Origin of the sequence: Rhodococcus sp. 05-339-2, from assembly GCF_002258965.1 — a bacterium.
Classification (GTDB): domain Bacteria; phylum Actinomycetota; class Actinomycetes; order Mycobacteriales; family Mycobacteriaceae; genus Rhodococcoides.
The window spans coordinates 1-230,686 of the sequence record NZ_NOYW01000011.1 but is presented as its reverse complement, the minus strand read 5'-3'; the positions used below and the strand labels follow the sequence as shown (position 1 = coordinate 230,686).

Below are 230,686 nucleotides of genomic sequence, written 5' to 3'. Positions count from 1 at the left end.
CGGTCTATACCGCCCCAGCTCCCTTCGTCGAAGCGCCCGAAAGCGTCTACTACGAAAATTGCACGGCGGCCAAGGCAGCCGGAGCCACCAATATCCGCATCGGTGAGCCCGGTTACCGACCGAAGCTCGACGGCAACAGCGACGGCGTCGCCTGTGAAAGCTAACCCACCAACCGCCGGGTCAGGTCTGCGGCTTCGTGGGAGTAGGCGACCAGCATGACGAGGTCGACCGACGGTCGGGCAGCTTTGACTGCCAGGACTTGTTGGGTGACTGCATCCTGCATCGGCCATCCGTAGGAGCCGCCGGCAACCAGTGGAAATGCGATGGACTTCATGTTCATCGACGCTGCCAGCGCCAGACTCCGGGCGTAGCACAGTCGCAGCAGCTCCGATCTGTCCTCGTGCGGGGAGTAGCGCGGGCCGACGGTGTGGATGACACAGCCGGCTCGAAGTCGGCCCGCGGTGGTGGCGACGGCTGCCCCGATGTCGAGGCCGTGGGGCAGGGTGGTGGCCCGCAGCGCCTTGCATTCTGCGAGGATCTCGGGTCCACCGGCTCGATGGATGGCACCGTCCACTCCCCCGCCGCCGAGCAATCGCGTGTTGGCAGCGTTGACGATCGCGTCTGCCGCCACGTCCGTGATGTCGCCCTGGACGACGTCGATGACTGTCATGAAAGCTCCTTCGCTGCAATGATGTTCGAGGTGATTCGGTCGAGGTCGTCGGCGCGCAACCCCGGGTAGCCGTGGACGATGTCGCGCCATTCGCTCGGCACCGCCGATGCGCCCCAACGCGCTCCGAGGAGTCCTCCGGCTATGGCCGCCGTGGTGTCGGTGTCGCCGCCGGCGCGGACGCACAGTTCGAGAGCGGCGGGCAGGGGCTGCTCCGCGTCGGCAGATCGGTGGATTGCCCACCACGCCGTTTGCAGAGCGTGGACCACCCAGCCGTTGTTCGGGAAGTCGGACGGCTGCCCCTCCTGTGCCTGACGAAGCAGGGGCTGCCAGAACTCGCGGACGTCGGCTTCGGCCTCGTTCAAGAACTCGGTCGCGCCGTCGTAGGTGGAGTTCACAATCGCGTATCGAATTGCGTGACTCCACAATTGGCACGCTTGACCGGCACGGGGATCGGAGTGGGTGAGGGCACTGATCCGCGCCGCAGCATCTCGACAACCGGCCGGGTCGTCGAGGTAGGCCAGGGCAATCGGTGCCGTTCGCATGAGTGATCCGTTGCCGCCGGTTCTACCGGCCAACGACGCTGCCGCCGCAGTCATATCGGCACCGTCGAGTGTCGGCTGCGACAGCACCAGCCGAGTCTGGTTCCCCACGTCCGGAGGGTTCTGGTCGAACCAGTCGCGAAAGTACCCGGCGATCTCGTCGACGTCGCCGCCCTGCTCGAGTGCGCGCGCGATGCAAAGCGCCATCGAGGTGTCGTCGGTCCATTCGCCCGGAGCCCAGTCGAATGATCCGCCGCCGATCATGGCGATGGTCTCCTCGGACGTGGGATACCCGAATTCGTATCCTGCGCCCAAAGCATCGCCCACCGCGGTTCCGAGCAGAACCCCTCGCGCCCGATCGTGCTGAATGTCGGTCAACCGCATCTCTACCCCTTAGATTGATATTGCGCCAACCATAGATCACATCGGCGCTAAGATGCAAGGCATGACGTGGCGAGACAAAGACGGCAAGGCTCTGACCGACTATCCGCGCCCCTCGGTGGCCGTCGACGTCGCAGTACTGACCATCCGCGAACGGCGACTGCACGTCGTCGTCGTTCGGTCGGACCGCGGCCTCGCGTTACCGGGCACTTTCCTGCGGCCGTCGGAGACTCTCGCCGACGCGGCCGACCGCGCGTTGAGGACGAAGGCAGGCCTGATCGATCTCTCATTTCATCAGCTCAGGATGTTCGACGGTCCTGATCGCGACGACCGCGGATGGGTACTGTCGATGGCGCACAGCGCAGCGATATCGGCTCGATCACTTGCTCCCACAACAGAATCGATGCCGATCGACGGCTCGGAACCGGTCTCGTCGCTGGCCTTCGATCACGGCGACATGGTGACCGAGGCGGTGCTCGACCTCCGTCATCGCTACGCGCGTGAGGTCGATCCCGCGCTGTTGACGGACGCTCGATTCACCCTTCTCGAACTCCGTGAGCTGTACGAGATCGTGTTCGATCGCCCGCTGCCGAAAGACACTTTCCGACGCCACGTCATCGGCTCGTTGCAAGGGACGGGCGCAACCTCGACCGCAGGTGGCGGCCGCCCCGCAGAGCTGTATCGCCGTGCCGCGGATCCAGCTCTTCCCGCGACTGCGGGATCGTTCCTTCTTCGCTGAGGGCACGGATCGGCGAAACCGGACATGCCAACAGATAAGCTGGGAGTCATGGGATCGAAGCGGCCTGCCAACCGCGGACAGAAACGCGCAGAAAAGACCAAGGCCCGGCAACGGCGTCACCAGCAATCCCGACCGGCCCCGACCGGTGCCGTCACCGAACGCATCGCCGACCTGATCGACGGTTTCGTCGAATGGCTCGACGAGAGCGAGATGTCGGAACAGTCGGAGGCCATCTCTCGGCTCGTGTCGTCGACACTGACCCAACTGGCCGGGGCGCGTCAGGGATTCTCGCCCAGCGCATGGCTTCCCGCAGATGCGCACCTGCTGGTGGATGCGGCCGAACGGATCCTGCAGGAAGAGTCCGACACTGCGGAGGACACCGCGGTCAATCTCGTTCTCACCTCGCTGCAATACCTGACATTCCTCGACGAGACCGATCTCTGGGACGGCAGCCCCGAGGACTACGCGCACTGCATGGAAGACCTCTCGGACTTCCTCGAGGGCGACGAGCCCGACATGCTCGATGCCGACGACATCGACCTGCCAGACGTTTCCCTGGCCCAGGAACTCGCCGCGATCTCGGCGCTTCCGCTGCTGCCCGCCCTCGATGACATCGTCGCGCGTGTGGCCGATGGATTGGCGGTGGCCGACAACGCCGACCTGCAGGAGGCCGTCGGCTCGACCCTGGTCGATCCTGCCCGGCTCGATGTGGGTGCCGCGGTCGATTACTGGTCGACGGCCATCGCCACCGAATTGATTCGCATCGATGGAGACACCGCCCGGCCGGGAGACAACGCCCATTCGCTGGCCGGCCGTGGAGCCGAGACCGTGCACGAGCTGGTTGCCGAACACGTTCGCGTGCAGCTGTCGGGAGACGCCGACGACCCCGACGTGTCACGGTCACTGGCCAACACGTTCGCGGTGCAGACGCTGCTGGCTGCCATGACCGACGAGCTGCCGATCAACAACGAGGGCGAGGACTACGCCGAGCTCGAAGGTGAGGATCTCCGTACGGCGCAGCTGATCGACCACCGCGTTCGATCACTCATCGAGCAGGGCATCCTCGTCAGGATCGAGGAAGTACTCGCCGTTCCGCACGCGTTGCGTCCGGCAGTGCTGGACGGTGTGGCCGAGGCGCAGCCGTTCGGTGTGATCGACGAGGAGTCGCAGGACGACCCGCTCTACGGCTCGGTCGAGGATTCGGCATCGTCGTGACAACCCACGCGAGCGCCGAGACCCTGTCGGTGGTCGCCGCTAGCGTCACCGACTGCGCGTTACGCCGACGCGATCTGGGTAAGGAGCCGACATGAGCGATTCACTCGAGTTCGACTTCGACGTCGACGCTGCCTGGATGCACTTCCAGCGCAAGCTCGGCGATTACGTCAGCGCGATGCGCGACGGCGATGCGCTGGTGATCGAGTCGCGTTACGACACCACCGACGGCGTGCCCGACACCGCCGCCTGTGTGCAGTTCTATGCCTGGGATCTGGATATGGTCCGCTGCGAAATTCCCGCGAACGAGCATCTGCACAGTAGCCGCGCCATCACCGTCGAGCAGCGAGATGCGCTCAGCCATATCGGATTTCGCACGTCGGTCGATTCGGAGCCCACGGCACCACACGTGGACCGAAATCGCTCGTGGTCCGATGATCTGGCGAAGAAGACCGTCGCGGTGTTTCGCGACATCTGGGGTCTGCCCCACCCGTCCTTCCTGGGCTCACGCGCCACCGGTCGCTACGACGTCCCGAGTTTCGACGCCACCACCGCCGAGACCGACACGGCCGTCGTCCCACTGTGCGTGCAACCGAAGGGCAAGGAGCACCTACAGCAACTCGTCGACCGCGCCCTCGAGCCATGGTTCGGCTTCCCGCCGGATCACGACCCCGACGGCGACATCCCCCTGCGGTTCGCGGGCGGTACCGCCTACGTGTCGGTCAAGCCCACCGAACCTGTGGTCGAGATCAATTCGACGCTGGTGCACGCCGTATCCGGACGAACCCGCGCAGCCGAGTTGCTGGTCGATCTCAATCTGCAACTCCCCGACGTGATGCTGCACCTGGTGCAGGACTGCATCGTCGCGCAGGTGCGAGTGAGCGGGTCCCCCTTCGTTGCCGATCACCTGCTGTGGGCGGTGCGAATGCTCAGCCACGTGTGGGAGCAGGTCGACGAGAAGTTCGCCGAGGATTTCGGCGGCGCACTCGGGGAACCGACTCCGCCGCCGATCGACGCGGACGACTTTCCGGACGGGCTGCTCGAACTGGTCGAGCTTCTCGACCGGTCCGACGAATCCCTCGACCTCGACACCGTCCTCGGTCGTTGCTCCTCCGATCGCGATGTCGTCGTCTCCTACCTGCGCATCAGCGCCGAGCAGGAGGCGTCGTGGCGGGGTATGGCCGTCGCTGCAGATCTCGGTGACGAACACTGCGACGTCGACGAGGCAGACCGAGAAGCCGGCAAGTGGGGCCGCGCGGTTACCGCTCTGCGCGAGGTACTGCGCAGCACACCCGAGCAGGTCACGCCGGTGGTCGATCCGTCGGCGATCCAGTTGCAGCTGTTCGAGACCGACGAGGTGGCAGAGATCTCCGACGAGCGTTCGGACGAACAGTAGGCGGCGACCCAACAGGATTTCTTCTACGCGCTTCCCTTTCGTGTTAACTGGGGTTACATTAACCCTATGTTCGCACCTCGTTTGGAGAAGCCATGACACTGACGACAGGCACCACGTCCGTTTCGGTCGATACCGACACCACGGACGAACAGCAGTACAACGAGACGCTCACTTTGCTGTCCGAAGGTTCTGTGCACAAGCACTTCGATCCGTACGTCGACATCGACTGGGAGTCCGAGAAGTTCGCGGTACCTGCGAACGATCCCCGCTGGGTACTCCCCGCCAAGACGGACCCGATCGGCGGCCACGACTGGTATCGCACACTACCGCTCGAGAAGCAGATCGAGATCGGCATGTGGCGCCAGGCCAACGTCGCCAAGGTCGGTCTTCAGTTCGAGAACATCCTGATCCGCGGCATGATGCAGTACGTGTTCTCGCTGCCCAACGGCTCGGCCGAGGCACGCTACTGCACTCACGAATCCATCGAAGAGTGCAACCACACCCTGATGTTCCAGGAGATGGTCAACCGCGTCGATTCCGACGCCCCCGGCATGAGTCGGCCCATGAAGATGCTCTCGCCGTTCATTCCCCTGTTCGCCACGCTGCTGCCCGAACTGTTCTTCGTCGGCGTTCTCGCAGGCGAGGAACCCATCGACCACATTCAGAAGTCGGTCCTGCGGTCCGGTGAAGACATTCATCCGATCATGCAGAGCGTCATGGCAATTCACGTCGCCGAGGAGGCACGACACATCTCGTTCGCGCACCAGTTGCTGCGACGTCGCGTTCCCAAGATGTCCAAGGCCGGGCGGTTCCTGCTCTCGCTGGCCTTCCCGGTCACGATGCGCATCCTGTGCGACGTCATCGTCATTCCGCCGAAGAAGTTCTGGACCAAGTTCGACATTCCCAAGCAGGTGAAGAAGGACCTGTTCTGGGGCACCGAGGAATCACAGCACGCGCTCCAGGACTACTTCGGAGATGTGCGCATGCTGGCCACCGACACCGGCATGATGAACCGCGCTGCTCGCCTGGTGTGGAAGCTGTGCGGAATCGACGGCAAAGCGTCGCGTTTCCGTAGCGAACCCGACCGCAGCTCGAGCCAGTTCGCCGCATAGCCCTCTCGCCGCTCAGCCATTCTTGCCCCTGCCGTCAGGAACCCTCATGCCCCACGTCGTCACCCAGTCATGTTGCAGCGACGCGTCATGCGTCTACGCGTGTCCCGTCAACTGCATTCATCCCACTCCAGACGAGCCGGACTTCCTGACGGCCGAAATGTTGCACATCGACCCGCAATCGTGTGTCGACTGTGGCGCATGTGTCTCGGCCTGCCCGGTCGACGCCATTGTGCCGCAGGCGAAACTGACCGAGGCACAACTGCCGTTCCTGACGATCAATGCGGATTTCTACAAGCAGGAGCGCCCGCCGCGGCCCATCCTGGCACCGGTCACCCCTGCAGCCTCGGTATCGAGGGATCGTCAGCCGCTACGAGTCGCAATCGTCGGATCGGGACCGTCGGCCATGTACGCAGCGGACGAGCTGCTCACCCAACCCGGCGTTCGCGTCGATGTCTACGATCGACTTCCGCGGCCTCACGGCCTCGCCCGACTCGGCGTCGCACCCGATCATCAGAAGACACGTCAGGTGTCCCGGTTGTTCGAAACCATCTCCGCACAAGAGGGATTCACCTACCACCTCGGCGTGGAGGTCGGCAAGGACGTCACCCACGACGAGTTGATGGACACCCACCATGCCGTGATCTACGCCGTCGGAGCATCATCGGATCGCGAGCTCCGCATTCCAGGAGCCGAATTGCCCGGGCGCAGTTCGGCGACCGACTTCGTCGCCTGGTACAACGGCCACCCCGATCACGCGCACCGCACCTTCGACCTTTCGCACGAACGTGCCGTCATCATCGGTAATGGCAACGTTGCACTCGACGTCGCGCGCATTCTGACGATGAATCCGGATGCGCTCGCCCAGACCGACATCGCACCGTATGCCTTGGACGCCCTGCGCCACAGCGCAGTTCGTGAAGTTGTCGTCGTCGGCAGACGCGGAGTTGCTCAGTCCGCCTTCACGGTGCCCGAGTTCGCCGGATTGTTGACCGTCCCCGATATCGACCTGGCCATCGATCGCAGCGAACTCGCACTCGATCCTGTCACCGTCCGACTCGCCGCGACCGACGACCTACCCCACGCCGTGGCACAGAAGCTGCAACTGCTTCGCCATGTCGACGAATCCCCCGAACACAGCGACGGTCGCAAGCGAATCACTCTGCGCTACCTTCTCTCTCCCACCAGAATCCTGGGCACCGACCGCGTGACGGGAATCGAGTTCGACCGAATGGGCCTCTCCGCGGACGGCGACGACGTGGTTCGCAGCACTCCGACCGGCGACGTGGAGAGCATCGAGGCCGGACTCGTCCTCACCTCCATCGGCTACCGCGGTGTCGCGATTCCCGGAGTTCCGTTCGACGACCGGGCGGGCATCATTCCCAACACCGGCGGCCGTGTGCTGGACGAATCCGGCGGGCAGACTTCGGTCGGCAGCTACGTCACCGGGTGGATCAAGCGGGGTTCCTCCGGATTCATCGGCACCAACAAATCCTGCGCTCAGGAAACCGTCGGCCATTTGGTCGACGACTTCAACGCCGGTCGCCTGACGGATCCGATCGAGCTGCCCGACACCTGGCCGACCGGGGCGAACCGGGGCACGCTACGACGCTCGAAAGACAGGCTGCTGGCCCTGCGCCGCTCCTGATTGCTCACCTCGGTTGGGATCAATGCGCCTTTCGGTCACTCCAACTGCAAGAAAGCCACATTCATCTGGGTGACGAAGGCCGCAGAACCAGGGAAGCAGTGTCGAGGTTGAAGCGTCGACCATCGGGGTACACCGAGGCACCGGCCACCGATTCGCGGCGGGCCAACACCTCGAGGAGTACGAGATGACGGCCCTGCGACGCATCTTCACCAGGACTGCCGTCCCAATTGTCGGTATTGCCGTGGCGTTGGTGTGCGCGGTACCGGCCCAGGCTCTGCCGTCTGCGGGCGATCTCGCGAACGTCCCGGCCCGAACCTCGCTGTCGTACGAACACATCCCGACGGGGACCTACGTGGGCAGCGCGGAGGACAACTCGGCGCGCCCAGGACTGTCGACGGTAAAGCTCTACATGGCCGACTACGTCGTCCGCTTCGGCGACGGTTCGCCCAGAGACCTCGACCTGGCCGCCAGGATGGTCCAAGTCAGCGACGACGGTGCCGCTTCGACGCTCGACAACAAATACCCACAGGCGATTTCGGCAACCGCCGCGGAATACGGACTCACCTCTACCTCGCGGGGCGGTTTCTGGGGCAACTCGTCCACGAGCACAGCCGACACCGTGCGATTCCTGGCGGCGAAGAAGCGCACCGATCCCGCCAGCCCCGTCCTCGCATGGATGAACACCGCGGCTCCTGTGGCACGCGATGGAATGGTTCAGGACTGGGGCACCGAGCAGTTGCCCGGCGTGACCGGGACCAAGTGGGGATGGGCCGACGACCGATCGAGTGTGGTGGCGTCCGCGTCGATCGGCGATGACTTCGTCATTGCATCCAATACATACGGACCGACCCGATCCAACACCGACGACGTCATGGCGGGCCTCGGCGGCATCGAATTGACGGCACCGCCCGCCGCCGCTCCTCTTCCGAACCTTCCCGTGATACCCGGCCTGCCGTCGGTCGAGGAACTACTGCAGATGCTCGCTCCTCGCTGACACGTTCGAATAGTTTGTCGGACCCCTCCCTTACTCTGCGTCTCACCGAACAGTTCGGGGACCACACCGGGGGACGTGGAGGGGACGACGATGAGTCGTATCGATCTGGACAGTTTTTTCAAGTACACGCGCGCGACGAACGCGTGGGAGGATGCCGACCCGAGCGAATTGCTCGACAGCGGAATCGGTTTCGCCCAACTCGGATCAGCCGGGAGAGACAGGGTCCGGCTGGTTGCAGAACGCTTGGCCGCTGTGGGCGAGCAACAGAGTCGTCCGGTGCACGACCGCGCAGCGCGAACACTCGACGAGGCTCTCGACGCTGCTTTCGAGAATGGTTGGCAGCCGGCCGAACTGGTGCACGTAACCCGCCAGTGCGCCGGAGGCGACGCCACTGTGGTCATGGTCGAGGCTATCGGCGCACACGCGGCGCGAAGCTCGGCGGAGCGCCTCGCTCCGGGTTCCTGGCGTGATCAATTGTCCGAGCTGCACATCGACTGCGCAGGGGGCACGACGGCCGAGCGCCTTCGGCGGTGGCGGTCGTACAACCGACGATCGTCGACGCAGTCCTGGTACACGCTGTTGCTCGTACTCGGTTGTGCGACGTGGTTGTTGCCCCTCGAGAAGCTCCTGCCCCCTCCGGGTCGATGGACCTCACAGTCGGCAGCGAGCGGCCCCGGACAAGCCACGGACTCGAAGATGCTCGGCAGAATACGAGGGCTGCTGGCCAAAGCCGAGTCGACGCAATTCCCCGCTGAGGCCGAGGCATTATCGGCCAAGGCCCAGGATCTGATGACCCGCTACGCGATCGACAGTGCGCTTCTCGACGCGGGGAACCATCGCAGCCTGATCGACGATGTCGTCACCCGTCGCATCATGGTGAGCAACCCGTACTCGAAGGCCAAACTGCTTCTGCTGCACAGTGTGTGCAAAGCCAACGGTGCCAGAACAGTATGGAAGAAGAAGTATCTGCTGGCCATCGTGATCGGTCTGCCCGTCGATCTCGATCTGTGCGAGCTGCTGTACACCTCGTTACTGGTCCAATCGGCACGCGCACTCGACGAGGCCGGCCAGTCGGCGACCTCGCGGACTCGCAGCTTCCGTCACGCATTCTTGATCGCCTACGCCCACCGAGTCGGCGAACGATTGCAAGACGCACGCACGCGAGCGACTGCAGCGGCGACCCAACAACACGGATCGGCTCTGGTGCCGATCATGGCGGAGCGATCCGATGCCGTGGACCGTGTCTACACTGCCCGGTACCCGTCGACGAAGACGATCAAGTTCGGCAGCGACAATACTCAGGGGTGGCTTGCTGGCCGTGCCGCCGCCGAACGCGCCGACCTGACCGGTGGGCGCGAACGTATCGACAAATCCGATCTGGCCTCGTAGTGCGGGCTACATTGGCTGACATGACCGGTCTGGATACTCCGCTGACGCCACTTCGCTTCCTCGAACGCGCTGCCGAGGTTCATCCCCACAAGACCGCCGTGGAGGACGGACCGCGCACCTTCACCTACGAGCAGTTCGCCGCCGCCGTCACCCGGCTCGCGCGTGCACTGCGCGCGTCGGGGGTCGGCCACGGCGATCGGGTGGCCTACATCGCGTCGAACTCGGCGGAGCTACTGTTCGCGCACTACGCGGTGCCGCTGGCCGGTGCCGTTCTGGTCGCGATCAACACCAGGCTCTCACCGGACGAAGTTCGCTACATCTGCGATCATTCCGGTTCGGTTCTGCTGGTAGGTGATTCGGAGCTGCTGGCCGGCCTTGGAACAGATCCCATCGCAGATTCGGTCACCGAGATCGTCGAGACTCCCTCGGTGGACGGCACGTACGAGAAGCTGCCGCACACCACTCGATACGACGCATTCCTCGAACGGGGCACGGACGAACCGATGGAGTGGGAGGTCGACGACGAGACGTCGACCATCACGATCAACTACACCTCGGGCACCACCGGTCGACCCAAGGGCGTGATGTACACCCACCGCGGCGCCTACCTCAACTCGCTGGGAGAACTGCACCACCAGGGGTTCGGCATCGACACCCGCTATCTGTGGACGCTGCCGATGTTCCACTGCAACGGATGGTGCACAACGTGGGCGGTCACGGCCGCGTCGGGCACGCACGTCTGTCTTCGCGGCGTCCGCGGCGATGCGATCTGGTCCGCCATCGACAACGGCGTCGATCACCTTGCCGGTGCGCCGACCGTGCTGACCACTCTTGCCACTGCAGCGCAGGCACATTCGCTGGATCGCCCCCTGACCATCGTCACGGCCGGTGCTCCCCCGAGCCCGACGATCATCGGCAAGATCCGTGCGTTGGGCGCAACGCTCGTGCACGTCTACGGACTCACCGAGACCTACGGGCCGTACTCGGTGTGCGAGGCGAAGCAGGAATGGCTCGAACTGGACGGCGACGAGCAGGCTAAACGCTTGGCTCGGCAGGGAGTCGGCATGCTCACGGCCGACCGTTTGCGTGTAGTACGCGACAAAGCTGGTGTCGGCGGAACGCTGATCGACGTCGAACCCGACGGCGTGGAGATGGGTGAGATCGTCATGCGCGGCAACAACGTCATGAAGGGGTACTACAACGACACCGCCGGCACGACAAAGGCTTTCGCCGGCGGCTGGTTCCATTCCGGCGACCTCGGGGTGATGCATCCCGACGGCTATGTTCAGTTACTCGATCGAGCCAAGGATGTCGTCATAGCCGGCGGCGAGAACATTTCGACGATCGAGGTGGAACAGGCACTTGCCAGCCACCCCGCCGTCGCCGACGTCGCAGTGATCGGGGTACCCGACGACAAGTGGGGAGAGCGACCGAAGGCATTCGTGGTGTTGGCACCGGGCGCGGACGCCTCCGAGGCCGACCTCGTGGCACACGTGAAATCGGCCATCGCGTCGTACAAGGCCCCGCGCAACGTCGAATTCATCGTCGAGCTGCCGAAGACATCGACCGGCAAGATCAGGAAGAAGGAGCTGCGCGACGCCGAGTGGGGCACGTCCGCGTCGAAGATCAACGGGTAGCCCACTCTGGTCACGCCATCTGCACACCGGCGATTTCGGTGACGCCGCCCTTGCCGTCGAACGACAACTGCCGAAATGCCACCTTCTCGACGAAGAACCTGTCGTGGCTCACCAGGATCACCGCGCCGGGAAACGCCATCAGTGCGCGTTCGAGCACCTGGGTGCTCTGCAGGTCGAGGTGGTTGGTGGGCTCGTCGAGCACGATGACGCCTGCGCCGAACAACAGGCACTGCGCCAATGCAACTCGTGCCTTCTGCCCTCCGGACAGCACGCCGATCTTCGACTTGAGATCCATCTCGGAGAACTGCAGCAACGTGAGAAAGCGGTGCACTTCCTTCTTCGTCGCCGTCAGAGCGAGACTGCCCGGCATCGCGTTCACCGAATGCGACACCGTGTCGTCGAGATCGAGATCGGCCAGCACCTGGTTGTAGTAGATGAACGACGGCGCTTTGGTCTTCCATTTGATCTTGCCGCTGTCCGGCTGCTCGGCACCGACGAGAATGTCGACGAGAGTGGTCTTGCCGCACCCGTTCGGTCCGGTGATGGCGATACGGTCGCCGCGATGCACGGTGAACGAGATGTTCTGGAAAAGTCGTTGCTCGCCATAGCTTTTGGAGATGCCCGTGATCTCGGCCAGGTTGTCGTGGACGTGCAGTCCGCCGTAGATCGCAGTGACCACCGTATCGACCGGACGCGGACTCTTGCTCTTCTTGATGTTCGCGAGCCGACGCTTGAGCACCCCGCTGGGGTTCTTCACCGCTTCCTTGCGATCGCTGATTGCTTCCTGCTCGTATGCCAGCAACTGTTGCTCGTTGCTGAACTCGCGTTCGAGGTTCTTGAGTCGAAACTGTTTCTGCTGAACGTATTCCGAGTAGCTACCGTCGTACGTCTGGAGGTGGTGGTTCTCGATTTCGACGATGCTGGTGACGACCTGTTCGAGGAATGCGCGGTCGTGCGAGACGACGAGAAGCGCTCCGCGGAAATCGCGCAGCCAGCGCTCGAGCCACGCGATGCCGGCCACGTCGAGGAAGTTCGTCGGCTCGTCGAGTAGCAGAACGTCGGGCGCTTCGATGAGGATCTTGGCCAGCGCTGCGCGGTTGCGCCAGCCGCCGGACAGTCGATCGACGGGTAGTTCGCGGCGTTCGGCGTTGAATCCGAGCATGGACAGCACCGTGTCGATCTGTTGGTGATAGGTCCAGCCGCCACTGTTCTCCATGGCATCGAGCAGTTCGGCTTGGCGATCGACGAGCTTGTACATCTGCTTCTCGTCGAGGTCACCTCCGAGTGCGGCTTCGACCTCGGCCAACTCGACCTCGGTAGCGTGGACAGCGACGAAAAGAGATGCGAGCTCCGCCTGGATGCTGCGATCGCCGTCGAGTTCCGAGAACTGCGAGAAGTACCCGATCCGGGCTCCCTCGGTGACATCGACCGTTCCCGTATCGGGCGTCTCACGTCCGAGAAGCAGCTGCAGCAGGGTGGTCTTGCCCGTTCCGTTGCGCCCGATCAGACCGATGCGATCGCCGTCGGCGAGGCGAAAGAACACCTCGCGCAGCATGACCTTCTGGTCGTATCCCTTGGCAACGTCGTTCAAGCGAATCCAGCTCAAGCGTCCACTTCTCCTGAATACACGGGTCCGCTGAGTAGTCGAACCGGGCTCGCTCACTCTAGCCGCGCGCGGCTCCGTTCGATTCTGCTGCTCACGTGGACTCCCACAACCACAGGTAGTAAGCGAGGCGCTCACTGTCGAGGTCGATGCCGTACGCGTCCAAGAAGGCCGCGCAGTAGTCGCGTCCGAAGTTGTACTCGGTGCTCCAGATTGCCGGTGCCAGGTCTGCCCATCGATCGGCGACGCCCATGGTGCCCATGTCGACGTGTGCTGCCCAGGATCCGTCGTCGGTGATCAGGGTGTTGGGCATGTAAGCGTCGCCGTGGCACACGACGAGTCGATCGATCGGCGGCGGTTCGACCGGCAGGTCGCGATCGCCGATGCGAGAGATCACCGACCAATCGAACGGGCATTGTGCGACGGGGACAGCATCGTGAAACGCCCGAAGGCCGGTCGCCGCCCCTCGAACTGCGACAGCCGGGTCGGTCTTCCACCGATCGGCTACCGCGTTCCCCCACGGCAAGGCCTCGGTCACCATCCAGGAGCCCGAGTCATCGGAACCGGTGTCGAGGACCTCGGGCACCGGGCTGTATCGAATCACCCACTGCAGACGACGCCTCTCCTCCTCCAAGTCGATCGAGGCCGCGACCGGCGTCCACTTGACGTAGCGTCCTGTGCCGAGACGAAAAGTCAACCCGCCCAGTTCATTCGACCACACCGGCTCGATATCGTCAGGTCCCGCCAAGTCTCGCACCACGGTCGGGACTGTGATGTCGCCGTCGGGCACACTCATCGATCGGTGATGTTCGCAAGAGAATCGACGGGCGGAGACACCACCACGGGGTCGCGACCCGACCACAGATCCAGTACCGCTTTGGGGCGCGCCAGCAGCTCTCGCGCGTAGTTACGCACCACTGCAAGGGTATTGCAGTCGATGCACTCGGCCGTGACTCCGTCGACGTCGAGGTCCATGTCCTCACACAACGCTACTGCTCGCGACACGTGGAGGGGTTGGCTGATGATCAGTCCCCGTTCGACGCCGAACGTCTCCTTTGCGCGGGCGCAGGTGTCGTAGGTGTCGATGCCGTGATCGTCTCCGATGATCACACTGGGGTCGATTCCGTGCTCGATCAGGTAGTCGGTCATGGCTTGAATCTCATTGCCGGAGTTGCCGTCCGCGTCACCGGAGACCAGGATTGCCTTGATCTTCCCCGCTGCCATCAAGGCAATCGCCGTGTCGAGCCGTCCGGCCAGAAATCGCATCGGCTTGCCGTCGCGTACCTGTGCACCGAGGACGATGGCTACCGGCGCGTCCGGCGCATCGTCGACGTCGTAGACCTTCCCCGCCGTCGCATACGCCACCCAACCGGCCGATGCCAGAACGACGGCAACCAGGACGGCGACGACCGCGCAGAAGGCACCGACGAGTCGCCGGCCCAATCCTCGGGGCTTCGATTCGGTACTCATGATCTCGTTTCGTCGTCGTCAGGAAACCTCAAGCTAACCCACGAATACGGCGACCGAGGGTCGCCGCAGCGCACCCGTACCAATTCCACAGTGATCCCTCAGAGCCCGCCCCTGCTTGATTGCGCAGTTCGGAGGCGGAGTACCGTTCGATCAGTGAATCCGCTGCTGACCTCTCGACGGTATGTCGACTTGCGTCTGCAAGCCAGCGCTGCCTGTTGACGGTCCTCCAGACCGCAACCCCCTGAAGTTCGGCCCATCGGCCGACCAGCACTTCTGTCGTCCATCCCTGGCGACACCTCTCCTTTTCGAAAGGCATATCCATGTCTGCGCCCAGCGCTACCCGAACGCGCCGTGTCCCTACCTGGGCAACCGCATTCGGTCCACAGATCATTGCCGGACTCATTCTCGGAGTCGTATTCGGACTCATCGCCCGATCGATGCCCGACGCCGCCGACGGGAACGAGAACTGGTTGGTCGGCACCCTGTCGACCATCGGTTCGAGCTACGTCAAACTTCTCACCGTCGCGGTGATCCCGCTGGTGTTCACGGCGATCGTCAGTTCCATCGCCAACCTGCGCGAGGTCACCAATGCTGCCCGTCTGGCGATCCAGACGCTGTGGTGGTTCGCCATCACGGCATTCATCGCCGTCATCATCGGCATCGTGATCGGGTTGGTCGCGCAGCCCGGCTCGCGTACCAGCGCGGGCGCCGATTCGGCGGGCGATCCGTCGAGCGTTGGGTCGTGGTGGTCGTTCCTCACGGGGCTGGTGCCGAACAACTTCCTCGCGCTCGGTGCGAGAACCACGGTCGCCGACAGCGGCACCGCAACCACATCGCTGAGCTTCAACATCTTGCAGTTGCTGGTCATCGCTGCTGCCATCGGCATCGCTGCACTCAAGGTAGGCAAGAAGGCCGAGCCGTTCCTTGAGTTCAACGCGTCACTGTTGGCCATCGTGCAGAAGGTGCTGTGGTGGATCATCCGCTTGGCACCAATCGGCACCGCCGCTCTCATCGGCAACGCAGTGGCGACCTACGGCTGGGATGCCATCGGTTCACTCGGAGTCTTCACCGTGTCGATATACGTCGGTCTGGCCGTGGTGTTCTTCGTGGTGTACCCGTTGATCGTTCGCGCGCACGGCCTTTCGGTGCGCAACTTCTATTCGGGAGTGTGGCCGGCCACCCAGCTGGGCTTCGTCTCGCGTTCGTCGATCGGAACCCTGCCACTCACCGAGCGCGTCACCGAACGCAACCTCGGAGTTCCGCGCGAGTACGCGTCGTTCGCGGTACCTCTCGGGGCGACGACCAAGATGGACGGTTGCGCGGCAATCTACCCCGCAATTGCAGCGCTCTTCGTCGCTCAGTTCTACGGCATCGATCTCACCATCACCGATTACCTGCTGATCATTGTGGTGTCCGTGATCGGTTCCGCCGCAACGGCAGGAACAACGGGTGCGACGGTCATGCTCACCCTCACGCTGTCGACACTCGGATTGCCGTTGGCCGGTGTCGGTCTGTTGCTTGCGGTGGAACCGATCGTCGACATGGGACGCACCGCAGTCAACGTGACCGGTCAGGCATTGGTGCCGACCATCGTCGCCAAGCGTGAGGGAATTCTCGACCTCGAGCGCTACAACGCTCCGCGAAACGGTGACCCCTTCGTCGATGAGGAAGCGGACGTGGAACTCGCTCGCTGACAGAGCAATTCGATCTGCGATTCCCGACGACCGAGCACCTGGGTCGTCGGGAATCGGCGTCTATCGCGGTGGTGACAGAGCTACGACCGCGGAAGCGGTGTCTGTATCGGTCGCCTCGACACTGGCGAAATAGTGACGAAAGAACTCCCGCATCGTCTTGATGATCTCGATCTGCTGCTTGATCGCGAAGCGCGCAGAGCGTTCTTCGCCGACCGCGAGACGATGGAACTTGGCACCGAGCATCTGGGCCGAAGGCAAGTCGCCGAATGCTTCGGGAGATGACAGCCCGACAGTCATCTCGAACATCTTGTCCAGTTCCTCGAGATAGTCCGAACATGCCTTATCGCAGGCCACCGCCACATCTGCCTCGACGTGAAGTGCGCCGGCATTGGCCTGGTCGCGCAACGATCGCCAATATACGAGGTTGTCGGCCAGACCCGATGTCGTATCAGTCAATGTGGTGTGTCCTTCATTCCGGCAAGTACGACTGAAGGTCCTCAGCATGCTTGGCGACTTCGGCGCAGGGGTCGCCAAGCAAGTCCCTAGAACCAATTTTGTGGAGGATGAGAATGATCAGATTCCCGCTTGCGTCGAGCGCGATCCGACAACCCTCCGGTGGCATGCCGTCCCCAGCGACGTTGAGCCGCACGGCCGCGCGAGGGCCCACTCGGACCGAAACCTGGCCTACGTTCTGCGGACTACTCAAGTACTGATCGAGCGAATTGATCGATGACTGGACAACGAAGAAGTACCACGGGTTACCGGACGGCCCATCCCACGCACAGTTCTTCCAACCGGGATACGTTGTGATTCCCGCGAAATCCGGTCTCTCGGTACTCACGTCCAATCCACTTGCCGTCACGGCAGATTTCGGAATGGTGCATGGATCGAATGGCTCCGGACCGGCCGCCACCGTCGTCGATTCCGTCGAGGCGTCCCCACTCGCGACCGGGCTGCCCTGCGTCGAGCCCCCACACCCCGTCAGCACCAGCGCCGAAGCACAAACCACCGCGAGCAAACGCCCACCCACCAGCCGCATTCGTTCAACCTCTCGACACAGACGTCACTGAACGGTTGGACGCGACGCGTGCTCGATCGGTTCCCTCAGACAGGCTGAGAGGCTCGCAGCTCCCGAGTCGCCTTCGAGGTGAGGCTCCTTCGTTCCGCCGCCCACACCCACAGCGCCAGCGATATCAATGCGATCACTTCGGCGACGACGAGCACCCGCTCCACGTAGCCGAGTGTGACTACGCGGTACCAAGGCCGCGAGCCGGTTGCTCCCACTGCCAGCGCGTAGACGATGGGCATCAGAGTCACGAGGGAGAGCGCGCTGAGTCCCATGGTCACGCGGGCGCGCACTGCCCACACGGTGTCCCGAAGCCAGGGCCGCGAGAACGCGAACACCGCGACCGGGATGCTGACGAACGCCACGGCAGCCCCCAACCTGTGGATCGTCCCGCCGAGGCTCAGGGAGGCGTCGTTCGACCAGTCCTGCTTCGGCACAGCGACGACGGCAATGAGCCCCACGGTCCACAGCGTGAGGAAGATCGAGGCGGCTGCACCAGGCCGAGTGAGACGATGTCGAATCGCGGACGCGAGGGTGAGTGCAGAACCGAATGCGAGCAGTACGACGCCGATCGAGAACACCCACTGCTGCGCGCCGAGTCCGTATTCGCTGATCGTCCGGCGCAGATGGGAGGGCGTCTGCCATGCGGTGAGCAGATCGAGAACCAGCACCACGAGTGCGCCCAGCACGATCGTCAGTGCTCCGATCATGGCCGGTCGAATCTGCACGTCGCTCTCCTCCGGGACGGCACGGTCGGCTGCCCACACTCCATGGTGCCTGAACGATCGCCCTTGCTCGATGACGTCACCCGGACACCGGCTTTCAGGGCCGCCAAAGCTATTTCGTCGACGGGGCCAGAAGATGCTCGCAGAGGAAGCGCGTCGAGAGCAACGACCAGTGCTCGGCATTGCCCATGGCACAGTGGTCGTCGTCGGCATAGAGCACCAGCTGCGCGTTCGGTGCAGCGACTGCGAGGTCGATCGAGTCGCGGGTACTGGCCAGCGTGTCCCGGGCCCCGTTGATCACCAACAGGGGGATGCCGATCTCCCGATAGAGTTGGTGCAGAGAGAGTTTCGATACCTTGCGCAACAGGCCGGCAGTGCTGGTGGCACCGAGCGTCCGACTCAGTGTCGACAGCATCACCTCTGGCATGCCGATCGAATTGAGGACACCGAAACTGCGATGCGTGAGCGGCCCATTGCACACCACCGCTTTCAGACGAGGGTCCACAGCGGCCATGCGCGCCGCCCAGTAGCCGCCGAAGCTGAAACCCATGATGCCGAGCCGCTCGGCGTCGATGCGCTCATCGGCAGCGAGAAAGTCGATCACCGCGCTGTACACGTTCTCGGACGCCACCGTCATAGGTTCGCTGTACGAATATGTGCCGGGCATCTCCATGACGAAGGTCGCGAGACCGGCGTCGCGCTGTGCCAGGAGAGGAAAGAGAGTCTCGGCGATGGTGCCTTCCAATCCATTCGAGACCAGAACCGCCGGCATGTTCGTCGCACCGATCGGCAACGCGAGAACGCCGTGCACTCGATCGGTGGTGCCGGGCAGGACGATGTCGAGCACTTCGACGTCGTACCCCATCGTCGGTGCCATGGCCTGCACCAACGCCTCCGACAGGCGCGACGAGCGCCGATAGGCACGCTGGCGTTGTGGACTCCCGCCAGGCCACGCGGCGACGAAGTCGTACACCACGGCTTTGATCAATCCGTCCATCGCAACAACCGCATCGGATGCCTCGGGGTGCTCTACGACGAAACGTGCCGGTGCCTCCGGATCCGCAACCGTGCCACGATCGGCAAGAATCGTCGCCGCTGATTCCAGTGCCTCACCCAGAGCCGTCAGCGCTGAGAGGTCGGGGGCATCGAGCAACCGGGCACTCGCGGGGGCACCCAATCGGGACAAGGCCTCGTCTGCGCGCGCGAGGTATCGGTCGGCGAAAGTCGACCAATAGGGAGCCCACCGGTCATCATCGAACGAACGACATTCCGACAACTGACGCCGGAACTCGGCATCCGATATTCCGCCGAGATGCGTGAAGCGGTCGACGAACAGCCGTGGCAGAAACGGCGCGACACCTCGCCTGTGTGCTGCACTCTCCGTCCTGTGGGTCAGTGCCCTCACGCTGACCGCTATCCGTCGTCCCCAATCAGTCAACGATGTCACCGGCTGCTCCCCCGCCACTCAAAGCAGAAAGTTCTGCGTTAACGCACGGTAGGCGGCTCGATCAACTAAAGCAAGGAACACTGCAATAGCATTCACGAATGGATGACGACACCGCGCACGTTGCACCACGCCGACGGCCCGGGGGGCGGACGGCGCAGGTCAGAGCCGCGGTACATCAGGCTGTGCTGGACGCCGTGATCGAGGTCGGCGTCGACAAGATCGGCATACCGGACATCGCCCGCCGCGCCGGCGTACGTGACAGTACCGTCTACCGACGGTGGGCCACTCGAGAAAATCTTGTACTCGACGCGATGCTCGCTGCCAGCCAGCACACCCTCCCACGGCCCGATACCGGTTCGCTGCGCGGGGATCTGACGGCGCTTGCCACCACTTTGAGCGCGTATCTGAACTCACCCCTGGGCCATGGCCTGGTTCGAGCGCTCGCCTTCGTCACCGACTCCCCCGAGATCGAACTGGCACGGAAAACATTCTGGCAGAAGCGTTTCGAGGTGAACCAAGTGATGATCAGGCATGCAATCGCACGTGGTGAGATCCCCGCCGGTGCCGACGCACACGCCCGCACCGCGATAGAGCTACTCATCGCTCCTATCCATTTTCGCCATCTCCTCACCCGACTTCCGTGCGACGCGGAATTCATCGACACCGTGGTCTCGGCTGCGATCGGTTCACTACGGCGAACGCCGACGACCGACGCCGAACACTCTTGACGAGACCCGAATCCCGTAATAACCTACAACCAAATGGTTGTAGATGAGTTGAGTGACGACGAGGTCGATCGCCTGTTCCAGGCGTTCGCCGACAAGACCCGGCGTGACATCGTCGCGAGGGTCACTGTCGGCGAACAGTCGGTGTCGGAATTGGCGGCTCACTACGCCATGAGTTTTGCCGCTGTGCAGAAGCACGTCGCCGTTCTCGAACGCGCCGACGTGATCACGAAACACAAGCGTGGCAGGGAGCAGATCGTGCGAGTTCGATTGGACACCATCGCACGAGCCCGCGCACTGCTCGACGCATACGAAGAGATCTGGCGACGTCGAGTCGACCGGATCGACGAACTACTTTCCCACGACGAGAAAGGCTGAATCCATGCCGTTCATCAGCTCCCACAAGGATGCGGAGACGTTGACCATGACGATGGTCGCCGAGTTCGACGCGAAAGTCGAACGGGTGTGGCAGATCTGGGAGGACCCGCGCCAACTCGAGCGCTGGTGGGGACCACCGACGTGGCCCGCGACCTTCGAGAGCCACGACTTCGTGCCGGGCGGAAAAGCGTCGTACTACATGACCGGACCCGAGGGCGAAAAAGCCGCCGGCTGGTGGCTTTTCACCGAGATCTCCGCGCCGACCACACTGTCCTTCGATGACGGTTTCGCCGACGACTCCGGCAACCCGTCGTCGACGATGCCCGTCACCCACGCCACCGCGACCCTCGAAGACGTCGACGGCACAACACGTATGACCATACGTTCGCGATTCGACAGCCTCAGCCAGCTCGAAGAACTCGTCGAGATGGGCATGGACGAGGGTATGGCCCTGGCACTCGGTCAGATCGACGCCATCGTCGCCGACTGATCGTTGTGCACGGAAACTCGATCTCTGCTAAGAACTTTCGTGCACGTGCGGCGCAGCCGCTCTACTCCGGAACCGAGCTGACGGTGAACGGCTCGACGGGCTCTCCCCCACGCTTGTCGAACTGACTGTTCACCACGTACAGCCGATCGTCCATCGCTGCAACGGTTGTCGGATACGCGAACGATGCGTCGGTGATCTCGCCGGTGACCGCGCCGGTTCTTCCGTCGTCGTCGAGATCCACCTTCGCGATGAGACCGTCGCGATTGCGAACGACGTACAGCGTGTCGTCGTCCATCTCCATCCCGTCGCCGTTCATGAGTGTCGCTCCCCCGAGATCGACCTGTGTGACCTCCTTGGAAGTCTTGTCGATCCGATACAGGTTGCCGGTGCTCGACTGCACGACGATCAACGCAGATTCGTCGTCGTTCTCCACGATGCCGTTGGCGTTGAACCCCTCCCCGTACGCGAACGGAGTGCCGTCGAAGCTCACGAACGTTTCCAACGGTCCGTCCTGCGTTCCGGCGGTCATCTGTTCGGCGGGAATGCGGTACAACGCCGGGCTGCGCGAGTCCGTGACGTAGGCATCGCCGTTGTCGGCAATGGCGACGTCGTTGAGAAATGTCGCGTCTGCACCGAGACCGTTGGTGAACGTGGCCACCAGGTCACCGGATTCGGCGTCGTACACCCACACCTTGCCGGTGGCTCCACCGGCGATCACCAGGTAGTCGGCGCGATCGTCGTCATCGGTCACATCGATACCCGCAGCACCGGTGCGTCCGTCCGCGCCGCCGGGTAGGAACACCGACACATCGGGAGATCCGACGGTTCCGCGGAACACCGCTCCGTCGGACGTCGACGTCACGTAGAACGTGTCGTCCGCGGCGGTGATGCCCTCGGGGAACACTCCGCTACCGGGCAGGTCGTAGACCGTTGCGGTGCTCGAAATCGATGACGTTGCCGCCGACGAGGAGGAACCGCTCGGGGTGCTCGGTGCCGGCTCGGCCGAATCCGACGACCCGCAGGCACTCAGCAGGAGTGTGGCAACGGCAACAGCGGGGACTACTCGGGAGACTCGGTTCACACCGTCGAGTGTTCCATATGTCTCAATTCTCGGGCATTTGTCCTGGTGAACAGATTTTCCTGGCGTCGGTTTCGTACAGTCGTTGCCATGAGTGCCCTTTCCTCCCTTGCCGCAGCCGACAGCGACCTCGGAGGGATCGCCGGATGGGCAGTGAGTTTGATGGAGGCCATCGGCGGCCCTGGGGCCGGAATCGCCGTCGCCGCGGAGAACTTCTTCCCGCCCCTTCCCAGCGAGATCATCCTCCCTCTCGCCGGGTTCACCGCGTCGCAGGGCGGCATGACGCTGCTGAGTGCGTTGTTCTGGACGACGGCAGGCTCGGTGCTCGGCGCACTCGTCCTGTACTGGCTCGGCATCAAGCTCGGCCGCGATCGGATGTATGCCATCGTCGAGAAGATGCCGTTCGTCGGCACCGAGGATCTGACCAAGGCAGAGGACTGGTTCACCCGTCACGGTCGGTCGGCAGTGTTCTTCGGCCGCATGATCCCGGTCGTCCGTTCGGGCATATCCATCCCGGCCGGCGTGTCCCGGATGCCGATTCTCCAATTCACCCTGTACACCACTCTCGGCAGCCTGATCTGGAACTCGATCTTCGTACTCGCCGGCTACTTCCTCGGCGAGAACTGGCATTACGTGGAGAACTACGCCTCGGTGTTCCAGTACGTCGTCATCGGCATAGTCGTCGCGCTGATCGCCTGGTTCGTGGTGAAGAAGATCAAGTCCAGACGCGTCGAGGTGCAATAGCCGCTCACAGATCGTCGATGTCGATGAACCCGTCCTGCAGCGCACGCACCAGCAACGTCGCCTTGGTCGGTGCAGTTCGCCCCACCGCCGTGTATTTCGCTCTGATGCGAGTCAGATGTGTGTTGACGGTTCCCATCGACAGATAGAGCGAACGCGACGCCTCCGCTTTGGAATCCGAGATGAGCCAGGCGGTGAGTACTTCGATTTCACGAGCGCTGAGCCGGGGGTCGGGTGCGTCGCCGACGCGGATATCGAGCACTGTCATGGAGGTCCTCGGTGTCGGGCACCGCCGCTGTCCCGGTGGCGCGAACACGGCCAATGACACCGCAACCGCTCCGCTGGGTCACTCCGAGGAATGACCGAGGTCGCTCTCACCTGAGAGTGAATACTGTCGCCCGCGACCTCGATCTTGTCGCCACCTGGGTAAAGTCCGCCTCTATGACCGAGCTCGACGCGACCGCCGCCCACTTCGTCGAGGCGGGTGTGTCATTGCTGATCGCACATCCGCGCAAGATCCTCGAACGCGGACTGCGCATCGAGGACGTCGTCCACGAGACCGACTCGTCGACGGCGACGTTCTTCCGCAAGTTCAAGACCAAATCCGACTTCCTCACCGCGGTCGTCGAACATTTGTCTCGTACTCCTCCACCGGTCGACATCCACGACATCGTTCGCGCGCAGATGACGAACAGCGGCGCGTCGATTCGCGCATCGGTGTCGGCGCTCGTCGCGGACCACTTCCCGGCAATCGTCGACCGGAAGAGCACTACCGCGTCTCTTCTCGACCATGTTTTCCGCGGACCCGCTTCCGCGGCACTCGCCGCTGAGTACCGCCTGCGAGACGACGCCGTGCTCGACGCATTCGAGGTTCTGTTCGCTCCCGACGGTGGAGCCTTTCGCCGTCCCTTCACGGCCCGATCGTTCGCCGTGACGGTCAATGCCGTCGTGGACGGCTTTCGCATCCGCAGTCAGGTCGACGCCGCTTCCGTATCGGCCGATGTGTTGTCCGATGCGCTGCTCGCCTTCCTCGGGGCCGTCGTCGACACGTCGGGGCATCATCAGCACCTCGATGACGTCGTGGGGGAAGTCGGTGTCTCGGGCGAGGAGCGGCCGCTGCCCCGCGATCCGCGTGCTGCGATCGTCACCGCTGCGCGCGACGAGTTCGGAAAGCGTGGCTACTTCATGACGCGAATGGACGACGTCGCCGATATCGCGGGAGTGCCGAGGGCGGCGTGCAAGACACTGTTTCCGACCAAACCGTCCGTCATCGTTGCAGCACTGCAGAGTCGAGTCGATCGTCTTCGCGAGTCGGTGGCCGACGACCAGTTGCTGGGCCTCGACGAGCTCACGATTCTGCGGAATCACATGCTGCGGTGCGCGCAACTCGCCGCCGACGAACTTGAGTTCATGGACGCTCTCCTCGTCGCCGTCGCACACGACACCTACGGCGAGCCGGAGGGGCTGATCTCGATCAAGGAGAAGCTCAACCTGCCGGCGATCATTGCACCGGTCATCGCGCGAGGACAGGACACCGGCATTTTCCGAACGAGCTCGAGCCCAGTGGATCTCGCTGCCGGAATCACCAACACTCTGTTGATGCGATGCTTCACCCGACGACAGAACAGCCCGCAGGACAACGCGACGTTCGTCGGTGAACTTCTCCTCGACGGACTCGGTACGCACTGAGCATCGACCGGCCGGGTGTCATCGAACGCCGGATCCCGCCGGCGAGGTGATCGGGGGCTGCCAGGATGTCATCTGGCTGCTACACCCGGCACGATTAGAAAAACGAATGGTATGAATGTTGCGCGACATTCGTCGCGAATGCGGCGAACGAAGCGAGGGTCATGAACGGGGACACGCAGCCCACCGAACGCAATCGTTCCGCGCTGCTGAACACACTCGTCCTCGTATCGATAGTGGCACTCGGTGTAGTCGCAGCGGGACTGACCGCTCCGGCCGAGGAGCCTGAATTGACCTCGTTACCAACGACATCGGCGACACCCGTTCCGGAGCCTCCGCAGCAGGAATACGCGGTGGTCACCCCGGAGGTAGACGCGTCGGCAAGCATTCCGGGGTGCGACACCGTCGAGCCTCCGAGCGAATCCTCATCCCTCGCCTTCTTGACCACGGGCGATGAATCGTACGACAATCCAGCGGCCCCCTGGTACAGCGGACCCCGAGCGCACCTCATGTCCGAGGCGTTGATGGCAGCACTTCCCTCCGCGATCTCGTCGACCACGTCCATGTACTTCGGCCCGATACCCGCGTCGAGCGAATCCGAGGATTTTGTCCTCGACTCGGCGCACGCATCCACCCCACTGGCCTCGGGTAGCGAGTCCGCCTATCTCAGTGTCGGTGTCGGCCCGGCAGACTCGGCCGAACCACCACCGTGCGTGGCCGGCCAAGTGGATGAGCGACGGAGTCTGCCGGACGGAACGGTGCTGGACACCGACGACACGTGGCGCGAAACCAACGGTCAGAGGTCCTACTCCCGGACGGCCACCGCGTACACGCCGGACGGATCCCTCGTCTCTGCCTCGGTCTCCGGCGGGAACGACCCGGCCACGTTGAAACTGACGCTCGACGACCTGGTCCGAATAGCCGCCGACCCTGCCCTCAGGATCACTGCTCCCATCCCTGCCGGAACACCGGGCAATGCCGCCGACTGCTACGCAGGCTGGGGTGTCGGCTGGGACGACTCCCCGACGCCGTCGTTCTCCCGCGAAGAGATTCGAACGCTCAACGACGCTCTCCGGCGGGCAAACGCAGCGGCGCTCGCTCCGACACCACCGTTGGGTGCGTTGCACACCAGTGAATTCGGTTCCGGGCTGTGTCAGACGGTGAACAGCACTGCCGGGCAACTCACGATCAGCGTTGCTCGGGCCACGCCTGACATCCAATCCGATTCGACGACAACGGAGGAGCCCCAGCTCGTCTCACCGGACGAGTATGGGCCGGGTTCCGCGGTCTCCGTCGTCACGCCGTCGGGGCTCGAGATCACGGTGTCTACGACACAACCGGTGCAGGATCCGGCACTGCTCGAGAACCTGGCGAACACAGCAGGATTGGACCTTCGATGATGCGATGGACCCAGAACACCACACTGGTCGTTGCGACGATCGTCGCAACACTGTCGGTCGGTGCCGCGATAGCCGTTGTGACCCAGGACCGATCGACGACCATCAAGAAGATCACCGACTCCTCGGACGACGCACCGGGGTTGGCGTGGTCCGTCGATCCGGCGGACATCGGACTGGAGGGAGCCACCTTCGCCTCTCCGAGGACAGGTTCGATGTACGCATGGCAGGCCGGCTCGATTCTGATCGACCACACCGCTCTCACACTGGCCGTCGTGTCCTCGGAATCCGGCAACGACGAGGCAGTCATGGTCGGAATCGACACCGCGGACGGCAGCGTTCTGTGGAAGACCCCCGCTCCGGACCTGGCCGCGTGCGCCGACGAGCCGCTCGGCGGCCGACTCCTGTGCCATCAACCGATCTGGGGTGCGACGCCGGGCTACGTCACCTTCGATCCGATCACCGGCGAATCGCGGAACTACCCCACCGATCTCGACCTGTTCGCCGTCACGGTTGCGAACGATCGCGTGTACACGACATCGGGCGACCTCGAAGCCGGTGACATTCTGTTGCACCGCGGAACATTGGAGAATCCGAGCGCCGACTGGACGGTTCCGCTGCACGCGTCGGCCGGCTGGGAGGACGACTACGCCACCGCATTGAAGGTCGGTGACGACATCGGAACATTCGACGTCGGGGGCGGTTTCTCCACGTTCGACGCCTCGACCGGACGGCAGCTCTGGAAGACGGACAGCCTCGAGGATTGTCTCGGAGCCGTGGGACGCACCGCAGGCGACCTGGCCATTGCGTCGTTGAGAGATTGTGAGGGTACGAGTACGGAATCGAAAGGGTCCGCCGCCTTCCGTTCGGACGGCACCGTCCTCGCACGATCGGACAGCCCTGTCGTACAACAACCTTCGCTGGACGAGCCCACCGACACGGCGATACCGATCGTTCTCGGTGAAACGGCCTTCGACCGCAACACAGGCGAGGAACTGTGGCGCGACGACGCCCTGTCGTACGACTTTCCCGGCGACGAACTCAACGAGCCCCGCACGTACGCCACCCTGACGCATGTCATCGGCTATGTCGGGTTGCTGCAGGCATCCAATGGCACCACCGCGATCGACCTGCGAGACGGCGAGCACCTGTGGCAGGCCGAACTGAACGGCACCATCATCGGGCGCGACAACGATCTGGTGTTGACCTCGGCCGGAACCGATCTCTCCGCGGTCGACGTGACCACCGGTGGGACCGAGTGGACTGCATCGACGTCGATGATGTTTCCGGACGACGAGTCGATGAGCTTCGAGCAGTTGGTCGACGCAACCGAGGGCGGATATCTGGTGCAGTCCGGATCGAAATTGGCGATGCTGCAACCACTCCCCTGAGTCAGTTCTTCGGTACGCGGTACCGGCCGCCTTTGACGACGAACACCACGTATCCCAGAATGGCCAGCAGGTACAGCGCCGTCGGGACGGCGAGAACCCAGACGCCGACCGAGTCGCCCGTCGTTGCACCCGCAACGCCGGTGATCCAGGCGAACAGCAATGCCGTTGCCGCACCGATCCACTCGAGGTCCTCGGCCATCTTTCGGTTCAGCTCGGGTCGGTTCTCGGCGGCAGTCCAATACTCGTGCATCGTCCGACTCGGCAGATTCACCATGGACCCCGGAACCTTGGGGAACCACCACCCGATACTCGCGAACAACCCGATGATCGCGAATCCGATGCCGCCCATCGTCAGCAGGAAGGACAGCTTCGAGTCCATGCGATCGACCTGACCGGACCCGTCGAAGTGCGCGGGCACTTGATCCCCCGCAGTGACGGCGACCCAGATCAGAGCGCCGATGAACGCCAGAGTTGACAGCAGTAGGGCCGCACGCGAAAGCTTCATCCCAGTCAACTTTAATGCCTTGGGCAGTGGTGTGGTTGAGTGCCGTAGAAGGAACTTGTTCGCACCACCGCCGGAGGCATCGATGCCCAACAACGAGTTCGGGGACTTCCAGACCCCGATCGAGTTGGCACGTGCATTGGTGGACACCCTGCCTCGACGGCAGTGGACTCGTGTCCTGGAACCCACGTGTGGTGTCGGGAACTTCTTGTCGGTCATCGGTGAGTGTCACCCCGACACAGAACGGGTCGGAATCGAAGTGCAGCCCGAGTACGCCGCGGCCGCATCGATATTCGGCAGGGTGATCACAGCATCGATCTTCGATTTCGACCTGGCGCGCGACATCGCATGGACGTCGGAGTCGGGCCCGACCCTCGTCGTCGGCAACCCACCGTGGGTGACCAACTCACAGCTGTCGGTTCTGGGTTCCAGCAACAGACCGGCTCGTGCGAACACCGGGAACGTGCGCGGCATCGATGCGATCACCGGAAGCTCGAATTTCGATGTTGCGGAGTTCATCTGGATCAAGTTGCTCACCGAGTTCGCAGATCGCCCGGTCACCGTTGCGATGATCTGCAAAACCCAGGTAGCTCGAAACGTCCTGTTGCACTGTGCTCGGCACGGCCTTCCGATCACCGGTTCGAGTCTGCGCCCCATCGACGCCAAGAAGTGGTTCGACGCCGGAGTCGATGCCTGCTGGTTCGTGGTCGAGCTCGGAACCGGTGCAACCGACCACACCGCGCAGATGTATTCGAGCATGGACGCACTGCACCCCAGCAGCAGGATCGGAGTGGTCGACGGACAACTCGTCGCGGACGTCGACGCCTACGAGCGAAGCAAGCAGTTCGATGGCATCAGTCCACTGATGTGGCGTCAGGGCATCAAACACGATGCGTCTGCCGTCATGGAACTGGCCGCGAACGACGGCCCGCGAACCAAACTCGGAGCTGCGGTCGACGTCGAGACAGACTTCCTGTTTCCCCTGTTCAAATGCACCGACGTCTATCGCGACAAGTTGAGCGTGGTCTCGCGATGGATGATCGTGCCGCAATCCCACACCGGTGACGACACCGCACAGTTGGCGGACAGCGCACCGAAGTTGTGGAAGTACCTGACCGACAACGCGACAGCTCTCGACGGCAGGAAGTCGTCGATCTACCGAAATCGCGCCCGGTTCTGCATCTTCGGTGTCGGGCCGTACACGTTTGCGCCCTACAAGATCGCGATCTCCGGATTCCACAAGATTCCGCAGTTCAGGATGGTCGGCCCCTGCGACGGAAAACCTGCGGTGTTCGACGACGCCACCTATCTATTGCCATTCGAGGACCCAGCGGCATGCGCCGTCGCCCATGCACTGTTGACCGGACCGGAAGCGACTGATCTCATCGCGGCCCTCGCATTCTGGGACAGCAAGCGACCGGTGACGAAGAAGCTGCTCCAACGCATCGACCTGAGCGCCATCGCACGTGCAACCGACCGGCGCACACTGCGGGACCGGGCGCGAGATGTGCACACGGACAGCAGTTCGATCGATCAGGCGATCGACAACTTCACAGATCGGACTTGATCGTCTCGGCCAGTCGGTCGAGGAATTCGTCGTTGCGTTTGTAGTGCACCCAGGGGCCGATCTTGGTGCTTGTCACCAGCTGCGCGCGTTGCAGCACGGCCATGTACTGCGAGGCTGTGGACTGCGAAACACCCGCCCGCGATCGAATGTGCTTGAGGCACACTCCCACGTCCTCGGCGGGCTCGAGCTGGGGCGGAAAGTCATTGGGATCCTTGAGCCACCGCATGATCGCCAATCGCGCGGGATTGCTCAGCGCACCGAACACCGCCGCGAGCTCTGCGGGGTCCAGTTCGTCAGCCACCCTCGAAGCCTACTCCAATATCGCAATATCCCGATATGTGGTCTACTAATGACATCGCAATATCGCGATATCCAGATGGGAGAAGTTCATGTCACGCGTAGCAGTGGTAGTGGGAGCCAACGGAGTGATCGGCGGTAACTTGGTCGATCACCTGCAGCGAACAGGTGATTGGGACATCGTCGGGCTCTCACGCCGCGGCGGTCTCGACGACGGACGCGTCCGGCACATCGCGGTGGATCTGCTCGACGCCGACGAGACGCACCGCAGACTGGCCGAGCTCACCGACGTCACGCACATCTTCTACGCCGCGTATCAGGAGAGACCGAGCTGGGCCGAACTCGTCGCCCCCAATCTCTCGATGCTCGTCAACGTGGTCACGGCCATCGAGGACAGTTCACCGGACCTCGAGCACGTGAGTCTGATGCAGGGATACAAGGTGTACGGCGCACACCTGGGGCCCTTCAAAACCCCGGCGCGAGAATCCGATCCGCCCCACATGCCGCCCGAGTTCAACGTCGATCAGCAACAGTTTCTCGAGGCGCGGCAATTCGGCAAGCGGTGGACCTGGTCGGCCATCCGGCCATCGGTGGTGTGCGGTGTCGCTCTGGGGAACCCGATGAACCTGGCCACCGTCATCGCCGTGTACGCCACCATGTGCGCGAAACTGGGTGTCCCCATGCGGTTTCCGGGAAAGCCCGGTGCCTTCGGCGCGCTGCTCGAGATGACCGACGCATCGTTGCTCGCAGAGGCGACGGTATGGGCGGCCACCACGCCGACCTGCGCCAATCAGGCGTTCAACATCACCAACGGCGACCTGTTTCGCTGGAGCCAGATGTGGCCGCGCATCGCGAGTCTGTTCGACCTCGACACCGCAACTCCGTTACCGATATCCCTGGCGGACGTCATGGCAGACAAGGAGCCGCTGTGGGATTCCATCGTCGCCGAGCACGGACTGCAGTCGACTCCGTATTCCGACGTCTCTTCCTGGGCATTCGGTGATTTCGTGTTCTCCTGGGATTACGACGTCATCGCCGACGGTTCCAAGGCCCGTCGCATGGGATTTCACCGCTTCGTCGACACCGAGGCCATGTTCGCCGGGATCTTCGCCGAGCTACGCAGCCGGCGAATCATTCCGTGAGGAGCCACCCTGCGTGCCGTGTAGGTGAGCCGGATAGTTTGAATCGGCACCAACGCCGATCGAGACCTACGGGAGAACAATGCATCCGTTCGACACAGCAGTGGCACTCGAGACCGTTTCCGACGGCACTTACCGCGGTAGGACGTCGGCACCGTACAACAACATGGTCGGCCCGTTCGGTGGTCTCACCGCCGCAACGTTCGTCCGTGCCATCGAGCTGCATCCCGAATGTCTGGGTTCACCGGTCTCGCTGACGGTGAACTTCGCCGGCCCCGTCGCCGAGGGTGAGTTCGATATCTCGGCGCGTGCCGTGCGCACCAACCGAAGCAATCAACACTGGTATCTCGAACTGACTCAGGGTGGCGACGTCGCCACCACCGCAACAGCAGTGTTCGGTACGAGGCGCGAGACGTGGGACACCATCGAGGCAGTGGCACCGACCGTTCCCTCCCCCGCCGAGACGCCCCGAGGCACCTTTCCCGATGCAATCGCCTGGGCACAGAACTACGAGATGCGTTTCGTGGCAGGCGCTCTGAGCGATCAGGAATCTGCGGACTCGACCGAAACCCTGTGGATTCGAGACACACCGCCGCGTCCGTTGGACTTCCCGGCACTGACATCGCTCAGCGATGTGTTCTATCCCAGGATCTTTCAGCGTCTCGGTCGCTACGTTCCGGCGGGCACCATCTCACTGACGACCCACTTCTTCGCGACGCCCGAGGATCTCGTCAGCCGCTCCGACGGGTACATCCTCGGCACTGCCCGAGCACGCCGCTTCCACCGAGGCTACTTCGACCAGACGGCCGAACTGTGGACCGAGGGCGGGACATTGCTGGCGACGAGTCACCAGGTGGTCTATTACAAGGCCTGACCGACCGACTGTTCCAGCACGCGCCGTACGGCTCCGCGCGCTCCGCTGTCCTGAAGCGACCGTTTGGCCCTCTGGTACGCGCCGCGCAGCCGAGGACTGGTCGAGAGGTCCCCGAACACAGCAGGATTCGCCAGGAAGGCACCGGGGTTGTCGTGGTCTTCCCAGGACAGCCGCTGAAGATGTTCGGCATCTGCGTCGAGCATCGGCACGTCTCCGCGCTCGTAGACACCGCACCACGCTGCGAGTATCAACGCGCAGTGGTCGACGCATCGATCCCGGGCCAGCAGGTCGCGGATCACCGGCAGTACGAACTTCGGAATGCGGGCGGACGCGTCGACGATCTGCCGTTCGAGCGTGTCGCGAACGGCAAGGCTGGAAAGGCGTTGCAGCAGTTGGTCTATGTAGCCCTCGATGTCGATTCCCGGTACAGGGGCGAGGGTGGGTGCGGCCTCGTTCCGCATGTACGACGCGACGAATTCGTGCAGGTCTGGGCTGGCCATCACCTCGTGCACGTGGGTGTACTCGGCGAGTATGCCGAGGTAGCTCATCGCCTGATGGGAGCCGTTGAGCAGCCGCAGTTTCATGTGTTCGTACGGCGCGACGTCGGCGACGAGTTGCACTCCGACCTGGTCGAAGGGCGGCCGCCCGAACGAGAACGTGTCTTCGACCACCCACTGCGAGAACGATTCCGACCGTACCGGCCAGCCGTCGTCGATTCCGAAGTCGTTGCGCACGTCGTCGACGACGGCGGTCGTCGTAGCGGGCGTGATGCGGTCGACCATCGAGTTGGGAAACGCGACCGTGGTATCGATCCAGTCGGCGAGATCGGCGTCGTGATGGCGGGCGAACGAGGTCAATGCCGTTCGGGTCACCGACCCGTTGTGAACGATGTTGTCGCACGACATCACGGTGAAGGGCGGAATCCCGTGGTACCGGCGGGTGGCGAGGGCAACGGTGAGGAAGCCGAAGACACTCGACGGTACCGAGATGTCCCCCAGGTCGTGCAGCACTGCGGGATCGGTGGGCGCGAACGCTCCGGTGGCGTCGTCGACGCCGTAACCGGACTCGGTGATGGTCAAGGACACGATCATCGTGGCGGGTGAGCTGAGCACATCGAGTACGCCCTGCGGATCGTCGGGCGCGTAGACGAAGTCGGCGACCGAACCGATCACCCGGGCGTCCCGTCGACCGTCCGGATCCACTGTGACGAGGGTGTAGAGGTGGTCCTGCGAGTCGAGGACGTCCCCGATCTTCCTGTCTCCCGGCAGCACTCCCACTCCGCACAGAGCCCAGTCGAGATGTCCGGCCGCGAGCAGCCGATCGAAGTACACCGCCTGATGTGCGCGATGAAATGCGCCGACGCCGAAATGCACCACACCGCAGTGCAGTTCGTCCAAGTCGTAGGCCGGCTTCGTGACGGTCGCGGGCAGCTCTTCCAACGTCGCGCGGCGAAGCATGGTCATGACAGATTCCTCGGATCGAACGATTCGGATGGAATTGGTGAGCGGTGGCGCTCCCGGGCATGTGCTGCCACCAGGAGCACCACCGCAGTTCGAGGTGCTACAGGTCAGCAGGACGACTTGTAGACGTACTGCGCACCGTCGCCGTCGATGTTGTCGGCGGTGATGACGTGGAAGCCGGTGGAGATTTCGGACGTGACCGGCTTGTTGTCGATCGCCGCCATGGCCTGCTCGACGCCGTCGGTGCCGATCGTGTCGGGTTGCTGGGCGATCAGTGCCTGCACGGTTCCTTCACGCAGCTGCTTGACCTGTGCGGGACCGGCATCGAATCCGACGATCTTGACCTGGTCCTGCTTGCCTGCCTGCCGGACGCCCGTCGCGGTGCCCTCGGCTGCGAAGGTGTTGGCGGCGAAGATGCCGACGATGTCGGGGTCCTTGGCCAGAGCGGCCGAGACCAGACGGGCAGCTTCGGCCGGGTCGTTGTGGCTGTACTGCACTCCGAGGTAGTCGAATGCCGAATTGGCTCCTACGGCCTCCTCGAAGCCTTCGACACGCGCATCGGCGGTGGAGATACCGGGGTCGGTGGAGATGACCAGAACCTTGCCGCCGGAGGGGTTGAGCTCCTGGATGGCGTTGAATGCTTCCGCTCCACCGCCCTTGTTGTCCGAGGAGATCGACGACACCGCGATGGACGGATCTTCGAGGGTGGTGTCGACGAGGACGACCTTGATGCCCGCGTTCGCCGCAGCCGCCAACGGTGCCTGCATCGCCGCGACGTCGGTGGGCGCGATCAGGATGGCCGACGGCCGCGATGCGACGACGGAATCGACGATCGGCTTCTGCAGCGTGGGATCGAACTTGACCGGGCCCTGAGTGTCGACGGTGACGCCGGCGGCCTCGGCTGCAGCTTCGATTCCGCACTGCATGCTGATGTAGAACTCGTCGCCGCTCACGCCCTGGATGAAGGCGATCTTGCCGCTGCCGTCACCGCTTCCGGAGTCGGACGAGCAGCCCGCCAGAAACATGGCGGAGACCGAAGCGACACTCAGTGCAACGACGGCGGTGCGTGATGTGATCATGGTCGACTTTCTTGTAAGGGATTGTGCGGGAGGGAGTTGTGGGCCGGCCCGAGCTACGGACTTCGGGACCAGAGTTTCTTGAGCGAGCTGGGCGACTGACCTCGACTCGCTGCGTCACGACGACGCTGATCGAAGTACACGGCGGCGATGAGGACGGCGCCGACGGCGACCTGCTGCCAGAACGGCTGAACGCCGACGATGACGAATCCGTTCTGCAGCACTGCGGGAATGAAGAGTCCGACGACGGTGCCGAACATCGTGCCGATGCCACCGAACAGGCTCGTTCCGCCGATGACAACGGCCGCAATGACATTGAGGTTGGTCTGCGACTGACCCGCGATGGCGGTGGTGCCGTACTGCGAGAGCGACAGAATTCCTGCGAGTCCGGCGAGGGTGCCCGAGAGTGCGTAGATCTTGACCAGGTGCATGTCCACCTTGATGCCGACTCGACGAGCGGACTGTTCCTTCGAGCCGACGGCGAACGTGTAGAGACCGAACTTGGTGCGATGCAGCACGATTCCGAAGATGACCACCAGCACCAGGGCGATGCTCGAGATCAGCGGGATGGTGGTGGCCGGTAGATTTCCGTACCCGATCGTGTCGACCAGTACCGGTGGAACGTCTCGGATGTCGACGCCGCCGGTGATGACCTGCGAGAGCCCGAGTGCGCCGCCCAGGGTACCGAGCGTGACGATCAGTGGAGGCACATTGGCCTTGCCGATCAGAAATCCGTTGAGCAATCCCCAGCAGAGGCCGCATCCCAGGGCCACCACGATCCCGACGGCGGCGACTCCCCATCCGTCGCCACCGATGGCTGCCATGGTCTTGGCCGAGACGACACCGGAGAAGACGAGAACCGACCCGACGGAAAGGTCGATGCCGCTGGTGACGATCACGAACGTCATGCCGATCCCGAGGACGGCCAGGATGGAGACGTTCTGGATGATCTGCCGAATGTTGCCCCACTCGGGGAAGCTCCCGGGAGCCATGATCGAGAACACGATGCAGATGGCTGCCAACACCAGGACGATCTGGAAGACCTGGACGCGAGCGAGGTTACGGAGCGATTCGACGAGGTCGAACGTGTGCTTCGACGGCTTCTCGCTCGGCGGCAACGGTTCGATGGATGGGGTGATGATCTGATTGCTCATCGTGTGGCTCCGGTGGTCGCGCCGGTCATCGCACCGACGAGTTCTTCCATGGTCGTGTTCTTGGCGTCGAGAGTGGCGACGCGTCTGCCCATCCGCAGCACCTGCACGCGGTCCGCGACCTCGATGACGTGTGGCATCGAGTGACTGATGAAGACCACTGCCACTCCTCGGTCCGCCACTCGACGAATGGTGTCGAGTACGTTGCGGGTCTGCACCACGCCGAGCGCAGCGGTCGGTTCGTCGAGGAACACCACGCCCTTGGCCCATGCGACGGCACGTGCGATGGCGATGGCCTGCTGCTGTCCACCGGACATCGAGCCGACCGGGACGGTCAGACTGCGAACGGTGGCTCCCAGTTCGTCGAGAGCGGCCTGCGATTGCTTGCGCATCGTGGACACGTCGAGGAAACCGAGTCGGCCGAGCGGGCCTCTCGCCGGCAGCTCCCGGCCGAGGAACATGTTCTGCTGGGCGTTGAGGTGCGGCGCGAGCGCGAGATCCTGGAACACCGTCTCGATGCCGAGTTCCGCTGCCACCGTTGGGCTGTCGAGATCGACGGCGGTGCCGTCGAACAGGATCTCTCCGGTGTCGACGGCAAGGCTTCCCGAGAGCGCCTTGACCAACGTCGACTTGCCGGCACCGTTGTCGCCGATGAGGGCGACGACCTCGCCGGGGTAGATGTCGAAATCGGCGTCGTCGAGGGCGCGCACGTTTCCGAAGCTCCTCGACAATCCCCTCGCTTCGAGGATCGGTGTCGCAACAGGTGCAACGCTGGCCATGGATACTCCTAGGTCGGATCGAAAACCTTCGGGTGCGGGATGGACACCCCCACCGGTGCCCGTGCAGCTCGGTCGGTGAACGTCATCTGCGAGGCGGGTCGAGCTCCCCGCGGGGCTCGTTGTGTAAACGAGTGTGACCCACGCAACCCGCGTTGTCACGTGTTTCGCGAAAATTCATGTCACCGGTGACATGACACAAACGATGCACATGGAAGGTGGCGCACTGTCGAACCACTATCGGACCGGACGGTACCGTCTCTCAGCTGCAGAAATAACCGATCTGTTCGATTTTGGAGCCGTCGGAGGCGTGCTGAGGTACCGTCCATGACACCGATGACATCACGCCCGCTCAGCGAGCCGATGACATCGATGACATATCCATTCGGAACAGCAGAGGTAGACCCCATGGCGAAGTTCGACGGCCGGACGATCTTGGTGACCGGCGCCAGCGGAGGCATCGGCTCGGCGACGGTGCGACGGCTCGTGGCCGACGGTGCCGATGTCGTTGCCGCGGGCCAGTCGGTGGATGCATTGGACAAGCTCGCCGACGAGACCGGCGCACAACCCCTGGCCTTCGATCTGACGTCGGAAGACAGCGTGCGTGACGCCGTCTCCGGCTTGGAGCTGTACGGGGTGGTGAACTGCGCGGGCTTCGGCGGCGAGATCGCGACGCCTCAGGACACCGACATCTCGATCTTCGACAAGGTCATCGCCATCAACGCGCGCGGCGCTCTGCTCGTCATCAAGTACACCGTCCCCGCGATGATCGCCGCCGGTGTCGGATCGATCGTCAACGTCTCGAGCCAGGCCAGTCTCGTCGCGCTGACAGGACACGTCTCCTACGGTTCCTCGAAAGCAGCCCTGGACAACATCACTCGCGTCTCGGCCCTCGAACTCGGCCGCCACGGAATCCGGGTCAACGGAGTCAATCCGACCGTCGTGATGACGGAGATGTCCGCGTTCTACTGGGGTCGTCCGGAGATCGAGGAGCCGTTCCTGGCACAGATGCCGTTGGGTCGCTGGGCCACCGAGGACGAGATTGCCGCGCCGATTGCCTTCTTGTTGAGCGATGATGCTTCCATGGTGACGGGAGTGTCGTTGCCGGTGGACGGCGGCTACACCAGTCGATGACGAGCGGACGACGAGCAGACGGGGGTAGATCATGACCACGATGCAGGATGTCGCGGCGCTGGCCAGAGTCAGCGCCAAGACCGTCTCACGGGTGTACAACAACGACCCGCATGTCGACCCCGACACGCGCGCTCGCGTCACCGATGCCCTGAACTCGCTCAATTACGTTCCGAACACGATGGCGACGTCGTTTCGCAACGGTCAAGCCGCGGCGATCGGTGTGGCCGTGCCCGACATCGACGATCCGTTCTTCTCCTCCATCGCACGCGCGGTGGAGGAGCGTGCCCGTGAGGACGACATGGCCGTGCTGGTCACCAGCCTGGGCCACGACGGTGATCAGGAGCAGGCGCTGGTCGAGTCACTGTTGCGGAGGCAGTTGAGCGGCTTGATCATTGCACCCACGGGTGCCGACCACGGCTATCTGGAGCGGTGGATCGACAAGACTCCCACGGTCTTCGTCGATCGCGGACCCGATGGCCTCAAGGCCGACAGCTTCGTCGACGACGATCACGGTGGGGCGGTGCTGGCCACCGATCATCTGCTACGACTCGGCCACACTCGGATCGCGGTCATCGGCGACAGTGCCAACATTCCTACCAGCCGAAATCGGCTGAAGGGGTATCGAGAGTCGTTGCAGGCCCGAGGAATCGAGTTCGACGAATCCCTCGTTGCGCTCGGCGTCATGGGCCGCGACGATGCACGCAGCGCCCTGACCGCACTGACCGCGCTCGACGATCCACCGACAGCGCTGTTTCTCTCCAACGCACGCGTGGCCATGGCATGTGTCCCCGTTCTGCAGCAGATGAACTTGCTGCATCTGGCGTTCGTCGGATTCGGCGACTTTCCCCTTGCCGATGCCGTGATGCCACCGGTGACGGTGATCGACCAGAATCCTGCTCGGCTGGGCCGGTTGGCCATCGAGCGGCTACTGGGCCGAATCGAGAATCCCGGCAAGCGCTTCAAGCGGCGCAACATACTCGGGGTCGAGCTGATCGAACGTCGATCGTGCACGCCCGGAAGCGATCACCGCTGCACGTAGCCCTCGAGAGTTCCCGCGACCAGCTCTACCTGCTTCTCGGTGGACAGCTCGGCATCGACCCGTAGATGAGGAACACGCGGCTTCTCCGCCGGAGTATCCGACGGCCGATGTGCGTCGCGCTCTGCCCCACGGGCGGCCCGTCGACGCGCCAGCAGTTCCGGCGAGCCGTCCACGTGCACGACCGACGTTGCGGCCGGTGCCAATTGCGCGATCAGCTGCTCCCATTCCGCGCCACCGGTCAGCTCACGGGTGAACGGAGCCACGAGGACCGGCCGCTGACCGATGTCAACGAGATCGGTGGCAGCGGCCAGCAATACTGCATATCGGCCGGCTCGAATCTGCTCCGAGTGCGGCCCTGGACTGTTCCAGTGCGGGCCGACCGACACCGAATCCAGCTGATCGAGAAGCGGATTCGTCAGGGTGTCGAGGTCGAGCAAGGGGATGCGGAAACGGCGCGCCAGCTCGCGTCCCAGGGTGGTCTTTCCACTCCCGGCAGCACCCGCGACGAGCAGGACCGGCAGTCGATCCCGATCGATCACGGAAACGTCTTGACAGACATGAGGCATAGCGGCAATCATACAAGACAACGTTGTCTCGCACCTCGCTACAGCGAAACGCAATCCCTCCGATCGAGAGTTCACGTGACCGAGCGCGCAAGCATCAAAGACGTCGCCGCATTGGCAGGCGTCAGCTTCAAGACCGTCTCCCGCGTCGTCAACGGCGTGGACACCGTCTTGCCCGAGTTGCGCGAACGCGTCGAGGCCGCGGTGCAGACGCTGAACTACGTCCCCAATTCGGCTGCGCGCTCGTTGAAATCGGGATCGGGCAACACCATCGGCATCGTCGTCGACTCCATCGACGACGTGTTCTTCGCTTCCCTGGTCAGTGCCGTCGAGGATCGGGCTCTCGAACACGGACTCGCCGTCATCGTCGGCAGCACCGGGTTCGACGCCCAGCGCGAACGTGACCAGCTGGCACTGCTGGCCGGTCAACACGTGCGCGGCATCATTCTCGCGCCGGTCGGCGATCACAGCGACTTTCTCGTGCCTCGGCGTCGAACATTGCCCACGGTGACCATCGACCGTTCCATCCCGGGATTCGATTCGGTCATCGTCGACGATTACGGCGCTGCCAAACGAGCCGTCGAGAAACTGGTCGAGGGCGGGCACACCCGAATTGCGTTGCTCGGCTTCGACGATCGACTGCAGACCGCGCAGTTGCGCCGTGAGGCGTATTTCGATGTTCTCGCGAACCTCGGCCAGAAGCCGGACGTGGCACTTGCTCCCCCGGTGTCGCACGCCGCCGATTCGGTACGGCCCGTGGTGAAGAAGCTATTGGCACTACGCAATCCGCCGACCGCCTTCTTCGTCGCCAACGCACGTCATGCGACGGCCGTGGTATCGGTGCTGCACGAAATGGATCGCACCGACGTGGCGATGGTCTCGTTCGGTAATTTCTCGCTCGCCGATGCCGTCAGTCCATCGGTGACGTGCATCGACCAAGACCCTTATCGCATCGGCACACTCGCGTTCGATCGGCTGGTGCAGCGTTTCGACGATCCCTACCTCGAACCGGAGCAACAGGTCGCGCCCACCACGTTGGTGGAAAGACTCTCGCACGCACTCCCCCTACCCGTACAGAAATGAGACCAACTCCGTGAACCCCAGACTTGTTGCGGGACTGGACCTCGGGAGCACCGGCGTCAAAGTACTCGTCACCGACGATGCCGGCACCGAAATGCTCATCGAGCAGAGTCCGACACCGTGGCGTCACGGCCCGGGCGGTACCACCGATCTCGCGGCCGAGGACTTGCTCGCCACCATCGCGAATCTGCTCGAGGCCGTCGCGCGCCGACTGCCCGAGGTGACCGGCGATCCCGCGTCGCGCATCGATGCGATCGCAGTGTCCGGAATGGGTGAGACGGGCTTCCTTCTGGATCAAGACAACGTTGTCCGAGCGCCGGCATTCGCGTGGTTCGATCCCCGAGGGCAACAGCAGGTCGACGCACTACCCCAGGATCTACGTGACCGGTTCGCCGGGAAGACAGGCCTTCCCGTCGGTGTCCAGGTGTCGGTGGTCAAGATCGCCCACCTGCGCGACAACGGACTGGAGCTGGCCGGACTGCGATGGTTCAACCTTCCCGAGTTCGTCGTGCTGTCCCTCGGTGGCCGCGCGGTGGCCGATTACTCGCTCGGTTCCCGAACCGGCCTGCTCGATCAGGACACCGGCGAGCCGTGGTCGGAGATGTTGACGCACTTGGGCGTCGGGGCCGAATTCATCCCGCCTCTCGTCGATGCGGGCACGGATCTGGGAACGGCAACCGGACCCGCCCTCCCCGACGCCATCGCGGGGGCACGGTTGACCGTGGCCGGCCATGACCACCTCGTCTCCGCCGTATCGGGTGGGGCAATCCCCAACGACCGCTATCACGTGTCGATGGGAACCGCCGAGGTGCTGCTGCGAGTGCTCGACGCTCCGCTGACGCCCGATGCACGAAGCCGTCTGGCCGATCATCTGATCAATTCGGTGCGGCATGTGGTTCCGGGCCAACACGTACTCGTCGCCGGAGTCAAGACCGGGCTGTTGATGCGACGGGCGTTGCAGTTGTGCGACATCACCGACCGCGCCGGGCGTGACCTGCTCGATCAGCGGGTGTGCGCATTGCCTGCCGGTGGACCGTCCACCGACGGCGGTATCGACATCGCCGGAGCCCGCAACGACGACGGGGTGCTGTCGATCACCGTGCGGACGGACGGGGTGAACGCGGCGGAGTTGTTCCGTTCGATTCTGTTGCACGGCAACGACGAGATCGCGCGGCTCATCGCCGCCCTCGACGCGGAGGTTGCCCCGGCCCGTTCCACGCTGCTCACCGGCGGCTGGGCGAGCATGGCCAGCGTTCGAGATGCCCGCGCGCAGGTGCTCCCCGATGTCTCGGTCTCCACCCGCGCCCAGGACACCGCCTACGGCGCAGCGTTGTTCGCGGCGCGACTACTGACGCTCATAGAGATCTGAGCCCACATTTCTGCAGTGAGACAACGTTGTCTCGCTCGCTCTCGACCCCAACCCAGCACCAGGAGAAAACAATGAACGAACTGACCACACTCGAACGTCGCGGAATGGCCGCCATCTCCACCGCCGACGGCAACATGCTCATCGTCGCAGGAGATCAACGCAACGGCATGAAGGCGGTCATGACGGACGCTCCCGACGGGCCCGGTTCGGTCACGTTCGAGCAGCTCGCCGACGCCAAGGCCGATCTGGTTCGCTACCTCGGCAATCACGCCCCGGCGATCCTGCTCGACCCGGAGGTCGCACTGCCCAAAATCGTCGACGAGGGTGTGCTCTCGCGGGGCACCGCGCTGGTGGTCGGCATGGACGCCTCGGGCTTCGAGGAGACCGACGGCCTGCGCTACACCCGGTACGTCGACGGCGTCACCCCGCGCGTCGTACGCGACCTGGGTGGCGATGTCGCCAAGATGCTCTTCTACATGCGTCCCGAACGGCAGGGCGTCGATTCCCGTGTCGCCGAGGAGATTCGCGACCTCGTCAAGGCGTGCTCCGCCGAAGGCCTGCTGCTCATCGTCGAAATCCTGACCTACAAGCTCGAGGGCGAATCGGACGAGGACTACAAGGCAGGCTTCGGCAAGATCATCGCCGACTCCACCCGCATCTCGGTCGAATGCGGTGCCAAGGTCCTCAAGCTCCCCTACCCCGGCTCCGCCGAGGCCTGCGCCGCCGTTACCGAAGCGGCACAGGGTGTTCCGTGGGCAGTGCTCTCGGCAGGCGTCGACCACGAGACGTTCATCGAGCAGGTACGCATCGCTGTAGCGAACGGCGCGCGCGGCGCGATGGCCGGCCGGTCACTGTGGAAGGACAGCATGGCCGTCTCCGCCGCGACCCGCGAGGACCTGCTCACCAACCGCGCACTCCCCCGCCTGCGCGAACTGAACGAGGCCGTCGACAACTGATCCGCATTCTTCGACTGCACGTTCTTCGACCGAGTCCGGACGCACCGTCCCGGGCTCGGTCGACGCCGTTCTGGGTAGCGTGAACCCATGACCGACGTTTCGAGACACATCCATATCGTTGCCGCTCCCGGAGTCTTCGCCGATCTCGCGACGGCGGAGGAACTGGCGAACCGGGCTCTCGCTGCTCGTGGCCTGACCGGTGAAATCGTCGATGCCGCAACCAGTTCCGACGAGGCGATCGTCGTTCCAGGTGACGGAATCCCGATCGATACGTCGCCGTACAGCAGTGCAGTTCGGGTCGATCTGGGTCAGTGCACTCCGGACAGATCACCGGGCATACGCACTCATATTCGCGGCCGTGGACTCGACGGTCTGCGATTCGCGATCGACAGCGTGTATTTCCACCGCTTCCACCCCGGAACGATCCTGTCCTACGGGGATCACCCGGAACAACGCGTCGAGCTGCGGGTGCCCGAGAGCGACGGTCCGTTCCCTGTCGCCGTGCTGATCCACGGTGGGTATTGGCGTTCGCGATGGGAATTCGATCTGATGGACGCGATGGCCGTCGATCTGACGGCACGTGGCTATGCCACCTGGAACATCGAATACCGTCGACCCGACGAACACGGCTGGGATGTGATGACCGACGATGTCGCGTCCGCGCTCGCAGCGTTGGAGACGGCACCCGGCGATCTGGATCTGTCTCAGGTAGTTCTGTTCGGCCATTCGGCGGGCGGTCAACTCGCACTGCGAGCCGCGGCCGATTCCTCAGGAAAGCCAGGGACACCCGCTCTCGCAGTGAGTCTGGCCGGGGTACTCGATCTGCGGGTCGGGGACGAGCGGTGGCTCGGCGAAGGGGCAGTGTCGAACGCGATCGGCGCACGATTCGCCGGTGCGCAGGAGACGTACGAGAAATCGTCGCCCATCTCGAGGCTTCCGCTCGGCGTCCCGCAGCTTGTGGTGAGTGCACTCGACGACGACCCCAATCTGCTCGAGATCAGCCGGGCGTACTACGCCGCCGCGTCGGCCGGCCCGGATTCGGTCGCCTCGATCGAAGGACCTGGGGGCCATTTCGCCGTCATCGACCCCGCGTCGGAGATCTTTCAGGACATCGTTCGCGAGGTCGACGCACGAATCCGAGGTACCCGAGACCACGCGTCCGAGTAAGTCCGTATCGTGCATGGTGTGACGCGCAGCACAACGATGTGTATGCCGAGACTTCAGGAGCGAGATCGATGAAGAGCACCATGCAGGACACCCCATTGTCCATCGGCCAGCTGGTTCGATTCGGGACGTCCATTCACTCCTCGGCCGAGATCACCACCTGGACCGACACCGGTCCGACCACGGTGACCTTCGGGGAATTGGGCAGGCGGGCAGCGCAACTGGCGCACGGTCTGCGGTCGATCGGCATCGACGACGATCAGCGCGTCGGAACGTTCATGTGGAACAACGCCCCGCACATGGAGGCCTACATGGCGATTCCAGCGATGGGCGCTGTGCTGCACACACTGAACATTCGGCTCTTTCCCGAGCAGCTCACCTACATCGTCAACCATGCCGAGGATCAGGTCATCATCGCCGACGCAAGTCTGCTCCCCCTGTTGACGCCGTTGCTGCCGACGTTCGAGACCGTGCGGCACCTCATCGTCGTCGGCGTCGATCCGGCACAGGTCACCGCACCAGACGGTATCGAGGTGCTCGGCTACGAGGACCTGCTCGGAGGCAAGCCGGAGGAGTTCGACTGGCCGGAGCTCGACGAACGATCAGCTGCCGCAATGTGTTACACCTCGGGCACCACCGGTGATCCCAAGGGCGTGGTGTACTCGCACCGCTCCATCTACCTGCACTCGATGCAAGCGTGTATGACCGACGCGATGGCGATTGCGCAGTCCGACAAGGTGTTGGCCATCGTGCCGATGTTCCACGCGATGTCCTGGGGCTTGCCGTATGCGGCGCTGATGGTCGGTGCGTCGCTGATCATGCCCGACAGGTTTCTGCAGCCGGCACCGCTGGCGGAGATGATGTCGACGCTGCGTCCGACGGCCGCAGCAGCGGTTCCGACCATCTGGCAGGCCCTGCTCGCTCATCTCGACGAGCACCCGACGGATCTGTCGAGCCTGCGTGACGTGGTGGTCGGCGGCGCCGCGTGCCCCCCGAGCCTGATGCGGGCGTTCCACGAGAAGTACGGAGTGCACATCTCTCAGGCGTGGGGCATGACCGAAACCTCCCCACTGGGCACCTCGGGCAAGCCCGATGCGGGCCTGTCGCCGGAGGACGAATTCGACTTGCGCTGTACGCAAGGCAGATTCGTCGCCGGAGTCCGAGCGCGACTCGTCGACGATGCAGGCACGGTGTTGCCATGGGACGGTGCGACCGTCGGGGAACTCGAAGTGCGTGGCCCGTGGATCACCGGCAGCTACTACCGCGCCGACGCCGACGACAAGTTCGACGACGGTTGGCTGCGCACCGGTGACGTGGGAACGATCTCCGAGGGCGGGTACCTGCGCCTGACCGATCGCTCCAAGGACATCATCAAGTCCGGTGGCGAATGGATCTCCTCGGTCGAGCTCGAGAACCAGGTGATGGGACATCCGGCCGTGCGGGAGGCCGCGGTCATAGGTGTGCCCGACCCGAAGTGGGACGAGCGGCCCTTGGTAGCCGTCGTCGTTCGCGAGGGGGCGTCGGTGACGGCCGAGGAGTTGAAGGAATTCCTCGACAGTCGTGTCGCGCATTGGCAGCTGCCGGAGCGGTGGACATTCATCGACGAGGTCCCGAAAACCAGCGTCGGCAAATACGACAAGAAGAGGCTGCGGAGCTCCCATGCCGACGGTGCATTGGAGGTCATCGAGCTGGTCTGATCCGTTCGGTGAGTTACACGTTCCTCACGCGAACTGCGAATACCAGTAATGGTCTACCCCTAGCGTCGTAACGGACAGCGACGGCGGGAAGTGGCGAACTGTGTTGATCAACCGTTGTGCATCGGCACTCGCGGTGATATCGGCCGTTCTGCATCTGAGAATGGGCGTCGGCGGCGTGTCGGGCATGTTGGTGACCGCCATGGCGGTGGTGTGCGTTGTGTGCGCCGCCGATCTGTGGCGGTCGACGAACAATCGTGCGTGGGTAGTGATGGCGGCATCGAGTGCCGTCATGCTGCTTGCACACGCCTCCAGTCCATCAGGGCACCATCAGCCTGTCGTGACCGACGCTGTCAGCGGTGCCTCCGCCGCCTCGATTCTCGCGGCGGTCGAACTCACGCTCGCCGCCGTCGTGGTTTTCGTTCGCACGCGCGGCATTCCGCCGGAACTTCTCCATCACCGACTGCAGGAGCCTCGATGACCGATACCTTTGCGCCCGTTGTAGTTCATCCCCTCGAACCGCTGAGCCCGCAGGAGATTTCGAGGACGTCGGCGGTAGTCGTTCGCGAGCGGAACCTGACCTCCGCTGCACGCTTCGTCTACATCGAACTGCTGGAACCGACGAAAACTGATCTGCAGCAATCGGATACGGACCGTCGAGCATTCGTCGTCCTGCGTGACCGTGACGCCCATGCCACTTTCGAGGCCGTTGTCTCGCTCACCCACGACGCCCTGATCAGCTACACCGAGATCGCCGACGCCCAGCCGCCCATCACGCTGGAGGAGTTCCTTCGCTGCGAGGAGGTCATCAAGGCGGACCCGCGTTGGCAGGCGGCAATGGTCAAACGCGGCGTCACCGACTTCTCGCTGGCAATGGTGGACAAGTGGGCCAGCGGCCACACCATGGAGGGCGACAACCCCGGCGGTCGACGCCTCGCCCGGCCACTGACGTTCGTACGAAGCGAAGCGCAGGAGAACGGCTACGCGCGGCCCGTCGAGAACCTCGTCGTGACGGTCGATATGGACACGATGGAGGTCGTCGACGTCGCAGACACCGGCGTCGTCCCCATCCCAGACACGCCCGGGAACTATCTGCCCGGATTCTACGAACGTCCCGGCAACGTCCCGGAGTTCGCGCACCAGCGGGCACCGATGAAGAAGATCGACATCACTCAACCCGACGGTCCGTCGTTCACGGTGGACGGCCACTACGTCGAGTGGGCGAATTGGCGCTTGCGCGTTGGCTTCACGCCGCGGGAGGGTCTCGTGCTGCACGATGTCGGATACGTCGATCGGGGAACCCTACGCCCGGTCATCCATCGAGCATCCCTGTCGGAGATGTATGTACCCTACGGCGATCCCGGGGACAGCCAGTGGAACAAGAACGTGTTCGACGAGGGCGAGTACGGGCTCGGCGTTCTCGCCAATTCGCTTCAGCTGGGCTGTGATTGCCTCGGCGAGATCCATTATTTCGACGCGTACGTCAACGATCAGGACGGTCAGCCGATCGAACTGCCGAATGTGATCTGCATGCACGAGGAGGACTACAGCATCGGCTGGAAGCACACCGACTTTCGCGACAACGTAGGCCAGGTCCGACGCAACCGTCGTCTCGTGGTGTCGTTCTTCGCTACCGTGGGCAATTACGACTACGGCTTCTACTGGCATCTGTATCTCGACGGGTCCATCGAGTTCGAGATCAAGCTGACCGGCATCATCTCCACCGGTGCGATCGAGCCGGGCACGGTCCCCGAGTTCGGCACTCTTGTCGCGCCCGGTCTCTACGGGCCTCATCACCAGCACTTCTTCAGTGTTCGTTTGGACATGAAGGTCGACGGCGAACGCAACAACCTGTACGAGCTCGAAGCCGAGGCCGTACCCGTCGGGCCGGACAATCCCCACGGCAACGCGTGGCGTCAGACCAAGCGCCATCTCGTCACCGAATCGCAGGCGCAGCGCGTCGCCGATCCACTCCGGGCTCGTTCCTGGTTGATTGCCAACGCGGACAGGAAGAACAAGCTCGGTGGGCACATCGGGTACAAGATCGAGCCGTCCGGTGCGGTCGCTCTGCCTCTGGCACAGCCAGGTTCGCAGCAGGCGCGCCGAGGCGGGTTCGCCACCAAGCACCTGTGGGCGACGCCGTACGCAGAACGGGAGCGCTATGCGGCCGGTGAGTACGTGGCGCAGAACCCCGGACCCGATGGGTTGGTGAAGTACACGAGCGGTGACCGTTCCCTGGAGAACGCCGACCTGGTCATCTGGCCCACGATCGCTGCACACCATGTGGTGCGGCCCGAGGATTGGCCGGTGATGCCGGTCAGTCATGTGAGTCTGCACCTCAAGCCCACCGGGTTCTTCGACGGCAATCCGATGCTGGATCTGGCACCGGAGACGCCGAAGCCCGCCGGACATTGCTGCAACGAGTAGCTGTCTGCGACCAGGCCCGGGGACCGCGGTCTCCGGGCTTACGCGTCTAGGTCGCAGTCTCGGTGACCGAGGCACTCACCAGCGACGAGGTGCGCACACTCAATCGCGTTCGATCGGCTCGGAACAGGTCGACGGAATATTCGACGGGTCGTTCGGACTGGTCGTATCCGATGCGTTCGAGTTTCAGGATGGGTGTTCCCTCGGGTTGGCGGAGCAGCGAGCCCGCGGGCGCACTGATCGTCGCCAGTTCGATGGATTCGTCTGCCATGCACACCGATACGCCGAGCCGGGTACGCAGAGCCTCGTACACCGAGTCCAACGGAGTCTCCAGAACTCGGCCACAGATGCTGTCGCTGAGGTACATCTGCTCCAGCGACAGCGTGTCGCCGTCGGCGAAGCGCAGGCGCAGCAGCGATACCACCGGTCCGTCTCCCAGGACCTGCGCCGCCTCCGGGCTCGGCTCGGCGATGCGCGCCGAGATGACTTTGGTCCCGTCTCGAAATCCCTGCTCGTGCAGCATCTGTGGGACGCCCTTGACGGTGTTGAGGCTTCGGAGCAGTCGCCGGCTCTGACAGAGGGACTGCGCACTTTCCGGCGAGGACGAACCCGGTGTCACCGAGGTCAGAAAGGCACCGCCTGCCCTACCCTTCGTCCGTCGGATGACACCGTCGCGTTCGAGGAGATCCAGCGCTTTGCGCAGTGTCGTCCGCGACGTGCCGAGCCGCTCGGCCAGTTCGCGTTCGGGAGGCAACCGGGCAACGGAGCGCGATTCGAGCTCGGCCGCCAGCCGAAGAAGCGCCGCGTGCGTCTGTTCCATCAACAGCACCGGACCACCTCGATTTCTCCTGGAATGACTGCAGTGTCCATTCAATCTTCAATCAGGCCCGCGCAACACCCCTCGACCTGGGCATTAACGCACGATTAACACGGCGGGTGTCCTATGACCCGCAACCAGGTCATGCGTTACACGACGTTCACGTATCGACGAGAAAACCAGAAATGGTCTACGCCCATCGTTGCACCTACCCGAGAACGCAACATCTACCGAAGGGTGCAACACCGTGGAGGATTCCAGGTCGGCACGCGCCGCTCTCGGCGTGGAGCTCGCGCGCTCGGCGGGCGAGATCGCTCGTCGCTGGTTCGACACCTCAGGCCTCACCGTCGAACAGAAACAGGACGGTTCCCCTGTTACACAGGCGGATCGCGATATCGAGACGCACATCAGAGCCGGCGTCGCCGAGCACTTCCCCACCGACGGCTTTCTCGGAGAGGAGTTCGGTGAAACCGGCGGCACCTCCGACTACCGCTGGATCGTCGACCCGATCGACGGCACCAAATCGTTCGTGCACGGAGTTCCTCTGTACGCCAACCTGATTGCGATCGAGGAAGGCGACGAGATCGTCTTCGGTGCCATCAACCTACCCAGCGTCGACATCCTCATGCACGCCGAGCGCGGCAAAGGGTGCTGGAAAAATGGTGAGCAGGTGCATGTTTCGAGCAGGACCGATCTCGACGGTGCCTACGTGATGGCAACCTGGCTCGAGGACTGGCACCCGGATACCATCGTCGACCTCCACGCCACGGGTGCCGTACTACGCACCTGGGGCGACGCCTACGGCTACATGATGGTCGCGAGCGGCCAGGCCGATGCCGTGGTCGACTACACGACGCAGATCTACGATCTTGCCCCCATGCCGGTGATCATCGAGGAAGCCGGCGGCACCTTCACCTCGCTCGACGGAGCGCGAGACTTCGACAAAGGCAACGGGATTGCGACCAACGGCGTAATTCACGACTCGGTTCTCAAAATAGTCAACCAAGGATGACGCACATGAAAGAGTACATTCGCGGCCTGAGCCGAAAGAGCATCATGACGTTCTTCGGCGGTACCTACGCTCTCGCTCTGCTCTTCGCACTGTTCCCACCGCTCTACATGTGGGGCAGCGGAATTCGCTACGAAATCCTCGGTATCCCGTTCGCCATCATGTACTGGCTGATCAACGGGGTCGTGCTCGGACTGACCCTGTGGGGCCTCTACATCGTCGAGGACATCCGAGGCGAACTCGACGAGGACCTCCTCCCCGCTACCGCACCGCTGACTGGAGAATGACATGTTGATCATGCTGGGAATGCTCGGCGTCTTCTACGCCGTCGTCATCTTCATTCTGTACACCACCCAACAGAAGACCTCCCCGACGTTCGACGAGTACTCGGTGGGCGGTCGCAGCTACGGCCCCTGGTATGTCGCGATGAGCTACGTCAACTCGTGGTGGCCGGGTTCGGTGTTCATCGCGTTCTTCGGACTCGCCAGCGGCGCAGGCGTATTCGGCATGTACGGCCTCGCCTACTCCAGCCTCGGTGTCGCCATGATGTACTTCATGGCCACCCGCGCCTGGCGATGGGGCGCGAAGTACAACCTCCGCTCACAGCCCGACCTGCTGGGCCTGCGCTTCAACTCGCGCGGCACCAAGATCGTCGCCAGCGTCATCGGTATCGTCTCGCTCTTCCCCTGGGTGGTGCTCGGTATGCAGGCACTCGGCGAGGTCTTCCAGATCGCCAGTGCCGGAGCATGGTCGGTCACCACGTGCCTGTTCGTCGGCCTGGCCGTCATCGTCATCCGTCAGTACTGGACCGTCAAGATGGGCATGCGCGGGTTGATCATGACCGACATGTTCCAGGGCATCGTCGCGTATGTCTTCTCCGCGGCACTCTGCCTGATCCTCCTCTCCGGCGTCGCCGGCGGGCCTATCAGCTTCTCGACTCTGGGAGACGTCGCCGACCAGTATCTCCGCGTACCCGGCGACGGCGACTCCTACGGCCCGTTCTACCTCTTCGCCCTCATCTTCACCGGTGTCGTCGGATCGCTCTGCTGGCCGACGAGTTTTCAGCGGATCTACACCGCATCCAGTGTCCGCGCAGTCAAGTCCGGCACCATCCGCACCGTGCTGATCTCCGGCGTCTTCTACTCACTGCTCATGCTCGTCGGTATCGCAGGCACGGTCATTCCCGCCGTCGCCGATTCACCGCAGACCGGCTGGTTCACCATTGCCGAGAGCTACGGTGGGACGTGGCTTCTGGGACTCGCCGCCACCATGGTGTTCGCCGCATCCATGGGCCACATCGACGGCAGCGTGCAGGTCTGCGGACTGCAGATCGCCAACGACATCGTCAACTCCGACAAGCGCAAACTCTCCGACAGCCAACTCACCAAGGTGGCCAAGACGAGCATGCTCGCGTTCATGGCAGCGGCGGCCATCGTCGCCTACGCCACCTTCAACATGACGCGCCTACAACTCCTCGCGCAGATCTCGTACCAAGGCGTTGTGCAGCTTGCCATTCCACTGTTCCTCGGCATCTTCTGGCGAGGCGGCAACGGTAAGGGCGCAGTCGCCGGAATGATCTCCGGCTTCACCGTCGCACTGGTGCTCACCGCGATCTTCCCCGACGACATCGTCGGACTCGGCAGCCTCACCGGCGGAGTCGTCGGCATGGCCGTCAACCTGGTCGTCTTCCTCATCGTCTCCAAGGTCACCGGAATCACGGCCGAGGAGAAGGCACGCGTCGACGAGATGTTCGCGGTCGGCAAGCGTCCTACCCGCACAGCACCGGTCGACCTGTCCTTCGAGGACCGGATCGACGAACTCGCTGCCAACCCCGCACCGGAGAAGATCTAGTGACTTTTCTCGACGATTTCGCCGCGATGTCGCAGTTCGGTGCCACCGCCGCCGGCGGCGTGCACCGCGAGGCAGCGACCGCGGACGACGGTCGAACCAGGCGGTTCCTTGCCGACTGGTTCGACCGGCACGGCTTCACCACCACCGTCGACGCGGTGGGAAACATGTACGGCACCGTCGAGTTGGTTCCCGGCGCACCGTACGTCCTCGTCGGCTCGCATCTCGACAGTCAGCCGACGGCCGGAAAGTACGACGGGGCCTACGGGGTCCTCGCCGCGGCACACGCCGCGTACGAGGTCTCGGAATGCGTCGAACGGGGCTCGGTCGCTCCACAATTCAACCTCGCGGTGGTGAACTGGTTCAACGAGGAAGGTTCCCGTTTCTCGCCCAGCCTCATGGGAAGCGGGGTCTTCATCGGCAAGTTCGACGCCGAGAACATCCTGAAGGTCACCGACCGCAATGGCGTCAGCGTGCGAGATGCTCTGTCCGATATCGGATTTCACGGCAACGGCGATGCACCCGAGGCCGCGTCCTACGCCGAAATCCACATCGAACAGGGCCCCATTCTCGCGGACACGGGCACGACGATCGGCATCGTCACCGCCAACTGGGCCGCACGGAAGTACTCGATCACCGTTCACGGTGAGCAGTCGCACACCGGAGCAACGCATATGGCCCTGCGTCACGACGCGTTGGTCGGCGCATCGCGCATCGTGCTCGCCACCCGCGAACTCACCACGCAGTTCCCGCAGGAGGCGCTGCTGGCCTCGGTCGGCGAGTTCGATGTCGAACCCAACTCCCCCATCGTCGTGCCGTCGAAGGTCACCATGGCCATCGACATCCGGTCCTCCGATCCCGAGGTTCTCGAGCAGGCCCACGAGAAGCTTCTTGCAGCAATCGATTCCGTCAACACCGACGGGGAGGTGCGGGTCAGCGTCGACACCTCGGCGCTACGGCCGTCCACGAGCTACCAGATCGAGGGCGTCGAACTGGCGGAGGAGGCAGCCGAGGCACTCGGATTGTCGTCCCGACGGATGCTCACGATGGCCGGCCACGACTCGGTGAACCTCAAGGACGTCGTCCCGACGGTGATGCTGTTCGTCCCCAGCGTCGACGGAATCTCGCACAGCGAGAAAGAACTGACCCACGACAGCGACCTGCTCGACGGCGTGAAAATGCTCGCCGAGACGGTAGCGCGCATGGTCCGCGGCGATATCGGAGTCGGCCGATCTTCCGAACTCGCCGGCACCAGCCGCACTCGAGCATAGAAAGCAGAACCAGATGATCGATTTGAGCGGCAAGACTGCCGTGGTCACAGGCGGGTCCCGCGGCATCGGACGAGCAGTCGCGACCACTTTGGCGGCGGCCGGCGCGCACGTGGTGATCGCCGACCGCAGCGATGCACTCCGCACCGACGGCGCATCGACATCGAATCTGATCTGTGATGCGGGAGGCACCGCCGAGTCCGTCCTGCTGGACATCTCCGATTCCCGGCAGGTCGACGCGGTCTTCGCGGACGTCGCGGGCCGATCGGGCATCGACATCCTCGTCAACAACGCCGGAGTGCTCAGTGCCGGAACGGTCCTCGACACGACCGACGATGCGTGGCGGTCACTTTTCGCAGTGAACGTGGACGGGACGTTCTTCTGCACCCGAGCGGCGATACGGCACATGGTCGACGCCGGGCGGGGCGGCAAGATCGTCAACGTCGCGTCGATCAGCGGCCTGCGGGCCAATCCAGGATTTGCCGGGTACTGCGCGGCGAAGGGAGCGATGGTCAACTTCACTCGGCAGGTCGGCATCGACTATGCACCGATGGGAATCAACGTCAACGGCGTTGCGCCCGGCTTCGTCGAGACCGACATGACCGCGATCTACGACGCGTCCATCCGCGCTGCTCTGGAGGGGCAGACGCCCAACGGCAAATGGGCAGATCCGCAGCACATCGCCGACACCGTGCTGTTCCTGGCCTCCCCGCTCTCGGACCACATCTGCGGAGAGATCGTGGCCGTGGACGGCGGCTGGCTCGTCGGCACTCCGGTCGTACCGGCGGTAACCGCGGTATCGGCATGAAAGGCACGCGATGAATCCCCTGTTGACCAAAACCGTCGCCGAGATACGTGCGGCATTCGGCACCGGTGAGCTCACTCCCGTGCAGTTGCTCGACGCCACCTTGGAGCATCTGTCGGCGACCGACCCCGTGATCAATGCGATGGCGTACGTGGACGAGTCGGGTGCCCGTGCAGCCGCGGCAGCCGCGACCGACCGACTCGTATCCGGCCGTGCCCGAGGAGGCCTGGACGGGATTCCGGTGACGATCAAAGACAGCGTCCATGCGATCGGGATGCCGTGGCGGCACGGCGTCGCCGCGAATGCGGACCTGCCGATGTCCACGGTCGACGCGCCGCCGGCCGCCCGGCTGAAGGAAGCGGGTGCCGTCATCGTCGGCAAGACCACGATGCCGGACATGGGGATGATGGCAGCCGGCGTCAGCTCGCTGTACGGAATCACCAGCAATCCTTGGGACCCTTCGCGCAACACCGGTGGATCCAGTGCCGGTGCAGGCGCGTCGCTGGCGTCGGGCATCGGGTTCGGCTCTGTCGGTTCCGATATCGCCGGGTCGGTGCGGTTGCCTGCGGGACACTGCGGGCTCGTTGCGTTGAAGCCGACGCAGGGCCGCATACCGCACACCGCTCCGTCGACCATGCGATCGGCCGGTCCTATGGCCCGCACCGTCGACGATCTCATCGACCTCTACGGCGTTGTCTCGAGGCCCGATCCACGCGACACGTGGAGCCTGCCCCACGAGGACACCACCGACATACGCGCAAGCCTGTCTCCTGCCGGACTTCGCATCGGCGTCATGCTCGACATGGGCTACGGTCCCACCGTTTCCGACGACGTACAGGCCGTGGTGCGTTCTGCCGCAATGCAACTGAGTGCAGCGGGTGCCGTGGTCACCGACATGCCGCCGATCTTCGGCGTGGATCCGTACCCGGCGTTGGATCGCCTGTTCCAGGTTCGTGCGCGCACGGAGTGGGAGGCCATTCCCGAGAGTCGTCGATCGCAGGTACTGCCCGCGGTCGCGGAGTGGGCCTCGGCGGCGGCGCAGTATTCGGCCGCTCAGTTCACGCGAGATACCGATGCGGTGATGCGCTCGCAGGAATCTGTTCGAGCGCAGACGTCCGAATTCGACTTCGTCATTTCCCCGGTCGTTCCCACAGTGGGCTTCGGTGCCGAGGAAGTCGGGCTCGACCCGGCACAACCGTTGGGCCACTGCAGTTTCACCGCATGGTTCAACCAGACCGCGCAACCGGCCTCGGCGCTCTGTTTCGGCTTCGCCGGACACATGCCTGTCGGGATACAGGTCGTCGGACCTCGGTTCGCCGACCAGGCGGTGCTGAGGCTGACGAAATGGCTCGAAGGTGCACGGGGATTCGAGATGAACTGGCCGACGGCTGTGGCCGCTGACAAGATCGGAGTGCTGGGATGACTGTGCGGCAGACACTGAGCGAGTTGGGTATCTGGGCAACGGGCGACCTGACGTTGGACCCCGGTACCACCATGGCGAGCCCCAGTTGGTGGGGCGCGGACTCCGAGCGGTATTCGGCGCGGGCCGAGGTTGCGGACTCCGGCGCGGGCTCGGCCGCATACGTGAAAGTGACGGAACCGCACGCTCGCGACTACATCGATGTCGCAGCGACGTTCTCGGCGGCGACCGCGGCCGGCGACGCGGGCATCGGACCGAAAGTCTTCTTCTCCGACGCAGCCTCCGGTGTGCTGGTCATGGAGGACTTCACCGGACGGTGTTCGACCGCAACGCTCGATCTGTTCGACGAGGACGCGAATGTGGAGAAGCTGGTGGCGCTGCGGACATCCGTTCACCGGCTCAGCGGAATCACCAGACGTGCGTCGGTGTTCGAGGACCTGACGCACGTGATCGGTTTGGTCGAGAAGGTCGGGGGGTTGTTCCCGGCCGACTTCGATTGGATGCTGCGGACTCTCGCGCCTGCTCGAGTCCGCATCGACGGTGCCGGGTTCGACGCGGTCCCCTGCCACGGCGACGGCAACGTCTCCAATGTCCTGATGCTCGACGACGGCGGTATGCGGCTCGTCGACTGGGACGTTGCGGCGCTGATGGATCCGTTGCAGGACATCGGTGCCTTGCTCGCGGAGATCCGTCCGTTCGACACCGACGCACGCGAGGTGTTCGAGATGATGTGGGGATCGTTCGACAGTGCGCTGTTCGATCGCGCCCGTGTATACGGCATCGCCGACTCCCTGCGGTGGGCCCTCATCGGCTCGTATGCCGACGCGATGAGGCCAGGCACGCAGGAGTATTCGAAGTTCTCCGACTGGCAGTTCCTGAGAGCGCGGGCTGGATTGCGCGACCCCCATTTCGACGACCGAGTACGGAATATCTGAGGTGGCCATGAACGAGATCGCACTGGGATCTGCCCGAACCGAGCCCGAACGGCAGGTGGAGAAGGCTCTGGCCGCCGTTGCGGAGTGGGAGGGCCTGAACATCACCTACGCTCCGGTACCCGGAGGGTTGATGAACAGCAATTGGCGCATCACCGTCGAAGGGAAACCCAAGCGCTACTTCATGAAACTCCCCGGCGCCGGGACGGATTCGTTCATCGACCGGTCACTGGCCAACGAAGCCGCTCGCCGGGCAGGCGCTCTGGACATCGGGCCGGAGGTGGTGCTGTTCGATCCGGTGACCGGGGTGGAGGTGATCGAATTCCTGGAAGGCTACCGAGCGTGCACCAACGGCGACCTCAAGCGTCCCGAGATCCCGATGGGCATGATCGATGTGTATCGCGTGCTTCATTCGGGAAGCAAGCTCAGCATCACGAAGACGATCTTCGACATGATCGACGAACACCTCGATCAGGTTGCCGAACTCGGTGTGCGGTTGCCGCGCGACGCAGAGCTGATCCTCGCCGAGTACGGGCAGGCGAAGAACGCGATGCTGGCGTCCGGCCTGGATCTGGTTGCATGTCACAACGACCCGATGCCAGGAAACATCCTCATCGGTGACGGCCTGCCGATGAAACTGGTGGACTACGAGTTCGCATCCAACAACGACCGCGCCTACGAGCTCGCCGTCATGATCACCGAGATGTTCTACGGCGAGCAGCAGACGATGGAATTGATCGAGGAGTTCTACGGCAAGGCCGAGTGGTCGATGATCTCTCGCGTGCAGGTGTGCAGCGCGCTCGCGGACGTGAAGTGGGGCCTGTGGGGTTGCATGAACCACAAGCTCAGCACCGCATGGGATTTCGACTACCACAAGTACGGAACCTGGAAGCTCGCCCGCGCCAGGATGAAGATGGCGGATCCGCGTTGGGCGTTCTGGCTGCAGGGGTTGTGAGGTGACCACACTCGATCGCGTCGGAGCCCTGAGCGTCAACGGATTCGATGCATCCTCGACCGTGGGACTCAGCACTCGCACGCTCGATCTGGTCGAACGCCGGAGGCGCGTCCTCGGGCCCGCCTACCACCTGATGTACGAGTCTCCGCTCGAGTTGGTACGAGGAGAGGGTGTGTACGTCTACGACGCCGACGGCACTCGATACCTCGACATGTACAACAACGTCGCCAGCGTGGGGCATTGCCATCCCCGGGTTGTCGACGCCGTCACCCGGCAGATGTCGAGGATCAACACGCACACGCGGTACCTGCACGAGGCCGTGATCGGCTACGCAGAAGATCTGGTCGGCACTTTCCCGGAAAACCTGAGCACGGCGATGTTCACGTGTACCGGGTCCGAGGCGAACGACCTCGCTCTCCGGATCGCACGGCACGCGACCGGCCGTCAGGGCATCATCGTCACCGAAAGCGCTTATCACGGTGGAACCGTGGATGTGGCGGCGTGTTCGCCGTCGATGGGTCCGGCGTCCGTCCGCGACGCGGAGTGGGTGCGGACGGTTCCGGCCCCGGACGCCTACCGGGTGGACGGCGATCCGGGCACGTGGTTCGCCGAGAAGGTGCAGGCACAGATCGACGACTTGGTCTGCAGCGGTGTCGGTTTCGCTGCGCTGATGGTCGATTCGATCTTCGCCTCCGACGGGATCTTGCCGGAGCCGACACCGTTCCTGAAGCCTGCAGCGGACGTCGTTCACGCAGCGGGTGGGATGTTGATCGCCGACGAGGTGCAGCCGGGATTCGGCCGACTGGGCGCATCGATGTGGGGCTTCGAGCGGCACGGGTTGCTGCCCGACATCGTGACGATGGGCAAACCGATGGGTAACGGGATGCCCATCGCCGGACTGGTCATGCAGAGTTCGTTGGCCGAGTCGTTCGGACGAGACCTGCGCTACTTCAACACCTTCGGTGGCAATCCGGTGACCGTTGCTGCGGCCCAGGCGGTTCTCGACGTGATCCGCGACGAGGACTTGGTCGCCAACTCCGCCTCGATGGGTTCGCGCATGCTGACGGGCCTGAGAGGACTTGCCCCGAGTATCGATTCCATCGGTGACATCCGTGGTGCGGGGTTGTTCGTCGGAGTCGAATTCATCGGCCCGGCGGGTGAACCGGATCCGGCCGAGGCATTGCGCGTGGTCAACGCCATGAAGGAACGCGGGGTGTTGATCTCGGCCACCGGTTCGTACGGAAACACATTGAAGATCAGACCGCCGTTGACCATCGAGTCGGCAGACATCGACCTGTTCCTCGACATGTTCGCGGCGGTCGTGGCCTGATACGAATGTCTGTCAGGCGTCGGTCGGGCCCAGCGACGCCAAGGTTCTGTCGGCCACTCGTTCGAGTTGACCCCGCGTTGCGCCGTCCCGGGCTCGCTGAGACATGCCCTGAATGATCACACCGATCAATTCCGCAACGTCGACGGGCTCCCATGACGGGGGCAGGATGCCGTCGGCGATGTTCTCCGAAATGCGCTCCGACAGCAGCGCGACGTTGGCATTGCGCATGTCCCGCAACCGATCTGCTATCCCTCGGTTGGCGTCGGTGACGCCGACGGCCGAGCTGATGATCAGACAGCCCCCCGGACACGAATCGTCGGTGTAGTGCACAGCCGCGTCGTACAGCAGCCGTGAGATGAGCTTGGCGGCCTGCGGCTCCTCGGCGAACGCCCGGGCCATGAAGTCCCCGCGCGTAGCGAGGTAGCGGTCCACCGCTGCGAAGAACAGCCCCTCCTTGCCGCCGAATGCACTGTAGAGACTGGGCGGGTTGATGCCCATGGCACCGGTCAGCATCGACACCGAGGTGCCCTCGTACCCGTGCTCCCAGAAGGCGAACATCGCCTTGTCCAGCGCAGAGTCGACATCGAACTTGCGCCCCTGCCCTCGCACGCCGGCCATAGGCCCTCCTGTGTCACATCGCAACAGTTCTGTTCAGCTGTGATCTACTCTACTCCTGTAGCGATCACTAAGCGAATCCCTTACGCTTCTGCAAGAACTTCGGTTCGGCGCCGCACGGAAGAGAGCGAATACAGCCCGAGAGTGCACATCACCGTCCAGGGGGATCGAAATGCGTAGTGCCGCTTCATTCAAACTCGGACTCAGTCACAGCGCAGACACCGACTCGGCGTGGAAGGTCGAGGCGGTGAAGCAGGTCGAGTACCACGTCATCGCCGCACGGAACCTGTTCGAGACGGAAAACGCCCAGCTGTTGACCGGCTGCAGCGCAGCACCGCTGACCCGGGGAGACAGACGCCTCGTCGTGATCGACTCCAATGTCGATCGCATCCACGGCGACCGCATCAGGAGATACTTCGAGCACCACGGGGTGGCCGCATCGTTCGTGCCGATGCGCGCCGACGAAACGGTGAAGGAATGGAGCTCGGTCATCCGCGTCGTCGACGCGATGAACGGATTCGGTATCGACCGACGACGCGAGCCGGTCATCGCCGTCGGCGGTGGCGTGCTGCTCGACGTCGTCGGATTCGCCGCGAGTGTCTATCGGCGCGGCACTCCGTACATCAGGATTCCCACCACCTTGATCGGTCTCGTCGACGCCGGAGTGGGCGTCAAGACGGGTGTCAACTACGGCATGGGCAAGAACCGCCTCGGAACGTACGCCCCCGCCATCGCCACCTACGTGGACCGCTCATTCCTGCGCACCCTCGACGACCGACACCTGTCCAACGGTCTCGCCGAGATCCTGAAGATGGCGTTGATCAAGTCGGTCGACCTGTTCGAGCTGCTCGAAACCTACGGTCAACGCCTGATCGCCGACAATTTTCAAGGTACGTGCAGCGAACTCGACACTGCTGCAACGCAGGTCATTGCCGAATCGATCCACCTCATGCTCGAGGAGCTTCAACCCAACCTGTGGGAGTCCTGCCTCGAACGGTGCGTGGACTACGGCCACACGTTCTCGCCCACACTCGAGATGGAGGCTCTGCCCGCTCTGCTGCACGGCGAGGCCGTCAGCATCGACATGGCGCTCACCTCCGCGCTGGGTTTCCTGCGCGGAAGCCTCAGCAGAGAGGATCTGGACCGGATTCTCACGGTGATGAAACGGCTCGGCCTCCCCGTCTGGAACGACGTGTTGTCCACCGCAGGCGTGCTCGACGCCGCACTCGCAGACACCGTCCGCCATCGAGACGGACGTCAGCGACTGCCGCTGCCCGTCGGTATCGGCGGACACCATTTCGCCAACGATGTGACCAACGAGGAGATCGCGTCCGCGCTGACTCTTCTCGCGCGCAAGAACACCGGGCTGGCCAACGGTGAAGTCTCGGTGACGAAGGTCGCGTCATGAAGTGGGACAGCCTGTACATCGAGGGCTTCGGGTCCTATCTACCCGAAAGCCGAGTGCAGGCGGCCGATATGGTCGCGGCGGGGCGATTCGACTCGGTCGAGCACCAGAAGACCGGGCAGACGTCGGTCGCGGTCTCGAATCCCGACCTCGGCGAGTCCGCGCCGGACATGGCCGTCCTCGCGGGCCGAGCCGCGTTGCAGGACAGCGGAATCAACACTGACGAGATCGATCTTCTGGTACACGCTGTCGTTCTGCACAACGGTCTGGAGGCCTGGAACTGCGGTGCGTACATCCAGAACGAACTCGGCATCGACGACTGTCTGCCCATCGAGATCCGCACCGCATGTGCCGGCGCGATCGTGGGCATGGAGATGATCGGTCGTTGGTTCGACGGACGCGGCAAGGGATTGGTGACCGCGTCCGACGCATGGCGAATGCCACTGTTCGACCGGTGGAAGTCCGACAGCGGACTCGTCTACGGCGACGGTGCGGCCGCCGCCGTCGTCGGACCCGATCTCGGCCCGTTCCGCATCCTGTCGACATCCGTGGTCAGCGATGCGCACCTCGAACAGATGCACCGCGGCTTCGACAGCCTGGACATGCCGGTCTACGACACCGACGGGCCCATCGACCTGAGAGCACGCGTCGCGGGCTTCACCGCGACACACTCCATCGACGAGTTCTGGTCCCGCAACGCAGCGGCTCTGTCGCGTTGTGCCGAAACGGCACTGGGTGACTCGGCGACCCATCACGGCGAGATCGGCAGGTGGATCGTCCCGAACTTCGGCAACGTTCTGCTGCGCAAGCAGTGTTTCGAGCCTCTCAAGATCAAGCCCGACCAGACGCTGGTCGAACTGGGGCGCGAGATCGGACACACCGGGGCTGCCGACCCGTTGCTCGGCCTCGACCTGCTCCGGCACACCGAAACCCTGCAGCCCGGTGACCGAATCATGCTCACCGGCATCGGCGTCGGGTTCACCTGGGGATGCGCAGTAGTCGAGTACACCGGCCACGACAACACCACGAAGGGATAGACCAATGGTCACCGAGACACGTCACGAAGCGCCCGCGGTCAACGCGAACGCGGCCATCATCTGGATGCTGCTCGCAGTGTTCGGGGTGGGGACCGTCGAATACCTCGTCGCCGGAGTTCTACAGGACATCTCCTCCGATGTCGGTGTGAGTGATTCGACTGCGGGCCTGCTGATCACGATCTACGCCGTCACGGTGGTCATCGGCGGCCCCCTTCTCACCATCGCCACCACCAAAGTCCCTCGCACCCCGCTCATCGCCGCTTTGATGGCCTTGTTCGTCATCGGCAACATCGGCACCGCACTGGCCCCGAACTTCGCGACCCTCGTGGTCTTCCGAATCATTACGGCGCTCCCCCACGCGACGTTCTTCGCACTGTGCCTGGTGTTGGCAACATCGTTGGTGGAACCGGAATTTCAGGGCCGCGTCATCGCACGCGTGACGCTGGGGCTCAACCTCGCCACCGTCCTCGGAGTTCCGTTGGGGACGCTGATCGGCTCGCAGCTCGGTTGGCGTTGGTCGTTCGCCATCGTCGCGCTCTTCCAATTGTTGGTCACCGCCGCCTTGATCGCCTCGACCCGACGAGCAGCACCGTCACATCAGACCGGCAGTGTCACTTCGGAACTGAGCGTGTTCACCCGCGGACCGGTGTTGTGGGCAATCGGCCTCACGGCGCTGAGCCAGGCCGCGCTGTTCGTGGTGTTCACCTACATCGCGCCCTACCTGACCGATCACGCCGGCATCTCCGCATCGACCGTCACCATCGTGCTGTTCGTCTTCGGCGTCGGCTCGGTGGTCGGCAACCAGCTCGGCGGATACTTCGCAGACAAAGCACTGGACACGACGCTGTACACGGCGCTGACGGCACTCGCGGGCGCACTCGTCGTCCTGTTCCTCTTCGGCGGCACAGCATGGTTCGCGTTCGCGTGGATGTTCGTTCTCGGTGCCGCGGGCTTCTCGATCATCCCGCCACTGGCCTCGAAGTTGATCGGCGCGGCCAGTGAAGCGCCCCACCTCGCGGCCACCGTCAACATCGCCGGGTTCCAACTCGCCAACGCAGCGGGTGCCTGGATCGGTTCCATCGCCCTGTCGGGAGGCAGCAGCGTCTCGGTCCTGCCTGCCATCGGAGCGGTCCTCGCCGTCGGCGCGGTGGTGCTGCTGTTCGTCAGTCGTCGCGCGTCACAGGTGGCCGCATGAGAGCCGCGGTGATCGACGCGCCGCATTCCGTTTCGATCGTCGAGCTCGACGCACCGGTCTGCGGCCCGGACGACGTCGTGGTCGCTGTCTCGTACGTCGGGCTGTGCGGTACGGATCTGGAACTGTTGCACGGCACGTCCTCGTACCTGACCGACGGGAAGACGTCCTTTCCGCACCACTTCGGCCACGAGTGGGTCGGCGTGGTCGAACGGACGGGCAGCGGCGTCCGCGATCTCGATGCCGGTGACGCGGTCACCGGAAGCACCATGCTCTTCTGTCAGTCCTGCACGGCCTGCGGATCGGGTAAACGAAACCAGTGTTCGGATCTTCGCGAGGTCGGCCTCTACGAACACGGCGGGGCTGCAGCACAATTCCTCGTCATGCCGCGGCGCGCCGTGGTCTCGCTGGGACGGGTGACAGCCGAACCCGAACATGTCCTCATCGAACCGCTGGTGACCGTACTCGAAGCTGTCGACGCGGCATCGGTGTCGCCGGGCGATCGGGTCCTCGTCGTCGGGGCGGGAACCATCGGCAGTCTCGCGGTGGCCATGCTTTCCCGCTACCCCGTCACCGTCGACATTCTCGAACCACGATGCATCGAGCACCTCGACCCAAGCGCGGTGGCTCGCACTTTCACCGAGGCCGACGCTCTGACCGGGCCATACGACATCGTCGTGGAGGCATCGGGCGGCGTCGGCGCACTGAGCACTGCAATCGGGGTACTGCGCCCCGGTGGAAAGTGCATTCTCGTCGGCGTGGCTGCGCACTGCGAGTCCATCGACCCCGGAGCGGTTGCGCTGGCGGGTATCTCGATCATCGGGATTCGTCACGGTGTCGATCACTATCGCCGTGCTGCGGCGCTCTTCCCGCTCATTCGTCCCGCCCTGGCGGCGCTCATCGACAGCGTGGTCCCGTTGTCCGACGCCAAGGCGGCCTTCGATCGTCTCGAAAGCCACAGGTCACGCCCGAAGGTGGTGATCGCAGTTGAGTAGACCCGGCTACACCGTCGTCACCGGTGCCAGTAGCGGAATCGGACGTGCGATCGCCGTGGCCCTCGCACGCGAGGGACACAACCTGATCCTCGGATACGGCAACGGCACCGACCGAGTCAGTCGACTGATCGACGATATTCGAGCGTCGTATCCCGTCGACGCGATTGCGCTCCAGCTCGATCTGCGTGACGCGCGGGCCACGGTCGCCGCAGTCGAGGGCGCGATCGGCACGTTCGGCGAGATCCGATGCCTTGTCAACAACGCCGGCGTCAACGACCGGTCCTCGGCCGACGGTCTCGATGTCCAACGGATCGAGGATGTCCTGGCGATCAACACCGTCACGCCACTTACGTTGGCATCGGCTGTCGGTCGTCGCATGATCTCGGACGGCATCGCGGGCTCGATCGTCAACATCACCTCGGTTCACGATTCGGTGCCCATCACCGGCGGCGCGATCTACTGCGCCAGCAAGGCAGCGTTGGCTGCGTCGGGGAAGGTACTCGCGCTCGAGTTCGCGCGGCACGGTGTTCGCGTCAATTCGGTAGCTCCCGGGGAGACAGCAACCGCGATGAACGGAGTTGTCGACGAATCCGCCTACGCGGAGATTTCGAGGCCGGCCATTCCCCTCGGCAGGCCCGCCGGGGTGAACGAGGTTGCCGCAGCCGCAGTCTTTCTCGCCGGACCGGCATCGAGTTACCTCACCGGTACCACCATCACCGTCGACGGCGGCCTCGTGCTGACCGCAGCGGAGGAAAACGCACGGTACGCGGGCGAGTTGGTGCCCGCAGCCGAACGAGAGGAGATCGCATGAAGGCCGTTGTCATCACCGCCAAGGGTGAACCCGAAGTACTGACTGTCGCCGACGTGGACGAACCCGTCGCCGGACCGGGAGACATCACGGTGTCGGTGGCTGCGGCCGCCGTCAATCCGGTCGACCTCAAGACCCGCTCGGGATTTCTACCGATCGAACTGACGTACCCCGCGGTCCTCGGTTGGGATGTGTCGGGCACCGTCGTCGCCGTCGGACAGTCGGTGACTCGATTTGCACCGGGCGACAACGTGATCGGGATGATTGCGCAGCCGGCACATCGTTTCGGTACCTATGCCGAGCGTGTGGTCGCCGACGAATCTCTGTTCGCACACGCGCCCACCGGCGTCGGCCTGGCGCATGCGGCAGCGATCCCGCTCGCATCTCTCACCGCCGTGCAGCAACTCGACAAGATCGCCCTCGCAGCGCACTCGTCGGTCTTGGTGACCGGGGCTGCGGGCGCGGTGGGACGCATCGCGTCGGCGATTCTGATCGGCCGCGGCCACCGAGTGGACGCCCTCGCGCGTGTGTCCGACACCGAGGATCTGCTCGCGTTCGGCGCACGCCGAGTGTTCGCGAAACCCGTCGACCTGCAGGCAGGTGAGTACGACGCCGTCGTCGACACCGCAGGCGTGGTCGAGACCATCGACTCCGTGCGCGACGGCGGCGCGTACGTCTCGATCGAGGACGGCGACCAACCACAACCACAACGCGGGATCACCCCGGGCAAGAGCTATGTGAACGAGGACGGACCGGGACTGGCGGAGATCTCCGCGCTCGTCTCGGCGGGCACGCTCACTGTCCCCGTTGCCCGCGAATTCGGATTCGACAAGGCCTCGCAGGCGCATGCGCTCCTAGCGGCCGGTGGAACCCGAGGAAAGGTACTGCTGATCCCATGACCACGACCGAAACAATCGAAACATCGCTCACCACAATAGGTATCACCGTCCCGGACGCCCACCAGGCCGCTGACTTCGTCGCATCGCTCGTCGGCGCGACTGCCACCGACGGTGCCTCGGTGCCGGTCTCGAGCAGCGTCACCGTCGAGTTCACGTCCTCGGCTTCGGCCGAACAGACCCCGCCGCGAATAGTCGATGTGGGAACCAATCACCTGTGCTTCACCGTCGGAGACATCGACGCTGCAGCGGTTTACCTCGATGAACAGCAGGATGTTTCGTTGCTCGGCGATGTGATCACCGTCCCCGAGGGTCCGATTGCCGGCAACAAGTGGATCTACTTCAGATCGCCGTGGGGCACGTTGTTCGAGCTGCAGCAGTGGCCCGAGACCCCGGGCTATTTCCGCCACACCGACGCCCGGCTGCATCATCGACGTGACGATATCCCCTCGGCGCTGCTGCCGACCTGCCGAGGGCTCGACCATTCCGGGTACAGCGTGGCGGATCTCGATGCGACCATCGCGCAGCTGGTGGCCTCGCACTCCGCAACCGAGGTACTGCGCACCGAGATCGAAGCAGACCGCGGCTTCATGCGCGCGCAATTCGATCTCGATGTGGAAGGTACGTCCAGGATGGCAATGGTCTCGGTCGGTGAGCTCAATGTGGAACTGTTCGAGCATCACATCGGACGCAAGCACGGTGCCCGGCCGCTGACGGCCAACGGTGGCAATTTCCTCACCCTGCCCACCAGTGATCGGAACACCGGCGCACGTCGACTGTTTCCGGGTGCGCCGTGAAGTACGGACTCAATCTGCCGAACTTCGGGCCACAGATCGATCCGGACGGGCTCCTCGGGTGGGCACGCACTGCCGAATCGGCCGGATTCGACAACATCCTGCTCTCGGATCACGTGGTACTGACCGACGATGCGAATCGCCGCTCCCCCGCGCCGTTCTACGAATGCCTGACGACGCTGTCGTGGCTTGCCGGGCAGACCGACTCGATCCGTCTCGGTAGCGGAGTGCTGATCGGGAGCCATCGCCATCCGGCATACCTCGCGCATGCCACCGCAACGATCGACCGGCTCAGCGCCGGACGACTCATCGTCGGAGTCGGCGTGGGTTGGACGGCGCAGGCGTTCGACGTTCTGGGTGTTCCGTTCCACCGCCGGGGCAGGCTGACCGACACCACACTCGACACCCTGGCAGCCGCGTGGGCGTCGGAGACCTACGAATCCCCCGGTGCCAGTGGCACATCCCGCCGTATTCACGGTGGGCCGATGCCGGTGCAGTCGCCACATCCGCCGCTGTGGATCGGCGGCAACGGCCCGGCTGCGATCGACCGGACCAATACCCGCGGCACCGGTTGGCATCCACTGCACCCGTCGAGACAACTGTGCATCGCAGGATCGCGAGCCCTGCACGAGGACAAGGAGTTCGTCCCGAGAATCTACTTTCTGCCCACCGACACTCCGGTGCAGTCGCCCAATCGTCCCCTCGGGTACGGGACCGTGGGTCAGATCCGTACCGACATCGAATTTCTCAGCGAATTGGGTGCCGGCACCGTGGTTCTCGATACCGACCCGGGCGACCAACGACTACGCCGCTCCACCGCAGACGATCTCGAGCTCGTCCGCTACGCCGGCGACGCCTTGGGGATGCGAGCGGAGGCTACGGTATGAGTCTGCAGCCCGGCCCGCTTCGCGGATCCATCACGGCAGCTGCATTCCTGTTCGACATGGACGGCACACTCGTCGATTCCCACGAGTCGATCGAGGCGGTGTGGTTCGAGTTCGCCGAACGCCACGGCGTCGACAAGGCCGTGATGGCCAAGGCGCTGCCGGGGCGACTGGCCGCCGACATCGTTCTGCGTGTACTCGGCCCCACTGCCGACCTCCGTGCCGCGCTCCGATGGATTCGAGAACGCGAACACCAGAACCTGGTGCCGGTTCGGCCCATTGCCGGTGCGCAGACGTTTCTCGCCGCGGTGCCCCCGGACCGATGGGCGGTGGTGACGTCGGCGTCGCGTTCGATGATGGTGCGACGCCTCACCGCGGCCGGATTTCCGACGCCGCGAATTGCCGTGTGCGCCGAGGACGTCGCCGTCGGCAAGCCTGATCCCGAGGGATTTCAGTATGCCGCAGAGCAATTGGGTGTGCCGATCGAGTCGTGCATCGTTTTCGAGGACGCCGACGCCGGGATTGCCGCAGCTCATGCCGCCGGCGCGCGGTGCATCGCGATCGGCAACGAGTCCGGTCCACAGGTTGCCCGCGTCGACGACTTCGAATCGATGCGGGTGGTGGTAAGCGACGGCGGTCTGGTGATCGATGTGGATGGGGTGACGTGAACACCACCGTCTCGGTCGATCTCGGCGGGACGTGGCTGCGCATCCGACACGGCGATGCCACCGAGCGGCTACCGTCTCCCAGCTCGATCAGGCAGCCCGGCACACCGTCCGACGAGCTGTTGGAGCAACTGGTGGATACCCTCGATCTCCATGTTCCGCAGGGTGCTGCGGCCAACATTTCGTGTGGCGCTGCGCTCGACGAGCAGAACGGTGTTGCCCTCGGTTCCGGGCCCCTGTGGGGAGGCGCGCCAACCGGTGAGATTCCCCTGCTCGACGTCCTGACCTCTCGACGCCCCGATGTGCGATGGCGGCTCGTCAACGACGTGACGGCTGGGCTGGCGTCGTTCGCACTCGGGTTCGCTCGACCTACCGACCGTCACATCGCCTACCTCACGATCAGCAGCGGAATCGCTGTGCGCACTGCAGTTCTCACCGACAGAACCATCCCGGTCGACCACCGAGGTCTACAGGGTGAGATCGGCCATCTGCGGGCAACGAGTTCAGCCCCGGAGGCAGTGCGGACGTTGCCCTGCGCATGCGGCGGCATCGGGCACGTTTCGTCCATCTCGTCCGGCCCCGGAGTAGAGGCGGTCGCGGAGGTACTCGGCATTGGCTACGACGTCGATACCTTCGCGGCGTCGCTTACGGCCGGACACGCAGACGCGGCCAGGTTGCTAGGGATTGTGGTGGAACCGATCGCCGAACTGATCAGGACCATGATCACCCTCGACCCGCGCTTGGACCGAATCGGCATCGGCGGTGGCGTCGCGGAGGGACTGTGCGAATTCTACGGACGTGAGCTCGAGGAACAACTCGCGGAGACACGCTCGTACGCCGACTCCCTCACCTCGGAGCGTGTCGCCGAGATCATCCACCTCTGCAAGCCCGGCGACATCGACACTCTGGCCGGAGCCGACGCCATAGCCGACGGCTATCTGCGCGCCACCAAGACCTGAAAGAGACTCCATGACAACACAATCAACTCATCGCGCCATCGTTCGACAGGGCAGCCACTCGACCGTCGAAGAGCGTCGGACGCCGACGCCCGGGCCGGGAGAGCTGCTGATCGCCCCGGAGTCGGTGTCGTTGTGCGGGACGGACATTCAGATCGTGCGCGGTGATCGAGACGATCCGTCCCCGATCGTCGGGCACGAGGGAGCTGCCCGTGTTGTGGAGGTCGGTACCGGGGTGTCGGGGTTCGCCGTCGGCGATCGTGTTGTCGTCAATCCGACGCACCCACACGACTCGTCGTTCCTCCTCGGCCACAACGTCGAGGGGTTGTTCCAGCAGCGCGTCGTCATCGGCGCGTCCGCTGTCGGCGGCGGATTGGTGTCGCTACTTCCGACCGGTTTGTCCAGTGCTCGGGCGACTCTCGTCGAACCGTACGCCGTCGTTCGCTATGCACTCTCGTGCCTGGCAAGGGAGACCCCGGAGACACTGCTGATCTTCGGGGACGGCTTGATCGGCAATCTCGCCGCCACGCTCGCTCCTTCCGTCCTGTTCCCCACCGTAAACGTCGCGATGGTGCACCGAACCGAACTGGGTACGAAGTGGACTGCGAACCATCTCCCGTACGTGAAGAACTTCGCCGTCGATGACGAGTGGGAGCGATACCTCACCGGATCGGTCGCAGTACTCGTGGCCACCCATCGCGCCGGGACGGTGGCGTCCATCGACGCGGTTCTGCGACGTCTCGGCGATCGAGTGGTGGCGGTACACCCGATCGGCGGGGTGCCTGCCAAGGCCACCTCCGATCTGCTCCCCGGCGTGGATATCGCCGGCGTGCGGCAGGCCAATACCGGCGGCCCGACTCCGCCTGCGGTGACCACGTTCACCCGCGGCTCTCAGCGAGTGGCGCTGACGGGCAACCGGGGCGTCACGAACGGTCAACTCACCGCGGCAGCAACGGCACTGACACTAGCCGAGGACTCGATCGATGGACTTCTCACCCACCGACGCGGAATAGACGAGGGCACGGCATTGATGAACACCATCTGCGAGCAACGAACGCGAATCGTCGACGACGAACTCGTCATCCGATTGGTCGTGGACCTCAACAGCCACGACTGACCGCCGCTCGCCTCGGACTACTCCTCGACCTCCGCCCCTCAACGCGCGGCTGCTGCTTGCAGGCCCAAGTCCGTACCGCGTCCCTTGCTCATCCGTAAGATCATGCTTACGCATGAGAAAGCATGCATAAGCTGGGTAAACCGTTCAGCAAGCTCGTCCAGCTGTTATATGCCTATGTTGACAAGCATAAAGACTGTTCACCGCGTGGTTCGCGATGTAAGCTCCGATATGCATGCTTTCGCAAGCACAAGGAGAGATGATGGCCGAACCACGACGACGAGTCAGGAAGCATCCCAGCGAGCTGGCCGAAGCCTTCGTCGCGCGTCGGCATCAGTTGAGCATGACTCAGGCCGAGTTGGCGTTGCTCGCCGGCGTGGGGCGCTCGACAGTCCAGGCACTCGAAGCTGGAAAAGACACGGTGCAGCTCGACGGCGCGGTTGCTGTCGCGCAAGCGCTGGGCTGTGAGATCACGTTGCTCACGCGCGCCGGATCGCCCGTGCCGCCACTGGACGCGACATGATCCCGGTATCCGAGCTGCGGGATGTCGATGCAGCCGATGTCTACAAGGGCGACCTTCTCGCCGGCTCACTGACGCGTGTGGGCAACGACGTCGAGTTTCTGTACGACGGCGATTACCTCGACAGCGCTTCTGCGCCGAATCTCGCGTGGTCGATCCCGAAGTCGTCCGCAGAGACGCGGGCATCGGGCGGTAGCGTCCCTGCCTTTTTCGCGGGCCTACTGCCCGAAGGCGTCCGTCTCACCGGAGTGGTAACGGCTACCAAGACATCCGAGGACGATCACTTCACTCTGCTGCTGGCAGTCGGATCGGACACCATCGGAGACGTTCGTGTGCTGCCACGCGGTCAAGAGATGTCTTTGGTGGGCACTGCATTCGATTCGAGACATCGTGTTCCCGATCTTCGTCGCCTGTTCGATTCCTTGGCCACGGGTGAGTCGGTGAGTCAGGATCCGTCCGCTCTGCCGGGCGTTCAGGGCAAAGTGTCCGCGCAGATGTACTCGACCCCGGTGTCGACCACGGCCGGGCCTGCCATCTTGAAACTCGCCCCGCCCGCGCGACTGCCGCGACTGGTCGAGAACGAGAGCTTCTTCATGAATCTGGCACGTAGATGCGGGCTTTCGGTGCCGGAACACCGCGTGATCGAGGACGACAAGGGCATCAGTGGTCTGCTGGTGGCACGATTCGACCGGATCGGTGAACAACGACTTCCGCAAGAGGATGCGTGCCAGGTGTCCGGGCTCTATCCCGCGTCCAAGTACCGAATGAAGACCGAAGCGGTGATTGCGCTGCTCGCCGACGCTGTCGAGCGAGGAGGCGGTTCTGCGCGCCAGTCCACCGCCGAACTTCTTCGCTTGACGGCCTATTCGTATGCGATCGGGAACGGCGATCTGCACGGAAAGAACTATTCGATACACAACAACACTCGCGGAATTTGGTCGATCACACCTGCCTACGACCTCCTGTGCACGCAGCCCTACGCGTCGTGGAGCGATCCGATGGCGTTGAGCTTCTACGGGCGCGCGAACCGTTGGACACGTGGGCATTTCGTCGAGTCCGCCGGCCGGTTGGGCATGCCCGAGCGAGCGACTCGACGAATCCTCGACGACGTCTGCGCAGGTGTTCGAAGCGGAATCGATGAAGTCGACACGATCGGATTCGATGACAAGCAAACGCGGCAGTTGAAACGACTGCTCGATGAACGCTGCACAGAGCTGTCCTGACCTCGAGCACCATTCATGTTCGTCAGTGCTGCAACGGACTCGGCTACTCGGCAGCACTGATGGCGAGTATGACGCGCGGCTTGTGACGGCGGGCGATGACTCGCTCGATCAACATCACCAGTCGGTACTGAAACCCGTACTTCTTCTTCAGTTTCGCAGTGGCGCGATCCGCAGCCGAGCCCGTGACGATTCGTGCCTCTGCAGCCACTGCTGTCGCGCCGTCTGGCACTTTCCCTCCCCTGTTGCACGGCCGTAGCTCGACACGCCCCGAATTCTTGATGCGTTTGACCTTGCCACTCTCGGCGGGGGTGATGACGACCAGGTCATCTCCGTCACGAGCAATCCACACGGCCGTGGACACGGGTTCACCGGACCGGCGAAACGTGGTGAGCGAGACGAAGGCCTCGTCGCCCAGCGAGTGAATCGGTTTGTCCGAAGAAGTCATGGTCACCACGCTACTCACCCACTTGGCAATCTGTTCGATGCCTGGTCGACTGAAAGGATCACTCTTACAATTCATAGACGCCGAGGAGGACCCATGACCGATCCTGCACGCACCGACGAGTACTTCCTCGGACTTGCAATCGAACAGGCCCAGATCGGCTGGGATGAAGGCGGCGTTCCGATAGGCGCGGCACTCGTCCACGATGGCGAAGTTCTTGCGGTGGGTCGAAACCGCCGAGTCCAGATGGACAGCGCAATCCGTCACGGTGAAACCGACTGCATCGAACGAGCAGGCCGACTCCCCGCCTCGGTGTACCGAAAGTCGGTGCTCTACACCACGTTGTCTCCGTGCTTCATGTGCGCGGGAACCGCTCTGCTGTACGAGATTCCTCGGATCGTCGTAGGTGAGAACCGCTCCTTCGAGACATCGGAAAGCCTGCTACGCGAGCACGGCGTGCAGGTCGACGTCGTCGACAACGCGGAATGCGTTCGACTGATGGAACGCATGCTCGCCGAGCGACCGAGCCTGTGGTTCGAGGACATCGGGGAGGACGCATAGGCGGCACCGACCAACCGATCCTGTCCGAGCTCGAGTAAGTCAGCGAGCCAGCGCCTGCCAGGTCGCCTCGCCCGCGCGATACCCCGCCTCGAACAGCCATGGCCATTCGGAGAAGTCCTCGGGATCGACCACCACCGTCTCGACACCGCCGTTACCGCGCCGCTTCGGCATGTTCTCGGGATGGGACGGGAACCGATCCTTCAGATACGCGGGCTCGAGACTCTGCCGAAAGATCAACCACGTCTGCGGCGTGAAGCCCACTGCCTCAGCACGTTTCGCAAGGTCGATCCAGGCTTCCGCATTGGCGTATCCGCCTTCGAGCACCCACCTCCGAGTCTCGATCATCGGGAACACGCCGTACTAGATCGGCGGGTAACTCAGTAGGGTTTGGCACCAAGTACGACGGCGTTCCGGCGGAATAGGTTCCCACTTCGCCTGCGCAGCTTGAAGATCGTCACTACCGGACATCGTTCACCTCACCCCGGAGGTGCAACCCTCCATCGACTTGCACGCCTGCGATTGCGGGACGCGCCGGTTCTTCCCCTGGGGCACCCTGTCGATGGAGACGGGGTTGCCGAACAGCCGGCCAGGTACCTACGGCTAATGCTCTTGAACCTTCTTCGACAATAGCCGAGGGGTACGGCTTGGACAATCCTGTGAATCGGCGGACTAACTCGACGAATTGCCAACGGATCAGGAACCAACAGGTGCATCAGCAACACTCCGGCCGAAGTTCTCTACGCAGATCGGACAGCCGTCATCATTGACGCGTGATCAAACAGGGAAGTGGTTTTGCTTTGCTCGGCGCAGTGATTGCGGTTCTGGGTTACTCGGCGACCGGAACTGCAAGGTACTCGGCGTACGTCTCCGGCGAGTCCTTCTATGGTCCGGACACCACGCTGGGGCCGTGGGTGCAGCCCAGCGTCGCTGCCACAGTCGGAGCAATAGTCGGCATGCTCGCAGGCCTGGTGCTCCACCTGTGCGGGTTTCGATTCGCCGTCGAGCCCACTCGGCGCGTTGGGCTCGTCGCCGTTGCCGGTCTGATCGGAGTGACGCTGGGAATGACGCCCGTACTGATTCTCGTCGGAACGAGCTTTTCCGGTCTGAATTCGAGCGTCTCGACCGACTACCTGCTGCCGACATACGCAGGTACCGGAGCGTTGGCCTACGTGCTCGGAGTCGCCTCGGTTCGGCTGCTGCTCAAAGTAAGTCACGATCCGTTGTCGTCCCGGACGACCAAGGTGGTGGCTGCCTTTCTCCCGATCGGGGGTGTCCTCGCCACCCTCGCCGGAACGGGGACTGCCTGGATTCTCGGATTCTCCACGACGGCATCCACTTTCGTCGCCACGATCGTGGCGGTGCTGTGCGTACTCGTGGCGACCTTTGCGCTCGCGCGCGCTTGGGCGTTGCGTACGACAGCGTAGAAGCTCGAGGGGCGACCGCCGCGCCGCCTAGAGTTGTGAGCGTGGCCGTATCGGTCGACGCGGCTAGCCAAGGTCATTTTGCCTCGGGGCAGTTGAACGAGAGAGGAAGCCGATGATCATCACCGGGTTGTTCTTCGCGGAGTATGCGCGAGCCTCGAACGACATGCTCGACATCCTCGGCGGCGTCTGGGATTCCTGCACGGTTCCTCGCGACACCCGCATGCTCGAATGCCGGCTGGTCGCACTGTTGCAGACGGGACCCGATGACATCGGTAAGGACTTTCCCGCGACACTCGAAGTCCTCGACGCGAATGGCGAACACATAGTGAATCAGCGGGGCCTCCAGATCCCCGGTGCCGGCTTCACCGGGGAGAATCGGTTCTGGTTCCTGCCGATGCAGATGGTGTTCCGCGACGAAGGACGACACAACTTCATCCTCAGCGCCGGTGGGGCAACTGCGAGCGTCGGGCTTCGTATCGCATTCGGCTGATGACAGCGTTCTCGGTGCCCCTCGCTATCGGACTTCATCAGCCAAACGCCGTCCAGCTTCGATCAACCATCGTCGTGGATCCGCCATGGCCGCCTCTGCGCCGCCGGCAAGGTCCGTCAGCGACACGGTCCGCACCTCGACGTCCGAATCCACCGCCCCGGCGACCACCGCCACCGGAACCGAAGCCTCCGAACATATCTGGACCACATGTCCGACGAGTTTGCCCGTCAGCGACGTGCGATCGAACTTGCCCTCACCCGTCACCACGAGGTCGGCGGCAGGAACAGCAGCCGACAGCCCCGTCAGCTCCGACACCCGTTCGGCCCCGCCCGATATACGAGCCCCCAGCGCGCACAGCCCGAATCCCACTCCGCCGGCAGCACCGGTCCCAGGCATGAACGGGTCGGCGGGCAAGCCGGCAGCGGCGAGCAACTCGGCCCAGCGCTGCAAAGCCTCGTCGAGTACCTCAATGTCGGCGGCCGACGCACCCTTCTGCGGCCCGAAGACGTGCGCGGCACCGTCGGGTCCGAACAACACCGCGCGCGTATCGGTCAGCAATTCGATGTCGGACGGTACCCCCGCGAGGCCCGACGCACCCACTGATCGGGCGGCCAGCAGACCGGCACCGCCCTCCGGAACGTCCTGACCCGATTCGTCCAGCACCCGAACACCGAGCGCACGAAGCACTCCCAGTCCGCCGTCGGTGGAGGCCGAGCCCCCGAGTGCCACCGAGATTCGGTCCGAACCGCACTCCCTGATCACGTCTCCCAGCCCGCGCGTCGTCGCGGTCAGTGCATTCACCGACTCCATCATCGCGATGCCCGACGACTCCGCCAGCTCGATCACCGCCCGGCCGTCCTCGAGCATCAGCCATCGCGCGTCGACCGACCGACCGTCGGGGCCGCAGACACCGAGCACCGACGACCACGTCGAGTCGGCCGAGCATGCGGCGAGCACGTCGAGCGTCCCTTCGCCCCCATCTGCCTGCGGCACCGATACCAGGTCGTCACCGCTGCGGACAGCCGCCCACCCCTCGATCAGTGCCGCGGCGGCATCGACAGCGTCGATGGTGCCTTTGAAGGAATCGGGGGCAAAGAGAACTCTCATGCGATCAGACTGGGCAGAACCAGATCGCGGTAGCGCTGCTTCATGGTCTCGATCACCTGGTCCCCGTCGGTCGCCCACACCGCAGCGTTGAAGATCTCCACTTCCACATCACCTCGATACCCAGCGACTCGTACCCATCGGCCGATGGAATCGAAGTCGATCACACCATCGCCCATCATTCCGCGCGAGAGGAGGGGGTCGGCTTCCATCGGCACCAGCCAGTCGCACACCTGGTACGAGCTGATGCGGCCACGCTCACCTGCGGTTCGGATCAGTGACTCCAGATCCGGATCCCACCACACGTGGAAGGTGTCGACGACGACGCCCACTGCCTCCACCGGGTGCGGTTCGGCCATCGACAAGGCTTGTCCCAGTGTGGAGATGACGGCGCGGTCGGCCGCGAACATCGGGTGCAAGGGCTCGAGCGCGATGCGCACACCCCGCTCGAGTGCGTACGGAACGAGCAGGGCCAGCCTCTCCTCCACTCGAGCCCGAGCTCCGATGAGGTCGCGATCGGGGATGCCGCCCATGACCATTACGAGCTCGGGCGCTCCGAGTTCGGCGGCTTCGTCGAGAGCGCGACGGTTGTCGTCGAGACCGTCGTCGTCGATCGCCGTGAGGAATCCGCCTCGGCACAGGCTCGACACCCTCAGACCGGCGTCCGAGATCAGCTTGGCCGACTCGCCGACTCCGAACTCCTGGATCCGATCCCGCCACGGGGCCACCGCACCCAGCCCGGCCCGTGCGGCACCGTCTACGGCTTGCTTCAGCGTCCAGGCGTTCGTCGTCTTGGTGTTGAGAGACAATGCTGCGTAAGGGTTGTCGAGGTCGTATGGTGCGATACTCACGACGCTGCCCCGTTCAGTTCGAGGCAGAGCCCCATGCGGTGCGCGGCCAGCGATGGATCCGCAAGCAACCCGGCGCGATCGGCCAGGACGAACAGCGTCGTCAGATGCTTCACGCTGCGCCCAGATGCCAAGCCGCCCACCATCGAGAACCCAGCCTGCTTGCCGTTGAGCCAAGACAGGAACGCAATTCCGGTCTTGTAGTAATACGTGGGCGCAGCGAAGATATGCCGGCCGAGCTCCTGCGTCGAACGCAATATGTCCTCGGCGCGAGCGATATTACCGCGGTCGAGCTCCTGCAGCGCCGTCGACGCCGCAGGGTAGATGCCGGCGAAGATGCCGAGTAGTGCATCCGAATGATGTTGTCCATCACCGATGATGAGCTCGGGGTAGTTGAAGTCGTCACCGGTGTAGAGGCGGACGCCGTCGGGTAGCCCGGCTCGCAGGGCGATCTCGTGCTGGGCGTCGAGCAACGACACCTTCACCCCGTCGACCTTGCGCGAGTACGACGCGATCAGGCTCTCGAAAGTCGCAGTGGCCGAGGGGATGTCTGCGCTTCCCCAGTACCCGGCGAGCGCCGGATCGAACATCGTTCCGAGCCAATGCAATACGACGGGATCGTCGACCTCGTCGAGCAAGGTCGAGTAGACCGACAGATAGTCGTCGGGTGACGTCGCTACCCGAGCCAGGGCGCGCGAGGCCATGATAATGACCTTCGCGCCCGACTCGGTGACCACCGCGATCTGCTCGCGGTAGGCGTCGAGCACAGCAGCGAGACCGTCCTTGCCCGACGGCAGCGCATCCAGGTCGAGTTGGTCCGTACCCGCACCGCAGGCGAGTGACCCGCCGACGCGAGCGGCTTCGGCTCCGGAGCGGCGGATCAGCTCGGACGTCGCGGCCCAGTCCAGGCCCATTCCGCGCTGGGCGGTATCCATCGCGTCGGCGACGCCCAGTCCGTAGGACCAGAGTTCGTGGCGATACGCGAGGGTGGCGTCCCAGTCGATGTCGGCGGGTGCCCCCGGAGTGTTGTCCCCCGCGGCCCGCGGAATGACGTGCGCGGCGGCATATGCGACGCGTGAGGTGATGGCGGCGGTGGGCTTGGTCCATTCGCCCGGCTCACCGAGCGCATGGACCCCGTGGCCGGGGAGGGTGATCGACACCCGGGAGTCGACGGCGGTCACAGCGCGATCTCCGGGACGTCGCGGCGACGGCCCTCGGCCGAGGATCGCAGACCGAGCTCGGCCAGTTGCACACCGCGGGCGGCGGAGAGCAGACCGTAGCGGTGCGGCCGTTCGGCGACGACGTCGCGCAGAAACTCTTCCCATTGCAACTTGAACCCGTTGTCCAGGTCAGCGTTGGCGGGGACCTCGAGCCACTGGTCGCGGAATGGTTCGGTGACGGGCAGATCTGGATTCCACACAGGCTTGGGGGTGTGCGAACGATGCTGGGCGACGCAACCCCGCAACCCCGCAACCGCCGATCCGTGCGTGCCGTCGATCTGGAATTCGACCAGTTCGTCTCGGAACACTCGCACCGCCCACGACGAGTTGATCTGGGCGACAACGCCATTCTCCATCTCGAAGATGCCGTATGCGGCGTCGTCGGCGGTGGCGGCATACTCGTGGCCCTGCTCGTCCCAGCGCGTCGGGATGTGGGTGGCGGTTTTCGCGGTGACGGTCTCGACCTTGCCGAGGATGCCTTCGAGCACGTAGTTCCAGTGGCAGAACATGTCGACGACGATGCCGCCGCCGTCCTCGGCCCGGTAGTTCCAGCTGGGACGCTGGGCGGGCTGACCGTCGCCCTCGAAGACCCAGTAGCCGAATTCGCCTCGCAGGGAGAGGATGCGACCGAAGAATCCTTCGTCGACGAGCCGCTTGAGCTTGACCAGTCCTGGGAGGTAGAGCTTGTCGTGAACAACGCCGGCCGTGATGCCCGCGTTCTGCCCGATGCGGGCCAATTCGATGGCTTGCGTCAGCGTTTCGGCGGTCGGCTTCTCGGTGAAGATGTGCTTGCCAGCCTTCATCGCCGACGAGAGCGCCTCGGCGCGACGCGAGGTGACCTGGGCGTCGAAGTAGATGTCGATGGACGCGTCGTCGATGACGGATGCGCTGTCGGTGGTGTACTCGGCGATACCGTGCCGGTTGCAGAGCTCCTGGAGCTTGGCCTCATTGCGGCCGACCAGGATCGGCTCGACCTGGACGCGCGTGCCGTCGTCGAGGAGGAGTCCACCGGCGTCGCGGATGGGCAGGATGGACCGAAGGAGATGCTGACGGTAGCCCATGCGGCCGGTGACGCCGTTCATGGCAATACGCAACGTTCGGGTGGATGTGGGCATGAGAGATTGCCCTTTCTGTGCACTGATGACGAAGGACGTGGGACGACGGCGAGCCATGACGGATGGGGCCGTATCGACGGTGTGGCGGAAAGTCCACTACGCGTCGTGAGGGAAAGTCAGCTTCGGAATGCGCTTTCCAAGCTATGCTGTCGAAGTCGATCGGTCAAGAGGTGACCGTCGATCTCAATGATTTTGCAGGGGGTGAGGGGTGCATGGCCGCAGTACGACTCAGCGATGTCGCCGCGGCGGCGGGCGTCTCGCAGGCCACAGCGTCGCGGGTGCTCAACGGCTCGTCACGAGTACCCGGCGAGGGTGTGGCCGATCGCGTGCGCGCAGCAGCGGCCGATCTCGGCTACATCGCCAACGCTCAGGCCCAGGCGCTGGCCCGGTCGTCGACGGGCTTGATCGGTCTGGTGGTGCACGATGTGGCCGACCCCTACTTCTCGTCGATCGTTCGCGGCGTGCAGAACGAGGCTCGCGCGGCCGACAAGCTGGTACTGCTGGCCAGTACCGAGCGCGATTTCGCTCTCGAACGGCAGTCGGTCGCCACCTTCATCTCGCACCGCGCCGACGCCATCATCCTGGCCGGCTCGAGGCAGAGCGGCGACCTGGACCGAGCGTTGGAACAGGAATTCGGGGCATACCGCGACAACGGCGGCAGGGTGGTCGTGATCGGGCAGCCGGTACCGTTCGCCTCTGCCGTCGAACCCGAGAATTTCGCCGCATCGGCGGCTCTGGCGCAGGCCCTGCACGGGCACGGCCATCGCCGCTTCGCGATCATCGGCGGACCGGGAAACATCCGGACCTCGACCGATCGTCGCAACGGCTTCGTCGAGACACTGTGCACACACGGCGTCACACCGGAAATCGAAGTGGCCGGGGACTTCTCGCGAGACGGTGGCTACAGCGCCGCACGACGCCTGGCGGCTGCGCTCGAGCTATCCCCCGGCCACGGCACACCTCCCTGCGTATTCGCGGTCACCGACGTCATGGCCATCGGGGCAATCGCAGCGTGGCGTGAGCTGGGTCTGAGCGTGCCGGAGGACGTCTGCGTCGCGGGATTCGACGACATCCCCACCCTGCGGGATCACTCCCCGAGCCTGACGACCGTCGCTCTGTCATTGGTCGATATCGGCGAACGAGCCGTGCAGCTCGCACTCGATCCGGACAGTCGCCCCGGAAGCAGAGAGTGGGCACCGGGGACCGTCGTCCTGCGGCGCAGCACCGCTCTGAACAGCTGATTGTCCGAATTGCTTGACACTGTGGGCGCGATCACACTACGTTGGGCGACAGCTTCGGAAAGCGCATTCCAGCGGGAGTAGACGGACCCGCTCCACTACTAGCTCGAGGACTCCTTATGACGACAACATCGTCGGTCGAAGTCCGTTCTGCCACTGCGTCGGTTCCTCAACCCGCACCGACCCGTCGTCGACGGTTCCCTTCGCTCCGCAATACCTGGTCCGGTCTTTGGCGACCGCTGGCCCTCGTGGCTGTGCTAGTTGCCGCCTGGTGGGCCGTCACCGCCTCCGAACTCGTTGCGCCCTATATCCTTCCGTCGCCCGGCGACACGTGGTCGACGATGGTGGACAACGCGTCCTACCTCGCCGGTCATACCTGGGTGACAACGTACGAAACCGTCGCCGGCTTCATCATCGCCTCAGTGGTCGGCATCGCCGTCGCGGTGGTGATGATCTACTCGTCCTCGATCGAGAAGACGATGTATCCGCTCATCCTGTTCGCACAGGTGATCCCGAAGATCGCGATCGCGCCGCTGTTCGTCGTGTGGCTCGGCTTCGGGCCGAGCCCAAAAATTCTGGTCGCCGTTCTGATGGCGTTCTTCCCCATCGTCATCGCCGGAATGGCGGGATTGCGTTCCGTCGATCCCGAGATCCTCGAACTCACCTCGACGATGGGTGCGAGCAAGTGGAAGACGTTCTGCAAGGTTCGTTTTCCCGCGTCGTTGCCCCAGCTGATGTCCGGCCTGAAGATCGCCGCAACACTCGCGGTGACCGGAGCGGTGGTCGGTGAATTCGTCGGCGCCAACGAAGGTCTGGGGTACGTGATCCTTCAGGCCAACGGAAACATAGACACAGCAATGCTTTTCGCTGCACTCATCATCATGTCCCTACTGGGAATTCTCCTCTTCCTGATCATCGAGATCGCCGAGAAATTCCTCATTCCCTGGCACGCATCGCGTCGCTCCACCGCGTCCGTCGGCGCTGTGTGATCCGCATGCTCTCCCTAAATCGAAGGACACATTCCATGAAGCTCAAGAACGTTCTGGTGGCGACCGTCGCGTCGTCCGCTCTGGTACTCGCCGGATGCAGCGGAGGAGGTGGCGGCGAGGAGAAGGCCCCTGGCACCGACGGTGAGACCACCGCAACCTCGCTGATGCTCAACTGGTATCCATACGGCGAGCACGCCCCGTTCTACTACGGCGTGCAAGAGGGAATCTTCGCCGAGCACGGTATCGACCTCACCATCACTGCCGGCCAAGGATCCACCAAGACCGCCCAGGCGGCGGGCTCGAACCAAACCGATTTCGGCTGGGCCGACACCGCGGCCGTGATGTCCAACATCGACAAGGGCGTGAAGGTCAAGAGCCTCGGCGTATTCCTGCAGACGACGCCGTCGGCTGTACAGGTCTACGCGGACGGACCGATCCAGACCACCGCCGACCTCGCAGGCAAGACCATCGCCGTGTCCGCCGGCGACGCCCCCACCACCACATTCCCCATCTTCCTCGACCGCGCCGGCGTTCCCGAAGACCAGGTTCAGCAGCAGAGTCTGGACTCCGCAGGCAAGATCGCCGCGATGCTCTCGGGTCAGGTCGACGGTCTCATCGGCTTCGCACACGACCAAGGGCCCAACATCGCGAACAAGTCCGGACGCGAGATGCGCTATCTCCGCTACTCCGATGAGGGTCTGAACTTCTACAGCAACGGCCTCATCGCCAACACGTCGACCATCGAGAACTCGCCGGAGCTCGCTCAGGCGATGGTCGACGCCACCCGCGAGTCGTTCGAGGCAGCCATCGCCAATCCTGAAGCGGCCGTGGCGTCGATGGTCGGTAAGGACCCGCAGACTCCGCCGGAGTCGGTGCTGCTGCAGCAATGGCAGGAGACGATCCCACTGCTCACGACCGAGAACACCGAAGGAATGGCACCGGGCGTCAACAGTGACGAGGACTGGGCCAACACCATCAGCATCCTCAGCGACGCCGGACTCACCGAGACCGGAGCCGCGGCGTCGACGTACTGGGACTCCAGCTTCACCTCCAACGAGGAATGAGACGCAATCATGAACGCCATCATCAGTGAACGGCCGACAACGATGACCGACACCGCGGTATCGGTGGACAACCTGACCGTCCAGTTCTCCTCCAAGCGAGGTGACGTCACCGCTCTCTCCGACGTCGACCTCCAGGTCGGCAGGGGCGAATTCGTCTCCATCGCAGGGCCGTCCGGCTGCGGCAAGTCCACCCTTCTCAAGGTGGTCGCCGGTCTCACCGGTGCCTCTCGAGGCTCGGTGCAGCTGGCAGGCAAGGAGGTGCACGGCCCCCAGCGCAACATCGGTTACGTCTTCCAACGCGCGGCCCTGCTGGAATGGCGGACGGTGCGGAAGAACATTCTGCTTCAGGGTGAGATGCGCGGGATGAACCGGAAGGCCGCGGCCGCGAAAGCCGATCAGCTCATCGAGATGACCGGTTTGACGGGCTTCGAGGGAGCTCTCCCCCACGAGCTGTCCGGCGGCATGCAGCAGCGCGTATCCCTGTGCCGTGCACTGCTGCACGAGCCGGAGGTGCTGCTCATGGACGAGCCGTTCGGTGCGCTGGACGCTCTCACTCGCGAGAAGATGAACGTCGAACTGCACCGCATCTGGCGGGAAACCGGAACGACGGTCATGCTCGTCACCCACTCCGTCGCCGAAGCGGTCTACCTCGCCAACCGGGTCGTCGTCATGAGCCCGCGGCCGGGTCGGATAGTGGGCATCCTCGACGTCGACCTTCCTGTGCATCGGGACTACAGCGCAACAATGGAGAAGCCCGAATTCATCAGTGTTGCAAACACTGTGCGTGATCTCCTGGGAGCGACAACGAGCGCGGACTGATCACCACCGCAAAAGGCCCTGCAGACCTCCATGGTCTGCAGGGCCACCTACCGTCGTGGCAGCCGGATTTCACGTCTGCATTGTTCTCCGACGTCGAGCTTGTCAGCTCCTGATCGTCTCCCGCGCGGCTCCTCGCTCGACCACTCGTCGAGCGGTTCGGGCAACGGCCTCGTCGATCAGGAATCCCTTGCTGTCGACGGCCACGCCCGAGGTAGCCCGATGCAGGTCGGACAACAGTTCCTCGGCCTCGCGGACCTCCGTCTCCGACGGCACGAATACCGTTCGCACAGGGGCAAGTTGAGCCGGATGAATACACGCACGACCCACAAAACCGAGACCGGCCAGCGTTCGAGTATCGGCCTCGAAGGCATCGGCGTCGCGGAAGTTTCGCGACACCGCGGCCGGCGGCGGATCGATTCCGGCCGCCACACTGGCTGCCACTACCTGAGCGCGCACGAACGACAGTGACTCCGCCGAGCCGTCGACGCCCAGATCGGCGGCGAGGTCCACCTCACCGATCTGAAGAAACTTGACCCGAGGCGCACGGGCAATCTCCAGAGCGGCGAACACTCCGGCGGCCGTCTCGATGAGGGGCGAGACCACCGCACTACTGCCACTCAGGAGAGCGTCCGCCTGCTCGACCTCGCGAGCAGACGACACCTTCGGCAACCAGATGCCGGTCAGGTTCGGATGCAACACTGCACGAATATCATCCTCCTGCAACGGCCCTGGGTTCACCCGCACCCAGATCTGGACGTCACCCGGTTCGCCGGAAGCAACCCACTCGGCCACCGTCGCCCGCGCATGGTCCTTGTTCGCCGCGGTGACGGCGTCCTCAAGATCCAACACCACCGCGTCGGTGCCCGATGCCAGTGCTTTGTCGAAGCGCTCCGGCACGTCCCCGGGAACGTAGAGGTACGTCAGAGCCGTCCTCATCCGATGACTCCCGTACCCGCGACGAGGGACTTCGCGATGACGGTGCGCATGATGTCGTTGGTGCCCTCACCGATAGCCATGAGCGGGGCGTCACGGTAGAGGCGCTCGACGACGAACTCGGTGGAGTAGCCGTAGCCACCGTGAATACGCATGGCTTCGAGGCTGGCGGTGATGGCGGCCTCGGAGGCGAAGTACTTCGCCATTCCGGCTTCCATGTCGACGCGCTTACCCGAATCCGCCTGTGATGCAGCCCAGTACGTCATCAGGCGCGCAGCCTGCAGCTGGGTCGCGATGTCGGCGATCTTGAGCTGAATGGCCTGGAACTCGGCGATGGGCTGACCGAATGCGGTGCGCTGCTTCGCATATTCGAGGGCAGCGTCGTAGGCGGCCTGAGCGATGCCGACACTGCGTCCGGCGATGTTGAGACGGCCGATCTCGAGACCGGACAGTGCCTGCTGCAGACCACGCCCCTCGACGCCACCGAGAAGCGCATCGACGGGTACGCGCACGTCGGTGAAGGTGATCTCACACGATTCGGTGCCCTTGTAGCCGAGCTTGCCCATGTCGCGCTGCACCTCGAACCCGTCGGTGGTGGTGTCGATCAGTAGCAGCGACATTCCCTTGTGCGCGGGCGTCGTGGTGGTGTCGGTCTTGACCAGCACCGGAAGCACATTCGCGTGTCGCGCGTTGGTGATCCACGTCTTGGCACCGTTGACGACGTAGTGGTCGCCGTCGCGCTTGGCGGTGGTCTTGATTCCCTGTAGGTCGGTTCCGGCTCCGGGCTCGGTCAGGCCGACTCCCGTCCGCCATTCACCCGACGCGAGCTTGGGCAGCAGCGTCTTCTTCTGCTCCTCGGTGCCGTGCTTGCCGATCATCCAGCAGGAAAGGTTGTGGCTACCGAGGATTCCGGCGACGCCCATCCAGCCGCGAGCGAGTTCCTCGTAGACGAGGGTGAACGAGACCTTGTCCAGATCGAGGCCGCCGTACTCCTCGGGCGTCGTGATGCCGAACAGGCCCATCGCCTTCATGTGTTCGACGATCTCGGTGGGATAGCGTCCCGTCTTCTCCCACTCGTTCGCGACGGGGATGATCTCCTTGTCGACGAATGTACGCAACGCTTTCCGGAAGGCCATCTGCTGTTCGTCGTACGTGAAATCCATGGTGAAGTCCTGTCGGTTGGGTGTCGTCGATCGAGGTGTCAGGGTGCCGGCGCGATGGCTGCGGCGAGATCGAGAATGGCGGTGAGGTCGGCTTCGTCGACCAGTCCGAGGATGCGGTCGGAGAGCTCGACGGCGAGAGAGTCGTTGCCGCAGTTGGCGAGAAACTTCTCCAGCAGACGGTCGTCGCTCAGAGGGAACCCGGCGGATCCTCGGCTGCCACCGACGGAGGCGTCGAGCACCCGTCCGTCGGTGAGGGTGAGAACCGCTCTGCCCGACGCGGCCGCCGCGGGAACCTCGGACGGGAGGTTCGTCACCCGCACCTTGCGGGCAGTGACGAGGACATCCTCGCGCGCAATGGAATCCTCGGTGTAGGTCGAGACGGTGATGGCCCCGTCGTGCAGCAGGGCGGCCACGCTCCACGGTAGGTCGAACTTGCCGTCGTAGGTACTGCGCGGTGACGCGACCCCGGTGTTCGGTCCGCAGACGAACGGGCTCGAATCGGGGTGTACGAACACCTCGATGTCGGCGATATCGCTCGCGTGAACGTCTCTGTCGCCGAGGGCTTCCGACACTGCATCGAGTGTGACGTGCATCAGCTGGCAACTCGGGTACGGCTTGATGCCGATTCGGGTCGCTTCCCATCGCGAGCCGAGACCCTCGGTCAGCGCCGCGAAATTTGTCGGCCGAGCGGTCAACGCGGCGTAGATACCGCGTCGGCCTTCCAGAACCGACGAGGGTCCGGTGGCACCGGCGGCCGCGAGCCGGGCGGCCAGAACACCGTTCATGCTGGCCGATCCGGGATGCAGTGCCTTGGTGTCGGCGTCGGTATCGAGAAACTCGAGCAGTCCCGAACTCGACGACCCGGCGATCCCCAGAGCATTGACCAACGTCTCGGTGTCGAACTTCGAGAGGTGTCCGGCGACGAGTGCGGCTGTCAGCGGTCCCACCGCTGCGGTGGCATGCACGCCTCTAGCGTGAAATCCGTGCGGACTGACTTCGCCGAGGCGACAGGCAGTTTCGAGACCGAGGGCAGCGGCAGTCAACACGTCGGCACCCGAGGCCGACACCTGCTGCCCGACGGCGAACGCCGCGGGAAGAGATACCGCCGTCGCGTGGACCAGAGCGCCCGCGTGCGTGTCGTCGAAGTCCAGCGAGTGCAGCATCACCCCGGTCGCGAAGGCGGCTGCTGGCGCGGACAGGCCTCGGGTGCCGGTGAGAGGCCGCGCCTCCGGTGGGCCGCCGAGAGCGTCGGCTACCGTCCAGCCCGGTCGACCGTAGCCGAGGCGTTGGGCTGCAACGGTATTACCGACGCCATCGAGCAGGTGACGCGCGGCCGCGTGCCGGACGTCCTCGGACAGATCGGCAACGGTGACACTCGATGCCCACTCCGCCAGGATCGTCGAGGTCACGCCCGCACCTCGTCCTTCGCCGTTCCGAAAGCACCCTCCGCCTTCAGTTTTGCGACGCGTTCGTCGTCGTAGCCCAGTTGGTCGCGTACGATGTCGTCGAAATGCTCGTTGCGCTGCGGAGCGCGACGGTACTGCTTGGCCTCGGATCCGAAGTTCACCGGGGAGGCGACCTGGCGCACCATGTCGTACACCGGATGCTCGGTCTCGACCACGAGATTGCGTGCGATCGTATGAGGTTCGGTCAGTGCGTGCTCGACGTCGTTGATCGGCCCGGTCGGCACCCCGGCAGGGCCGAGTTTCGAGAGCCAATGCTCGACGGTGTTGGTGGCGAACACCTCCTCCAGGATCGGCAGCAGCACGTCCTGGTGCTTACCTCGCAGTGAGAAGTTGCTGAACCGTGGATCAACACCGAGGTCCGGGCGATCGATGGCGACGACCAAACGGTCCCAGAACTTCTCCTTCGCGCAGCCGACGATGAGCCAGCCATCGGTTGCCTCGAACGCCTGGAACGGCACCAGGGACGGGTGAGCCGAGTTCTTCGTGCGGATCGGCTCGAAGCCGGCGTTGAGATGCCACGTTGCGGGATACGTGAGCAGAGACATCGCGGTGTCGTACAGCGAGACGTCGCAGTCCCCGCCGATGCCGTCGCGTCGGGCAGCGTGCAATCCCGAGAGCAGCGAGATCGCGGCGACAAATCCACCGGAGTAATCGACCAGCGACAGACCGGATTTCGTGGGCGGGCCGTCCGGGTCGCCGGTGACGCTCATCCAACCGGCGAGTCCTTGCAGAATATAGTCGTAGCCAGGCTCTTTCGCGCGCGGGCCGGTCATACCGAAGCCGGTGAGACTGCAGCACACGATCGCGGGGTTGAGATGCTTGAGCTGGTCGTAGGTGATGCCGATCTTCTCGGGCACGTCGCCGCGGAGGTTCGAGTAGACGGCGTCGCTGGTGCGGACGAGGTCCTCGAACACCGCTCGACCGCTCGGGGTCGAAAGGTCCAATGAGAGAGAGCGTTTGTTGCGGTTGAAGCTCTCGAAGAACAGCGAGTCCTCGCCCTCGTTGTAGGGCGGGACGTAGCGGCCGACGTCGCCGCCGACGCTGGGGTCCTCGATCTTGATGACATCCGCGCCGAGGTCGGCCAGATGCAGGCTGCCGAACGGGCCGGCACCGTACTGCTCGAGGGAGATGATGCGGACGTCTTCCAGTGGCCTCATGCGTCTGAATCCTTCGTCTGGAGTTCGACGTCCGCCGGGAGTTCGAGCGGGCCGTTCTGTGCTTCGGGAAAGTAGTTCTGCCCGATGCCACTGTCGCGGGTGGCGACCATGACCGAGCGCTTCCACGAAATGACCTCGGCACCATCTTGATTGAGGCCTCGGGTGATCATCGAGACGATGCCGGCGTAGGGCCGAGACTTGGACTTGCGCAGCCCCGTGCAGATGCTCTCGGCGTACAGGGTGTCGCCGGCGTAGACCGGGTGGGACATCTTGATGTCGGTGAAGGCGAGGTTCGAGATCGCGTTCTGACTCATGTCGATCACCGAAAGACCCAGTACCACAGACACGGTCAGGCCCGAGTTGACGATGACCTTCCCATCGGTGATCGGGTTCTGTGATGCCAGATGCGCGTTGAAGTGGTTCTGGTTCGTGTTGAGCGACAGCAGCGTCACCCAGGTGTTGTCGGTCTCCGAGATCGTCCGTCCGAAGGGGTGTTGGTAGACGTCCCCCACGGTGTAGTCGTCGAAGAAGCGCCCCAGAACGGCCGGATGGATTGCCACCGTGTCTCCTCGTGTCGGTTCGGCGAATGCCTGCCCCTAGACCATAAACATCAGATGTTTATGGCGTCAAGGGTTCGACGAAACCGGCATTGCGTCAGATTTGACGAAGATCGACACGTAAAAGGCAGATGTTTCAGGAGGTGCGGAGTCGATCCATCTGCCGGTAGGAGTCACCGAGGTGGTCGAGATGCTTACGCATCAGGTCCATGGCCGCCATCGAATCACCGGCTTCGACCACGTCGAGCAGTCCCCGGTGATCGCTGTCGACGCACTGCCAGAAGCCCTCCGGTGCGTGATCGCGACCGAATCGGCCGGACAGGACACGGAAGACGGGAGCGGTGATGAGTTCGAGCAGTGGGTTGTGGGCTGCGCGAAGCAAGACGAGGTGGAATTCCTGGTTCTTCGCGAAGGTCTCGGGTCCCTGCACGTCGTTTGGGTCGAAGATCGTCGCGTTGAGCTGCTCGAGATGCTCGTCGGTGCGGCGGAACGCAGCGATGCCGGCTGCGGGCACCTCCATCAGGTTGCGGACTTCCATGAGCTGGTCGACAGTGACGGTCTCGGCGGCGGCCATCAGTGCGACGCCGGTTTCCAGGTGCTCGCTGATGTGCCCGACGCTGGGGACGGCAACGAAGCTTCCCCCGGTGACTCCCCGGGTCGTCTCGATCAGATTCTGGCTGGCCAGGGATCGGAGGGCTTCACGAATGGTGCTGCGTCCGACGCCGAATTCGGCAGTGAGCTCGGCCTCTCCGGGCAGCCGCTCCCCCGGCTGCAGCTCACCGGACAGAATGCGTGTACGCAGATGTCCCGCGAGAACCGCATACGCGGGGACGCTCTTGGCCGAGCCCTTGAGCGATGCCGGTTCGGCCACTTCTCCCCCTACTTCTCGACGACGGCTGACGATCGGCTCGAGCCTAGCCTGGCCGAACCACGGTGATGTATTGATCGCGTGCACGGTGCCAGTTGACTCGATTCCAGCTCCATACATCAGATGTTTGCGACCAAAACCGTCCGAATCAACGCAGCAAGACGCAAATACCTGCCCCTTGACGGTCTATATATCTTATGTTTAGGTAGATCGCAGCTGTTACTTAGGTCTCACCACACCCACACTGTGGCAGCCGACATTCCAGACCTCGGCGATACGCGGACTACATCGATTCCGTGCGACGCCGATCATCCAGCGAGGACGCAGATGCATTTACGCCGAGCCACGTCCATCATGGCAGCACTGACGCTGTCCACCGCATTGGTGGCCTGTGGATCCGATCCCGGTCCCGACGCGGACCCGGCCAACCCGGTCACGATCGACGTCACCGTCTCGGCAGCGGCCGAAATCTACAGCATCCCTTGGCTTGTCGCGCAAAAGCAGGGACTGTTCGAGAAGCACGGTGTGATCGTGGAGAACATCGTTCCGGGCAAGGGCGGCAGCGCGACCATGCGCACACTGCTCGACGGCAACATCCCCATCGGTGAGGTCAGCTACCCGTCGATCGTGCAGGCCGACGCGGCCGGCTCCGAACTGCGCATCGTCGGCGGCGGTACACAGGGGCCTTACCCGATGAACTTCTACGCGCTCGCCTCCAACCCCGACATCAACTCCATCGAGGACGTCCGCCGCTGGGCCTACACCCGGCCGAACTCGGCCTCCGATGCCCTCACCCGCCTCATTCCCTCTCTCGCAGGCGTCGACCCGAGCCGGATCGAGCGCGTTGCCTCCGGCGGAATCGGTGAAGGCTTCGCACTACTCGAAGCCGGCAACGTCGACATCGCCCTCGTCCCCTCGATCGTCGCCGAACAGCGACCGGAGGACTTCAAGCTGATCGTCAGCAGCCCCGACTACATGTCGCGGTTCCTGCAGTCGACGATCACCACGACCAAGGACTACGCCGCCAGCAACCCCGGCGTCGTACGGGCCATCAACGCCGGCTACACCGAGGCGGTCGCATCGATCGAGGCCGATCCTGTTGCCGCTGCCGAGATCTATGCGGCGTACACAGGATTCGACGTGGAATCGGCCACCGCGGTGGTCAAGCGTGCATCCTCGGTCGGCACGTGGGGCGGCGGGTTCGACCCCGCATCCGTCCTGTCCGCGCAGGACGGTGTCGAGGCGTCGGGTAGCGATCGCGAACCCGATTTCTGCACACTGTTCGACCCGGAATTCCTCGCCGAGGGGGTCGCAGACGACTTGCCCGGTGACTGCGACTCCTGACATCAAATCCCCCCACCAGAAGGTAGCGACGTGACTCACGCAGCGACTCGACCCCGACCCGACACCACCTCCGCCATCGCCGTTGCATCCTCGGTCTCCCGACGATTCGGTGAGGTCACCGCCTTGCACGAGATCGACTTGTCCATCGGCCGAGGCGAATTCGTCTCCATCGTCGGGCCCAGTGGCTGTGGCAAGTCCACTCTGCTCGAGGTGTTCGCCGGACTACAGGATCACGACGGCGGCACCGTGCACGTCGACGGCCAACCACTGACCGGCCCTCGATCCAAGACAGCAGTGATCTTCCAGGAATCGGCGACGCTGCCCTGGCGGACCGTCCGTGACAACGTCGCGTTCGCTCTCGAAGTCCGGGGCGTCGGCAAGAAGGAACGTCGGTCCCGCGCCGACGAGTTGCTGAACACTGTGGGGCTGAGCAAGTTCGGCGACCACTACCCCACCCAGTTGTCCGGCGGTATGCGCCAACGTGTGGCCATCGCGCGCTGCCTGTCCATGGAGCCCGATCTGATTCTCGCGGACGAGCCGTTCGGTGCACTCGACGAGCAGACGCGACTGGTCATGTCGTACGAGCTGCTCAAGATCGTCGAAAAGCTCACGTGCGGAGTCCTGTTCATCACCCACAGCATCCAGGAAGCGGTCCTGCTGTCCGATCGCGTGCTGGTGATGAGCGCGCGGCCGGGACGCTTCATCGACGAGATGGACATCGACCTGCCTCGTCCACGCTCCGAGGACGTTCTCGCCAGCCCGGCGGCGACGGCTCTGCACGAACGTATCTGGTCCAGTCTGCGCGACGAGGCCAAGAAGACGATGAGCATCGAACCATGAGTGCGCCCGCGCGCGAGAGCACGCGCACCTCCGTGGTTCCGGGATACATCCGGCCTGCCCCCGCTACCCAGCTCGGTCTCCCGGCATGGGGATGGACCGTACTGATTCTCGTCGCGGCACTGGTGGCCATCGACATCGCGGCCAGATTCTTCGCCTCACCGCTCGACATCGTTCCGGTGACCGACATGGTCTCGACGGCGCTGAGCCTGCTGACCGACCCGGACTTCCTGATCGACGAGTTGGGCCGAACGCTGGGGATCATCGTCCTCGCCTTCGTGCTGAGTTCCGTACTCGGCGTCGCTGCCGCCTACGTTCTGTGGCGGTACGAGTTGTGGGACAGAGCGTTTCAGCCGTACCTCAACGTCTACTATGCCGTCCCGACGTTCGCGCTCTACCCCATCATGGTCGTGCTGTTCGGTGCCGGCGTCGCCCCGATCGCCATTCTGTCCACCATCTTCGCGTTCGGTGTGGTCGCGTTGAACGCACGCACCGGCTTCAACTCGGTATCGCCGATCGTCACCAAGCTCGGAACCACACTGATGCTCACGCGGTGGCAATACTTCCGATCGGTCCTTCTTCCGTATGCGCTGCCGAGCATCGTGACCGGACTCAAACTCGGGCTCTCGTACGCCGTCATCTCGGTGTTGGCCAGTGAGTTCATCCTTTCGACGCAAGGACTCGGGCACTTCATCTCGATCGCCTACGACGGGTTCGACATCGCCGACATGTACGCCGGAATCCTCATCGTGGCGGCGATCGCTCTGCTCTCGACCTCTATGATCTCGCTCGCGCTCAACCGATTCGATTGGAGGCGCCGCTGATGAGCAGCACCTTGGACAGAGTAGCCACCGCACCGACAATTCCCCCGAAGGTGACCTCATCCGCGGGCCGCACCAACGCCCGACGGTTCCTCCCTCCCGTCGTCGTGGCCGTCGTCGCGGTCTTGATCTGGTGGGTCGCAGCCGTTCTGGTCGACAGTCTCATTTTCCCGACGCCGGCCGAGGCCATGGCCTCACTCGTCGAGGACCTGGGCAAGGCCGACTTCCGCGCTAATGTCGGCGACTCGCTGCGCATCCTTGTGCTCGCGTTCCTGGCCAGCACAGTCGTGGGTTCACTGCTGGGCCTGACGCTGGGACTGAGTCCGTTCTGGACCCGAACCATCGCCCCGATCGTTTACTCGATCAACAGCATTCCGAAGATCGTGCTGTACCCGATCTTCATGTCGTTCCTCGGCATCGGCGCATTGAGCCGATTCGGCTTCTCCTTCTACGCCGCCTTCATCCCGATGTTCCTCGTCGCCGTCGAGGCCACGGCATCTGTCCACAGAATCCATCTCAAGATGGCGGCATCATTGCAGGTGAGCTGGCCCAGGTTGATCCGTCAGATCGTCATCCCCGCGGTGCTCCCGGCGTTGGCGACGGGTATGCGTATGACCTTCGGGTTGGCGTTTTTGGGATTGCTTCTCGCCGAGATGTTCTCGTCCTCCAGTGGCATCGGATACGAACTTTTGCGCAACGTCAGCCTGGTTCGGATGGAAAACATCATGGGCACCGTCGTGTTGATCCTCGTGATGGCGCTGCCACCCACGATTGCGTTGCAGTGGTTGGAGAGTCGCATCACCTCGAAGTACGGCGGCCGGTGATCGCAAAAGATCGGCAATGGCTCGCCCACGTCGCGAAATCGATGAAGGCTGTAAAGACCGATCGCATTGCCTGATGCTCGGCAATAGCCGCCACAAGACTTCTGAATGCTCGTCCACGGTGCCCGACAGTCGAATTCCAGCGGCGGTATCTAGGGGGGTCGGTCGGGAGTTCGAGGTAGCGGTTTCGATGGTGCTCAGCAAAGCTCGATTAGCACAAACAAACTTTGATCCGACCGCAGCAGGGCACCTCGCCCGGTCGGCCGAAACTGCCGCGAAGTGAGGATACCCGCAACAACGAGGACTCCAAAGCACCAAACCGCGACCACTCTGTTGACAACCTCGTGCTGCCACCAACGAGCAAAACCAGAGCAGATTGCGCGCGGATGCAGTACTGTCCCCAGCGACGCAGACGGCAGGAGACAACATGGGATCTTTGGATAATGTGCGGGAAAGCATCCGGGCTGCAGTAGTACGCGATTCTCTAGCCCGCGATCTAGCTGCTGGCTTGTCCGGCCTATTTGAGATCACCAACTATAAACGACTCCGGTTGAACAATTCAAGTTACGCGACGATGTATGCGAGCCCTTCCAAGTCGTTACGCGGCTCTCTGTCTATCGACCGCGAAGTTCTACTCCTGATTGCAAATTTTTCACTTATACAGGCGAAAACGATATCGGATTGCATTGAAATAATACGATCCGAGCAGCCCAGGCTGGAATCGACACTCCTCATCATTCTACATTCCGACGACGAGGGTGACGGAAAGTTGCGCGCTTGGGGTCGCGAAATGGGTATTACTGTAATGCCTATTTACAGACCTACCGGAGGCACGATGCCTCCGAGCGGAATTATTCAGCAGCGCCTATCGCGAGAATTGTTCGGTACTGATAGTTTTCAGGTGACAGGACCGGTCAGCGACGATGTTGACTTCTTCGGCCGGCGCGAACAATCCCTAGACATGCTTCGACGATTACAGCTTGGATCTATCTCCGCGCTGTTCGGCCTGCGAAAAGTCGGCAAAACATCGATGCTTAATCGAATAATCAATCAATCTCGGTCGCAGCAATCACCAAGAGTCGCAATGGTCGACTGCTCCATTCGCGCGTTCAACGAAATGTCCGCACAGAACGCGCTTAAAGTAATTGGAAGATTGTCAAGGCTGGCTCTGGAGCATAGCTACGCGCACGTTGCACAAACGCTCTACCGAAGCGATTCAGACATAATTGAATCGTTCGAGCAACTTTGGGATCGCCACAGCGGAAAAACACTTCTAATAATTCTCGATGAGGTCGACTATATAACGCCAGATTCTCCGACGTCCGGCCACTGGAAGAGCGAATTCAGCGAGTTTTGGCGCGAGCTTAGGGCTCTTGTACAAGAATCGCATCGACATGATCTGACGATTAGCCTTTTGGTCAGCGGTGTAAGTAGCCGCAGCTTCCGCGTCGCCGAGATCGCTGAAGTTGAGAACCCCGTACTACATTTTGTCCCTGAAAATTACCTCAGTCCATTTCCCGACGGAGCGGCCGACTCGATGATAAAGACGCTCGGAAATAGGTGCGGGTTGCAGTTCTCCAAAAAGTCAAGGGACCAGATCGCGACTGCGGCCGCAGGATTGCCATTCTGGATCAGGATGCTGGGCTCATTTATTCATCGGAGTGTCGACATAGACTCAAGACCCTTACAGTTGGAGGATGATTTAGTCTCAGAGCTATGCATAGAGTTTGCGTCGCACGAAGGGGCCGAGATTGCTAAGTTGGCACTTCGGAATCTTCAACGAACAGACGAACCGATGTACGATTTACTGCTTGAGATCGGTAACGGGAACCCAGTTGATACTATTGCGGCTGCCCCACTCGTTAAATATGGATTGATCAAACGCTCAGGCCATGACCTCTTAATCGAGAGCATAATTGTCCAAAACGCCATTGCTGCAGCACGGCATTCACCCGCGGAGATCGACAAAACATTCGATCGCGAAGTTCCGAGATCAAGGCGGAGCCTTGATTTGGATGAAAATGAGTGGGCCGAGGAGCTCGCGGCAATCAATAAGCGGCGAAATTTGCTAGAACGGCAGATCCGGGAATTCATCCGAATCGCATTGAAAATGCGACCAGATTCGACCAAACAATGGCACGAACACGTAATTGCCGCCCTACCCCAACCGAGACGGGATCAGTGCGGCGCGTTGGCTCCTGAGACCCTGATGAGCAAACTTTACTGGATAGAGCTGAGTTCTATTATTCGTCGAGAATGGCAGACCTTTGGCCCGTTCCTTGGCGACAAGCGTCGGACGGAGACGGCCTTCGAGCTCCTTAACGAACGACCAGACGCGCATGCAAAGATTGTCGACCTTGCTGATATCGCGCTACAGCGGAAGGAATTGACCTGGCTTGAGGAGCGAGTGTCAGGCTGATTGCTGGCCCGTCAAACCGGAGGCGCGGCGTGCCTACACCTTCCGCCTGTCAGTGACATGAGGGCGATGCGCTGGTCCGCTGCCTATGGCGTCTTCACCTGGTGGAGCCCAAAGCTACGCAAGCGTTCTCGCGGGCACGGAGTCCAAACAGGATCCGAACAAGAGGGTCAGCATCGGCTGCCACAATCGGTTCGGCAGCAACTTCCCGACGACGGTAAACTATGTGCGTAGCAGCAACCAATGCGAGCGGATAGTCGTAGCCGCGTATGATGTAGCCTGACGAGTCTTAAGATATATCGGCATACGAGAGTACAGCCCACAGGCAAGAGCGCAGGTCGCGATACCGCAGTTCGCGACGTTTCTCTGGCTGGTCTGCGATCGCGCGCAGCACCCCCGCCATCTCCGCAACCTGGTCGGCTGCGTGCGTTCCGACACCTACTCCCCTCGCGCCCGGCAGCGGCCCTCCAGGGTGAAAGCCGATACCGAACACGCATCGACCCCGGAGGATCGCTTCCGGTGCTGGTAGTTCGCCACCGAATCGAAGGCAGCCGTCACGCCGACCGACGTCGAGACGTATGTCATCGACTTGCCGGGCTGAAAGCCCAGATCGGCAACCACCTCGACGGCGTCGATGTTCGATCCAGGAGCACGAAGTCCCAGCTGTACTCAGCTTCATGCCGCTGGATCAGCTCCCGCACAGCGGAATTGCTCCATTCCCTTCTCGCGTTCTCGTGACCGTCGGTCATCACGAGCACCGTCACCGAGCCGGGACGCTCGTCCTCCGGCATCGCGGCGAGCCCGGCACCGACCTCGCTGACGAGCCGGCCGATCGCGTCGTACAACGCGGTGCTACCCCGCGGCTGGAGAACGAGTGGTGCAACGTCCTCGATGGGCACGTTGTCGTAGACCAGCTCGTACCGGTCGTCGAACTGTGCGAGCGTGACCACGGCCCGGCCGTCCGCTTCACGCTCCTTGGTGATGAACGAATCGAATCCGCCGCGGGTGTCGTCGGCGATGGAATGCATCGAGCCGGACCGGTCGAGCAGTGCAGCGACGAGGGACAGCTGAGGGTTGGTCATGGTTTCCTCCTTCAGGTCGCAGCCGAGACTGCTCCGAGTAAATTGGATTGAGAGATAACGGAAGAGCGATTGGCGACAGCTACCGCAGCGCCACCGTCGTGCCGCCCGAGAACGCCGAATCGTGCAGCTCGATCTCGGCAGGCACGGTCCCAAAGGGGACGTCGAACACGACGGTCGTGTCCAGCGCGTTGCCAGGGTTGATCTGTTCGTAGCCGATGCCCTCGTCGAGGTAGGCGGTCGCGAGGCTGTCGACCGAGTACTGCTTGCCGTCCGCGTCGAGCAACTTCTGCGAGGATGCGTCCAAGCTCTGCGCTCGGTCGCCGATGTTGCGCACGGTCATTGTCACCTGGACGTACTCGCCCTGTGCGGTCTGCGTCAGATACTCCGAACCGACTGTCGCGACGGGTGGTGCGACCGCGGTGACGACGAACTCGAACTTGCCGTCGCGTACCGGAACGCCGATTCCTGGACTACTCGGCTCGACCGGGGCCGCCGAAGCCGCTTCCTCCGACGCCGAGGATCCGGCCGGCGCGGGAGCTGTCGGGCTCTCCGACGAACCACCACCGATGAGCCGAATGAGGACGCCCAGCACGACGATCGCCAATATGACGGTCAGGATCTTGTGTCGGGCAAACCAACTCTTCTTCTGCTCGGGAGCGGGTGGGGCGTACTGCTGCTGGGGGTTCGGGTTGTGGTTGGTCATGTCGAAATTCCTCTCGTTCGGCGATGCATCAACCACACCGCAGTCGTGCCTGTCCGCGCCTCGGCTGACCGGTCGGTGCGCCTCCTACTTTCGGTCGCATCCGATCGACCATGCGGGCCGTTCGGATGATTCGCGGTGTCGGTGCTCGGCCGTACGCTTGCGTTCGTGAGCACCCACCGGACAGGCACCCTGCGCCGCAAAGCCTGGACTACGGCGGCGGTGGCCTTCAGCCTGTTCTGCTCGTTGATGACCGCCGGGTTGGCGGGCTCGTCCGGGACGCCTCGGTGGAACCTGGGCCTCGGAGTCACGCTCAACCTGATCGCCGGTGTCGCCTTGATCTGGCGACACGAACGGCCATGGGTGGTTCTGGGACTGGCTCTGGCCGGGCCGCTGTTCTTCGCCACCGATGCGACGGCAGCGTTGATTGCCCTGTTTGCTGTCTGTGCGTTCGCACGAACCAAGCCGCTGGCGATGGCCGCAGTCGCGGTGTACGTCGCGTGCGGGGTGTCGTTGACGTACGACGCGCATCGCAGTCGGTACTACTCCGTCCTGACCATCGGCTCGACCAAGACCAAGGATGGGTCGACGCCAGTCGAATGGGACGTCGCGGCGTGGATTCCGTGGGTCGTCGCGGCAGTGCTCGTCGGGTTGGTCGTGGGTGGAGCAGTGCTGCGCCGCACGCGATCCGACCTGACGAAGGCCGTCACCACCCGGGACAAGGTGACGGTGGAGTCCAATGCTCTTCGTGAGCAGATGCTGCTGAATGCGGAACGTGCCCGCATCGCCCGCGACATGCACGACACCCTCGCGGCGAGCCTCAGTCGGATTTCGCTGTTCGCAGGCGGAATGCAAGTCAACAGCGCCGATGGACCCGAGAAGGTCGCCCAAACTGCGTCGACGATTCGGCAGACCGCGCACGAGGCGCTCGACGAGCTCAAGCGCATCATCGGTGTGCTGCGCGGATCGGCCGATGCCTCGAGCGGTGGTCGGCAAAGCGTCGAGGGCATCTCCGATCTGGTGCACTCGGCGCGGGACGCGGGCTTGCACACGACGCTGATGCTCGACGTGACGCCCGGTGAAGTTGGCGCTGCGAGCAGTCATGTGGCGTATCGGGTGGTGCAGGAATCGCTCACCAACGCACAGAAGCATGCTGGCGGTTCGACCATTCGGGTAGCGGTGTACGGGTCAGATCAGGCGGGCGTCCGCGTCGATGTGCGTAATCAACTGGTGGGGCAACCGGCGTTCGAGCACGGGTCGGGCACGGGGTTGGCAGGGTTGGCCGAACAGGTCCGCGGGGTGGGCGGCACATTCGCGGCCGGCCCGCACCCGGGTGAATTCGTGGTCTCGTGTTGGTTGCCGTGGTACTCCTGACGGGCATTGTCGGAGTCGCGTTCTAAGCTCAGCGAACCATGACAGCGCCAGCCGTGATCACCGTTCTGATCGTCGACGACGACCCCTTCGTTCGGCGTGGAGTGACGGACATATTCGCGAAGACCCCGGACATTTCGGTGGTGGCCGACGTGGAGGACGGCGATCAAGTTCCCGCTGCTGTTGCGGCGTTCCGGCCGCACGTGGTGCTGATGGATCTTCAGATGCGTAGGGTCGGCGGACTTGACTCCACCCGCGAGTTGATGACGCTGGCCCATCCGCCGAAAGTCATTGCGATGACAGCGATGGATGTCGACGATCTAGTGGTACAGGCCATCGAGGCGGGGGCGCACAGCTTTCTGAGCAAAAGCGAGGCACCCGAGACGTTCCATCAGTCGGTTCGGGCGGTGGCATCCGGCAACACGCTATTCAGTGAGGATTCGCTTCGGAAGATCGTGGCAACGTCGGTGTTGCCGGTGGCCCGGCAATTGGTGTCGATGGATGTGCTGAGCCCACGGGAGCGAGATGTGCTGCGTATCTTGGCTACTGGTTCGACCAACGCGGACATCTCCTCGGAGCTATTCCTCAGCGACACAACGGTGAAGACCCATATCTCCGGGATCTTCGTGAAACTCGGTGTGCGCAATCGAGTGGAGGCGGCACTGGCTGCCTTCCGGGCGGGAATGGTCACGTGAGCGGGCAAGGCCGGAACCGCTGACTCCGGGAAGTCGCCAGTACAATCAACGATCTGTCGACTGAGACGAAGAGTCGATCGAACGTACTGAGCAACGCAGTCTCCGAACCGGGGCATTCCGAAGAGTGAAAAGCTAGCGATAATAGGAGCCGACTACGTAGACCGTATGTGCGAAATGACCGGCTGACTCGAGGCCGCCACTAGCATGAAGAAGGTTCGAGGCTAGCCGCATTTTCAGTCAACGCACAAGCAATGTACGCTGCCCACGAACCGACAGAAGGGAAATCATGCGCGCTCTCTTGATCAAGCTAGTGACCATCTTAGTATCACTGGGCGCATCCGTACGCCTAGTTCTTTCATTCAAGGATCCAACGACTAACATAAGCATATGGCAGGCCGCCGGCATCCTCCTAATCGTCGCCCTGACAGCATTCTTGCTGTTCACTGAAATCCAGGACTATTACAAGTCACGAATCAAGGTCCTAAAATCTGAGACCCAAATTCGAGATTTCATGTACGATCTCGTTTGCAATGGAAACCGCGTGTGCATTTTCACGAGAGACATGAGCTGGGCTCACGACAAAAACATGAAGGACATGCTTACCAACAAGGCGCGGGCGGGCGATCTGACTTTGGTAATGCCCGGTCCAACCGAGCTAAGCACCATGCTGCAAAAAGAGAGCGCGACAGTTCACTACTACGGAACGGCTACACCGCCCACCAAAACGCGTTTCACCATAACAAACGTCGATCGAGCGGAAGTCCGAATTACCATCGGACGGAATGAGGGTACAAAGCGCCATACTATTGAAACCTTCGCGGAACAGCACGGTCACCCGGCCTATTCCCTTGCACAAGACTTGGCATCTCTGTTACGCGCAATTAATCCGAGCACCTCAGTTCGGCCAGACGATTCGCCCTCACTTCGGATAGATCACAACGGTTCGACGCAATGACCAATCACGTATCACGTAGAACCCACGGGAAGTCCGAACAATCAATCGCCAAGGAATGGGACCGCCTAGCCTTCCGACGATCGAACGACATTCGGGCCGGCACAGATTTAAGTTATCTGCACGTATTATCACCGACAGTATTTTCCCTTCTGGGAGGGCGCTTGCATGAGCAAGCAGACGTGTTGGACATCGGGTGCGGTACAGGAAATCTAACAGTAGAGCTCGCGAAATATGCGCAGAGAGCAGTTGGAATAGATCCCAGTGGAGGCTCTCTCGATCTGGCCATGAAAATTGGTGCAGAATCGGACAACTGCGAGTGGTCCAATCAGACCGTGCAGCAATATTCTGAAAGTCCAGAATCTCGCCAACGATTCGACGTCCTGGTGGCGAACATGGTCTTAATGGATACCCTCGACCTAAAGGGGACACTCCACGCGATTCATGAGCTTGGCAAGCCCGGAGCGTCTTTTGTGTGGACTATTACACATCCCGCGTTCTGGCCTTCATACTGGGGATACGACAGGGCCAGCTGGTACGACTACAACGCCGAGATACAGATTGAATCTGAATTTCGATCGTCCGCAGGTTCAACTGGCGTGAGAACAACTCACGTACACCGGCCCCTGTCCACGTATTTGAACGCATTCGCCGATCACAACTTGTTGCCTGAAGAGATTATCGAACCTACGCCTGTTCGTTCGATGGTACCGACGGACTATATCGACACGTGGAAGTTTCCACGATTTCTGGGTGGCAGGTGTCGAATCCAGTGATGTCGCCGTCCTGAACTTTCCACACCGGCACAAGCCACGGCAATTCTCTGAGCATTCCACCGTAGTCGCTCATAGTGAGCAAGCTGCCACACGGCACTGGCATGAAAGCACCGCGGTGAGATGCATTGATCGTCTATGCAACCTAACCGTGCAGGTTCAAAGTCCCATCAACAAACTGGGCAACAACACGTTCAAGGCCTCAGTCTCATCGAAATGAAGCAGCAATCGGTCGGGCAAACACCAGCACAAACAGGCTCACCGTCTCCCCAGTCCCCCTTGAGCGATCACGGCGTTGGTTCACCTTCGATGGCGACCACAGTGTCATACAACCCGTAGCGGGTCAGACCCTCGTGTGAGTCGATGCCGGTGTAGGCAAGACTGGCGTCCTCGTAGCGACGAAAGTTAAACACGGCGTCGTTCATGTGGGCGCTATTAAAGACGTTCAGGCTCACCAGCAGATCGAAGTCACCGACCGTCAGGCCGGTGACCGTACGAAACAGGTCCGGCTCCAACTGAGTGATGACGTCCTTCAACGAATTTTCGCGAAAGTCGGTGAGGTACATGAAGGCCGGGATGCGAGTGGCGAACTTGATCAGCTTCTCCTGTACTAATTTTCGCTTCTGCTTGTACTCCCTCTCCTCCTCGGAGAGTTCCTTCTTCTCATGGGAAGACAGGACGCCGTGCGCATCTTTCTGTTTGAGACCTTTGATCTTCTCGGCCTTCGAGATAATCGTCTCAATGATGTTGTCGCCGAGCGCTCGGAAGCCCTCGATACGCTCAACGGCCGCCATCGCCTCGGGACTGTCGAGGACCTTACGGAGCGTGACGTTGTCAACGTTGACCAGTACGGCGCTCTCCCACTTGCGGGCCAGGAGCGTCGCCGACGTGCCAGCCATCGCGATGTCGAGGACACCGCCTGCGTCGATCTGAGTCATGTGCGAGCCGTCATAAGCCAGCACCGGCAAGAAGGAAATCAGTTCGGCTACAGCCTTCTCGGGGTTGGATTCGTACGGCGAAAGACCGATGGCGTAGGTGCTCAACTGACGCAGCGCGCGAGTCGGAGCGAAGTCAAAGACATAGCAGACCGGCTTCCAGACCAATTCCTCATTGGGATTGTCGCCGTTGGGGTTCTTGATCGCCCAGGGCGACTGAACACGGAATGCTGTCTGAAAGTACGACTCCGGACTTTTCAGGTTGCGCAGCATCAGGATGGATGACCACTGCGGGATAGTGACTCCGGTAGTCAATTTACCGACCGTCAGCGTGATGGTTTTGGTGTCAAATCCGCCCGCGATGGCGCTCCTGACCGGAGGCAACGCGTCAAGCCCGACCCCGACGTTCGGGGCACAGAGGTTCACCACCGTGTAGTCGTGCCAGAAAGTGTTGTGCTTCTCAGCGAGAAGATTTGCCATCGCGTCGCACGACGACCGTCGTGGCAGCGACCACAGCGAATGGTTCAGGTAAGGCAGCAGGCGCACATCCGAGTAGGGGAAGGGCGGCTTAGTGCCTTTCTTAAGGTCTGACTCGATCTGAACCGAGTGCTGGCCCCGGATGATGTTGAGCCACTTTTGGACCTCGTCCTTGTACTTAAACTCCGCCGCGGCTCCGATGCCCTCAGCGGTGAAGAATTCGTTGAGGTCGAACTCGTCGAATTCTCCCGCCGATGCCACGGCGAGAATCTCTTCGGGCATCTTGTACGTGAGCAGTCGCATTTGCGGGAGCGCTCCGTAGGGGTTCCACTCCCCGGACTTACTGGCGCTAAACTCGGCGCTGGCGCGCTGCTCGTCAGTGTAGGTCCAGTTAAAGATCTGCTCTTCGATAAAGTCACCGCTCGCTAGCGCTTTGAAAGGCGTGCCAGAAAGGTACAGATAGGCACGGGTCTTGATAGGGAGGAAATTTTCCTCCTCCATGTCGTAGTCCAAATCACTGTTCACCTCAGCCAGACCATCGGTGTACTCGACTTTCATCGCTTTCGTTACGATCGAATCGTCCTCGCCCTCAAACAACTCCTTCGCCGTGTCGCGCCACGCACCGAAGTGATACTCGTCGAAAATCACGAAATCCCACACAGTCGTGTGGACCCACTGGTTCTTCGATTTGATGGATCCCGCCTCGTCCTTGCCAAGAAGGTCCTGAAAGGAGCCAAAGTAGACGATGGGCATTGTCTGATCTAGCTGGGTGATGTCGATGCCAGATGCCTTTGACGCATACTGCCAGCCCTGAAAGTCCACGTGCGACTCAAGGTCGGTCCTCCACGCATCCTCGACGGCAGGCTTGAACGTGACGACGAGGACCTTCCTGGCCCCCAATTGTTTAGCCAGCTGATAGGATCCAAACGTCTTGCCAAACCGCATCTTGGCGTTCCAGAGGAAACGCGGAACCGCGTTTGCATTCTCATCCCAGCGTGACCGAAAGTAGTCAATAGTCTGCGCAACCGCTCGCTTCTGCTCTTCACGCATCTCGAAGGTATCGTGGTGAGCTCCGGTCAGCCGAAGGCCTCTCTGCAACTCAACGACAGCGGCTTTCACGTTTGCAGGAGTACAACGCATCCATTCACGTGACGAGCCAATCTTGACGTTCTCGAAACCCTTGTCGATCAGACGCTGCCGGACGTGTCCGTCTCGAAAGACCGTTCCGTCCCAGCGCTCGGCGGGTTCGTCGACGTGCAACGTGTAGGCCTGCTGCATCTGGCCCTGCGACTGCTTGATGCGAGCGTTGACGTCGGGCTGTGTCGTCTGCCCAATCTTGATGAGCCCCGCGTAGTCGGTGGGCGGGTCATTTGGAGTCCAGGCGTAGACACGCAGCCGCTCGTGAGGCTTCGGTGCGAGGATCTCTTCGACGGTCGGCTTGTTCACCTCAACCCAATTCCATAGGCCGGATCATCGACTCGATGAGCGTGATCTCGTCCTCAGTGAAGGCGTACTTCTGATACAAATCCGCGTCGGTCCACTCGCGGTTCCAGTCCTGAAGGGGGACCCACGAGTAGGTCGAATGGGTGGCGTCCTGAGTGATTTTTCGCAGCGACACGAGGAAGCGGAAGAACTTGGTCGCGTAATACGAGCGGAGACTATTCGCCTCGTCCTCGGACTGCACGTGGAAAAATAAAAAAGACTGAGTACAAACGGATGGCGACGGTGCGATCATCGACGGCCCGAGCACCATGTCCACGCCAGACTTCTCACGCTCCCTTCCTGAACCCACCTTGGGGACTAATACCTTCCAGGTGTCGATCAGGTGAGCACTCTTGGTGACTTTGGTTCTGGCAATGTACCCGTGGCCGCGTTTCGATGCGCGGATGTAGTAGAGAGGAACATCCCCGAGTTTTTCCTGGGCCCGGAATCCGTCAAAGTTAGATGTCCAGCCGAACTCCTTATCGCGAGCGAGAATAGTGTTAATTGAGAGTGCGTCGAACTTCATCACCTTGCGCAGAATATGCAGGGCTCGCGCGTCGCGAACAAGAACGTCAAATTCGTCCAATGATCGGGGGACTGGTCCGATGACCTCTCCATTGCGGATCATAGTGACGTTGCATTCTCCGTCGTAGGTGGAGTCCCAAGCGAAGTAGCACACGCCGCCGTTGATGCCGACTGACGGGAACGCTTCCGCGGCGTTCGGGAAGTCGACCAATTCACGGATCCTCCTGTCTGCGAGCATTGTCTTTCGGAACTCGTTCAGCCCGAGCCCTCCGGCCATCCATCGCGAGGGAACGACCATCACGATTAGACGTGGATCTAGTCTCTTAGCCTGTTCCACAAAGTGCTGATAGATAGGCACGTCGCGCGTGCCGCCATCGGACTGCAGCTGGTAGGGCGGATTTCCGACGACGACGTCGAACTTCATATCATCTCCAAAGGTCTTGGCAACGCTCGCCGCAACGTCGTCCGTATGCGTGAAGGCGTAGGCATGGGTTTCGGCATTTGCTCCTCGGTCCAGAGTCGACTGCGGCGATCCGCAGAACTTGCACCGTCCATTGGTGAAACGCTTGACCTGGTCGCCACTCTGATCAGCCGTGTACACCCATTCGGTGCCGCCGACCCAGGTGTGTTCGGTTCTTTCAAACCAGATGTTGCCGCTCGGGTTGTCGAATGACCTCGCTATCGAATGCGTGCCGGTTGCGTCCTTCGAGCAGTACAAACTCCTGCGCGCCAGGTACGAACAGATCTCGGTGATCGCGATTCCGAAGACCTGTTTGGTGAGGATGTGATCGACGCGCTCTCCAAGGTCTGGGAGATATTCGGCCAATCCATCGACGAGACGTTTGGTGATCTCACGGAGGAACACCCCTGACTTGGTAAACGGGTCGAGGAACTTTACGGTCGAGTCAGCCCAGAGGTCGGCCCCGTCGTTGGTAGCCGCCCAACTCTGGGCGAGCGTGTCGAGCATCAGGTTCGCGACATCTGGCGGGGTGAACACTTCGTCATTGGAGAGGTTGGCGATGCACGAAAGAACGTCGGGGTTCCGCGTTCGAATCGCGTAGGGAGACTGGGTCTCGGTCACCTTGCCACCTCGCCAATCGTGGCGGGCTCGTAGACCCTCAGCGGCGTGAAAATTTCGTGCTTTCCCGCGTCGGCGAACAGCCCGTCTTCGATGGCGAAAGCGGCTCGCTGCGTCATTGACTCGAATCGGAAGTCGCGGCGCTGGAATCGGCCGCGACCTAGGTAGGCCCACTCGGCGAATACGATGGGGGGCCCCAACAGCGACTTCATAGTAAGAGCGTCCGCATGCACAATGTTCACACTTAGAACATAGGCGGCTGCGCGGTAGAGGTCATCAGTTTCGCTAAGTCCTAGGTATTCGCAGAACGGAATCAGCATCTTCTCTCGGCACTCCGCGACGTTGTCTTCAAGGAGTTCGATGCCGTAAATGCACATGAGCGCGAGGAGGGATTGGTGGCGCTTCTCGAAGTCCGACTTGCCGTACCGGCGCTCGACAGCAGCTAACTTGCGGATCAGCACCTGCACGAGGAAGTTGCCGGACCCGCAGGCGGGTTCCAGGAAGCGAGAGTCAACGCGATCCGCCTCACCCTTGACCAGGTCGAGCATGTCGTCGACGAGCCACGAGGGCGTGAAGACTTCGCCGTGGTCTGCCACACGCTTCTTCGACCTAACCAACGACGGTGGCAGCGCCGCTGTGCTGCCGATCTCGGTGAGTTGTTCCAGCTTCACGTTCCTACCCTTCGAGACTGCCCCACGTCGGTTGATTGTGTGACATGAGGATCGGACCGCGTGTACGGTCCAAACCTATTGTCTCAAACTCGACGCGAGTCAGCTGTCGGTCCGTAGCCCGAACCCGTTTTCCTCGAACCGAGACGGTCTCATGCGAGGAATTGTTAAACGAGCTAATCACCTGCCGATCCCATCGAGATCAACGGCCACCCATCTTTCTCTCGAACGTCGTACCGACAATATGGCAACAGAGTGCGCGCAGCGATCTTCTTACACTCGTTGCGCTGCAACAGCTTCGCGCTTCAAAGGGCGGTTAGCCACAAGCTCACGGGCGATAGCAGCCGGAAAAACTTGCCCGTCCCCTAAAGAGCACCAAATGGTCTCGGTCCTGTTCCACGGCCGTTACGCTGATCGTTCGCGTCCGTAAGGGGATCAACTGTGCCGTCAACGCTGTCCTGGCTCGACACATCCGCCGACGAGCAGCGGCGCGTCCGTGAGCTCATCGCGCTTTACACCCAGTCGGAGAGCCGCGACGAGCTCGGCATCGGCCAGATCCGCGACGCGTTTGCCGACGGACTCTTTCCCGGCACCTCGACCATTCACACCCGGGCGCGTTACTTTCTTTTCATCCCATGGCTTTTCACGCAAGGTGCCAAGGCGCGCAGCGGTGCCAAGCTTGAGGCCTGGACCGATGTCCAGGAGCGCCGGCTCATCAAAGCGCTTAAGGACCAAGGTGTCGGCGCAGGGCAGGGCCTGATAGGGCGCGTCGCCGGGCCCGTGGTCAAGACTTTGCCGTCTGCAATTTACTGGGCAGCCCTAGGCCGGTACGGCATACTTGCCCGCGATGTCCAACCGGGGATGCTCGGCGCACTCGGGCCAGCCGTGGGGGCGGACGACGAGATCGCCGTCCGCAGAACACAGGACTGGCACCCAACACTGCCCGCCGCGCCGGAAGGATTTCCCGCCAGCGTCGAAGGCGGCCTGGAACTCTTGCGCGAAGAAGCCGTGTGGTTGCGGGAGCGCATCCTTGAGTCCGCCCCAGGCACGATGCTCGCCCACCTACTCGTCGATGAAACCCCGCTGGACGACGATGACACCCCACCTTGGGTCAACCCGTCGTGCCTCTCCGCCCACGGACCGCCCGCCTCGCTTCTGCAGCACGGTCGACTCTTCAGCCTCGTGATGCACGGCTCTGCCCTTCTGTACAACCTGCTCATCGCCGAGCGCTACGAGGCTGCCGGAATGACCACCCAACCGCAACCCGTCCAACGCTATCGGGAACGTCTGAGCGACTGGGCCGAGAGCATCGAGTCCGACGGTGAACTGCTCCGCGGTTGGGACCGCCAAGAGATGTGGGATCTGGTGTGCACCACCAACCCACGTATTGGGCTGCAAACTCGCGCATTCGTCGACGAGTGGATCGACGCCATTCTTGCCGGCCGGGGTGCCACGGCCGCCGACGACGAGGACATCCGCTCGCTGGTGGAGATGCGAGAGCGTCGCCAGAAAGGCGCCCAGTCTCGCTTGGTCAACGATCGGCTGCTGCGCACCTGGTCCGGGGCCTCGGGCACGTCGATGCTCGTTTACCGTTGGCCTCAGGTCCGGCGCATCGCTACCGATATCAGAGAGGGAATTGCCAATGCTGGCGCCTGACAGCCGCAGGACCCTGATCGACCAGCTGCGCCCGCCCGTGGGCTATCGACTGGACGCGGCAGTGGGCACCACGTTTACCCTCGACCTGACCGCAGCGCTCGTGCCTCCACTTGCTTTCGCGAGCTTTGCGGTCCGCAGCACAACCGACCCAGTGAGCGTGCTGGAGGCGGTCCGCTCCTGCGCAGACCGGGTCGATGTCTTTGCCCAACAAGGCAACATGCGTGCTCCATCGAAATACACCGCGCTGACGGCGTTTCTGGAGCCGATGCTTCACGAGGTGCAGACCCCACCCGGCGGCCTCTTCCATCCAAAACTCTGGCTCATGCGGTTCACCACTGATGACGAGCCGGATGTGTACCGATTGGTCGTGCTCAGCCGAAATCTCACCGAGGACCACGCCTGGGATGTCTCGCTCACCCTCGACGCCTCGCGCGGAACGCGTGCAACTGCTGCCAACCGGCCGCTAAGTGCCCTCATCAGGTCTTTGCCAGGTCGAACCGAACGGCCGGTGCCCGCCGACCGACGTGCCCGCATCGACCAGCTGGCCGAGGACGTCCGCTACCTGGAATGGGAGCGGCCCGAGGGCGTGACCGAGCTCGTATTCCACGTTTTCGGTGTCGCGAACGAACGAGCCGCCCCGGATTTCACCGGCTACCGCCACCTTGTGGTCTCGCCGTTCCTCAATGATGCCGGTCTTGCTCAGCTGACAGAGGGAAGTAAGAGTGCGACGGTGGTCTCGCGCGCATCGTCGCTCGATTCACTCGCACCGGAGACCGTGCAGGGCCTGGACGCCACGTATGTGGTGAGCACCGTTGCCGGACTAGACGACGGAGACGCCACCGAAGGCGACAAGCCTGCTGCGTTGCTCAACGATCTGCACGCCAAACTCGTTGTTGTAGAGCGCAGCCAACAGGCCCACCTGTTTCTAGGCTCGGCGAACGCTACCGATGCCGCGCTGAACCGCAACGTCGAGATTCTCGTCCAGCTGACCGGGGGCAAGAAGAACTTCGGGGTAGGGACCATGCTCGATCCGGGCTCGCCGTTCCTCGGGATGCTCGAGCAGTATGACGCCGTGGGCGGTGCACTTCCAGATCCCGATGCCGAGGCCCAGTGGCAGCTTGAGAATGCGCTGCGCGTGCTGGCGTCGCGTAGGTGGGTGGTCTCGGTCGGTCGGTCCGAGGACGCATACTCGCTTCGCTTCGAGACGCGTGACGGCGCTACGGTGCCCGCGGATATGACCGCGCAAGCAGAGCCGCTGGCGCACCCCGGTGTGGCCTGCGCCGTCGAGGACGGCCGCACCAACCACGGCACTGTCGAGGGCGTCCCGCTGATCGAGGTCAGCCCGTTCCTGCGACTGCGCCTCACCGACGACGCCGGACGCGAGGCAGCGTGCGTGGTGCGGGCCGAGCTTCGGGGCGACCCGAAGGGCAGGCTCGACGAGGTCCTCGCCTCGCAGATCAACACCCCGGAGAAGTTCCTGCGTTTTATGGCGCTTTTGCTCGGGCTGGGACAGTCGCACCCGTTGGCGATGATGGGTCTCGGTGACGCGGCCGCCGGGTCCCGCGGTGGACTCGCGCCGGCGCCTCAGGTGTTCGAGATCGTGATCCGCGCCCTCGCTCGCTCGCCTGAGTCGATCGACGATCTCGACCGCCTCGTCCGACGAATGCTGGCCACCGAGAATGGTGCCGCCAATCTGCCGGAGGGCTTCGCCGCGTTCTGGGATGTCGTCACCGCCAGCCGAATGAAACTCACCCCGGAGGCCATCCGATGACCACTTTCGACGCCGCCCCCGTCATTGCAGGGCTCAAGGGGTTTCAGCAGCGCACCGTCGAGCACGTGATGACACAACTCGACCGACCTGGTTCGTGCCGGAGGTTCCTCGTCTCCGACGAGACAGGTCTGGGCAAAAGCCTCGTCGCCCGTGGCGTGATCGCCCGGACCATCGAGAAACTGCAAGACGAGCCGGAGCGCAAGCAGATAAACGTGGTCTACGTGTGCTCCAACAGCGACCTCGCTGCGCAGAACCTATCTCGTCTCGACGTTACCGGCGGCCAGCACAAGGGCATACCCAGCCGGCTGAGCCTCCTCGCCAAATACACCAGGGAGCTGCAACCCGATCTCGACGCCGGAGGTGTAAAAGTCAACCTGGTGTCGTTCACCCCGGGTACCTCGTTCCATACCGGCCACCAGTCCGGCCAGGTAGAAGAGCGCGCACTGGTGTTCCTGTTGCTGGGCAACGTAATCGACCTCACGGGATGGAACCGCCACGCCGCGCTGGTTTTGCTGCGAGGCCAAATCGGGTCACGAGAGAAATTCGAGAATCACATCGACTGGTTCGAGTCCTCACTCGAAGGTCCACCTGATCCCAAGATCTCCAAGAGATTCCTCGCTGCGTGTAACCGCAATGGCCTCATCGCCAGATTCACTGACCAGCTCGAGCGCATCGGCCGCAAGCGCGACGTCCCCCTCGACATGGCCGACGAGGTACGGCGACTCATCAGCGACATGCGCAGCGAGCTTGCCCACGCCGGGCTCAGCGTTCTGAATCCCGATCTCGTCATCCTCGACGAATTCCAGCGATTTCCCGACTTACTCGACGCGAGCAGCACTCAGGGAAAGCTTGCTGATCAGCTGTTCTCTTACCCCGACACGCGAGTACTCCTGCTCTCCGCGACGCCGTACAAGCCGTTCACTTATGCCGAGGAATCCGGCGACGATCACCACCGAGACTTCCTCCGCACCATCATCTTTCTGGACGCCGACATCGCCGAAGACGTCAGACACGATCTCGCCGACTACCGCACAGCGGCAACCCAGGGGCGTTCCGTTGTCGAGCTCGCGGCCCGACTGAGAGCGACGCTGCTGCAGGTGATGAGCCGCAGCGAACGGCCCGTCGGTGTCGCCGGCGGAATGCTGTCCGAACACATCGAAGTCGTGGATGATCTATCGGCTACCGATCTGCTCGATTATGTCGCACTTCAACATCTTTCAAGCCTAGTCAAAGGCGATGTCAGCCTGGAATACTGGAAATCGACGCCCTACTTTACCAATTTCTGTGACGGGTACAAGCTCTCCGAGCAGCTCAAGACGCGACTCAGGGGTGGCGAAGCGGAGTCCATCCGCCCCGCTGTCCGTGCACTCTCCCGGCTCGACCCCATCGCGGCATCGGGCACCGGCGAGGTCGACCTGGGCAACGGCAAGCTTCGCGCTCTCGCCCGGCAGACAGTCGATAACGGTTGGTGGCGACTGCTGTGGATGCCGCCGTCGCTGCCGTACCTAGAGCCGAGTGGCCCGTACGCTGAGCCGTGGGCGCAAGGGATTACGAAGCGCCTGGTGTTCTCTTCGTGGTCGGCGACGCCAACGGCGATCGCGAGCCTGCTGAGCCAACGTGCCTCTCGGGCAGCATCTATGGAGTCCACGCGCGAAGAAGGAGAGCACTCCGGACGCCGTAGCCAGCGCAGTCTTCTCAACTACAGCGTTGCGGGTGGTCGGGCCGAGTCAATGACCACTCTGGCGTTGTTCTGGCCGATGCCGGGACTCGCGAGGCGCGCCGATCCGCTTGCTGCAGCTCAGCTCAACCGCGCACCGGTTGGTAGAGCGGCCGTGGAGGCAGCCCTGACGCGAGAGTTACGTTCGGGAACGACCAAGTACGGTGTGTCCGCGGTGGCGGAGGCGGCGCGCGCGGCGATTGCCTTCGAAGACTCACTGCCGCAGGCATTTTTGGACGGCGGACTAAGTGGTCGCAACCGAATTATCGAAGCGCTCGGTAGACATTCATCCGCCGACACCGATGACGCGACTGGACAGCGAGGCCTGGCTACACACGTCGACGAGGCCCTCGAACTGGCACGCGAGGGTTCCGACGTCGAGATGGCGTCCGTCGCGCCCACCGTAGCCACCCTCGCTGCCCACAGTCCGGGCAACATCGCTTGGCGTGCGCTGCACCGGCTTGCGGCCGACTACCCAACAGTGACCGAAGCCGGACTCTGGAGTGCCGCGGCCACCGTCGCCGCCGGCTTCCGAACCTTGTTCAACCGACACGACACCATCGTGCTGCTCGAGCAGCTGCATGAAAGCGGCGCGTACTGGCAGAAGGTGCTTCGCTACTGCGCGGCAGGAAATCTGCAAGCGGTCATGGATGAATACCTCCACCACATAGCCAGCGAGACTCAAGCCGAGCTCGACGACGATTCATTGATGGCGATTGCGGAGAACGTCACGACTGCACTGACATTGACGCCGTCGACCTACCGGGTATTCGACCCGGACCACCCCGACGATCCGATTCGTATGACGAGTCGCTTCGCGCTGCGCTACGGAGGAGGCAACACCGACGAGAATGTCCGCCAGCCCGACGTACGCCGGTCGTTCAACAGCCCGTTCTGGCCCTTCGTGCTGGCAAGCACCAGCGTCGGGCAGGAAGGGATCGATTTTCATTGGTGGTGCTCGGCAATCACTCACTGGAATACCCCCGCAAATCCTGTCGACTTCGAACAGCGCGAGGGACGCATCGACCGCTTCGGTGGACATGCCGTCCGGCGTAACCTAGCCCACCGCCACGGTGCCGCCATGCTTGCGACGAATAATCCGTGGCGCGCGGCTTACGAGCTGGGAAAGGACGAACAGGCTGCTCTTGGAGATTTCGCGCCGTACTGGGTGTATCCGGGCCCGGCGAAGATCGAGCGGCACCTCTCGCCATATCCGCTCAGCGTCGACGTCGCCCGGCTAGAACGCCTGAAGAGCGACCTGGCGTTGTATCGGTTGACGTTCGGGCAGCCGCGTCAGGAGGACATGCTAGCGCTGCTACGCAAGCGGGGCCTCGAAGCCAAGCCGGAAGTGTTGACCGAGATGCGCATCGACCTCTCGCCACCGCCGTGAACGGACGAAGACAATTCAGAGTTATCGATTATGGCACAACTGAAATCGCTGGTGTGCCGACTATACTCGTCTACATACTTTGCGGCTCGCGAGGCATTTGAACCGATGAGATCAGAGATCGTACCCTTCCACACTTCCTCTCCTCGGAGTGAAGCTCACGCAAGGTGTACTGAGAACAGCCCTCCCGTGAAGACCATCGTCGTACCATCGATTTCACAAGGCCTTTGCATGAAGGCCACACATTGTGCGGCGGAGGGGAGTGTGCCGATGTTCGGCAAGCAAGAGGACGGAGCACCTGAGCCCGCTCCACGTGAAGAACTTGCAGATTTCATCTCGCAGCAGGAGGGCCGTATAGGCGATGTTTTTAACCTTACGCAAGAAGGACTCGACGCTAGGGCAATCGCAGACCGCCTGAATGTTGAGACACAGGGTTTCGTGTATCAGTATCAGGCGCACATCGACGCTGCCTTGTACGGGAAAGTACCAACTGGACCCACCATGCTCAAGGCCGTCGCATCTGCATTGAACGGCCTTCTAAAACGTGGGCGCGGAGTCCTATCGCCTGCTGCCTTCGAGTTATTGGCAGCACATAGAGCCTCGGTGCTGAACGCAATCGTCGCCCTCGATCCAGAAGATGAAGCACAGGCGGAGGCACAAGCCGAAGATAATGAGCAGAAAGAATTGGGCGCCCTGCTCGAGGTTCCAGGGATTTACGCATTTTCCTATGGGTGGTACCTCGAACGTCCACTCGACGCCCAGAGCGAGAACACACTGATCAAAGTGGGCCGCGCCAAAGACGTGGCGCGCCGGATTGAGGACCACCGACGTGGTGCTCGCGCCCACATACCAGAGCCCCTAGTCACCATCCGTGCTTATGCGACCGACGACCGAGATCTGGAGTGGGTTGAGAAAACGTTTCAACGGCTGCTCGAAACCGCCGGGCATATCAATCCACGTCGGGAACCGACGCGCAAAGGAAGCCGAAACGAAGTCGGCGAAGAGTGGTACCTGACGAATCGAGAGTTCCTAGACGCCATTGCATCAGCACTCAGTCTGCGCACGATCTACGCAGCATAGTCAAATGGTCTGACCACTGAAACCTTGCACTCACGTCGTCACTAACGAGATGCCCAGCGTTGGTTGACATCTGGCCTTTCAGAGTGGGTGGTCTCGCAAATCCCATGGGTAGTTATTTGCAAACTACCCATGCGCGGCTCAGATTTTTCGACTACTCAAACATAGTCTCGCAGCACCTGCGATCTGGAGGGATGACGTAATTTCTTCAGTGTCTCGGTCTCGATCTGGCGAATTCGTTCAGTCGTCACCCCGTGCATCTCAGCGACCTCGTCGCGTTCCAAGCGCCGACCCAGTCCGATACATTTACGAAGGGGAATGATGGCGGCTTCACGCGCGGAGAGCGTCTCGAGAACGGACTCCAATTGATCGCATAGCAGCGAGTGACTGACAAGATCAATCACAGCGACCTCATCCTTATCGGCCAAGTCCGCATAGCGACTGTCTGTGTCGTACACGAGCCGCTCTAGGCTGGACACCGTCCTTGCAGCATTCTTCAGCTCACGGGTGTCGTTTTCGGACATGTCCACCTCGGCCGCATCGATGTCCACGGTTGCTTTGCCCTGCGCTTCTCGATCGAGCGTGGACTCGGCTCGCTCGATCCTCGCCATAGCTTCTTCAATATTGACTGGGAGCCTTATAAGTCGAGCTTCGTTGAAGACACCGCGCACGATCGGCTGCCGGATCCACCACGCCGCGTAAGTCGAGAATCTGTGGCCGTTCTTGTAATCGAACTTCTCGACTGCCCGGAGAAGTCCCAGGTTGCCGTGTTGTACAAGATCGAGTAAGTCGAGACCTCGGTGCTGGTACCGCTTCGCGAGAGAAACAACGAGCTGCAGGTTCGCTTCGATCAGGTGCGTTCGAGCGCGGCGACCATCCCTTACCACCCACGTCAAATCACGCAGAATAAACGACGGCAGAGTGACGCCTCCTTCCTTCAACTTCCGGAGATGGTAGTCCGAGAAGAGTCCAACCTCAATCCGTTTGGCGAGCTCGACCTCATCCTGCGCATCGAGTAGAGCCACTCGGCCGATCTGCCGTAAGTAGAATCCAATCCCCTCGAAACCGTATCTCTCAAACTCAAGACCGTTTTCCTGATACCGCTCATCAGCAGCGGTCACCAGCTCAATATCGAACCCATTCACCAGCGCATTCTTTCAAATTCCCGGCTGTAAGAACAGGGCTCAAAACCGTGCCTGCTCCCACCGGCGAAATTGCCACGCCTATCGGAACTGTCGATAAGCATCTCTTCGGGGTCAATGATGACGTCTTTCTGCGCACGGATACGAGTTGGTAGCACCTATCATCCCGCGCACCGTAAGACCTGGCCCTGGAAGGAACGGATCAATTCGTGACCAAAGTGTCGTGACTCGCCCCGACTAGCGTTACTGGATGCGTGGATAACCACTGCAGCATTCGGCCAATGCGGGCACGGACTAAACGCGTTGGTCCTATGTCAGCGCTCTTCGCTCGCGTCATTTGCTTGTGACGGACCCTTCGAGACTATGCCCTTCACACCTCTACCGATCCAACCTGCACCCGCTGCGCCGATGCTGACTGCTTTGCCACCGATTTCAGCTGCGGCACCACCAACTGCTTTCGCACGGTTACCCAATTCGGAGAAAGCGTCGCCGATGGATGGGTCCTCGTTGTCGATCCAACCGGTGACCTGACTGTTCCGTGCCGACGCGAATGCGTCCAAGTCATTGCGCAGTTGGGTGATATCACGTTTGAGATCACCTGTCGCCATCCATCGCACAATCTCGAGCGGCTTGACCGTGCCGTAATTGGACAGCTCAAGCCGAGCGTGACGCAGTAGGTCGCCGTCCCGCTCAACGTGCTCAGCAAGCATCTTCCGTGCCGACGCAACGACTGCGTCGAGGTGTTCGGGCTCAACAGCGCGCACACGAGCAATACGGAGCGTCTGCCACAGGTAGAGCGAACTCTCTGCGATAACCAAAAGCTGCAGGGTCTCACCGAGACGCTCGTCCTTGACTGCTCGGGTCAGATACGCGGCGCGCTCCTGGACCGGCTTGTCCGCGTCGAAGCTGTTGACAGTGCGCTTCGCATGGTCTCGAAGTCGCTCGATACCGACTTGAAGCTGCGGACCCAGCGAGGCAACGCTCTCCCAATCTGTCGTAGGAAGCGCGCCCGTCTCCCTGTAGACCTTGACGATGTGCGACAAGGCAGAGTGATGGCCGATGACATCCCCCACACGCGACGCTTCGGCGAGACGGAGTATTTTGTCGACCTCACCCTCGATGCGCTTGATCCCGTCCGACACCTCGGTGATTGCTGTCTGCAGGGCAAATTGCACCATCATGAGTTGCAGTCCCAAGGCGCGGGTCGGCGTCATCGCGACCTGCTGCCACTGCATCTGATGGCGGAACTTGTGGCCAGAGTCGACCAGGGTCATTCGGTTGTACCCCGGGATCCCCGGAACGACCTTGTAAGACTTCAGCATGTCGACACTCTGAGGAGCAAGCCGCACGAAGTGGCCGTATTGCATTTTCGCTGCGGCTGCACCGGCAACCATTCCACCCGCGTTCGCTACCGCGGTTTTGTCGACGCCAGCAACCTGCACACCGTCGCCTACAAGATCCTTGATCCGACTGAGATATCCGGCCACTGCGTCGTCATCACCCGAAATCAGCAGGCCCTCCGGCTCGACGTGCACCGATATTCCAGAGGACTCGAGCAGCTCCTTGTCGAAGTCGGTCAATTCCTGGTTCATCCAGTCGTCGGTCATCCAAAGCCTCCTGAGGTTGTTGGCGCTCACCATAACCGAACAGACCGACAGGTTCTGGAGGCATCGGCAACTTCGCCGTAGTCACGCCAGACCCAACCGCGCGCCTTTCATACCAATGATCAAGTTCTCTGCTGGCGCGATGCCATGGTTCCAACCGTCGTTCATCGATGCACGGTCGTTTTCCTTCGCCTGACTGCGTCGTGCACATTCATCGAACAGCCTGTCGAGCCGCTCTGTCTCATCCTCGATGTCGACCTGAACCCACCATCCACAGAAGCACGTCCAATAGCCGAATGGTGGAAATATCGATCAATTCGTCCGGCGCAGTGTCTCTGATCCATCGGTCGAGTGATGAATCGGAGCTGCGTAGCTCCGATCGCAGCCATGCCCAGCTACCCTTGCTGTCCTGACCAGTCAGGCCGGTCACAACGCTGTCCCACACCGGAATCAGGTCAGGTCTTTTCCGGGCTATAAGTTTGCTCGTCGTCGTCTTGCCGATTCCATCATGTGCGCCCCGCGTCGGAGTCGACGACTGACGCAACAAGCGCCACAGCTGTGCCGCAGACGACCCGGTGCCAATAGTGGACTCTGGCGAATCCGCGAGTGTGAGTCCTGTGGGGATTGCTTCGAGTAGTGCGCTGCACCGGTCGGCGTCCGGGCCAAGAATGCGCAACGCCGACTGCGCGGGCACATTGACGCTCAGTAGCGAGACCGCCACCAGGTCATCGGAGGTGAACACGTCGCGGGTGGCCTTATCGCCGCCGCCCCGAAACCTCTCGAATTGCGAGCCACTGAAGTTCGGCCTGCCTTGAGAATCGAGCGCAAAGTACTGCTTCCACAATCGGATTGCGGTCTTCGAGTCTCGTTGCGCAATGAGATCGGGCATGTGTGGATCGTCCTTGGCCAACTCGGTCTCCTACTTCAGGGATCATTCATTGTCGAGCAAGGTCGCCACCACACCGCACAGGTGCCGAACCTCAGCCACCGTCGGCGCAAGTTCATACGCATGGTGGTGGCATGCGTTGCTCAATCTGTTCCATGCCATCGCGGCCGCACTAGCATTCTGGGCTGTGTCGAGTGACCGCAAGATCACCAGCCGCGATCGCATGCTCGGTCGCTCAATATCTACGCCCAGCGCCACACAACGCTCGATTACCAGCTCCTCCAATGCCTGCCGAGCGAGGAACGCAGCAAGACGCGCCGATCCGCCTGCAGCACCATGGCTTCCGTCGAGCAGCAATTCCGCGTTGCGGAGCGCAACTGCCGGCGACGTGGTCGTATTCATTCGGCGAGGATCCCGTCGACCATCTTCTTCAGATCGTTCACTACTTCCCAGGTGATCGGTCGATCTGCACCGTTATGAGTACCGGCATTCGCGATGTGGAGCGTCGGGAAGCGTTCGGTGCGGAAGCCCAGCCACTGCGATAGGTCGCGTTCGGAATCTTGGTGCACGGCCAGCGCAATCTTGTTGCGCGTCTTGTGCACTGACGACCACCGCTCTTCGGTCGCCAGCCGAGACTTTCCCGCCCGGTGTTGCTTTGCATAGAACACCTGCTGCGCAGCAGATTCCAGCGCCAACCGGAACAAGCCCGGCGCAACTCGCCGCTTGACGTCCTCGGGCACATTCTCGTCCAAGACCAATGCCCGGACATCGTTGAAGTAGCGGGTCGCTTGATTCTGAGTCTCGGAAACACTGATGTTGGAACCTGGTTCGCGCATCACCTCCACCAGTCGAGCGTCGACAGCGAGTTGCCTGATGGCAGTGGCCAATCGATCATCGTGCGAGAACACGATGACCTGCCTGGTCTTCGCGAGCGTCGACAGCACCTTTATGAAGCCATCGATCTTCGCCGGATCCATCGCCTGGATCGGGTCGTCCAGCACGATGAATCGAAACGGACTGTTCGGCGTAGTCGCTCTCGGTATGAACAGTGCCAATGCCAACGCATGCAGCTCGCCCTGACTCATCACCGACAGCGCCTCGGACTCCACGCCGTCGACCGAGCCGGTCATCACCACTCGCCTGCTGGTGTTGTGGCCCACCAAGTTGATAGCACCGATGTCGACATTGCTTTCCTGCCGCAACTCCGCCCAAATGTCGCGTGCCTGCTCGGCAATCGGAGCGAGCCGCTGGTCCCTCAATTGCTTGGCATGCGAGGCAATCCACTTCTTGGCCGCGTCGACATTCTTGACTGCCTCATCAGCCTCTCGCGCCGCGGATTCGAGGGTGGCCCACGCGGCCAGACGTCCAGCAATCGGTGCCCACGTGTCCTCACGCTGAGCCGCCGCTTCCTCGGCCTCGGTGCGCAACGCCTCAGCAGACTCGATCACCGCGGGGATCGTCGCAGCCAAGTGGTCCGCCACACCGGAAGAACTCGACGGTTGCTCTCGCAACACGGCGACGGACTTTCGATACGCGGACAAGGAAGGCAGGTCGACGCCCTCCACCGCGGTGGCGTCGGCGATCTCGTTACCCAGTTCGACTGCGGCGCGTTGCGCTTGGTCGAGTCGGCGGCGGCTGTGCTTGTAGGCGGCCAGTTTCTGGCTCTGCTCGGCGAGCTGCGCCCGCGAGTGCCCGGCCCACGCATCGTCGAGCGTCCCCGTCGCGCAGACCGGGCACTCGATAGTGCCCGTCTCATTGTGCAGTCGCAGGGCCGCATCGAGCAGATCGTTGCGCTGCTCCACCACCGACAGTGCCTCATCAGCAGAATCCGCGGTATCGGCCGCAGCTGCCCGGAGCTCCGCCACCACCTCGTCGACACGCTGCTGCGCCGGGGCGCTCAACGCTGCGAGCCGCTTCAAACCGATGAGCGCGGGTGATGCCGACGCGTCGGCTCCGGTGGCGAGCGCGAGCACCGCGTCGAGATCCGCAACCCGCTTCTTGACCAGGTCTGCAGCAGTTTTCGCACGATCGTCCGACGCATCCGACAACGAGGCCTTGAGCTGGCGCAGACTCTCCGCTGATCGTTGCCGGGGCCCCTTTATCTCCTTGAGTACCGCTGCCAGTCGCTTGTCGGCATCGGTGATCTCGTCGAGTCCGAGGAGTTTCGCCAGGGCGTCGTGCAGGGTGGACGGCGTCGCGTCGAACAGTCCGCCGATTTCGTCGTAGGACAGGATCGGGCGATGTAATTCGACGGCAGACTTCCACCCAAGTGCATCGGTACCGGTAGCGCGCTTCTGCTTTCCCACCTGAGTCCAGGTTGAGCATCCCTTCAGCGCGGCGTCGGAAGTCCAGTCGACACCGACAACCGTCGGTTCGGACCCTTCGATCGTGAGCCCCACCCGCACCTCACACGGGTCTCCCTGATGCAGATTGCGCCAGGTATCGGCCCACAGCTTGGCCTTGTTCTCCCAGCGGTAACTCGAACCGGTGATAGCGAATTCGAGAGCCTCGGCGAAGCTCGACTTTCCCGATCCGTTGCGGCCACTGACGATCGTGATGCCCGGCGCGGGGTGTAGCTCCAGCGCTGCTTTGGGCCCGATACCGCGGAAACCCGCGACACTGATTGAGGTCAAAAACGCACCGACCGGCTCTTCGAGGAGCTGACTCCCCGACGGCTCCGGAACGTGCGGGGTCGAGATGCCGTCGAGAAGCTCCTGCAGTGACGTCGGCCCTTCCAGGGCCGCGAGAACGAAGTACTTGGCCTCGTCGGGCAGGTCATTGTCCGCGTCGATGGCGTCGATCACCACGTCGACGAGTGGCCTGTCGACAGCACTGTCGGCAACGGTCACCGGCACTCTCCTGTTCGTTCTGATGGCTAATCAGACCCCACAGTTCCATATGGGACCGACAGTTCGCAGGGACATCAAAAACGCCGCCGAGTGTGTCGGTACCCGATGCTTCGATGGCGGTATGTCACGACTCGACGAGGGGTTCCCGCCGCCCACGGCCTGTGTGCAGTGGTGTCAGCACCGCAGCTACGACCTGCATGTCCTCGACGACGGTGTGGAGGTGGACCTGGATTGGTGGAACGGCCACCTCGACCGGGCAGGACACGAGCTTCGGCTACGCGGCCGCAACCTCGACGGAGAAATCGTCGAGTACGGCGGTGCCACCGTGCAGCGCAACGATCTTCGGATCGGCACCGATCTGGCTATAGGCGAACACGATTCGCTCGGACTACTGTTTCTCTGTGCAGCCTGGCAGGGCAGTCACCGACACCGCAGGGCTATGCGGCGCTTCCCCGACGTCATGAACCCGCACCTCAGCCGTCCCGACGAGAACCCCGTCGCCAAGACTCTCGCTGTGCTCGACAGCTGCGTACGGAACCGTGCAGTGCCCGATCACCCGAACTCGACCTGGTCAGGATGGCCCGACGCACCGGGCGTCGGAATGTCCCTGATGGCCACGTTCCTGTGGGCTGTGAAGGCGTCGGTCTACGGCGGCCCGGCACAGCTGATCGACCAATACGGAGTGTCGACACTCATCCACGAGGGATGGCTCGAAGACCCGTCCGTCACCGGATTCACTCGTCGTCGCTACGACCGCTACGTCGAACTCATCACCGCCTGGGCCACCGACATCGGCACCAGCCCCGAGCTCGTCGAAATGTGGCTCGTGCAGCGCTGGAGCGCCCGACTCAACGAAGCACGACACGGCCGCTACACCGCACCGACGCTGTTCTGAACAGTTCGATCCCCTGACGAGGGGTTGCCGCGCCGCACATCAGCTTCTATGGTTATTCCGTAATTACGGAATAACAGATTAGGAGAGCTCGATGCGACGCTCGACCTGGATCTCGACCGCCTGTGCAGCTGCGCTGTTGGTGGGCGGATGCGCCACCGACACGGACGCAACTGCAGCGACCACCACCACTACCCCGACGCCCGAGAACTGTGCACCGGTGACCTCGACCGACCTCGCCACCGAGGACGGGTGGATCGGGCTGATCAACCAAGCACCCGACACCGTCAGCCTCGTCATCGACGACGGGCGCGGCCGAACCGTCGAACATCGGTCCGACCAGCAGCAGGTACTCGCATCCGCGATCAAAGTGGTGCATCTCGCCGCCTACGCCCAGGCAGTCGCGAACGGCACGATCGATCCGAACGATCAGGTGGCTCTCTCGGATTGGGAGCGCTGGTACGTGCCCGGCACCGACGCCAATGCACATCCGAAGGCCTTGACCCGGTTGGGTATTGCGAACGCCGGCACCAACGCAACCGACCCCAACGCCACGGTCCGCATCGACGACATGGTCTCGGCGATGATCCAGGAGAGCGACAACTCGGTGCCCGACTACCTCCGCTACCGACTCGGCGATCAAGCACTCGTCGACGCCGCAGCCGCAGGAGGTTGGGAGAACTTCGAGGCACCGAGCATGGTGGCCGACATGCTCTCGGTCTTCGATCCTGAACTCGCCGATGCAGATACCTGGGAGACCGCTCAGAAGTGGGCATTCGACCTGCAGTTCCGGGCCCAGGCCGAGGCGTCCGTGCAAGTGCCGACCTACGAGGACCAGGTATCCAGGGTCGAGAGCAGTTTCCGTGGCGGTTCGGCCGAAGAATTGAACGGAATGTATCGCGCCTTCACGGACGGGACCTACGGCGCGGCATCCAACACCATTCTGCGCCAACTGGAATGGCAACCCGCGGGTGACAGCCTCCGCGGTCTCGGCTTCAAAGGGGGCAGCCTCCCCGGTGTGCTGACCCAGGGATTCGAGCTGCGCCGCAACGACGGAACAGTCGCGACGGCGGTGTGGCTCACCGACGGTCTTTCCGCAGACAGATTCGATCAGGCCATGGCCCATTTCGGCGTACAGCAGCAACTCATTGTCGAGGCGATGCTCTCGCCCGAGGTTCTCGACCGGATAGCCTGCGTGGTGTGAGCGCAGAGTTCGAATCGAGACTGGCAGAGCTGGAAGCCCGCGTCGCTGAGCTCGAACGACGCGACGCTCCCCAGCAGCCCGAGGCCGCCCCGTCGACCGGCGGCATGATCGCCTACCAAGGCGACGTGCATCTGCACGGAACGGTCCGCTGGGACATCGGCTACTCCCCCGACGCCATCGTGGAGTTACCTGTTCCGTCGGCATCAGAAGTGCTTGCTGCTCTGGGACATCCGGTGCGGTTGCAGATCGTGCGAACACTGCTACACGGCCCCGCGAACGCGGCGGATCTACACGCGACGGTAGGAGTCGGCTCGTCCGGCCAGATCTATCACCATCTCAAGACGCTGAGTTCGGCGAATATCGTCGAGCAGCAGGGTCGCGGCGACTATCGAATCGCCGCCAAACGAGTTGTGCCGCTGCTAGTTTCGATGCTCGCTGCTGCTGACATCGCGGGCGATCTGGGTACCTGACCGCCTACAACACCGCGTGTCAGGGTACGAACAACACTCCCAAGCCGGGGATGAGGGCGTTCGACGCATCGGGATTCTCGCGGTCGTGGGTCACCGTCACGAATACCGGACCCGCACCCGTCCGAGCCGTCACCTCGGTCGGCAGGCGGTAGGCCTGCGGACCACCCTGATTGGCCGGCTGAGTCCGATCGATCTCGTCGTTCCAGTGCCGCAAGCCGGCGGAGCCCACCTCACCGGTGGATAGGTTGCGCCAGTTGACCGTCAGGTGCCGGTAAGCGAACTGGTAGTAGTACGGCCTGATGTCGGCGGCCGAGAAACGTACCTCACCAGGCTTCTCACCGACCACCGCGCGAATCGGAATGGTCTGAACAAGTCCGCCGGGAACGCCCGCAGGGACGAATTCCGGCCCGGTGACGACAGGCACCTGCAGTGCCGACTCCTGCGGCGCAGCGGTTGCAGTACCGGCACCCATGCCGAAGACCAGGGGGACGGTCAGCGCCAGGGCGGCGACACCGCCGCGGATCGATTTCCTCATTGAGTTGCCTTTCGTAGGTGCGATCACGGCACGTAGATCAAGCCTTTGCCCGGGATCAGCGTGTCGGCGTAGGGCTCGCCGTCGTAGTAATCGCGGTAGTGGGTCACGGTGATCTCGACCCAGCCACTTCCGGTGGGCAGAGCTACTTCGCGCGGGTACTGCGCACTGTGTAGCGGCGGCAGGTCGTTGGGCGGGCCCGGGTTGGGGTTGTCCTGCCAATGCCGCAGTCCCGCGCTTCCACGGAAGCCGATGTCCCAGTTTCGCCAGTTCACGCCGAGACTTCGGTACGGATACTGGTCTGCGTACGGTGCGATATTCGCCGCGGACAACAGCAGAACACCCGGCCCGGTACCGACCGTGGCCTTCATCGGAATGGTCTGGAACAACCCGCCGGGCACGGCACCGGGTGCGATCTGGAAGCCGGTGACCACCGGAATCTGGAGCAGAGTGGTCTGCGGAGTTGCCACGGCCGTTCCCGTACCGATGCCGAGCATCAGGGGAACTACGAGTGCGATCGATACGACCGCTCGCCGCAATGTCTTTCGCATACAGCACGCCTTTCGATCATGTCGCACAACGACATACCGGACCGTTTGTGGCCTCGCACCACGAACTCCAGGTTGAACCTGAAACATCAAGTGGTTCTTGAGTCTCTACCGAACCCACCCTCGCAGTCACAGCGACAAAAGGACCACCCGTATACCGATTCGTGATGGGGTCGTGACACGACTGACGTTAACAGACCACTTGGCCCGTTCGATTCATTATCAGAGGTGACGCACTCCGCAGCCACCGGTGAGGACCATCGAATGAGGCAAGTCCGAAACATCGTGGCCATGAGCGCGTTGATCGCCGCTACTGCTCTCGCATCCACAGCTTGCGGTGCCGACCAGCCGGCGAGCAACCCACCCACGCCTGCCACCAGCGCAGCGGCTGCTCCGTCGGCAAACGGGTCCACCGAATCCGACGGTGGTAGCGGCGCAGGCGGAATCGCACAGGCTCCCGACATAGTCACCCCGGTACAAGCCGTACCCACCGCTGCGGACACACCAGCAGTACCGCCCGCCCCGAACCGCGACGACGTCAACGTCGATGCGCGCGACTATGAGCAGCTCGGCGGCCAGTACTTCTTCCAATCCCCCAGCGGAAATGTGTTCTGCGCATTCAATTCGTTCAACGCTCCCGGGACCATCGTGGGCTGCCAGGTCCGCTACTCGGTACCAGGCAACACCGGCCGAGAATGCGCGAACACGGCGCAGAACACCTACGGGGTGCAGATCACCCAAGACGGCACCGTCGAACAGATCTGCACCAATCAGGGCATCTTCGTCGGCGATCCGAACAACGGCGACACCCAGGTTCTCCAATACGGTCAGCTCATCGGAGTCACCGGCAATTTTTGTCGCTCCACCGAAGCGGGCATCACCTGCTACGACGGCGATCGAGGCTTCCTGATCTCCCGCGACGTCAACATCGTGTTCTGATGAGGCAGCTCCGAGTGTTCCGCAGAACCGCCCTCCTCGCTGCCGCCGCATCACTGACCGCTTTCGCGCTGACGGCCTGTGGCGGCGAAGACACCCCGGCTGCCGCGCCGACCCAGAGTACCAGCGTCACCGCACAGATGCCCACGCCACCACAGGTGACCATCGCAGCGCCGTCGAGCACCGATGGTGCCGACGAATCGACGGACACGCCCTCGGCGACCGGTACGGAACCGACGGCCGACAATCCCGCGAACAACACCGCGCCCATCACACCGGTCGACCCGGCCAGCTACTCGGTGCCCGACAATCAAGTTGCATGGAAGTCCCCGTCCGGCAACGTGTACTGCAAGATCGGATCGGGCCCGTTCTCCTCCGGCTGCCAGGCATCCGATGCGCCGGTACCCGATGGCGCAGGCAACGATTGCGCACCGAACACCACGTTCACCGTCGACATGTTGTCGAAGGGCTTCTACCTCGACCCGGGACACGTCACCCCCACGTGTTTCAACCAGGGGGTGTTCGGAGCCGAGGGTCAGAAAGTGTTGGAATACAACACTTCCATCACCTTCAACGGCTTCACGTGCTTCTCCCGCGTCGAGGCGATGATCTGCGACGCGGGTGGCGGACACGGATTCGTGTTGTCGATGCAGCAGGCGACGTCCAACTGATCAGCGTGCCTCATCCCGTCGAGGTTCCATGGTGAAGTCGTTCAGATCGGCCCGCCGCGTCATCTCCCAGTAGTCGACGATGCGCCACGGCAACGTGGAGACCACGCGTCCGGCGTCGTTGCGGTACCAGTTGTCCATGCCGCCGTGCGACCAGATCATCTTGGCGTGCGCCTCGTCGTGCTTGCGGACGTACTCCGCTTCCACGTCGGCCTTGCACTCGATGGCTCCGATTCGCTTGTCCACCATGTCGATCAACACATCGACGATGTAGCGAACCTGGCATTCGGCGATGGTGATGTAGCTGCCCCCGTGGCCCAACACCGTTCCCGGACCGCACGTGATGAAGAAGTTCGGAAAGTCCGGCACGGTGATACCGAGATACGCGTGCGCATCCTCGGGGCCCCAGACATCGCGGATGGACTCCCCCGATCGTCCGCGCACGTCGATCGGTGTCAACAGCTTGTGGGTCTCGAAGCCCGTCGCGAGAATCACCACATCGACCTCGGTCTCCGAACCATCGCGTGCCACAACCGAGTTGGCAGTGATGGACGAGACGGCGTCGGCGATGAGGGTGACGTTGTCGCGCTTGAGCGCGGCGTACCAACCGTTGTCGAGCAACATCCGCTTACCGAAGGGCGGGTAATCGGGCAACGACTTCTCGATCAGATCTGGTCTGCCCTCGAGCTCGGCCTCGATGTAGCGCGTGAACACGCGTCGATGCGCGTCGTTCACCGGGTTGATCGAGCGCGCCGGATGCTCCCACTCAGGATCGACCTGCAGCGAGCTGTGCACGCGATCGTTGAAGTTCCAGGCCAACCTGGTCCGGTACCAAAGCCTGTACAGCGGAACGACATCCATCAAGTAGTTGGCGTCGTCGCTCATCTCGGTGAAATAGACGTCGCTCGACGCAACCCACTGAGGTGAGCGTTGGAAGACCGTCGCGTGCCCCACCGTCGACGCGATGGCCGGCAGCACCTGCATAGCGCTGGCCCCGGTACCGACGATGGCGACGCGCTTACCGGTCAGATCCAGATCGGCCGGCCAGTTCGCCGTGTGGAAGATCGGCCCGTCGAATGACTCCAGTCCCGGGATATTCGGCACCTTCGGCCGATTGAGCTGACCGGTAGCGGTGATCACCACGTCTGCGGTCAGCGTCTCGCCGTCGACCGTCGTGACGGTCCATCCCTGCCTCTGCGCGTCGTACTCGGCGGTCGCCACTTCGGTGTCGAACCGAATGCGTTGCCGCAGATCGTGTTCGGACGCCACGTCGCTGAGGTACTCCCACACCTCGTCGCGCTTGCCGAAATGCGTGCTCCAGGCCCGCGGCGCGAAGGAGTAGGAGTACAGGTGACTCGGAGTGTCGACGCCCGCACCGGGGTAGGTGTTCTCGAACCAGCCACCGCCGACGTCGGAGTTCTTCTCCAGCACTGTGTGACTGATGCCCGCCTCGTGCAGCTTGATGGCGGCGAGCATCCCGGAGACACCGGCACCGATCACGATCACCGACAGATCGTTCGGTGCGGCCACCGGAGTCTCCGCAACCACGAAGCCCATGTCCTCGGCGACCATGACGCCGAACTCGGGGGGAACTTGCTCACCGACAGCCAGGCTGATCATCTCGACGAGGTGCTCCGAGTCCGGCGAGGGCACGGCCATGGGCTCGCCCTCGTGGAAGGCGCAGATTGCGTCGAGGGCCGCAGCACGGATGCGGTCGGCTACTGCGTCGTCGAACCCGCCCGTGTCGTTGTCGTCCATACCCCGACTGCGCGTGGGGCGATACGGATCAGCGAGCCACGTGCGATCGCCGGTCAACTGATAGAGCACCGCCACCAGCGTGGGCAGGTTGGCCGCGGCGAGAGCCCGTGAGAGTCGGTCCCGATCCACCCGGTCCCGATCAACCCCACCCACGGTTTCCGCTGCCGTTGCTGCGTCTGTGGACACCGGTACCTCCTGTTGCGAGCTGCTCCATCCGACTCCGACAACTCAACTAACCACGGTTAGGCAATTTCCCGCAAGGGATTCGCGATCTCGATAGCCACAGCTTTTTGACCCTTGACAATGTGGCCCACGCCACATGATGCTTCAGGGCACTACCTAACAGCGGACAGGCGAAGGGAAACACCATGGAACTCAACGAGGCGATGCGCACCACCGGCACCTGCAGGCGGTACCTCAGCGATCCCGTTCCCGACGAGGTGTTCAAGGCCGCGTTCGACGTCGCTCGCTTCGGCCCGCAGGGCGGCAACCGTCAGCCCGTGCGGTGGATCGTCGTACGCGACGCCGCCCGTAAGCAGGCCCTCGCCGATCTCTACCTCCCGATGTGGGACGCCTACTTCGCCGGCATCACCGGCGGAACCGTCGCCGTCGGCGCATTGCCCAAGACCGTGCAGGACGCCGACTACTTCGCCCGCCACCTCGCCGAGGTGCCCGCCATCGTGGTGGTCTGCGCAGCGTTGGACGGACTTCACCCCACCGACCACGAACTCGGCCGTCTCTCCGTGGTCGGCGGCGCATCGATCTACCCGACCGTGCAGAACCTGTGTCTGAGTCTGCGCGATCAGGGCGTCGCCACAGCGGTGACGACGCTGCTGTGCCACGAGGAACCCGCCATCCGCGAACTGCTCGGCATCCCAGACGAATACATCACCGCCGCGCACATCGCCGTCGGGTATCCCGAGAAGTCGTTCCCGCGCAAGCTCACTCGCGATCCCGTCGAGCAGATCGTTGCGGCAGAGACGTTCTCGCAGCCGATGTTCGACTCCGCTGCACTCTCCCCCGCCCTGTAGAAGCTCGTATCTGAAGGAGTCCGCCGTGCCCGGTACTGCCACCCACCATCGCTCCCCCATCGGCCGCGCCACCATCGGCGATCAACTGCGTCGTCATGCGCGGACTCAGCCGAACAAGGTTGCGTTCATCAGCTACGCGGCGGACGGCACGCGTGAGGTCACGACCTACGGCGAACTCGATTCTCGCGCAAACCAGTTCGCCAACCTGCTGGTCGATCTCGGAGTGACCACGGGCGACCGCGTCGCTTCTATGGCTCGCAACAGCGTCGACGTGGTGGTCGCGTACTACGGCACGCTCAAAGCCGGTGCCGCCTTCACCGGCATCAACGTGATGTACCGCGCGGCCGAGGTGAAGCACCAGCTCGAACACGCGGAACCGACTGTGGTGGTGGCCGATCCGGCCTATGTCGAGATCATCTCCTCGGTGAAGCCGGACACCACCACCCTGGTGACATTCGGGTCCGAATACGAGACACTGACGGCGAACACTCCGTCCACCGAGCCGGACGTCGAGATGGACGAGAACGACGTCGCGATGGTCATCTACACCTCGGGAACCGAAGCGGCTCCCAAGGGCGTGATGATCCCGCACCGCAACTTTCTCATCTCCACCGCGCCCGCGTGGAGCTGGGGCCTGCGTACAGGGCCGGAGGACACTTGGTTGTTCGTCATGCCGTTCCACACCATCGCCGGACTCGGCTCGATGACGACCCTGACGCTGATGGGTGCCACGCTCGTGCTGCCTGCGACGGTCGACCCGGCGCAATCGCTGCGCATCATCGCCGCCGAGAAGATCTCCGTCATCGCGCAGACGCCGACGTTCTACCTGGCGCTGGCCCGTGATGCGCAGTTCGGCCCCGAGGCCGTGAGCCAGGTCAGGCGCTGCCTCACCTACGGTGGCCAGGTGTCACCGCATACGATCAGCGCGTGGGCCGCCGCGGCACCCGAGGCCATCTGGGGTACCTACTGGGGACAGTCGGAACTCTCGCAGCTCGGCTCGGTCGGCTGGTTCTCCAGCCTCGACGACATCCCCGACGGCGACGCGTCGTGGATCGGCAAGCCCGTCACGCACCTCGAAATCAAGGTGGTCGACCCCGCGGGCAACGAGAGCGAGATCGGTGAATTGCTCTGCCGCACTCCGTCGGTGATGCTCGGCTACTTCAAGGACCCCGAACGCACCGCCGAGGTGTTCCGGGACGGGTGGGTACACACCGGCGACATGGTCCGTATCGACGCCGACGGCAACCTGTTCTTCTACGATCGGATGAAGGACATGATCAAGTCGGGAGGGATGAATGTGTCGTCGCAGGAAGTGGAACGCACCATCCACACGCATCCGGACGTGCTGCGTGCCGCCGTCGTCGGGGTGCCCGACCCGTACTGGTCCGAGGCCGTGACCGCTTTCGTCATCGCCCGCGGCGGAGCGACCGCCGACCCGGCCGCGATCATCGAGTACTGCCGCACCGAGTTGGCGTCGTACAAAGCCCCGAAGTCGGTACACATCGTGGCCGAACTGCCCGTCGACCCGCAGGGCAAGATCCTCAAGCGTGAACTACGACTGCTGGCGGCGGTGGAGGAGACCGTATGACGCAGCCTGATTCGACGCAGCCGGCCGAGGTCACCGCTCTCCCCCGACAGCAACGCACTCGCCAACGACGAGACGACATCGTCGCCAATGCCGCTAATATCTTTGCACGCGAGGGCTACTCGAACGTGGGGATGCGCGACATCGCCGACGCCGTCGGCATCAAGGGTGCCAGCCTCTACCACCACTTTCCGTCCAAGGAAGACATCCTCTTCGCGATCTGCCTGACGGTCACGGAGGAGCCGGCCGAGGAGAACCTGCCGCTGCTCGACGCGGCCGGGACCCCCACCGAACGCCTGTCGTCTCTGGTGCGCGCGCACCTGGTGCATCTGAACCGGCGACGGGTGGAGTACATCGTCGGCCTGCACGAGTTGGCCTCGCTGACCCCGGAGCACCGCACTGTCATCGAGGACTACCGCCGCCAGTACCAACGACGCGTCCGCGACGTGATCACCGCCGGAATGCGCAGTGGTGAATTCACCGTGCCGGACGCGCGACTGGCGTCGTTCGCCCTGACCGACATGCTCAACGGCATCAGCAACTGGTTCCACGACGGCGGCGAGCTGAGCATCGAGGACGTTGCCGACGGGTACGTCGAACTGGCGGTCCACCGCATTCTGGGTGCAGCACATGGCCATTGACGGTCACTGCGACGCACGCTTCACGGCGGTACGAGACGCGTTGAGCGCCAACCTCGACAGCGGCACCGAACTGGGCGCATCCATCGTGGTCGACATCGACGGCCACACCGCCGTCGACCTGTGGGGCGGTCATCGCGACACCGAACGTCGCTTGCCGTGGGAGTCGGACACGATCACCAACGTGTGGTCGACGACAAAAATGGTGACGTGCCTGGCGGCATTGATGCTGATCGATCGCGGACTGCTCGATCCCGATGCGCCGGTGGCGTCGTACTGGCCCGAGTTCGCGACCGCAGGCAAGGAAGACATCGCGATCCGGAACCTGTTGTCGCACACCTCCGGGGTCTCGGGCTGGGACCGACCGTTCAGCGAAGAGAACCTCTACGACTGGGAACTCTCGACCTCGCGGCTGGCGGCGCAGGCACCGTGGTGGGATTCGCGCACTACCTCGGGTTATCACGCGGCCAGCCAGGGCCACCTGATCGGAGAAGTCGTCCGCCGCGTCACCGGAACATCGTTGCGGCAGTTCGTGGCCGACGAGATCGCCGGCCCTCTCGGTGCCGATTTCCAGATCGGTGCCGCCGAGTCCGACTGGGATCGGATCGCCGACGTCGTACCGCCACCACCGCCGACCGATGATGGCGTGCCCGATCCGACGTTGGTGCGTCGCAGGACCTTTCTCGGTCCGTTGGTGCAGGCCTCGTCGGCGAACACCCCGGCGTGGCGCGCCGCGGACATGGGCGCACTGAACGGGCACGGCAATGCCCGATCGGTCGCGAGAATCCTGTCCGTCATCTCCCGAGGCGGAACCGTGGACGGCGTACGACTGCTGAGCCCGGAGACGATCGACACGATCTTCGAGGAGCAATCCAACGGGGTCGATCTCGCCCTGGGCATTCCGTTGCGCTTCGGCCTGGGTTTCGCTCTGCCACAACACGAATCGATGCCTTACATCCCCGACGGCAAGGTCTGCTTCTGGGGAGGCTGGGGCGGATCGCTGACCGTTCTGCACCCGGAATCGAAGCTCACCATCTCCTACGTGATGAACCGCATGGGTCCCGGAATCATCGGCTCCGACCGAGCCGAGCAGTACGTGCGCGCTGTTTACGACGCCATCTGACAACAGTCAGCAGGCTGGCCCCTCTTGGATCTCCCAACCGCGTGCTTTCCGCCATCTAGCTGGCGTCTGCTCTGCAGTGCGAACTGTCGCAAGCTCCTCTGCGCCGACACCAGGCTGTCAGCCTGGACTAGGCCTCGTCTACGCGCGAAGGTCCAACGACGTCTGTGGTTCGACGCATGTATCCACCATTGTTTGTCGGTGGCACATGCCAATATCTCCCCACAAGTCATTTCGAGTCGGGAGAATCGATGAATCACGAAGAACTATGCACATGTGAACCACCACGATGCTCTAATGACCCATTCTGCAGTGGGTGCGGGCGACGACCATTCCGCGCCGGAGTATCCGCGGAGGACACCCGTTCGGTTGTCACTGTCCACAGCCACGGGGTGGGCGCAGGCGGAAACATCTCGATCGGCGGCGACATGGTGGTAGGAGCCGCTGCCAAAGGTGCACTCGACAATGTGGTCATGACGCCAATGCACCGCGAGAAATCTACGAAAGCTCTTCTCCCGGACAACTGGGTGACCGCAATCGCTGGTCTATGTACTATTGCGTTGTACGTGAGCAACTTTCGACTCAAACTGTTCGGAGAGGGGAACGGTCACGTTGCCGTCATCCTGCTCACGCTTCTTGCAGGCGGCGTGCTGATGTTCTCGTTGTACATCAGGCTGTGGACCAGGGCGGGACATCCTCTACTGAGTCCCTTCACCTCCGCGTTCACCTACGAAGTCCTGCAAGACGGGAAGATCTACAAAACTCTGATCTCCGCTGAGTGTCCGTGGTGCGCGACGGTCAGGAGAACTAGTCCGATGCGACTTCGGAAACTCGGGAAGCCACCTGTCGCTTTCTGGGTCTGTACGGGATATGCCAATCATGTACTCGAATATGACCCGGGTCTGGTTCATATTCCGGACAGTGCGAGCGAGCGTTCACCGCTCCGATAAGGGCAGATGAGCGGTGGTCGTGACAGGCCCCGACTGTTCATGCACGAACAGGCGGTTTGTGCCGTTCGAGTCTTGACAAGTCCGCCTGGTGCAACGACTACGCCTGCTCCCGGAGCGAGGCCATGACCTGCCCCGCGGGCGGCGGTCACGGTCTTTCGCTCTCGCTCTCGATGCAGCAGGCGACCTGGAACCGACGCCTACACCCGACGAGCGGGCACCGTGATTCCGCGCGCATCGAGGATCGGACGCACGCCCTCGGCGAAGTGATACGCCTCTTCCAGGTGCGGGTAGCCCGAGAGGATGAACTCGTCGAAGCCGGCGTCGTGGTATTCGCCGATCAGGTTCGCAACCTCCTCGTGCGAACCGACCAGGGCCGTCCCGGCTCCGCCGCGAACGAGTCCGACACCCGCCCACAGGTTGGGGTAGATCTCGAGCGAATCCTTGCTGCCGCCGTGCAAAGCGGCCATCCGGCGCTGCCCCTCGGACTGCGAGGACGAGTGCAGTGCGTGAGCCTGCGACACCTGATCCTCGGGAAGCTCGTCGAGAAGCTTCTGCGCGACGGCCCAGGCCTCCTCGGACGTGTCACGACTGATGGTGTGCAGGCGAATCCCGTAAGTGAGCTTGCGGCCCTCGGCGTCCGCGAGCGCCTGCACCTTCTCGATCTTGGCGCGAGCGTCGGCCGGCGGCTCGCCCCACGTCAGGTACGTCTGCACTCGCCTGGCCGCGACCTCGAGAGCCGGCTCGGACGAACCACCGAACCAGAACTCCGGCAACGGATCCGGTGCCTCGGACACCCGTGCATCGGCCACCTTGAAGAAGTCGCCCTTGTGGTCGACCGACGGCTCGGTCCAGATGCGTTGGACGAGTTCGAGAAACTCGTCGGTGCGGGCGTAGCGACGATCGTGGTCTATCCAGTCCCCGAACCGACGCTGCTCGACGTCGTCGCCGCCGGTGACGATGTTGAACAACACCCGTCCCTCCGAGAAGCGCTGCAACGTCGCCGCCTGCTGCGCCGCCAACGTGGGCGGTGTGAGGCCGGGACGGAAGGCGACGAGGAACTTCAGCCGTCGGGTGCTCTGCAGTAGAGCAGCCGTGGTCAGCCACGCGTCCTCGCACCAGGTTCCCGTCGGAGTCAGCACGCCCTCGAAGTCGAGTCGGTCCGCAGCCTGCGCCACCTCGGTGAGGTAGCGCAGCGACGGACGACGAAACCCGGCGGGTTCGCGGAGGTTACCGGATGCGTGGGAGGCACCGACGATGGAACGGCCGTCGCCCGCGGTGGGAAGGAACCAGAAGATGCGTGCGGTCACGAGTGAACTCCTACGACGTGGTGGGTGATCAGTTGGTGGCTCGTCAGTTGCTGGAGGCGGTGGCGTCGGCGATGGCGTCGGCGTACCGCGTGTCGACGAAGTCCGCGAACGTGTTGCCGCCGGGAATGCTTCCGCTCTCGACGAAGGCATCGAAGAGTGCCTGCTCGGACTCGATCACCGTGTCGTTGAGCGCAATTGCGGGTCGCTGGCTTCGTCCCTGAGCCAATTCACCGGCGGCAGGGTCGATGCCGACGGCCGTGGAGTACGCCGCCGCCCACTCGGCCGGGTTGGCGTTCGCCCAGGCGGACGCCTTGGCCAGACGAACCACGAAGTCCTGCAGGGCAGTGTTCTTCGCGGGATCGTCGAGCGCCTGCTGCGAGGCGATGCCGAAGCCGTAGCCGTTGGCGACGCCCTCTGCGGTGGTGAGCGTTTTCGAACCGTTCTGGACCTGCGCGATCGCGGTGAAGGGATCCCAGATCGCCCAGGCGTCGACCTCACCCGAGGCGAACGCCGTCAGCGCATCGGCTGGCTGAAGAAAGACCAGCTGAACGTCATCGGTGGTCAACCCTGCCTTCTGCAACTGCAGCAGGACATGGCCGTGCGCGGAACTTCCCTTGCCGACGGCGATCTTCTTGCCGCGCAGGTCGGCGAACGTGGCGAGAGTCGAATCGGGCGGCACGAGAATCTGATCCCCGCTCGCGTCGTTGCTGTAGGCGGAGACGACCTTGATGCGCGCGTTGGCTGCGACTCCGAACACCGGGGGTGTGTTGCCGGTGACCGCGAAGTCGATCTGACCGGCCGTTGCGGCCTCCACCTGCGGCGGGCCGGAGGTGAAGGTGGAGAACGCGACATCGTACGGCGCAGAGTCCAACTCACCGGACGCACGAAGCAGGGCTTCGGTGCCACCCTTCTGGTCGCCGACGTCGAGGGTGACGGTGGCGAGCTGATCGTTCGAGACGAGTTCGGGCGCTTCGGTGGAAGTGGTGTCGCTACCGCGGGAGACGCAGCCGGTGAGTCCGACAACCGTCAGGGACAGGGCAGCGAGTATCCCGACGGCGCGCAGCGATCGGGAACGAGCGTATGACGACATGCGTGAACGATCCTTCGTATCAGTGAAATCGATGAGTTCGGTGAAATCGATCGGTTCAGTGGACGCCGAGCGCCCCGAGCAGATGAGTGCGGATGCGAGAGAATCCGGCTGTTCCTCGGTCGCGTGGACGAGGCAGGTCGATGGTGACGGTCTCGGCCACGCCACCCCCGTCGAGCACCAACACCCGGTCTCCCAACGCAATTGCCTCGTCGACGTCGTGCGTGACCAGGAGGATGCCGAATCGGTGCCGACCCCACAGGTCGAGCAGCAGCGACTGCATGGACAGCCGAGTGAGCGCGTCGAGAGCGCCGAACGGTTCGTCGAGCAGCAGCAGCTCCGGCTCGCCCACCAATGCTCTGGCGAGTGCGGCGCGCTGAGCTTGGCCGCCGGACAACGTCATCGGCCATGCATCGCGCTTGTCGGCGAGACCGACTTCGTCGAGGGTCGCATCCGCAGCTGTCAACGCTTCGTTCCCCGTCACGCCGGCTGTGTTGAGCCCGTAGGACACGTTCTGTCGGACCGAGCGCCACGGAAACAGCCGCGGTTCCTGGAACGCCACCGCGGGATGCCCGGCGACATGCCGCTCCCCGGTGTGATCCGTCGACAGTCCTGCCAGAACGCGCAGGATCGTCGACTTGCCGGACCCGGAGCGTCCGACCAGCGACACGATTTCACCGCGTTCGATGGACAGGTCGACACCCTTCAACACGTGACTGGCACCGTAGAACTTGTCGATGCCGCGCAGCGTGGCGACCGAGGTCGTCGTCGAGGTCATGAATCAGGCATCCAATCGGTAACGGAGAGCTCGTTTTTCGAGGATTCGGACGATGCCGTCGGTGGCGATTCCCATCAGGGCGTAGACGACGAGCCCGAAGATGATGGTGTCCACCCGCAGGAAATCGCGCGCATTGTTGATGATGTAGCCGAGCCCGGATTCGGCGTTGATCTGCTCGGCCACGATGAGCGACAACCACGCAATGGCCAACGACTGACGAAGTCCCACCAGCAGTTGCGGGGCGATGCTCGGCGCAATGATCGTGGTGAACCGCTGACGCCACGAGAAACCGAGTACGACGGCCGTGTCGAGGAAATTGCGATCGATCTGGCGGATCGCCGAGAACGTGTTCAGGTACAACGGAAATGCGACTCCCAGAGCAACGAGCAGGATCTTGGGAGTCTCTCCGATTCCGAACCACAGGATGAACAGCGGGATGAGACCGAGGTGCGGTAACGCGCGCAGCATCTGCAGCGGCGGGTCGACGGTTGCCTCGGCAAGTTTGGACAGTCCGACGAGCGCTCCGAGCGCCACCCCGATCACCCCACCGAGCACGAGCCCCTGGACTACGCGAGTTCCGGAAATGGCCAGGGCGTTCGCCAATTCACCGTTGCGCATCAACTCCAGACCTGCATCGAAGATCAGTGACGGTGCAGGCAGCACTCGTTCGGAGAGAACTCCGGCAGCGCTGGCGATCTGCCACAGAACGAGGAGGACGACCGGCGACAAAGCCCGCACGACGGTCCAGCGGTACCGCTGCCACGCAGACCCTTTCGGCGAGACGGGTACGGAGCCGATGTCGGAGGCATCGCTGTCGCTCACGTCCACGGGTCCCGCGGGAGCGGCATACGACGTCATGACCATGGGTACAGGCCTTCCGGTTGAGTGCGGGCAGGTTCGACTCACCACCATCCATCACACGTCGGGTCCTGGACCAGGGTTCGAATCAGCGTGAATACAAGTCGGGCAGAATCGGACATATGACCGTCGAGCCCATCCACACCGAGCGCCTGACCCTTCGTCTGTACGAACCCGCCGATGCGGACAGGATCCTCACTTACTACAGCGACCCGGAAGTCTGCCGCTATCTGCTCCACGAAGCGTGGACACACACCGATGCGGTTGCTGCGGTGGGCAAACGGATGAAGCGAATCGGACTGCACACCCAAGCACTCGCGATGGTCGCCGAGCACGAGGGAACGGTGGTGGGAAATGTCGAGGCGTGGTTGGTCGACGGTTCCCCGGCTCTCGTCGAACTCGGCTGGACGTTCTCCCCCGACGTTGCGGGCCGCGGGTACGCCACCGAGGCGGTCACCGCCTTGATCGAGCACGTGTTCTCGTTACCCCAGATCCACCGCGTCAGCGCACAGCTGGACGGCCGGAACGACGCCTCTGCCCGACTGGCCGCGCGGGTCGGGATGCGACGGGAAGCGCACTTTCGACGGAACTGGTGGTGCAAGGGTGAGTGGACCGACACCCTCGTCTACGCGATGTTGCGTGAAGATCGCTGACCGGCGCGCTGCGTTCACCTCTCGAACACCTCCGGTTCGGCTCTGCGACATCGACCGGTGACCCGCGGGCTGCACTCTCGGAGAACTTCACTCGAACTCAGAGGAGTTTCACCGAATGGTCTCGCGTCGTAGAGCAGCCCTGGTGGGCACGCTCGCATTGATCTCTGTCGTATCCGCGTCGATGACCAGCGTTGCCACGGCCGCGCCGGCACGCACGGCGTCGCCGCTGTGTCAGGTCGCAGACCTGCTCCCCACCGGATCGTCCGCAGGCCTCGGCTACCGATGCGCCGAAGCGGGCGAGCTTCTCGATCTGCCGATCGGTGAGGTGCGCGCGACGCAACCCTCGCTCGGGTACGACGAGGTGTATTACAAGCTCGGGCGATACACACTCGGCAAGGACGAGATCAACAAGAAGTTCGACGACTGGTGCGAGGCCAACGGCCAGGAAGAGGCCGCGTCCGCGTTGCCCGATGCACGACTGGACAATCCGTCGTCGTTCACCTGCACCGTCCCCGTCGGTCAGGAAACGCCCGACACCATCGCGCCCATGAAGACTGTCGTCATCGGTCCGGGCGGCGTGCCGTACCTGACCGACGGTCACCACACGCTGACCTCCTTCTACGAAACGGCCGACGGCGGACCGAATCTGCACCTTCGCCTGCGGGTGGTCGCGAACCTCAGTGACCTGAGCACAGCCGGTTTCTGGGCGCGGATGAAGGCCGAGAAGTGGGTGTGGAACTACGACGTCGACGGCAACGAGGTTCCGGTGGAACAACTCCCGTCGGGAGTCGGTCTCGCCAAGTTCCAGGACGACAAGTACCGCAGCCTGACGTACTTCGCCCGCGACATCGGCTTCACCCCCGGAACCATCCCCTTCCAGGAATTCTATTGGGGTGCATGGGTTCGCGACTCGGGTGCCGTCGACATCAGCGGCTGGGACGCCAACAACCTGACGAGCTACCTCAGCACCGTCGAGGCGGTGTCGCGTGCACAGGTCGCGGCTCCGAAAGACGCGGTGATCGACAGTGGCCGCACCGCAGCGGAACTCGGCGCTCTGAACGCGTGGAACGACGGTAAGGCAGCCGGCAAGGGAGAATTCGGAAAGCTCTCGGCCCCGTACTCGGACGACAAACCAGGCAAGCTGGCCTACGCCCTGCAGTACAAAATGGGGCTGCCCAGGTAGTTGCCTTTCGACGCTACCGGGATTGGGACGGGCTGCCCGTGGATCACCAACGATCTACGTGCAGCACCGTTTCGATCGGATCCCGCGGAGCGACTTTGAAGGTCTCCCCTGTGTAGTACGCCGTGGGAATCAGCGCACCCTGATGGAAGTCCTCGGGGATGCCGAGCAGCTCGGAGATCTCTCTTTCCTTGGCGAGATGGATTGTCGTCCAGGCCGTTCCGAGACCACGCGCCCGCGCAGCCAGGGCGTAGTTCCACACAGCGGGCAGGAGTGAGCCCCACAGACCGGCTTGATTTCCGGCCGGGAGGGTCTTGCCGGCCTGGATGCACGGAATGAGCAGCACCGGAACCTCGCCCATGTGCTCGCCGAGCCAGCTCGCACTGTCTCCGACGCGCTTCTGCACCGAGGCGCGTTCCGGGTCGTCTGCGAACAGCGCCGACGCGGAATGCTTGGACGCCTGATACGCGGTGAACAGTTCGCCGTAGATCGCACCGATGCGAGCCCGAAGATCGGGATCGGTGACGACGATCCACTGCCAACCCTGCTTGTTCGAGCCGGACGGTGCCTGCAGAGCGATCTCGAGACATTCCTTGATCAGCTCCATCGGCACCGGCCGCGTCAGGTCCAGGCGCTTGCGAACGGTGCGCGTCGTGGTCAGCAACTCGTCGGGAGTCAGGTCGATGATCGGGAAGGAAGTCACCTCTCGATCATGCACCATTCGGCTCCTGCAGGGCCCAGTTGGTCAATGCATCGTTCGCAGCGTCCCAGCGCGCCGCCATGGACCTGCCCCCGTGCCCGTCCCCCTCATCGACGACGAGTGTCGACCCGGGCCAACGTCGATGCAGACGCCACGGCGTGACAGCGGGTCCCGAGATGTCCTTTCGGCCGTGGATCAGGACACCCGGGACATCACGCAAACCGTCGGCGCGATCGAGCAGAGGCGGATCGCAGAACCCGTCGTGCGACCAGTAGTGCGCGGCCAGTCGCACGAAAGCCAGACGAAACCGGTCATCCTCCCACCTGGGATCGCGTCTCATACCGCCGGTGCCGATCGATATGTGGACGTCCTCCCACAATGCCCACTCTCGGGATGCATTGTCGCGCAACGAGAGATCGGGCGAATTCATCAGTCGGTCGTAAGCGTCGACGATTCGGCCTCGGCCCCGTCGATAACCGACGCCCGACTGCTCGGCGAAGGTTGCGAACCGATCCCAGGCTTCGGGGAAGATCGCGCCGACGCCCTCGGTGATCCAGTCGACCTCCTCGCGGCCGGTCGTGGTGACTGCGAACAGGACGACGCCGAGGACACGCGTCGGATGTTCGAGGGCGTAGGCAAGAGCGAGGGTCGATCCCCATGACGCGCCGTTGACGATCCACGCCTCGACGCCGAGGTGCTCGCGCAGGAGTTCGATATCGGCGATCAGGTGCGCAGTGGTGTTGGTGTCCAACGACGTCGAGGGGTCAGACGCGTGCGGAGTGGACCGCCCGCACCCACGCTGCTCGAATCCGACTGCGCGAACACGGGTCAGGTCGAAGTGGCGACGAAACTGACTGGCATTCAGGGTCCCGCCTGGTCCACCGTGCAGGTAGACCGCCGGCACGCCATCGGACGGACCCCATTGCTCCCAGTAGATGCGTTGACCGTCCCCGACATCCAACATCCCGTGCTGCGTCGGCTCGTCTTCCAGTGCCGTACCGCCATCACATCATTCGAGAGGCAGCATCGGTCGGATCGACGCCCACGCGGACGCGTCGAGCCAGGACGGATTCGATTGCTGCGGCGATCGAAACACCTCGAGATTCGACAATGATGCGACGGACCGAATATCCGACGCGAGGATCGGCTCGTCGAACAGGGCGATGTTCGTCGAGACCTTCCACTGCGGGCCGGGGACCGGGGTGCCGGTCAACCGACCGGCACCCCAGATTCCGCGTCTCGGATGACTGCTGACCCAGAACAGCACCGGTTGACCAGGTGCCATCAGACGCGTTCGGTAGTTGTCAGCGACGCACCAGTGCTCGTGCGCACGTCCAGCTTGGACCATCGGTGCGAGATCGGTCTTGTGCGGATTGCACTTGATCACCCATGCACCGAGAGTCCGATCGGTAATCGCCCGAGCAGTCACGTGGAAAGTGTAGAAGCTCAGGCCACCGCGTCGTTGCCCTGAGCCGCGGAGACCACCAGATTGTTTGCGGTGAGCTCGTTTCCGTTCTTGACGGCGTCGATCCACTGGTCGGTGGAGGCGACGGCCGCGAAGTTCGACTGCAGGAGCACCATCAAAGCCTTGTGCAGTTGTTCGGCGGACACAGTGCCCGCCTCGTTCGACAGATTGATCGCGCCGGTGGCGTCGGACAGGATCTCGACGGTCAAATCAAGGACCTCGGCGTCGGCGCTGGAGGCGAGGTCGCAGTTGTTGGTCATGTAGCCGACGATGGTGACGGTGTCGATGCCGTTGCCCTGCAGCCACTTCGCGGTGCCGGTTCCGGCGAACACGCTGCTGTACTTCTTCTCGACCCGCTCGAAGGACGGCTGCACGAGCGCCTGAATGTGGGGGTGCAGCTCGTACGTCGGGGTGCCCTTGACGAATGCGGGCGCGCCCTCGGGCATTTCGTGCTGGACGATCGCGACGGGAAGATCCTGCGCCGCAGCCGCTTCGATCGCGCGAACGATGTTGGCCAACGACTCGTCGCGGGGCGGGTACTGAATCTGCAACACACCCTCGAAGTACTCCTGCTGAACGTCGATGACGATCAAGGCTCTACGCGGTGCGGTCATGGTGTTCTCCTTCGACTGGCGATCTCGGTCGCCTCTCATCCTGCGGTGGCGGCCTTGCGAGCACGAGTGGCACGGATGCATACTTTCGATGGATTTGCGCCAACGTTCGAGATCGGAGTCAGCCATGCGCATCGCGCTCTACGCGTTCGATGGCATCACGATGTTCCACCTCGCTGCGCCGCTGATGGTGTTCGGCGAGGTGACCCGACTCGGGCTCGCCCCGGACTGGGAGACGCGGGTGTGGTCCGACGAAGCCGGGTCGATCCGCACCGAGGAGGGGTTTCCTGTCGGCGAGATCGCTGGGCCCGACACCGTCGACTGGGCCGACATCGTCATCGTGACGTCCTGGCCGGAGTCGTTGCCGCACATAGGTACCGACTTCTCGAACGCACTTCGCGGAGCGCATACGCGAGGCGCGGAAATCGCGGGTCTGTGTCTCGGTTCGTTTGCCGTCGCAGACACTGGATTGCTCGCCGGCCGCCCCGCCGTCACACACTGGACGAAAATGCCCGAGCTGCGGGAGCGAAACGCGCACGCGGGCGTCGACGAGTCCGTGCTCTACATCGACCACGGTGACGTGATGACCTCTGCGGGCACTGCGTCGTCGATCGATTCCTGCCTCCACATCGTCCGCAAGCACCTCGGTTCGGCTGCGGCGACGCGGGTGGCGCGCAGCCTGGTGGTCGCACCCCATCGCGACGGCGGGCAAGCGCAGTACATCGAACGTCCGGTCGTCGAAGCAGCCGGAGACACCACGATCGCCGACGTACAGAGCTGGGCACTCGAACGACTGGACGAGCCGTTGCCCATCGAGCGACTGGCCGAACGCGCGCGCATGAGCCGACGCAGCTTCATCCGCCAGTTTCAGCTCGAGACAGGGTCCACCCCCGCTCGCTGGGTGCTGGACAAACGACTCGAGGAAGCTCGGAGCCTGCTCGAAACCACCGATCGCAGTATCGAGAACATCGCGACGCTGTGCGGATTCGGTAGCCCCGTCACATTGCGTCAGAATTTCCGCTCGGCATTCGCGGTGACCCCGACGGCGTATCGACGGCACTTCGCGGTCGGTTGCGCACCCACGGATGCGGCCGACAGGCAAGGATGAGCGACGTGATCCTGTGGATAGTTGCCGGAGTCGAACTGGCCGCCATCATCGCTCTCGGTGTGGTCTTGATCGTCTCGCGTCGAAAGCTCGGCAGCACACGCCGTGCCCTGGACCGAGCGCTTGCCGAATCGCAACAACGGCGTAAGCGACGAGGCCTGGTCCCCTTCGCGATCAGAACCGCCTTTCACACGACGGACTTACTCATCAACAAGGGTTTCGGCGCAACGGTCCGCAACTCCGTCGAAGACCTCGCCGGCTGGGCCAAGGTGGAACGACCCGACTTGGCACGCATGACGGCCGACGGCGACATCGTGGTGATGTTCTCCGACATCGAGGGCTCCACCGCACGCAACGAAGAACTCGGCGACCGCGGCTGGGTGAAGCTGCTCGAGAAGCACAACAAGCTGATCCGCAAACACGTCGACGACCACGGAGGTCACGTGGTCAAGAGCCAAGGCGACGGCTACATGATCGCCTTCTCCGACCCTGCCCAAGCGGTGCGCTGCGGGGTGAAAGTCCAAGAGGCGTTGCTGAAGAACCCCGACCGCTGGGACCGCATCCGCGTACGCATGGGCGTACACGTGGGCAGTTCCGTGCGACGCGGCGACGACCTCTTCGGACTCAACGTCGCTATGGCCGCACGCGTCGCCGGACAGGCCGACGGCGGTGAAATTCTGGTCAGCGAACCGGTGCGCAATGCAATCGGCGCGGCGCATGATCTGACTCTCGGAACGCCCCGAGACGTCGAGCTCAAGGGAATGAGCGGAACTTTTCAGTTGTATCCGGTTGCGCTACCGGTGTTGCCCGACGCCGAGGTCGAGCAACTCGGCTAGATCTGCTCGCCCACAGTCATACTCAGCAGGTGGTAGCTCAGACACTTGCCGTGTCCGTCGAGCACGGGGCTACCCGTCACTCCCCCACCGAGCACGCCGGGTAGCTCGAATACCAACCCGGAGACCAGTGGCATGTCAGTGCGGCGTACCTCTCCGGTGACCAACGGTGCGAAGTGAGTGGCAACGGCATCGGCAGTCAGTTCGCGGGACAGCACCTCGTAGTGTTCGTCGGTTCGCGGGAAGACAGCCAGAATGAGGGTGTCGCCCTTGTCCCCGGTCCTCACGTCGGCGAGATCGTCGACAGTCCTCATACCGTCACCTCCGTGATGTGTACGTCCGTCGGTACCTGTGCACGTGGGATCAGACACGATCTGATCGCGAGCACCTCGGCGCTGCTGCTCCGTGCGCCACCTCCCCCGGCCGGGCCGTTGGTGTACAGACTTTCGACTTCCCACCCCACCAACGAAGCTGTCTCCGCGTTGGGCACCTTTGCCGTGACGCGCAGTCGCACTTCGGGGACATCGGTTGGGGCAGCAAGTCCGCGGAATGCCGCACCCGCCCCGATGTACTCGACGCTCACGTTCTCGGCTGAAATACCGTGCACCTCCCACAGTCGTTGCTGCACAATCTCTCCGGCGAGCTGCGCGCGTTGCAGCGCGCGTGGCCCGGCGTAGCTGATCTGCCCCTCACCGAGCCAACCGCCGCGAAATCCGAGAGTCACCTTCAGCTCCTCAGGCCGTGTACTGCCCGTCGCCCCGGACACCGCTACCCGATCGGATCCGACGGTCTCGAACGCGACTCCGGTGAAATCGGCGCTCACGTCCGGCGTCAGGTATCTGGCTGGATCTCCCACCTCGTAGAGCAACTGCTCGGCGCACGTTCGCCGCGTCAGTTCCCCACCGGTGCCGTCGACTTTGCCGAATTCGGCTGTGCCATCGGCACGTACGTCCCCGAACGGGAAGCCCAGATGTGCCAGACCCTGCACAGGTTTGGTGACCGGGTCGGCGAAGTAGCCACCGGTCAGTTGACCCGCGCATTCGAGAAGATGTCCGACGGCCGTCCCCGCACCGAGTGTCTCCCAATCCTGCCCGGCCCAACCGAATTCGTGCATCAAGGGTGCGAGATACAGCGCCGGATCGGCGAGACGGCCGGTGACGATCACATCCGCACCGACGTCGAGTGCGGGCAGTACCGCATCGGCCCCGATATAGGCGTTGGCCGATACCAGCTCCTCGGAATGCTCCGACAGCGGCCGGCCGGTCTCCCACACCACCGGATCGATGCGACGCATCGCGTCGAGCACGTCGTCGCCGGTGACGGCAGCGATGCGCACCGAACGCGAGCACACCTGCTCCGCCACCTGGGCGACCACCGCGGCTGCCGCAACAGGATTCGCGGCTCCGGAGTTGGTGACGACGGTGATGCCCTGCTCGGTGGTCGAACCGAGTACTGCGCGCATGCGCGCTGCCAGGAGCGGGTCGTAGCCCGTCGTGGGATCGAGCAATTTTCGGGCTTGCCCGGCTGCAACCGTCCGCTCACCGAGGCACTCGAAGATCAGGTAGTCGAGCTCACCGCGCTCGGCCAAAACCTGTGCCGGGTCGATGCGGTCGCCGGCGAAGCCTGCTCCGGCCCCGAGCCGGACTGTACCGTCGCGACTCATGACGACCACAGGGGGATCGCGCCGGTGGCCATGGCAACGCCGAGCATGCCGAGACTGATCAGCCACGCCCACCCCAGCGTGTGCCGAATGTGCTTACCGATGTCGACTTTCGCGAGACCCACCAGAAGGTAGAACGCGCCGGTCATCGGGCTGATCGGAAATCCGACTGTTTCCTCACCGATGATCGAGGCTTGCGCCAGATCGATTGCGCTGACACCGAACTGGTCACCCACCTCGATGAGGACCGGCAGCACGCCGAAGTAGTACGCGTCAGGGCCGAAAATCAGGCTCATCGGGACGGCGAACACGCCGACGATGAGCGGTAAGGCGGGGGCCATAGCGTCCGGAATGGCATTCGCTGCGCTTACTGCCATCGACTCGATCATGCCGCTGCCGTCGAGCACACCGAGTAGTACCCCTGCAGCCAACAACGTGCCGACCATCAGCATCGCGCCGACGGCGTGGGCCTCGATGCGGGCGGACTGGGCCTTCATTCCGCGGTAGTTGACGAGGAGCGCCACGATAGTGGCGATGATGAAGCAGGTTTCCGGAGGGGCGACGGCGGCGATCAACGCAGCCAACGTCGCGACTACCAGGAAGGCGTTGACCCAGAACAACTTCGGTCGCAGCAGCGCTCGGTCACTCGACGCGGTTGCCGGACCGTCCGAATCGTCCGCGCCGGTCGACGGGCTTCCGGGGTCCTCGTTCGCGTCACCGACCGCGGATCCGGTATCCCCGGATCCCGCGGACACGCGTTCGGCGACTCGCGTCGTCGACTCCTCCACGACGGCCGACGCATCGCCCGCGGCAACCTTGGCCAGCCGGGTCCGCTCACGCCGACCCAGGTAGTAGGCAGCACCCAGTGCCAACACGACCCCGGCGATCTGCGCAGGAATCAGCGGGACCCACAGTTCGTTGGCGTCGACACCCACAGTTGCTGCAGCGCGAGCAGTCGGACCACCCCAGGGGACCATGTTCATCACTCCGGCACCGAGACCGACGCAGGTGGCCAGAACGAGTCTGCTCATACCGAGACGTTCGTAGATCGGCAGCATGGCGGGGACGGCGATCAGGAACGTGGTTGCGCCGGCACCGTCGAGGTGAGCCACCACGGCGAGGGCAGTGGTCGCGACTGCGACGGTCGGCGGGGCGCTACCTGCCCAGCGCACGATGCGGGCGATGATGGGATCGAACAGACCTGCGTCGCGCATGATCCCGAAGAAGACAATCGCGAACAGGAACATGGCCGCGACGCCCACCACGCCACCCAGCCCGTCCTTGACGAACCCTGCCACCTCGGACGGTGAGTTGCCGGCCAGGAACGCCGCAGCGAGTGGGACACCCGCGAGCGCAACGATGGCCGCGACGCGTTGGGTGAACAACAGCAGCAAGATGACGGCAATCGTCCCGAAGCCGAGCAGTGACAGCATGTGATCTCCTTCATCGAATACATCGAGTGTTGTGCAGATCACTTACGCAGTCCAACATCAGTTGGGTATAGATTCATTCGCTGTGAGCATCAATCTCGGCATCGCACACCTGCGGGCCATCGTGGCGCTGGCCGATCTCGCGAGCTTCACCTCGGCGGCGGCGTCCCTCGGGGTTTCACAACCGAACCTCAGTCGCACGGTCGCCGAGGCGGAGCGCCGCCTGGGCGTGCGACTGTTCGTACGCACCACCCGCAGCGTCGACCTCACCGGTGATGGACACGACGTGGCGGCCTATGCCCGTCGGGTCTTGCTCGAGTTCGATGACGGCCTGGAGCAGATCGGGCGCTTCGTCTCGGGCGACCGCGGAACCGTCACCATCGCGTGCCTACCGTCGATCGCGGCGACGTTCCTCCCGCCGTACATCGTCGGATTCCGCGACAGCCATCCCGATGTCTCAGTGCACATCAGGGACGGCCTGCGCGACGACGTAGTGGCCTCCGTACGTGACGGTTCCGTGGATTTCGCGGTGGTTGCTGCCTCGGGGCGAGCGAACGATTTGATGCGTACGACAGTCAGCACCGACGCATTCGTGTGCGCGCTACCGTCGAATCACGCTCTGGCGCAGCGCAAGAGCCTGAGATGGACCGACCTCGCCGACGAGCCGTTCATAGCCTTCGGCCCGGAATCGAGCATCGCGTCGCACGTGCGACTGGCACTGGAAAACGCCGGAGTCGACGTCGGACCGTCGGTTCAGGCACACAACGTGGCCGCGGTGGCGGGCCTGACCGCGGCGGGACTCGGCATCACCGTCATCCCGGAATTGGTGGTGCCGATGATGTCGTTCGCGAGCCTCGTCTACCTGCCCATCGAGCCGACGATCCATCGCACGATCTCGGTTGTCCAACTGCCAGGGCGTCGCCACAGTGCGAGCTGTACGGCGTTTCTCGACATCTTGGTGCCGCCCCGCAAGGAATGAATGGGCCATTCAGTACGTCTGAGCGCGTGAAAGTCACATTGATCCGAACGGGGTGGGTGGGGGCCGACTCCGAACGGGGGGCGGTGGACCGAATGATGGTGCACCCCAATACGAATGAATGGCCCATTCACAACGTCTGAGCGCGTGAATGGACCATTCATTCGATGGGGGGTGAGCCAGAGAAACTACAGCTTGAACGACTCCAGAGCCTCGTTGAAGGTCTTGGACGGACGCATCACTGCAGCGGTGGCTTCGGGGTCCGGGTAGTAGTAGCCGCCGATGTCGACTGCCTTGCCCTGGACCTCGTTGAGCTCGGAGACGATCTTGTCTTCGTTCTCCGACAGCGTCTTCGCCAGTGCGGCGAAGTGCTTGGCCAGTTCGGTGTCCTCGGTCTGTGCGGCCAGCTCCTCGGCCCAGTAGAGAGCGAGGTAGAACTGGCTGCCGCGGTTGTCGAGTTCACCGGTCGAGCGCGACGGGCCCTTGCTGTTCTCGAGCAGCTTGCCGGTGGCGGCGTCGAGTGCCTTGGCGAGGATGGTCGCCTTGACGTCGCCGGTCTTGGTTCCGAGGTCTTCGAGGCTCACTGCCAGAGCCAGGAACTCGCCGAGCGAGTCCCAGCGCAGGTGGTTCTCCTCGATGAGCTGCTTGACGTGCTTGGGAGCCGAGCCACCAGCACCCGTCTCGTACAGTCCGCCGCCGGCCATCAGAGGAACGATGGAGAGCATCTTGGCGCTGGTGCCGAGCTCGAGGATCGGGAACAGGTCGGTGAGGTAGTCGCGCAGAATGTTGCCGGTCGCGGAGATGGTGTCGAGTCCGCGGACCAGACGCTCCATCGTGTACCGGATCGCGCGAACCTGCGACATGATCTGGATGTCGAGGCCCTCGGTGTCGTGATCCTTCAGGTACGTGCGCACCTTGCCGATGAGCTCGTTCTCGTGCGGGCGGTACGGGTCGAGCCAGAAGACGACCGGCATTCCGGACTCACGGGCGCGCGTCACGGCGAGCTTGACCCAGTCCTGGATCGGCGCGTCCTTGACGATGCACAGACGCCAGATGTCGCCCTCTTCGACGGTCTGCGTGAGCAGTACCTCGCCGGTGGCGATATCGGTGATGTTGGCGACGCCTGCCTTCGGTACCTCGAAGGTCTTGTCGTGCGAGCCGTACTCCTCGGCCTTCTGCGCCATCAGGCCGACGTTGGGGACGGTGCCCATCGTCGTCGGATCGAACTGTCCGTTGGTCTTGCAGAAGTTCACCATCTCCTGGTAGATCCGGGAGAACGTCGACTCGGGGTTGACGGCCTTGGTGTCCTTGGGACGACCGTCGGCTCCCCACATCTTGCCGCCGGCGCGAATCATCGCGGGCATCGAGGCATCGACGATCACGTCGCTGGGCGAGTGGAAGTTCGAGATACCGCGCGCGGAGTCGACCATCGCCAGCTCCGGGCGGGTCTCGTGACACTTGTGCAGGTCTTCGATGATTTCGTCACGCTTGGACGCCGGGAGTGTCTCGATCTTGGCGTACAGGTCCGACAGGCCGTTGTTGACGTTGACGCCCAGCTCTTCGAAGATCTCGTTGTGCTTGGCGAACGCGTCCTTGTAGAACACGCGAACGGCGTGGCCGAACACGATGGGGTGCGATACCCGCATCATCGTGGCTTTCACGTGGAGGGACAGCATGACGCCGGTCTCGTAGGCGTCCTGCATCTGCTCCTCGTAGAAGTCGAGGAGCGCCTTCTTGCTCATGAACATCGAGTCGATCACGTCACCGTCGGTGAGCGAGACCTTCTCCTTGAGCACGATCGGCTCGCCGTCCGCGGGCAGCAGTTCCATCTTGATCTCACGGTCTCCGTCGACGACTGTCGACTTCTCTCCGTGGTAGAAATCGCCCTCGCGCATGTGCGCGACGTGGGTGCGTGACGCCATCGACCATTCGGTCATGGAGTGCGGGTGCTTGCGGGCGAATTCCTTGACCGCCTTGGGTGCACGGCGGTCCGAGTTACCCTCACGCAGAACAGGATTGACCGCGCTGCCGAGGCACTTGGTGTACCGGTCGCGGATCTCGCGCTCTTCGTCGGTCTTCGGGTTGCCGGGGAAGTCGGGGATCGCGTAGCCCTTGTCCTGCAGTTCCTTGACGGCAGCGAGCAACTGCGGCACCGATGCGCTGATGTTCGGCAGCTTGATGATGTTGGTCTCGGGCAGCTGAGTCAGCTTGCCCAGCTCGGCGAGGTTGTCGGTCACTCGCTGGTCTTCGTTCAGGTAATCGGGGAACTCGGCGAGGATGCGGTTGGCAACGGAGATGTCACTCGACTCGACGTTGATCTCGGCCGCGCTGGCGAAAGAACGTATGACCGGCAGAAACGCGTGAGTCGCCAACATCGGCGCCTCGTCGGTCAGGGTATAGATGATGGTCGGCTTCTTCGCTGTCATGTTTCGCCTTTGCCTCAGTTTCAACGTCGTCTTTTGGATGCGTCCACCGTCGACTTTAATCTTTGAACCGGCCGCTGTGCCGGGCAGTGGGGTATCACTCCACCTGCGGTTCCAAGTTACCGACCAGTAGGGCGCTCAAAGGTTTTCGCAGCGTTCCTCGATCCGCCCCTGACCACCGCCGAAGCATCCGATTTGCCCGAATTGGAACAACAGACCCCTCCCCGACCGTTGAACGAATCATGACGACCTACAAGACTGTCAATCCCGCCGACGGCACAACCGTCAAGGAATTCGAAACCCTCGACTCGGCCGGTGTCGAGCGCGCGCTCGCCGACGCAGACGCCGGATTCCGGACGTGGCGCAAGACCTCACCGAAGCATCGCGCCGAAATTCTGCACAAGGTCGCCGACCTCTACACCGAACGTTCCGACGAGCTGGCCAGGACCATCTCACTCGAAATGGGCAAGCCACTCACCGAATCCCAGGGTGAGGTGGAGCTGTCGTCGAACATCTACCGCTACTACGCCGACAACGGCCCCGCTCTGCTCGAGGACGAGAAGCTCGACGTACCCGGTGCGGAAGACACTGTGCTGCAGCGCAAGCCGGTCGGCGCGCTCGTCGGCGTGATGCCGTGGAACTTCCCCTACTACCAGGTGGCTCGGTTCGCCGGCCCGAACCTGATGGTGGGCAACACGATTCTGCTCAAGCACGCACCCAACTGCCCGCAGTCGGCGCTGCTGATGGAGGAGATCTTCCAGCAGGCCGGACTCCCCCAGGACGCGTACATCAACATCTTCGCGACCAACGAGCAGATCGCCGACATGATCGCCGATCCACGCGTGCAGGGCGTCTCGCTCACCGGTAGCGAGCGAGCCGGAACGTCCGTCGCCGAAACAGCAGGACGCAACCTCAAGAAGGTCGTCCTGGAGCTGGGCGGATCGGACGTGTTCATCATGCTCGACTCCGACGACATGGATGCAACAGTCGAGTCCGCGACCAGGGCGCGACTCTCCAACGCAGGGCAGGCCTGCAACGCCGCCAAGCGCATCCTCGTCGCCGAGGAGCACTACGACGACTTCGTCACCAAGCTCACCGCCTCGTTCGAGGCCGTGCAGACCGGCGACCCGCTGGACGCGAACACCACGCTGGGCCCACTGTCGTCACAGACAGCGGCCGACACGTTGATCGAGCAGATCGACGACGCCGTCGCCAAGGGCGCGACACTGCTCACCGGCGGCAAGAAGATCGACGGACCGGGCGCATTCGTGCAGCCCACGCTACTGACCGACGTCACCCCCGACATGCGTGCGTACAGCGAAGAGCTGTTCGGACCGGCCGCAGTGATCTACAAGGTCGAAAGCCCGCAGCAGGCAATCGAATTGGCGAACTCCTCCGCCTACGGCCTGAGCGGCTCGGTGTGGAGCGCCGATCTGGACAAGGCCCGCGACGTGGCCGAGCAGCTCGAGGTCGGTATGGCCTTCGTCAACGAGCACGGCACCACCCTGCCGGGCCTGCCGTTCGGCGGCGTCAAGCGCTCCGGCGTCGGCCGTGAGCTGGGACCGTGGGGCATGGACGAGTTCGTGAACAAGAAGTTGGTCCGCGTCTCCGCCAAGTAGGACCACCTCGACCGACGCTGCTCCCCGGCCCTGCGGCCGGGGAGCAGTTCGTCCGTGTGGGTTCGTCCGACCGATCAGGTCTGCCGAATTCGACCGTAGTTGACCACCTGATCGGTCACCACCAGTGCAGATGCGAGAAACACCGTGCCGAGCAGAATCCAGAACGCCAGGGTGACGTCGGGTGCCCACAGCGCCATGACGGACAGTGACGCACCGACGATCGTCGGCACCCCGATGTAGGCACCGATCAGCACCGACCCGCCCAACACCGTGGTGATCGCGATCCGAAGTGCTGCACCACCGAGCGAACGCTGTCGCACCTGCCCCGTGAACAGCCGAACGGTTACCCAGACGACGATGGCGAGCAGGACAGCCACGGCCGCGAAAATGGTGCCCAGCACCATCGGAGCCGAAGACGACGGTAGTCCTGTGGTCGACCCGTCGATGACGAGCGTGGTGAGATTTCTTCCTACCGCAGCGATATGTTCTGCTTCGATCTCACCGTATCGATTGGTGGCCAACACCATTGCTCTGTCCAGGGCGGGTACGAATGCAACGTAGGCGTAGTAGCCGGGGACGGCTCCGGAATGCCACCACACGTCCTGGCCTGCGATCTTCTCGTGAAACAGACCGTCGCCGTACTCGGTGCCCTCGCCGGTGTCGACCTCGGGAGCCGTGTCCTCGCCGCCCTGCAGCCGACTCAGTCGCCATGATGCGTACCGTCCGAGATCGCCCGTGGAGCCCGCGAGGTAGCCGTAGCCCAGACCCGCCGAATCCACTCCTACGTCGATTGGTCGCGCGGAGCCGAAAAACGGCACATGGCCCGGTGGAACGTCGTCGGTGAACTGTTCCGGATCGGTGATGGCGGAGGTGTCTGCGGGCGAGAGGACCTGGGCGTCGAGTGCATCGGCGAACGACTCACCGGTCACGGTCTCGACCACTGCCTGCAGGAGCATGTAGTTCAGGCTCGAATAGCGGAACGATCCACGTTCGGTCGTCCCCACCGGCTGCGGGATGGTCGCAATTGCGTCGACGGCCGAGCCACGCCGGGACCAATCGTCGGTGACGGTGATGTCGTGCGGCAAGCCACTGGTGTGGTGCATCAGGTCGCCGACTGACGTTGCCGGGTCGCCCAGCATGTTCCGTGCTCCCGGGACGATGTCCACGACGGGCGTCGACTCGTCGAATACACCCTGCCGTTCCAGCCCGAGGACGGTGGCCGCCGTGAATTGTTTGGACACCGAGCCCCACACGAACGGTGTCGAGGCATCGACGGGCTCGCCGTTGCCGTCGACACCGTTCGATGCTTCCCCCACCACCGTGTCCGAGTCCAGAACCTGGACCGACATTCCCGGGGCTCCGATCTCGGCCGCCCACTCGTCCACTGCATTCTGCAGATCGGTGTTCGAGAGGGTTACTGCCGCAGCAGGACCGGGCGTGAGCCCGAGGAGGAAGGTCAGAGTCATAAGCAGTCCCACGGCGAGTCGTCGGGTACCTGCCGCTACGGTCGCCATCCTTGTCGAGCTCCTGTCCGTGGTGCGATCGGCCGGTTTCGTGATCAGTGATGGCCCGCGCCGTCGAGTGAGCGCTTCCACACGCTCGCCCCCAGCAGGCGTAGGGCAGCAGGGACGAGAATGCCGCGAACAACGGTCGCGTCGAGAGCGATTGCCGCGGCGAGCCCGACACCGAGCTGCTTCATCTCCGGCGTCGGCAACAGCGTGAACATCGCGAAGATCACCACCATCACGGCCGCAGCCGCGGTGACCGGCGGTGCTGACCGGACCACACCCTGCCGGACGGCATCCTCGACGCCGAGGCCGCGACCGAACGCCTCTCGCACCCGAGTGAGGATGAAGACGTGGTAGTCCATCGACAACCCGATGAGGATCACCAGCATCATCACCGGCAGCAGAGTCACCACCGGACCGACGTACTCCGAACCGAACACCGTTGCACCCCAGCCGTACTGGAACAACAGCACCAGGATGCCGTAGGACGCGAGGACGGACAGCAGGTTCAGACCCACGCTCAGCGCGGCGAGCCCCACACTGCGGAAGGCGAGGTAGATCAGCGCGAAGGCGACCAGGAGGACGATCGGTATGACGATCAGAAGATCACGCGAGGTCGACTGCGAAACGTCGACGCTGACCGCGGTCTCACCACCGACGAGAATGTCACGACCGCCCGCGAACTCCGGAACAACGTTGCTTCGCAACTCGTTCAGAGAATCCTTCGCCGCCTGTGCATCGATACCGTCCGAGTCGGTGCCGATCTCGATGCGCGCCACCGACCTGTCCGTGGAGATCTGAACGTCACGTACCTGCCCGTCGAATCCGGGCAAGCCGGCCGCGGCCTCGGCGATGTCGGTGAGTACGGCCGAGGCACCGGCGACGTCACCGCCGGTCTCGGTGACCACGGTGTGGCTGACGCCGTACAGAGGGAACTGTTCGGAGACGTCGTCCAGCGTGCGCAGCGTCTCGAAGGTGCGCGGCATGCTGTCCGTTCCCGGGAACTGCAGCTTCATGGTCGCGACCGGTGCGGCCAACAAGACCATCACGGCCAGTCCGGCGAGCAGCGCAGGCATGGGGCGCCGAACGACATTGCCCGACAGACGACCCCAGAACCCTGTCTCCTCCGCTGCGTCGTCCGGAGTCTTGCCGAACAGCTGCCGAACCACTCGTCGACGTCCCAATGCCAGCAGCGCAGGCAGCAACGTGATCGATGCAAGCATCGCGGCGACGACGACGAGAATGATGCCGAGTGTGAGCGAGTGGAAAATCGGCGATTCGGTCAGGAAGGCTGCGATCACCGAAACACCGGTCACCAGCCCCGCCACCAGAACAGAGCGCACCGTCATCGACACCGCGATCGTTGCGGCTGCGTCGGCGTCACCGGACCGGGCGAACTCCTCGCGGGCCCGCCTGACGAAGAACAACGAATAGTCCACGCCAAGAGCGAGACCCATCAGCAGAATGACACTCATCTGGTTGCTCTCCATGGGCACCAACAATGACGTCGGCCCGCTCCAGAGGATGGCCAGTGCCACCACGGCGAGGCCGGTGACAAGCGGAATCAAGGTGGCGATCAGACCGGCGAACACGAGAAACAGCACGACGGCCGTGACGGGGAGGCTGAGCATTTCCAGCAACACAAGTCGCTCACCGTAACTGGTGGTGACGTCGGCTTGCACCGAGATGGGTCCGGTAGCAGATATGGCAGCACCCGGGTTGGCTTCGCGGGCGCTCTCGATCGCAGAATCGATCCCCTGCACACGCTCGGACGGCGATGCCTGCTCGTCGGGCAACAGCACCTGCAGAACTCGCTGATCGCCGGTAGCGGCCGTCAACTTCTCCGGAGGCTCCTGCGCCGTCCCCATCAGCGCAGCCGACAACTCGTCTGCGATGCGATCGGAGTCCTCCGCCGAGCTACCCTGCACCAGAATGGTTTCGGTTCGCGAGGACAGGAAGTCCGAGCCCGTTTCCAGTTGCTCCGCCGCGCCGGACTCGCCGACGAACCCGTCCGCCGGAGACAACTCGGACATGCCGAGTCCGACGTATGCACCGGCCGACAACACCAGCGCCACAAGCCATCCCGCAAGCACTGCGAGACGATGACGGTAACTCCACCTGGCCACCGCCGCGAAACGCTCCAGAATGGAGCCATCCGCCGTCGCGTCCTCGATCGGGGGCCTCTCACTCGTGGTCACCATGACATCTCCTCCTGTCCACGGTTCGACGCCGATGCGCCGACCGACAGACGATTCGTTTCTCTGTCCACGACCGACGCGATCTCGCGCACGGTCAGTCCCTCCACTACGTCCGCCAACTGCAACCGCACCCCGAACTCACGGGCGATGCCGTTGACCAAGCGCGCGACCAACAAGGAGTGGCCGCCCAGCGCGAAGAAGTGGTGATCGGTACCGATCTCCTCGATTCCCAACAGCCGTCGCCACAGCGTCAACAGCCTCTCCTCGGTTTCGGTCTCCGCCGCCCGGCCCGCGGTCGAACCGGCAACGAAGTCGGTGATCACCGGCGCCGGCAACTTCACAACGTCCAACTTCTGCCCCAAGGTCACGGGAACCTCGACCACCTTCACCAGAGCGGCAGGTACTGCGTGGCGCGGGAGCGTGCGGTAGAGGTGGGACCACAGCTCCGCACGATCGAGATCGCCATCGTCGAAGGTCGCGAAATACGCGACGAGAACATCGAGGTCGGTGCCGCCGACCGTGGCATGGGACCACCGGATCGCCGGGTGCTTCGCGATCGCTCGTTCCACCTCGCCGAGCTCGAGCCGGTACCCCCGCAACTGCACCTGGTCGTCGGCGCGGCCGTGATATACGAAGCGGTCGCCTGCGTCTGTACCGACGATGTCCCCGGTGAGATACAACCGATCACCGTGGCCTTCAGGGTCCGGGACGAACGCTGCTGCGGTCGCACGCGGGTTCCCGAGGTATCCGTGTGCGAGCTGGTCGCCGCCCACTGCCAGCTGTCCGAGGCCGTCGGCGGAACCGACACCGTCAGCGGCCGGTAGTACCGCCGCTCTCACGCCCGACAGTGCGGGCCCGATGGGCGTCCTCGGCTCGGCGAGATCCTGTTCGACGAGTTCGCCGCCGGTGCAGGACACAGTGACCTCGGTCGGACCGTACCAATTGACCAGTCGACACCGGCCGAAGGACGGTGCGGCCATGACGTCGGCAAGCCTGCCGCCGTCGGAGGCTTCGCCGCCCACGAGCAGAGATCGCAGCGCCAGCCCGCCACCGATCGTCTCGTCGTACGCACCGAGTTGATATGCCGCGGACGGCGTGGTCGAGAGCACGGACGCACCTGTCTGCTCGAGCAACTCGTGCAGCCGGGCAGTATCGGCCGCAACAGCCTCCACGACGAGTACAGCGGTGGCACCCGCCCCCACCGATGCGAACAACTCCCACACCGACAGATCGAAGGCAGCCGACGACCGCGCCGCTACGACATCGCATTTCGACAGGGCGACGAGCCCGCGGGCCGCGTCGAGAAAAGCAAGCACCGCTCGATGCGGCACCAGAACGGCTTTCGGCCTACCCGACGTCCCGGACGTGCTGATGATGTAGGCGGGGTCGTCGACGCTGCGCGGTGAGGGGGAAGTCGGCTCGAACGAACCGAACAGAAAGAAGACGGCGTCGCCGAGGGCAATCGAAGGCCGGCCGTACCAGGACGCCGGGTGCAGGTCCTCCCACACCACCATGACGGCCGGCTCGATGGTCTCGAGCAACTGCGCCTCGACTGCCTGGGGACTGTTGTACGGAATGACCGTGTACGCCGCGCCTGCACCGAGAATGCCCAGCAAGGTCGGGAACAACCAGGAGTCGCGGCGGCCCTTCACTGCGACGACGTGCCCGCGGCCGACCCCGGCGCGCGTCAAGGCCTCGCGGACATGCGCGCTCCGCTCTTCGAGTGCGGTGACACCCAATTCACCGTCCACGCACAGCTGCACGGGCCGATCGCCGAAGCGCTCCGAGAGCCCGGTGAACGCGAGATCGTCGACGAAGGCTGTCACGAGCGAACCGCCGCGGTCAGTGACCGAGTCACTGCGTCGAACGAGAGCGTCAACTCCTGTTCGGTGACCAACAGGGACGGACGCCAACGAATCGACCTCGTCCCGCACGGCAGAAGCACCGTGTCGTACTCGTCCAACGCGATGCCGAGCACCGCGTCACGCAGTTCGCGCGATGACACTGTGACGGCCCCCCACAGGCCCCGTGACCGAGCCGACGTCACGTGACCATCCGAGGAACCGACCATCGCGTCGAGTCCGGCGCGCACGAAGGGACCCATCGCCGCCGCTCGCGCGATCACGTTCTCTCGCGCGATGTACTCGTAGAGCAGTGCGAAGCGCACCAGATCGACCAACGAACCACCCCAGGTCGAGCTGATGCGCCCCGGTACGGCGAACGCATTGGTGTCGAGATCGTCGACGCGACGGCCCCCGATGACCCCGCACACCTGCAGGCGCTTACCGAATGCCACCAAGTCGGGACGCAACCCCAGTGCCTCGTGCGCCCACCGAGCGCCGACCGTGCCGCCACCGGTCTGGACCTCGTCCGCGACGGTGAGGACGTCGTGCTCGATGCACAGCGACTGCACGGCCCTGAGGAATGCAGCACCCAGGTGTCGGTCGCCGCCTTCCCCTTGAATCGGCTCGTAGACGAAGCATGCGATCCTGTCACCGTCGGCGACGAGGGTCGCTTCGATCTCCGCGAGTGCCCGACGTTCGGCCTCACTGAGACCGGCTCGGTCGGCGTCGTCACCGCCGTCCTCACCGCGAGCCGGGGCGTCGATTCTGGGCCAGTCGAATTTGGGGAATCGCGCCGTCTTGGCCGGATCGGTGTTGGTCAGAGACATGGTGTAGCCGCTGCGGCCATGGAAGGCCCAACGAAGATGCAGCGCTTGAAGATTCGTTTCGTCGGTGCCTGCTCGCTGGGATTTCCAGTCGAAGGCGACCTTGAGTGCGTTCTCGACTGCGGCCGCACCACCGTCTATGAGGAACAGGTGCGGCATGTCCTCCGGCATGAGCAGACGACGAAAGGTCGAGACCGAATCGGCCAGGACTCGAGACGCGAAATCCGGGTTCGAGGGCTTCATCTTGGCTGCTGCCAACAACTTTCGCTCGGCTTCGATATGCGCGAGCGGTGTGGGGTTGTGGCCGAGCGGGGACGACGAGAAGAACATCCCCATGTCCAGGACCGGTCGTCCGGCAGCCTCGTCCCAGAGGTAGGAACCGGACGAACGCTCGATGTCGATGGTCATCGGCAGGAAGTCGCCCACGAGAGTCCGGGCCAGTGATGCGGGGACTCCCGACGCGGTGTCGACGACGGTCATCACGCCACCCCCAGCGCGCGACGTAGCGACAGTGGGCGAATGTCGGTCCACACCGATTCGATGTGGTCCAGGCACGCCTCACGGTCACCGGTGAATCCGACCTCGTACCACCCCAGCGGCAGTGGTCGCTTCGCCGGCCAGATCGAATGCTGCTCCTCGTCGTTTCGTACGACGGTCCATTCGGAAATGTCGTCCTGCACTGTGATCCCCTGTTCCTTCGACTGGTCGAGTGATGGCTTGCGTCAGTTGTGTACGGGCTGATCGACGAACACCTGCGCGCCCCGCTCGAGTTTGACGAGGTGATCGCACAGGTCGAAGTAGCGATCGTCGTGGGTCACGACGATCACGATGCGGCCTTCGTCGCGGATGCGCGGAAGGATGTCGGTGTAGAAGCGGTGTCGGTTCTCCGGGTCCTGCTCTGCGGCCCACTCGTCGAGCACCACGACATCGCGCGGATCCGCCAGCGTTTCCACCAGAGCCAGCCGCTTGCGTTGTCCGCTCGAGAGTCCCTCGAAGATCAGACGTTCCCCGTCGAGCTCGACGACCGCGTCGAGCCCCAGCTCGTGCAGCCAGTAGCGGGCACGCGCAGCGACCTCGGGATCGGCCGACCGCAACCTACCGAAGACGTACGAGTCGGCGAAACACGCCGAGACGTTTTCCCGATAGGCGACGATCTCGTTCGGTGAGAGTGCGCTGCCGTCGACCTCGAGCGATCCCCCGTCCGGGGTGTACAACCCCGCCAGCACACGGCCCAATGTGCTTTTGCCGCTGCCATTTCCGCCTACGAGGAAGGTGATCGTGCCGCGGGAGAAGCGCTGTGTCACCGGTCCGATCGCGAAGGCCTCTCCTGGTGAAGGAGCGTCGTACGCGAATGTCACACCCTCGACGCCGATCTCGTCGACAACGACGGGCCGCCCGACGTCGACGACGACTTCGCTGTCCTCGCGCAGTGTCGCGACCTCGCCGATTCGGCGCAGTGCCACGACCGCACGCGACAGAACCGGTCCGATGTTGAGCACGGTGACGAGCGGGGTATTGAGGTAGAGAACCGCCAGTGCGACACCGACTCGATCCTGTGCCGGAATGCCGAGGGCGTCCCCACCGAAGGCGACCGCACCGACGCACGCCAGGAAGAGCATCTGCCCCCAGTACCCCGTGACGAGGCTGACGGTGGAACCTCTGACGACGCTGCGCGCGTAGTCGCCCGAGTGCCGACGCAGGTCCTGTTCCACCAGGGATGCCCGCAGCCGGGAGCTGAGCTTGACGTCCTTGAAGCCGTGCGTGATGGCCTGGTAGGTCTCGTGCAGTCCGTCCTGAGCCTGACGGGCTCGGTACATGTGCGCTCCGGCTCTGCCGTTCGCGAACGCGTACGCACCGCCGCCGACGACGATGACCAGCACCAACACTCCCAGCGCCACAGGCGAGAGTATGCCCACGTACCCCAGTGCACAGACGACGATCACCGAGTTGATGAGCAGCAACGGCAGAGACTGCACTGCCTGCCCCACGGCGGCGAGGTCGTCGGTGAGCACCGCCATCGCGCGAGAAGTACGCAGCGATTCGAATCCGCGCAGTGGCACCGACAGAAGGTCGTCGACGAGCCTCGTACGCAGTCGGTCGACGGACTTCTGCGTCACCCGCACCAATGCGTTCGAGGCCAACGCACCGGACAGCAGTACCGCCACGGCCGCCGCCCCGAACGGTGCCAGCGCGTCGAGTCCGGTGTCGGAGGTCACCGCGCTGGTGATGGTCGCAACCATGACGATGGTCGCAACACCGGTGACGATTCCTGCGACCACGGCCAGGGCCGAGATGCCGCGACCGCCTCGAAGTAGAACTGCAAGCAGAGTTGTCATGACGGGGTGTCTCCTTCGGTGGCGTCGACCGCTGTCGCCGCGTCGGCCAGTGCTGCGCGGTACGCCTGGACGATCACTCGGTGCCGCGGCGGTGACACACGGGCTGTGTCGACGACGAGCATCAACGCGAGCCGATGCTCGGGTGGGTGTATCGAGAACGTCGCCATCAAGGCGAAGTCGGTGTCCTCCTGCGAGAAGTGGGAATCGTCGTCCTTCGAGCCGAAGGTGTGAGTCTTCTCGATGTCCGAAAGACGATGGAAGCGAACGAAATTGAATCCGTAGTCGAACAACGGTCCCCTGCCGACCGCCGTCGTGATGTCCACATTCGGCAGCCGTCGATGCGGCATCAACGCAGCCTCCGTGCGAGCGCATTCCTCCGCCGTCGCGATCGGGTCGGACAGGGCACGCAACTGCAGCGGCAGCATGTTCAGAAACATCCCGCGGGCATCGACACCACCCTCGCACTCCAGCCGACCGTTGGCAGTTGTACCGGTGACCAGTTCACGATCGCCGAAAACCTCGGCCAGCGCGTGAACGTGCACGGCCATCGCGAGGTGACGAACCGAAATACCTGCAGCCGCGGCACGTTCACGCAGATCATCGGCGTCGATCTCGGTGCGTCGGACGTCCCTGCCACCGATGCCGCGAACATCGGCCACTCGGCGCGGCCGGACGCCGCGCAGGTGCTCGGCCCAGGCCTGCGATGTCGCTGCGGACGATTGCGCACGTCGTTCTGCTGCCACGAAATCGACGAACTTGACGGGTACGGGTGGGTAGAGGGTGTCGTACGCCTGATCTCGTCGGAGCAGAGCATTGTGCCGGTCGACGACCTCGGCCAGTGTCGAGGTCCAACTCCACCCGTCGAGTACCAGGTGGCTGTCGCTGATGATCAGCTGGTCCTCCCCCGGTGCGACGCGAACCAGTGTCAGACGAAACAGCGGTGCCCGGTCGAGGTCGAACGGGCGCACCCGTTCCGCGGAGACGATCTCGTCGATCACTGCATCGGCGTCCGAACCCAGGGGCACCGAGACCACCGACAGGGGTGTGGCCACGTGCCGATGCACCAGTTGCAGAGGCTCGGCTGCACTCCACTCGTCGACGGAGGTGCGCAACACCTCGTGTCTGCGCACGGTGTCGGCGAGTGCCACTCGGAACGCCAACGGATCGAGCCCACCACGAATGCGCAGGCTGACCGTGTTGTGGTACACCCCAACGACCGAATCGGAGCGGATGTGGAACAACATGCCCTCTTGCGCTGCCGACAACGGGTACGCATCGGCCACGTCGTAGGGCAGGCCATCACGAATGCCGGCGTCGATCAGCGAGAACGGCTGCAGCTCTTCGTCTTCGGGCTCGACCCTGGCCCCACGATCGGCCACGAGTGCGGCAAGTTCTCTCAGGCTCGATGCGCCGAGTACATCACCGATTCCGAGCTCTGTTCCACGCGAGCGAACATCGCTCACGAGGCGGACTGCGAGGATCGAATCGCCTCCGTTGGCCAGGAACGAGCGGTCTTCGTCGGGCTCCTCGAACCCCAGCGCATCGGCGAGTGCCCGCTCGAACCACCCCGGGGCAGAATGCGGTTCGTCATACGGCCTCACCTCCGACGGGAGCGCCACAGCGGTCAGTGACTCCACTCGCCGATCGAGCTTGCCGTTGACCGTCACCGGGAACTCGTGCACGCGATGAATTCGGTCGGGTACCTCGTAGGCTGCCAGTCCGGTGGCAGCACCGGCGTACAGATCGACGCAGTCGTCGACGGCGTCGACGAACGCGAGCAGACGATTCTCGTGTGCAACGACGCAGGCCCGCCGAACACCGGGGAGTTGCTCGAGTACGGCCTCGACCCCGGCCGTTTCGATACGGTGTCCGCGAACCTTCACCTGGGAGTCGATTCGACCGTCGACGTACAGTTCGCGTGGTGCGAGCCACCGCCCCTTGTCGCCGGTGAGGTAGAGCCTGGAACCGGGCAGAGCATCGGGAAACGGATCGGGAACGAAGCGCGACGCTGTCAACCGACCGCGCCCGAGATAGCCGAGAGCCAGACCTGCACCGCGAACGGTGATCTGACCCTCGAAGCCTCTCGGCAGTGCCCGCCCGGCCGCGTCGATCACGACGACGTCGAGATGCTCGAGCGGTTCCCCCACCTGGACGGCGGGGGCCTCGAGATCTGTCCGGGTGACCACCCGCCGAGTGGTGTGCACCGTGGTCTCGGTGGCACCGAGCATGTTGACGACTTCGACACCCCCCGTCGGGTGTTGGACTGCATCGAGCCACTGCCGCACGTAGCCGGACGAGACCTGCTCCCCGCCGAGCACCACGCGTCGCAACGACGGGAGAACCGGCTGCGCCGCGATCAGCGACCCGAACGCCGAGTTCGTCAGCGATACAACGCTCACACTGTCCTCGTTGAGCCGTACGGCCAACTCGAATGGGTCGCGGACAACGCCCTCCTCGTAGATCACGACGCGCGCCCCGCGAGAGAGCGCTGTCCATATCTCCCAGACACTGAAGTCGAAGGTGAACGCGTGCACGGCGGAGACGATGTCGCCCGGCTCGATGATCGAGGCGGTGGCATCGCGCAACGCCAGCAGGTTGGCGTGAGTGACCGGGACACCCTTGGGAGCGCCGGTGGTGCCCGAGGTGAAGATGATGTACGCGGGCAGGCCCGAAGCGACGGTCGGCAACTCGACCGCATCGACGTCGGAAACCACAGCTGCGCGGTCGATCGTGTGGAGACCGGGCGGAGCCTCGGCGACGTCCGAGAACACACCGGACTTGGCATTCGACTGTGCTGCAATGGAAGCGATGCGGACTGCTCCGTGCCGAGTGTCCACCGGAACATACGCCGCTCCGAGTGCCATGATCGCCGCAGCCCACACCACGAACTCGTGGTCTCGCTCGACCGACAACAGGACTGCGTCCCCGCTGACCACGCCGTGCTGCGTCAGAACTCCCGCACGCGCTCGAATTTCCCGAACCAGTTCCGCACGCGTGAGGGTGCGATCGGGTGCCACCAGTGCGACTCGCGAATCGTCGGCCGCGGACAGCAGCGGCGTGAGGATCGAGGCATCGAGCCTCGATCGAGACGCCGTGGTGCCGGTGAGTCCGACCGAGAGTTCCGCGACGGATACCGACGGATCCGCAGCGAGAACGGTGAGCAGAACGTCTCGGATGCCGTCGTGGGTCACTGCCGACCACCCCGGCAGCGCCGACTCGATCTGCACCTCGGGCGAATCGGTCGCCGAGATACTCACCGTCAGTGCGGCTTTCATCTCCCCTGTGTGTACTGCGACCGGCCGAGCTGTCGCGCCGCCCAGTGCGAAACAGGATCGGTCGGCGCTCTGGACGTTGACGAACACCTCGGTAGGCAGAAAGAAATCGGGGTCATCGCGGCGTAGGTCGGCGACCACGCCGGCCAGATCCACGTCGGCATGCGCGCTCGCAGCCTCCACCGAAGCTTCGATGCGGCCACGAACCTCGCAGAGAGTGTCGCTCTCGCACACCTCCACGACCAGAGGCACAGTGCTCACGAGTGGGCCGACCACGTCGAATTCCTCGACCTCCCGACGGTTGGCCAGTGGTATCGACATGCACACGACCTCCGAGCCGAGAAGCCTGGACAGCGTGACGGCCACTGCGGTGAACCAGCTCGTGGCATCCTGGCGACCGGCCCTAACCGAGGCACGGCTGACGACGGCTGCGCCGGGCTCGGACGGTCGCCAGGCGCGGCGATACGGCACCGTGGCCAGGTGGTCTGTCCACCACGACCTCGACGAAAGCCGTACCCGAGCGACATCGCGATAGCGGGGACGAGGCCGAATCGAGGAGGCACCCGGTTCCGCGAGCTCGCGAGAGATGTCGGTGATCAGGAGCGACACCGAATGGCCGTCGATCACAGCATGGTGGAACACCATGGCGATGCGGTCCGAGCGTCCCTCTCTGCGAAACAGGGCGACTCGCACCAACGGTCCGCTCGCCCACCCACGTGCAAGCAGTTCCTCGGTCGCGGCGTCCACGTCGTCCACGACAGCGATCTCGGGAACGATCGGACCGACGGGTTCGAGCGCGAAGCTCGAGCCGTCGGCGTCGACGATGCGCGTGGCGAACACCTCGTGTGATGCCAGGACCTCGACGATCGCCGCGAGCACCCGTGCGCTGTCTCCGCCGTCCAGATCGAACACACACGGCACCGAATATGCGGTCGAGGGTGCAGCGCAGTGCGCTCTCCAGAGCCGTTCTTGATACGGGCTCGGTGCCCGCAGATCCACGGCAACCTCGGCCTCGATTCCCGTGTCCGCGGCAGCGAGAAGAACGTCGATGTCGCTCACCGTTTCGCCCCGTCCAACGATGCAGCCATTCGATCGAGGTGGGTGACGTCGACGCGCTCGAGGAGTAGATCCTCGTGTTCACCCAGGGTGTCTCGTTGCTTGAAATCGTGAAGCGACACATCCACTTTGAGAATGCGCCGGTACAGCGCGACGATCTTGAGCTGCTTCATCGAATCGCCGCCGAGCGCAACGATGGACGACGACCGAGTCGGCTCGGATCCGAGCACGGACGTCCAGATCGTCTCGAGCACGCGGTGCGGTGGTGCAGGCGATGCGGCCGCCGCCGTGTCGAGGCCTTCCGAGGCAGCCTGTCGGTCCACGTGCCGGGCGAGGGTCGAGACGTCGACCTTGCCCACCTCGGTGCGGGGAATCTCGGCCACCCAGCGCACCCGGCTGGTGCGCAGTTCGCGTCGCCAGCTGGTTTCGACTCGTTCTCGCACCGATCCGAGCACGTCGTCCCGTTGTTGCAGTGGGCATTCGACGACGACCTCGATGCCGCCGTGCACCACGACCACGGCGGCGCTCGTGACCCCTGGGACGACGGCGATGTCGTTGCGCAGAGCCTCGAGGTCGGTGCGGACTCCGTTGATCTTCACTTCGGCATCGGTACGGCCGAGATAGACCAGCCCGTCGGACGTGGCTCGCACGCGGTCGCCGGTCGCGTACATCCTGGTGCCCGATCCGGTTCCGCAGTCCACTGCCATCGGCAGGAACGAGGCCGCGGTGCGACGCGTGTCGCCGTGGTAACCCCGCGAAACGCTGTCGCCCGAGATGTGCAGGGTCCCGACGGCACCGACGGGAACGGCGGTGAGCCGGTCATCGAGTACGACTGCGACCGAACCACGGATCGCGCTGCCTATGGGGGTGCGATCACGGCGGCCGGTGACCTCTCGCAACCATGTTGCGTTGGAGGTGCATTCGGATGGTCCGTACAGGTTGACCACCCGTACACCGGGCCACAGGGACCGAGTGCGCTCGACCAGAATCGGATCGAGGGCCTCACCACCGAGCAGCAGAGTTCCCCGCGTCGTGATCGGACGGTGCGTCGCTACGTCCAGGAACTGATTCCACACGGCCGGCACCGTATTGATCGACACGTTGTCGATCGCAGTGGCCCGGTCGATCTCTCGTAGTACGTCGCCCGACTCGGGTAGCACCACCGTTCCCCCTGCGGTGAGCTGCCCCCAGATCTGCTTGACGATGGCGTCGAATTCGGGGGCGCTGAGGACCGGCATGGTCACTGTCGGGCCGCAGAGTTTCTCGGCCTCGAGAAATGCACAGTAAGCAGACAATTGGGCCCGTTCGACGACGATCGCCTTGGGCTCACCGGATGTTCCCGACGTGAATTGCACGTACGCGGCGGCAGAGGCCGACGCTCGATCGAACCCTCCTGAGGCCGATTCCCGGCTCGAGGCGATGGTCGATGCGGTGCGGGCATAATCGGATTCGTCGTCCGAGGACACCATCAGATAGGCGCGCCCCGAGATCAGGGCTCCGAGCAGTGTCACCACCGAGCCGATCGACCGATCGAATCGCACCGCAACGACGTTTCCGGCTCGGGACGCATCGAGTTCGTCGGCCGCCACCTCGGCGGCACGGACCAGGTCCACGTAGTCGAGCGTCGCGGCTACGGAACGAATTGCAGTGCGGTCGGGTGTGAGTCGGGCGTGTGTGCGGATGCGCTCGACGACATCGACGTTCTCGAACTTTCTCGCCTCGGGCACCGGCGCGTCACCGGCGATCCCCGCATCGAGTCGCCGAGCCGTTTCGGCCGCTATGGAGGACGCGACCAACGAATCGAGTGTCCACCCGGCCACCTGCCCCGAGACCTCGACCCGTTCGGGTGTCGCCCTGACGATGACGTCACCGGCGTCCACGACCCAACCGGCACCGGTGCGTATCGTGCGCAGCGAACCGATAGTGCCTTCCCCCAACAGAAACGGCGTCAGCGCCGCACGGACGGCGGACTCGACGGTATCGACGGAGGCATCGGCCACATGTGCCGGCACTCCGTTCGTCCCGTGGCTCGCGCTGTCGTCGTCCACGACCCAGGCTCCGGCCAGACGCGCGAACAGGGTATCGGCGGTCATGCCCAACTCCCCTCTCCGGTCATGCACACCCGCACCTCCCGAGAACCGGTGTACGGCTGCCGTCCATGTGCAAAGCGGCGATTGTCGACGATGGTCAGATCCCCCGCCTCCCAGGGCACGGCGGTCGATGTCGCGTCCACCGCATCGCGCACCGCGCCGATGTCGGATTCGGGGAACGGCGAGCCGTCACCGAGCAGGGTGTTCTTGGGGATTCCGTCCTCTCCCACGACGTCGAGCAGGTCCTCGCGCACCCCGGACGGCAGCGTGCGTACGTTGAACGCGACCATCTGGTTGAACCACGACTCGATGCCGCCCTCGCAGTCTCGGTACGCAGGCAAGGTCCACGACGACGTGACGACGTCACCGTCGATCCGAACGTCCTCTCCACGTCGGGCAGCACAGTCGACGAGCTCCGCCTCGTCGTTCACGCCGTACGCACTGCGCCAGTCGGTACCGAGCAGGGGGTGGAAGGCGCGCCGGTACCTGATGCCGAACAGACGGAGCCGCTCGGCAAGCGCGACCGGAATGCGCTCGGCGATCTCGACCGTCGATGCAAGTGGCGTGGCCCCGCCGGAACGTGGTGGTTTCGCACAGCAGAATGCAAGGTAGAGCGGCCAGGTACGCGAATACGCCATCTCCGAGTGCAGATCTATCGCGTACTCGGACGGAAAATCCGTGGACGAATACACGTTTCGATCGATTCGGGTGCGCGGCGTTGCGCCGCCGTGATACTCGAGTGGCGCAGCGCCCGTCACGGTTTCGGTGATCGTGTCGAACTCGCGGACTGCCCCGCCCAGACCGCGCAGACGCAACACGCCCTCGGTCGCGAGAATCTCGCGAAGTTCGATCAGATGAGCATCGATCCATGCGGTCGCGTCGGCCCCGACGTCGATCGCCTGTCTGGTGGTGGTCAACGTGTGCTCCTCGGTGCAGAGTCGGCTGTGGTGCTGATGGGCAGATCTGGAACCCGTCGGTCGATGTGATCGGCAGGCTCGGCGAGGTCGGCCAGGATCTCGAGGAGATCACTCAGGATGCGGTGTCCGTCCGGCTCCGTCACCTGCTCCAGATCGCAGTTGAGGGTCACCTCGATGCCGGACGCGCCGCCGAGGTCGATCACCGACGCGGTCAGCGCAAGACCCGTGCGTTCACGGGTCGACATCACTTCGACGGGGCGACCGAGAAACTCGTCGGCTGCGCCGGTTCCTCGTGCGTCGTCGACGATCACCGCGGTCTCGTACATCGCACCGACGCCCGCCGTGACGACACGGTCCGGATCGTGTTCGTGGACATCGGATTCGGGCTCTGCTCGCAATGCACGATGCATCGACTTCAGCAGAACGTCGATATCGGCGGGCAGTCGCACGTCGAGCGTGCGGGTCTCGATGTACATGCCGGGCGAATCGTCGTGGCCCGCCGGACGGTGTTGTCCGACGCTGCCGAACCGCACGTGCCGACCGGACCGTCCGAGCAGCAGTGCCCAGCCGGCGTGGACGAGAGATGCCACGGTGACACCGCGTCGGGCGGAGGCCCGCCGTACCTGCCGCGCAGCCGCCGGTTCGACCGAGCGGGTCAGATCGATGTTCCCGTGGCCCGCCGCGGGTGCGTCCGGATCGAGCGGCGGAAGCAGCGTGGCCGGAGATCGGTCGAGAGAGGCAGGCCGTTGCCGATTCGCCGACACGACCATGTGCAGGAGCATCCGATGATCGGCTTCCGTCGGCACGGGACGGCCGAAGTAGTGATCGTCGATGTGCTGCAGCAGCATTCGGACGGTCCAGCCGTCAGCGACGAGATGGTGGAAGGTCAGGGCCAACGCACCGTTCGAGACGGTGGCCCGAAACAGCGCTGAACCTCGTGCAAGAGAATCGACGTCGATCCCGGGATCGAGAGTGTCCGACACCACGACCGATTCCGCGTGTGCCCGAACCACCAGAATCGGATCGGCAAGCCCCTCCCATACGATATCGCCGCGAAGCAGGGGCATCACCGTGACCGCGGATCGGACGGCTGCGCACAGTCGGCCGACCTCGACGGCGTCCGGCAGTCTCAGGACGATCTGCTCGATGTATGCAGCGCCGGGATCGGAACCGCTGCGCAGGTACATCGCTTCCTGAACTTCGGTGAGCGGTGCGACGGCCTCGACAGGCCCGGAAGCGAGTACGTCGTCGATCGTGTTGCCGCGCAGATCGGTCGCACACAGTCCCGCCTCCACCGCGATCGACCGAGCCGAAGACGCGGCCGTGATCGCCGCGACCATCGCATCGGCGACCAGATCCGCCGACTCACCGTCCACGTGTTCGACTGCTACGACGAATTCCCCGCCTCTGAACCAGGCGTCGATCTGGACGGCGACCGGTCGTGTGGCATGAGCGGCACGCAGATGCCCCTGGCCGTACGCACGTGCCGAGCCCGTGCGATCGGCGTCGAGCCGCCCGACGTAGTTCACGCCGACGTGTGGACGCAATCCCGGACACGGGTCCGACCCGAGGATATACCTCAGGACCGTGGGTAGCTGACCGGTTGCACCGAGAAACGTTCGCCTCGAACGTATCTCGGCGATCTGCTCACCTGGTGTCGCGGGGTGTACCGGAACCGCGGACAGTCCGGTGAACCACCCGACGGTTCGGGTCAGATCGATACCGTCCGCGTCGAGCGCACGTCCGTGCGTCTCGACCTCGATGACGACCGGCGATGCGTCTGCTGTCTCGGCATACGCTGTGACCGCCGCCGACTGCAGGATCTCCTCGACACTTGCACCGATGGCGGCCGTCGCCGCGTCGATCATCGCGGCGGGAACACTTCGCTGTACCGAGACCGCGGTGCCCTCGGTGCCCGGCTCGATACGTCCGGAATCTGCGCCCGTGAGGTCGAGCCCTCGATAGGCGGCGCGGCATCGCTCGGACGAACCGGGGGCGCTCGCGTCGGAGGCCAGCCACTGCACCCACTCGTGAACACTGGTGTGCTCGGACGGAAGACGAACGCCGTCGTCACCGTGAGAGACGGCCTCGATCAGGTCTCCTGCGACGATGTGCAGCGACACGACGTCCATGACGAGGTGATGGGCCAGCACGATGATCGTGGCCGCACCCGAGTCCATCGCTCGGACGACGCCGAAACCGATCGGTGTGCCGTTGTCGATGCCGACTCGACGGGTCAGCATGTTGAACACCCGCTTGCACGCGTTCGCCACTTCGTGGTCGACCGTGTCGAAGAAGAACAGGACAGGGCATGCCTCGGCGAGAACGAACTCCCGAACCGAGTCCGTTTCTTCGAGGCGCACCCGAAGCATGGGGTGTACGCGAAGCACCTCGGCTACCGCTGCGTCCACGCGGGCGCTGTCCGGCAGGAAATCCAGATCCAGGCGAATTGCCATGTTCCACTGCGCGATCGGCTCGGGCGATACACGATCTCCGAACCAGTGCACGGCCGGCGGTAGGAGCCGGCTTCGATGGGGCTGGGTACCGTCGGCCATGGCAGACGGGTCGACGGATGCGGTCGCCACCAGGGCATCGACGGTTCCGTCGGCGAGAGCCACCCGTACGTCGAGGACGACTCCGCTGCGCCGTACTATCGCCGACAGTTCCAGCGCACGCAGCGAATCGCCTCCGGCGGAGACGAATCCGATATTTCGATCGGTGACGCCGAGAACCTCCCGCACCGCCGAGGTGACGATGCCGTCGATGTCGGTGGCGTCGCCGGGGTCACCCACGGCCGGAGTACCGGCGAGAATCCGGGTCCGTAACGCGAGATCGTCGACTTTCCCGTTTCGGGTCAACGGCAGCTCGGAGACCACGTGCACACGCGCCGGAACCAGATGGGGAGGCAGGATCGCTCCCATTGCGGCGCGAACGGATCGAGCGTCCTTGTCTCGAACCACGACGACGCATTCGATGCGTGCCGCCACACCGTCGCTGGGTGCTACGAGCAGTGCGCGGGCCGAAACAACGCCGTCCACTGCAACCGCCGCGGTCTCGATCTCGGCCGGATCGACGCGATACCCACGAACCTTGGCCTGACGGTCGACCCGGCCGACGAACGTCATCGAACCGTCGGCAGCCCTGAATCCCAGATCCGCAGTGCGATACATCCGCTCACCAGCCGATGCAACGGTGGCCACGTTCGGCCGGAACGCATCGGCCGTACTTCTGGGGTCTCCCGAATAGCCTGCTGCCAGAATGCCGGTCAGCCAGATCTCGCCGATCACGCCGTCGGCGACCGGCAGCAGGTCGGGGCCGAGGATCGCCGCACCACGACCCGGTGAAGACGTGCCTATCGGGAGTGGATCGAGTGCCCGACGCTCGACGCGGTGGGCGAGGGCCGTCACCACCGCCTCGGTCGGGCCGTACGCATTCCAGAGCGTCACTCCGTCCGGTACGCGAGTCGCCCACGCCGGCAACGCTTCTCCACCGACGATGACGGTGCGCACAGTCGGGGGCAACGCAACGGAGCTGAATTGGGTCCAATAGCCTGTGGGCGGGTTGAACACGGTGACGGCGAACTCGTTCAGGAACTGCGCGAGTTCGGTAGGCGCAACGATGTTCTTCGGCCTGCCCACTGCGGTGGCACCGACATACAGTGCGCCCAAGAGCTGTTCGAGCGACGCGTCGAACGCCACCGACCCGAACACCAACACGACGTCGGTCGGCCGATAGTCGAAACGCGCGCACGTACCGGAAAGGTGGCGAGCAAGCGCGCCGTGCTCCACGGCGATCACCTTGGGCTCACCGGTGGTGCCGGACGTGAAGATCAGGTACGCGAGATGGTCGGCTGGGTTCGCCTCGGACCTCGGCAACGCGACGGTCGATCGCACGGCCTGCTCGCCCGGTACCAACGACCAATGCGCTCCGGATCGCGCGAGCATCGTCTCGACTCGCTGGGCCGGAAGATCGTCGTCGACGACCATCCAGGTGGCACCCACGGTTGCGATCGCAAGAAGCGTACCGGCCAGCGAAACCGACGCCGACGCACGGACGGCCACCACGTGCCCTGGCGCGACACCGACCGCGCGCAATCGAGCCGCGCCGTCTCGACGACGCTCGTCCAGCTCGGCGTAGGTCGAGCGGACGGAACCGTCGACCAGGGCGATCCGAGCGGGATGGTTTCGCGCGTTCTGCGCGACCCGCTCGACCACCGAAACCGACTGTTCGACAGCGTGATCGACCTCCCGATTCGCGAGGGCGGCAAGAATTGTCGTCACCGGAGTTTCACCCGTGGCGGAGGCCAGCCCCGACAGCACTGCTCGAATTCGTCGAGCCACGGCACCTGCGGCTGTCGGCGAGACCGTAGTGGTGTCGACGTGCAGATGGAGCGCGCTCGTCGGCCATGTCCGGTACTGCAGAACCAGTGCGAACTCGGTCTGTTCCACGAGCTCCACCGATGCCGTTTCGATCCCCGGTCCGAAGGAGAGAACCGACGGATCGAGGGGGTAGTTCTCGACGACGACGAGGGTCTCCGGTGCCCACCCGGTGGCAACAGGTCCGTCCATCGCGGCGGCCACCTGATCGGCGACACGAGCACCGAGGTCGGCTAGTTCCGTGACGTCGGTCCACGTCGAGGTGATCGGGTCGATCCGCACGAACATGCCCACCGCGCGATCCATCCCCGGTGTACCGATGTGACGGCCGCTGCCGACCGCGCCGTGCTCGACCGTCCGGACTCCGAAGACGCTACCGAGCACCAGTGCCCACACCGTGTTGACCAGTGCGGCCTCCGTGATGCCGAGCCTGTCGGCCACGACATCGAGATCGACTGGTGGAGTGATCGTGTGGGTCCGGGTCGCACCGAGTTCCACCTCTGTCGGCGAGGACAATCTCTCCACCAGAGGGCGTGCATTCGACCGATGTTCCGCGACGGACTCGTCCGCCGACGACTCGAATCCGGCTTGTCTGTCACCTACGTCGCCCGAGCGGTACGCGGCCGCGAGGCCCGCGACGATCACCGGCAGGGACCAGCCGTCGGCGATTGCGTGGTGATGGGTCCACAGGACCCGCACACCGTCGGCGCTCGGCACGATCAGCACCCGCGAGAGCGGATCGACCGGCAGAGTGAACCCACGCGCACGATCTTCGGCCAGCATGTCGGTCCAATTCACGACCTCGGGACGGATGTCGATCGGAACGGTGCCTGCTCGTCCGGTGTCGAGGGTGAGGTACGGGGCCGCGGTGGCGTGCGCTCCGAGGACAGGGAAGGCTTCGAACACTTTTCGCCACGCCGCAGTTAGACGCGCAACGTCGACATCACCCGACAGTTCGAGCACCAACTGTTCGACGTAGACCCCCGGTGACGACGCCTGCGCGGTCTGCAGCAGCATGGCTCGTTGAGCACGGCTGGTGGCGAGCGTATCCGTCCGAGCGCCGATGGGCCGCACGGAGGGAACGACCTCCCCTCCGGTGACGAGGGAGAGTTCGCGTAGCGGTACCGGCGCCAGAAGTCGGCGAGGTGAGAGCTGAACGTCCCGTCTGTGCAGGAAGCCCACGACCCGCATGGCGGCGATCGAGTCACCGCCGTGCTCGACGAAGGTACGGCTCCCGTCGACAGCACACGACAACGCATGCCGAACCGCGTCCAGGAGAAGGCCGTCGATGTCGGTCGAGGGTGCACCGGCCGCATTGTGCTCGGTCGTCGGGACAGCGACCTCGGACAACAATGCCGCAACCGCACGCCTGTCCACCTTGCCGTTCACACTGCGTGGGATGGACTCGACGACCTGCACAGCGCGCGGTGCGAGATGCGCGGGAACCTCCTGGCGAATACGGGTGAGCATCGATTCGACGTCCACGCTCGCGAACACGGCATCGTCGACGGCGATGACGAGGTCACGGCGCCCACCGGGCCCCGTCGCGACACCCGCGACACACTGATGCCCGGTGATCCGGCGGACCACCGCTTCGACCTCGCGGGGCTCGATACGGAATCCGGAGATCTTGAACTGCTCGTCGACTCGGCCGTCGAACACCAACCGACCGTCGGATGCGATTCGCACTCGATCCCCGGTTGCGTACACCCGCCGTCCGTCGGTCCCCCACGGATCGGGCCTGAACTTGTCGGCCGTGGCCCGCGGGTCGCCGTCGTATCCATATGCCAGCGTGCCGGTCAGGTGAAGTTCGCCGGGCGTTCCTGCCGGGACCGGGCGACCGGATTCGTCGACCACGCGAGTACCGATACCGGGTACTGCTCGCCCGATCGTGACCGGCTCGTTCGCTGCGACGTCATCGGAGGTCGACCAGATCGCACTTTCGGACGGGCCGTACTCGTTGGTCAGCGTGACATCGGGAAGCCTCGCATGATGTCGATCGACCAGAGCCTCGGTGCACTCCTCTCCCGCGACGATCACCTGTCGCAGAGGGAGCAAGCTGGCGGACTCGTCGAGCAGTGCCTCGTACAACGACGGGATGGCAAGTACGTGGGTGACACCACGATGGGCCACCACGTCGGCCAGTTCTGCGGTCGAGCGCGGCTCGCCGGTATCGACGAGCAACAGCTCACCGCCCCGCACCAACGTCCAGAACAGACCGGCGTATGCACTGTCGAACGACAGTGACGACAGGTGCAGAAAGCGCTGCGGCTCTTCGCCGTACACGACATCGCGTGCAGCCGTGGAATACGCCAGAGCTGTGCGATCCACGAGCACCCGCTTCGGCCGTCCGGTCGATCCCGAGGTGTGAACGGCGTAAGCAGCACGCACCGGAGGCGTGCGGTCGGGTACGGAAAGCCCGCCGGCCGCGGGACTCCCATCAGCACCACCGTATTCGATGACGGACCCTGCGAACGTCTTCGGAATCGCACCCCTCGTACCGGTCGCGACGACGGCCACGTCGATGCCGGCGAGCATGATGGCGCGACGCTGCTCGGGATACATCGGGTCCACGACAACGAACGCGTTGCCGGACAACATCACCCCGAGTATCGCCGCCACGGCGTCGGGCTCTTTCGGCATCGACACGGCCACGAGCTCGCCCCGTCGACCGCTCAGCGAACGTGCCACCCGACTCGCCGAACGCCACAGTTCGGCGTAGGTCAACCTGGCCGAACCGGTCGACACGGCGAAACGGTCGGGGTGCGAACGCGCGATGTCGCCGATTCGTGCGATCACATCGGCCGGTCGGTCGGTAGGCCCGCGATCGGCCGGATGCACCCAGCCCGAACCGGACCGACCCGGTTCGACGAAAGCGAAGGACGCCGGTCCTGATATGCGCTGGAGATCGTCTCGAATGTGCTCGGCGATCAGGACCGCAGCACGGTGATACCGCGGTCCGAAATGTACTGCGCAGACGTATCTTCCGCGCACGAGCCCGACCTGGAATCTCAAGTCGAATTGGCCGGTCTGCGAGGGCACCGGATACGGGTTCGCCCGGTAACCCGACAGGTCGAAGTCCCATCGATCACCGAGAACGAAGGCAGTACCGAACGCCAGATGCGACGGTTCGTAGAGAAAGGTGGTGCGAGTCAAGCACGAGGGTTCGTCTGCGTACTGTGCGTATTCCGAGAGCGGAAGGCGTCCGTGTCGCCTGGCACCTGCAATGGCCTCGCCCGCTGCGCGAAGGTCGTCGTCGAACGAGAGCCCGACACGCGAACGTGCCACTGCGAGTTGGGTGAAACTACCCAGCGTCGTCAGATGTCGTTCGTCGCGCCGCAGCACCGGCATTCCGACTGCTATGTCGGCGACGGTGGAGGTCGAGACAGCGGCGAGAGCGCGCTGGAAGGCCGCGAGGAACAATGCGGCGGGCGACACAGCGGCCGACTTCGCTTGTGCACGAAGAGCTTCGGCGACGTCGGGCTCGGCCTCGAACCGCACGAACGGTTCGAGAGGGTCGGGGGCAGGATCGGTCGAGGTCGGCAGACCGGCCAATGGATCGTTCGAGTAGCCCTCGACTGTGGCACACCAGTACGCGCGATCGGCCTCCGCCTCGGACGAACGGAGGTAGGCCTGCTCGGCTTCGACGAACTGCTCGAAGTTCGCTCCAGGGTCGATTTTCGCACCCGACTCACCGAATTCGAGCGCTCGCAGGTTCGCGAAGTACTCGTTGAGAATCAACGGTGCGCTCGCAACGTCGATCAAGATGTGATGAACCACCAGCGACACCACCGCACGGCGCCCGTCACAGCGGACTGCTGCGCGGACGAGGGGCCCAGCGAACAGATCGAACGGTTGCATCACACGAAACGCGAGATCCTCTCGCACGCTCCGGTCACGCACATCGGGCACCTGAGCAACGTCGACCGACATCGATCTGTCGGTTGCCTGGAACCGGAAACCACTGTCGTGAGGGATAATTCGGCTCATCAGAACCGGGTGGCGTCGCAGCGCGTCCTCCCACGCCGATCGATGGTCGGACGCCGATGCCCCACTCGCAACGATCACGGACGCCACGACGTTGTTGCCGACATCGGTGGGTTCGGCGATCTGGTCGAACAGCATCGCCGACTGAGCGGCGGTCAATCGATTCATCTCGCAGATCTCCCATGGGCCGGCGTCGCGATCCCCGAATGCGCGACGCGCATCGGCTCCGACGGTGCAGTGCGGGCTACAGCTCGAATCCGGGGTTCTACTCCGCCGGGTCGTTCTCTGTCGGCAAGGTTCGGTGATCGGCCGAGCGGGGTGCAGTCTGGCGTCCGCGTACCAGGACCACCAGTGCAACCACGACCACCACGATGATGATCGCGATGAAAGCCATCCATCCCAGAGCCAACCAGACGTAGTCCGTGTTCACGTGCATTCCACCTTCGTAGGCCGATGAGAGTCGGCGACTGTCGTTCTCGTGCGCCGGGTTCCGATTCCGTCGATTGCGGTGTTACGACTCGAAAGTTAAGTGGCAGAACACCGAAAGCCAATGGGGTCGCCGCGAAGGTGCACCTCCCACTACGACCAAGGTCGTAGTGGACTACGACCCTCGGGCAATGGACGTGAGCCACCCGGCCGTAGACGATCGACGCATGGCCACCGCTAGCGGAACAGTCGGTCCCCGCACTGCATCACCGCGTCATCTCGTCGCCGTCGGTGCGCCCGATCGGTCACTGCGGTCATCGATTCGATCTGCCTGGTCCGAAGCTCGACCCGCAGTGCAGATCATCTTTCAGCTTCGGCTGATCGCGGTGGTCGCCGTGGCGTCGCTCGACGCCGGAGCTGCTCCCCGGTGGACGGCCGTCGCACTGTGCTGTGCGGGATGGCTGTGCCTCACGTGGTCGATCTACCTGCTCAACGGTCTCGCCGACCGCATCGAGGACCGGGTGAACGGATCGTTGCGACCGATTGCGCAGGGCACCCTCGATGCGGGAGTGGCTCGCCGGTTCGTAACTGTTCTGGCGTGCGTGGGTATGGTTCTGTGCTTGTCGGCCGGCCGGCCGGTTCTGATGTCGGCGCTCGTCATGCTCGCCCTGGGCTTTCTGTATTCCGTCGGGCCCGCGCCGTTGAAGAACAGAGTGTGGGGGGTCCAGGTCGCGGTGTTCGGAGGCGGGCTCACAACTTATGCTGCCGGAGTGTGTGCGGCCGGCACCGAGGTCACGCCTGCCGTGATCGTATTCGCGATCGCGATGTCGGCGTGGATGGGTGTTGGCGGTCTGGCCAAGGACGTCTCCGACGTCGACGGCGACAGGGCCGCCGGACGGTCGACGCTGGCGATGTGGAGCGAACGTGGCACCTGCCTGGTCATCGCGTCGGCGGCCGGAGCCATCTGCGTCGGATTCGCCGTCTCGGCGTGGGCAGTCGAGGAACGACTCATCGTCCCGGCACTGGTATTGGCCTGCGGGGCAGCGGCGATTGCGGCGTTCGCTGCGGTGGGGGGATCATCACGTCGAAGGCACGCGCGCACCCCGTACACCGCCTTCATGTACTCGCAATACGGTGCGCACACGGGCGCTCTGTGCATGCTGCTGTGAGAGACGCCCGAACAACACGATTCGATCGCCGACCCGACCACGCATCGAATCACCGGTGACCCGCAGGTGAACTGCTTCGAACGAAGTCTCGAACGGAAGGGCCTCGACGTGCGTGTTCACGTGCACTCGGTACCAGTTGTGCTGTTTGTCCCGCTAATATGACGCGATCGGGATCGGCGTAGCGAATCAGGCTTTCCAGGGGTCTGATCCGTCCGGTTCTCCAGGGCGGGGGCGAACGAAGTGAGTGTCGAACCGAATCGACTCGTCGAGCGGGCGGTCACGGCGTACACAGCCCTCCTCGACGGTTCGGGGAGCCCGGTGCTGACCGATCGATCGTTGCAAGTGCAGCTGACGCGTCAGGCGGAAGCCGTGGTGCGCGTCATCGCTACAGCGTTCACCGCTGTCGGCACGCCGACATCGACGCCGCCCTCGCCCGATCCGAGCGAAGCCATCGGTGAGCAGCGCGCCCGATCAGGCATTCACCCGACCCAATCGCTGGCAGCGGCCACATTGATGTTCGAGGCCTTGTTTCCCGTACTCGTCGAGGCGGTCGACCCACCGACCTCGACCTATACCGTCGTCGCGCTGGGAATTGCTCTGCAACGGGAGATCCAGGAACGCCTGGCTGTCGGATCGATCCCGTACGTCAACTATCTGCTGACAAAGCTCCTGTCCTCGCAGCAGGACGAGCGCAGCCGGATCGCCCGCGACCTACACGACCGTATCGCGCACGGAATGGGTGCCGCCCTCCAACAACTCGACCTCTACGACCACTACCGCACGCGGGATCCGGTCCGAGCCGAAGCCCACCTTTCCACTGCACGAGAGTCGATCAAGTCGAGCTTCGACAGCACTCGGCAGGTATCGGCGGATCTGTGGGTCCGGTTGGGCGGCGAATCGCTGAGCCAGTCGTTGGCGTCCTACTTGGAATCGACCGTTCCCGAAGGAACGGTCTCCGAGGTGACGGTCGCCGGGGAGGAACCGGGTCTGGCGGACGAGGTTGCTCAGGAGCTCTACCTGCTACTCCGAGAGGCGATCCGTAACGCCATCATCCATGGGAAGCCAGACGCAATCACCGTCGAACTCGCCACCCAGCGAGACAGACTGCGCGCCGTCGTCCGCGACAACGGATGCGGCTTCGACGTCGGAGCCGTCACCGCGATCAAGATCGTGGGTGGACTGGCGTCGATCCGCGAACGCGCCGAGTTGCTCGGGGGGCGCGCCGTCATCACGGCCGATCCAGGATGCGGGACCACGGTCGAGGTTCAGCTGCCGTTGCTCGACCGCACCGCCGAATCGCTCGGGAGGACTCGGTGGTGACCGGGCACGCCATCCGTGTGATCCTGGCCGACGACCACACACTCTTTCGAGACGGTCTCGCAGCATTGATCGAGACCGACCCCGCATTCAAGGTGGTCGCGCAGTGCCCGGACGGAACGACCGCCATCGAGGTCATCACCCGAGACGTTCCGGACATCGCCGTGGTCGACATCGAAATGCCGGGCCCAGGAGCACACGCGGTCGTCACGGCAATTCGCGCCGCAGCACCGACCGTCTCGATCGTCGTCCTGTCGATGCACCAGGATGCCGAACTGTTGCGCAGCCTCCTCGATGCCGGGGCATCGGCATTTCTGTCCAAGACCGTCGCGCGAGATCAGCTGATCGCCGGGCTCCACTCGGTCCAGCGCAGTCCGGACAACGTATTGCTGTCCACGTCTCGCGATTCGATAAGCTCCGCGCTCGACTCCGAGACGCCCGGACCGCCGAACCTGTTGTCGCCCAGAGAACTCGAAGTTCTCCACCTACTGGTCGAAGCACGTTCCAACTATCAGATCGGCCGAGAACTCGGAATCACGGAATCCACCGTGAAACGCCACCTGACCAACATCTATGCAAAGCTCGGTGCTGTCTCACGCGTGGACTGCGTCCGTAAGGCCTCGGCGTTCGGAATTCCGGGTGTCTAGAGCTCCAGACCCACCGAACCGGTTCCCGAGTCCGCCTCGCATACTGTCTCGATGATCATCGAACACGCCCTCCTGCATGTCATTCCCCACCGAACCGACGATTTCGAGGCCGCCTTCGCCGACGCGAAATCGATCATTTCCTCGATGCCGGGGTTCGTGAATCTGACACTGTCGCGGGGCATCGAGCAGCCCGATGTCTATCTTCTGCTGGTGGAATGGGAACGCCTCGAAGACCACACCGAGGGCTTCAGGAAGTCAGACCGGTACCAGGAGTGGAAGACGCTGCTGCATCACTTCTACGAGCCGTTCCCCATCGTCTCGCATTTCGACCCGATAGAGAACGCATAAGAGATAGGTTCGAGTCTCGTTCCCATCGCCGTTTCGAGGAGATAGTCGTGGCCAACGCTTCGTCGTTCGTATCCAAGCAGGACGACATCGAGATCAGCACCTACACCTGGACCACGTCCGTCGATCCGGCTCGCGGCGTCGTACAGATCGCGCACGGACTCGCCGAACACGGCAGCCGCTACGCCCGCTTCGCTGCTGCACTGAACGACGCCGGATTCCACGTCGTCGCCTCCGATCATCGCGGCCACGGAGAGTCGATCGTCGACACACCGGGCGACTTCGGGGCTGCCGCGTTCGCCGGGTTGTGGGCCGACATCGAGCAACTCGGCGAATCGTTGCTGAACGAATACCCGGACCTGCCACTGTTCCTGTTCGCCCATTCGATGGGATCCTTTGCTGCGCAGCATGTTCTGATCGAGCGATCGGATCTCTACGAGGGCGTGGTGCTGTCGGGTTCGACCACGCTCGACATCCTCGCGGCCGGCATGGCCGACGCTCCAGCTGGTGACCTCAGTGTCTTCAACGCCGCCTTCGAGCACCGCACCGGGTACGAGTGGCTCTCACGCGACGAGGCCGAAGTGGACGCCTACGTCGCCGACCCGCTGTGCGGCTTCGACCTCCCCGAGTCGACGGTCCCCGCGCTGTTCGGTGAGGCCGACAAGCTCGCCGATCCACACAACCTCGAGCAGATCCGCTCCGACCTGCCACTCCTGATCACGTCGGGAACCGACGATCCGCTCGCGGGCGGAGGCCAGTTGATCGAAACCCTTGCTGCCCGATACCGCGAGGCCGGCATGAGCGACGTCACGGTCACCCTCTACCCCGGTGCCCGCCACGAAATCCTCAACGAGACGAACCGGGACGAGGTCACCGCGAACATCATCGGCTGGCTCACCGACCGCGCCGGAACGATCTAGCGCTTTCGTAGCTGCACGGGCTGCCCGTCCTCCGGGAAGGGCAGCGACGTGAAGTTCAGCGGCGCAACGTAATCGGGATCGACCGACCAATCGAATCGCAGCAGCAGGTGGTGCATGATCGTCTTGATCTCGGCACCCGCGAAGAACATGCCGATGCACTTGTGCACTCCGCCGCCGAACGGCTCCCACGCGTAGCGGTGCACCTTGTCCTCTCGGCGGTCGTCGGCGAACCGGCCGGGGTCGAACTTCTCGGGTTCCGGCCAGTACTGCTCCATGTGGTGCGTGAAGTGCGGCGCGACCGACGCGTACGTCCCCGCGGGTACGAACCTCCCCTGCACCTCGGTGTCCTTGACTGCGCGTCGCGCCACCACCGGAGTGGGCGAGACCAACCGCAGGCATTCCTTCATCACCAGATCGACACTGTGCAGTTCGTCGAGTTGCGCGAGCGTCGGCGCATCGGTGCCGAGGGCCTCGGACTCCGCGCGGCACTTGTCCTGCCACTCGGGGTGTTGCCCGAGGTACTGCATCATCGTCGACAGCGTGATCGTCGACGTGTCGTGCGCGGCCATCAGCAGGAAGATCATGTGGTCGATCACTTCCTCGTCGGAGAATCGCTCGCCGTCGTTCCCCTCGATGTGGCACAGGACCGAGAACAGGTCGTCGGTTTCGGTGGCGCGCCGCGACGGAAGGTAGCGCCGGAAGAACTGCTCGAGCATGGCGCGGCCATCGAGGCCACGCTTCCACCGCGTTCCCGGAACTCGATAGCGCACTATCGACGTCGCAGCCTGAACGCACGCCACGAAACTCGAGTTGAGCTCGGCTATCTCGGCTTCGGTGCTGCCCTCGGCACCGCCCATGAAGATGCTCGTCGCCACCTCCAGGGTCAACGCCTTGAGCGCCGGGTAGACCTGGACGTCGCGCCCGCCCTGCCACGCGTCCAAACCGGTTGCGGTGACAGGATTCAACGCCTCGACGGATTTGGTGAGCCGATCCCTCGTGAAGGCCTGCTGCATGATTCGTCGGTGCTTCAGGTGCTCGTCGGAGTCCAGCAGCATCAACCCACCGTGGAAGAACGGGCCGATCAGCAGCGACCAGCCGTCACCGTTCGCAAACGCCTTGTCGGCGTTCTGCAACACCTCCTGGCATGCGTCCGGACCGAGAACGGTGATCCACTTCTGTCCGGCCATCGTCAGCCACGACACCTCGCCGTACTTCTCCCACCGACTCCCGAGCAGTTTCAGGGGGTCTCGGATGTACTCGAGTGTGTGCCCCACGACGGGTATGCCGCCGTCACCGTATACCGGTTGGAGCGCTGAATCAGCAGGTGGAGCAGCCAGAGCACGTGCCATTGTCGACCTCCGTCAATCTGACAGAGCGTCCTGTCAGATGTGATGTAGTCTGCGTCACACCTGCTTCCTCTGTCAAGATCTACCCATGGCTTCCCCGACGCGCAGGTACAACGGCATGAGTGCCGACGACCGCACCGCCGACCGTCGCGCGCGGTTGCTCGAAGCCGGACTCGAAGTGTTCTCCACGGCCGGTGCCCAGAACACGACCATGACCGCGATCTGCGCGGAGGCGAAACTGACCGAGCGCTACTTCTACCAAAGCTTCTCCGGCAAAGAGGATTTGCTCGAGAAGGTGGTCGAGTCGGTATCCGACGAGATCCGGGCAGCGGCTATGGACGCGTTGCACTCCCCGGCCCCCACCGTCGAGGAACAGGTTCGCAACGCCATCGCAGCGTTCGTCGGCGTGCTCACCGACGACCGCCGCAAGGGACGCGTCGCGATGATCGAGTCACTGGCCGTCGACTCACTGCGGGATTATCGACGAAAGTCCATGCGCGCGTTCGCCCATCTGGTGGCCGAGCAGTCACGCGAACTGTTCGGCGAACAGGCCTGGCCGCAACCACAATCCGAGATCAACGGCCTGCTGTTCATCGGCGGACTCGCCGAACTGGTCATCGCGTGGTTGAACGACGAAATCGACATCGCCCCTGCCGACATCGTCGACGCCGCAACACGTCATTTCATCGCTACCGCGCACCGCTGAGGCGCCTTCGGCAGTGGCGTGCTCAGGTGCCGCGGAGGGCACTTCTTCGCACCACTGCGCCGAAGGCGCACTCCTACCGATCGAAGTGCGCCTTCGAGATCTGGCCGTGCACGCCTACCGTCTTGTCGACCACCTGCGAAACGGTGAAGTTGGCGGCCGCGGAAAGGTAGGCATAGGCCGTCGCCCGGTCCATGCCGAGGTCGCTCTCGAGGAAGTCGAGCGCGTTGACCACTGCGCGACGCATGGCTGCGTTCAGGTCCGAACTCTGACCGCCGACGGCACCGTCCGGATCGGACAGGCCGATCGGAATCCATGAATCCTCGTTCTCGGCAAAGGGATACGAGTACGCGACGGACGGCGCATCACCGCTGCCCGCCTTGCACACCGTCAGGCGGAAGGTGCCGCGCAGGGAACCTTCCATCGCCGTCAGCGCGACCTCCCCGTCGCCCATCGCCATGTGCGGATCGCCGACGTAGAACAACGCACCCTCTGCGAACACCGGGAGGTAGAACGTCGACCCGACGCCGAGCAGGCCGACATCGATGTTGCCGCCGCCGAGCGTCGGGGGAATCGAATTCGCATTCGGTGATGTCAGGCCCGGGTCGCTGGCGAAGGCAACACCCATCATGCCCATGAAGGGACGCAGCGGAAAGCGCACGGCCGCATCGCCGTACCGCATCACACCCTGCCCGTCCTCGACGGCGGTGAACGTGGAGATGTTGCCGTATTGCGTCGGGTCACCCGAGGTTCTGCCGTCGCTCGCGATCGGAGGCATCACCTCGTCCAGGCTGATGCCCGCAGGAGCCTCACCGGACGCAGTGACCGCCAGGGAGCCCTTGCCGTGCCTGCTCGACACCACACCGTACGGAACGCGTGGGATCGCCTCGAGCGTCTCGATCTTGAGTACATCCCCGCGCTGCGCTCCTTCGACGAACACCGGACCCGTCACCACATGAGGGCCGTCGACGTCGAAGTTGCGGACCGTGCGGTCGTATCCGCCGGCGATGTCGATGGCGTCCTGCAGCACGTCGGATTCCGATACCCCCTTGCTGCCGAAGAATTCGACGGGATCGCGACCCTGATCTTCGAGAATTCCTTCGTGGCTGAGCGCGTCGATGGTCACCGTCTCGCCGGACTTCATCTGCAGCACCGACTCGGACTCGACCGTCGGGACGTACCCCCACAGGACCTTGTCGACTTCGGAACTCAGATAGTGATCGCCGGAGATGTCGCCTGATCCGGGCTGAAGAATGCCGACCGGTGCAGGTGCCGACGAACTCGCGGCGGCGGTGGACGACGACGACGACGAACACGCTGCCGTTCCGGCAATTCCGACGCCTGCGCCCAATGCCGCCACCGCCTGGATGAATCCATGTCGACCGATTCCCTTGGTGATCGTCTCCGCTGCCTGCTCCGCCATCGACCGCGCCATGATGCCTCCTGAATTGTCCGAATCTCGAACGTAGACCGGGGGTGTTTCTCGGCAGTTACGAACATGCGTCGGACGAAGTACCCGGCAGGACGGCTCAGCTGGGATCGCTTCCACCGATCGCCGACCACCAGAGCGCAGTGACCGCAGCCAGAACGGTGACGGCTACGAACTCGGCGAATCCCCCGCCGTCGACGACCAGCCACAGCAGACCGATGAACGGGCCGGCCACTGCAGCAGGGGCGTCGAGCATGATTCGGCGGCGTAGCGATCCGAATCTTTCACTGCGCGTCTGCAGATCGACGTCGTTAAGGCGAGGGGCATCGAGGGGTATGCCGGGAGGTAACGACGTACGACGACGCCCCGACGGCACGGCGAGAATTCCCGGTTCCACAACCAAGGCTCGGCGGCCGAGGATCGATCTACTCATGCGGGCATCGGCATCGGGGACGATCGCCAGCAGCCCGGTGTGGAAGTAGACGGGGTACCAGGCCCGCCCTGTTTTCTCGTGGACCTCCAGGTAACCGCGCGACCGCATGCGGTGCTGAAACCGAACTCGCCGCACTGTGGTTCGGGCGGTCGATGTCTGTGCTGATCGCCCGGACAGGAGAGCGCACGCCACCGACCAACCCGTCCAGACGAGGACGACGAGCGCAACGAAGAAACTCAGCGGTGCGATCACGACAACGGTCGATGCCGCGACAACCAACGTGGCTGCCGCGGCACCGACCGGATATCCGAGACCGTGAGCTATTTCAGGAACCCGACCTTCGACATATCGAGGTCTCCGAATCCCGGAGCGCCGAAGTTCGCGAGATTCGACTTGGTCGCGTACGTCGACGGACGCTGGAACATCGTGAGGCTGTGCCCCTCCGCCCAGATCGCCTTGTCTGCCTCGTTGTAGTCGGCAATACGTGCGTCGTCGTCGAGCTCGCCGGCCGCCGTGTCGAGCAGTCCGTTGATCTCCTCGGACCCGACCTGACCGTAGTTCTGCAGCGTACTGCCGGGCGTCAGGCGGAAGATGCCGTCACTGCTGGAGGTGTACGGCGTTCCCTCCCAGGTGAAGTGGGTGACATCGAATGCGCCGACCAGGATGTACTTCTCGAAGAAGTCGTCGGACGGCACTGCGTCGATGATGAGGTTGGCGCCGACAGCCTTGAGGTTCTGCTGGATGATCTGCGCTTCCTGCGTCGCGTTCGGGGTGTCCGCCGGAATGATGTCGTGCAGATCGAGTTGCTGTCCGTCCTTGGAGCGGAACTCGCCGTTCATCGTCCATCCGGCGGCCTCGAGTTCGGACTTCGCCTTCTCCGGGTCGAACGTGACGTCGCCGTTGTTCGCCTGGTAACCCTTCTGGCCGTCGACGAAAATGTGGTTGTTCAGCACCGTCGGGTTCGAGGTGATCTGGCCGAGCTGCGAGGTGGCCAGGTAATCACGGTCGATCGCCTTCATCAGAGCCAACCGGACAGCCTTGTCCGACGTGATGCGTCCGGGCGCGCCGTTGAAATCGAAATGGCGGTACTGCGGACCGAGGCTCTGGCGCAGGTCGATGTTCGGAGTTCCCTGCGCGACCTTGAATGCATCAGCGCTGCTGCCGAGTTCGTAGTAATCGATCTCACCGCTCTGCAGTGCCCCGACGGAGGCCGTCGAATCGAGTGGCAGATAGGTGATGGAGTCGAGTACCGCTGGATTCTCACCCCACCAATCGGGATTGCGCTCGGCGACGATCCGCTTGCCACCCGGCTCGATGGTCCTGATGCGGAACGGTCCTGCGGTGGCCGGCATTGCGCTGACCGAGCCGGTGTTGAATGCCTCCACCGTATTGACCGATTCCGCCGGCATCAGCGGCACGAACAGGGATCGCCAGTCGGCGAATTTTTCTGTGAACGTCAGGACTACCTGCTGATCGTTCTCGCCGCGCACGACGGATTCGACCTTGTCGTACCCGGCCGTGGATGAAGCCTCGTAGGCCGGGTCTTTCCCACTGTTGGCGGTCCACGTCGCAACAAGGTCGGTGTAGTCGAGTGGTCGGCCGGTGCTCCACTTGGCCTTCGGGTTGATGTTGTAGGTGATGACCTGCTTGCCGTCGGTCTCCGACTCGGTGATGTCGGTGAAGAAGTCGGTTGCCGTCGTCAAGCTCGCATCGGCGGCGGCCTTGAATGCAGTTGGCATCAGCGCCAAGTACATCCGTGCCAAATCAACGCTTGTGCCGTCAATTTGGTAGTAGTTGTAATTGGGACGTACCTGCGAAAGCGGGAAGTTCATGTTCCCGCCCTGCTGCAAATCGGTGATCGGATGCGGGTTTATCTGCGCTCCGCTCTCGAACGATGCAGGCGCATCGGCGTTGGGCCCGGTGTCGCCGGAGCTGCACCCCGCCACCAGTCCGACGGTGGTCACGGCCACCGCGATCGGGACCAGTGCCCGAAATAGCTTGGCTCTCATCAATTCACCTTTCTCAGTGTGCACGTAACCTGCAAGGTCAGATGGCGTCGGCCAGCTGTGCGGCCTCGGCGATTCGGGCTCGTTGGAGCATCGGATCGGGGATGGGGATGGCTTTCAGGAGTGCCCGTGTGTACGGGTCCTCGGGTGCGTCGAAGATCTGCGCCGTCGGGCCCTTCTCCACGAACACCCCGTTGCGCATCACCGCTACTTCGTCGGCAAGATGACGCACCACCGACAGGTCGTGCGAGACGAACAGATACGCCAGACCGAGCTCCTCCTGCAGATCCTGGAGCAGGTTCAGCACACCCGCCTGGATCGACACGTCGAGCGCGGACACCGGCTCGTCGAGCACCAGGATCGACGGTTTGAGCGCCAAAGCCCTTGCAATGCCGACACGTTGACGCTGCCCGCCGGAGAACTGGGTGGGATACCGATCAGCGAGCTCGGGACGCATTCCGACCGTGTCCATCAGTTCCCGAACCCGGCGGGTGCGCTCGTCGACCGGCACGCCGTTGATCTTCAACGGCTCGGCGATGATCTCCCCCACCGGCATTCGCGGATCGAGCGAGCCCATCGGGTCCTGGAACACGATCTGGATGTGCGCGCGCAGCTTTCGTTGCTCGGCTCGGCTCAGGCCGTAAGGCTCGACTCCGTTGATTCTGATCGAGCCCTGCTGCGGCTTCACGAACTCCATGATCTCGAGCAGGGTCGTCGACTTGCCGCAGCCCGATTCGCCGACGATCGCCAAGGTGGACCCTGCGTGGACATCGAAGCTGATGCCCTGCACCGCAGGCACTTCGCCCGCGCGTCGACGCAGTACCGAACCCTTGAACATGGGGTAGCTCTTGTGCAGATCGGTCACCGACAACACCGGAGCATCCTTCGGTACGGTCACCACCAATTCGGCCGGTGCCTCCGACCTCGGGGCACCCTCGAACTCCGCCTCCACCGACTCGGCCGTCGCCGCATCGATGCGGACACACGCCGCACTGTGATTCGGGGCAACCTGAATCAGCGGCGGTTCGCCTTCGTCGCAGGCCTCCGTGTGCAACGGGCATCGAGGCCCGAACGGGCAGCCGGTCGGGAGATTCACCAGAGCGGGCGGCGTGCCCTCGATCGGCACCAGACGGTCCTGTGCGGGACGATCCGGGCGAGGGACGGAGCCGAGCAATCCGACGGTGTAGGGCATGGACGGGTGCGCGTACAGCTCGTCCACTGGAGCACTTTCGACGGCTCGCCCGGCGTACATGACCATGGCCCGATCGGCAACGCCGGCAACGACTCCCAGGTCGTGGGTGATGAACACGACGCCGGCTCCGGTCACGTCCCGTGCGGTCCGAAGCAGATCGAGGATCTGCGCCTGGATCGTCACGTCGAGGGCAGTGGTGGGCTCGTCGGCGATGATGAGGTCAGGATCGTTGGCGATGGCCATCGCGATGACGACGCGTTGCCGCATACCGCCGGAGAACTCGTGCGGATACGATTTCGCCCGTGTTCTCGGATCGGCGATGCCGACCAGATCGAGCAATTCCAGGGTCCGCTCCTGGACCTTCACCTTGCTCAGTGACGGATTGTGTACCGAGATCGCCTCGGCTATCTGATCACCGATCCGGTAGATGGGCGTCAGCGCAGTCAACGGGTCCTGCGAGATCATCGCCACCGAACGCCCACGCTCACGGGACATCTCACGGTCGGACAGTCCGAGTAGCTGACGGCCGTTCAGCTCGATGGACCCGGTGACCCGTGCGCTCTGCGGAAGCAACCCCATAACGGCCAGGGACGACACCGACTTACCGGAGCCGGATTCGCCGACGATGGCCATGACCTCGCCCTTGTCGACCTGATAGTCCAGTCCGCGGACCGCGGTGACGCGGCCTTCCTCACTCGGGAAGCTGACTTCGAGTCCGCTGACCTTCAACACCGGCACAGTCTCAGCCACGTGCCTGTCCCCTCGTCGAGTTCGGATCGAATGCGTCGCGCAGGCCGTCGCCGACGAAGTTCGTTGCCAGCACGATCAATACCAGTGCGCCACAGCAGAACGCGAACAGCCACGGATACGTCAACGCGGACGACGTACCGTCCGCGATTAGTGTGCCGAGCGAGACGTCGGGCCGCTGGACACCGAAACCGAAATAGCTCAGCGACGCCTCACCGATGATGGCGATACCCACGTTGAGCGTGACGTCGACGATGAGGATCGACGCCATCGACGGCAGCACGTGCTTCCCGATGACACTCGTCGGCGTCGCACCCATGTACTTGGCGGCACGGATGAATTCGCGCTCACGCAACGACCGCGTCATCGCACGGATGATGCGGGACGTGATCATCCACGCGAACGCCGCGAGCAGCAACACCAGGATGAAGAAGCTCTTGTCGCGGAACAGCGGCGAGCAGATAGCGATGACCAGGAAGCTCGGGACGACGAGCAGAACATCGGCGACCCACATCAGCGCGCGGTCGGTCCAACCGCCGAAGTATCCCGCCACCGCGCCGACGACGCCGGCAAGCACCGTGGAAATGAGCGCGACGAGCATGCCGATGATCAGCGACTTCTGCAGTCCACGCAGCGTCTGAGCCAGAACATCCTGCCCGATCTGGTTGGTGCCGAACCAGTGTCGTGTGGTCGGCGGCGAGTTGAGCGCGTACGCGTCGAGTTCCTCGTAGGTGAAGGGAATGAAGTGCGGGAGTACGAATGCGCCGACGAACATCGCGAGCAGCACCACGACGCCCACCAACGCAGGCCGGTTGCGCAGGAACCGGCGCAGCACCAAGCGCCTGCGTGTGATCGGAGCCGTCGAGTCGCTCGGGCCCTCGACCGCAGCGATCTCGGGAACCACAGGTGTCGCCATCGCCGATCCTTTCCTTACTCGAAGTGGTGGGTCAGTCCGCGTAGCGAACGCGCGGATCCAATGCGGCCGTAAAGATGTCGGTCAACATTCCGGAGACGAGGACCGACAGCGCGGTGAACAGCGAGACCGCGAGCGTGATGTTGATGTCCTGACTGGTGATGCCGTAGATCAGCCAGTCCCCCATGCCGTACCACCCGAAAACTCGCTCGGTGAAGGTCGCGCCGGTGATCACCGCGCCCATCCCGAACGCGAAGAGCGTCGCCATCGGGATCAATGCAGTTCGGAAGCCATGCTTGAATATCGCGCGGCCGCGGGTGAGGCCCTTGCCGCGGGCCGTACGGATGTAGTCCATGTTCAGTTCGTCGAGCATGGAACTACGCATGTAGCGGCTGTAACCACCGATGGTGAACAACATCAGGACAACGGTCGGCAACAGCAAATGCTGAGCACGGTCGATGATTTCGTTCATCAGACCGGGAGCGAGTGTTGTCGACGTCTCACCGGTGTATTGGAAGAACTGGCTACCGGTGCTCTGATTGACCTGCACAGCAAGGTATTTGAGTACCGGCGCCAGAACCAGGATCGGGGTGCTGATGAGGATGAACGTCACGACAGTGGCGACGTGATCGAAGATCTTGTACTGCCGGACGGCACCGTACGCACCTACGAGTGTTCCCAGTACCGCGCCGAGGACGGTGCCGAGCACCACCAAACGCAGCGAGACGAGAATGCGTCGCCACAACTCGTCGTTGACGGAGCCGGCCGCGATGGTCTGACCGAAGTCACCATGAAGCACAGCCCACAGCCACTTCAGGTAGCGCAACACGGGGTTGTCGTCGAGATGCAGCGCCGCGCGTTTCGCGTCGAGTACAGCGCTCGACGGCGGCGGGTTGCGGCTGAGGAGATTGGACAGCGGATCGAACGTGAGCGACGCCAGAAGGTAGGTCAGAAACGTCGCGATGAGCAGCAGGACGACGTAGTTCAGCAACCTCCGCGCAAGATAACCGCCCACGCGCAACCACCTTCCATCGAGCACAACGGCCGTGCCCGATGGCACTGCTCTCGGCATTGTTCACACCGCGTGTTACCTGCTTGTTTCGTTAGCGATGGAAACAGACATTCCACAAGATAGCACCACGAATTCAACTTTCGTTCACGGTAGCGGAAGTACTTCCGGTACATCGGACAATGCGGAACACGCGGTGCCAGAACAAGTCTGAACATCCAGTTTACGAAGGTTCACCTAAATCATTGGTTTCTGGAACGAATTCCCGACATTGCGGACACGGCCGAAAATAGGCGCATTCGACTCACATCGGTAGATTCACAGCCATGCCGACAGCTTCCACATCCGACGGATTCACCTTCGAGCGATACGACGTCACCGACGCCGGATCCATCGCCACGGTCTTCGCGGCCAAGGAACACCGAGCCGGGCTCTACGTTCTGCACTTCGCCGACAACGAGGCTTACGTCGGGTACTCCGACTCGGTCGCGGCACAGTTCATCGCCGACCTCGACGCGTGGACCGACATCGAAGCACTCGACTTCGCAGCCGGGACTGCCGATCAGCTCGAGCAGTTGCGAGATCTCGTGTCGCACCTGACCCGTCTACGTGAACGCCCCTCGGAGCCGGCCTCCCTGGGCGACGTTCCGAGCGCGAAATCTGCGCTGCCGAAGGAAAGGGCCAAGCGGGCGACATTGCTCGACACGTCTGTCGGCAAGGCGCGCAAGCAGTTCTGGGAACTGTCCGACCACATCGCATACCCGGCCATCCGCAGCATCGTGGCCGACTACATCAACTCTTCGATCCCCGACCCGGCGAACACCGCGAAGTACCTGTGGCAGATCGCCGCCCTGTCCGACGAACACGTCGACACCGGGCCTCGGCGCTTGCTGACGCTGACGTGCGGCGGCTTCGAGACGCTGCGCGTCGACGAGATCGTGCACGACGACGACACGATCGAACTCGACCTGCGCATCAACACCAACGTTCCGCGCGACCGGACCGACGAGCAACTCGAGGTCTCCAACGAGACCGTCAGCGCCGGGCGCGGCCCCTACCGGGACGAACGTGTGTGGTCGTGGTCGATCGACCTCGGTGCCTTGCTGGAAGAAGACGTGGACGTCGACCTCGGGATCGACGACGACACGTTCGACGACCTCGCCTACGGCCTCAACGCCAGGCTGATGCGATCCGGCAACTCGACGGGCGCAGCGTCACACAACCACGACCTCGCGGCCGACCTGCTCGCCGAGGCATACCGGCAGCTGTTCGAGACCGAGTGAACAGCCGGCTCTGGTACGTCTCGTACGGGTCGAATCTCCTGCGCGAGAGGTTTTTCAGCTACCTGACGGGATCCGACGAAAGCTCCGAATTCGGTGCGCACCCACCGGCACCCTCGACAGCGTTGCCTGCCGGGGAAAGATGGCTGTGGATCGACTATCCGCTGTACTTCGCCGGAGTCTCGCGGCGCTGGACCGGAGCGTCCGCGTTCGTCTCGACGACGGCAGATGCCGCGAATCGGTCTGTAGCACATGGCTATCTACTCGACGGCGTCCAGTTCGCTCACCTGGCTGCCGTCGAGAACGTCGTCGCATCCATCGATGTCGGGGGGACGGAGACACTTGCCATCGGACAATGGTCGCAGCTGGCAGTGGATCGCGAAGGTGAGAGCTTCCGTGGGAAATACGATGCACTACTCCGACTTCCGGACATCGACGGACGACCTGCGTTCACGCTGACAAGTTCGATCGCCCGAGAGCCCGGCGAACCGTCGAGCAGATATCTCTCGACGATCCGGCGCGGATTACTTTCCGCCCCGGAAGATCTCGAGGTGGATGCCTACCTGCAGGCGGCGATCGAACGCTCCGCGGAGATCACTTCAGCGCGTCGAGATTCGTCTTCAACAGCAGCACGTTGTAGTCCGACCACCGAGAAGCAGTGAAGTACAGGTCTTTTCCGCTCGACATCGGGTGAATGAACGGCGCGTAGATTCCGCCGGCGGTCTGATTGGCATCGAGGATGGTCCTCGGCGCACTCCAGGGCCCCTCGGGATTTTCGGCAGTGCGAGCGACCAATGTGCGAGTGTTCTCGTCCCCGTACATCATCACGTAGCGGCCGAGGTAGTCGTTCCATGCAACCGACATCTCACTGACCGGGCCCTTGACGATCGCAACGGTGTCGCCGATGTTCTTCGACCACTGCTTCGTCGGATCCGGATCCTGCGTCGAGTACTCGTACGCGTCGAGCTTCTCGATCTCGCTCGGTGCCACCCGTGAGACGAAGGCATCGCCGAATCGTCCGTTGGGTGTGCCGAACTGATACAGGTACTTGCCGTCTCGACCCAGCACGTAGGCGCTCTGCTGGAACTTGCCCTGGCTTTCGTGGACGTTGGTGAAGCCCGGAATGGTGACACCCTTGTTGACGCGGATCGTCTTGGGGTCGGTCGACCAATTCTGACCGTTGTCAGTGGATTTCGCCGTCGCCGAGTAGTTCGTGATCCAGCGCCCGGGGCTGCCCCAGCTCTGCACCGACATGTAGTTGATGTACTGGGTGTTGCCGATCGCTATGGCCGCCGTGGGAATCGTCGTGTCCTCGACGCTGGGCAGCTTTGCGCTGGAGATGATCTCGGCTGCATAGTTGGGACTACCGGCCCGCACGACGGCACCGGAGGTGTTGTCCGCGGGGTCGGCTGGACCGATCTCGACTCCCTGCGCCAGATTCGTCGACGCCTTGTCCGACCGGAAGAGCGCGTTGCTGCGCCACTGCGCATTGCCGGAGGAGCAGTCTCCGAAGGTGTCACCGAACGCCATCAGGATCTGGCCGGCCCCGTTGTCCCAACTGATTCCGAGGTCGGTGCCGGACATCGCGAGGTCTTTGTAGGTGTTGTTCACGCTCTGCGGACCGGTGACCCAGGCGATGCTTTGGGTGTTGCCGGTGATCCGAGGAAGCGGCCCCTGAGGGCCTTGCGGGTTCTTGCCCGACATCCCGGCGCTACCCGACGACCCGAACAGCGGAGACGAGCCCGGCCCACCGAGCCCACCGCACGGTTCGGCCGACACGGTGGGCGCGGTCAGAGCGCTGAGTCCGCTCACTGCCAGTGCCAGGACAGCCCCGACAGCAATCTGCCGACTACGTACACGCATGGACGAACCCACCGTTTCCCGTGTGACCCACGATACTGATGTGACTGATGGGACGAGTGTTACGCAAATCTACTGATCGCGCAACAAATGAGGCGTGTTGGTGCTTGACAAATTGCCTACGGCGAGAATGACACTCGTGTGATTAGCCGGCAATCATGCGGGCGTGTGTCGTGTCCAATGCGAGAAGCGCAGCGCCCTGCACGACGACGGCAGAGCCGTGGCCCAGCGCCTGGTCAGCGGTGATCCGGCCGCCGAACCGAGGCTTTCTGACGGCGATGTGCGCGCCGGTCGCGACGTAGAGGACATCGAGACCGGCATTGATCCACAGCAGCCGGCTCAAACTCGCGGCAGTCGGAGGCTTCGAGCTCAGCGCGCCTACACCCGCGATCGCCAGATCGATCGCACCCCACCCCGCAGTCTGCTGACCGAACGCCCGCCGGGCAGGCGACGACCCGCGCAACGCCAACACCGTTCCGACGAGCACACTTCCACCGCCCCACATCGCGAGACGACGGCCGAGCCGCTGGGCAACGATGGGCGCTTCGAGTGCTGTCATGGACTCCAGTGTGCCGCGTTCGAGGAAGGAGCCGGTTCGTAACGCGCGGTCGGTTGCGGCCGATCCCATGAGCACTGAGTAGTCGTGCTCGAAACGAACGGAGCCACCATGCCGAAAAAGATCCTCGCCGGAGTCGCGCTGGCGATCGGCGGCGCAGTGCTCGTCGCGCCGACAGCCTCCGCCGCTCCCGACGACAACCCGTTCGGGCCCAAGGACTCCACCTCGAGTTTCGTCAGCGCCTTCGACCCTGCGGCATACGGTGCGGCGAGCACAGAATCGTTGATCGTCAGCCCGTTCGGCACGAGTCGGCAGATCGATTGTTGGTCGTTTCACGCCCGCGGTTCGTGCTCCCAGAACGGCCGGGTCCTGACGGAGATCCGAATCCCGGCCGGATCCTCGGAGTGGGACTACCGGATGCTCTACGTCTACAACCCGTTCTGATGATCGTCGGCCGTGTGCTCTGCTGACTGGCTCTGGTCGTGCTCACCGGTTGTGCCGCAACGAAACCCGAGCCGGGCATCGACGCCGCGGTAAACGTTGCGCCGTCGTCGTTCCCGCCCCCTCCTCCCTCCGTCGCGCCCACAGCCATCCCTACCCAGGAGGAAGCGACCGCCATCTTCCGTACCGTTTTCGACTGGACCGCCGAACGGTCCGACTGCGCCGACGCGCTCGAAGGCACACTCGAGAAGAACGCAGCGTTGTTCGACAGCGGCGGGGTCATGTCGGACGTGACGTTCGACCGCGTCGACGCCGTAGCACCCGGACGGGTGGAGGCGAGCGGCACTTCCGTCGGGCGAGTGTCCTCGATCGGTTTCGTTGTCTCCGAGGGCCGTTGGACACTGGAACGCGCAGCGGCATGCGCACTCACCGGCGCGTGTTGATCGCCGGTTCGATTCACCAGCCGAACGGGTCCGCATCGGACCCGGGCAGCCAACTGTTGCCGGGGCCGACCCATCCTCGTGCCTTGATCATCTTCTTCGCAGCACGCTGATCGCGGCCGATCAGGCGGTCGAGGTACAGGTGACCGGCCAGATGGTCGGACTCGTGCTGCAGACACCGAGCCAGGTAACCGTGGCCCTCGACCGACACGGGAGCGTTCTCCACATCGACACCGGTCACGCGGGCCCAGTCCGCGCGGCCGGTCGGGTACTGCTCCCCCGGTACCGACAGACACCCTTCACCGTCTCCGGGGTCCGGCATCGTCTCCGGGATCGCCGACGTCTCGAGCACTGGGTTGACCACGTGCCCGCGGTGACGGACCCCGCCGTCCCTGAGGTCGTAGACGAACACTGCACGCGGGTCGCCGACCTGGTTGGCAGCGAGTCCGGCCCCGTGCGCCGCGGTGTTGGTCTCGAACAGGTCCCCACGAACGCCGCCAACTCGGCGTCGAACACGGTGACGGGTTCGGCGACCGTCGTCAGCCGCGGGTCACCGGCAACGAGAATGGGTCGAATCGCGATGCAACGAGGTTACTGTCGAAGCATGGCTCATTCTCGTCGCTCCTCCACTGCGCAGCCCGCCGACAAGGTCTGCGCATCGTGCGGGCGGCGAATCGAATGGCGTAAGAAGTGGGAGAAGAACTGGGATGACATCAAGTACTGCAGCGACTCTTGCCGGCGGCACAAGGTGAGCACCACCGACAAAGAACTCGAAGACAAGATCAGGACCCTGCTCGACGCCCGGTCCCGCGACTCCACGATCTGCCCGTCCGACGTCGCACGAGCCCTGTCCGACGACGGTTGGCGGGAGTTGATGGAACCGGTCCGCCGCGCCGCCCGTCGGATGGTCGACGCGGGAGAAGTCGAGATCACCCAGAAGGGATCCGTGGTCGATCCCTCGACTGCGAAGGGCCCAATCCGTATTCGTTGGAAGCGTTGACCGGCGTCGCAGAAACGTGTCGGTGGGTGGGTATAGCTTTCGTGGGGTGAAGACATGGGGGGATGTGTTCGAGCTCGCGGATCAGGAATTGGTCTCCGAGCTCGCCGACGTGTGTTCCCACGAAAACGCCCTGGCTGCAGCGAGATTGACACTGCTCGCCGAGATCGACCGGCGTGGCCTGGCGATAAAACTCGGGCATTCGACGGTCACCCGCTGGTACGCGAGGTCGGTGCGCATCACCGACGGATCCGCGGCGCGTCAGATGGAACTCGGGCAGTGGCTTACCCAGTGGCCGATCGTGCTCGACGCCCTCGCAGGTGGTGAGATCCATGCTGCGCACGCCTCGGCGATCGCCGACGGCTACGCCACCGTGGTGGTCGCCGACCCCACCCTCGACGAGCAGCGCCGCGACGCCGTCGTCGCGGAACTGCTCGCGCACGCGATGCGCGGCACCGCCGGGCAGGTCAGCTCCCGTGCTCAGGCACTCGCGCATTCTGCGGCAGAGGACGCGCGAGCTCGGCACGAGCAGGCCGAGAAGAAACGACTAGAGCAGGAACGAGAGCGCGAGCAAGAGCAGGCGGGCCGAGCCGATGCCGGTGGTTCGAATGATGCCGGTGGCTCCGGTGATGCCGGTGGTTCGGGTGGGCCCGAACCTGCTGGGCCCGAGCCTGTTCCGTCGGGGCCGCCGCCGGTGCCGATGTCGGAGAATCCGAACCTGAACCGGTTCGATGTTCACCGGCTGGCCAGTGGCCGCTTCCAGCTCGGTGGCGACGTCGACCGGCTGCTGGCCGAGAAACTGCTCACCGTGTTGTCGCCGTTGACGGCTCCGCGGCCGGGCCCGGGTGGGGAACGTGACCCGCGGAGTCCGTCGAAGCGGCGGGCCGATGCACTCGATCGGATTCTCGACCGGCACCTACGCGGTGGCAGCCGCGGGGCGTCGGGTGGGTCGCGGGCGTCGGTGCACCTGATCGTTCCGCTGCGCGACCTGCTCAGCGACCGCACAAACAAGGAAACTGCCAGCGCACCAACGGGTTCGACAACACACGCTACCGGTGCTGACGGCGGTCACCGCGCCAGCGAGAGTGCTGGTGCCCACGGCAACTCACGAACCAGTAATGCCGACGCCGGTCCCGATGGTGGTGCTGACGGCGGTCACCGCGTCAGCGAGAGTGTTGGTATCGACGGCGGTTCACGAACTGGTGAGTCTCCCGACGATCGTGTCGGTCGCAGCACCGCCGGTAGTGACGCTGCTAGTGGTGATCCCAGGGAGAGGTCCGTTCCCGAGCCTGGCGATGCGGACTGGCCGTTCCACCTCGACTGGACCGGCCCGATCAGTCGCTCCCTCGCCGAACTTCTCACCTGCGACGCAGACCTCACCCCGGTGATCGTCGACCACCACGGTGTCCCGCTCGCGCTCGGGCGCACCACCAGACTCGCCACCGACGACCAGCGCATCGCCCTGACCATCCGCGACCGATGCTGCGTCATGTGCGGCCGCCCCGCACGGTGGTGCCACGCCCACCACGTGAGGTTCTGGGAACACGGCGGCAGAACCGACCTGAACAACCTCGCGCTGGTCTGCGGCGAATGCCACCGCCTCGTCCACCACGGCCACTGGCAACTGCTCATGGGCGACGACGGACACCCCTATGCCATCTCGCCCGAATCCATCGACCCCACACGACAACCCATCCCCAGCTACCACCGACGAAAACAGCGAGCAGCCTGACGACAGGTCAACCGCGCAGCTCACGCTTGAGCAGTTTTCCGCTCTGATTACGTGGCAATTCGTCGACGAAGGTGACGGTCTTGGGCACCTTGAACGGCGCTATACGACCTTTCACATAATCGATCAACGCCTGCGACGACAGCTCACTGCCGTCCTTGAGCACGACGACTGCCGTCACCGCTTCGATCCACTTGTCGTCGGGCGTCCCGATCACCGCGACCTCGGCGACCGCCGAATGGGTGTAGATCGCATCCTCTACCTCGCGTGACGCGACGAGAATGCCGCCGGTGTTGATGACGTCCTTGATCCGGTCGACCACGGTGATGAAACCCTCGGCGTCGCGTGTAACCAGGTCGCCTGAATGAAACCACCCATCCGAGAACGCATCTGCCGTCGCCTCCGGCTTGTCCCAGTAGCCGTCGCACAGCTGAGGAGAACGGTAGAGGATCTCTCCGGGTTCGCCGTCCGGCACGTCGTTGCCGTCGGCGTCGACGACGCGGGTCTCGACGAAGAACACCGCACGTCCGCACGACGCCGGCCGCGCCTTGTGCTCCTCGGGCTGCAATACCGTTGCCAGTGGGCCGATTTCGGACTGCCCGAAGCAGTTGTAGAACTCGATGTCCGGGTACCGCTCACGTAGCCGAGTGAGAACGGTGACAGGCATGATCGACGAACCGTACTGCGCCTTCTTCAGCGACGACAGGTCGCGCGTGGCCAGGTCGGGGTGATTGGCGAGCGGAACCCACACCGTCGGGGCCAGGAACAGAGACTTGATCTTCTCCTCTTCGATGCGGCGCAGGATCTCCGGGACGTCGGGCCTGCGCATCAAGCGGACCGTGGCACCCACCGACAGATACGGCAGCATGAACACGTGCATTCCCGCCGAGTGGTACATCGGCATCACGAGCAGCGGATCGTCGTCCTGGGTGAACCCGAGCGCGATCACGCACGAGACGTACTCCGCGACGAGTGCGCCGTGAGACATCATCGCGCCCTTGGGTTTCGACGTCGTTCCCGAGGTGTAGAGCAGCTGAGCGAGGTCGGTCGAATCGGCGGCGGGTTCGAGTTCGGAGCCGCCGCCGTCCGTGCCCAGTACATCGGGAAGGGAAACCACGTGCTCGATCGTCAGGTCTGCACGAACGGAGTCGAGGGTGGCCGTCAAAGCCGGGTCCACGAGAACCACGCGGGAGCCCGACTGATCGAGCAAGTACTGCAATTCGTCGCCCACCAGCGCGTAGTTGATCGGAACGTGCACCAATCCGGCTCGCGCGCAGGCGAGAAACGCAACAACGTACGCATCCGAGTTGACGCCGTACGCCGCGACGCGGTCACCTTTGTTCAACCCCAACGCGATCAGTCGTCGGGCGGCGCGGGTGACGGCGGTATCGAGTTCTCCGTAGGTGTGGCTGCGTCCCTCGAATGTCACGGCGAGACGGTCGGGGAATTTGGCGGCCGACCGCCGCAGGACGCCGTCGACGGTGTTCACTCGTGTTCCGCTGCTCATCACCCGACGTTATAGGACGTCCAAGCATCTCGTCCCGTGTTTGGCTGCCCTTACGGTTCGCGCAGCGTCAGCGGGGCATGCGGCAACGTATGACACTCAAGCAAGCACTCGACAGCCTCGAATCGGCATCGTTCCTCGACGGAGCGAGCAACGCGATCAACGACGTCCTCGAGCCCGCACTCGACGACAGCACCGTCGGCGGCGCGCTCCGCGGACAATGGATCGGCCACCCCATCCACCCGGCTCTGGTCAACGTCACCATCGGCAGCTGGACCAGCGCCGTTGCTCTGGACCTGCTGAATCACCAGTCGAGAGCAAGCAAGCTTGTGATCTCTATCGGGCTCGTGTCCGCGCCGGCCGCCATCGCCACCGGATGGGCCGACTGGTCGACGATGAACACCCGCCAGCGACGAGTCGGGATCATCCACGCGGCCTCCAACGCGACCGGCGTCTTCCTCTTTCTCGGCTCCTACCTACGTCGCCGGAAACAGACCGATGGCATCGCCAAGGCCCTGGCTGCAGCCGGTCTCGCCACAGCGAGCGTCGGCGGCCTCATCGGCGGCCACCTCGCGTACAGCTCGACCGAGCAGAAACCGGCTCCAGCGGGCAAGCACAGCCTTCGCAGCTAGATCAGCAGTTGTTCGGCTCACCGATTTTCACCGCGGACAGCAGAGCATCTCCCTCACCGATCAGCGTCCCTGCGGGCGGATCCTGCGCCACGACAATCCAGTTCGAGTCGTTGACCTGCATCCGACCTTCGCCGGAGGCATCGGCGCTGCGGGAGTAGAAGACCCCGGCTGCCTGGATCGCATTCTGCGCGGACTGCAAATTCATGCATACGACCGGAGGCATGGCAACGAGGACCGGCGCGGCCGGTTCCGATGTGGACGGCTCGGGCGCAGTGGTGTCCGGAAGGACGATCCTGTCGATCGACGTCGGCGCGATCGTCGGTGGGGTTGCCGTTGCCTCGACGGTCACAGTCCGGACTTCGGTGCGGACTTCGGGCTCGGTGGAGTCCTGCGATCCGCAGCCCGCGAGGACGATCGCCGGGAGGGCGAGCACGATGGCCGACCGCACGCGGAAACGACTACTACTGGTCATGAATACCTTTCGACACGACCGATGGCCTGATGCAATCGGCGCCCATGTGAGATCGCCAGACCGGTAAGTCTGTTACTGCGGAAGCATGAACGGCATTTCCGTACGGCGTACGGTAGACTGCGTCGGCCCCGGACGAACCAGCGTCGGGGGCGGCGAAAGGCGACCTCAGCGCACATGACCCAGGCCCAGCCGACCACCCCAGCCCAGCCATCCAGCAACGAACTGTCCACGATCATCGTTCGCGGAGCACGCGAGAACAATCTCCGCGACGTGGACCTCGACCTGCCCAAGCGCTCGCTCGTCGTCTTCGCGGGCGTCTCCGGGTCGGGGAAGTCGTCACTCGTGTTCGACACCATCGCTGCCGAAGCTCAACGGCAGATCAATTCCACGTTCACCGCGTTCGCCCAGACTTTCCTGCCGTCCTACGGTCGCCCCGACGCCGATCTGATCGCGAACCTGTCGGCCGTCGTGATCGTCGACCAGAAGCGACTGTTCGGTGGCCCGCGGTCGACGGTCGGCACCATCACCGACATCGGCGACTGGCTGCGCATGCTCTGGTCCCGCGGCGTCACCCCGACGATCGGGTTCGCGAACGCGTTCTCGTTCAACGACCCGGCCGGCATGTGCCTCGAGTGCGAAGGGCTCGGGGAGGCGAAGGTCGTGGACATCGGCGAACTGGTAGACGAGTCGAAGTCCCTGCGCGAGGGGCCGTTCCGGCACCCGGACTTCGAGGTCGGCAAATGGCCGTATCGGGTGTTCGCCGACTCGGGCCTGTTCGATCTCGACGTCCCGATCGAGCAGTACTCCGCCCGCGAGCGCCACATCTTCTTCGACGCCAAGCCCGGCGAGGTCGAGGTGCTGAACCCCGACGCCGTGATGAAGAGCTACGAGGGAATCGTGTCCCGGTTCCGGCGCAGCTACCTGACCAAGGACGCCGATGCCCTCAAAGGCAAGGCCAAGCTCGCGTTCGAACGCATCGTCACGCGCGGTGTCTGCGAGTCCTGCGGCGGCTCCCGCTACAACGAGATCATCCGCGATGCCACACTCGAAGGCCTGTCTCTGCCCGACGCGTTCGCGATGCAGGTGTCCGAACTCGCCGACCGCATCGACGGGTGGCAGATCAGCGGCTTGGGCACTGTCACCGCCGAAATCGTCACGCAACTGCGAAGACTCGTCGATCTCGGTCTCGGCTACCTCAGCCTGGACCGGGCGACGTCGTCGCTGTCGGGCGGTGAATCCCAGCGCATCAAGATGGTGCGACACCTCGGCGCCACCCTCAACGACATGCTCTACGTGTTCGACGAGCCGACCACAGGCCTCCACCCCCGCGACGTCCACCGCCTCGACGACATGTTGCTCGCGCTGCGCGACAAGGGCAACACCGTCCTCGTCGTCGAGCACGACCCCGAGGTCATGGCGATCGCCGATCGGATCGTCGAGATCGGCCCGGGCGCCGGAAAAGCCGGTGGCACAGTTGTGTTCGAGGGCACCTACGACGAACTCCGCAACGCCGACACCAGGACCGGTGCCGCGTTGCGGCGCGAGGGCGTCGAATTGCGCAATCCCCGTTCCCCTTCGGGTTGGCTCAGCATCACCGGAGCAAACACCCACAATCTGCGCGACGTCAGCGTCGACGTCCCGCTCGGAGTCCTGACCGCCGTCACCGGGGTCGCCGGTTCCGGCAAATCCAGCCTCATCCACGGCCATCTCCGAGAGGCAGCGCCGGACGCCGTCATCATCGACCAGGCACCCATCCGCGGTTCGCGCCGCTCCTCCCCCGCGACGTACACCGGTCTGCTCGACCCGATCCGCGCATACTTCGCCAAGAAGACCGGCCAGCCGCCGTCTCTGTTCTCGCCCAACTCCGACGGCGCGTGCCCCGACTGCCAGGGCAGCGGCGTCATCTTCACCGATCTCGGGTTCACCGACCCGGTGACGAGCACCTGCGAGACGTGCCAGGGCAGGCGTTTTCGGTCGGGTGCGATCCGGCATACCGTCGACGGCGTCAGCATCGCCGACATCTTCGAGATGTCCGTCGAGGACGCGCAGGACTTCTTCGAGGTCAAGAAGATCCGTGACATCCTCCGCCGGTGCCGGGATGTCGGGCTCGGCTACCTCTCGCTCGGCCAGAACCTGTCGTCGCTCTCCGGCGGGGAGCGGCAACGGCTCAAGCTCGCCACCGAACTGGTCGGGTCGTCGCCGGTGCTGGTACTCGACGAGCCGACGACCGGTCTGCACCCGTCGGACGTGTCGAACCTGATTGCGTTGCTGTCCGGAATGGTGGACGAGGGCAGGTCGGTGATCGTCATCGAACACAACCTCGACGTCATCGCCGCGGCCGACTGGGTCATCGACCTCGGCCCCGACGGTGGACACAACGGCGGACTGATCACCTTCACCGGAACCGTCGACGAGTTGGTGGTCTCCGACACCCACACCGGCACGTACCTGGCACGGAGCCTGGGTCGCTGACCGCGACCCGATAGTGTTGGCGCTCCAAGAGGCACCGGAAACACAGGAGTGGCAGTGCAGCGTCGATCGGCACGAATGATCTCAGCCGGGTTCGCGGTCATCGCGCTGGTCGCGACCGGATGCGGCAGCACGACCACGGACTCCCCGCCGACCGCTTCCTCCACCACGGCGTCGAGCGGGGAGTTCCCGAGGACGATCGCATCGGGCTCGGACGGCGAGACCGTCACCATCGACGCGATGCCCCGTTCGATCGTTTCTCTGAGCCCGACGGCAACAGAGACCCTGTACGCCGTCGGAGCGGGTGAGCAGGTGGCGGCCGTCGACGATCAGTCGGACTATCCCGCCGAAGCCCCGAAGACCGGGCTGTCTGCGTTCACGCCGAGCCTCGAGGCGATCGTCGCGTACGACCCCGATCTGGTGATCACCTCCACCGACCTCGGCCTGGTGACGTCCACCCTGGCCGAGGCAGGCATTCCGACGCTGCTGGTCCCGGCCGCGACGAGCCTCGACGACGCGTACTCGCAGATCGAACAAGTGGCAGACGCGACCGGGCACGACGCCGAAGGTGATGCGGTGGTCGCGCAGATGCGTGACCGCATCGATGCTGCCGTCGCGAGCGTGCCGACACGCGATCAGCCGTTGACGTACTTCCACGAACTCGACGACACCCTGTACACCGTGAGCAGCCAGAGCTTCGTCGGCCAGATCTACGGATTGTTCGGTCTGCAGAGCATCGCCGACGGATCCGGGGCTGGCGATTACCCGCAGCTGTCCGCCGAGTCGGTGATCACCGCGGATCCCGATATCGTGTTCCTCGCCGACGCCCAGTGCTGTGGCGTCACAGCCGAATCGGTCGCGGCTCGACCGGGGTGGGGTTCGATGACCGCCGTCCGAGACGGCAGGATTTTCCCGATGGACGAGGACCTGTCGAGTAGATGGGGGCCACGGATCGCGGACCAGGTGGAAGCCGTCGCCGCCGTGGTGCAGCAGATTCCCGAGTGAACTCGGCGGGTGACCGGACACCGCGACCACCCGCCGCGCTCTACACGATGCTGTCGCGGTGCATGGCCTCGATCTCGTCGGCGCTGCACCCTATTTCGGTGAGCACTTGGTCGGTGTCGGCACCGTGCTTGCGGCCGGTGTATCTGATCCGGCCGGGACTGCCACCCATCCGCCACATGACGTTCTGCATGCGCACGGGGCCGAGGTCGTCGTCCTCGACGGTCGTCACCATCTCGATGGCGTTCACCTGCGGATCGGACAACAGGTCACTCGGCTTGTAGACGGGAGCGACTGCCGCTCCTGCCTTTTCGAACTCGTCGATCACCACGTCCTTGGTCCGCTCGGCAATCCAGCCGCCGACGTATTCGTCCAGAAGGTCGGCGTGGGCGGCGCGCTGACGCCCGGTGGCGAACCACGGTTCGTCCAGCACCTCGGGGTGACCCACCAGCACCAGCACACGTTCGGCTATCGAGTTGGCGCTCGTGGAGATCGCCAACCAATGCCCGTCTGCGGTCTTGTACAGATTGCGGGGCGCGTTGTTGCTCGACCGGTTCCCTGTTCGCTCCTGATCGATGCCCAGTTGATCGGCATAGATGACGCCCGGCCCGACCGCAGCCATGATGGGGCTCAACAGATCCAGGTCGATCTGCTGCCCCTTGCCGCCGTTGTTGGTGCGGTGCAGTAGAGCCATCGACACGGCCGACGAGCCCGCGATCCCGGCAAGGGAATCGGCCAAGCCGAACGCCGGAAGCGTCGGCGGCCCATCGGCTTCGCCGGTCAGGTGCGCGAAACCACTCATCGATTCGACGAGCGTTCCGAAGGCCGGCCTGGTCGCGTACGGTCCGGTCTGGCCGAAGCCGGTGACACGCAACAGGATCAGACCAGGGTTGAGCTCGGAGAGAACGTCGTACCCCAGCCCCCAGCGTTCGAGGGTACCCGGCCGAAAGTTCTCGACCACCACGTCGGCTTCTGCGGCCAGGCGTCGGAATATGGCTCCGCCTCGGGAGTTTCCGAGATCGAGGGTGACCGTGCGCTTGTTCCGCCCGATCATCGTCCACCACAGCGGGTGACCGTCCTTGTCCAAGCCGTGCCCGCGCATACCGTCGGGCTTGGTGGGGTGCTCGATCTTGATGACCTCTGCCCCGAAGTCGCCGAGGATCTGCGCGACGAGGGGGCCTGCGAGAATCGTCGAGATGTCGAGTACCTTGATGCCCTCCAGTGGCCCCGTCACAGGTACGGGCGGTGCAGGTAGCGGCCGGCGGGCGCACCGGCGACGGCACCGTCGGCGAGTACCCGCTGACCACGGACGAACGTGTCGGTCACCTTGGCACCTAGCTCGAATCCCTCGAATGGTGTGTACTCCTGCGCCGACTCGGAATCCTCCGGACGGACGGTCCAGGTGTGGTCCGGGTCGATCAGGGCGATATCTGCGTCCATCCCGACGGCGATGTCGCCCTTACCCGGTAGGCCGTAGCGTCGGGCCGGGTTGAGCGAAGTGAGCTCGGCGATACGCCGCCAGCTCAGGCCCCGCTTGCGTCCCTCGCTGACCAGCCCTGGAAGCAGATACTCGGCACCCCCGAAGCCGGACTTCGCGGCGAAGATGTCGCCGCGGTCCTCGGCGAACTTCTTCTCGTCCTTGCAGCACGCATGATCGCTGACGACCCAGTCGATGTCACCTGCGAGCAGGTGCTCCCACAGCGCTTCGACGTCGTCGCGCGGACGCAGCGGCGGATTGACCTTGCCGCCGAGACCGTACGCGGTGTCGATATCGGCCAACAGGTGCCCGATGGTGACCTCACGGCGGAAGTTGACGTGCGGGAACGCCTTTGCCATCCGCATCGCCGCAGTCAACGCCTTGCGCGAGGACAGGTGCAGCAGGTTGATGTTGGGCAGCTGCGTCTCGTCGGCCAGGAACGACGCGATGGTGACGGCGAGGCCCTCCGAGTGCGGTGGCCGTGACGCGCTGTACGCAGCCAGGCCCTCGAGGGTGCCTTCTTCTTCGACGATCTTGGTGTACGCGCTCATGATCTCGGCGGTCTCACAGTGCAGCGACAGCGAGATGTGATCGGCCTTGTCGCCCATCTGCTCTCGGGCAGCCTGGATACCGCGCATGACGAACTCGAAGTGCGCCAGGTCGTAGCGCTCCCCCTCGGGAGTCATCAGGAATTCGCTCTGATCGGTCGACCGGCCGTGGAGCCCGTGGCTGCCGTAGAACATGAAGATCTTGAACGAGGTGACGCCGTGATCGGCAATCAGCGAGGGGATTTCGTCGATGTGTTCTTTGGACATCGGCGCGAGGTGGTACGCGTAGTCCACGTACGGGCGCCCCTCGGTGGCGTCGAGAACCTTCGGGAACACGTCGGCGTAGGAACCACCCGTGTTCATGTAGTACTGGCCAGTCCGCATGTAGGACAGTGAGGTGGTCACGCCGCCCTGGACACACGCCCGCGACTCGGTCTCGGCATCGTCGCCGAGCGAGTTGTAGATACCCCAGTGCTGGTGTGCGTCCACCACACCGGGGAATGCGACCTTGCCGGCAGCGTCGATGACCGTCTCTGCGGATCCTGCATCGATGTTCGCCTCGATACGGGTGAACTTGCCGTCTTCGATCAGCAGATCCACAAACTCACCCTCGTCGGGAGCGTCGGATCCTGGCCGAACTACGCGCGCATTGGTGATCAAAAGCGTTGACATGATGGTCCTTTCGAATTTCTTCACTAGAGTTCGTTGATTCTGAGTGAGCTTGCCGCGAGGTAGGCCAGTCCGAGTGCCGGGAGCAATCCGTTACCGGCGAGGTACCCGGCAGCACCGTGGCCGGAGATGCCCATCGCGGCACCGCCCGAGGCGAACAGGCCGGTGATCGCCGAGCCGTCGGTTCGTAGAACACGTGCGTTCTCGTCCACGACGAGCCCGCCCTGCGTATGGAACAAGGCGGGCACGATCTTGATGGCTGCATACGGACCGGTGAGCGTGTGCTCGAATGAGCTGCGGCCGAACGGATCCGAGGCCTCTCCCGAGGCATACCTTTGCACAGCGGTGAGTTCCTCCACCACCGCCGCAGGTGGGAGCCCCGTTGCGGCCGCCAGGCCGTCCATATCGTCGGCCCATACTGCCGCACCCGAGTCGACGGTCTGTTGGAAGTCTTTGAACGACATGCACTTGTCGTAGATCGACCGGTCGATGACGACCCAGCCCTCGGATCCGGGTCTGGCGGCCAGAATGGCCGCATACTCCGAGTAACCTGTCGTCTCGTCACCGAACCGGCGTCCGGAGGTGTCGAGCACGATGCCGCCGTGCATCACCGTCGCCCATCCGACGAGCGTCGTGGCCTGCTTCGACAGTGCAGCATGCCCCTGGTAGGCATCGAGATACGCCGACTCGGCACCGAGACGACGGCCGATGGTGAGCGCATCGCCCGCGGAGTGCTCGCTGCCGTGATACCTCGCCGCGGCGATCTCCGGTACGTGCTCCGCCACCATGGCCGCGTTGGCACCGTAGCCGTTGGTGGCCAACAGAACTGCACGGGTAGGAACGACGTCGACGCTGCCGTCGGGCATCGTGATCGTCACTCCGTCGACAACCCCGTCGGAATCGACTGACACGTCGGTCAGTCGCGCGGGTGTCAACATATCGATGCGCGGCTCGTCGGCGACCGCTCGCGCGAGGTGCTCGAGCATCCCACTACCGTGGCGGCCTTCGACTGTGTGACATCGCAATTGCGAGTGCCCCGGGTACGAGAAGTCGGTCACGAGAGAGAGCGGCAGTCGGACGTGATCGGCGAGCCACTCGACCAAAGTGGCACTGACTTCGGCGAGCGCCGACGCCAGCCGATGGTCTGCACTGCCTTTCGTCTTGCGCATCACGTCGTCGAGGAACTGCTGCGGCGAGTCCTCGATTCCGGCCTCCCGCTGCCATCGTGATCCCGCGCCGGGAATCATCGCGGTCGACATCGCGGTGTTGTTGCCTCGCTTGAAGTGCGCACTGGCCTCGACGACCAGCACGTCGAGGCCGAGCTCGGCGGCGCGGAGCGCAGCAACGAGGCCGCCGCCCGCGCCGGCCACGATCAGGTCCGGGCCGTCCTCGCTCATGCGGACACCTGCAGTTCGGATCGCAGACCCAGTAGCCGTAGCGCAGTGGCGGTCGGGTCCACCACTTGCGGCGACGCGGGTGGATCGACGAGATCGACGGCCGAGCACGCATTGATTGCGATGGTGCACCGGAGCTTCCTCGCGTGCTCCGAGACCGCTCTCCCCCAGGCTCCGGTGTCGGCGATATCGTGTACACCGAGCCCGAGCACCTGGGTTGCCTCGGCGACGACCCCGTAGAACGCGAGTCGGCGATCCATCTCCGCAGCGATCACGTCGTTGCGGGCGAGCGCGCCGATCCGATGCCCCTGGGACGCGTAGAACGATGCCGTCAGCCGGGTCAGGCCGTAGAGGGGCCGGATGAACGAGTCCGCCTCTTCGGCACAGGGATCGAGCACGCAGTCGGGCAGAAACCCATCCGCTTCCGTGTCGTGCACGGACCGAAATGCAGCAGACAGCACCTCCTCCGACCGTCTGACGTCACGTTCGGTGTCCAGTGCGCTCGGCGCGTCGGACCCGATGTTGCGGAGCTCGACGGTGATCCCTGCGGGAGAAAGGTGGTCGTACCGACCCTGGCGCCGCTGCAATTCTGCCGCATCGACGTCGATCGGGGTGAAGGCCAAGAGATGCATGTGAAGTGAACTCCTAAATACCGAGGTAGGCAGCTTTGACCCGCTCGTCGTGTGCCAATTCGGATCCGGTGCCGGTCAACACGATCGATCCGCTCTCGATGACGTAAGCGCGATCGGAGATCGCGAGTGCCTGTGCGGCGTTCTGTTCGACGATCAGCACGGTCACGCCCGAATCACGGATTCGCACGATAGCGTCGAGCACTTGAGCAGCGAGCTTGGGAGCGAGCCCGACCGACGGTTCGTCCAGCGTCAGAACTCGCGGCTTCGACATCATCGCGCGACCGATGGCGAGCATCTGCTGCTGACCGCCGGACATGGTGTCGGCCCGCTGTTCTCGTCGTTCGGCGAGAATCGGGAACAGTGCGTAGACCTGGTCGAGGGATTCCTTGACGCCGCTGCGCTTCTGGGTGTACGCACCCATCTCCAGGTTGTCGGCGACGGTGAGACTGCCGAACAGAGCTCGGTCCTGTGCGACGTGCACGAGTCCTGCCCGGACGATTCGATCCGCCCGCATTCCGTGAATAGCGTTGCCGTCCAGCATGATCGTACCGCCGGAGGTGGACACCATACCGGACAGTGCGCGCAGCGTCGTCGTCTTGCCTGCCCCGTTGGCACCGATCAAAGAGACTATCTCGTGTCGGTCGACCGCGAGGTTCAGCCCGTGCAGGATTTCCAGACGACGGTATCCGGCGTGCAGGTTGTCGATCTCGAGCATCATGCTGTTTTCTCCTCACCGAGGTACGCCTCGACGACACGGTCGTCGGCAACCACCGTGCGTGGGTCACCCGAGGTGAGCACGGCACCTTCGTGCATGACCACCAGGCGCTCGGACAGGGCCATCACCGCGGCCATGATGTGCTCGACGAACAGCACCGTCTGGCCCTCCTGGTGCACTGTGCGCAGCAGTTCGATCATCGGTGCACGCTCGGCTGGGACCAGCCCGGCGAGAACCTCGTCGAGGAGCACGACGCGCGGCTCCATGGCCAGTGCGCGCGCGAGCTCGAGTCTCTTCAATCCCGCGGTCGACATGGCCGAGACCTTGCCGCCGACCTGATCGGACAACTGCACACGATCGAGAACATCGAGGGCATGACGCCGCGCATCCCTGCGTGACTTGCGCTTCGACAACGCGGCGATGGTGACGTTCTCCAACACCGACATCGACTCGAACGGGCGCATCAGTTGGAACGTGCGGACCAGTCCGGCGCGCGCTATCTTGCTGGCCGGCCAACCCGTGATGTCGGTACCGTCGAAGATCACTCGGCCCGTGGTCGGTGGCTGTTCACCCGACAACAAGGAGAACAAGGTCGTCTTACCTGCCCCGTTGGGGCCGATGATCCCGAGGAATTCGTGCTCGGGCACATCGAGGCTGACATCGCGCACCGCATGGATACCCGAGAACGACTTGCTCAGGTTCTCGATGCTCAACAGGCTCATCGGTTCCACCTCTCACGGATCGTGCCGAAGATTCCCTTGGGTAGGAAGATCACGATCGCGATCAGAATCACCGAGTACGCGGCAACGTCCAATCCGATTGTTCCCTGCAGGAATTCGAGGAAGGCGGGTGGGTTTCGTAGCAGTTCGTTGATCAACTCGGACAGCGGCCCGATCACCGCAGCACCGATGACCGGTCCCCAGATCGTGCCGATGCCACCGATGACGGCCGGAACGATCGCTTCGACGGAGACCGCCGAACCGAAGGCCTGCTCCGGTCCGACGAAGAAGTAGTACTGCGTGTAATAGACACCTGCGACGGCGGTCAGCGCACAACTCGCCGCTACGGCGATCAACCGGTACTTCATCGTGTCGATACCGAGTGAGGCTGCGGCGGTTTCGTCGTCGCGGGTGGCTTGGACGAACTGCCCGGCCCGCGAACGGGTGTAGAAGATCGTGCCGAGAACGGCGAGGGCCAGAATGACCAGTGGAATCCAGACGTAGTTGGGGCTGCCCTTCTCGAACTGCAGCATCCACCACGAATCCCGTGGCAGGATCGGCACGTTGAATCCCTCGGTCTTGTTGAAGACTTCGAGGTTCTGCACCAGCAGCAGGAACATCTGCGCGAAGGCGAATGTGGCCAATGCGAAGTAGGACCCGGCCAGTCGGTAGCGCAGACACAGGTAGGCGATGAGCGTTCCCACCACCGCCGAGATGATCGCCGCGAGGATCATCGAGATCCACGGCGAGACGCCGCGTTCGACCAAGAGATACGCACCGGTATAGGCACCGATTCCGAAGAAGGCGGCGTGGCCGAAACTGAACATGCCACCGAACCCGCTCATGATGTTCCACGCCACGGCCATCACGGCGAAGATCAGCGTGCGAACGGCAACGGTCTGTGCCTGCTCACCGAGCATCAGCGGCAATGCCGCAACCACGACGAAACCGATGGCGAGCGTGATCAGTTGGCGTCGGAGCCAGGTGTCCTTCAACCGTGGATCGTGCTGCACCGGAGTGGGTGCGCTTGTTGTCGTTGTCATCGGCGAGCTCCGTACAATCCTTCGGGCTTGAGAAACAGGACGAGGACGAACACCGCGAAGACGAGGATCAGCGAGCCTGTTCCCGGTAGATACAGCGCACCGACGGTCTGCACGAGGCCGATGACGAGACCACCGACCATCGCTCCCACGACACTTCCGAGTCCACCGAGAACCACGATGACGAACGCCAGGATGGTGAACTGTTCTCCGACCGACGGCGTGAGACTGGTGAACGGTGTCATCAACCCGCCGGCGACGGCGACGCACGCGGCACCGATACCGAAGGTGAGCGCATAGACCCTGCCGATGTCGACGCCCACGAGTTTCGCGCCTTCGGAGTTGGATGCGACTGCGCGAATGGACAATCCGAGCGGCGTCCGCTTCAGCACCGCGCTGAGCGCGACGGCGACCAGAGCGGCACCGATGAACGCCACCACGCGCGGCCACGACGCCACCGCACCGAGAACGTCGAGGGAACCGTCGATCGGTGCCTGGACCGATTGTGGTCGCCCGCCGAAGATCATCAGCAGCACGTTGATGATGAGCAGAGACAGGCCGAGGGTGACGAGCAAAGGTCCGTCGTGGCTGCCACTGATGGTCAGCTTCGTCAGCAGAGTTGCCTGAACGACCATGCCGAACAGGAACATCACCGGAACTGCCAGCAGCGTCGCGACGTAGACCGGCAACCCGGCAGTGGACAGCGCGTACACGATGTACATCGCCATCGTCAGCATCGCGCCCTGAGCGAAGTTCACGATGCCGAGAACGCCGAAGATGAGCGTCAGTCCGACCGAGATCAGTGCGTACACGCCGCCGAGCAGAAGCCCGGAGACGACCGACTGCGTGACCAAGCCCTGATCTTTTCCACCGACGAGGTAGATCACCGCCATGATGACGACGATCGCTGCTGCGACCGGGATGCCGGGGTCGATCCCGGCCAGACCTCGCTTACCCGTCTTCTCCGCAGTCGAGGTAGCCGCCGTCACTGGCCGGATCCCACGGGGAATTCGATTGCGTCCGTCGCGAACTCCTCGGGAAAGACCTGTGCGATTGCACCGTCGCGGACCTGCATGACAATGACGGTTGCGTTCTTGTTCTGCCCGGTCTCGTCGAATTCGATCGGTCCGCTGAACGCGAGGAGCGGGTCGTCGATCGAGACGCCGGAAATCGCCTCGCGCAGATCTTCCGGGTCACTGGAGGCTCCGTCGTTCAGACCCGCCGCGATGACCTCGACCGCCTGGTAGGACAGCATCGCTGCCGTCTCCATCGGGCGTCCGTACTGGGCCTCGAACCGCGTACGAATGTCGGTGACGCGGTCGCTGGTGGCGTCGAAGTGGTAGTTGGCGCTCAACACACCGTCGCCGGCCGCGCCTGCGTCGCCGGGAAAAGAGCTGTCGTCGAAAGCGCCGTTGGCAATTCCGTAGACACCCTTGACGTTCAGATTCAGCTGCTCGACGGCGCGGGCGATCAACAGACCGTCCGGGTAGTAGCCGGTGGCGACTATGACGTCGGGGTTGGATACTGCAGCCTCACGCACCTGTGTGGTGGCGTCGGAGAAATTCGTTGCGGGATAGGTGATTTCCTGCACCGACGAGATTCCCTGGTTCGCAGCCTCGGCCTCGAATGCGTTGAAGACACTGTCGCCGAACGATCCTTCGATGTGCAGGTAGGAGACTCGATCGATGGCCTGACCGGTCTGCTCTTCGATCGCGGCGAGCGCCTTTGCACCGTCGGTTCCCATGCTGGAGGCGTTCGGCTGCATGCGGAAGGAGTACTGGTACCCCTGGTCCAGGATCTTGTCGTCCACCGCCACGTCGATCACAAGCGGTACCCGCGATCGTTCGGCGACAGAGGCGACATTCTGCGTGACATCGCTCTGGTACGTGCCGATGAGCGACACCGCGCCGTCGTCGATCAGTCGCTGCGCCTCGCTCTGTCCGACCTCTGCTTTGCCCTGGCTGTCACCCGATACCAACTCCAGTTGCCGACCGTCGAGGGACGAAATGCCGCCTGCTGCATTGATATCGGCCACCGCCAGTGCAGCACCGTCGTTCATCAGACCGCCCACACCTGCCAGCGCTCCGGTGGTGGGATGAACCGATCCGATCTTGATGGGGCCGGAGTCGTCCGAACCGGTGGACGAACCACACGCTGCAGCACCCACGACGGCAACGGCCGTCAGCACACCTACGAGCTTCTTCATTGTCGAATCTGCCTTCCGCGCCTACCGGCGCCGAGTCGAACCACTGGGCGGAACCAACCGTTCCGCTGAGCGCACCATCAGAATGATGATTGATCTCGCTGGAATCGAGTATGGCACGCATCACGGGCTCAGAACAGGCTCTTCCGTCAAATTCTTGTTACGGGTATGGTTCGCTCAGCGGAACGCATGCACATCCGAAAGGTGGCACTTATGGTCAGCAGGCCAGTACTGGAGACATCGACCGGCACCGAGTCGGCCGATCGTGTCGCCGACGTGCTCATCGCCTTCGCCCAATCCGATCGCGCACTCGGCGTATCGGAAATCGCTCGAACGCTTGGGCTGAGCAAGGCTGTGGTGCACCGCATTCTGCAATCGCTCGCATCGCGGTCGATCGTGCAGCCCGTCGCGGGCGAGTCGACGTATTCCCTCGGTCCCGCCGCGATCGGACTCGGAACCAAGGCCTGGAGCCAACTCGACGTGCGGTCCATCGCCGCTCCGGTATTGCGTGCGCTCCGTGCGAACACACGTGAAACTGCCACGCTGTCGGTACTCGTCGGGCACCGCCGCGTCTATCTCGATCAGTACGAGAGCCCGCAGGAAGTGAAGATGGTCGTCGAAATCGGCCCGCAGTACGCATTGCACTCGGGAGCGTCGAGCCGAGCGATCCTGGCGTTCCTCCCCGACCGATTCGCAGAGGAAGCCTTCCAGGAACTCCGCAGCACCACCCATGACGCCGACGAGACCCGCTTCCGCGCTCGCCTCGACGACATCCGCACCAACGGGTACGCGACCTCGACGAACGAGCGCAATACCGGTGCAGCATCGATCGCCGCTCCCTTCTTCGACGCCGCGGGCCACGTCCTCGGTTCGGTCAGCTCGTCCGGTCCAGCCTTTCGCTATTCCTCCTCAGCGGACGACGAGCACATCGTCCACGCCGGCCAGGTCGTCGCCGCGGCTCGATCGATCACCACCATCCTGGAAGCGCGAGCAGCCCGATGATCCCTACATCCGCCCGATCGTTCCTCTACGTCCCCGCGAACAAGCCGCAGCTGTTCGACAAGGCGGTGCGCGGAGAGACCGACGCGGTGATCATCGACCTGGAGGACGCAGTTCCGCTGCCGGACAAGGACCGAGCGCGCAACGAGGTCGCACAGTGGTTGGCGTCGAGGTCATCCACCGACACCCAGATCTGGATTCGGGTCACCCCTGAGTTCATGACGCAGGATCTCGAGGCCGTCGCCGGGACCGGAGTCACCGGCATCATGGTGGCGAAGTGTTCGACCGAGTCCCTGACACGTGCGGACCGATTCCTCGACATGCGCAATCTCCCCGACATCGAGCTGATCGGCCTCATCGAAACAGCTCACTCCTTGCGCGCTGTGCCGGAGATGGCTCGATGCAACAGGGTTCGAACCTTCGGGGTCGGCGAGGTCGACCTACTCGCCGACCTGCGGATCACACGATCGGAGCACACCGAATCGATGATCGACGCCATTCGGTTGAACGTCGTGATCGACTGCGCTGCAGCGGGATTGGCCGCACCGATCGCTCCGACGTCGACCGACTTCCGTGATCTGGACGGATTCGTCACCACCACAGCGCGTTTCGTGCAGATGGGTTTCCGCGGCCGGACGGCATTGCACCCGAGCCAGGTTCCGATCATCAATGCCGCACTCACGCCGTCGACGGACGACGTGGCTGCAGCCCGTCGACTGGTGGAACTGTACGACGTGGCCCAGGGTGGTCCGACCGTCGACGACAACGGCAGATTCGTCGACGAAGCAGTGGTACGGGGCGCGCGGGAAATCCTCGCCCGGGCCTGAGCCGGTCGCACTGCAGCTCGGGCACCGCCATACGAGTGGACGGTGCCCGAGGACTGTCCTATTGCTGCGTGGTCGATTTCAGATCGGTCAACGGAGCGAGCAGTGTTCCGATGTCGGTCAGGTCCCCGAGCCGATCGCATCGACCGGCCAATTCTTTCAGTTCGACGTCGGAGAGGAACGGCCCGGCATTGCTGGTGAACTTGGTCGAGACCTCACCGAACGACAGCGGCCGTTCGGGTCCTCCGCGCGTGGTCAACACCTCTTCGACCACGACCGTTCCGTCGGTCAGTGTTGCGGTCAGCACCGCCGGGAACTGATGGGGGAAAACGGCATCACACCGGGCATCCGGCACCACGTCGACCTTGGCCATCAGCGCACGTCGATCCGCCGACTTCGCCAACTCGTCCGTGTAGTCCTCGAGCGCGGCACCGAGTCCTCCCCCGCCCAGCAGCCCGACCACAACCGCGTAGGGGCCGCTGAACTGAGCCATGTATCCGGTCTCGGGCGTGCGCTTGACGTCGATGGGTTCGCCGATCGTCCGCAGGTTCGCCGCAGGTACCCCCAGCTCCAGCTTCTCGATCTGCTCCGGACCGATTCCACGCGCGCGAAGGGCTCCTCCCGCGTCGATCGCAGCATGGGTGAAGTGATTGGCCGGGTACGGCTTGAAGAAGATTCCCGGAACAGCCCACTCGGAGCCGAGGCCGTTCAGGATTTCGTCGGCTCGGCCCGGTTCGTGCAACCAGGCCTGGAAGAAGCCGAACCGTCCTTCCAGGACGGTCGGCGGTCCCGTGATCCCGTGTCGCGCAAGCCCGGCTGCAGACAGAGCGGAGTGCGCTGCCCATCCGCAGTGCATACGCTTGACCGTACCGCCGGTGCGGTTGGCCTCGATGATGCCCGACGCCATCGAGGCCGCGATACCCATCGTGTCCACGATCTGTTCCTCGGATGCACCACCGATGACGGCTGCAGCCACGGCGCTGCCCATGGCACCGCAGATCGAGGTGGCGTGTTGACCGTGCTCGAAGAACACCGAATTCTTGGTCTCCGGATCGAACCCCGCCATCCCGATTCGCACGCACACTTCCAGCCCGATCGCGATGCCACGCACGAGTTCTCGGCCGTCTGCTCCGTGCTCTTGAGCGGCCGCGAGTGCCGCAGGCACCACGCTGGCACTCGGGTGCAGGATCGACGGGAGATGGGTGTCGTCGAAATCGAGCGAGTGCGCGAGCACGCCGTTGACGAAGGCGGCCATGGCAGGCGGGAGTGCAACATCGAGTCCGACGGCGGACGCCGTTGCCGACCCACCTTGTTCTCGTGCCCACGCGGTCGCGGCCCGACTGGTATCGAGGTCGGTGGCAGCCACTGCAATTCCGAGTGTGTCCAGTACTCGCATCCCCACCGAGGCGACGACTGCTTCGGGGAGATCGTTATAGCGGGTGGTCGCGGCGAAATGCGCTATGTGCTGCGCGAGTGTGCGTTCGGTCATGCGGACCTCACCGCCAACGGCCGGACCGGCGAACCCGTTGCGCCGAAGATGTTCAGCGGCACGAGGAGGAACGTGAACTCGAAGAGTTCCTGCTGCGAGAGCTCTTCGAGGTCGAGCGCCTCGATGATGTAAATTCCGCTCTCCACCAGGAGAACTCGATGCGCAGGTAGCAGACCGTGGCCACTGCCGGGAGCGAGCCGCTCGAACGCGATCGTGTCGGCACCTGCAGCGTGTACGCCTCTGTCCGCCAGCCACTGCGCGCCTGCTTCTCCGACTCCGGGAACACCGGACGGTCCGCCGACGTAGGGCAGCCCTTCGGCGAACAACTGCCCCCAGCCGCTGCGAATCAAGACGACATCGCCGGCCACGATCTCGACACCCTCTGCTGCACATGCCGATTCGAGATCGTCGACGGTGATCTCGTATCCACCCTCGCAGCGGACGACACCGAGGAGCCTCGGAATGTCCAGCAGCACACCGCGGCGGATCATGGGCTCGATGGTGTGTACTCCGTGTTCGACGTATTTCCCACCGAGGCAGGACTGACCTGCGTCGGCCCCGCCGTGCAGTTTCCCGTCCTGGCTGACGTGAGCAAGAGCGTCGATATGGGTACCCACATGCGTTCCGGTGGTGATCATGTCGTTCGCGGCACTGCCGCCATCCGCTCGGGTCATGTCACCGTGCCTGCGCGGCAACGTGTGCCAGAACTGCGGATGATTGGGTGACTGCGGCATGCCGACCCTCAGTTGCCTACCGAGATCGACTGCGTGCACGCCCCCCTGGACGGCACGAAGAAGTTGATCGGACATTGCTTCATCTCCTCGTTCGACGCTGAGCAGTCACCTCACACCAGCGTAATGTCGTTTCGCTAGCCGGAACGCTTTGAGGCTTCCGAGAAGTGCACCGGCGGCAGGATGAGCGTAGCAGTCCTCCGCCTACCCGTCTCGATCATTGACTCTTCGATTTGCAGCCTTCTACAGTCCACGAATGAATGGCTCCAATTCGTTTCGCTCAACGGAACATATTGCCGCGGTAGGCCGCCTGGCTGCCGTGATGGTCGATCTCAGGGGCGCACCGTTGCCCGCACCGCTGAACGACCGGGCCCGGTTGGTCCTGTTCGATCTGCTGGGTGTCACGCTCGCCGGTGCCCGCTCCGCCGAGATGGTCGAATTGCGAAGGAACTGGACTGCAGAAACTGGATCGACGCACCCGATCGGCGGGAGCGTAGGCACTACGGTCGACACTGCGTCCGAGCTCGACGCGATCGCATCGTGTTGCCTCGAACTGGACGAGGGCAACAAGTACGCCGCCGGTCATCCTGCTGCGCACGTGCTCCCCGCGGCCATCGCTGCCACCAGACTGGCACCGACGCCGATTTCGGGTTCGACCTTTCTGACGGCCATCGTGGCGGGATACGAAGTCGCCGCTCGATTCGGCTGGGCACTGAGCCGCAACAGCTCCTGGCACACCCATGGCCACTGGGGTGCCACCGGTGCAGCCACGGCGGCGGCATTCATCCACGGTGCCGGAGCCAGCGAGGTTGCCGCGGCGATCGACTCTTCGTCGGCTCTGGTGCAGGTGGCACCGTGGGCAGTGGTCCTCGACGGAAACTTCTCCCGCAACCTGTGGATCGGCGGTGCAGCGCGGGCAGGCTTGAACGCGGCCAGGCTGGCCCGATCGGGGGTGGTGCACAACTCGGGTGCCATCGAGCACACCTTGGGTGCGATCGTCGGGACCTTGAACATCGCCCGACTGACCGAGGACCTCGGCGATCGATGGCTCACGCTCGAGGGCTACACGAAGCAGCACGCGAGCTGCTCGTACACGCACGCCGCCGTCGACGCCGTGCAGAGCCTGCGCTCGAATGCCGAATGGTTCGCAGACGACATCGAACGTGTGCGGGTGCGCACGCATTCGTTGGCAGAACCACTGTTTCGCCGACATCCTTCCAGCAGGCTGGGCGCTATGTTCTCGCTGCCGTTCGTCGTGTCCGCCGCATTCGTGTCCGACGCGATAGACGTCGAATCGCTCGATCCCCGAAGTGCGACTTTCGCGTCGGCCGAGTTGTTCAGCGCTCGAGTCGACGTCGCGTCGTCCCCCGAACTGGATGCTCTACTGCCCGAGCGTCGAGCCGCCGAGGTGACGATCGAATTCGAGGACGGAAGTTCGGTCTCCGCGACCACCCCTAATCCGGTCGGCGACATCGACCATTTTCCGATGGACTACGCCGCGCTGCGAGCCAAGATCTCTCGCTTGGTCGGCGAATCCGATACCACCGTTCTCGAACACATCGTCGATGCCCTCGGTGCGACGGAGGACGTGGCGGCACTGTTGCTCCAGCTGCCCAGGCACTAGCGTCGCCCGATACGCATGTCCTCGATCAATTCGTCCGCGGCGCAGGACAGTTTCTGCCGTAGCGAATCCGGCACGGTGACCGTCACCTGAATCAGATACTGATCGACGATGTGGTGGACCACGACGTAGCGGGTCCGGGCGAAGAGCAACCGGCCGTCGCAGTCGTAGCGACCTGCGATCGAGACTGCCGGTAGAGCACGGAACGGGTCTCGGTCGTGACCGATCTCGACCCATCCGGGCAGCGCCCGGGAGTCACCGAAGCCGCAGTCCAGCAACGATTCCGGATGAACCGATCGACTGAGCTTGCCGACCAGGACCACCACGTTCGGAACGAATCCGTCGATTGTGTTGGCCGGCGACCACAGCACCGCGGTGGCGTGCGGGAACAGGTGCTCGGCAACGACCTCCCAGTCTGGTTGCGTCGAGAGCTCGAGCCCGAACCGGTCGCACTCGTCGCGGTGCACCGGCACCAGTTCGACACCCTCCTGCTGGAGAAAGGTTTGTATCGTCCTTTCTGCAACCGTCACTGGACAGCATTCCTTCCAGCGGAGATCGACGCGGCGCGGTCGGCTCGGATGCGCTCGCGCAGACTGGGTGGACGCAGCAATTCACGCGCGTCGTCGTGGCCCAGTTGCGCACGAGCCCAGGGATTGTCGCGACACCATTGCAACAGGGCATACAACGAGTTGGGCTCCACTTTCTTCTCGCACACCATCAGCGTCAGTTCCTGATCCGATTCGCTGTCGGCTGCACGGTACGCGACTCGGATAGTGGGGTACCAGTGCGGATGTGACAGGGCCGGATTCGGATGCGTCTGCGGTTGCAGCTCGACGATCCCGTCCCACGGCACGACCGTGACGGCTGTGGTGACCTTCCACCCGCGGCGACGATGGATCTCTTCCACAATGCCATCGGGATGCAGTGAAATTCTGGTCCGGTTGACGATCAACACACTGAGGGCGAAGAACAGCAGCAATATCGGAGCGCCGAAGTGCGACATGACTACGATCTTCAGCTGGTGACGCGCAGCACCTACGGGTTCGTCTGCTCCCCATTGGACGTAAGACACGCCGGCCACCAACGCGAATGCAAGTATTCCGCCGCGATACAACACATTTCCCCGCCCCGGCACTGCCACGCCTCGGCCGACTCCGGCGACGTTCACCGGTCGCACGAAACGTGAAAGCCGGGCAGATCCGATGCCGGACAACAATACTGCGAGGGAGAGCGGCAAGAGCATCAGCAATGTCAGCCACGACATGAAGAGGAGTGTGTCCGCGTCGATTGTTCTCAGCAGCCCGGAAGTCACGATTGTCGCCGCAAGGACGGCAGACAGAACGCCGAGAGCTACGAGCCACCCCAGGTGAACACTGCGCCACGTTCTCACCCACAGTGGATACTTCTGTCCTACCACGCTATTGATCAGCACGTCCTTACGCTGTGGCGTCCGACCGTCCCTGTATTCGCTCATTTTCCCGCCGCCTCGAGCAGCTTGTCTACTCCATAGCTGACGAGTCCACCCAGTGCGATTCCGGCAGCAGCGCCGACCACGGTCCCAGGTCCCGGAACGACGGAACCCGCCATGCCACCCAGGACACCGAACGCCCAGGTCGTAACTGCTCCCGCGGCAATCGGTGTGGCCTCGACGATGACGGCTTCGGTCGGGTCCATGCCGTCGTCGATTTTGTCGGCGATTCCGGGGATCGCTCCGGCCACGGAACCGAACACTCCCAGACCGCGTCCGATGTTCTTGGCAACATCGTCGACGGAATCGACACCGGGCAATTCGAGCACCCTTCTCGTCACGTCGCTCATACCCGAGATCACCGACGAGGCCACGGTGCTGGGCCAGTCCGGCATCCAGGAGAACGATCCGTCCGGATTCTCCACGACGTTCCCGGTCGCGCTGCCGAGCGCGAGCTCGGTCAAGTGCTTCGTGGGTTCGGCCAACTGCTGCGCAGCGTCGATCGCAGCGCGCTCGGCCTGCGACAGCGCCCCCTGGATGTCTCGTGTCAATTGTGCTGCAGCAGAGCGTAGTTCGTCGGCCTGGCGCGCCTTCTCCTCGCCCAGACCGTCGGGAATCAGCGCGATCATTCCCTCGGGATCCACCACACCGTCGGCTCGTACGGCGAACCCGCTGGCCGTCGCCGCGGACACCTGCGCCTGCAGGTGCGCCTTTGCGGCTTCCACGATTCCGGCCGCGCTCTCGAATGCCTTTCCGAGCGAATCGATCTCACTGCACACCGAGCCCATCCGGGAGCACTCGGCCACCACGCGTTCGGCTGCGGCGTCGGCTGCTTCGCCGGTCCAGGTCTCGGCCAACGCGTCCTGCTCCTCGAGCACTCCGGTGCGCTGGCCGTTGACGCGCTCGACGATCTCCGACAGTTCGATCATCGTCTTGCGCATGGACTCCGGCTCCCACCCCGCGACGTGCGGGATTGTCGGGGTCATTTCGGCCGGTCCATCGCATCGAGCCGGCGGGCGAGTTCGTCGTCGGCGATCTCGTAGTTCTGCGCGACGCCGCGGGCGATGTCTGCGACGCATTCCGCGCGCCCGGCCAGAGCTGCAACAGCTCCGGCCGCTGCAGCCGCCGCCGCCGCGCAAGCTGCGTGGAAGTCGCTACCCTGCAACGCATTCTCCGATTCACGGAACGGAGCAAGAGCATCCAACTCACGGATCACCCCGCCGGTCGCCGACAACATATTCGAGAACTGCCGCAGGATCACTGGATCCACATTCACTGTCATGACGCTCCCCCGAGTCGCACCGTATCGACGCCCGGTGTTTCGGCGTCATGGGGTTTGACGCCTGTGGGCTCGGATCGGTTCCGTCCGGTCCGATTCCGGGGTCGTGAATGCGGCGGGTACCGTTGGCCCGGCTAACGATATAGGGGGTGCTCGCCATGAACGGCCGTCGACTGTCGTTCGCTGCCGCGGCCGGACTCGCGGCCGCGATGGGTGTCGGACGATTCGTGTTCACGCCGCTGCTGCCGATCATGGTCGATGCATCGGAGGTCACGCCGAGCAGCGGTGCCGTCATCGCGACCGCGAACTACGCCGGCTACCTCGTCGGCGCAATCGTGTTGTCCGTGCGCCCGTCGATCAACACGACGACATCGTTCCGTCTGTGGACAGTGATACTCGTCGCCAGCGAGTTGGCCATGGCCGCTGCCCATTCCACCGCCGCGTTCTCCGCACTGAGGTTCCTGGCGGGCCTGGCGAGCGCAGCGGTTTTCATCGCGTGCGCGAGCACCGTCACGAAGCATCGCGCCGACGGCGCTTCCCCGGGTATCGCGTTCGGCGGCGTCGGCGCAGGCATCGCGGCGTCGGGAATTCTGACCCTGCTCGTCGGACCGCACCTGTCATGGGAGGCGCTGTGGGTGTGCTCGGCGCTCCTGACAACGGTCCTCATCGCCCCGGCGTGGACGCTACGGGTGCATCCCGAGCCCGCAGCGCGGGCTGAACCCGGCGACATCGACCGCAGGACCCGGACCGTCTGGCGGACGTTGCTGTTCGCGTACTTCCTCGAAGGTCTCGGCTACATTATCGTCGGTACGTTCCTCGTGGCGGCGGTCGGTGGCCACGGCAGCACATCGGTGGGTCCGGTGGTGTGGATCGTCGTCGGATTCGCCGCGGTACCGGCGACTGTGTTGTGGCAGGCAGTCGCCCGCCGAAGCAGCACGCGCAACGCCCTGGTGGCAGCGTTCGCGTTGCAATCGATCGCAGCGGTACTCCCCGCCCTGACCGGAAACACCGTTGCTGCCGTGTTCTCGGCTCTGCTGTTCGGCGGAACGTTCATGGGCATCACGATGCTGACGATGAGCACCGCACAGACACTGCCCATCGGACGTACTGCGGCAACACTGACCGCGTTCTACGGCGTCGGACAGGTTCTCGGCCCGCTGATCGTCGCACCTGCGATCGGCGACTCCTATTCGATCGCCTTCGCAGTCGCAACCGGCGTGCTGATCCTCGGGACCGCCGGGGCCGTACGGGTGTCCGGACTGACCGCATCGCGATGAGTACGGCTCGCTCGGCTCAGTGCTGTGGGTCGTAGCCCGGAACTTGCGCCAGAGTCTCGAACGTTCGCTGCGCACCGACGTGGACGTCATCGAGCCGGTTCCGAGTGCCGTTGCGATGGTCGTCGACAGAATCTCGAACGCGGTACGCAGCTAGATCTCCACCATCGCCCGGGCTGCGTTCACTCGAAGCTCGTCGGTAGGCGGATAACCGCCGTCATCTATGGGTGTTGCCTGAAATATCCCGACGTGACGGAGATCGCCACAGCATCTACCAGCACTTTTCGCTTGACGGCTCCCGTGTGCGCTCCCAGGATGTTTGGTAGGCCCTCTGCACAGGGAAGCCGTCGACGAGACGCGGCCGAAGAACATCGGAGAACATCGCGTCGCATGGTTGAGGAGAATCAATGCCCACCACAGTGGCCGATCAGCTCGTTCGAGGACTCGTCGACGCCGGCGTACAACGCATCTACGGCATCGTCGGCGACAGTCTCAATCCGGTGGTCGACGCAGTGCGTCGCACCGGAGGATCGGCCAAGGGCGGCATCGACTGGATTCACGTACGCCACGAGGAAGCCGCGGCGTTCGCTGCGTCGGCCGATGCGCAGACCACCGGCACACTCGCCGTCTGCGCTGGTTCGTGCGGACCGGGAAACCTACATCTGATCAACGGCCTGTACGACGCACATCGTTCGGGCGCACCGGTTCTGGCGATCGCGTCGCACATTCCCAGCAGCGAAATCGGATCGGGCTACTTCCAGGAGACGCACCCCGACCGTCTCTTCGGCGAATGCTCGCTCTACAACGAGTTCGTCTCCAATGCCGAGCAGGCACCCCGGGTGTTCCGTGCGGCGATCAACGCTGCTGTCACCGGCGGCGGAGTGTCGGTTCTGACGATTCCCGGCGACATCGCCGAGTTGTCGGCCGCAGGCACAATGGACCCGATCGCCATCCCCTCGACACCGGTCGTCACACCACCCGCGGCGGACATCCAGAAGCTGGCCGACGCCATCAACGACGCCGAGAAGGTGGCAATCTTCGCCGGCTACGGGGTCAAGGGCGCTCACGACGAGGTGGTCGCGTTCGCCGACACCATCGGCGCTCCCATCGGACATTCGTTGCGTGGCAAGGAGTTCATTCAGTACGACAATCCGTACGACGTCGGCATGACGGGATTGCTGGGCTACGGAGCTGCGCACGCCGGGATCCACGACGCAGACCTACTCATCCTGCTCGGCACCGACTTTCCGTATCAGCAGTTCCTCCCCGAAGACGTCACCACCGCGCAGATCGACATCGACCCCACGAAGCTGGGACGTCGGACCTCGGTCCGGTACCCGATTCACGGTGATGTTCGGGCGACCCTGAATGCGTTGCAGCCGTTGGTCACTCGTAAGGCCGATCGCCGCTATGTCGAGAAGTGGGTGGACAAGCACAACGACCTGATGGGCAAGACCGTCGGTGCGTACACCCGCAACGCCGAGAAGCTCGTGCCCATCCACCCCGAGTACGCCGCGTCGGTACTCGACGACCTCGCCGCCGACGACGCCGTGTTCACCACCGACACCGGCATGTGCAACGTGTGGACCGCGCGCTACATCAACCCCACGGGTAGAAGGGCGTTCGTTGCGTCGATGCTGCACGGGTCGATGGCCAATGCCCTGCCGCACGCCATCGGTGCGCAGTTCGCCAATCCGGGCCGCCAGGTCGTGTCGATTTCGGGCGACGGCGGCTTCTCGATGCTGCTCTCCGAACTCTTGACCGTCGCGATGTACAAGCTGCCGGTCAAGATCGTGCTGTTCGACAACTCGACACTGGGCATGGTCAAAGCCGAGATGCTCGTCGACGGTCTGCCCGACTTCGGGGTCGACGTCCCGCAGGTCGACTACACCGGCATCGCAGCGGCTGCGGGTATCCATGCACAACGCGTCGAGAAGCCCGAGGACATTCGCGGCGCACTCGAGACCGCGTTCGCCGTCGACGGCCCGGCACTGGTACAGCTGATCACCGATCCGCTCGCGCTCTCGGTCCCGCCGACCATCACCGGCGAGCAGATCAAGGGATTCGCACTCGCGATGAGCAAGGTCGTGCTCAACGGCGGTGTCGGCGAGGCCGTTCGGATGGCCAAGTCGAATCTGCGTAACGTGCCGCGCCCGTAGATCGCCATCGCGAGGGAACCCGAGGTCGGTGCGGGCACCGAGCTCGTCGGGCGTGCGGTTATTGTCGACACACCGCCCAAACCGGACATCGCGATCCGGCACCTCCCCGCCCGGAAGGCTCCACCATGGCCATCGACTACACCCGCAAGCCCTCTACGGGGCAGAACCCCGCGCAGCAAGCCGGAGCACCCGTCAGTCTGAGCAAAGTCACGCTGTCCAAGGCATCGCCGACCATCAGCCTCACCAAGTCCGGCGAAAAGCAGGGCTCCATGCGGGTGAACCTCAATTGGTCGTCCGGGGCACCCGCAGCGCAGCCGAAGAAGAAGGGCTTCCTGGCCAAGCTGGCTGCCGCGTCCTACGGCTCCGGCGGTGTGGATCTCGACCTCGGGTGCCTCTACGAACTACGCGACGGCTCCAAGGGCGTGGTCCAAGCGCTCGGCAACAGCTTCGGTTCGCTGCAGGATGCCCCGTTCATCGCGCTCGACGGCGACGACCGCTCCGGCTCGGTCAGCGGCGGCGAGAACATGCACATCAATCTTGCCCACCCCGAGAAGTTCGCCCGCATCCTGATCTTCGCGATGATCTACGACGGCGCACCGAACTGGGCCGCAGTCGACGGAGTGGTGACGCTGTACCCGACCAGCGGACCACAGGTCGAGGTACGCCTCGACTCGGCCGAGAACTCTGCGCGCATCTGCTCGATCGCATTGTTGGAGAACACGTCTGCCGGTATCACGGTCACCCGCGAAGTCGAGTACATACAGGGCAGCCAAGCCGACCTCGACAAGAAGTACGGTTGGGGACTGCGCTGGGCGGCGGGCCGCAAGTAGTCAGAGAGGTTGCGGCGGAGTCATTTCCAGCCGGACGCCGATCAGTCGAACCTCTCTCGTATGGTCGAGGCGGTCGACGAGCGCCACCGCGGCCGAGGTCAGGATCTCCGGATCGAAGGTGGGCGCTCCGATGATAGGTGCACTGACGGTATGGGTCTCGAACGGCGCGTAGCGGATCTTCAATGCCGCTCGCACGGCCGGCCGGTTCTCGGCTTCGATGTCTGCCAGCACCTTCGACGTCAACGCGGCGACCTCGTCTCGGATGATCGCCCAATCGGCGACGTTGGTCTGGAACGTGACCTCACGGCTGTGTGACCGTGCGACCCACGGCTCGGACGTCACCGGTGCGAGGTCGATACCTCGCCCTTTGGTACCGAGCCACGGACCGATCTTCGGTCCGAACGCTGCGGCGAGGTCCGCGTCCTCGGCATCGGCCAGTTCTCGGACTGTCGAGATGCCGAGGGCGGTCAGCCTCTTCGAGATCTTCTTGCCGATCCCCCACAACGCATCGGTACCGCGATCGCCCATCACCTCGAACCAGTTGTCCTGCGTAAGCCGGTAGATGCCCTGAGGCTTGTCGAAATCGGTGGCGATCTTGGCTCGTAACTTGTTGTCCCCGATGCCGACCGAGCAATGCAGCCCCGTCGCGTCGAACACCGCGTCGTGGACGGTCTTTGCCACGCCCTCGGGGTCGTCGGTCTCCACACCGAGAAACGCCTCGTCCCATCCGATCACCTCGACCACGAATCCCAACGACCGCAGAGTGTCCATCACCAGTGCCGAGGCCTCGTCGTACGCCGGCTTGTCCACGGGGAGGAAGACTGCGTCCGGGATCTTCTTCGCGGCGACGCGTAGTGGCATTCCGGATCCGACGCCCTTCGCACGCGCCTCGTACGAGGCCGTCGACACCACCCCACGCTCGGTCGGGTCTCCTCTACCGCCGACCACGACGGCTTTACCCGCCAGGTCCGGGTTGCGGAGCACTTCGACGGCAGCGATGAACTGATCGAGGTCGACGTGCAGTACCCATCGGCGCCGCGCTGGGTCGGTCGGTGTACTCCCGGTCATAGTGCTCAGTGTGCCCGTGGTGTCTCATGACGCCATGACGAAATCGATTTCTCGCACCATCGGACGAGTAGTACTGGGAGCGTTCCTCGTCTTCGCCGGACTCAGTCATCTCTTCTGGGCGAGGAGCACCTTCGCCGCCCAGGTGCCGACCTGGGTTCCGATCAGTACCGACTTCGTCGTGCTGGCGTCGGGTGTCGTCGAGATCGCGCTCGGCCTGGCGCTGCTGTTCTGGACCGCTCGCACACCGGTCATCGGTTGGGTGGTCGCGGCGTTCTTCGTCGCGGTCTTTCCCGGCAACATTTCGCAGTTCGTCACGCACACCGACGCGTTCGGCCTCGACTCAGATACGGCCCGAGGGATCCGTTTGCTGTTCCAGCCACTGCTGATCGTATGGGCCTTGTGGTGCACCGGCGCATGGGCGCAGTTTCGCGCATCACGTCAGGGACACAGTAGAAATCAGTAGGCAGACTGCCGACCGGCCGGAACGATGCCGTGGTGCAACTGCGCCACGTCGGGGTGTGCTCGCGTACGGGACTTCCACGCGTTTTCGCCGTAGGTGCTGTAGATGGGGTTGGCAGGATCGTCCTCGACTCCTCGTGACTGCCGCGCCAATTCGGGCGGCAGTTCGATCACCGGGACGACGGCATCGAGGGCCGGGCTCAGAAAGTGTGGCACCGATATCCGGTCGGTGTCGGGTCCCGGCGCGACCACCCGATGACGCGTCGCACGTAGATAGCCGCCGGTCGCAACCTCCAACAACTCGCCGATGTTGACGATGAACGCGCCGTCCAGCGGCGGTACGTCGATCCACGTATCGGCGGTCGTCTCCACTTGCAGACCGGCCGAGTCCGGTTCGACGAGCAGCAACGTCAACACCCCGGAGTCCTTGTGCGCTCCGACGCCCTGCGAGTGATCAGCAGTGCCCGGGTAACGCACGACTTTCATCAGCGTCGCGGGCGCAGTGGCAAAAGCGTCGTCGAACACGTTCTCGGGCGCACCCAATGACTGCGCCCAGTGCCGGAGCAACCGGAGCCCGAGACCCGACACGGACTGCTCCCACTGCTCGAACGTCTCTCGGAACCCGGCCGGCTGCGACGGCCACAGGTTGGGGCCCTGCAGGTTCCAGTAGCCTTCGGCTCCCTCGATCGCCGGGCGTTCGGGACCTATGTCGATCTGCTCTCGCCAATCCACCCGGCCGTTGGTCAGCTCGCCACCCACCCGGGAGTAGCCGCGGAAATGCGGGCTCTTCAGCTGACTGATTTCGTCCTTCACATCGTCCGGCACGGCGAAGAACTCTCGCGCGAGGCGCAGTACCTCGTGCATTCGTTCGATCTCGATCCCGTGTCCGACGAGATAGAAGAAGCCGGACCCGTGAGCTGCTTCGCGCAGCGACAACTGGAACGCGCGGGGGTCGTGGTCGGCCAGACCTAGATCGAGAACGGGAAGCATGTTCGTGATTGTCCTCCTCCCTCGACGCGTCGGCCAGCAGTGTTCAGGTTCGGTAAAACCGCCCGACCCGGATGCAACACTGAGTGTCATGAGCCCCGAAGCACTCGACATCACCGTCGTCGGTCACGGCGCAGCCACCTACCCACCCGAACAGTGCACACTCGCGCTGACCGTCCGCACCGACGGTCGCACTGCAGAGTCCGCATCCGAGCCTGCTCAGCAACTCGTCCGGGAGCTCACCAGACTGGTCGAGCCGCTCTACAACAGTGACGGGGGACCCATCGATCGATGGTCGGTGGACCAGGTGCGCCACTCGCGCCACCGCCCGTTCAACCACGACGGAGAGCAACTGCCGTACGTCTATCAAGCCGAGGCGTCAGTGGAAGTGCAGTTCAGCCAGCTCGATCTGGTGGACGCGTTCGTCTACGCAGCCTCGGCACTCGAGGGAGTGTCGATCGACCACTTCGATTGGGACCTCACCGAATCCAGCAGAACCGCTCACACCTTGGCGGTCCGGGAACTCGCTGTGCGCGACGCCGTCTCGAAGGCCGAGGCCTACGCGTCGAGCCTGGGACGATCGGGCGTGCACGCTGTCGCGGTGGCCGATCCCGGTCTGCTTCCAGGGTTCGCGGAGAGCGGTGGACCGGAATCCTCGGCACGTATGTTCGCCGCGAAATCAGCGCCTGCCGGATTTGCACTCAAGCCGGAGAAAATCACCATCTCGGCGAGCGTGCACGCCCGATTCACCGCCTCCTGACGCCTCGCGCCTAGGCTCGAATCATGAACCGAGACGATGCCCGACGCCTCTGGCCGCGGCCACCGCTACTGCCTCGTCCGATCGTGATGGATCAGCGATGGGAACGGCTGGTCTTTCTACACTGGCGGGTTCCGAGTTCCGACGTCGCCCCGCTGTTGCCCCGAGGGTGCGTACCCGACGAATACGACGGCTCGTCGTGGGTTGGGCTGATCGGCTTCCACATGGTCGGTGCCGGCCTCGGTTACCGTCACCCCGTCCCGTACTTCGGCACCTTCGGTGAGATCAACGTTCGGCTGTACTCGGTCGACGCGGAGGGGCGACGCGGCGTCGTGTTCCGATCCCTGGAAGCAACCAGACTCGCAGTCGTGCTGGGCACCAACGCTGCTCGCATTCCGTACCGCTGGTCATCGATCGATATCGCCGACGACAGCACCACGATCGGCTACCGCAGCAAACGGCTCGCTCCCCCGCACCGCGGCGCAACCACCGACTTCGGCGTCGTCAGAGGATCACGCGACCTGTCCGAGGATCCGCTCGCTGTGTTCCTCACCGCGCGTTGGGGATTGCACACCTCACTGGCCGGTCGCCTGCTGTACGTCCCGAACGTGCACCGGCACTGGCCCTTGGTCGACGCAGAACTCACCCACTGCTCGGACGAGCTCGTGGCAGCGGCAGGCCTACCCGGTGTCAGTACCCGGCGACCGGACTCAATCCTGTACTCACCCGGTGTCGAGACCCAGTTCGGTAGACCCTACGTAGTGCGCGGTCGGTAGAAGATCACGTGCCCCGAGGACAGTTCGACGACCCAATCTCCTTGTGCAGCAGCGACGCTGTCGGCGAGAGAACTCGACGTCACACTTTCCCGCAACACGAGGTACCCGGCGTCGAGGGAGAGGTCGAACAACAGCTTGGTCCCATCCGAGAATTCGACGGCAGGGTCGTCGCCGGTCGAGAGCCGAACCACGGTCGCACCGATGGAAGGAAGCCTCTCGACGGTCGGGGCCACCGACGTCGGATGCTCGGGTGCGGGCCACGACTCGACAGCCCCGCCCGGTCCACACACCACTGTCGAGCCGTCCGCAGCCGTGTACTCCCAGGATTCGACCTCGTCTCGCGGACTGGCCACCACTGTCTGCCGGCCCTCGAACGTCAGACGGAGAACACCGGATTCGTCGTAGTCTGCGTCGTCGCATACGAGACCGTGCAGTGTCGCGAGCGCTCGTAGACCCTCGAACTGATTGTCCTCGTCGACAGTGAGTCCGTCGATCATCACCTCGCTGAAGGCAATGCTGGCACCGTTGTCGAATTCGATGCTCAGATCGAAATCGAGCAGGATTCTGCTGACACGCTTCTGATCGACGGCGAGTTTCATCGCCATCGACTGTGCCACACAATCCTGTGGGAGCCCACAAAGACTGGCCGGGGCACGATGCGGGGTACGGGGTACGGCCTCGGTGTCCGCAAATGCGCGCGTTCGTCAGGTGCGCGGGAAATGGTCAGTGATCGGGGTGCGATTCTGCGCGCGGATGACGAATGCGCGCGCGTTTGCCCCCTGTTGGTGTGGGCTGCTCGGGTCGGGTGAGGCTGATGCCGGCTGCGATGGTGGTCGGCATTCCGCAAATGCGCGCGCGTTCGTCAGGTGCGCGGGAAATGGTGGGTGATCGGGGTGCGATTGTGCGCGCGGATGGCGAATGCGCACGCGTTCGTCGGAGTGACGGGTAGCTGTGCGGACGGCGGCATCCGGGTTGCGGACCCGGCGGACCGCGAATGCGCGCGCGTTTGTCAGGTGCGCGGGGATTGGGGAGCGGTCGGGGTGCGATTGTGCGCGCGTATGGCGACTGCGCGCGCGTTTGCCCTGTGGGTGTGGGCTGCTCGGGTCTGGTGTGATGTGGGTGGTTTCGAAATGCAGAACACCCCCGGACCGGGTGGTCTGGGGGTGTTCTGGGAAATTGTGTTCGGCGGTGTCCTACTCTCCCACACCCTGTCGAGTGCAGTACCATCGGCGCTGGAGGGCTTAGCTTCCGGGTTCGGAATGGGACCGGGCGTTTCC

At 63.7% G+C, this 230,686-nt stretch carries 207 protein-coding genes, 1 rRNA gene, 2 pseudogenes and 1 riboswitch (1 of these 211 cut by a window edge); of the genes and pseudogenes, 111 read left to right on the top strand and 99 right to left on the bottom strand.

What is annotated here, in order from left to right; genetic code table 11:
- A protein-coding gene (locus tag CH273_RS10525; RefSeq protein ID WP_230596739.1) for an excalibur calcium-binding domain-containing protein crosses the window boundary here: on the top strand, window positions 1-164 show its end. The gene continues 400 nt to the left of window position 1, outside the view; the window shows 164 of its 564 coding nt (coding positions 401-564); its start codon lies off the left edge, out of view; the stop codon is at window positions 162-164.
- On the opposite strand, the gene CH273_RS10520 is transcribed toward CH273_RS10525, so the two are convergent.
- Together CH273_RS10520 and CH273_RS10515 are read right to left on the bottom strand one after the other, a co-directional pair.
- On the bottom strand, window positions 161-670 hold the full coding sequence (locus tag CH273_RS10520; protein WP_032395072.1) for an O-acetyl-ADP-ribose deacetylase: 510 nt from the start codon (window positions 668-670) through the stop codon (window positions 161-163). The two genes, CH273_RS10525 and CH273_RS10520, sit on opposite strands and share 4 nt — an antisense overlap.
- On the bottom strand, window positions 667-1,593 hold the full coding sequence (locus tag CH273_RS10515) for an ADP-ribosylglycohydrolase family protein (protein WP_032395071.1): 927 nt from the start codon (window positions 1,591-1,593) through the stop codon (window positions 667-669). Before CH273_RS10515 ends, CH273_RS10520 begins: the two co-directional genes overlap by 4 nt.
- 61 nt (window positions 1,594-1,654) lie before the next feature.
- Between CH273_RS10515 and CH273_RS10510 the strand changes: the two genes are divergently transcribed.
- The 8 genes from CH273_RS10510 to CH273_RS10475 all read left to right on the top strand — a co-directional run bounded on the left by CH273_RS10510 (window position 1,655) and on the right by CH273_RS10475 (window position 11,714).
- A complete protein-coding gene (locus CH273_RS10510) occupies window positions 1,655-2,329 on the top strand; it encodes an NUDIX hydrolase (RefSeq protein WP_032395070.1) in 675 nt (224 codons plus the stop codon).
- A gap of 48 nt (window positions 2,330-2,377) precedes the next feature.
- Window positions 2,378-3,544, top strand: a complete 1,167-nt coding sequence (locus CH273_RS10505; RefSeq protein ID WP_052049441.1) for a hypothetical protein — start codon at window positions 2,378-2,380, stop codon at window positions 3,542-3,544.
- A gap of 91 nt (window positions 3,545-3,635) precedes the next feature.
- Window positions 3,636-4,937, top strand: a complete 1,302-nt coding sequence (locus tag CH273_RS10500; protein WP_052049440.1) for a T3SS (YopN, CesT) and YbjN peptide-binding chaperone 1 — start codon at window positions 3,636-3,638, stop codon at window positions 4,935-4,937.
- 92 nt (window positions 4,938-5,029) lie between these two features.
- Window positions 5,030-6,049 carry an AurF N-oxygenase family protein gene (locus CH273_RS10495; RefSeq protein WP_032395069.1) on the top strand — a complete coding sequence of 340 codons (1,020 nt, stop codon included), beginning with the start codon at window positions 5,030-5,032 and terminating at the stop codon, window positions 6,047-6,049.
- A gap of 46 nt (window positions 6,050-6,095) precedes the next feature.
- Window positions 6,096-7,694: an FAD-dependent oxidoreductase gene (locus CH273_RS10490; protein ID WP_052049439.1), complete on the top strand. Its 1,599-nt coding sequence runs from the start codon at window positions 6,096-6,098 to the stop codon at window positions 7,692-7,694.
- Between the two features lie 184 nt (window positions 7,695-7,878).
- The gene (locus CH273_RS10485) at window positions 7,879-8,688 is read left to right on the top strand and encodes a hypothetical protein (protein ID WP_032395068.1); all 810 of its coding nucleotides are present in this window, start codon (window positions 7,879-7,881) and stop codon (window positions 8,686-8,688) included.
- 90 nt (window positions 8,689-8,778) lie between these two features.
- Window positions 8,779-10,077 carry a DUF2786 domain-containing protein gene (locus CH273_RS10480; RefSeq protein WP_032395150.1) on the top strand — a complete coding sequence of 433 codons (1,299 nt, stop codon included), beginning with the start codon at window positions 8,779-8,781 and terminating at the stop codon, window positions 10,075-10,077.
- Between the two features lie 20 nt (window positions 10,078-10,097).
- Complete coding sequence (locus CH273_RS10475; protein ID WP_032395067.1) at window positions 10,098-11,714, top strand: AMP-binding protein; 1,617 nt, start codon at window positions 10,098-10,100, stop codon at window positions 11,712-11,714.
- Between the two features lie 10 nt (window positions 11,715-11,724).
- On the opposite strand, the gene CH273_RS10470 is transcribed toward CH273_RS10475, so the two are convergent.
- The 3 genes from CH273_RS10470 to CH273_RS10460 all read right to left on the bottom strand — a co-directional run bounded on the left by CH273_RS10470 (window position 11,725) and on the right by CH273_RS10460 (window position 14,787).
- Complete coding sequence (locus CH273_RS10470; RefSeq protein ID WP_032395066.1) at window positions 11,725-13,320, bottom strand: ABC-F family ATP-binding cassette domain-containing protein; 1,596 nt, start codon at window positions 13,318-13,320, stop codon at window positions 11,725-11,727.
- 91 nt (window positions 13,321-13,411) lie between these two features.
- Window positions 13,412-14,113 (bottom strand): aminoglycoside 3'-phosphotransferase, encoded by a 702-nt coding sequence (locus tag CH273_RS10465; protein ID WP_032395065.1) that lies wholly within the window; start codon window positions 14,111-14,113, stop codon window positions 13,412-13,414.
- On the bottom strand, window positions 14,110-14,787 hold the full coding sequence (locus CH273_RS10460; RefSeq protein WP_052049437.1) for a SanA/YdcF family protein: 678 nt from the start codon (window positions 14,785-14,787) through the stop codon (window positions 14,110-14,112). The genes CH273_RS10465 and CH273_RS10460 overlap by 4 nt, the downstream gene beginning before the upstream one ends.
- Before the next feature lie 320 nt (window positions 14,788-15,107).
- On the opposite strand from CH273_RS10460, the gene CH273_RS10455 reads away from it, so the two are divergent.
- A complete protein-coding gene (locus CH273_RS10455; RefSeq protein WP_032395064.1) occupies window positions 15,108-16,481 on the top strand; it encodes a dicarboxylate/amino acid:cation symporter in 1,374 nt (457 codons plus the stop codon).
- Window positions 16,482-16,541: 60 nt separating this feature from the next.
- Here CH273_RS10455 and CH273_RS10450 read toward each other — a convergent pair whose 3' ends face one another.
- The 4 genes from CH273_RS10450 to CH273_RS10435 form a co-directional block, all read right to left on the bottom strand.
- Window positions 16,542-16,886, bottom strand: coding sequence for a hypothetical protein (locus tag CH273_RS10450; RefSeq protein WP_143546199.1), 345 nt, complete (start codon window positions 16,884-16,886; stop codon window positions 16,542-16,544).
- Between the two features lie 64 nt (window positions 16,887-16,950).
- The gene (locus tag CH273_RS28435; RefSeq protein WP_082322441.1) at window positions 16,951-17,520 is read right to left on the bottom strand and encodes a DUF3558 domain-containing protein; all 570 of its coding nucleotides are present in this window, start codon (window positions 17,518-17,520) and stop codon (window positions 16,951-16,953) included.
- Window positions 17,521-17,585: 65 nt separating this feature from the next.
- Window positions 17,586-18,275 (bottom strand): DUF998 domain-containing protein, encoded by a 690-nt coding sequence (locus tag CH273_RS10440; RefSeq protein ID WP_032395148.1) that lies wholly within the window; start codon window positions 18,273-18,275, stop codon window positions 17,586-17,588.
- Window positions 18,276-18,384: 109 nt separating this feature from the next.
- On the bottom strand, window positions 18,385-19,719 hold the full coding sequence (locus tag CH273_RS10435) for an alpha/beta hydrolase family protein (RefSeq protein ID WP_230596737.1): 1,335 nt from the start codon (window positions 19,717-19,719) through the stop codon (window positions 18,385-18,387).
- Between the two features lie 98 nt (window positions 19,720-19,817).
- Between CH273_RS10435 and CH273_RS10430 the strand changes: the two genes are divergently transcribed.
- Genes CH273_RS10430 through CH273_RS10420 form a run of 3 tightly spaced genes read left to right on the top strand, consistent with a single transcriptional unit; the run spans window position 19,818 to window position 21,312 of the window.
- Window positions 19,818-20,447 (top strand): TetR/AcrR family transcriptional regulator, encoded by a 630-nt coding sequence (locus tag CH273_RS10430; protein WP_052049436.1) that lies wholly within the window; start codon window positions 19,818-19,820, stop codon window positions 20,445-20,447.
- Between the two features lie 33 nt (window positions 20,448-20,480).
- Entirely contained in the window at window positions 20,481-20,822 is a 342-nt protein-coding gene (locus CH273_RS10425) for an ArsR/SmtB family transcription factor (protein WP_032395060.1), read from the top strand.
- 4 nt (window positions 20,823-20,826) lie between these two features.
- Entirely contained in the window at window positions 20,827-21,312 is a 486-nt protein-coding gene (locus tag CH273_RS10420) for an SRPBCC family protein (RefSeq protein WP_032395059.1), read from the top strand.
- Window positions 21,313-21,373: 61 nt separating this feature from the next.
- On the opposite strand, the gene CH273_RS10415 is transcribed toward CH273_RS10420, so the two are convergent.
- Window positions 21,374-22,393: an SMP-30/gluconolactonase/LRE family protein gene (locus CH273_RS10415; protein ID WP_032395058.1), complete on the bottom strand. Its 1,020-nt coding sequence runs from the start codon at window positions 22,391-22,393 to the stop codon at window positions 21,374-21,376.
- 87 nt (window positions 22,394-22,480) lie between these two features.
- Here CH273_RS10415 and CH273_RS10410 point away from each other — a divergent pair, with 87 nt between their 5' ends.
- Window positions 22,481-23,134 (top strand): DedA family protein, encoded by a 654-nt coding sequence (locus tag CH273_RS10410; RefSeq protein ID WP_032395057.1) that lies wholly within the window; start codon window positions 22,481-22,483, stop codon window positions 23,132-23,134.
- 4 nt (window positions 23,135-23,138) lie between these two features.
- Here CH273_RS10410 and CH273_RS10405 read toward each other — a convergent pair whose 3' ends face one another.
- Window positions 23,139-23,399, bottom strand: coding sequence for a LuxR C-terminal-related transcriptional regulator (locus CH273_RS10405; protein ID WP_032395056.1), 261 nt, complete (start codon window positions 23,397-23,399; stop codon window positions 23,139-23,141).
- Between the two features lie 173 nt (window positions 23,400-23,572).
- On the opposite strand from CH273_RS10405, the gene CH273_RS10400 reads away from it, so the two are divergent.
- From CH273_RS10400 to CH273_RS10390, 3 genes are all read left to right on the top strand, one after another.
- A complete protein-coding gene (locus CH273_RS10400) occupies window positions 23,573-24,820 on the top strand; it encodes a TetR family transcriptional regulator C-terminal domain-containing protein (protein WP_032395055.1) in 1,248 nt (415 codons plus the stop codon).
- 161 nt (window positions 24,821-24,981) lie between these two features.
- Complete coding sequence (locus CH273_RS10395) at window positions 24,982-26,217, top strand: hypothetical protein (protein WP_052049435.1); 1,236 nt, start codon at window positions 24,982-24,984, stop codon at window positions 26,215-26,217.
- On the top strand, window positions 26,214-27,605 hold the full coding sequence (locus tag CH273_RS10390; protein ID WP_082322440.1) for an outer membrane protein assembly factor BamB family protein: 1,392 nt from the start codon (window positions 26,214-26,216) through the stop codon (window positions 27,603-27,605). The genes CH273_RS10395 and CH273_RS10390 overlap by 4 nt, the downstream gene beginning before the upstream one ends.
- Before the next feature lies 1 nt (window position 27,606).
- On the opposite strand, the gene CH273_RS10385 is transcribed toward CH273_RS10390, so the two are convergent.
- On the bottom strand, window positions 27,607-28,110 hold the full coding sequence (locus CH273_RS10385) for a DUF1648 domain-containing protein (RefSeq protein ID WP_032395053.1): 504 nt from the start codon (window positions 28,108-28,110) through the stop codon (window positions 27,607-27,609).
- Between the two features lie 82 nt (window positions 28,111-28,192).
- On the opposite strand from CH273_RS10385, the gene CH273_RS10380 reads away from it, so the two are divergent.
- Window positions 28,193-29,674: a class I SAM-dependent methyltransferase gene (locus tag CH273_RS10380; protein WP_032395052.1), complete on the top strand. Its 1,482-nt coding sequence runs from the start codon at window positions 28,193-28,195 to the stop codon at window positions 29,672-29,674.
- Here the strand turns inward: CH273_RS10380 and CH273_RS10375 are convergent.
- A complete protein-coding gene (locus CH273_RS10375) occupies window positions 29,658-29,975 on the bottom strand; it encodes an ArsR/SmtB family transcription factor (protein WP_032395051.1) in 318 nt (105 codons plus the stop codon). The genes CH273_RS10380 and CH273_RS10375 overlap by 17 nt on opposite strands.
- Before the next feature lie 88 nt (window positions 29,976-30,063).
- Here CH273_RS10375 and CH273_RS10370 point away from each other — a divergent pair, with 88 nt between their 5' ends.
- Both CH273_RS10370 and CH273_RS10365 read left to right on the top strand, forming a co-directional pair.
- Complete coding sequence (locus CH273_RS10370; RefSeq protein WP_032395050.1) at window positions 30,064-31,113, top strand: SDR family oxidoreductase; 1,050 nt, start codon at window positions 30,064-30,066, stop codon at window positions 31,111-31,113.
- 79 nt (window positions 31,114-31,192) lie between these two features.
- On the top strand, window positions 31,193-31,984 hold the full coding sequence (locus CH273_RS10365; RefSeq protein WP_032395049.1) for an acyl-CoA thioesterase: 792 nt from the start codon (window positions 31,193-31,195) through the stop codon (window positions 31,982-31,984).
- On the opposite strand, the gene CH273_RS10360 is transcribed toward CH273_RS10365, so the two are convergent.
- The 4 genes from CH273_RS10360 to CH273_RS10345 all read right to left on the bottom strand — a co-directional run bounded on the left by CH273_RS10360 (window position 31,972) and on the right by CH273_RS10345 (window position 36,450).
- Window positions 31,972-33,447 (bottom strand): mannitol dehydrogenase family protein, encoded by a 1,476-nt coding sequence (locus CH273_RS10360; protein ID WP_032395048.1) that lies wholly within the window; start codon window positions 33,445-33,447, stop codon window positions 31,972-31,974. The genes CH273_RS10365 and CH273_RS10360 overlap by 13 nt on opposite strands.
- A 104-nt stretch (window positions 33,448-33,551) precedes the next feature.
- A complete protein-coding gene (locus tag CH273_RS10355; protein WP_032395047.1) occupies window positions 33,552-34,523 on the bottom strand; it encodes an ABC transporter substrate-binding protein in 972 nt (323 codons plus the stop codon).
- 53 nt (window positions 34,524-34,576) lie between these two features.
- Window positions 34,577-35,674, bottom strand: a complete 1,098-nt coding sequence (locus tag CH273_RS10350) for an ABC transporter permease (RefSeq protein WP_082073654.1) — start codon at window positions 35,672-35,674, stop codon at window positions 34,577-34,579.
- Window positions 35,671-36,450 carry an ATP-binding cassette domain-containing protein gene (locus CH273_RS10345; protein ID WP_032395046.1) on the bottom strand — a complete coding sequence of 260 codons (780 nt, stop codon included), beginning with the start codon at window positions 36,448-36,450 and terminating at the stop codon, window positions 35,671-35,673. Before CH273_RS10345 ends, CH273_RS10350 begins: the two co-directional genes overlap by 4 nt.
- Window positions 36,451-36,855: 405 nt before the next feature.
- Between CH273_RS10345 and CH273_RS10340 the strand changes: the two genes are divergently transcribed.
- Both CH273_RS10340 and CH273_RS10335 read left to right on the top strand, forming a co-directional pair.
- Entirely contained in the window at window positions 36,856-37,581 is a 726-nt protein-coding gene (locus CH273_RS10340; protein ID WP_032395045.1) for an SDR family oxidoreductase, read from the top strand.
- A gap of 31 nt (window positions 37,582-37,612) precedes the next feature.
- A complete protein-coding gene (locus CH273_RS10335) occupies window positions 37,613-38,620 on the top strand; it encodes a LacI family DNA-binding transcriptional regulator (protein ID WP_032395044.1) in 1,008 nt (335 codons plus the stop codon).
- On the opposite strand, the gene CH273_RS10330 is transcribed toward CH273_RS10335, so the two are convergent.
- Window positions 38,605-39,159 carry a P-loop nucleotide/nucleoside kinase family protein gene (locus tag CH273_RS10330; RefSeq protein WP_052049434.1) on the bottom strand — a complete coding sequence of 185 codons (555 nt, stop codon included), beginning with the start codon at window positions 39,157-39,159 and terminating at the stop codon, window positions 38,605-38,607. The genes CH273_RS10335 and CH273_RS10330 overlap by 16 nt on opposite strands.
- A 102-nt stretch (window positions 39,160-39,261) precedes the next feature.
- Between CH273_RS10330 and CH273_RS10325 the strand changes: the two genes are divergently transcribed.
- The 7 genes from CH273_RS10325 to CH273_RS10295 all read left to right on the top strand — a co-directional run bounded on the left by CH273_RS10325 (window position 39,262) and on the right by CH273_RS10295 (window position 47,873).
- Complete coding sequence (locus tag CH273_RS10325) at window positions 39,262-40,266, top strand: LacI family DNA-binding transcriptional regulator (RefSeq protein WP_032395043.1); 1,005 nt, start codon at window positions 39,262-39,264, stop codon at window positions 40,264-40,266.
- Window positions 40,267-40,276: 10 nt separating this feature from the next.
- Window positions 40,277-41,632 (top strand): FGGY-family carbohydrate kinase, encoded by a 1,356-nt coding sequence (locus CH273_RS10320; RefSeq protein ID WP_032395042.1) that lies wholly within the window; start codon window positions 40,277-40,279, stop codon window positions 41,630-41,632.
- 71 nt (window positions 41,633-41,703) lie between these two features.
- Window positions 41,704-42,588: a tagatose-bisphosphate aldolase gene (locus CH273_RS10315; protein WP_032395041.1), complete on the top strand. Its 885-nt coding sequence runs from the start codon at window positions 41,704-41,706 to the stop codon at window positions 42,586-42,588.
- An 87-nt stretch (window positions 42,589-42,675) separates the two neighbouring features.
- Window positions 42,676-43,755 (top strand): alpha/beta hydrolase family protein, encoded by a 1,080-nt coding sequence (locus CH273_RS10310; RefSeq protein WP_032395040.1) that lies wholly within the window; start codon window positions 42,676-42,678, stop codon window positions 43,753-43,755.
- A 68-nt stretch (window positions 43,756-43,823) separates the two neighbouring features.
- Window positions 43,824-45,449 (top strand): long-chain fatty acid--CoA ligase, encoded by a 1,626-nt coding sequence (locus tag CH273_RS10305; protein ID WP_032395039.1) that lies wholly within the window; start codon window positions 43,824-43,826, stop codon window positions 45,447-45,449.
- 100 nt (window positions 45,450-45,549) lie between these two features.
- Window positions 45,550-45,927, top strand: coding sequence for a hypothetical protein (locus tag CH273_RS10300; protein WP_032395038.1), 378 nt, complete (start codon window positions 45,550-45,552; stop codon window positions 45,925-45,927).
- Window positions 45,924-47,873, top strand: coding sequence for a primary-amine oxidase (locus tag CH273_RS10295; RefSeq protein WP_032395037.1), 1,950 nt, complete (start codon window positions 45,924-45,926; stop codon window positions 47,871-47,873). Before CH273_RS10300 ends, CH273_RS10295 begins: the two co-directional genes overlap by 4 nt.
- A 46-nt stretch (window positions 47,874-47,919) precedes the next feature.
- Here the strand turns inward: CH273_RS10295 and CH273_RS10290 are convergent, their stop codons facing one another.
- The gene (locus tag CH273_RS10290) at window positions 47,920-48,690 is read right to left on the bottom strand and encodes a GntR family transcriptional regulator (protein WP_045199458.1); all 771 of its coding nucleotides are present in this window, start codon (window positions 48,688-48,690) and stop codon (window positions 47,920-47,922) included.
- 244 nt (window positions 48,691-48,934) lie between these two features.
- Between CH273_RS10290 and CH273_RS10285 the strand changes: the two genes are divergently transcribed.
- From CH273_RS10285 to CH273_RS10245, 9 genes are read left to right on the top strand one after another with little or no spacing between them, the layout of a single operon-like run.
- Complete coding sequence (locus CH273_RS10285; protein WP_052049432.1) at window positions 48,935-49,699, top strand: inositol monophosphatase family protein; 765 nt, start codon at window positions 48,935-48,937, stop codon at window positions 49,697-49,699.
- Window positions 49,700-49,704: 5 nt separating this feature from the next.
- Window positions 49,705-49,983, top strand: coding sequence for a hypothetical protein (locus CH273_RS10280; RefSeq protein WP_045199456.1), 279 nt, complete (start codon window positions 49,705-49,707; stop codon window positions 49,981-49,983).
- A 1-nt stretch (window position 49,984) separates the two neighbouring features.
- Entirely contained in the window at window positions 49,985-51,547 is a 1,563-nt protein-coding gene (locus CH273_RS10275; protein WP_032395036.1) for a sodium:solute symporter family protein, read from the top strand.
- Window positions 51,547-52,815, top strand: a complete 1,269-nt coding sequence (locus CH273_RS10270; protein WP_052049431.1) for a M20 family metallo-hydrolase — start codon at window positions 51,547-51,549, stop codon at window positions 52,813-52,815. The genes CH273_RS10275 and CH273_RS10270 overlap by 1 nt, the downstream gene beginning before the upstream one ends.
- A 13-nt stretch (window positions 52,816-52,828) precedes the next feature.
- Entirely contained in the window at window positions 52,829-53,620 is a 792-nt protein-coding gene (locus CH273_RS10265; protein ID WP_032395035.1) for an SDR family NAD(P)-dependent oxidoreductase, read from the top strand.
- A gap of 10 nt (window positions 53,621-53,630) precedes the next feature.
- Window positions 53,631-55,040, top strand: coding sequence for an amidase (locus tag CH273_RS10260; RefSeq protein ID WP_052049430.1), 1,410 nt, complete (start codon window positions 53,631-53,633; stop codon window positions 55,038-55,040).
- On the top strand, window positions 55,037-55,972 hold the full coding sequence (locus CH273_RS10255) for a phosphotransferase (RefSeq protein WP_082322436.1): 936 nt from the start codon (window positions 55,037-55,039) through the stop codon (window positions 55,970-55,972). The genes CH273_RS10260 and CH273_RS10255 overlap by 4 nt, the downstream gene beginning before the upstream one ends.
- 7 nt (window positions 55,973-55,979) lie before the next feature.
- Window positions 55,980-56,924: a choline kinase family protein gene (locus tag CH273_RS10250; RefSeq protein ID WP_032395136.1), complete on the top strand. Its 945-nt coding sequence runs from the start codon at window positions 55,980-55,982 to the stop codon at window positions 56,922-56,924.
- Window position 56,925: 1 nt separating this feature from the next.
- Complete coding sequence (locus CH273_RS10245) at window positions 56,926-58,254, top strand: aspartate aminotransferase family protein (protein ID WP_032395034.1); 1,329 nt, start codon at window positions 56,926-56,928, stop codon at window positions 58,252-58,254.
- 12 nt (window positions 58,255-58,266) lie between these two features.
- On the opposite strand, the gene CH273_RS10240 is transcribed toward CH273_RS10245, so the two are convergent.
- On the bottom strand, window positions 58,267-58,872 hold the full coding sequence (locus CH273_RS10240) for a TetR/AcrR family transcriptional regulator (RefSeq protein ID WP_032395033.1): 606 nt from the start codon (window positions 58,870-58,872) through the stop codon (window positions 58,267-58,269).
- Between the two features lie 169 nt (window positions 58,873-59,041).
- On the opposite strand from CH273_RS10240, the gene CH273_RS10235 reads away from it, so the two are divergent.
- The 13 genes from CH273_RS10235 (at window position 59,042) to CH273_RS10175 (ending at window position 71,358) form a co-directional block, all read left to right on the top strand.
- Entirely contained in the window at window positions 59,042-60,277 is a 1,236-nt protein-coding gene (locus tag CH273_RS10235; protein ID WP_032395032.1) for a sedoheptulose 7-phosphate cyclase, read from the top strand.
- Complete coding sequence (locus CH273_RS10230) at window positions 60,274-61,311, top strand: ketoacyl-ACP synthase III family protein (protein ID WP_032395031.1); 1,038 nt, start codon at window positions 60,274-60,276, stop codon at window positions 61,309-61,311. The genes CH273_RS10235 and CH273_RS10230 overlap by 4 nt, the downstream gene beginning before the upstream one ends.
- Before the next feature lie 4 nt (window positions 61,312-61,315).
- Window positions 61,316-62,506 (top strand): MFS transporter, encoded by a 1,191-nt coding sequence (locus CH273_RS10225; RefSeq protein WP_032395030.1) that lies wholly within the window; start codon window positions 61,316-61,318, stop codon window positions 62,504-62,506.
- Complete coding sequence (locus tag CH273_RS10220) at window positions 62,503-63,498, top strand: zinc-dependent alcohol dehydrogenase (protein ID WP_032395029.1); 996 nt, start codon at window positions 62,503-62,505, stop codon at window positions 63,496-63,498. The genes CH273_RS10225 and CH273_RS10220 overlap by 4 nt, the downstream gene beginning before the upstream one ends.
- Window positions 63,491-64,309, top strand: coding sequence for an SDR family NAD(P)-dependent oxidoreductase (locus tag CH273_RS10215; protein ID WP_032395028.1), 819 nt, complete (start codon window positions 63,491-63,493; stop codon window positions 64,307-64,309). Before CH273_RS10220 ends, CH273_RS10215 begins: the two co-directional genes overlap by 8 nt.
- Complete coding sequence (locus CH273_RS10210) at window positions 64,306-65,205, top strand: NADP-dependent oxidoreductase (RefSeq protein ID WP_032395027.1); 900 nt, start codon at window positions 64,306-64,308, stop codon at window positions 65,203-65,205. The genes CH273_RS10215 and CH273_RS10210 overlap by 4 nt, the downstream gene beginning before the upstream one ends.
- Entirely contained in the window at window positions 65,202-65,999 is a 798-nt protein-coding gene (locus tag CH273_RS10205) for a VOC family protein (RefSeq protein WP_032395026.1), read from the top strand. Before CH273_RS10210 ends, CH273_RS10205 begins: the two co-directional genes overlap by 4 nt.
- Window positions 65,996-66,883: a TIGR03619 family F420-dependent LLM class oxidoreductase gene (locus CH273_RS10200; RefSeq protein WP_032395025.1), complete on the top strand. Its 888-nt coding sequence runs from the start codon at window positions 65,996-65,998 to the stop codon at window positions 66,881-66,883. The genes CH273_RS10205 and CH273_RS10200 overlap by 4 nt, the downstream gene beginning before the upstream one ends.
- Window positions 66,880-67,548, top strand: coding sequence for an HAD-IA family hydrolase (locus CH273_RS10195; protein ID WP_032395024.1), 669 nt, complete (start codon window positions 66,880-66,882; stop codon window positions 67,546-67,548). Before CH273_RS10200 ends, CH273_RS10195 begins: the two co-directional genes overlap by 4 nt.
- Entirely contained in the window at window positions 67,545-68,504 is a 960-nt protein-coding gene (locus tag CH273_RS10190; RefSeq protein ID WP_032395023.1) for an ROK family protein, read from the top strand. Before CH273_RS10195 ends, CH273_RS10190 begins: the two co-directional genes overlap by 4 nt.
- A 10-nt stretch (window positions 68,505-68,514) precedes the next feature.
- Complete coding sequence (locus CH273_RS10185; protein ID WP_032395022.1) at window positions 68,515-69,618, top strand: alcohol dehydrogenase catalytic domain-containing protein; 1,104 nt, start codon at window positions 68,515-68,517, stop codon at window positions 69,616-69,618.
- A 259-nt stretch (window positions 69,619-69,877) separates the two neighbouring features.
- Window positions 69,878-70,138: a helix-turn-helix domain-containing protein gene (locus tag CH273_RS10180; protein WP_032395135.1), complete on the top strand. Its 261-nt coding sequence runs from the start codon at window positions 69,878-69,880 to the stop codon at window positions 70,136-70,138.
- On the top strand, window positions 70,135-71,358 hold the full coding sequence (locus CH273_RS10175; protein WP_032395021.1) for a type II toxin-antitoxin system HipA family toxin: 1,224 nt from the start codon (window positions 70,135-70,137) through the stop codon (window positions 71,356-71,358). Before CH273_RS10180 ends, CH273_RS10175 begins: the two co-directional genes overlap by 4 nt.
- Window positions 71,359-71,401: 43 nt before the next feature.
- Here the strand turns inward: CH273_RS10175 and CH273_RS10170 are convergent, their stop codons facing one another.
- A complete protein-coding gene (locus CH273_RS10170; RefSeq protein WP_032395134.1) occupies window positions 71,402-71,803 on the bottom strand; it encodes a PPOX class F420-dependent oxidoreductase in 402 nt (133 codons plus the stop codon).
- A 93-nt stretch (window positions 71,804-71,896) separates the two neighbouring features.
- Here CH273_RS10170 and CH273_RS10165 point away from each other — a divergent pair, with 93 nt between their 5' ends.
- A complete protein-coding gene (locus CH273_RS10165; protein WP_032395020.1) occupies window positions 71,897-72,361 on the top strand; it encodes a nucleoside deaminase in 465 nt (154 codons plus the stop codon).
- Between the two features lie 39 nt (window positions 72,362-72,400).
- Here the strand turns inward: CH273_RS10165 and CH273_RS10160 are convergent, their stop codons facing one another.
- Entirely contained in the window at window positions 72,401-72,706 is a 306-nt protein-coding gene (locus tag CH273_RS10160) for a mandelate racemase/muconate lactonizing protein (protein ID WP_230596735.1), read from the bottom strand.
- Window positions 72,707-72,857: 151 nt separating this feature from the next.
- A riboswitch (SAM riboswitch) is annotated at window positions 72,858-72,976 on the bottom strand.
- A gap of 155 nt (window positions 72,977-73,131) precedes the next feature.
- Between CH273_RS10160 and CH273_RS10155 the strand changes: the two genes are divergently transcribed.
- Together CH273_RS10155 and CH273_RS10150 are read left to right on the top strand one after the other, a co-directional pair.
- Window positions 73,132-73,785, top strand: a complete 654-nt coding sequence (locus tag CH273_RS10155; RefSeq protein ID WP_052049428.1) for a hypothetical protein — start codon at window positions 73,132-73,134, stop codon at window positions 73,783-73,785.
- 112 nt (window positions 73,786-73,897) lie between these two features.
- The gene (locus CH273_RS10150; RefSeq protein WP_032395019.1) at window positions 73,898-74,275 is read left to right on the top strand and encodes a DUF6941 family protein; all 378 of its coding nucleotides are present in this window, start codon (window positions 73,898-73,900) and stop codon (window positions 74,273-74,275) included.
- Between the two features lie 24 nt (window positions 74,276-74,299).
- Here the strand turns inward: CH273_RS10150 and CH273_RS10145 are convergent, their stop codons facing one another.
- Genes CH273_RS10145 through CH273_RS10130 form a run of 4 tightly spaced genes read right to left on the bottom strand, consistent with a single transcriptional unit; the run spans window position 74,300 to window position 78,562 of the window.
- Window positions 74,300-75,382: a glycerate kinase gene (locus tag CH273_RS10145; protein WP_032395018.1), complete on the bottom strand. Its 1,083-nt coding sequence runs from the start codon at window positions 75,380-75,382 to the stop codon at window positions 74,300-74,302.
- A complete protein-coding gene (locus CH273_RS10140) occupies window positions 75,379-76,230 on the bottom strand; it encodes a sugar phosphate isomerase/epimerase family protein (RefSeq protein ID WP_032395017.1) in 852 nt (283 codons plus the stop codon). The genes CH273_RS10145 and CH273_RS10140 overlap by 4 nt, the downstream gene beginning before the upstream one ends.
- Window positions 76,227-77,408, bottom strand: coding sequence for a dihydrodipicolinate synthase family protein (locus tag CH273_RS10135; protein ID WP_032395016.1), 1,182 nt, complete (start codon window positions 77,406-77,408; stop codon window positions 76,227-76,229). Before CH273_RS10135 ends, CH273_RS10140 begins: the two co-directional genes overlap by 4 nt.
- Window positions 77,405-78,562 (bottom strand): Gfo/Idh/MocA family protein, encoded by a 1,158-nt coding sequence (locus CH273_RS10130; RefSeq protein ID WP_032395132.1) that lies wholly within the window; start codon window positions 78,560-78,562, stop codon window positions 77,405-77,407. The genes CH273_RS10135 and CH273_RS10130 overlap by 4 nt, the downstream gene beginning before the upstream one ends.
- 212 nt (window positions 78,563-78,774) lie before the next feature.
- On the opposite strand from CH273_RS10130, the gene CH273_RS10125 reads away from it, so the two are divergent.
- The 4 genes from CH273_RS10125 (at window position 78,775) to CH273_RS10110 (ending at window position 82,672) form a co-directional block, all read left to right on the top strand.
- Window positions 78,775-79,803, top strand: coding sequence for a LacI family DNA-binding transcriptional regulator (locus CH273_RS10125; RefSeq protein ID WP_032395131.1), 1,029 nt, complete (start codon window positions 78,775-78,777; stop codon window positions 79,801-79,803).
- 245 nt (window positions 79,804-80,048) lie between these two features.
- Window positions 80,049-80,789 carry an ABC transporter permease gene (locus CH273_RS10120; protein ID WP_230596733.1) on the top strand — a complete coding sequence of 247 codons (741 nt, stop codon included), beginning with the start codon at window positions 80,049-80,051 and terminating at the stop codon, window positions 80,787-80,789.
- Window positions 80,790-80,824: 35 nt separating this feature from the next.
- Complete coding sequence (locus CH273_RS10115) at window positions 80,825-81,853, top strand: ABC transporter substrate-binding protein (protein WP_032395014.1); 1,029 nt, start codon at window positions 80,825-80,827, stop codon at window positions 81,851-81,853.
- Between the two features lie 9 nt (window positions 81,854-81,862).
- A complete protein-coding gene (locus tag CH273_RS10110; protein WP_032395013.1) occupies window positions 81,863-82,672 on the top strand; it encodes an ABC transporter ATP-binding protein in 810 nt (269 codons plus the stop codon).
- A 102-nt stretch (window positions 82,673-82,774) separates the two neighbouring features.
- On the opposite strand, the gene CH273_RS10105 is transcribed toward CH273_RS10110, so the two are convergent.
- The 6 genes from CH273_RS10105 to CH273_RS10080 all read right to left on the bottom strand — a co-directional run bounded on the left by CH273_RS10105 (window position 82,775) and on the right by CH273_RS10080 (window position 88,819).
- Entirely contained in the window at window positions 82,775-83,608 is an 834-nt protein-coding gene (locus CH273_RS10105) for an HpcH/HpaI aldolase/citrate lyase family protein (RefSeq protein WP_032395012.1), read from the bottom strand.
- Window positions 83,605-84,768 (bottom strand): acyl-CoA dehydrogenase family protein, encoded by a 1,164-nt coding sequence (locus tag CH273_RS10100; RefSeq protein ID WP_032395011.1) that lies wholly within the window; start codon window positions 84,766-84,768, stop codon window positions 83,605-83,607. Before CH273_RS10100 ends, CH273_RS10105 begins: the two co-directional genes overlap by 4 nt.
- A gap of 38 nt (window positions 84,769-84,806) precedes the next feature.
- The gene (locus tag CH273_RS10095; RefSeq protein ID WP_052049427.1) at window positions 84,807-86,177 is read right to left on the bottom strand and encodes an MmgE/PrpD family protein; all 1,371 of its coding nucleotides are present in this window, start codon (window positions 86,175-86,177) and stop codon (window positions 84,807-84,809) included.
- Complete coding sequence (locus CH273_RS10090) at window positions 86,174-87,391, bottom strand: CaiB/BaiF CoA transferase family protein (protein WP_032395010.1); 1,218 nt, start codon at window positions 87,389-87,391, stop codon at window positions 86,174-86,176. The genes CH273_RS10095 and CH273_RS10090 overlap by 4 nt, the downstream gene beginning before the upstream one ends.
- Window positions 87,388-87,951 carry a MaoC family dehydratase gene (locus CH273_RS10085; protein WP_032395009.1) on the bottom strand — a complete coding sequence of 188 codons (564 nt, stop codon included), beginning with the start codon at window positions 87,949-87,951 and terminating at the stop codon, window positions 87,388-87,390. Before CH273_RS10085 ends, CH273_RS10090 begins: the two co-directional genes overlap by 4 nt.
- A gap of 133 nt (window positions 87,952-88,084) precedes the next feature.
- Window positions 88,085-88,819 carry a FadR/GntR family transcriptional regulator gene (locus CH273_RS10080; protein WP_032395008.1) on the bottom strand — a complete coding sequence of 245 codons (735 nt, stop codon included), beginning with the start codon at window positions 88,817-88,819 and terminating at the stop codon, window positions 88,085-88,087.
- Between the two features lie 324 nt (window positions 88,820-89,143).
- Here CH273_RS10080 and CH273_RS10075 point away from each other — a divergent pair, with 324 nt between their 5' ends.
- The 5 genes from CH273_RS10075 to CH273_RS10055 all read left to right on the top strand — a co-directional run bounded on the left by CH273_RS10075 (window position 89,144) and on the right by CH273_RS10055 (window position 95,058).
- Window positions 89,144-90,160 (top strand): ABC transporter substrate-binding protein, encoded by a 1,017-nt coding sequence (locus tag CH273_RS10075; RefSeq protein ID WP_032395007.1) that lies wholly within the window; start codon window positions 89,144-89,146, stop codon window positions 90,158-90,160.
- Window positions 90,161-90,235: 75 nt separating this feature from the next.
- Window positions 90,236-91,000, top strand: a complete 765-nt coding sequence (locus CH273_RS10070; protein ID WP_052049449.1) for an ABC transporter ATP-binding protein — start codon at window positions 90,236-90,238, stop codon at window positions 90,998-91,000.
- A complete protein-coding gene (locus tag CH273_RS10065; protein WP_032395005.1) occupies window positions 90,997-91,821 on the top strand; it encodes an ABC transporter permease in 825 nt (274 codons plus the stop codon). The genes CH273_RS10070 and CH273_RS10065 overlap by 4 nt, the downstream gene beginning before the upstream one ends.
- A complete protein-coding gene (locus CH273_RS10060; protein ID WP_032395004.1) occupies window positions 91,821-92,642 on the top strand; it encodes an ABC transporter permease in 822 nt (273 codons plus the stop codon). The genes CH273_RS10065 and CH273_RS10060 overlap by 1 nt, the downstream gene beginning before the upstream one ends.
- A 424-nt stretch (window positions 92,643-93,066) precedes the next feature.
- Window positions 93,067-95,058, top strand: coding sequence for an AAA family ATPase (locus tag CH273_RS10055; RefSeq protein ID WP_143546197.1), 1,992 nt, complete (start codon window positions 93,067-93,069; stop codon window positions 95,056-95,058).
- Between the two features lie 578 nt (window positions 95,059-95,636).
- On the opposite strand, the gene CH273_RS10050 is transcribed toward CH273_RS10055, so the two are convergent.
- A complete protein-coding gene (locus tag CH273_RS10050; RefSeq protein WP_230596731.1) occupies window positions 95,637-96,137 on the bottom strand; it encodes a vWA domain-containing protein in 501 nt (166 codons plus the stop codon).
- A gap of 79 nt (window positions 96,138-96,216) precedes the next feature.
- The gene (locus tag CH273_RS10045; RefSeq protein ID WP_032395002.1) at window positions 96,217-96,840 is read right to left on the bottom strand and encodes a DUF4352 domain-containing protein; all 624 of its coding nucleotides are present in this window, start codon (window positions 96,838-96,840) and stop codon (window positions 96,217-96,219) included.
- A 165-nt stretch (window positions 96,841-97,005) separates the two neighbouring features.
- Here CH273_RS10045 and CH273_RS10040 point away from each other — a divergent pair, with 165 nt between their 5' ends.
- The 4 genes from CH273_RS10040 to CH273_RS10025 all read left to right on the top strand — a co-directional run bounded on the left by CH273_RS10040 (window position 97,006) and on the right by CH273_RS10025 (window position 100,631).
- Window positions 97,006-98,211: a sensor histidine kinase gene (locus CH273_RS10040; protein WP_306436886.1), complete on the top strand. Its 1,206-nt coding sequence runs from the start codon at window positions 97,006-97,008 to the stop codon at window positions 98,209-98,211.
- A gap of 38 nt (window positions 98,212-98,249) precedes the next feature.
- Window positions 98,250-98,903 (top strand): response regulator, encoded by a 654-nt coding sequence (locus CH273_RS10035; RefSeq protein ID WP_032395000.1) that lies wholly within the window; start codon window positions 98,250-98,252, stop codon window positions 98,901-98,903.
- Window positions 98,904-99,189: 286 nt separating this feature from the next.
- A complete protein-coding gene (locus CH273_RS10030) occupies window positions 99,190-99,858 on the top strand; it encodes a hypothetical protein (RefSeq protein ID WP_032394999.1) in 669 nt (222 codons plus the stop codon).
- Entirely contained in the window at window positions 99,855-100,631 is a 777-nt protein-coding gene (locus tag CH273_RS10025; protein WP_082322434.1) for a class I SAM-dependent methyltransferase, read from the top strand. Before CH273_RS10030 ends, CH273_RS10025 begins: the two co-directional genes overlap by 4 nt.
- Window positions 100,632-100,915: 284 nt before the next feature.
- Here CH273_RS10025 and CH273_RS10020 read toward each other — a convergent pair whose 3' ends face one another.
- Genes CH273_RS10020 through CH273_RS10010 form a run of 3 tightly spaced genes read right to left on the bottom strand, consistent with a single transcriptional unit; the run spans window position 100,916 to window position 105,796 of the window.
- Window positions 100,916-103,486 carry a DEAD/DEAH box helicase family protein gene (locus CH273_RS10020; protein WP_032394998.1) on the bottom strand — a complete coding sequence of 857 codons (2,571 nt, stop codon included), beginning with the start codon at window positions 103,484-103,486 and terminating at the stop codon, window positions 100,916-100,918.
- 1 nt (window position 103,487) lies between these two features.
- Window positions 103,488-105,128 carry an Eco57I restriction-modification methylase domain-containing protein gene (locus CH273_RS10015; protein ID WP_052049426.1) on the bottom strand — a complete coding sequence of 547 codons (1,641 nt, stop codon included), beginning with the start codon at window positions 105,126-105,128 and terminating at the stop codon, window positions 103,488-103,490.
- Entirely contained in the window at window positions 105,125-105,796 is a 672-nt protein-coding gene (locus CH273_RS10010; RefSeq protein WP_230596729.1) for an N-6 DNA methylase, read from the bottom strand. The genes CH273_RS10015 and CH273_RS10010 overlap by 4 nt, the downstream gene beginning before the upstream one ends.
- Window positions 105,797-106,234: 438 nt before the next feature.
- Here CH273_RS10010 and CH273_RS10005 point away from each other — a divergent pair, with 438 nt between their 5' ends.
- From CH273_RS10005 to CH273_RS09990, 4 genes are all read left to right on the top strand, one after another.
- Window positions 106,235-107,449 (top strand): DUF6361 family protein, encoded by a 1,215-nt coding sequence (locus CH273_RS10005; RefSeq protein WP_032394997.1) that lies wholly within the window; start codon window positions 106,235-106,237, stop codon window positions 107,447-107,449.
- On the top strand, window positions 107,436-109,220 hold the full coding sequence (locus CH273_RS10000; protein ID WP_032394996.1) for a phospholipase D family protein: 1,785 nt from the start codon (window positions 107,436-107,438) through the stop codon (window positions 109,218-109,220). The genes CH273_RS10005 and CH273_RS10000 overlap by 14 nt, the downstream gene beginning before the upstream one ends.
- Window positions 109,217-112,327, top strand: a complete 3,111-nt coding sequence (locus tag CH273_RS09995; RefSeq protein WP_032394995.1) for a DEAD/DEAH box helicase — start codon at window positions 109,217-109,219, stop codon at window positions 112,325-112,327. The genes CH273_RS10000 and CH273_RS09995 overlap by 4 nt, the downstream gene beginning before the upstream one ends.
- 186 nt (window positions 112,328-112,513) lie before the next feature.
- On the top strand, window positions 112,514-113,404 hold the full coding sequence (locus CH273_RS09990; RefSeq protein ID WP_179275449.1) for a GIY-YIG nuclease family protein: 891 nt from the start codon (window positions 112,514-112,516) through the stop codon (window positions 113,402-113,404).
- 155 nt (window positions 113,405-113,559) lie between these two features.
- On the opposite strand, the gene CH273_RS09985 is transcribed toward CH273_RS09990, so the two are convergent.
- The 5 genes from CH273_RS09985 to CH273_RS09965 all read right to left on the bottom strand — a co-directional run bounded on the left by CH273_RS09985 (window position 113,560) and on the right by CH273_RS09965 (window position 119,882).
- Entirely contained in the window at window positions 113,560-114,546 is a 987-nt protein-coding gene (locus CH273_RS09985) for a sigma-70 family RNA polymerase sigma factor (protein WP_052049425.1), read from the bottom strand.
- A 311-nt stretch (window positions 114,547-114,857) separates the two neighbouring features.
- Window positions 114,858-116,150 carry a hypothetical protein gene (locus tag CH273_RS09980; protein ID WP_052049424.1) on the bottom strand — a complete coding sequence of 431 codons (1,293 nt, stop codon included), beginning with the start codon at window positions 116,148-116,150 and terminating at the stop codon, window positions 114,858-114,860.
- 238 nt (window positions 116,151-116,388) lie between these two features.
- A complete protein-coding gene (locus CH273_RS09975) occupies window positions 116,389-117,036 on the bottom strand; it encodes a DUF6308 family protein (protein WP_143546196.1) in 648 nt (215 codons plus the stop codon).
- Between the two features lie 42 nt (window positions 117,037-117,078).
- On the bottom strand, window positions 117,079-117,435 hold the full coding sequence (locus CH273_RS09970; RefSeq protein ID WP_032394992.1) for a hypothetical protein: 357 nt from the start codon (window positions 117,433-117,435) through the stop codon (window positions 117,079-117,081).
- Window positions 117,432-119,882 carry an AAA family ATPase gene (locus CH273_RS09965; protein WP_032394991.1) on the bottom strand — a complete coding sequence of 817 codons (2,451 nt, stop codon included), beginning with the start codon at window positions 119,880-119,882 and terminating at the stop codon, window positions 117,432-117,434. The genes CH273_RS09970 and CH273_RS09965 overlap by 4 nt, the downstream gene beginning before the upstream one ends.
- 121 nt (window positions 119,883-120,003) lie before the next feature.
- Here CH273_RS09965 and CH273_RS09960 point away from each other — a divergent pair, with 121 nt between their 5' ends.
- The 3 genes from CH273_RS09960 to CH273_RS09950 all read left to right on the top strand — a co-directional run bounded on the left by CH273_RS09960 (window position 120,004) and on the right by CH273_RS09950 (window position 122,448).
- Complete coding sequence (locus CH273_RS09960) at window positions 120,004-120,777, top strand: 8-oxoguanine DNA glycosylase OGG fold protein (protein WP_032394990.1); 774 nt, start codon at window positions 120,004-120,006, stop codon at window positions 120,775-120,777.
- Between the two features lie 91 nt (window positions 120,778-120,868).
- On the top strand, window positions 120,869-121,978 hold the full coding sequence (locus tag CH273_RS09955) for a serine hydrolase (RefSeq protein WP_032394989.1): 1,110 nt from the start codon (window positions 120,869-120,871) through the stop codon (window positions 121,976-121,978).
- A complete protein-coding gene (locus CH273_RS09950; RefSeq protein ID WP_032394988.1) occupies window positions 121,975-122,448 on the top strand; it encodes an ArsR/SmtB family transcription factor in 474 nt (157 codons plus the stop codon). Before CH273_RS09955 ends, CH273_RS09950 begins: the two co-directional genes overlap by 4 nt.
- A gap of 19 nt (window positions 122,449-122,467) precedes the next feature.
- Here the strand turns inward: CH273_RS09950 and CH273_RS09945 are convergent, their stop codons facing one another.
- Both CH273_RS09945 and CH273_RS09940 read right to left on the bottom strand, forming a co-directional pair.
- Window positions 122,468-122,983 (bottom strand): hypothetical protein, encoded by a 516-nt coding sequence (locus CH273_RS09945; protein ID WP_052049423.1) that lies wholly within the window; start codon window positions 122,981-122,983, stop codon window positions 122,468-122,470.
- A gap of 23 nt (window positions 122,984-123,006) precedes the next feature.
- A complete protein-coding gene (locus CH273_RS09940; RefSeq protein ID WP_230596728.1) occupies window positions 123,007-123,531 on the bottom strand; it encodes a hypothetical protein in 525 nt (174 codons plus the stop codon).
- 261 nt (window positions 123,532-123,792) lie between these two features.
- Here CH273_RS09940 and CH273_RS09935 point away from each other — a divergent pair, with 261 nt between their 5' ends.
- Together CH273_RS09935 and CH273_RS09930 are read left to right on the top strand one after the other, a co-directional pair.
- The gene (locus CH273_RS09935) at window positions 123,793-124,467 is read left to right on the top strand and encodes a hypothetical protein (protein ID WP_032395123.1); all 675 of its coding nucleotides are present in this window, start codon (window positions 123,793-123,795) and stop codon (window positions 124,465-124,467) included.
- Window positions 124,467-125,135 carry a hypothetical protein gene (locus CH273_RS09930; RefSeq protein ID WP_052049422.1) on the top strand — a complete coding sequence of 223 codons (669 nt, stop codon included), beginning with the start codon at window positions 124,467-124,469 and terminating at the stop codon, window positions 125,133-125,135. Before CH273_RS09935 ends, CH273_RS09930 begins: the two co-directional genes overlap by 1 nt.
- On the opposite strand, the gene CH273_RS09925 is transcribed toward CH273_RS09930, so the two are convergent.
- Complete coding sequence (locus CH273_RS09925) at window positions 125,136-127,043, bottom strand: flavin-containing monooxygenase (RefSeq protein ID WP_032395121.1); 1,908 nt, start codon at window positions 127,041-127,043, stop codon at window positions 125,136-125,138.
- A 215-nt stretch (window positions 127,044-127,258) separates the two neighbouring features.
- Between CH273_RS09925 and CH273_RS09920 the strand changes: the two genes are divergently transcribed.
- The 4 genes from CH273_RS09920 to CH273_RS09905 are packed head-to-tail and all read left to right on the top strand — an operon-like array spanning window position 127,259 to window position 131,267.
- Window positions 127,259-127,921, top strand: coding sequence for a nitroreductase family protein (locus CH273_RS09920; protein WP_032394987.1), 663 nt, complete (start codon window positions 127,259-127,261; stop codon window positions 127,919-127,921).
- A 25-nt stretch (window positions 127,922-127,946) separates the two neighbouring features.
- Entirely contained in the window at window positions 127,947-129,509 is a 1,563-nt protein-coding gene (locus CH273_RS09915; RefSeq protein ID WP_032394986.1) for a class I adenylate-forming enzyme family protein, read from the top strand.
- The gene (locus tag CH273_RS09910) at window positions 129,506-130,147 is read left to right on the top strand and encodes a TetR/AcrR family transcriptional regulator (RefSeq protein ID WP_032394985.1); all 642 of its coding nucleotides are present in this window, start codon (window positions 129,506-129,508) and stop codon (window positions 130,145-130,147) included. Before CH273_RS09915 ends, CH273_RS09910 begins: the two co-directional genes overlap by 4 nt.
- Window positions 130,137-131,267, top strand: a complete 1,131-nt coding sequence (locus tag CH273_RS09905; protein ID WP_032394984.1) for an EstA family serine hydrolase — start codon at window positions 130,137-130,139, stop codon at window positions 131,265-131,267. Before CH273_RS09910 ends, CH273_RS09905 begins: the two co-directional genes overlap by 11 nt.
- Before the next feature lie 1,144 nt (window positions 131,268-132,411).
- Here the strand turns inward: CH273_RS09905 and CH273_RS09895 are convergent.
- The 4 genes from CH273_RS09895 to CH273_RS09880 are packed head-to-tail and all read right to left on the bottom strand — an operon-like array spanning window position 132,412 to window position 136,244.
- Window positions 132,412-133,521 (bottom strand): LLM class flavin-dependent oxidoreductase, encoded by a 1,110-nt coding sequence (locus CH273_RS09895; protein ID WP_032394982.1) that lies wholly within the window; start codon window positions 133,519-133,521, stop codon window positions 132,412-132,414.
- Window positions 133,522-133,564: 43 nt separating this feature from the next.
- Entirely contained in the window at window positions 133,565-134,611 is a 1,047-nt protein-coding gene (locus tag CH273_RS09890; RefSeq protein ID WP_032394981.1) for an ABC transporter substrate-binding protein, read from the bottom strand.
- A gap of 55 nt (window positions 134,612-134,666) precedes the next feature.
- A complete protein-coding gene (locus CH273_RS09885) occupies window positions 134,667-135,386 on the bottom strand; it encodes an ABC transporter ATP-binding protein (RefSeq protein WP_032394980.1) in 720 nt (239 codons plus the stop codon).
- Window positions 135,387-135,389: 3 nt separating this feature from the next.
- A complete protein-coding gene (locus tag CH273_RS09880) occupies window positions 135,390-136,244 on the bottom strand; it encodes an ABC transporter permease (protein ID WP_371828365.1) in 855 nt (284 codons plus the stop codon).
- A gap of 122 nt (window positions 136,245-136,366) precedes the next feature.
- Between CH273_RS09880 and CH273_RS09875 the strand changes: the two genes are divergently transcribed.
- A complete protein-coding gene (locus tag CH273_RS09875) occupies window positions 136,367-136,897 on the top strand; it encodes a GNAT family N-acetyltransferase (protein WP_032394979.1) in 531 nt (176 codons plus the stop codon).
- A 115-nt stretch (window positions 136,898-137,012) separates the two neighbouring features.
- Window positions 137,013-138,080 (top strand): ParB/Srx family N-terminal domain-containing protein, encoded by a 1,068-nt coding sequence (locus tag CH273_RS09870; RefSeq protein WP_032394978.1) that lies wholly within the window; start codon window positions 137,013-137,015, stop codon window positions 138,078-138,080.
- Window positions 138,081-138,123: 43 nt separating this feature from the next.
- Here the strand turns inward: CH273_RS09870 and CH273_RS09865 are convergent, their stop codons facing one another.
- The 4 genes from CH273_RS09865 to CH273_RS09850 are packed head-to-tail and all read right to left on the bottom strand — an operon-like array spanning window position 138,124 to window position 140,856.
- Window positions 138,124-138,780 (bottom strand): nitroreductase family protein, encoded by a 657-nt coding sequence (locus CH273_RS09865; RefSeq protein ID WP_032395119.1) that lies wholly within the window; start codon window positions 138,778-138,780, stop codon window positions 138,124-138,126.
- A 7-nt stretch (window positions 138,781-138,787) separates the two neighbouring features.
- Window positions 138,788-139,741, bottom strand: a complete 954-nt coding sequence (locus CH273_RS09860; RefSeq protein ID WP_052049421.1) for an alpha/beta fold hydrolase — start codon at window positions 139,739-139,741, stop codon at window positions 138,788-138,790.
- A gap of 45 nt (window positions 139,742-139,786) precedes the next feature.
- Entirely contained in the window at window positions 139,787-140,206 is a 420-nt protein-coding gene (locus CH273_RS09855) for an EVE domain-containing protein (protein WP_230596724.1), read from the bottom strand.
- A gap of 17 nt (window positions 140,207-140,223) precedes the next feature.
- Window positions 140,224-140,856 carry an isochorismatase family protein gene (locus tag CH273_RS09850; RefSeq protein ID WP_032395117.1) on the bottom strand — a complete coding sequence of 211 codons (633 nt, stop codon included), beginning with the start codon at window positions 140,854-140,856 and terminating at the stop codon, window positions 140,224-140,226.
- 124 nt (window positions 140,857-140,980) lie between these two features.
- Here CH273_RS09850 and CH273_RS09845 point away from each other — a divergent pair, with 124 nt between their 5' ends.
- Window positions 140,981-141,961, top strand: a complete 981-nt coding sequence (locus tag CH273_RS09845) for a GlxA family transcriptional regulator (protein WP_032394976.1) — start codon at window positions 140,981-140,983, stop codon at window positions 141,959-141,961.
- On the top strand, window positions 141,958-142,794 hold the full coding sequence (locus tag CH273_RS09840; RefSeq protein ID WP_179275448.1) for an adenylate/guanylate cyclase domain-containing protein: 837 nt from the start codon (window positions 141,958-141,960) through the stop codon (window positions 142,792-142,794). Before CH273_RS09845 ends, CH273_RS09840 begins: the two co-directional genes overlap by 4 nt.
- Here CH273_RS09840 and CH273_RS09835 read toward each other — a convergent pair.
- Genes CH273_RS09835 through CH273_RS09825 form a run of 3 tightly spaced genes read right to left on the bottom strand, consistent with a single transcriptional unit; the run spans window position 142,791 to window position 145,884 of the window.
- Entirely contained in the window at window positions 142,791-143,105 is a 315-nt protein-coding gene (locus CH273_RS09835) for an AtuA-related protein (protein WP_032394975.1), read from the bottom strand. The two genes, CH273_RS09840 and CH273_RS09835, sit on opposite strands and share 4 nt — an antisense overlap.
- Window positions 143,102-144,454 (bottom strand): acyclic terpene utilization AtuA family protein, encoded by a 1,353-nt coding sequence (locus tag CH273_RS09830; protein ID WP_032395115.1) that lies wholly within the window; start codon window positions 144,452-144,454, stop codon window positions 143,102-143,104. The genes CH273_RS09835 and CH273_RS09830 overlap by 4 nt, the downstream gene beginning before the upstream one ends.
- Window positions 144,451-145,884, bottom strand: a complete 1,434-nt coding sequence (locus tag CH273_RS09825; protein ID WP_032394974.1) for a CitMHS family transporter — start codon at window positions 145,882-145,884, stop codon at window positions 144,451-144,453. The genes CH273_RS09830 and CH273_RS09825 overlap by 4 nt, the downstream gene beginning before the upstream one ends.
- 82 nt (window positions 145,885-145,966) lie before the next feature.
- Between CH273_RS09825 and CH273_RS09820 the strand changes: the two genes are divergently transcribed.
- Complete coding sequence (locus tag CH273_RS09820) at window positions 145,967-146,860, top strand: LysR family transcriptional regulator (RefSeq protein WP_032395114.1); 894 nt, start codon at window positions 145,967-145,969, stop codon at window positions 146,858-146,860.
- Window positions 146,861-147,045: 185 nt separating this feature from the next.
- Here CH273_RS09820 and CH273_RS09815 read toward each other — a convergent pair whose 3' ends face one another.
- Window positions 147,046-149,283 (bottom strand): NADP-dependent isocitrate dehydrogenase, encoded by a 2,238-nt coding sequence (locus tag CH273_RS09815; RefSeq protein WP_032394973.1) that lies wholly within the window; start codon window positions 149,281-149,283, stop codon window positions 147,046-147,048.
- Window positions 149,284-149,522: 239 nt separating this feature from the next.
- Between CH273_RS09815 and CH273_RS09810 the strand changes: the two genes are divergently transcribed.
- Window positions 149,523-150,899 carry an NAD-dependent succinate-semialdehyde dehydrogenase gene (locus CH273_RS09810; RefSeq protein ID WP_032394972.1) on the top strand — a complete coding sequence of 459 codons (1,377 nt, stop codon included), beginning with the start codon at window positions 149,523-149,525 and terminating at the stop codon, window positions 150,897-150,899.
- Window positions 150,900-150,973: 74 nt separating this feature from the next.
- Here the strand turns inward: CH273_RS09810 and CH273_RS09805 are convergent, their stop codons facing one another.
- The 11 genes from CH273_RS09805 to CH273_RS27635 form a co-directional block, all read right to left on the bottom strand.
- Window positions 150,974-152,413 carry a serine hydrolase domain-containing protein gene (locus tag CH273_RS09805; protein ID WP_230596723.1) on the bottom strand — a complete coding sequence of 480 codons (1,440 nt, stop codon included), beginning with the start codon at window positions 152,411-152,413 and terminating at the stop codon, window positions 150,974-150,976.
- Window positions 152,414-152,457: 44 nt separating this feature from the next.
- A complete protein-coding gene (locus CH273_RS09800; protein ID WP_032394971.1) occupies window positions 152,458-154,608 on the bottom strand; it encodes an MMPL family transporter in 2,151 nt (716 codons plus the stop codon).
- Window positions 154,602-156,431: a non-ribosomal peptide synthetase gene (locus CH273_RS09795; RefSeq protein ID WP_032394970.1), complete on the bottom strand. Its 1,830-nt coding sequence runs from the start codon at window positions 156,429-156,431 to the stop codon at window positions 154,602-154,604. Before CH273_RS09795 ends, CH273_RS09800 begins: the two co-directional genes overlap by 7 nt.
- On the bottom strand, window positions 156,428-157,753 hold the full coding sequence (locus CH273_RS09790; RefSeq protein WP_052049419.1) for an aminotransferase class III-fold pyridoxal phosphate-dependent enzyme: 1,326 nt from the start codon (window positions 157,751-157,753) through the stop codon (window positions 156,428-156,430). The genes CH273_RS09795 and CH273_RS09790 overlap by 4 nt, the downstream gene beginning before the upstream one ends.
- Window positions 157,753-157,953 (bottom strand): MbtH family protein, encoded by a 201-nt coding sequence (locus CH273_RS09785; RefSeq protein ID WP_230596722.1) that lies wholly within the window; start codon window positions 157,951-157,953, stop codon window positions 157,753-157,755. The genes CH273_RS09790 and CH273_RS09785 overlap by 1 nt, the downstream gene beginning before the upstream one ends.
- A gap of 42 nt (window positions 157,954-157,995) precedes the next feature.
- Window positions 157,996-159,609, bottom strand: a complete 1,614-nt coding sequence (locus CH273_RS09780) for a cyclic peptide export ABC transporter (protein WP_052049418.1) — start codon at window positions 159,607-159,609, stop codon at window positions 157,996-157,998.
- Complete coding sequence (locus tag CH273_RS09775) at window positions 159,606-163,940, bottom strand: condensation domain-containing protein (RefSeq protein ID WP_032394968.1); 4,335 nt, start codon at window positions 163,938-163,940, stop codon at window positions 159,606-159,608. Before CH273_RS09775 ends, CH273_RS09780 begins: the two co-directional genes overlap by 4 nt.
- Window positions 163,937-166,030: a non-ribosomal peptide synthetase gene (locus tag CH273_RS09770; RefSeq protein WP_032394967.1), complete on the bottom strand. Its 2,094-nt coding sequence runs from the start codon at window positions 166,028-166,030 to the stop codon at window positions 163,937-163,939. Before CH273_RS09770 ends, CH273_RS09775 begins: the two co-directional genes overlap by 4 nt.
- Window positions 166,027-166,944: a TauD/TfdA family dioxygenase gene (locus CH273_RS09765; RefSeq protein ID WP_052049417.1), complete on the bottom strand. Its 918-nt coding sequence runs from the start codon at window positions 166,942-166,944 to the stop codon at window positions 166,027-166,029. Before CH273_RS09765 ends, CH273_RS09770 begins: the two co-directional genes overlap by 4 nt.
- Complete coding sequence (locus CH273_RS09760; protein WP_032394966.1) at window positions 166,941-175,475, bottom strand: non-ribosomal peptide synthetase; 8,535 nt, start codon at window positions 175,473-175,475, stop codon at window positions 166,941-166,943. The genes CH273_RS09765 and CH273_RS09760 overlap by 4 nt, the downstream gene beginning before the upstream one ends.
- Window positions 175,476-175,572: 97 nt before the next feature.
- Window positions 175,573-175,737: a hypothetical protein gene (locus CH273_RS27635; protein WP_155290797.1), complete on the bottom strand. Its 165-nt coding sequence runs from the start codon at window positions 175,735-175,737 to the stop codon at window positions 175,573-175,575.
- Between the two features lie 223 nt (window positions 175,738-175,960).
- Between CH273_RS27635 and CH273_RS09755 the strand changes: the two genes are divergently transcribed.
- The 5 genes from CH273_RS09755 to CH273_RS09735 all read left to right on the top strand — a co-directional run bounded on the left by CH273_RS09755 (window position 175,961) and on the right by CH273_RS09735 (window position 180,131).
- Entirely contained in the window at window positions 175,961-176,902 is a 942-nt protein-coding gene (locus CH273_RS09755) for a UbiA family prenyltransferase (RefSeq protein ID WP_052049416.1), read from the top strand.
- Window positions 176,903-177,142: 240 nt separating this feature from the next.
- Window positions 177,143-178,222: a sensor histidine kinase gene (locus tag CH273_RS09750; protein ID WP_052049415.1), complete on the top strand. Its 1,080-nt coding sequence runs from the start codon at window positions 177,143-177,145 to the stop codon at window positions 178,220-178,222.
- Window positions 178,219-178,866, top strand: coding sequence for a response regulator transcription factor (locus CH273_RS09745; protein ID WP_032395107.1), 648 nt, complete (start codon window positions 178,219-178,221; stop codon window positions 178,864-178,866). Before CH273_RS09750 ends, CH273_RS09745 begins: the two co-directional genes overlap by 4 nt.
- Before the next feature lie 51 nt (window positions 178,867-178,917).
- On the top strand, window positions 178,918-179,214 hold the full coding sequence (locus tag CH273_RS09740; protein WP_032394965.1) for an antibiotic biosynthesis monooxygenase family protein: 297 nt from the start codon (window positions 178,918-178,920) through the stop codon (window positions 179,212-179,214).
- A 47-nt stretch (window positions 179,215-179,261) separates the two neighbouring features.
- On the top strand, window positions 179,262-180,131 hold the full coding sequence (locus tag CH273_RS09735) for an alpha/beta fold hydrolase (protein ID WP_052049413.1): 870 nt from the start codon (window positions 179,262-179,264) through the stop codon (window positions 180,129-180,131).
- Here CH273_RS09735 and CH273_RS09730 read toward each other — a convergent pair.
- Window positions 180,128-181,480, bottom strand: coding sequence for a cytochrome P450 (locus CH273_RS09730; RefSeq protein WP_032394964.1), 1,353 nt, complete (start codon window positions 181,478-181,480; stop codon window positions 180,128-180,130). The genes CH273_RS09735 and CH273_RS09730 overlap by 4 nt on opposite strands.
- An 85-nt stretch (window positions 181,481-181,565) precedes the next feature.
- On the opposite strand from CH273_RS09730, the gene CH273_RS09725 reads away from it, so the two are divergent.
- The gene (locus tag CH273_RS09725; protein WP_032394963.1) at window positions 181,566-182,183 is read left to right on the top strand and encodes a TetR/AcrR family transcriptional regulator; all 618 of its coding nucleotides are present in this window, start codon (window positions 181,566-181,568) and stop codon (window positions 182,181-182,183) included.
- A gap of 73 nt (window positions 182,184-182,256) precedes the next feature.
- On the opposite strand, the gene CH273_RS09720 is transcribed toward CH273_RS09725, so the two are convergent.
- The 6 genes from CH273_RS09720 to CH273_RS09695 all read right to left on the bottom strand — a co-directional run bounded on the left by CH273_RS09720 (window position 182,257) and on the right by CH273_RS09695 (window position 189,915).
- On the bottom strand, window positions 182,257-183,615 hold the full coding sequence (locus tag CH273_RS09720) for an acetamidase/formamidase family protein (protein ID WP_032394962.1): 1,359 nt from the start codon (window positions 183,613-183,615) through the stop codon (window positions 182,257-182,259).
- Window positions 183,616-183,709: 94 nt separating this feature from the next.
- A complete protein-coding gene (locus CH273_RS09715) occupies window positions 183,710-184,294 on the bottom strand; it encodes a hypothetical protein (RefSeq protein ID WP_052049412.1) in 585 nt (194 codons plus the stop codon).
- A 68-nt stretch (window positions 184,295-184,362) separates the two neighbouring features.
- A complete protein-coding gene (locus CH273_RS09710; protein ID WP_032395104.1) occupies window positions 184,363-186,051 on the bottom strand; it encodes an ABC transporter family substrate-binding protein in 1,689 nt (562 codons plus the stop codon).
- A 37-nt stretch (window positions 186,052-186,088) separates the two neighbouring features.
- Window positions 186,089-187,990: an ABC transporter ATP-binding protein gene (locus CH273_RS09705; RefSeq protein WP_032394961.1), complete on the bottom strand. Its 1,902-nt coding sequence runs from the start codon at window positions 187,988-187,990 to the stop codon at window positions 186,089-186,091.
- Window positions 187,983-188,903: an ABC transporter permease gene (locus CH273_RS09700; protein WP_052049410.1), complete on the bottom strand. Its 921-nt coding sequence runs from the start codon at window positions 188,901-188,903 to the stop codon at window positions 187,983-187,985. The genes CH273_RS09705 and CH273_RS09700 overlap by 8 nt, the downstream gene beginning before the upstream one ends.
- Window positions 188,904-188,934: 31 nt before the next feature.
- Window positions 188,935-189,915 carry an ABC transporter permease gene (locus CH273_RS09695; protein WP_032394960.1) on the bottom strand — a complete coding sequence of 327 codons (981 nt, stop codon included), beginning with the start codon at window positions 189,913-189,915 and terminating at the stop codon, window positions 188,935-188,937.
- Between the two features lie 320 nt (window positions 189,916-190,235).
- Between CH273_RS09695 and CH273_RS28145 the strand changes: the two genes are divergently transcribed.
- Window positions 190,236-191,192 carry a hypothetical protein gene (locus tag CH273_RS28145; protein ID WP_230596719.1) on the top strand — a complete coding sequence of 319 codons (957 nt, stop codon included), beginning with the start codon at window positions 190,236-190,238 and terminating at the stop codon, window positions 191,190-191,192.
- Complete coding sequence (locus CH273_RS09685) at window positions 191,189-191,851, top strand: hypothetical protein (RefSeq protein WP_032394959.1); 663 nt, start codon at window positions 191,189-191,191, stop codon at window positions 191,849-191,851. Before CH273_RS28145 ends, CH273_RS09685 begins: the two co-directional genes overlap by 4 nt.
- On the opposite strand, the gene CH273_RS09680 is transcribed toward CH273_RS09685, so the two are convergent.
- Window positions 191,784-193,052, bottom strand: coding sequence for a DUF4185 domain-containing protein (locus CH273_RS09680; RefSeq protein WP_032395101.1), 1,269 nt, complete (start codon window positions 193,050-193,052; stop codon window positions 191,784-191,786). The genes CH273_RS09685 and CH273_RS09680 overlap by 68 nt on opposite strands.
- A gap of 142 nt (window positions 193,053-193,194) precedes the next feature.
- Window positions 193,195-193,677, bottom strand: coding sequence for a DUF6992 family protein (locus CH273_RS09675; protein ID WP_218829219.1), 483 nt, complete (start codon window positions 193,675-193,677; stop codon window positions 193,195-193,197).
- 39 nt (window positions 193,678-193,716) lie between these two features.
- Between CH273_RS09675 and CH273_RS09670 the strand changes: the two genes are divergently transcribed.
- Window positions 193,717-194,049 (top strand): hypothetical protein, encoded by a 333-nt coding sequence (locus CH273_RS09670; protein WP_032395099.1) that lies wholly within the window; start codon window positions 193,717-193,719, stop codon window positions 194,047-194,049.
- Window positions 194,050-194,087: 38 nt separating this feature from the next.
- Window positions 194,088-194,489, top strand: a complete 402-nt coding sequence (locus CH273_RS09665; protein WP_032394958.1) for a hypothetical protein — start codon at window positions 194,088-194,090, stop codon at window positions 194,487-194,489.
- 13 nt (window positions 194,490-194,502) lie between these two features.
- Here the strand turns inward: CH273_RS09665 and CH273_RS09660 are convergent.
- Window positions 194,503-195,068, bottom strand: a pseudogene (locus CH273_RS09660) (peptide deformylase).
- Between CH273_RS09660 and CH273_RS28140 the strand changes: the two are divergent.
- The 3 genes and pseudogenes from CH273_RS28140 to CH273_RS28130 form a co-directional block, all read left to right on the top strand.
- Window positions 195,052-195,219: pseudogene (locus CH273_RS28140) on the top strand (DUF2256 domain-containing protein); the annotation flags it as partial. The pseudogenes CH273_RS09660 and CH273_RS28140 overlap by 17 nt on opposite strands.
- Window positions 195,220-195,234: 15 nt before the next feature.
- On the top strand, window positions 195,235-195,486 hold the full coding sequence (locus CH273_RS28135; protein WP_230596743.1) for a DUF3253 domain-containing protein: 252 nt from the start codon (window positions 195,235-195,237) through the stop codon (window positions 195,484-195,486).
- A 46-nt stretch (window positions 195,487-195,532) separates the two neighbouring features.
- Window positions 195,533-197,215 carry an HNH endonuclease signature motif containing protein gene (locus tag CH273_RS28130; protein ID WP_032394956.1) on the top strand — a complete coding sequence of 561 codons (1,683 nt, stop codon included), beginning with the start codon at window positions 195,533-195,535 and terminating at the stop codon, window positions 197,213-197,215.
- Window positions 197,216-197,222: 7 nt separating this feature from the next.
- On the opposite strand, the gene CH273_RS09640 is transcribed toward CH273_RS28130, so the two are convergent.
- On the bottom strand, window positions 197,223-198,719 hold the full coding sequence (locus tag CH273_RS09640) for an acyl-CoA synthetase (protein ID WP_032394955.1): 1,497 nt from the start codon (window positions 198,717-198,719) through the stop codon (window positions 197,223-197,225).
- Window positions 198,720-198,808: 89 nt separating this feature from the next.
- Between CH273_RS09640 and CH273_RS09635 the strand changes: the two genes are divergently transcribed.
- On the top strand, window positions 198,809-199,348 hold the full coding sequence (locus tag CH273_RS09635) for a DUF2231 domain-containing protein (protein WP_032394954.1): 540 nt from the start codon (window positions 198,809-198,811) through the stop codon (window positions 199,346-199,348).
- A 1-nt stretch (window position 199,349) separates the two neighbouring features.
- Here CH273_RS09635 and CH273_RS28125 read toward each other — a convergent pair whose 3' ends face one another.
- Entirely contained in the window at window positions 199,350-199,820 is a 471-nt protein-coding gene (locus tag CH273_RS28125; RefSeq protein WP_230596718.1) for a PASTA domain-containing protein, read from the bottom strand.
- Window positions 199,821-199,994: 174 nt separating this feature from the next.
- Here CH273_RS28125 and CH273_RS09625 point away from each other — a divergent pair, with 174 nt between their 5' ends.
- Both CH273_RS09625 and CH273_RS09620 read left to right on the top strand, forming a co-directional pair.
- Window positions 199,995-202,292 (top strand): ATP-binding cassette domain-containing protein, encoded by a 2,298-nt coding sequence (locus tag CH273_RS09625; protein WP_052049408.1) that lies wholly within the window; start codon window positions 199,995-199,997, stop codon window positions 202,290-202,292.
- Window positions 202,293-202,367: 75 nt separating this feature from the next.
- Complete coding sequence (locus CH273_RS09620) at window positions 202,368-203,294, top strand: ABC transporter substrate-binding protein (RefSeq protein ID WP_032394953.1); 927 nt, start codon at window positions 202,368-202,370, stop codon at window positions 203,292-203,294.
- A 40-nt stretch (window positions 203,295-203,334) separates the two neighbouring features.
- Here the strand turns inward: CH273_RS09620 and CH273_RS09615 are convergent, their stop codons facing one another.
- Genes CH273_RS09615 through CH273_RS09575 form a run of 9 tightly spaced genes read right to left on the bottom strand, consistent with a single transcriptional unit; the run spans window position 203,335 to window position 212,691 of the window.
- Window positions 203,335-204,525, bottom strand: coding sequence for a CaiB/BaiF CoA transferase family protein (locus CH273_RS09615; RefSeq protein WP_032394952.1), 1,191 nt, complete (start codon window positions 204,523-204,525; stop codon window positions 203,335-203,337).
- The gene (locus CH273_RS09610; RefSeq protein WP_032395096.1) at window positions 204,522-205,988 is read right to left on the bottom strand and encodes a dihydroorotase; all 1,467 of its coding nucleotides are present in this window, start codon (window positions 205,986-205,988) and stop codon (window positions 204,522-204,524) included. Before CH273_RS09610 ends, CH273_RS09615 begins: the two co-directional genes overlap by 4 nt.
- Before the next feature lie 23 nt (window positions 205,989-206,011).
- Window positions 206,012-207,382 (bottom strand): FAD-dependent oxidoreductase, encoded by a 1,371-nt coding sequence (locus tag CH273_RS09605; RefSeq protein ID WP_032394951.1) that lies wholly within the window; start codon window positions 207,380-207,382, stop codon window positions 206,012-206,014.
- Window positions 207,379-208,011: a hypothetical protein gene (locus CH273_RS09600; protein ID WP_032394950.1), complete on the bottom strand. Its 633-nt coding sequence runs from the start codon at window positions 208,009-208,011 to the stop codon at window positions 207,379-207,381. The genes CH273_RS09605 and CH273_RS09600 overlap by 4 nt, the downstream gene beginning before the upstream one ends.
- A gap of 13 nt (window positions 208,012-208,024) precedes the next feature.
- A complete protein-coding gene (locus CH273_RS09595) occupies window positions 208,025-208,729 on the bottom strand; it encodes an ABC transporter ATP-binding protein (RefSeq protein WP_032394949.1) in 705 nt (234 codons plus the stop codon).
- Window positions 208,726-209,448 (bottom strand): ABC transporter ATP-binding protein, encoded by a 723-nt coding sequence (locus CH273_RS09590; protein ID WP_032395095.1) that lies wholly within the window; start codon window positions 209,446-209,448, stop codon window positions 208,726-208,728. Before CH273_RS09590 ends, CH273_RS09595 begins: the two co-directional genes overlap by 4 nt.
- Entirely contained in the window at window positions 209,445-210,488 is a 1,044-nt protein-coding gene (locus CH273_RS09585; RefSeq protein WP_052049407.1) for a branched-chain amino acid ABC transporter permease, read from the bottom strand. Before CH273_RS09585 ends, CH273_RS09590 begins: the two co-directional genes overlap by 4 nt.
- Window positions 210,485-211,474, bottom strand: a complete 990-nt coding sequence (locus CH273_RS09580; protein WP_045199335.1) for a branched-chain amino acid ABC transporter permease — start codon at window positions 211,472-211,474, stop codon at window positions 210,485-210,487. The genes CH273_RS09585 and CH273_RS09580 overlap by 4 nt, the downstream gene beginning before the upstream one ends.
- A complete protein-coding gene (locus tag CH273_RS09575) occupies window positions 211,471-212,691 on the bottom strand; it encodes an ABC transporter substrate-binding protein (protein WP_032394947.1) in 1,221 nt (406 codons plus the stop codon). The genes CH273_RS09580 and CH273_RS09575 overlap by 4 nt, the downstream gene beginning before the upstream one ends.
- A gap of 210 nt (window positions 212,692-212,901) precedes the next feature.
- Between CH273_RS09575 and CH273_RS09570 the strand changes: the two genes are divergently transcribed.
- Together CH273_RS09570 and CH273_RS09565 are read left to right on the top strand one after the other, a co-directional pair.
- A complete protein-coding gene (locus CH273_RS09570) occupies window positions 212,902-213,690 on the top strand; it encodes an IclR family transcriptional regulator (RefSeq protein ID WP_032394946.1) in 789 nt (262 codons plus the stop codon).
- The gene (locus tag CH273_RS09565; protein WP_032394945.1) at window positions 213,687-214,514 is read left to right on the top strand and encodes an HpcH/HpaI aldolase/citrate lyase family protein; all 828 of its coding nucleotides are present in this window, start codon (window positions 213,687-213,689) and stop codon (window positions 214,512-214,514) included. The genes CH273_RS09570 and CH273_RS09565 overlap by 4 nt, the downstream gene beginning before the upstream one ends.
- Window positions 214,515-214,572: 58 nt before the next feature.
- Here the strand turns inward: CH273_RS09565 and CH273_RS09560 are convergent, their stop codons facing one another.
- Both CH273_RS09560 and CH273_RS09555 read right to left on the bottom strand, forming a co-directional pair.
- The gene (locus CH273_RS09560; protein ID WP_032394944.1) at window positions 214,573-216,000 is read right to left on the bottom strand and encodes an MmgE/PrpD family protein; all 1,428 of its coding nucleotides are present in this window, start codon (window positions 215,998-216,000) and stop codon (window positions 214,573-214,575) included.
- Window positions 215,997-216,809: a cyclase family protein gene (locus CH273_RS09555; protein ID WP_032394943.1), complete on the bottom strand. Its 813-nt coding sequence runs from the start codon at window positions 216,807-216,809 to the stop codon at window positions 215,997-215,999. The genes CH273_RS09560 and CH273_RS09555 overlap by 4 nt, the downstream gene beginning before the upstream one ends.
- Before the next feature lie 178 nt (window positions 216,810-216,987).
- On the opposite strand from CH273_RS09555, the gene CH273_RS09550 reads away from it, so the two are divergent.
- Entirely contained in the window at window positions 216,988-218,355 is a 1,368-nt protein-coding gene (locus CH273_RS09550; RefSeq protein WP_052049406.1) for an MmgE/PrpD family protein, read from the top strand.
- Here CH273_RS09550 and CH273_RS09545 read toward each other — a convergent pair.
- From CH273_RS09545 to CH273_RS09530, 4 genes are all read right to left on the bottom strand, one after another.
- On the bottom strand, window positions 218,352-218,882 hold the full coding sequence (locus CH273_RS09545; RefSeq protein ID WP_052049405.1) for an LpqN/LpqT family lipoprotein: 531 nt from the start codon (window positions 218,880-218,882) through the stop codon (window positions 218,352-218,354). The two genes, CH273_RS09550 and CH273_RS09545, sit on opposite strands and share 4 nt — an antisense overlap.
- The gene (locus tag CH273_RS09540) at window positions 218,879-219,616 is read right to left on the bottom strand and encodes a hypothetical protein (RefSeq protein ID WP_143546195.1); all 738 of its coding nucleotides are present in this window, start codon (window positions 219,614-219,616) and stop codon (window positions 218,879-218,881) included. The genes CH273_RS09545 and CH273_RS09540 overlap by 4 nt, the downstream gene beginning before the upstream one ends.
- 206 nt (window positions 219,617-219,822) lie before the next feature.
- Window positions 219,823-220,806 carry a WXG100 family type VII secretion target gene (locus tag CH273_RS09535; RefSeq protein WP_032394941.1) on the bottom strand — a complete coding sequence of 328 codons (984 nt, stop codon included), beginning with the start codon at window positions 220,804-220,806 and terminating at the stop codon, window positions 219,823-219,825.
- Window positions 220,803-221,102 (bottom strand): type VII secretion target, encoded by a 300-nt coding sequence (locus tag CH273_RS09530; protein WP_032394940.1) that lies wholly within the window; start codon window positions 221,100-221,102, stop codon window positions 220,803-220,805. Before CH273_RS09530 ends, CH273_RS09535 begins: the two co-directional genes overlap by 4 nt.
- Before the next feature lie 155 nt (window positions 221,103-221,257).
- On the opposite strand from CH273_RS09530, the gene CH273_RS09525 reads away from it, so the two are divergent.
- From CH273_RS09525 to CH273_RS09515, 3 genes are all read left to right on the top strand, one after another.
- Window positions 221,258-222,376, top strand: a complete 1,119-nt coding sequence (locus CH273_RS09525; RefSeq protein WP_032394939.1) for a YbfB/YjiJ family MFS transporter — start codon at window positions 221,258-221,260, stop codon at window positions 222,374-222,376.
- Between the two features lie 404 nt (window positions 222,377-222,780).
- Entirely contained in the window at window positions 222,781-224,532 is a 1,752-nt protein-coding gene (locus tag CH273_RS09520; RefSeq protein ID WP_032394938.1) for a pyruvate dehydrogenase, read from the top strand.
- A 125-nt stretch (window positions 224,533-224,657) separates the two neighbouring features.
- Window positions 224,658-225,362, top strand: a complete 705-nt coding sequence (locus CH273_RS09515) for a TerD family protein (protein WP_032394937.1) — start codon at window positions 224,658-224,660, stop codon at window positions 225,360-225,362.
- Here CH273_RS09515 and CH273_RS09510 read toward each other — a convergent pair whose 3' ends face one another.
- On the bottom strand, window positions 225,363-226,430 hold the full coding sequence (locus CH273_RS09510) for a DNA polymerase IV (protein ID WP_032394936.1): 1,068 nt from the start codon (window positions 226,428-226,430) through the stop codon (window positions 225,363-225,365).
- Between the two features lie 34 nt (window positions 226,431-226,464).
- Between CH273_RS09510 and CH273_RS09505 the strand changes: the two genes are divergently transcribed.
- Entirely contained in the window at window positions 226,465-226,893 is a 429-nt protein-coding gene (locus CH273_RS09505; protein ID WP_032395091.1) for a DoxX family protein, read from the top strand.
- On the opposite strand, the gene CH273_RS09500 is transcribed toward CH273_RS09505, so the two are convergent.
- The gene (locus CH273_RS09500; protein ID WP_032394935.1) at window positions 226,887-227,879 is read right to left on the bottom strand and encodes an isopenicillin N synthase family dioxygenase; all 993 of its coding nucleotides are present in this window, start codon (window positions 227,877-227,879) and stop codon (window positions 226,887-226,889) included. The two genes, CH273_RS09505 and CH273_RS09500, sit on opposite strands and share 7 nt — an antisense overlap.
- Before the next feature lie 88 nt (window positions 227,880-227,967).
- Here CH273_RS09500 and CH273_RS09495 point away from each other — a divergent pair, with 88 nt between their 5' ends.
- Both CH273_RS09495 and CH273_RS09490 read left to right on the top strand, forming a co-directional pair.
- The gene (locus tag CH273_RS09495) at window positions 227,968-228,636 is read left to right on the top strand and encodes an SIMPL domain-containing protein (RefSeq protein ID WP_032394934.1); all 669 of its coding nucleotides are present in this window, start codon (window positions 227,968-227,970) and stop codon (window positions 228,634-228,636) included.
- A gap of 23 nt (window positions 228,637-228,659) precedes the next feature.
- A complete protein-coding gene (locus CH273_RS09490; RefSeq protein ID WP_230596716.1) occupies window positions 228,660-229,409 on the top strand; it encodes a YqjF family protein in 750 nt (249 codons plus the stop codon).
- Here the strand turns inward: CH273_RS09490 and CH273_RS09485 are convergent.
- Window positions 229,388-230,008, bottom strand: a complete 621-nt coding sequence (locus tag CH273_RS09485; RefSeq protein WP_052049404.1) for a DUF6188 family protein — start codon at window positions 230,006-230,008, stop codon at window positions 229,388-229,390. The genes CH273_RS09490 and CH273_RS09485 overlap by 22 nt on opposite strands.
- Window positions 230,009-230,589: 581 nt before the next feature.
- Window positions 230,590-230,686, bottom strand: a 5S ribosomal RNA gene (gene rrf, locus CH273_RS09480); the annotation flags it as partial.

Excerpts from the sequence above, each read along its gene's own strand:
- CH273_RS10520 (WP_032395072.1), bottom strand. The coding sequence starts at position 670 with ATGACAGTCATCGACGTCGTCCAGGGCGACATCACGGACGTGGCGGCA.
- CH273_RS10515 (WP_032395071.1), bottom strand. The coding sequence starts at position 1,593 with ATGCGGTTGACCGACATTCAGCACGATCGGGCGCGAGGGGTTCTGCTC.
- CH273_RS10510 (WP_032395070.1), top strand. The coding sequence starts at position 1,655 with ATGACGTGGCGAGACAAAGACGGCAAGGCTCTGACCGACTATCCGCGC.
- CH273_RS10505 (WP_052049441.1), top strand. The coding sequence starts at position 2,378 with ATGGGATCGAAGCGGCCTGCCAACCGCGGACAGAAACGCGCAGAAAAG.
- CH273_RS10500 (WP_052049440.1), top strand. The coding sequence starts at position 3,636 with ATGAGCGATTCACTCGAGTTCGACTTCGACGTCGACGCTGCCTGGATG.
- CH273_RS10495 (WP_032395069.1), top strand. The coding sequence starts at position 5,030 with ATGACACTGACGACAGGCACCACGTCCGTTTCGGTCGATACCGACACC.
- CH273_RS10490 (WP_052049439.1), top strand. The coding sequence starts at position 6,096 with ATGCCCCACGTCGTCACCCAGTCATGTTGCAGCGACGCGTCATGCGTC.
- CH273_RS10485 (WP_032395068.1), top strand. The coding sequence starts at position 7,879 with ATGACGGCCCTGCGACGCATCTTCACCAGGACTGCCGTCCCAATTGTC.
- CH273_RS10480 (WP_032395150.1), top strand. The coding sequence starts at position 8,779 with ATGAGTCGTATCGATCTGGACAGTTTTTTCAAGTACACGCGCGCGACG.
- CH273_RS10475 (WP_032395067.1), top strand. The coding sequence starts at position 10,098 with ATGACCGGTCTGGATACTCCGCTGACGCCACTTCGCTTCCTCGAACGC.
- CH273_RS10465 (WP_032395065.1), bottom strand. The coding sequence starts at position 14,113 with ATGAGTGTGCCCGACGGCGACATCACAGTCCCGACCGTGGTGCGAGAC.
- CH273_RS10460 (WP_052049437.1), bottom strand. The coding sequence starts at position 14,787 with ATGAGTACCGAATCGAAGCCCCGAGGATTGGGCCGGCGACTCGTCGGT.
- CH273_RS10455 (WP_032395064.1), top strand. The coding sequence starts at position 15,108 with ATGTCTGCGCCCAGCGCTACCCGAACGCGCCGTGTCCCTACCTGGGCA.
- CH273_RS28435 (WP_082322441.1), bottom strand. The coding sequence starts at position 17,520 with ATGCGGCTGGTGGGTGGGCGTTTGCTCGCGGTGGTTTGTGCTTCGGCG.
- CH273_RS10430 (WP_052049436.1), top strand. The coding sequence starts at position 19,818 with ATGGATGACGACACCGCGCACGTTGCACCACGCCGACGGCCCGGGGGG.
- CH273_RS10425 (WP_032395060.1), top strand. The coding sequence starts at position 20,481 with ATGGTTGTAGATGAGTTGAGTGACGACGAGGTCGATCGCCTGTTCCAG.
- CH273_RS10420 (WP_032395059.1), top strand. The coding sequence starts at position 20,827 with ATGCCGTTCATCAGCTCCCACAAGGATGCGGAGACGTTGACCATGACG.
- CH273_RS10410 (WP_032395057.1), top strand. The coding sequence starts at position 22,481 with ATGAGTGCCCTTTCCTCCCTTGCCGCAGCCGACAGCGACCTCGGAGGG.
- CH273_RS10405 (WP_032395056.1), bottom strand. The coding sequence starts at position 23,399 with ATGACAGTGCTCGATATCCGCGTCGGCGACGCACCCGACCCCCGGCTC.
- CH273_RS10400 (WP_032395055.1), top strand. The coding sequence starts at position 23,573 with ATGACCGAGCTCGACGCGACCGCCGCCCACTTCGTCGAGGCGGGTGTG.
- CH273_RS10395 (WP_052049435.1), top strand. The coding sequence starts at position 24,982 with ATGAACGGGGACACGCAGCCCACCGAACGCAATCGTTCCGCGCTGCTG.
- CH273_RS10390 (WP_082322440.1), top strand. The coding sequence starts at position 26,214 with ATGATGCGATGGACCCAGAACACCACACTGGTCGTTGCGACGATCGTC.
- CH273_RS10385 (WP_032395053.1), bottom strand. The coding sequence starts at position 28,110 with ATGAAGCTTTCGCGTGCGGCCCTACTGCTGTCAACTCTGGCGTTCATC.
- CH273_RS10380 (WP_032395052.1), top strand. The coding sequence starts at position 28,193 with ATGCCCAACAACGAGTTCGGGGACTTCCAGACCCCGATCGAGTTGGCA.
- CH273_RS10370 (WP_032395050.1), top strand. The coding sequence starts at position 30,064 with ATGTCACGCGTAGCAGTGGTAGTGGGAGCCAACGGAGTGATCGGCGGT.
- CH273_RS10365 (WP_032395049.1), top strand. The coding sequence starts at position 31,193 with ATGCATCCGTTCGACACAGCAGTGGCACTCGAGACCGTTTCCGACGGC.
- CH273_RS10360 (WP_032395048.1), bottom strand. The coding sequence starts at position 33,447 with ATGACCATGCTTCGCCGCGCGACGTTGGAAGAGCTGCCCGCGACCGTC.
- CH273_RS10355 (WP_032395047.1), bottom strand. The coding sequence starts at position 34,523 with ATGATCACATCACGCACCGCCGTCGTTGCACTGAGTGTCGCTTCGGTC.
- CH273_RS10350 (WP_082073654.1), bottom strand. The coding sequence starts at position 35,674 with ATGAGCAATCAGATCATCACCCCATCCATCGAACCGTTGCCGCCGAGC.
- CH273_RS10345 (WP_032395046.1), bottom strand. The coding sequence starts at position 36,450 with ATGGCCAGCGTTGCACCTGTTGCGACACCGATCCTCGAAGCGAGGGGA.
- CH273_RS10340 (WP_032395045.1), top strand. The coding sequence starts at position 36,856 with ATGGCGAAGTTCGACGGCCGGACGATCTTGGTGACCGGCGCCAGCGGA.
- CH273_RS10335 (WP_032395044.1), top strand. The coding sequence starts at position 37,613 with ATGACCACGATGCAGGATGTCGCGGCGCTGGCCAGAGTCAGCGCCAAG.
- CH273_RS10315 (WP_032395041.1), top strand. The coding sequence starts at position 41,704 with ATGAACGAACTGACCACACTCGAACGTCGCGGAATGGCCGCCATCTCC.
- CH273_RS10310 (WP_032395040.1), top strand. The coding sequence starts at position 42,676 with ATGACCGACGTTTCGAGACACATCCATATCGTTGCCGCTCCCGGAGTC.
- CH273_RS10305 (WP_032395039.1), top strand. The coding sequence starts at position 43,824 with ATGAAGAGCACCATGCAGGACACCCCATTGTCCATCGGCCAGCTGGTT.
- CH273_RS10295 (WP_032395037.1), top strand. The coding sequence starts at position 45,924 with ATGACCGATACCTTTGCGCCCGTTGTAGTTCATCCCCTCGAACCGCTG.
- CH273_RS10290 (WP_045199458.1), bottom strand. The coding sequence starts at position 48,690 with ATGGAACAGACGCACGCGGCGCTTCTTCGGCTGGCGGCCGAGCTCGAA.
- CH273_RS10280 (WP_045199456.1), top strand. The coding sequence starts at position 49,705 with ATGAAAGAGTACATTCGCGGCCTGAGCCGAAAGAGCATCATGACGTTC.
- CH273_RS10275 (WP_032395036.1), top strand. The coding sequence starts at position 49,985 with ATGTTGATCATGCTGGGAATGCTCGGCGTCTTCTACGCCGTCGTCATC.
- CH273_RS10265 (WP_032395035.1), top strand. The coding sequence starts at position 52,829 with ATGATCGATTTGAGCGGCAAGACTGCCGTGGTCACAGGCGGGTCCCGC.
- CH273_RS10260 (WP_052049430.1), top strand. The coding sequence starts at position 53,631 with ATGAATCCCCTGTTGACCAAAACCGTCGCCGAGATACGTGCGGCATTC.
- CH273_RS10255 (WP_082322436.1), top strand. The coding sequence starts at position 55,037 with ATGACTGTGCGGCAGACACTGAGCGAGTTGGGTATCTGGGCAACGGGC.
- CH273_RS10250 (WP_032395136.1), top strand. The coding sequence starts at position 55,980 with ATGAACGAGATCGCACTGGGATCTGCCCGAACCGAGCCCGAACGGCAG.
- CH273_RS10240 (WP_032395033.1), bottom strand. The coding sequence starts at position 58,872 with ATGGCCGGCGTGCGAGGGCAGGGGCGCAAGTTCGATGTCGACTCTGCG.
- CH273_RS10235 (WP_032395032.1), top strand. The coding sequence starts at position 59,042 with ATGCGTAGTGCCGCTTCATTCAAACTCGGACTCAGTCACAGCGCAGAC.
- CH273_RS10230 (WP_032395031.1), top strand. The coding sequence starts at position 60,274 with ATGAAGTGGGACAGCCTGTACATCGAGGGCTTCGGGTCCTATCTACCC.
- CH273_RS10225 (WP_032395030.1), top strand. The coding sequence starts at position 61,316 with ATGGTCACCGAGACACGTCACGAAGCGCCCGCGGTCAACGCGAACGCG.
- CH273_RS10220 (WP_032395029.1), top strand. The coding sequence starts at position 62,503 with ATGAGAGCCGCGGTGATCGACGCGCCGCATTCCGTTTCGATCGTCGAG.
- CH273_RS10210 (WP_032395027.1), top strand. The coding sequence starts at position 64,306 with ATGAAGGCCGTTGTCATCACCGCCAAGGGTGAACCCGAAGTACTGACT.
- CH273_RS10205 (WP_032395026.1), top strand. The coding sequence starts at position 65,202 with ATGACCACGACCGAAACAATCGAAACATCGCTCACCACAATAGGTATC.
- CH273_RS10195 (WP_032395024.1), top strand. The coding sequence starts at position 66,880 with ATGAGTCTGCAGCCCGGCCCGCTTCGCGGATCCATCACGGCAGCTGCA.
- CH273_RS10185 (WP_032395022.1), top strand. The coding sequence starts at position 68,515 with ATGACAACACAATCAACTCATCGCGCCATCGTTCGACAGGGCAGCCAC.
- CH273_RS10180 (WP_032395135.1), top strand. The coding sequence starts at position 69,878 with ATGGCCGAACCACGACGACGAGTCAGGAAGCATCCCAGCGAGCTGGCC.
- CH273_RS10175 (WP_032395021.1), top strand. The coding sequence starts at position 70,135 with ATGATCCCGGTATCCGAGCTGCGGGATGTCGATGCAGCCGATGTCTAC.
- CH273_RS10170 (WP_032395134.1), bottom strand. The coding sequence starts at position 71,803 with ATGACTTCTTCGGACAAACCGATTCACTCGCTGGGCGACGAGGCCTTC.
- CH273_RS10165 (WP_032395020.1), top strand. The coding sequence starts at position 71,897 with ATGACCGATCCTGCACGCACCGACGAGTACTTCCTCGGACTTGCAATC.
- CH273_RS10160 (WP_230596735.1), bottom strand. The coding sequence starts at position 72,706 with ATGATCGAGACTCGGAGGTGGGTGCTCGAAGGCGGATACGCCAATGCG.
- CH273_RS10150 (WP_032395019.1), top strand. The coding sequence starts at position 73,898 with ATGATCATCACCGGGTTGTTCTTCGCGGAGTATGCGCGAGCCTCGAAC.
- CH273_RS10145 (WP_032395018.1), bottom strand. The coding sequence starts at position 75,382 with ATGAGAGTTCTCTTTGCCCCCGATTCCTTCAAAGGCACCATCGACGCT.
- CH273_RS10130 (WP_032395132.1), bottom strand. The coding sequence starts at position 78,562 with ATGCCCACATCCACCCGAACGTTGCGTATTGCCATGAACGGCGTCACC.
- CH273_RS10125 (WP_032395131.1), top strand. The coding sequence starts at position 78,775 with ATGGCCGCAGTACGACTCAGCGATGTCGCCGCGGCGGCGGGCGTCTCG.
- CH273_RS10115 (WP_032395014.1), top strand. The coding sequence starts at position 80,825 with ATGAAGCTCAAGAACGTTCTGGTGGCGACCGTCGCGTCGTCCGCTCTG.
- CH273_RS10110 (WP_032395013.1), top strand. The coding sequence starts at position 81,863 with ATGAACGCCATCATCAGTGAACGGCCGACAACGATGACCGACACCGCG.
- CH273_RS10105 (WP_032395012.1), bottom strand. The coding sequence starts at position 83,608 with ATGAGGACGGCTCTGACGTACCTCTACGTTCCCGGGGACGTGCCGGAG.
- CH273_RS10100 (WP_032395011.1), bottom strand. The coding sequence starts at position 84,768 with ATGGATTTCACGTACGACGAACAGCAGATGGCCTTCCGGAAAGCGTTG.
- CH273_RS10090 (WP_032395010.1), bottom strand. The coding sequence starts at position 87,391 with ATGAGGCCACTGGAAGACGTCCGCATCATCTCCCTCGAGCAGTACGGT.
- CH273_RS10075 (WP_032395007.1), top strand. The coding sequence starts at position 89,144 with ATGCATTTACGCCGAGCCACGTCCATCATGGCAGCACTGACGCTGTCC.
- CH273_RS10065 (WP_032395005.1), top strand. The coding sequence starts at position 90,997 with ATGAGTGCGCCCGCGCGCGAGAGCACGCGCACCTCCGTGGTTCCGGGA.
- CH273_RS10060 (WP_032395004.1), top strand. The coding sequence starts at position 91,821 with ATGAGCAGCACCTTGGACAGAGTAGCCACCGCACCGACAATTCCCCCG.
- CH273_RS10055 (WP_143546197.1), top strand. The coding sequence starts at position 93,067 with ATGGGATCTTTGGATAATGTGCGGGAAAGCATCCGGGCTGCAGTAGTA.
- CH273_RS10050 (WP_230596731.1), bottom strand. The coding sequence starts at position 96,137 with ATGACCAACCCTCAGCTGTCCCTCGTCGCTGCACTGCTCGACCGGTCC.
- CH273_RS10045 (WP_032395002.1), bottom strand. The coding sequence starts at position 96,840 with ATGACCAACCACAACCCGAACCCCCAGCAGCAGTACGCCCCACCCGCT.
- CH273_RS10035 (WP_032395000.1), top strand. The coding sequence starts at position 98,250 with ATGACAGCGCCAGCCGTGATCACCGTTCTGATCGTCGACGACGACCCC.
- CH273_RS10030 (WP_032394999.1), top strand. The coding sequence starts at position 99,190 with ATGCGCGCTCTCTTGATCAAGCTAGTGACCATCTTAGTATCACTGGGC.
- CH273_RS10025 (WP_082322434.1), top strand. The coding sequence starts at position 99,855 with ATGACCAATCACGTATCACGTAGAACCCACGGGAAGTCCGAACAATCA.
- CH273_RS10000 (WP_032394996.1), top strand. The coding sequence starts at position 107,436 with ATGCTGGCGCCTGACAGCCGCAGGACCCTGATCGACCAGCTGCGCCCG.
- CH273_RS09995 (WP_032394995.1), top strand. The coding sequence starts at position 109,217 with ATGACCACTTTCGACGCCGCCCCCGTCATTGCAGGGCTCAAGGGGTTT.
- CH273_RS09980 (WP_052049424.1), bottom strand. The coding sequence starts at position 116,150 with ATGACCGACGACTGGATGAACCAGGAATTGACCGACTTCGACAAGGAG.
- CH273_RS09975 (WP_143546196.1), bottom strand. The coding sequence starts at position 117,036 with ATGCCCGATCTCATTGCGCAACGAGACTCGAAGACCGCAATCCGATTG.
- CH273_RS09970 (WP_032394992.1), bottom strand. The coding sequence starts at position 117,435 with ATGAATACGACCACGTCGCCGGCAGTTGCGCTCCGCAACGCGGAATTG.
- CH273_RS09960 (WP_032394990.1), top strand. The coding sequence starts at position 120,004 with ATGTCACGACTCGACGAGGGGTTCCCGCCGCCCACGGCCTGTGTGCAG.
- CH273_RS09955 (WP_032394989.1), top strand. The coding sequence starts at position 120,869 with ATGCGACGCTCGACCTGGATCTCGACCGCCTGTGCAGCTGCGCTGTTG.
- CH273_RS09945 (WP_052049423.1), bottom strand. The coding sequence starts at position 122,983 with ATGAGGAAATCGATCCGCGGCGGTGTCGCCGCCCTGGCGCTGACCGTC.
- CH273_RS09940 (WP_230596728.1), bottom strand. The coding sequence starts at position 123,531 with ATGCGAAAGACATTGCGGCGAGCGGTCGTATCGATCGCACTCGTAGTT.
- CH273_RS09935 (WP_032395123.1), top strand. The coding sequence starts at position 123,793 with ATGAGGCAAGTCCGAAACATCGTGGCCATGAGCGCGTTGATCGCCGCT.
- CH273_RS09930 (WP_052049422.1), top strand. The coding sequence starts at position 124,467 with ATGAGGCAGCTCCGAGTGTTCCGCAGAACCGCCCTCCTCGCTGCCGCC.
- CH273_RS09920 (WP_032394987.1), top strand. The coding sequence starts at position 127,259 with ATGGAACTCAACGAGGCGATGCGCACCACCGGCACCTGCAGGCGGTAC.
- CH273_RS09910 (WP_032394985.1), top strand. The coding sequence starts at position 129,506 with ATGACGCAGCCTGATTCGACGCAGCCGGCCGAGGTCACCGCTCTCCCC.
- CH273_RS09905 (WP_032394984.1), top strand. The coding sequence starts at position 130,137 with ATGGCCATTGACGGTCACTGCGACGCACGCTTCACGGCGGTACGAGAC.
- CH273_RS09890 (WP_032394981.1), bottom strand. The coding sequence starts at position 134,611 with ATGTCGTCATACGCTCGTTCCCGATCGCTGCGCGCCGTCGGGATACTC.
- CH273_RS09885 (WP_032394980.1), bottom strand. The coding sequence starts at position 135,386 with ATGACCTCGACGACGACCTCGGTCGCCACGCTGCGCGGCATCGACAAG.
- CH273_RS09880 (WP_371828365.1), bottom strand. The coding sequence starts at position 136,244 with ATGACGTCGTATGCCGCTCCCGCGGGACCCGTGGACGTGAGCGACAGC.
- CH273_RS09875 (WP_032394979.1), top strand. The coding sequence starts at position 136,367 with ATGACCGTCGAGCCCATCCACACCGAGCGCCTGACCCTTCGTCTGTAC.
- CH273_RS09870 (WP_032394978.1), top strand. The coding sequence starts at position 137,013 with ATGGTCTCGCGTCGTAGAGCAGCCCTGGTGGGCACGCTCGCATTGATC.
- CH273_RS09860 (WP_052049421.1), bottom strand. The coding sequence starts at position 139,741 with ATGTTGGATGTCGGGGACGGTCAACGCATCTACTGGGAGCAATGGGGT.
- CH273_RS09850 (WP_032395117.1), bottom strand. The coding sequence starts at position 140,856 with ATGACCGCACCGCGTAGAGCCTTGATCGTCATCGACGTTCAGCAGGAG.
- CH273_RS09845 (WP_032394976.1), top strand. The coding sequence starts at position 140,981 with ATGCGCATCGCGCTCTACGCGTTCGATGGCATCACGATGTTCCACCTC.
- CH273_RS09840 (WP_179275448.1), top strand. The coding sequence starts at position 141,958 with ATGAGCGACGTGATCCTGTGGATAGTTGCCGGAGTCGAACTGGCCGCC.
- CH273_RS09835 (WP_032394975.1), bottom strand. The coding sequence starts at position 143,105 with ATGAGGACTGTCGACGATCTCGCCGACGTGAGGACCGGGGACAAGGGC.
- CH273_RS09830 (WP_032395115.1), bottom strand. The coding sequence starts at position 144,454 with ATGAGTCGCGACGGTACAGTCCGGCTCGGGGCCGGAGCAGGCTTCGCC.
- CH273_RS09825 (WP_032394974.1), bottom strand. The coding sequence starts at position 145,884 with ATGCTGTCACTGCTCGGCTTCGGGACGATTGCCGTCATCTTGCTGCTG.
- CH273_RS09815 (WP_032394973.1), bottom strand. The coding sequence starts at position 149,283 with ATGACAGCGAAGAAGCCGACCATCATCTATACCCTGACCGACGAGGCG.
- CH273_RS09810 (WP_032394972.1), top strand. The coding sequence starts at position 149,523 with ATGACGACCTACAAGACTGTCAATCCCGCCGACGGCACAACCGTCAAG.
- CH273_RS09805 (WP_230596723.1), bottom strand. The coding sequence starts at position 152,413 with ATGGCGACCGTAGCGGCAGGTACCCGACGACTCGCCGTGGGACTGCTT.
- CH273_RS09800 (WP_032394971.1), bottom strand. The coding sequence starts at position 154,608 with ATGGTGACCACGAGTGAGAGGCCCCCGATCGAGGACGCGACGGCGGAT.
- CH273_RS09790 (WP_052049419.1), bottom strand. The coding sequence starts at position 157,753 with ATGACCGTCGTCGACACCGCGTCGGGAGTCCCCGCATCACTGGCCCGG.
- CH273_RS09780 (WP_052049418.1), bottom strand. The coding sequence starts at position 159,609 with ATGACAACTCTGCTTGCAGTTCTACTTCGAGGCGGTCGCGGCATCTCG.
- CH273_RS09770 (WP_032394967.1), bottom strand. The coding sequence starts at position 166,030 with ATGACCGCCGATACCCTGTTCGCGCGTCTGGCCGGAGCCTGGGTCGTG.
- CH273_RS09760 (WP_032394966.1), bottom strand. The coding sequence starts at position 175,475 with ATGAATCGATTGACCGCCGCTCAGTCGGCGATGCTGTTCGACCAGATC.
- CH273_RS09755 (WP_052049416.1), top strand. The coding sequence starts at position 175,961 with ATGGCCACCGCTAGCGGAACAGTCGGTCCCCGCACTGCATCACCGCGT.
- CH273_RS09740 (WP_032394965.1), top strand. The coding sequence starts at position 178,918 with ATGATCATCGAACACGCCCTCCTGCATGTCATTCCCCACCGAACCGAC.
- CH273_RS09730 (WP_032394964.1), bottom strand. The coding sequence starts at position 181,480 with ATGGCACGTGCTCTGGCTGCTCCACCTGCTGATTCAGCGCTCCAACCG.
- CH273_RS09725 (WP_032394963.1), top strand. The coding sequence starts at position 181,566 with ATGGCTTCCCCGACGCGCAGGTACAACGGCATGAGTGCCGACGACCGC.
- CH273_RS09720 (WP_032394962.1), bottom strand. The coding sequence starts at position 183,615 with ATGGCGCGGTCGATGGCGGAGCAGGCAGCGGAGACGATCACCAAGGGA.
- CH273_RS09710 (WP_032395104.1), bottom strand. The coding sequence starts at position 186,051 with ATGAGAGCCAAGCTATTTCGGGCACTGGTCCCGATCGCGGTGGCCGTG.
- CH273_RS09700 (WP_052049410.1), bottom strand. The coding sequence starts at position 188,903 with ATGGCGACACCTGTGGTTCCCGAGATCGCTGCGGTCGAGGGCCCGAGC.
- CH273_RS28145 (WP_230596719.1), top strand. The coding sequence starts at position 190,236 with ATGCCGACAGCTTCCACATCCGACGGATTCACCTTCGAGCGATACGAC.
- CH273_RS09680 (WP_032395101.1), bottom strand. The coding sequence starts at position 193,052 with ATGCGTGTACGTAGTCGGCAGATTGCTGTCGGGGCTGTCCTGGCACTG.
- CH273_RS09675 (WP_218829219.1), bottom strand. The coding sequence starts at position 193,677 with ATGGGATCGGCCGCAACCGACCGCGCGTTACGAACCGGCTCCTTCCTC.
- CH273_RS09670 (WP_032395099.1), top strand. The coding sequence starts at position 193,717 with ATGCCGAAAAAGATCCTCGCCGGAGTCGCGCTGGCGATCGGCGGCGCA.
- CH273_RS09640 (WP_032394955.1), bottom strand. The coding sequence starts at position 198,719 with ATGAGCAGCGGAACACGAGTGAACACCGTCGACGGCGTCCTGCGGCGG.
- CH273_RS09635 (WP_032394954.1), top strand. The coding sequence starts at position 198,809 with ATGACACTCAAGCAAGCACTCGACAGCCTCGAATCGGCATCGTTCCTC.
- CH273_RS28125 (WP_230596718.1), bottom strand. The coding sequence starts at position 199,820 with ATGACCAGTAGTAGTCGTTTCCGCGTGCGGTCGGCCATCGTGCTCGCC.
- CH273_RS09625 (WP_052049408.1), top strand. The coding sequence starts at position 199,995 with ATGACCCAGGCCCAGCCGACCACCCCAGCCCAGCCATCCAGCAACGAA.
- CH273_RS09620 (WP_032394953.1), top strand. The coding sequence starts at position 202,368 with ATGATCTCAGCCGGGTTCGCGGTCATCGCGCTGGTCGCGACCGGATGC.
- CH273_RS09610 (WP_032395096.1), bottom strand. The coding sequence starts at position 205,988 with ATGTCAACGCTTTTGATCACCAATGCGCGCGTAGTTCGGCCAGGATCC.
- CH273_RS09605 (WP_032394951.1), bottom strand. The coding sequence starts at position 207,382 with ATGAGCGAGGACGGCCCGGACCTGATCGTGGCCGGCGCGGGCGGCGGC.
- CH273_RS09600 (WP_032394950.1), bottom strand. The coding sequence starts at position 208,011 with ATGCATCTCTTGGCCTTCACCCCGATCGACGTCGATGCGGCAGAATTG.
- CH273_RS09595 (WP_032394949.1), bottom strand. The coding sequence starts at position 208,729 with ATGATGCTCGAGATCGACAACCTGCACGCCGGATACCGTCGTCTGGAA.
- CH273_RS09590 (WP_032395095.1), bottom strand. The coding sequence starts at position 209,448 with ATGAGCCTGTTGAGCATCGAGAACCTGAGCAAGTCGTTCTCGGGTATC.
- CH273_RS09585 (WP_052049407.1), bottom strand. The coding sequence starts at position 210,488 with ATGACAACGACAACAAGCGCACCCACTCCGGTGCAGCACGATCCACGG.
- CH273_RS09575 (WP_032394947.1), bottom strand. The coding sequence starts at position 212,691 with ATGAAGAAGCTCGTAGGTGTGCTGACGGCCGTTGCCGTCGTGGGTGCT.
- CH273_RS09570 (WP_032394946.1), top strand. The coding sequence starts at position 212,902 with ATGGTCAGCAGGCCAGTACTGGAGACATCGACCGGCACCGAGTCGGCC.
- CH273_RS09565 (WP_032394945.1), top strand. The coding sequence starts at position 213,687 with ATGATCCCTACATCCGCCCGATCGTTCCTCTACGTCCCCGCGAACAAG.
- CH273_RS09560 (WP_032394944.1), bottom strand. The coding sequence starts at position 216,000 with ATGACCGAACGCACACTCGCGCAGCACATAGCGCATTTCGCCGCGACC.
- CH273_RS09555 (WP_032394943.1), bottom strand. The coding sequence starts at position 216,809 with ATGTCCGATCAACTTCTTCGTGCCGTCCAGGGGGGCGTGCACGCAGTC.
- CH273_RS09550 (WP_052049406.1), top strand. The coding sequence starts at position 216,988 with ATGAATGGCTCCAATTCGTTTCGCTCAACGGAACATATTGCCGCGGTA.
- CH273_RS09540 (WP_143546195.1), bottom strand. The coding sequence starts at position 219,616 with ATGTCGTGGCTGACATTGCTGATGCTCTTGCCGCTCTCCCTCGCAGTA.
- CH273_RS09535 (WP_032394941.1), bottom strand. The coding sequence starts at position 220,806 with ATGACCCCGACAATCCCGCACGTCGCGGGGTGGGAGCCGGAGTCCATG.
- CH273_RS09530 (WP_032394940.1), bottom strand. The coding sequence starts at position 221,102 with ATGACAGTGAATGTGGATCCAGTGATCCTGCGGCAGTTCTCGAATATG.
- CH273_RS09525 (WP_032394939.1), top strand. The coding sequence starts at position 221,258 with ATGAACGGCCGTCGACTGTCGTTCGCTGCCGCGGCCGGACTCGCGGCC.
- CH273_RS09520 (WP_032394938.1), top strand. The coding sequence starts at position 222,781 with ATGCCCACCACAGTGGCCGATCAGCTCGTTCGAGGACTCGTCGACGCC.
- CH273_RS09515 (WP_032394937.1), top strand. The coding sequence starts at position 224,658 with ATGGCCATCGACTACACCCGCAAGCCCTCTACGGGGCAGAACCCCGCG.
- CH273_RS09510 (WP_032394936.1), bottom strand. The coding sequence starts at position 226,430 with ATGACCGGGAGTACACCGACCGACCCAGCGCGGCGCCGATGGGTACTG.
- CH273_RS09505 (WP_032395091.1), top strand. The coding sequence starts at position 226,465 with ATGACGAAATCGATTTCTCGCACCATCGGACGAGTAGTACTGGGAGCG.
- CH273_RS09500 (WP_032394935.1), bottom strand. The coding sequence starts at position 227,879 with ATGCTTCCCGTTCTCGATCTAGGTCTGGCCGACCACGACCCCCGCGCG.
- CH273_RS09495 (WP_032394934.1), top strand. The coding sequence starts at position 227,968 with ATGAGCCCCGAAGCACTCGACATCACCGTCGTCGGTCACGGCGCAGCC.
- CH273_RS09490 (WP_230596716.1), top strand. The coding sequence starts at position 228,660 with ATGAACCGAGACGATGCCCGACGCCTCTGGCCGCGGCCACCGCTACTG.
- CH273_RS09485 (WP_052049404.1), bottom strand. The coding sequence starts at position 230,008 with ATGAAACTCGCCGTCGATCAGAAGCGTGTCAGCAGAATCCTGCTCGAT.